At 65.5% G+C, this 230048-nt stretch carries 200 protein-coding genes, 1 tRNA gene and 3 rRNA genes (2 of these 204 only partly in view); 59 read left to right on the top strand and 145 right to left on the bottom strand.

Going from position 1 to position 230048, the window contains the following annotated elements:
- The 3 genes from acnA to ACSQ12_RS08410 all read right to left on the bottom strand — a co-directional run.
- On the bottom strand, positions 1-1078 hold the 5' end (the start) of the coding sequence (acnA, locus tag ACSQ12_RS08420; protein WP_209745876.1) for an aconitate hydratase AcnA. It extends 1733 nt beyond the left edge of the window; only the first 1078 of its 2811 coding nucleotides appear in the window; it begins with the start codon at positions 1076-1078; its stop codon lies off the left edge, out of view.
- A gap of 154 nt (positions 1079-1232) precedes the next feature.
- Positions 1233-2591: a class I SAM-dependent RNA methyltransferase gene (locus ACSQ12_RS08415; protein WP_436065020.1), complete on the bottom strand. Its 1359-nt coding sequence runs from the start codon at positions 2589-2591 to the stop codon at positions 1233-1235.
- Positions 2588-4564, bottom strand: a complete 1977-nt coding sequence (locus tag ACSQ12_RS08410; RefSeq protein WP_043429654.1) for an APC family permease — start codon at positions 4562-4564, stop codon at positions 2588-2590. The genes ACSQ12_RS08415 and ACSQ12_RS08410 overlap by 4 nt, the downstream gene beginning before the upstream one ends.
- Before the next feature lie 166 nt (positions 4565-4730).
- Here ACSQ12_RS08410 and ACSQ12_RS08405 point away from each other — a divergent pair, with 166 nt between their 5' ends.
- Together ACSQ12_RS08405 and ACSQ12_RS08400 are read left to right on the top strand one after the other, a co-directional pair.
- Positions 4731-5402, top strand: a complete 672-nt coding sequence (locus tag ACSQ12_RS08405; protein WP_011691501.1) for a potassium channel family protein — start codon at positions 4731-4733, stop codon at positions 5400-5402.
- The gene (locus ACSQ12_RS08400) at positions 5403-6164 is read left to right on the top strand and encodes a potassium channel family protein (RefSeq protein ID WP_209745880.1); all 762 of its coding nucleotides are present in this window, start codon (positions 5403-5405) and stop codon (positions 6162-6164) included.
- A gap of 9 nt (positions 6165-6173) precedes the next feature.
- Here ACSQ12_RS08400 and ACSQ12_RS08395 read toward each other — a convergent pair whose 3' ends face one another.
- The 4 genes from ACSQ12_RS08395 to dut all read right to left on the bottom strand — a co-directional run bounded on the left by ACSQ12_RS08395 (position 6174) and on the right by dut (position 8686).
- The gene (locus ACSQ12_RS08395; protein ID WP_436065019.1) at positions 6174-6956 is read right to left on the bottom strand and encodes a DUF3159 domain-containing protein; all 783 of its coding nucleotides are present in this window, start codon (positions 6954-6956) and stop codon (positions 6174-6176) included.
- Positions 6953-7345 (bottom strand): hypothetical protein, encoded by a 393-nt coding sequence (locus tag ACSQ12_RS08390; protein WP_436065018.1) that lies wholly within the window; start codon positions 7343-7345, stop codon positions 6953-6955. The genes ACSQ12_RS08395 and ACSQ12_RS08390 overlap by 4 nt, the downstream gene beginning before the upstream one ends.
- Positions 7338-8042 (bottom strand): DUF3710 domain-containing protein, encoded by a 705-nt coding sequence (locus ACSQ12_RS08385; RefSeq protein WP_436065017.1) that lies wholly within the window; start codon positions 8040-8042, stop codon positions 7338-7340. The genes ACSQ12_RS08390 and ACSQ12_RS08385 overlap by 8 nt, the downstream gene beginning before the upstream one ends.
- A 95-nt stretch (positions 8043-8137) precedes the next feature.
- Positions 8138-8686 (bottom strand): dUTP diphosphatase, encoded by a 549-nt coding sequence (gene dut, locus ACSQ12_RS08380; RefSeq protein WP_209745888.1) that lies wholly within the window; start codon positions 8684-8686, stop codon positions 8138-8140.
- A gap of 106 nt (positions 8687-8792) precedes the next feature.
- Here dut and ACSQ12_RS08375 point away from each other — a divergent pair, with 106 nt between their 5' ends.
- Entirely contained in the window at positions 8793-9281 is a 489-nt protein-coding gene (locus ACSQ12_RS08375; protein ID WP_436065016.1) for a DUF3093 domain-containing protein, read from the top strand.
- 16 nt (positions 9282-9297) lie between these two features.
- Here the strand turns inward: ACSQ12_RS08375 and ACSQ12_RS08370 are convergent, their stop codons facing one another.
- Positions 9298-9597, bottom strand: a complete 300-nt coding sequence (locus tag ACSQ12_RS08370) for a DUF4193 domain-containing protein (protein WP_011691494.1) — start codon at positions 9595-9597, stop codon at positions 9298-9300.
- Between the two features lie 291 nt (positions 9598-9888).
- On the opposite strand from ACSQ12_RS08370, the gene sepH reads away from it, so the two are divergent.
- The gene (gene sepH / locus ACSQ12_RS08365; RefSeq protein ID WP_436065015.1) at positions 9889-11370 is read left to right on the top strand and encodes a septation protein SepH; all 1482 of its coding nucleotides are present in this window, start codon (positions 9889-9891) and stop codon (positions 11368-11370) included.
- 99 nt (positions 11371-11469) lie between these two features.
- The gene (locus ACSQ12_RS08360; protein WP_209745894.1) at positions 11470-12015 is read left to right on the top strand and encodes a flavodoxin domain-containing protein; all 546 of its coding nucleotides are present in this window, start codon (positions 11470-11472) and stop codon (positions 12013-12015) included.
- 26 nt (positions 12016-12041) lie between these two features.
- Here ACSQ12_RS08360 and ACSQ12_RS08355 read toward each other — a convergent pair whose 3' ends face one another.
- The 4 genes from ACSQ12_RS08355 to ACSQ12_RS08340 are packed head-to-tail and all read right to left on the bottom strand — an operon-like array spanning position 12042 to position 17496.
- Complete coding sequence (locus ACSQ12_RS08355) at positions 12042-12761, bottom strand: thymidine kinase (RefSeq protein ID WP_011691491.1); 720 nt, start codon at positions 12759-12761, stop codon at positions 12042-12044.
- The gene (locus ACSQ12_RS08350; protein WP_436065014.1) at positions 12754-13992 is read right to left on the bottom strand and encodes an alkaline phosphatase family protein; all 1239 of its coding nucleotides are present in this window, start codon (positions 13990-13992) and stop codon (positions 12754-12756) included. Before ACSQ12_RS08350 ends, ACSQ12_RS08355 begins: the two co-directional genes overlap by 8 nt.
- Position 13993: 1 nt before the next feature.
- A complete protein-coding gene (locus ACSQ12_RS08345) occupies positions 13994-14734 on the bottom strand; it encodes a DUF5998 family protein (RefSeq protein ID WP_436065013.1) in 741 nt (246 codons plus the stop codon).
- A 41-nt stretch (positions 14735-14775) separates the two neighbouring features.
- Positions 14776-17496, bottom strand: coding sequence for a bifunctional acetate--CoA ligase family protein/GNAT family N-acetyltransferase (locus tag ACSQ12_RS08340; protein WP_436065012.1), 2721 nt, complete (start codon positions 17494-17496; stop codon positions 14776-14778).
- 53 nt (positions 17497-17549) lie between these two features.
- Between ACSQ12_RS08340 and ACSQ12_RS08335 the strand changes: the two genes are divergently transcribed.
- Positions 17550-20048 carry a DNA gyrase/topoisomerase IV subunit A gene (locus tag ACSQ12_RS08335; protein ID WP_436065011.1) on the top strand — a complete coding sequence of 833 codons (2499 nt, stop codon included), beginning with the start codon at positions 17550-17552 and terminating at the stop codon, positions 20046-20048.
- Between the two features lie 9 nt (positions 20049-20057).
- Positions 20058-20576, top strand: coding sequence for a DinB family protein (locus ACSQ12_RS08330; protein WP_209745904.1), 519 nt, complete (start codon positions 20058-20060; stop codon positions 20574-20576).
- An 18-nt stretch (positions 20577-20594) separates the two neighbouring features.
- Here ACSQ12_RS08330 and ACSQ12_RS08325 read toward each other — a convergent pair whose 3' ends face one another.
- From ACSQ12_RS08325 to ACSQ12_RS08310, 4 genes are read right to left on the bottom strand one after another with little or no spacing between them, the layout of a single operon-like run.
- Positions 20595-21629 carry a GNAT family N-acetyltransferase gene (locus ACSQ12_RS08325; RefSeq protein ID WP_436065010.1) on the bottom strand — a complete coding sequence of 345 codons (1035 nt, stop codon included), beginning with the start codon at positions 21627-21629 and terminating at the stop codon, positions 20595-20597.
- Between the two features lie 9 nt (positions 21630-21638).
- The gene (gene cydD, locus ACSQ12_RS08320; protein ID WP_436065009.1) at positions 21639-25220 is read right to left on the bottom strand and encodes a thiol reductant ABC exporter subunit CydD; all 3582 of its coding nucleotides are present in this window, start codon (positions 25218-25220) and stop codon (positions 21639-21641) included.
- Positions 25221-25226: 6 nt separating this feature from the next.
- Positions 25227-26276 (bottom strand): cytochrome d ubiquinol oxidase subunit II, encoded by a 1050-nt coding sequence (cydB, locus tag ACSQ12_RS08315; RefSeq protein WP_436065008.1) that lies wholly within the window; start codon positions 26274-26276, stop codon positions 25227-25229.
- 18 nt (positions 26277-26294) lie between these two features.
- Entirely contained in the window at positions 26295-27893 is a 1599-nt protein-coding gene (locus tag ACSQ12_RS08310) for a cytochrome ubiquinol oxidase subunit I (protein ID WP_209745911.1), read from the bottom strand.
- A 274-nt stretch (positions 27894-28167) separates the two neighbouring features.
- Here ACSQ12_RS08310 and ACSQ12_RS08305 point away from each other — a divergent pair, with 274 nt between their 5' ends.
- Together ACSQ12_RS08305 and ACSQ12_RS08300 are read left to right on the top strand one after the other, a co-directional pair.
- The gene (locus ACSQ12_RS08305) at positions 28168-28554 is read left to right on the top strand and encodes a BlaI/MecI/CopY family transcriptional regulator (protein WP_209745912.1); all 387 of its coding nucleotides are present in this window, start codon (positions 28168-28170) and stop codon (positions 28552-28554) included.
- 6 nt (positions 28555-28560) lie between these two features.
- Complete coding sequence (locus tag ACSQ12_RS08300; RefSeq protein ID WP_436065007.1) at positions 28561-29565, top strand: M56 family metallopeptidase; 1005 nt, start codon at positions 28561-28563, stop codon at positions 29563-29565.
- A 24-nt stretch (positions 29566-29589) separates the two neighbouring features.
- On the opposite strand, the gene ACSQ12_RS08295 is transcribed toward ACSQ12_RS08300, so the two are convergent.
- A complete protein-coding gene (locus ACSQ12_RS08295; protein WP_436065006.1) occupies positions 29590-31698 on the bottom strand; it encodes a DNA gyrase/topoisomerase IV subunit B in 2109 nt (702 codons plus the stop codon).
- Between the two features lie 222 nt (positions 31699-31920).
- On the opposite strand from ACSQ12_RS08295, the gene ACSQ12_RS08290 reads away from it, so the two are divergent.
- Positions 31921-32142 (top strand): DUF7455 domain-containing protein, encoded by a 222-nt coding sequence (locus ACSQ12_RS08290; protein WP_209745915.1) that lies wholly within the window; start codon positions 31921-31923, stop codon positions 32140-32142.
- Positions 32143-32320: 178 nt separating this feature from the next.
- Here the strand turns inward: ACSQ12_RS08290 and ACSQ12_RS08285 are convergent, their stop codons facing one another.
- The 4 genes from ACSQ12_RS08285 to ACSQ12_RS08270 all read right to left on the bottom strand — a co-directional run bounded on the left by ACSQ12_RS08285 (position 32321) and on the right by ACSQ12_RS08270 (position 37581).
- Positions 32321-33643 carry an RNA polymerase sigma factor gene (locus tag ACSQ12_RS08285; RefSeq protein WP_209745916.1) on the bottom strand — a complete coding sequence of 441 codons (1323 nt, stop codon included), beginning with the start codon at positions 33641-33643 and terminating at the stop codon, positions 32321-32323.
- Positions 33644-33950: 307 nt separating this feature from the next.
- Positions 33951-35210, bottom strand: a complete 1260-nt coding sequence (locus tag ACSQ12_RS08280) for a DUF4192 family protein (protein ID WP_436065005.1) — start codon at positions 35208-35210, stop codon at positions 33951-33953.
- 65 nt (positions 35211-35275) lie between these two features.
- On the bottom strand, positions 35276-36607 hold the full coding sequence (locus ACSQ12_RS08275; RefSeq protein ID WP_436065004.1) for an MFS transporter: 1332 nt from the start codon (positions 36605-36607) through the stop codon (positions 35276-35278).
- A 35-nt stretch (positions 36608-36642) separates the two neighbouring features.
- Positions 36643-37581 carry a proteasome assembly chaperone family protein gene (locus tag ACSQ12_RS08270; protein WP_436065003.1) on the bottom strand — a complete coding sequence of 313 codons (939 nt, stop codon included), beginning with the start codon at positions 37579-37581 and terminating at the stop codon, positions 36643-36645.
- Between the two features lie 317 nt (positions 37582-37898).
- Between ACSQ12_RS08270 and ACSQ12_RS08265 the strand changes: the two genes are divergently transcribed.
- The 5 genes from ACSQ12_RS08265 to ACSQ12_RS08245 all read left to right on the top strand — a co-directional run bounded on the left by ACSQ12_RS08265 (position 37899) and on the right by ACSQ12_RS08245 (position 44162).
- Complete coding sequence (locus tag ACSQ12_RS08265; protein WP_436065002.1) at positions 37899-39425, top strand: leucyl aminopeptidase; 1527 nt, start codon at positions 37899-37901, stop codon at positions 39423-39425.
- A 275-nt stretch (positions 39426-39700) separates the two neighbouring features.
- The gene (gene lpdA, locus ACSQ12_RS08260) at positions 39701-41083 is read left to right on the top strand and encodes a dihydrolipoyl dehydrogenase (protein ID WP_028270850.1); all 1383 of its coding nucleotides are present in this window, start codon (positions 39701-39703) and stop codon (positions 41081-41083) included.
- Between the two features lie 126 nt (positions 41084-41209).
- Positions 41210-42970 (top strand): 2-oxoglutarate dehydrogenase, E2 component, dihydrolipoamide succinyltransferase, encoded by a 1761-nt coding sequence (gene sucB / locus ACSQ12_RS08255; RefSeq protein WP_436065001.1) that lies wholly within the window; start codon positions 41210-41212, stop codon positions 42968-42970.
- Positions 42971-43157: 187 nt separating this feature from the next.
- The gene (locus ACSQ12_RS08250; RefSeq protein ID WP_209745925.1) at positions 43158-43508 is read left to right on the top strand and encodes a hypothetical protein; all 351 of its coding nucleotides are present in this window, start codon (positions 43158-43160) and stop codon (positions 43506-43508) included.
- 222 nt (positions 43509-43730) lie between these two features.
- Positions 43731-44162: an OsmC family protein gene (locus tag ACSQ12_RS08245; protein ID WP_011691469.1), complete on the top strand. Its 432-nt coding sequence runs from the start codon at positions 43731-43733 to the stop codon at positions 44160-44162.
- A 131-nt stretch (positions 44163-44293) separates the two neighbouring features.
- On the opposite strand, the gene ACSQ12_RS08240 is transcribed toward ACSQ12_RS08245, so the two are convergent.
- Positions 44294-47845 carry a S41 family peptidase gene (locus ACSQ12_RS08240; RefSeq protein WP_436066960.1) on the bottom strand — a complete coding sequence of 1184 codons (3552 nt, stop codon included), beginning with the start codon at positions 47843-47845 and terminating at the stop codon, positions 44294-44296.
- Between the two features lie 73 nt (positions 47846-47918).
- Between ACSQ12_RS08240 and ACSQ12_RS08235 the strand changes: the two genes are divergently transcribed.
- Positions 47919-48812, top strand: coding sequence for a TIGR01777 family oxidoreductase (locus ACSQ12_RS08235; RefSeq protein ID WP_436065000.1), 894 nt, complete (start codon positions 47919-47921; stop codon positions 48810-48812).
- A 12-nt stretch (positions 48813-48824) separates the two neighbouring features.
- On the opposite strand, the gene ACSQ12_RS08230 is transcribed toward ACSQ12_RS08235, so the two are convergent.
- A complete protein-coding gene (locus tag ACSQ12_RS08230) occupies positions 48825-50510 on the bottom strand; it encodes a serine/threonine-protein kinase (RefSeq protein ID WP_436064999.1) in 1686 nt (561 codons plus the stop codon).
- A 104-nt stretch (positions 50511-50614) separates the two neighbouring features.
- Between ACSQ12_RS08230 and lipB the strand changes: the two genes are divergently transcribed.
- The 4 genes from lipB to ACSQ12_RS08210 all read left to right on the top strand — a co-directional run bounded on the left by lipB (position 50615) and on the right by ACSQ12_RS08210 (position 53621).
- The gene (gene lipB / locus ACSQ12_RS08225) at positions 50615-51292 is read left to right on the top strand and encodes a lipoyl(octanoyl) transferase LipB (RefSeq protein WP_436066959.1); all 678 of its coding nucleotides are present in this window, start codon (positions 50615-50617) and stop codon (positions 51290-51292) included.
- Positions 51289-52296: a lipoyl synthase gene (gene lipA / locus ACSQ12_RS08220; RefSeq protein WP_436064998.1), complete on the top strand. Its 1008-nt coding sequence runs from the start codon at positions 51289-51291 to the stop codon at positions 52294-52296. The genes lipB and lipA overlap by 4 nt, the downstream gene beginning before the upstream one ends.
- A gap of 89 nt (positions 52297-52385) precedes the next feature.
- Positions 52386-53150 (top strand): DUF4191 domain-containing protein, encoded by a 765-nt coding sequence (locus ACSQ12_RS08215; RefSeq protein WP_209745935.1) that lies wholly within the window; start codon positions 52386-52388, stop codon positions 53148-53150.
- Positions 53151-53258: 108 nt separating this feature from the next.
- Complete coding sequence (locus tag ACSQ12_RS08210) at positions 53259-53621, top strand: DUF3817 domain-containing protein (RefSeq protein ID WP_436064997.1); 363 nt, start codon at positions 53259-53261, stop codon at positions 53619-53621.
- Between the two features lie 86 nt (positions 53622-53707).
- Here the strand turns inward: ACSQ12_RS08210 and ACSQ12_RS08205 are convergent, their stop codons facing one another.
- Positions 53708-54145 (bottom strand): RDD family protein, encoded by a 438-nt coding sequence (locus ACSQ12_RS08205; protein WP_436064996.1) that lies wholly within the window; start codon positions 54143-54145, stop codon positions 53708-53710.
- A gap of 313 nt (positions 54146-54458) precedes the next feature.
- On the opposite strand from ACSQ12_RS08205, the gene glnA (ACSQ12_RS08200) reads away from it, so the two are divergent.
- Positions 54459-55883 (top strand): type I glutamate--ammonia ligase, encoded by a 1425-nt coding sequence (gene glnA / locus ACSQ12_RS08200; RefSeq protein WP_209745941.1) that lies wholly within the window; start codon positions 54459-54461, stop codon positions 55881-55883.
- A 114-nt stretch (positions 55884-55997) separates the two neighbouring features.
- Here glnA (ACSQ12_RS08200) and ACSQ12_RS08195 read toward each other — a convergent pair whose 3' ends face one another.
- From ACSQ12_RS08195 to glnA (ACSQ12_RS08165), 7 genes are all read right to left on the bottom strand, one after another.
- Positions 55998-56198, bottom strand: coding sequence for an AsnC family protein (locus ACSQ12_RS08195; RefSeq protein WP_209745943.1), 201 nt, complete (start codon positions 56196-56198; stop codon positions 55998-56000).
- 81 nt (positions 56199-56279) lie between these two features.
- Entirely contained in the window at positions 56280-56795 is a 516-nt protein-coding gene (locus ACSQ12_RS08190) for a GNAT family N-acetyltransferase (RefSeq protein ID WP_436064995.1), read from the bottom strand.
- Positions 56796-56896: 101 nt separating this feature from the next.
- Entirely contained in the window at positions 56897-57313 is a 417-nt protein-coding gene (locus ACSQ12_RS08185) for a VOC family protein (RefSeq protein ID WP_436064994.1), read from the bottom strand.
- Positions 57314-57380: 67 nt separating this feature from the next.
- Complete coding sequence (locus ACSQ12_RS08180) at positions 57381-58130, bottom strand: amino acid ABC transporter ATP-binding protein (RefSeq protein WP_436064993.1); 750 nt, start codon at positions 58128-58130, stop codon at positions 57381-57383.
- Complete coding sequence (locus ACSQ12_RS08175) at positions 58127-59575, bottom strand: amino acid ABC transporter substrate-binding protein/permease (protein WP_436066958.1); 1449 nt, start codon at positions 59573-59575, stop codon at positions 58127-58129. The genes ACSQ12_RS08180 and ACSQ12_RS08175 overlap by 4 nt, the downstream gene beginning before the upstream one ends.
- Before the next feature lie 189 nt (positions 59576-59764).
- Positions 59765-62776 (bottom strand): bifunctional [glutamine synthetase] adenylyltransferase/[glutamine synthetase]-adenylyl-L-tyrosine phosphorylase, encoded by a 3012-nt coding sequence (locus ACSQ12_RS08170; protein ID WP_436064992.1) that lies wholly within the window; start codon positions 62774-62776, stop codon positions 59765-59767.
- 9 nt (positions 62777-62785) lie between these two features.
- The gene (gene glnA / locus ACSQ12_RS08165) at positions 62786-64126 is read right to left on the bottom strand and encodes a type I glutamate--ammonia ligase (RefSeq protein ID WP_011691452.1); all 1341 of its coding nucleotides are present in this window, start codon (positions 64124-64126) and stop codon (positions 62786-62788) included.
- A gap of 269 nt (positions 64127-64395) precedes the next feature.
- Between glnA (ACSQ12_RS08165) and panB the strand changes: the two genes are divergently transcribed.
- Positions 64396-65301 (top strand): 3-methyl-2-oxobutanoate hydroxymethyltransferase, encoded by a 906-nt coding sequence (gene panB / locus ACSQ12_RS08160; RefSeq protein ID WP_436064991.1) that lies wholly within the window; start codon positions 64396-64398, stop codon positions 65299-65301.
- A 33-nt stretch (positions 65302-65334) separates the two neighbouring features.
- Here panB and ACSQ12_RS08155 read toward each other — a convergent pair whose 3' ends face one another.
- On the bottom strand, positions 65335-65499 hold the full coding sequence (locus ACSQ12_RS08155) for an SPOR domain-containing protein (protein WP_144406352.1): 165 nt from the start codon (positions 65497-65499) through the stop codon (positions 65335-65337).
- Positions 65500-65624: 125 nt separating this feature from the next.
- On the opposite strand from ACSQ12_RS08155, the gene map reads away from it, so the two are divergent.
- The 3 genes from map (at position 65625) to ACSQ12_RS08140 (ending at position 68155) form a co-directional block, all read left to right on the top strand.
- Complete coding sequence (gene map, locus ACSQ12_RS08150; protein ID WP_436064990.1) at positions 65625-66503, top strand: type I methionyl aminopeptidase; 879 nt, start codon at positions 65625-65627, stop codon at positions 66501-66503.
- 73 nt (positions 66504-66576) lie between these two features.
- Positions 66577-67380, top strand: coding sequence for a polyphosphate--glucose phosphotransferase (gene ppgK / locus ACSQ12_RS08145; RefSeq protein ID WP_011691448.1), 804 nt, complete (start codon positions 66577-66579; stop codon positions 67378-67380).
- A gap of 16 nt (positions 67381-67396) precedes the next feature.
- On the top strand, positions 67397-68155 hold the full coding sequence (locus ACSQ12_RS08140) for an SDR family oxidoreductase (RefSeq protein ID WP_209745957.1): 759 nt from the start codon (positions 67397-67399) through the stop codon (positions 68153-68155).
- Between the two features lie 69 nt (positions 68156-68224).
- On the opposite strand, the gene nrdR is transcribed toward ACSQ12_RS08140, so the two are convergent.
- From nrdR to ACSQ12_RS08125, 3 genes are all read right to left on the bottom strand, one after another.
- Complete coding sequence (nrdR, locus tag ACSQ12_RS08135) at positions 68225-68722, bottom strand: transcriptional regulator NrdR (RefSeq protein ID WP_390250145.1); 498 nt, start codon at positions 68720-68722, stop codon at positions 68225-68227.
- 138 nt (positions 68723-68860) lie between these two features.
- On the bottom strand, positions 68861-70237 hold the full coding sequence (gene hisD / locus ACSQ12_RS08130) for a histidinol dehydrogenase (RefSeq protein WP_436064989.1): 1377 nt from the start codon (positions 70235-70237) through the stop codon (positions 68861-68863).
- A 97-nt stretch (positions 70238-70334) separates the two neighbouring features.
- Positions 70335-70907, bottom strand: a complete 573-nt coding sequence (locus ACSQ12_RS08125; protein ID WP_436064988.1) for a hypothetical protein — start codon at positions 70905-70907, stop codon at positions 70335-70337.
- Between the two features lie 180 nt (positions 70908-71087).
- On the opposite strand from ACSQ12_RS08125, the gene ACSQ12_RS08120 reads away from it, so the two are divergent.
- Positions 71088-71546, top strand: a complete 459-nt coding sequence (locus ACSQ12_RS08120; RefSeq protein ID WP_245199730.1) for a flavin reductase family protein — start codon at positions 71088-71090, stop codon at positions 71544-71546.
- A gap of 4 nt (positions 71547-71550) precedes the next feature.
- Here the strand turns inward: ACSQ12_RS08120 and ACSQ12_RS08115 are convergent, their stop codons facing one another.
- The 24 genes from ACSQ12_RS08115 to dinB all read right to left on the bottom strand — a co-directional run bounded on the left by ACSQ12_RS08115 (position 71551) and on the right by dinB (position 99412).
- A complete protein-coding gene (locus ACSQ12_RS08115) occupies positions 71551-72261 on the bottom strand; it encodes an SDR family NAD(P)-dependent oxidoreductase (RefSeq protein WP_436064987.1) in 711 nt (236 codons plus the stop codon).
- Positions 72262-72276: 15 nt separating this feature from the next.
- Positions 72277-75834, bottom strand: a complete 3558-nt coding sequence (gene dnaE / locus ACSQ12_RS08110) for a DNA polymerase III subunit alpha (protein ID WP_209745969.1) — start codon at positions 75832-75834, stop codon at positions 72277-72279.
- 36 nt (positions 75835-75870) lie between these two features.
- Positions 75871-76797 carry an RluA family pseudouridine synthase gene (locus tag ACSQ12_RS08105; protein ID WP_011691440.1) on the bottom strand — a complete coding sequence of 309 codons (927 nt, stop codon included), beginning with the start codon at positions 76795-76797 and terminating at the stop codon, positions 75871-75873.
- Positions 76790-77356, bottom strand: coding sequence for a signal peptidase II (gene lspA, locus ACSQ12_RS08100; RefSeq protein WP_209745972.1), 567 nt, complete (start codon positions 77354-77356; stop codon positions 76790-76792). The genes ACSQ12_RS08105 and lspA overlap by 8 nt, the downstream gene beginning before the upstream one ends.
- Positions 77357-77489: 133 nt before the next feature.
- Positions 77490-78188 carry a DivIVA domain-containing protein gene (locus ACSQ12_RS08095; protein WP_011691438.1) on the bottom strand — a complete coding sequence of 233 codons (699 nt, stop codon included), beginning with the start codon at positions 78186-78188 and terminating at the stop codon, positions 77490-77492.
- Between the two features lie 174 nt (positions 78189-78362).
- Entirely contained in the window at positions 78363-78650 is a 288-nt protein-coding gene (locus ACSQ12_RS08090) for a YggT family protein (protein ID WP_043480470.1), read from the bottom strand.
- A 118-nt stretch (positions 78651-78768) separates the two neighbouring features.
- Complete coding sequence (locus ACSQ12_RS08085; RefSeq protein ID WP_390250161.1) at positions 78769-79305, bottom strand: cell division protein SepF; 537 nt, start codon at positions 79303-79305, stop codon at positions 78769-78771.
- 88 nt (positions 79306-79393) lie between these two features.
- Entirely contained in the window at positions 79394-80140 is a 747-nt protein-coding gene (locus ACSQ12_RS08080) for a YggS family pyridoxal phosphate-dependent enzyme (RefSeq protein WP_436064986.1), read from the bottom strand.
- Positions 80133-80840: a polyphenol oxidase family protein gene (locus ACSQ12_RS08075; protein WP_436064985.1), complete on the bottom strand. Its 708-nt coding sequence runs from the start codon at positions 80838-80840 to the stop codon at positions 80133-80135. The genes ACSQ12_RS08080 and ACSQ12_RS08075 overlap by 8 nt, the downstream gene beginning before the upstream one ends.
- A gap of 45 nt (positions 80841-80885) precedes the next feature.
- Positions 80886-82109, bottom strand: a complete 1224-nt coding sequence (gene ftsZ / locus ACSQ12_RS08070; RefSeq protein WP_436064984.1) for a cell division protein FtsZ — start codon at positions 82107-82109, stop codon at positions 80886-80888.
- 273 nt (positions 82110-82382) lie between these two features.
- Positions 82383-83264, bottom strand: a complete 882-nt coding sequence (locus ACSQ12_RS08065) for an FtsQ-type POTRA domain-containing protein (RefSeq protein WP_436064983.1) — start codon at positions 83262-83264, stop codon at positions 82383-82385.
- Entirely contained in the window at positions 83257-84660 is a 1404-nt protein-coding gene (gene murC / locus ACSQ12_RS08060; RefSeq protein WP_436064982.1) for a UDP-N-acetylmuramate--L-alanine ligase, read from the bottom strand. Before murC ends, ACSQ12_RS08065 begins: the two co-directional genes overlap by 8 nt.
- A complete protein-coding gene (gene murG / locus ACSQ12_RS08055) occupies positions 84657-85757 on the bottom strand; it encodes an undecaprenyldiphospho-muramoylpentapeptide beta-N-acetylglucosaminyltransferase (RefSeq protein ID WP_436064981.1) in 1101 nt (366 codons plus the stop codon). The genes murC and murG overlap by 4 nt, the downstream gene beginning before the upstream one ends.
- Positions 85758-85763: 6 nt before the next feature.
- Entirely contained in the window at positions 85764-87146 is a 1383-nt protein-coding gene (gene ftsW, locus ACSQ12_RS08050; protein WP_209745988.1) for a putative lipid II flippase FtsW, read from the bottom strand.
- 2 nt (positions 87147-87148) lie between these two features.
- Positions 87149-88750: a UDP-N-acetylmuramoyl-L-alanine--D-glutamate ligase gene (gene murD, locus ACSQ12_RS08045; RefSeq protein WP_436064980.1), complete on the bottom strand. Its 1602-nt coding sequence runs from the start codon at positions 88748-88750 to the stop codon at positions 87149-87151.
- A complete protein-coding gene (mraY, locus tag ACSQ12_RS08040; protein WP_436064979.1) occupies positions 88732-89841 on the bottom strand; it encodes a phospho-N-acetylmuramoyl-pentapeptide-transferase in 1110 nt (369 codons plus the stop codon). The genes murD and mraY overlap by 19 nt, the downstream gene beginning before the upstream one ends.
- A complete protein-coding gene (locus ACSQ12_RS08035; protein ID WP_436064978.1) occupies positions 89838-91313 on the bottom strand; it encodes a UDP-N-acetylmuramoyl-tripeptide--D-alanyl-D-alanine ligase in 1476 nt (491 codons plus the stop codon). Before ACSQ12_RS08035 ends, mraY begins: the two co-directional genes overlap by 4 nt.
- A 6-nt stretch (positions 91314-91319) precedes the next feature.
- Entirely contained in the window at positions 91320-92972 is a 1653-nt protein-coding gene (locus ACSQ12_RS08030) for a UDP-N-acetylmuramoyl-L-alanyl-D-glutamate--2,6-diaminopimelate ligase (RefSeq protein ID WP_436064977.1), read from the bottom strand.
- Between the two features lie 77 nt (positions 92973-93049).
- The gene (locus ACSQ12_RS08025) at positions 93050-94852 is read right to left on the bottom strand and encodes a peptidoglycan D,D-transpeptidase FtsI family protein (RefSeq protein ID WP_209745999.1); all 1803 of its coding nucleotides are present in this window, start codon (positions 94850-94852) and stop codon (positions 93050-93052) included.
- Positions 94853-94895: 43 nt separating this feature from the next.
- Positions 94896-95558, bottom strand: coding sequence for a hypothetical protein (locus ACSQ12_RS08020; protein ID WP_209746001.1), 663 nt, complete (start codon positions 95556-95558; stop codon positions 94896-94898).
- Positions 95555-96553: a 16S rRNA (cytosine(1402)-N(4))-methyltransferase RsmH gene (rsmH, locus tag ACSQ12_RS08015; RefSeq protein WP_209746003.1), complete on the bottom strand. Its 999-nt coding sequence runs from the start codon at positions 96551-96553 to the stop codon at positions 95555-95557. Before rsmH ends, ACSQ12_RS08020 begins: the two co-directional genes overlap by 4 nt.
- Before the next feature lie 188 nt (positions 96554-96741).
- Positions 96742-97170 (bottom strand): division/cell wall cluster transcriptional repressor MraZ, encoded by a 429-nt coding sequence (gene mraZ, locus ACSQ12_RS08010; protein WP_011691421.1) that lies wholly within the window; start codon positions 97168-97170, stop codon positions 96742-96744.
- 389 nt (positions 97171-97559) lie between these two features.
- Positions 97560-97931: a DUF3040 domain-containing protein gene (locus ACSQ12_RS08005; RefSeq protein WP_011691420.1), complete on the bottom strand. Its 372-nt coding sequence runs from the start codon at positions 97929-97931 to the stop codon at positions 97560-97562.
- Between the two features lie 320 nt (positions 97932-98251).
- Positions 98252-99412 carry a DNA polymerase IV gene (dinB, locus tag ACSQ12_RS08000; RefSeq protein WP_436066957.1) on the bottom strand — a complete coding sequence of 387 codons (1161 nt, stop codon included), beginning with the start codon at positions 99410-99412 and terminating at the stop codon, positions 98252-98254.
- 140 nt (positions 99413-99552) lie between these two features.
- Between dinB and ACSQ12_RS07995 the strand changes: the two genes are divergently transcribed.
- Together ACSQ12_RS07995 and ACSQ12_RS07990 are read left to right on the top strand one after the other, a co-directional pair.
- Complete coding sequence (locus ACSQ12_RS07995) at positions 99553-100083, top strand: hypothetical protein (RefSeq protein WP_436064976.1); 531 nt, start codon at positions 99553-99555, stop codon at positions 100081-100083.
- A complete protein-coding gene (locus ACSQ12_RS07990; RefSeq protein ID WP_011691417.1) occupies positions 100080-101174 on the top strand; it encodes a polyprenyl synthetase family protein in 1095 nt (364 codons plus the stop codon). The genes ACSQ12_RS07995 and ACSQ12_RS07990 overlap by 4 nt, the downstream gene beginning before the upstream one ends.
- A 54-nt stretch (positions 101175-101228) precedes the next feature.
- Here the strand turns inward: ACSQ12_RS07990 and ACSQ12_RS07985 are convergent, their stop codons facing one another.
- On the bottom strand, positions 101229-101582 hold the full coding sequence (locus ACSQ12_RS07985; protein ID WP_011691416.1) for an Rv2175c family DNA-binding protein: 354 nt from the start codon (positions 101580-101582) through the stop codon (positions 101229-101231).
- A 242-nt stretch (positions 101583-101824) separates the two neighbouring features.
- On the opposite strand from ACSQ12_RS07985, the gene ACSQ12_RS07980 reads away from it, so the two are divergent.
- Complete coding sequence (locus tag ACSQ12_RS07980) at positions 101825-103168, top strand: lytic transglycosylase domain-containing protein (protein WP_209746009.1); 1344 nt, start codon at positions 101825-101827, stop codon at positions 103166-103168.
- Positions 103169-103269: 101 nt separating this feature from the next.
- Complete coding sequence (locus ACSQ12_RS07975; protein WP_436064975.1) at positions 103270-105402, top strand: protein kinase domain-containing protein; 2133 nt, start codon at positions 103270-103272, stop codon at positions 105400-105402.
- A gap of 95 nt (positions 105403-105497) precedes the next feature.
- On the opposite strand, the gene ACSQ12_RS07970 is transcribed toward ACSQ12_RS07975, so the two are convergent.
- Together ACSQ12_RS07970 and ACSQ12_RS07965 are read right to left on the bottom strand one after the other, a co-directional pair.
- A complete protein-coding gene (locus tag ACSQ12_RS07970; RefSeq protein WP_209746013.1) occupies positions 105498-106889 on the bottom strand; it encodes a class II 3-deoxy-7-phosphoheptulonate synthase in 1392 nt (463 codons plus the stop codon).
- 92 nt (positions 106890-106981) lie between these two features.
- A complete protein-coding gene (locus ACSQ12_RS07965; protein ID WP_436064974.1) occupies positions 106982-107731 on the bottom strand; it encodes a lysophospholipid acyltransferase family protein in 750 nt (249 codons plus the stop codon).
- A gap of 111 nt (positions 107732-107842) precedes the next feature.
- Here ACSQ12_RS07965 and ACSQ12_RS07960 point away from each other — a divergent pair, with 111 nt between their 5' ends.
- Genes ACSQ12_RS07960 through ACSQ12_RS07950 form a run of 3 tightly spaced genes read left to right on the top strand, consistent with a single transcriptional unit; the run spans position 107843 to position 109991 of the window.
- Positions 107843-108631, top strand: coding sequence for an alpha/beta hydrolase (locus ACSQ12_RS07960; RefSeq protein WP_436064973.1), 789 nt, complete (start codon positions 107843-107845; stop codon positions 108629-108631).
- The gene (locus tag ACSQ12_RS07955) at positions 108628-109455 is read left to right on the top strand and encodes an alpha/beta hydrolase (protein WP_436064972.1); all 828 of its coding nucleotides are present in this window, start codon (positions 108628-108630) and stop codon (positions 109453-109455) included. Before ACSQ12_RS07960 ends, ACSQ12_RS07955 begins: the two co-directional genes overlap by 4 nt.
- The gene (locus ACSQ12_RS07950) at positions 109452-109991 is read left to right on the top strand and encodes a hypothetical protein (RefSeq protein ID WP_436064971.1); all 540 of its coding nucleotides are present in this window, start codon (positions 109452-109454) and stop codon (positions 109989-109991) included. Before ACSQ12_RS07955 ends, ACSQ12_RS07950 begins: the two co-directional genes overlap by 4 nt.
- Before the next feature lie 29 nt (positions 109992-110020).
- On the opposite strand, the gene ACSQ12_RS07945 is transcribed toward ACSQ12_RS07950, so the two are convergent.
- The gene (locus ACSQ12_RS07945) at positions 110021-111112 is read right to left on the bottom strand and encodes an ROK family glucokinase (protein WP_209746022.1); all 1092 of its coding nucleotides are present in this window, start codon (positions 111110-111112) and stop codon (positions 110021-110023) included.
- Positions 111113-111335: 223 nt separating this feature from the next.
- Between ACSQ12_RS07945 and ACSQ12_RS07940 the strand changes: the two genes are divergently transcribed.
- Positions 111336-113174 carry an AMP-dependent synthetase/ligase gene (locus ACSQ12_RS07940; RefSeq protein ID WP_436064970.1) on the top strand — a complete coding sequence of 613 codons (1839 nt, stop codon included), beginning with the start codon at positions 111336-111338 and terminating at the stop codon, positions 113172-113174.
- A gap of 57 nt (positions 113175-113231) precedes the next feature.
- On the opposite strand, the gene ACSQ12_RS07935 is transcribed toward ACSQ12_RS07940, so the two are convergent.
- Complete coding sequence (locus tag ACSQ12_RS07935) at positions 113232-116627, bottom strand: pyruvate carboxylase (protein ID WP_436064969.1); 3396 nt, start codon at positions 116625-116627, stop codon at positions 113232-113234.
- A gap of 306 nt (positions 116628-116933) precedes the next feature.
- Here ACSQ12_RS07935 and ACSQ12_RS07930 point away from each other — a divergent pair, with 306 nt between their 5' ends.
- Complete coding sequence (locus ACSQ12_RS07930) at positions 116934-117770, top strand: ParA family protein (RefSeq protein WP_436064968.1); 837 nt, start codon at positions 116934-116936, stop codon at positions 117768-117770.
- Between the two features lie 129 nt (positions 117771-117899).
- Here ACSQ12_RS07930 and ACSQ12_RS07925 read toward each other — a convergent pair whose 3' ends face one another.
- The 5 genes from ACSQ12_RS07925 to gcvH form a co-directional block, all read right to left on the bottom strand.
- Positions 117900-118496: a MerR family transcriptional regulator gene (locus ACSQ12_RS07925; RefSeq protein WP_209746030.1), complete on the bottom strand. Its 597-nt coding sequence runs from the start codon at positions 118494-118496 to the stop codon at positions 117900-117902.
- A 241-nt stretch (positions 118497-118737) separates the two neighbouring features.
- Entirely contained in the window at positions 118738-119241 is a 504-nt protein-coding gene (locus ACSQ12_RS07920; protein ID WP_011691403.1) for a bifunctional nuclease family protein, read from the bottom strand.
- The gene (gene ftsR / locus ACSQ12_RS07915; RefSeq protein WP_390250301.1) at positions 119241-119957 is read right to left on the bottom strand and encodes a transcriptional regulator FtsR; all 717 of its coding nucleotides are present in this window, start codon (positions 119955-119957) and stop codon (positions 119241-119243) included. The genes ACSQ12_RS07920 and ftsR overlap by 1 nt, the downstream gene beginning before the upstream one ends.
- A 23-nt stretch (positions 119958-119980) precedes the next feature.
- Positions 119981-120457 carry an FHA domain-containing protein gene (locus tag ACSQ12_RS07910; protein ID WP_209746032.1) on the bottom strand — a complete coding sequence of 159 codons (477 nt, stop codon included), beginning with the start codon at positions 120455-120457 and terminating at the stop codon, positions 119981-119983.
- A 135-nt stretch (positions 120458-120592) separates the two neighbouring features.
- A complete protein-coding gene (gene gcvH / locus ACSQ12_RS07905; protein WP_043429635.1) occupies positions 120593-120979 on the bottom strand; it encodes a glycine cleavage system protein GcvH in 387 nt (128 codons plus the stop codon).
- Between the two features lie 148 nt (positions 120980-121127).
- Between gcvH and ACSQ12_RS07900 the strand changes: the two genes are divergently transcribed.
- Complete coding sequence (locus ACSQ12_RS07900) at positions 121128-122018, top strand: Fpg/Nei family DNA glycosylase (protein ID WP_436064967.1); 891 nt, start codon at positions 121128-121130, stop codon at positions 122016-122018.
- Between the two features lie 99 nt (positions 122019-122117).
- On the opposite strand, the gene ACSQ12_RS07895 is transcribed toward ACSQ12_RS07900, so the two are convergent.
- From ACSQ12_RS07895 to ACSQ12_RS07850, 10 genes are all read right to left on the bottom strand, one after another.
- Positions 122118-122194, bottom strand: a tRNA-Pro gene (locus ACSQ12_RS07895).
- A gap of 150 nt (positions 122195-122344) precedes the next feature.
- Positions 122345-123895: a ribosome biogenesis GTPase Der gene (gene der, locus ACSQ12_RS07890; RefSeq protein ID WP_043480377.1), complete on the bottom strand. Its 1551-nt coding sequence runs from the start codon at positions 123893-123895 to the stop codon at positions 122345-122347.
- A gap of 10 nt (positions 123896-123905) precedes the next feature.
- Positions 123906-124589, bottom strand: a complete 684-nt coding sequence (locus ACSQ12_RS07885; protein ID WP_209748479.1) for a lysophospholipid acyltransferase family protein — start codon at positions 124587-124589, stop codon at positions 123906-123908.
- Between the two features lie 61 nt (positions 124590-124650).
- Positions 124651-125364, bottom strand: coding sequence for a (d)CMP kinase (cmk, locus tag ACSQ12_RS07880; protein WP_436064966.1), 714 nt, complete (start codon positions 125362-125364; stop codon positions 124651-124653).
- A complete protein-coding gene (locus ACSQ12_RS07875; protein WP_209746038.1) occupies positions 125364-126473 on the bottom strand; it encodes a prephenate dehydrogenase in 1110 nt (369 codons plus the stop codon). Before ACSQ12_RS07875 ends, cmk begins: the two co-directional genes overlap by 1 nt.
- Before the next feature lie 3 nt (positions 126474-126476).
- Complete coding sequence (locus ACSQ12_RS07870) at positions 126477-127697, bottom strand: pseudouridine synthase (protein WP_436064965.1); 1221 nt, start codon at positions 127695-127697, stop codon at positions 126477-126479.
- A 110-nt stretch (positions 127698-127807) separates the two neighbouring features.
- Positions 127808-128422 (bottom strand): SMC-Scp complex subunit ScpB, encoded by a 615-nt coding sequence (scpB, locus tag ACSQ12_RS07865; RefSeq protein WP_436066956.1) that lies wholly within the window; start codon positions 128420-128422, stop codon positions 127808-127810.
- A gap of 101 nt (positions 128423-128523) precedes the next feature.
- Positions 128524-129417: a segregation and condensation protein A gene (locus ACSQ12_RS07860; RefSeq protein WP_436064964.1), complete on the bottom strand. Its 894-nt coding sequence runs from the start codon at positions 129415-129417 to the stop codon at positions 128524-128526.
- 8 nt (positions 129418-129425) lie between these two features.
- On the bottom strand, positions 129426-130325 hold the full coding sequence (locus ACSQ12_RS07855; protein ID WP_028271698.1) for a ParA family protein: 900 nt from the start codon (positions 130323-130325) through the stop codon (positions 129426-129428).
- 260 nt (positions 130326-130585) lie between these two features.
- On the bottom strand, positions 130586-131923 hold the full coding sequence (locus ACSQ12_RS07850; protein WP_436064963.1) for a cation:dicarboxylate symporter family transporter: 1338 nt from the start codon (positions 131921-131923) through the stop codon (positions 130586-130588).
- 140 nt (positions 131924-132063) lie between these two features.
- On the opposite strand from ACSQ12_RS07850, the gene ACSQ12_RS07845 reads away from it, so the two are divergent.
- Both ACSQ12_RS07845 and ACSQ12_RS07840 read left to right on the top strand, forming a co-directional pair.
- Complete coding sequence (locus tag ACSQ12_RS07845) at positions 132064-133695, top strand: sensor histidine kinase (protein WP_209746046.1); 1632 nt, start codon at positions 132064-132066, stop codon at positions 133693-133695.
- Positions 133692-134402 (top strand): response regulator, encoded by a 711-nt coding sequence (locus ACSQ12_RS07840; protein ID WP_209746048.1) that lies wholly within the window; start codon positions 133692-133694, stop codon positions 134400-134402. The genes ACSQ12_RS07845 and ACSQ12_RS07840 overlap by 4 nt, the downstream gene beginning before the upstream one ends.
- Before the next feature lie 43 nt (positions 134403-134445).
- Here ACSQ12_RS07840 and ACSQ12_RS07835 read toward each other — a convergent pair whose 3' ends face one another.
- A complete protein-coding gene (locus ACSQ12_RS07835) occupies positions 134446-136347 on the bottom strand; it encodes an AMP-binding protein (RefSeq protein ID WP_436064962.1) in 1902 nt (633 codons plus the stop codon).
- A 175-nt stretch (positions 136348-136522) separates the two neighbouring features.
- On the opposite strand from ACSQ12_RS07835, the gene ACSQ12_RS07830 reads away from it, so the two are divergent.
- From ACSQ12_RS07830 to ACSQ12_RS07815, 4 genes are all read left to right on the top strand, one after another.
- Positions 136523-137164, top strand: coding sequence for a GntR family transcriptional regulator (locus tag ACSQ12_RS07830; RefSeq protein WP_104175530.1), 642 nt, complete (start codon positions 136523-136525; stop codon positions 137162-137164).
- Between the two features lie 10 nt (positions 137165-137174).
- Positions 137175-138695, top strand: coding sequence for an MmgE/PrpD family protein (locus ACSQ12_RS07825; RefSeq protein ID WP_436064961.1), 1521 nt, complete (start codon positions 137175-137177; stop codon positions 138693-138695).
- A complete protein-coding gene (gene prpB / locus ACSQ12_RS07820; RefSeq protein ID WP_436064960.1) occupies positions 138695-139600 on the top strand; it encodes a methylisocitrate lyase in 906 nt (301 codons plus the stop codon). The genes ACSQ12_RS07825 and prpB overlap by 1 nt, the downstream gene beginning before the upstream one ends.
- A gap of 65 nt (positions 139601-139665) precedes the next feature.
- Positions 139666-140805, top strand: coding sequence for a bifunctional 2-methylcitrate synthase/citrate synthase (locus ACSQ12_RS07815; RefSeq protein WP_209746055.1), 1140 nt, complete (start codon positions 139666-139668; stop codon positions 140803-140805).
- A 77-nt stretch (positions 140806-140882) separates the two neighbouring features.
- Here ACSQ12_RS07815 and ACSQ12_RS07810 read toward each other — a convergent pair whose 3' ends face one another.
- The 10 genes from ACSQ12_RS07810 to ACSQ12_RS07765 all read right to left on the bottom strand — a co-directional run bounded on the left by ACSQ12_RS07810 (position 140883) and on the right by ACSQ12_RS07765 (position 151655).
- Entirely contained in the window at positions 140883-141374 is a 492-nt protein-coding gene (locus ACSQ12_RS07810; protein ID WP_436064959.1) for an 8-oxo-dGTP diphosphatase, read from the bottom strand.
- Positions 141375-141406: 32 nt separating this feature from the next.
- Positions 141407-142477: a site-specific tyrosine recombinase XerD gene (xerD, locus tag ACSQ12_RS07805; RefSeq protein WP_436064958.1), complete on the bottom strand. Its 1071-nt coding sequence runs from the start codon at positions 142475-142477 to the stop codon at positions 141407-141409.
- Positions 142477-143139 carry an NUDIX domain-containing protein gene (locus ACSQ12_RS07800; protein WP_436064957.1) on the bottom strand — a complete coding sequence of 221 codons (663 nt, stop codon included), beginning with the start codon at positions 143137-143139 and terminating at the stop codon, positions 142477-142479. The genes xerD and ACSQ12_RS07800 overlap by 1 nt, the downstream gene beginning before the upstream one ends.
- Positions 143140-143166: 27 nt before the next feature.
- Positions 143167-144960: a CTP synthase gene (locus tag ACSQ12_RS07795; RefSeq protein WP_209748483.1), complete on the bottom strand. Its 1794-nt coding sequence runs from the start codon at positions 144958-144960 to the stop codon at positions 143167-143169.
- Between the two features lie 133 nt (positions 144961-145093).
- A complete protein-coding gene (gene recN / locus ACSQ12_RS07790; RefSeq protein WP_436064956.1) occupies positions 145094-146833 on the bottom strand; it encodes a DNA repair protein RecN in 1740 nt (579 codons plus the stop codon).
- Between the two features lie 3 nt (positions 146834-146836).
- Positions 146837-147859 (bottom strand): NAD kinase, encoded by a 1023-nt coding sequence (locus ACSQ12_RS07785; RefSeq protein WP_436064955.1) that lies wholly within the window; start codon positions 147857-147859, stop codon positions 146837-146839.
- Between the two features lie 13 nt (positions 147860-147872).
- Entirely contained in the window at positions 147873-148685 is an 813-nt protein-coding gene (locus tag ACSQ12_RS07780; RefSeq protein ID WP_436064954.1) for a TlyA family RNA methyltransferase, read from the bottom strand.
- A 2-nt stretch (positions 148686-148687) separates the two neighbouring features.
- The gene (locus tag ACSQ12_RS07775; protein ID WP_209746071.1) at positions 148688-148888 is read right to left on the bottom strand and encodes a hypothetical protein; all 201 of its coding nucleotides are present in this window, start codon (positions 148886-148888) and stop codon (positions 148688-148690) included.
- 22 nt (positions 148889-148910) lie between these two features.
- Positions 148911-149903 carry an HAD-IIA family hydrolase gene (locus tag ACSQ12_RS07770; RefSeq protein ID WP_436064953.1) on the bottom strand — a complete coding sequence of 331 codons (993 nt, stop codon included), beginning with the start codon at positions 149901-149903 and terminating at the stop codon, positions 148911-148913.
- Positions 149904-149909: 6 nt separating this feature from the next.
- On the bottom strand, positions 149910-151655 hold the full coding sequence (locus ACSQ12_RS07765) for a hypothetical protein (protein WP_436064952.1): 1746 nt from the start codon (positions 151653-151655) through the stop codon (positions 149910-149912).
- A gap of 369 nt (positions 151656-152024) precedes the next feature.
- On the opposite strand from ACSQ12_RS07765, the gene ACSQ12_RS07760 reads away from it, so the two are divergent.
- Positions 152025-153314, top strand: a complete 1290-nt coding sequence (locus ACSQ12_RS07760; RefSeq protein WP_436064951.1) for an ISL3 family transposase — start codon at positions 152025-152027, stop codon at positions 153312-153314.
- A gap of 503 nt (positions 153315-153817) precedes the next feature.
- Here the strand turns inward: ACSQ12_RS07760 and rrf are convergent.
- The 7 genes from rrf to ACSQ12_RS07725 all read right to left on the bottom strand — a co-directional run bounded on the left by rrf (position 153818) and on the right by ACSQ12_RS07725 (position 164938).
- Positions 153818-153934, bottom strand: a 5S ribosomal RNA gene (gene rrf, locus ACSQ12_RS07755).
- 211 nt (positions 153935-154145) lie between these two features.
- Positions 154146-157283 (bottom strand): 23S ribosomal RNA (locus ACSQ12_RS07750).
- 480 nt (positions 157284-157763) lie between these two features.
- Positions 157764-159287: ribosomal RNA gene (locus ACSQ12_RS07745) — 16S ribosomal RNA — on the bottom strand.
- The 16S, 23S and 5S rRNA genes sit together here, the layout of an rRNA operon.
- Before the next feature lie 512 nt (positions 159288-159799).
- On the bottom strand, positions 159800-161113 hold the full coding sequence (gene tyrS / locus ACSQ12_RS07740; RefSeq protein WP_209746074.1) for a tyrosine--tRNA ligase: 1314 nt from the start codon (positions 161111-161113) through the stop codon (positions 159800-159802).
- A 100-nt stretch (positions 161114-161213) separates the two neighbouring features.
- Positions 161214-163442: a HelD family protein gene (locus tag ACSQ12_RS07735; RefSeq protein ID WP_436064950.1), complete on the bottom strand. Its 2229-nt coding sequence runs from the start codon at positions 163440-163442 to the stop codon at positions 161214-161216.
- Between the two features lie 203 nt (positions 163443-163645).
- Positions 163646-164203: an adenine phosphoribosyltransferase gene (locus ACSQ12_RS07730; RefSeq protein WP_436064949.1), complete on the bottom strand. Its 558-nt coding sequence runs from the start codon at positions 164201-164203 to the stop codon at positions 163646-163648.
- 81 nt (positions 164204-164284) lie between these two features.
- A complete protein-coding gene (locus ACSQ12_RS07725) occupies positions 164285-164938 on the bottom strand; it encodes a DNA-3-methyladenine glycosylase (RefSeq protein WP_436064948.1) in 654 nt (217 codons plus the stop codon).
- A gap of 93 nt (positions 164939-165031) precedes the next feature.
- On the opposite strand from ACSQ12_RS07725, the gene ACSQ12_RS07720 reads away from it, so the two are divergent.
- Together ACSQ12_RS07720 and ACSQ12_RS07715 are read left to right on the top strand one after the other, a co-directional pair.
- Positions 165032-166546, top strand: a complete 1515-nt coding sequence (locus ACSQ12_RS07720) for a DNA-3-methyladenine glycosylase 2 family protein (RefSeq protein WP_436064947.1) — start codon at positions 165032-165034, stop codon at positions 166544-166546.
- 45 nt (positions 166547-166591) lie between these two features.
- On the top strand, positions 166592-167086 hold the full coding sequence (locus ACSQ12_RS07715; RefSeq protein ID WP_436064946.1) for a methylated-DNA--[protein]-cysteine S-methyltransferase: 495 nt from the start codon (positions 166592-166594) through the stop codon (positions 167084-167086).
- Between the two features lie 14 nt (positions 167087-167100).
- Here ACSQ12_RS07715 and ACSQ12_RS07710 read toward each other — a convergent pair whose 3' ends face one another.
- The 10 genes from ACSQ12_RS07710 to argC form a co-directional block, all read right to left on the bottom strand.
- Positions 167101-167838, bottom strand: a complete 738-nt coding sequence (locus ACSQ12_RS07710) for a maleylpyruvate isomerase family mycothiol-dependent enzyme (RefSeq protein WP_436064945.1) — start codon at positions 167836-167838, stop codon at positions 167101-167103.
- A 21-nt stretch (positions 167839-167859) separates the two neighbouring features.
- The gene (locus ACSQ12_RS07705) at positions 167860-168261 is read right to left on the bottom strand and encodes a pyridoxamine 5'-phosphate oxidase family protein (RefSeq protein ID WP_436064944.1); all 402 of its coding nucleotides are present in this window, start codon (positions 168259-168261) and stop codon (positions 167860-167862) included.
- Between the two features lie 128 nt (positions 168262-168389).
- Positions 168390-169817, bottom strand: a complete 1428-nt coding sequence (gene argH, locus ACSQ12_RS07700) for an argininosuccinate lyase (RefSeq protein ID WP_436064943.1) — start codon at positions 169815-169817, stop codon at positions 168390-168392.
- 5 nt (positions 169818-169822) lie between these two features.
- The gene (locus ACSQ12_RS07695; protein WP_043480224.1) at positions 169823-171028 is read right to left on the bottom strand and encodes an argininosuccinate synthase; all 1206 of its coding nucleotides are present in this window, start codon (positions 171026-171028) and stop codon (positions 169823-169825) included.
- Between the two features lie 12 nt (positions 171029-171040).
- Positions 171041-171604, bottom strand: a complete 564-nt coding sequence (locus tag ACSQ12_RS07690) for an arginine repressor (protein WP_209746090.1) — start codon at positions 171602-171604, stop codon at positions 171041-171043.
- The gene (gene argF / locus ACSQ12_RS07685) at positions 171604-172611 is read right to left on the bottom strand and encodes an ornithine carbamoyltransferase (protein WP_436064942.1); all 1008 of its coding nucleotides are present in this window, start codon (positions 172609-172611) and stop codon (positions 171604-171606) included. Before argF ends, ACSQ12_RS07690 begins: the two co-directional genes overlap by 1 nt.
- Complete coding sequence (locus ACSQ12_RS07680) at positions 172608-173888, bottom strand: acetylornithine transaminase (RefSeq protein ID WP_436064941.1); 1281 nt, start codon at positions 173886-173888, stop codon at positions 172608-172610. The genes argF and ACSQ12_RS07680 overlap by 4 nt, the downstream gene beginning before the upstream one ends.
- Positions 173885-174817 (bottom strand): acetylglutamate kinase, encoded by a 933-nt coding sequence (gene argB / locus ACSQ12_RS07675; protein ID WP_436064940.1) that lies wholly within the window; start codon positions 174815-174817, stop codon positions 173885-173887. Before argB ends, ACSQ12_RS07680 begins: the two co-directional genes overlap by 4 nt.
- A 32-nt stretch (positions 174818-174849) precedes the next feature.
- The gene (gene argJ, locus ACSQ12_RS07670) at positions 174850-176016 is read right to left on the bottom strand and encodes a bifunctional glutamate N-acetyltransferase/amino-acid acetyltransferase ArgJ (RefSeq protein ID WP_436064939.1); all 1167 of its coding nucleotides are present in this window, start codon (positions 176014-176016) and stop codon (positions 174850-174852) included.
- Positions 176013-177044, bottom strand: a complete 1032-nt coding sequence (gene argC / locus ACSQ12_RS07665) for an N-acetyl-gamma-glutamyl-phosphate reductase (RefSeq protein ID WP_436064938.1) — start codon at positions 177042-177044, stop codon at positions 176013-176015. Before argC ends, argJ begins: the two co-directional genes overlap by 4 nt.
- 191 nt (positions 177045-177235) lie before the next feature.
- Here argC and ACSQ12_RS07660 point away from each other — a divergent pair, with 191 nt between their 5' ends.
- The 4 genes from ACSQ12_RS07660 to ACSQ12_RS07645 all read left to right on the top strand — a co-directional run bounded on the left by ACSQ12_RS07660 (position 177236) and on the right by ACSQ12_RS07645 (position 184971).
- Complete coding sequence (locus ACSQ12_RS07660; RefSeq protein WP_043480212.1) at positions 177236-178324, top strand: fatty acid desaturase family protein; 1089 nt, start codon at positions 177236-177238, stop codon at positions 178322-178324.
- 131 nt (positions 178325-178455) lie between these two features.
- Entirely contained in the window at positions 178456-179421 is a 966-nt protein-coding gene (locus ACSQ12_RS07655) for a quinone oxidoreductase family protein (RefSeq protein WP_436064937.1), read from the top strand.
- Positions 179422-179537: 116 nt separating this feature from the next.
- Complete coding sequence (locus tag ACSQ12_RS07650) at positions 179538-183551, top strand: Pls/PosA family non-ribosomal peptide synthetase (RefSeq protein ID WP_436064936.1); 4014 nt, start codon at positions 179538-179540, stop codon at positions 183549-183551.
- 52 nt (positions 183552-183603) lie between these two features.
- Positions 183604-184971: a M1 family metallopeptidase gene (locus ACSQ12_RS07645; protein ID WP_436064935.1), complete on the top strand. Its 1368-nt coding sequence runs from the start codon at positions 183604-183606 to the stop codon at positions 184969-184971.
- 58 nt (positions 184972-185029) lie between these two features.
- On the opposite strand, the gene ACSQ12_RS07640 is transcribed toward ACSQ12_RS07645, so the two are convergent.
- From ACSQ12_RS07640 to pheS, 3 genes are read right to left on the bottom strand one after another with little or no spacing between them, the layout of a single operon-like run.
- Positions 185030-185710, bottom strand: a complete 681-nt coding sequence (locus tag ACSQ12_RS07640) for a 4'-phosphopantetheinyl transferase family protein (protein ID WP_436064934.1) — start codon at positions 185708-185710, stop codon at positions 185030-185032.
- Positions 185711-185744: 34 nt separating this feature from the next.
- Complete coding sequence (gene pheT / locus ACSQ12_RS07635; protein ID WP_436064933.1) at positions 185745-188288, bottom strand: phenylalanine--tRNA ligase subunit beta; 2544 nt, start codon at positions 188286-188288, stop codon at positions 185745-185747.
- A 2-nt stretch (positions 188289-188290) separates the two neighbouring features.
- On the bottom strand, positions 188291-189352 hold the full coding sequence (gene pheS / locus ACSQ12_RS07630) for a phenylalanine--tRNA ligase subunit alpha (protein ID WP_436064932.1): 1062 nt from the start codon (positions 189350-189352) through the stop codon (positions 188291-188293).
- Positions 189353-189634: 282 nt separating this feature from the next.
- Here pheS and ACSQ12_RS07625 point away from each other — a divergent pair, with 282 nt between their 5' ends.
- Entirely contained in the window at positions 189635-190108 is a 474-nt protein-coding gene (locus tag ACSQ12_RS07625) for a hypothetical protein (RefSeq protein ID WP_436064931.1), read from the top strand.
- Position 190109: 1 nt separating this feature from the next.
- Positions 190110-190745 carry an SIMPL domain-containing protein gene (locus ACSQ12_RS07620; protein WP_436064930.1) on the top strand — a complete coding sequence of 212 codons (636 nt, stop codon included), beginning with the start codon at positions 190110-190112 and terminating at the stop codon, positions 190743-190745.
- A 4-nt stretch (positions 190746-190749) separates the two neighbouring features.
- Here the strand turns inward: ACSQ12_RS07620 and pcp are convergent, their stop codons facing one another.
- On the bottom strand, positions 190750-191424 hold the full coding sequence (gene pcp / locus ACSQ12_RS07615) for a pyroglutamyl-peptidase I (protein WP_436064929.1): 675 nt from the start codon (positions 191422-191424) through the stop codon (positions 190750-190752).
- An 84-nt stretch (positions 191425-191508) separates the two neighbouring features.
- Between pcp and ACSQ12_RS07610 the strand changes: the two genes are divergently transcribed.
- Entirely contained in the window at positions 191509-192630 is a 1122-nt protein-coding gene (locus ACSQ12_RS07610) for an Rv2578c family radical SAM protein (protein ID WP_209746114.1), read from the top strand.
- A gap of 7 nt (positions 192631-192637) precedes the next feature.
- Here ACSQ12_RS07610 and ACSQ12_RS07605 read toward each other — a convergent pair whose 3' ends face one another.
- Positions 192638-193090 (bottom strand): (deoxy)nucleoside triphosphate pyrophosphohydrolase, encoded by a 453-nt coding sequence (locus tag ACSQ12_RS07605; protein WP_436064928.1) that lies wholly within the window; start codon positions 193088-193090, stop codon positions 192638-192640.
- A gap of 179 nt (positions 193091-193269) precedes the next feature.
- Here ACSQ12_RS07605 and ACSQ12_RS07600 point away from each other — a divergent pair, with 179 nt between their 5' ends.
- On the top strand, positions 193270-194481 hold the full coding sequence (locus tag ACSQ12_RS07600; RefSeq protein ID WP_436064927.1) for an MFS transporter: 1212 nt from the start codon (positions 193270-193272) through the stop codon (positions 194479-194481).
- 62 nt (positions 194482-194543) lie between these two features.
- Here ACSQ12_RS07600 and ACSQ12_RS07595 read toward each other — a convergent pair whose 3' ends face one another.
- A complete protein-coding gene (locus ACSQ12_RS07595; protein WP_436064926.1) occupies positions 194544-195461 on the bottom strand; it encodes a cation diffusion facilitator family transporter in 918 nt (305 codons plus the stop codon).
- Between the two features lie 234 nt (positions 195462-195695).
- On the opposite strand from ACSQ12_RS07595, the gene ACSQ12_RS07590 reads away from it, so the two are divergent.
- Positions 195696-195962: a GlsB/YeaQ/YmgE family stress response membrane protein gene (locus tag ACSQ12_RS07590; RefSeq protein ID WP_011691341.1), complete on the top strand. Its 267-nt coding sequence runs from the start codon at positions 195696-195698 to the stop codon at positions 195960-195962.
- 92 nt (positions 195963-196054) lie between these two features.
- Here ACSQ12_RS07590 and ACSQ12_RS07585 read toward each other — a convergent pair whose 3' ends face one another.
- The 4 genes from ACSQ12_RS07585 to infC all read right to left on the bottom strand — a co-directional run bounded on the left by ACSQ12_RS07585 (position 196055) and on the right by infC (position 199069).
- A complete protein-coding gene (locus ACSQ12_RS07585) occupies positions 196055-196951 on the bottom strand; it encodes a TrmH family RNA methyltransferase (RefSeq protein ID WP_436064925.1) in 897 nt (298 codons plus the stop codon).
- A gap of 53 nt (positions 196952-197004) precedes the next feature.
- Positions 197005-197478: a 50S ribosomal protein L20 gene (gene rplT, locus ACSQ12_RS07580; protein ID WP_011691339.1), complete on the bottom strand. Its 474-nt coding sequence runs from the start codon at positions 197476-197478 to the stop codon at positions 197005-197007.
- A 119-nt stretch (positions 197479-197597) separates the two neighbouring features.
- The gene (gene rpmI, locus ACSQ12_RS07575) at positions 197598-197792 is read right to left on the bottom strand and encodes a 50S ribosomal protein L35 (protein WP_009358635.1); all 195 of its coding nucleotides are present in this window, start codon (positions 197790-197792) and stop codon (positions 197598-197600) included.
- Positions 197793-197908: 116 nt separating this feature from the next.
- Positions 197909-199069: a translation initiation factor IF-3 gene (gene infC, locus ACSQ12_RS07570; RefSeq protein WP_436064924.1), complete on the bottom strand. Its 1161-nt coding sequence runs from the start codon at positions 199067-199069 to the stop codon at positions 197909-197911.
- Between the two features lie 286 nt (positions 199070-199355).
- Here infC and ACSQ12_RS07565 point away from each other — a divergent pair, with 286 nt between their 5' ends.
- Complete coding sequence (locus ACSQ12_RS07565) at positions 199356-199754, top strand: DUF1844 domain-containing protein (protein WP_028271930.1); 399 nt, start codon at positions 199356-199358, stop codon at positions 199752-199754.
- A 149-nt stretch (positions 199755-199903) separates the two neighbouring features.
- On the opposite strand, the gene ACSQ12_RS07560 is transcribed toward ACSQ12_RS07565, so the two are convergent.
- From ACSQ12_RS07560 to ACSQ12_RS07525, 8 genes are all read right to left on the bottom strand, one after another.
- Positions 199904-201205, bottom strand: coding sequence for an MFS transporter (locus tag ACSQ12_RS07560; protein WP_436064923.1), 1302 nt, complete (start codon positions 201203-201205; stop codon positions 199904-199906).
- Between the two features lie 59 nt (positions 201206-201264).
- Positions 201265-202194 (bottom strand): SseB family protein, encoded by a 930-nt coding sequence (locus tag ACSQ12_RS07555; protein WP_436064922.1) that lies wholly within the window; start codon positions 202192-202194, stop codon positions 201265-201267.
- A gap of 13 nt (positions 202195-202207) precedes the next feature.
- Positions 202208-202954, bottom strand: coding sequence for a bifunctional 1-(5-phosphoribosyl)-5-((5-phosphoribosylamino)methylideneamino)imidazole-4-carboxamide isomerase/phosphoribosylanthranilate isomerase PriA (priA, locus tag ACSQ12_RS07550; protein WP_043480179.1), 747 nt, complete (start codon positions 202952-202954; stop codon positions 202208-202210).
- A gap of 54 nt (positions 202955-203008) precedes the next feature.
- A complete protein-coding gene (locus ACSQ12_RS07545) occupies positions 203009-203149 on the bottom strand; it encodes a hypothetical protein (RefSeq protein ID WP_436067045.1) in 141 nt (46 codons plus the stop codon).
- Positions 203150-203167: 18 nt separating this feature from the next.
- Positions 203168-203929 carry an imidazole glycerol phosphate synthase subunit HisH gene (gene hisH / locus ACSQ12_RS07540; protein WP_436064921.1) on the bottom strand — a complete coding sequence of 254 codons (762 nt, stop codon included), beginning with the start codon at positions 203927-203929 and terminating at the stop codon, positions 203168-203170.
- Positions 203926-204552, bottom strand: coding sequence for an imidazoleglycerol-phosphate dehydratase HisB (hisB, locus tag ACSQ12_RS07535; RefSeq protein WP_209746134.1), 627 nt, complete (start codon positions 204550-204552; stop codon positions 203926-203928). Before hisB ends, hisH begins: the two co-directional genes overlap by 4 nt.
- An 88-nt stretch (positions 204553-204640) precedes the next feature.
- A complete protein-coding gene (locus tag ACSQ12_RS07530; protein WP_436064920.1) occupies positions 204641-205759 on the bottom strand; it encodes a histidinol-phosphate transaminase in 1119 nt (372 codons plus the stop codon).
- Positions 205760-205859: 100 nt separating this feature from the next.
- Entirely contained in the window at positions 205860-206360 is a 501-nt protein-coding gene (locus tag ACSQ12_RS07525; protein ID WP_436064919.1) for a LysM peptidoglycan-binding domain-containing protein, read from the bottom strand.
- A 325-nt stretch (positions 206361-206685) separates the two neighbouring features.
- On the opposite strand from ACSQ12_RS07525, the gene lexA reads away from it, so the two are divergent.
- Positions 206686-207435 (top strand): transcriptional repressor LexA, encoded by a 750-nt coding sequence (gene lexA / locus ACSQ12_RS07520; RefSeq protein ID WP_436064918.1) that lies wholly within the window; start codon positions 206686-206688, stop codon positions 207433-207435.
- A gap of 78 nt (positions 207436-207513) precedes the next feature.
- On the opposite strand, the gene ACSQ12_RS07515 is transcribed toward lexA, so the two are convergent.
- Together ACSQ12_RS07515 and hflX are read right to left on the bottom strand one after the other, a co-directional pair.
- Complete coding sequence (locus ACSQ12_RS07515) at positions 207514-209586, bottom strand: ATP-dependent DNA helicase (protein WP_436064917.1); 2073 nt, start codon at positions 209584-209586, stop codon at positions 207514-207516.
- Positions 209579-211147, bottom strand: coding sequence for a GTPase HflX (gene hflX, locus ACSQ12_RS07510; protein ID WP_209746143.1), 1569 nt, complete (start codon positions 211145-211147; stop codon positions 209579-209581). The genes ACSQ12_RS07515 and hflX overlap by 8 nt, the downstream gene beginning before the upstream one ends.
- A 451-nt stretch (positions 211148-211598) precedes the next feature.
- Between hflX and ACSQ12_RS07505 the strand changes: the two genes are divergently transcribed.
- Positions 211599-212213 (top strand): class I SAM-dependent methyltransferase, encoded by a 615-nt coding sequence (locus tag ACSQ12_RS07505; RefSeq protein WP_209746144.1) that lies wholly within the window; start codon positions 211599-211601, stop codon positions 212211-212213.
- Here ACSQ12_RS07505 and dapF read toward each other — a convergent pair.
- From dapF to ACSQ12_RS07475, 6 genes are all read right to left on the bottom strand, one after another.
- Positions 212194-213138 carry a diaminopimelate epimerase gene (dapF, locus tag ACSQ12_RS07500; RefSeq protein WP_436064916.1) on the bottom strand — a complete coding sequence of 315 codons (945 nt, stop codon included), beginning with the start codon at positions 213136-213138 and terminating at the stop codon, positions 212194-212196. The two genes, ACSQ12_RS07505 and dapF, sit on opposite strands and share 20 nt — an antisense overlap.
- 86 nt (positions 213139-213224) lie before the next feature.
- Complete coding sequence (miaA, locus tag ACSQ12_RS07495; RefSeq protein ID WP_436064915.1) at positions 213225-214163, bottom strand: tRNA (adenosine(37)-N6)-dimethylallyltransferase MiaA; 939 nt, start codon at positions 214161-214163, stop codon at positions 213225-213227.
- Positions 214164-214166: 3 nt separating this feature from the next.
- Complete coding sequence (gene miaB, locus ACSQ12_RS07490; RefSeq protein ID WP_436064914.1) at positions 214167-215726, bottom strand: tRNA (N6-isopentenyl adenosine(37)-C2)-methylthiotransferase MiaB; 1560 nt, start codon at positions 215724-215726, stop codon at positions 214167-214169.
- 17 nt (positions 215727-215743) lie between these two features.
- Positions 215744-216235 carry a regulatory protein RecX gene (locus ACSQ12_RS07485; protein WP_209748493.1) on the bottom strand — a complete coding sequence of 164 codons (492 nt, stop codon included), beginning with the start codon at positions 216233-216235 and terminating at the stop codon, positions 215744-215746.
- 73 nt (positions 216236-216308) lie between these two features.
- Complete coding sequence (recA, locus tag ACSQ12_RS07480; RefSeq protein WP_028271945.1) at positions 216309-217364, bottom strand: recombinase RecA; 1056 nt, start codon at positions 217362-217364, stop codon at positions 216309-216311.
- Between the two features lie 188 nt (positions 217365-217552).
- Complete coding sequence (locus ACSQ12_RS07475; RefSeq protein ID WP_209746154.1) at positions 217553-217777, bottom strand: DUF3046 domain-containing protein; 225 nt, start codon at positions 217775-217777, stop codon at positions 217553-217555.
- Positions 217778-217818: 41 nt separating this feature from the next.
- On the opposite strand from ACSQ12_RS07475, the gene ACSQ12_RS07470 reads away from it, so the two are divergent.
- Entirely contained in the window at positions 217819-218328 is a 510-nt protein-coding gene (locus ACSQ12_RS07470) for a MarR family winged helix-turn-helix transcriptional regulator (protein WP_436064913.1), read from the top strand.
- 121 nt (positions 218329-218449) lie between these two features.
- Here the strand turns inward: ACSQ12_RS07470 and ACSQ12_RS07465 are convergent, their stop codons facing one another.
- The 7 genes from ACSQ12_RS07465 to ACSQ12_RS07435 all read right to left on the bottom strand — a co-directional run bounded on the left by ACSQ12_RS07465 (position 218450) and on the right by ACSQ12_RS07435 (position 226447).
- Positions 218450-218893, bottom strand: a complete 444-nt coding sequence (locus ACSQ12_RS07465) for a helix-turn-helix domain-containing protein (RefSeq protein WP_043429615.1) — start codon at positions 218891-218893, stop codon at positions 218450-218452.
- Between the two features lie 140 nt (positions 218894-219033).
- Positions 219034-219528: a CinA family protein gene (locus ACSQ12_RS07460; protein WP_209746157.1), complete on the bottom strand. Its 495-nt coding sequence runs from the start codon at positions 219526-219528 to the stop codon at positions 219034-219036.
- Positions 219525-220166 carry a CDP-diacylglycerol--glycerol-3-phosphate 3-phosphatidyltransferase gene (gene pgsA, locus ACSQ12_RS07455; protein ID WP_436064912.1) on the bottom strand — a complete coding sequence of 214 codons (642 nt, stop codon included), beginning with the start codon at positions 220164-220166 and terminating at the stop codon, positions 219525-219527. The genes ACSQ12_RS07460 and pgsA overlap by 4 nt, the downstream gene beginning before the upstream one ends.
- Positions 220167-220175: 9 nt before the next feature.
- Positions 220176-223115 carry a DNA translocase FtsK gene (locus ACSQ12_RS07450; protein ID WP_436064911.1) on the bottom strand — a complete coding sequence of 980 codons (2940 nt, stop codon included), beginning with the start codon at positions 223113-223115 and terminating at the stop codon, positions 220176-220178.
- Between the two features lie 197 nt (positions 223116-223312).
- Positions 223313-225004: a ribonuclease J gene (locus ACSQ12_RS07445; protein ID WP_011691314.1), complete on the bottom strand. Its 1692-nt coding sequence runs from the start codon at positions 225002-225004 to the stop codon at positions 223313-223315.
- A gap of 42 nt (positions 225005-225046) precedes the next feature.
- Positions 225047-225955, bottom strand: a complete 909-nt coding sequence (gene dapA / locus ACSQ12_RS07440) for a 4-hydroxy-tetrahydrodipicolinate synthase (RefSeq protein ID WP_436064910.1) — start codon at positions 225953-225955, stop codon at positions 225047-225049.
- Between the two features lie 78 nt (positions 225956-226033).
- The gene (locus ACSQ12_RS07435; protein ID WP_436064909.1) at positions 226034-226447 is read right to left on the bottom strand and encodes a hypothetical protein; all 414 of its coding nucleotides are present in this window, start codon (positions 226445-226447) and stop codon (positions 226034-226036) included.
- 68 nt (positions 226448-226515) lie between these two features.
- Between ACSQ12_RS07435 and ACSQ12_RS07430 the strand changes: the two genes are divergently transcribed.
- Positions 226516-227751 (top strand): heparan-alpha-glucosaminide N-acetyltransferase domain-containing protein, encoded by a 1236-nt coding sequence (locus ACSQ12_RS07430; protein ID WP_436064908.1) that lies wholly within the window; start codon positions 226516-226518, stop codon positions 227749-227751.
- Here ACSQ12_RS07430 and ACSQ12_RS07425 read toward each other — a convergent pair.
- The 5 genes from ACSQ12_RS07425 to moaC form a co-directional block, all read right to left on the bottom strand.
- Positions 227748-228221, bottom strand: coding sequence for a hypothetical protein (locus ACSQ12_RS07425; RefSeq protein WP_436064907.1), 474 nt, complete (start codon positions 228219-228221; stop codon positions 227748-227750). The genes ACSQ12_RS07430 and ACSQ12_RS07425 overlap by 4 nt on opposite strands.
- 5 nt (positions 228222-228226) lie before the next feature.
- Positions 228227-228985 (bottom strand): 4-hydroxy-tetrahydrodipicolinate reductase, encoded by a 759-nt coding sequence (dapB, locus tag ACSQ12_RS07420; RefSeq protein WP_436064906.1) that lies wholly within the window; start codon positions 228983-228985, stop codon positions 228227-228229.
- Between the two features lie 74 nt (positions 228986-229059).
- Positions 229060-229527 (bottom strand): molybdenum cofactor biosynthesis protein MoaE, encoded by a 468-nt coding sequence (locus tag ACSQ12_RS07415; protein ID WP_436064905.1) that lies wholly within the window; start codon positions 229525-229527, stop codon positions 229060-229062.
- Positions 229517-230041: a MogA/MoaB family molybdenum cofactor biosynthesis protein gene (locus ACSQ12_RS07410; RefSeq protein ID WP_011691307.1), complete on the bottom strand. Its 525-nt coding sequence runs from the start codon at positions 230039-230041 to the stop codon at positions 229517-229519. The genes ACSQ12_RS07415 and ACSQ12_RS07410 overlap by 11 nt, the downstream gene beginning before the upstream one ends.
- Positions 230038-230048, bottom strand: partial view of a cyclic pyranopterin monophosphate synthase MoaC gene (gene moaC, locus ACSQ12_RS07405; RefSeq protein ID WP_390250979.1) — the 3' end only. 484 nt of this gene lie beyond the right edge of the window; 11 of the gene's 495 nt are visible here — the last part of the coding sequence; its start codon lies beyond the right edge, outside the window; it ends in the stop codon at positions 230038-230040. Before moaC ends, ACSQ12_RS07410 begins: the two co-directional genes overlap by 4 nt.

The raw sequence follows: 230048 nt of genomic DNA, 5'->3' as shown, positions 1-230048 counted from the left end.
CAAGGTACTCGGAGAACTTGATCTCCTTGGAAGGATCGTGCCACAGGCCCTGTTCCTTCGCGTAGGACTCCACGAGGGCCACGTTCTCTTCCGAGCGGCCGGTGAGGCGCAGGTAGTCAAGGGTGACGTCGTCGATCGGGAACATGGCGGCCGTGGAGCCGAACTCCGGGCTCATGTTGCCGATGGTGGCGCGGTTGGCCAGCGGCACTGCGGCCACACCTTCGCCGTAGAATTCCACGAACTTGCCCACAACGCCGTGCTTGCGCAGCTGCTCGGTGATGGTGAGGACGACGTCGGTGGCGGTGGCGCCGGCCGGGATGGAACCGGTCAGCTTGAAGCCCACGACGCGCGGGATCAGCATGGACACGGGCTGGCCCAGCATTGCCGCCTCGGCTTCAATGCCGCCGACGCCCCAGCCCAGCACGCCCAGGCCGTTGACCATGGTGGTGTGCGAGTCGGTGCCGACGCAGGTGTCCGGGTAGGCCCGGACCACGCCGTCAACTTCGCGGGTCATCACGGTGCGGGCCAGGTACTCGATGTTGACCTGGTGCACGATGCCGGTTCCCGGCGGGACGACCTTGAAGTCGTCAAACGCGGTCTGGCCCCAGCGGAGGAACTGGTAACGCTCCCCGTTCCGCTGGTATTCGATCTCCATGTTGCGCTCCAGTGCGCCGGAGTTGCCGAATGCGTCGATCTGCACCGAGTGGTCGATCACCATCTCGGCGGGTGCCAGCGGGTTGACGCGCTTGGGGTCGCCACCAAGTTCCTTGACGGCCTCACGCATGGTGGCGAGGTCCACTACGCAGGGCACGCCAGTGAAGTCCTGCATGATCACGCGCGCCGGCGTGAACTGGATTTCAGTGTCGGGCTCGGCGTTGGGATCCCAGCCGGCCAGTGCTCGGACGTGATCGGCCGTAATGTTGGCGCCGTCCTCGGTCCTCAACAGGTTTTCAAGCAATACCTTGAGGCTGAACGGAAGGTTTTCTGCACCTTCAACGGAGTTCAACCGGAAAATTTCGTATTCGGTACCGGCTACATTAAGTTTGCCTTTTGAACCGAAGCTGTCCACAATGCTCATCGCAGGACTCCTCTCGCAACAGTTTCATCTTTGTCGCGCGGTAGACCGCTTGCTAGTTAGGTCATCCTAATTAGTACAAGGTCATACAAAAGAGCATGGGGTCAGCCGAGAATTCGGCGCGCGACGTGGGACTACTACGCCCATCCTAGTCACATCAGGCCGGGGGCGTCAGCAACGCCACTGTCTCCATGTGGTGGGTGTGCGGGTACAGGTCGAACGCCCGCAGCTCTGCGAGCTGCCAGCCTCCCTGCCGGAAGTACCCCAGGTCCCGGGCGAAAGACGCCGGGTCGCATGACACGTAGGCGATGGCCCGGGGACCTGCCGCCATCAGCTGGCTGACCACTGCCTTGCCCGCGCCGGCGCGGGGCGGGTCCAGCACCAGGGCATCGAAGTTACGTGGCGTCTGGCGCAGGACCCGTTCCACGCGTCCCTGCACAATCTCCACCTGCGGCGCTCCGTGCAGGTTCTTCCGCGCGTCCCGGCTGGTACCGGGGGCACCCTCAACGGACAGCACGGAGCCGGTCACGCCCACGGCGTCCGCCAGGGCGGCGGTAAACAGCCCTGCCCCGGCGTACAGGTCCGCAACCACGGCACCCGGCTCCAGGTATCCGCCGTCGTGCAGGAATCCCTTCACCGCGCCGACGAGTGTCTCCGGAGCATCCCGGTGGATCTGCCAGAAGCCTTCCCCCGTGACCCGGAACTCGTGCCCGGCGGCCGACTCCTGCACCCAGGTGCGGCCGCGCAGCTGCAGCGCGTCGCCCTTGGCCGGATCGAAGCTTGCCACCGAGACCTCGTCGGGAAGCTGCGCGAGGATCCCGCTGAGGCGCTTGGTGCGGGTCCCTTCGGCCGGTGCCAGCAGGACCAGCGGGCGCGAGCCGTTGGCTGGCGCGGCCACTTCAACGCGTTCAACGCCCGTGAGGTCGATGTCCCACAGCCGGAGGTCGTTGATGCCGGCCACGGCCAATGGCATCTCGCGGATGGCAATGACCTGGTCGGAACGGTGTGCGTGCATGCCCAGCTTCCCGGCGGGCGTCACGGCAAAGCTCGCCCGCGTGCGCCAGCCCAGCCCCGGCGCCCCGGGGCCGTGGTCGCCTGCGGCGGCCGCGCCGACGGCTTCCACCTCGGTGACGCGTTCGACGCCGGCGAGCCGCTTCAGCTGTTCGGCCAGAACGTCAGCCTTGAGGCTGCGCTGACGTCCAAGGGAAACGTGGCCCAGCTCGGCGCCGCCCACCGGAGGGTGTCCGTGCGACCATGCCCGAAGCGAATCCGCCACATGCCAGAAGTGGGGCACGCGGTCCGGCGATGCTTCGAGCACTTCCACAACATCGGCTCGCCAAAACTTGGATTCCTCGCCGGCATCCGTCAGGCGGATCCGGACCTTTTCGCCGGGAATGGCATGGCGCACAAACACTACGCGGCCCTCGTGGCGGGCAACGCAGTGCCCGCCGTGGGCGATGGGCCCGATATCCACCACGAGTTCGGCATGCGTGCGGGTCTGGGTCTCGGGGTTCATTGGATATCCTGCAATTTCTTGGCTTCTTCGGACGATTTCAGTTGCCACGGCACACTGGCCACCATGACTCCCGGCTCGAAATGGAGGCGGGTTTTGATACGCAAGGCGGTCTGGTTATGGACCAGCTGTTCCCACCATTTGCCCACTACGTACTCGGGGATGTAGACCACGATCAGGTCCCGGGGTGAATCCCGCCGCATGTTTTTCACGTATTCCATGATGGGGGTCACCGTTTCCCGGTACGGGCTGGCGAGCACCGTCAGCGGCACCGGAATTTCCAGTTTCTCCCAGTCGGCCAGGGTGTGCGCGGTCTCTTCGGAGTTGATGTCCACCGTGATGGCATCAAGCCGGGAGGGCCGCGACGCCCGGGCATAGGCCAGTGCCCGCAGAACCGGCTTGCGGACGTGGGAAACCAGCAGCACGGCGTGGACCCTGGACGGCAGGGCGCGGGGCGAGGAATCCTCATCCACGGCCAGTTCCTTGGCCACGTTGTCGTAGTGTGCGCGGATGCTCCACATGATCAGGAAGAGCACGAACATCGCCAGCAGGGCGATCCAGGCCCCCTGTTCGAACTTGGTGATCAGCACGATCACCAGGACCAGCGCCGTCATGCCGAAGCCGATCGTGTTGATGATGCGGGACTTGAGCATGCGCAGCTTGACGGCGGGGTCCCTGGCGAGCTTCAGCTCCCGGCCCCAGTGCCGGATCATGCCGAGCTGGCTCATCGTGAACGAGATGAAGACGCCCACAATGTACAGCTGGATGAGCTTGGTGACGTCGGCGTTGAACGACAGGATGAGCACGAGGGCGCCCGCGGCGAGGGCCAGGACGCCGTTGCTGAACGCCAGCCGGTCCCCGCGGGTGCGCAGCTGGCGCGGCAGGTAACCGTCCTGGGCCAGGATAGAGCCCAGGACCGGAAAGCCGTTGAACGCCGTGTTGGAGGCAAAGACCAGGATCACACCGGTTGCTGCAACGACGATGTAGAACAGCACCGAGCCGGGTCCGAAGATAGTCTGGGCTATCTGGCTGATCGCCGGGCTTTGGATGTAGTTTTCCGGGAGCGGCTGCCCGTTGAGCAGGAATTCCGTGGCGGGGTCCAGAACAATGTGCACCTTGGTGGCATTCGCCAGGTAGATGATGCCGGCCAGCATGGAGGCGGCGATGACGCCGAGCAGAAGCAGGGTGGTGGCAGCGTTCTTGCTCTTCGGTTTCTGGAAATTGGGGACGCCGTTGCTGATGGCTTCCACCCCGGTCAGGGCGGCTGCGCCCGAGGAGAACGCCCGCAGCAACAGGAACGCTCCGGCCAGTCCCACCAACCCTTCGTCGAATCCGGCGGCCGGAACGATCGTGAAGTCCGCCGACGGCGCCTTGCCCAACTGGCCGGTGAGGGCCTGGAAAACGCCGACTGCAGTCATCCCGAGAATGGAGGCCATGAAGATGTACGTGGGGACGGCAAAGACGCTTCCCGCTTCCTTGATGCCGCGCAGGTTCACCAACGCCAAAATGATGACGCCCACGGTGGCAATCAATGCCTGCTGGCCGTGCAGCGCAGGGACCGCGGTGGTGAGGTAGGTTGCAGCGGACGACATCGAGACGGCAACCGTGAGCACATAGTCCACCAACAATGCGGACGCGACTGTCAGTCCCGCGTACTTGCCCAGGTTTTCGTTGGCGATCTCGTAGTCGCCGCCGCCGGAGGGGTAAGCGTGGACGTTCTGCCGGTAGGACGCGACGACGGTCAACAGCACTACCATGACGGCCAGCCCCACCCAGGGCGAGAATGCCACGGCGCTCACACCCGCCAGGGCCAGGGTCAGGAGGATTTCGTCGGGCGCGTAGGCCACCGAAGACAGGGCGTCAGAGGCGAAGACCGGAAGCGCGATCCGCTTGGGCAGCAAGGTATGGGCCAGCCGGTCATTGCGGAATGGCCGCCCCACGAGAACCCGTTTCACGGCATTCAATATTGTCAGCACTCCACAAAGCTAGTCTGATTCGGACGCGATGTCATGACAGCATCCGGCTGTTGGCTCCGCGGTTGCCCGCGGGGCCGCGCACAGGATCTGCCGGACACCGGAACGGGCAGCCCGGACGGCCGGTAGAGTCTTACGCAGCAACAGGAAAAAGACTGAGGAGGCACGGGTGGCGCACTTCGTGATCATGGGTTGTGGCCGCGTGGGAGCAACGCTGGCGCACACCCTCGAGGATGCGGGCCATTCGGTGGCCATCATCGACCAGGACGACCGTGCCTTTCGCAGGCTCCGCACCGGTTTTTCCGGCCGGAAGGTCACCGGAGTCGGGTTCGACCGGGAAACCCTGAAACAGGCCGGCGTCAGCGAGGCCTATGCCTTCGCGGCAGTGTCCAGCGGAGACAACTCCAACATCCTGGCCACCCGGGTTGCCCGCGAAACGTTCCATGTCCCCCACGTCGTGGCCCGGATCTACGACCCCGGCCGTGCCGAGATCTACCAGCGTCTGGGCATACCGACGGTGGCGGCAGTGCGCTGGAGTGCCGACCAGGTGCTGCGCCGGATCCTCCCCGAACAGCACCTCGCCGGAGACTTCCGTGAGCCTTCCGGGCGACTGGTCCTCGCCGAAATCGACCTCGATCCGTCTTGGATCGGGCATTCAGTGGCCGAAATCGAGAAGGTCGCCGGCATCCGGATCGCCTACCTGACCAGGTTCGGTGAGGGGATGCTGCCCGGCCCGGGCACGTCCTACCAGGAGGGCGACACTGTCCATGCCATGCTGCGGGTGGACCGCAGTGCCGAGGTAGGCCACATTCTTGCCAAAGAACCACCCAAGGAGCAGTAAGTGAAAGTCGTCATCGTCGGGGCAGGGAGCGTCGGTTCCTCGATCGCCCGTGAGCTTCTTTCCCACAAACACGAAATCCTGCTGATCGACCTGAAGCCGGAGGTGATAGGCCGCAGCGGGCTGCGCGGCGCGCATTGGCTGGTGGGCGACGCCTGCGAACTGAGCACGCTCCAGGACGCCAAGCTCGACGACGCCGACGTCGTGGTGTCGGCCACGGGAGACGACAAGGTCAACCTGGTGGTGTCCCTGCTGGCGAAGACCGAGTTCGGCGTCGGACGCACGGTGGGACGCGTCAACAACCCCAAGAACGACTGGATGTTCAACGACTCCTGGGGCGTCGACGTCGCGGTCAACACACCGCAACTCATGACCGCCCTCGTTGAAGAAGCGGTGGAAATCGGCGACCTCGTCCGGCTGCTGACCCTGCAGACCGGTGTTTCGTCCCTCGTCGAGTTCACCGTGCCCCACGACTCCCACGTCATCGGAGTCACTGTAGGAGACATCGACTGGCCCGAGGACTCCACGCTGGTGGCGATCCTCCGCGACCAGGCCCCCATCACGCCCAGCAGGGATGATGTGCTCGACGGCGGCGACGAACTGTTCTTCGTCACCACCATCGCTGCCGAAGACGGCCTTAGGGCGCTACTGTCCCCCGAACGGCAGCTGGACCGGGAAGCGGACCTGGCGGAGGGGCAGGAGGACGGCCACCCCGCCCGCCAGCAGGAGCAGCAGGCTCCCGAGGACGACGGTTTCGACGGCTAGATCCGATGCCTAAGGCAGCGGCGGAGGACCGGGCTGCGAAGGTGCGCCCGGTTCCGCCGGGGACGGAGAGTTCACCGGAACTGGCGGCCTGGTGATGAGCCATGCCACCCAGATCCCCAGGATGTACAGCGGGGCACCCATGATGAGCCGGGTTGTGGCGAGGGCGGCCAGGCCCTGCTCGCCGAGGAGGTACAGCGGCACCTGGACCAGCAGCCGCAGGGCCAGGACGCCCACGATCACCCAGGTGCCCAGGCGGTAGGCCCTGACACGGGCCGGGTCCTTGCGCCATTCCAGGCCCTCGTTCCGGATGAAACCGAACAGCAGGCCTGCGATGGGCCACCGGAGCGCAATGGACACCACCATGCCGGCGATGTAGGCCGCATTCGTGAAGAACCCCGGCACGTAAAAGTCCTGAGCCTTACCGGTGGTGTTCGCCAGCCAGGCGCTAATTCCGACGCCGACGATCCCGGCCAGCGCCTGAGTCAGCGGCCGTCGTTGGACAAGGCGGGCAACAGTGAAGGCGGCGGCTGCAGCCAGGGCGGCTATCAGGGACAGGGTGAGCTCGCGGGTGATGGTGAACGCCACGAGGAAGACGAGTCCCGGGACGATGCTCTCCGCGATGCCCTGGACGCCGCCTGCACTCTTGACCACATCGATGCTGCCGTCCTTCGACCGGTGCAGGCCGGCCTTCACGGCGTAGCCTTCTGCGAGGTCGGCCACAGACGGCGGTTCCGGGGTGGGCCGCGGCTTGCCCGGACCCGCAGCGGGGTCCGGGTTCTCGGACGTCGTCATTCGTTCTCCTGGCGGGACAGTATTTCGTAGCGGGGATTGAACATCGTGGGAAGGCCGTCGCGCACTGTGAGCATGCCTTCGAGCCGGAGTTCGCAGCCCGGGTCGACGCCGGGTACCCGCCGCCGGCCGAGCCACACGACCCGCAGCCGGTCGCGCCGGCCCGGTCCCCCGGGCTTCCGGGCCGACGGCGGTTCCGCGGCAACCGGGGCGAGTCCGCCCTTGTTGCGCGGGAGGTCGTGGTCCGTGACGATCGCGGTGAACGTGGCAACCTGGGTGGCCGGAACGTACGTGACGGACTCTATAAAGCCGCGGCACAGCACCCGTCCACGGTCCGGCAATCCACTAATGGAAAGTTCGGGCCGTGGATACTCGCCGGCCGGATCAGCCAATCTGGGTGATCTCCGGTCCGCGCTCGGGCTGCTCGAATTCCGGTGCGCCCTGCTGCGGTGCATGAGCGGAATCCTTCGGCAGGCGAAGCTGCAGCAGGTCGCGCGGCGGCATCGGGCTCTCGCCCCGGACCACGACGATCTGCCGGAACAGGGATTCAAGGTTCGCGGCGGCATCGCGGTCCAACGCAGCCTCGCCGCCCAATACGCCACGGAGGAACCAGCGGGGACCGTCGACGCCGATGAAGCGGGCTACGCGGTAGCCGCCCGCGCCGTCGGCAGTTCCCGCCGGAAGCTTAGCCACCAGTTCTGTGCCGAAAACACCGGGGATCTCTTCGACCTGACCGCCCTGGCTTCCCACCGATTGCCCGATCTGTTCACGGATCTCGTCCCAGAGTCCCTCGGTGCGCGGGGCAGCGAAGGCCTGGAGCTGGAGGCTCGAACCGTCAAGGTCCATGGTGACGGCCACGACCCGCTGCGTGGCTTCCTCAATCTCGAGCCGCAGCTGGAGGCCTTCACGCGGTGCAATCAGCAGGGCTCCGAGGTCCACGTAGCCGTCCGTGCTGTCGATTTCCGAGACGTCAAAAGGTCCCGTGGCTTTCCGGCCGGTGCTCTCCTCAGCGGAGTCTGCAGTTTCCAGGCTTTCCCCGGGCTCTGCTGCCTGGTCCTTCTTGGCCTTCTTGCCACGCCCAAAAACCATCGGGTTGTCTCCTTAGTTGTGATCTTGTCCCGCCGTGCCACCAGGGCCGCGCGGTAAGTCATGGGGCGCCGGCACAGCCGGCCGGCCCCCGGCGGCTAGGCCTGGGGTGTCGCGACGCCGCCGGCCAAACCGAATCCGCCGGTGGATCCGAAGCCGCCGTCACCGCGGACCGAATCGCTCAATTCCGCAACGGCCACAAACTGTGCGTACTCCACGCGCTGAATGACCATCTGTGCAATTCTATCGCCGCGACGAAGCTCAATGGCCTTCTCCCGGTCCGTGTTCAGCAGGGTCACGGCGATCTCTCCGCGGTATCCGGCGTCAACCGTTCCGGGGGCGTTGACCACTGTCAGCCCGTGCTTGGTGGCGAGCCCGGAACGCGGATGGATGAGGGCAACGAAACCGTTCGGCAGGGCGATCGAGACTCCGGTGGGCACCAGCCGGCGTTCACCCGGTTCGAGGACAACATCCTCGCGGGCCCTCAGGTCAGCTCCGGCATCGCCGGGGTGGGCGTAGGACGGGGCTTCGAGGCCGTCGTCGAGCATTTTCAGCTGCACGGACAGCGTGGGCGATCCGTAGGCGGCGGCGCTGCCTTCCGGGGAGTCCGACGGCAAAGTACTCACGGCTGCAGTTTGTTCAGTCACAGTCATTCACTCTAACGCCAGCGGTGCGTCTGGACCTAGCCGCCGCCGGCACCGTCGGGCACCTGTCCAAGGTGAAATAGCCCGGGAAAAGTGGAAAGCTGGGCCTATGCCGGAATCTAGTGCAGCTGTGCCTGCCCCCAACAGCACACCCCGCGGAACAACCGTTGTATACAGCGAGAAGCTCCGCCCCAGTCCGTGGATCTGGCTGGTGGCGGCCGGGCTGTCCGGCGCCGGCATCCTTGTTTTTGCTCCGATCAGCATGGCGGCCGGCATCACGGCTGCGCTGGTGCTGTTCGCCATCATCACGGTGCTGCTGGTCCTCTCCACGCCCTCCATCACGGTGACGGCGGACACCCTGCAGGTGGGACGGGCCACCATCGAGCGCCGCTATGTAGGCAGCGTGACCCCGTTCAGCGGGAAGGAGGCGACGGCTGAACGCGGCCCGCGCCTGAACGGACTGGCCTACCTTTGCATCCGCGGCTGGGTTGACCCCGTGGTGAGGATCGAGATCACCGACCCTTCGGATCCGACTCCCTACTGGCTCACGTCCACACGGCGCCCGGCGCAACTCACGGCCGCATTAACGAAGGCCTGAGGGCAGCCCCGGGTAGTCAGCCCTCGCAATCCTTACAGAACAGCAAGCCGTCCTTTTCGCGGGCGATCTGTGAGCGGTGACGGACCAGGAAGCATGACGAGCAGGTGAATTCATCCGCCTGCGCCGGCAGGACGCGGACCAGGAGTTCCTCGCCGGACAGGTCTGCACCCGGCAGTTCATAGCCTTCGGCCAGGTCGGATTCGTCCTCATCCACTACGGCCGTCGGCTTGTCCGCGCGCCTGGTCTTCAATTCCTCGATGGAATCTTCGTTCAGTTCCTCTTCTGATTTCCGCGGCGCATCATAATCTGTCGCCATTATTTTCTGTTCACACTCCGCTTAGTTCGGTGGGTCCGCCGGCTCCGGGTCAGCGCGCTTCGGGAGCGTTGGCGCCCGCTGGCTGGTCTCCGGTCCGGTTCACCGATGTAAACGCCGGGTGGCCTGATTTTGTGCCCGGCCCAGGCGCCCATTTTTCCCCGGGCGGTCGCGAAGGCGAGGGAAACCCCGGAAAGTCGCGGAATATCGCGGCGCGCCCTCTCCCCTCCCCGGAAAAGCTCCTGCCGGGTGGCAGAGTTTCGAATGTCAGTAATGCCAGGGTGGAGGATTTGTATGCAGGATCTACGGCTTGTAGGCGTCCACGACGACGGAGAGCATCTCCTGTTGAGCGGCACCGGCGGCGAGATGTTCCAGCTGCCGATCGACGAAGCTCTCCGGCTCGCGGCCAGCCGCTCTCCGGCGAGGGTTGCCGCTGCGGCCGCGCCCGTCGCCATGTCCCCGCGGGACATCCAGGCGCGCATCAGAAGCGGCGCAACGGCCGCCGAGGTATCAGAACTCTCAGGCATTCCCCTGGCCAAGGTCCAGCGCTATGAAGGCCCCGTGTTGGCTGAACGCGACTATGTGGCACAGCAGGCCCGAAAAATCGAAGTGGCCTCTCCGGCACCGGGCCATGACGTGTACCGCTCCGCCTTTGGAGACAACCCCGCCACCCTCGGTGACATGGTGGCTCACCGGCTCAACGCCCACGGCATCGAGTCCTCAACCGTCGAATGGGACTCCTGGCGGCGCCCGGACGGTACGTGGACGGTGGTTGCCCGCTTCGAGACCAATCCCGGCCGGCACACCAGCATCGGCGAGGAACCGCCAGCCATGTGGACGTTCAGCCCTGCCCGCAAGTCGCTGCAGAACGCCAACCGCTGGGCGCAGCAGCTCAGCGAGCTGGAACCGCTCGACGGCCCGGTACCTGCCCGCCGCCTGTCAGCAGTTTCCGACCGGCCGTTCGACTTTGAGACGGACGCAGAGGCAGCCGCCGCCCGGTCGGCTTCCGGCCAGCCCGGAAAGGATTCGGACGGCCTGCTCGATATGCTGCGGTCACGCCGCGGTCAACGGCTGGGCGTAGACGAAGACGGCGACGACGCCTTGGCTATGCTGCTCACCAACGGTGTCCCGGCAGCCCATCCGCGTCCGTCCGAAGTTGTCGGTGAACCTGAGGCAGACGAGAGCACGGCCGGGGCGGACAACGGCGAAGAGGCCGCTGCCCCTGCCGCCAAGGGAGATTCTTTTACCCGCAAGCGTGAGGTCCGGGACTCCATGCTGTCCCGCCTGAGCCTGGCTCCGCGGCACACCGGGGACGACGATGAACGGCTGAAACTCCACGACGGCGTCAGCACGGAAACCCGTGAAATCACCATCGTGGCCTCGCCCCTGCGCCCGGTGACGGGTGAGGACGAACAGTCCGCCGAAGCGTCCGGCAGCACGCCGGCAGCACCTGGCGGCCGCCCGCAAGGCGATGAAGCCACCGGCGCAGAATCCGCTCCCGTGCGGGAAACGGCCCCCGCCCGCCAGTCCGGCTGGAACCGCGAATCCGCGCCGAACGTGGGCTTGGATGAACTGCTGGGAGGCGGCAGCCCCCGCCGCCCCCGGGAGGATGCTCCGGCTGCGGCCAGGAGTGACGCGGCCCGCACTGATGCTGCCAGGAACGACATGGCCCGGAACGACCGGGAAGCCGAGCAGCCGGAACGGCAGCCTTCAAAGCCCAAGCGCTCCAGCGTGCCCAGCTGGGACGAAATAGTTTTCGGCGCACGCGGCGACTAAGCCGGTCCCGCCCCGCCTGGGCCCGCATCGGGACTTATGGCACCTTCCCGCCAGCCAAGTTTCCACGAGACTGGAGAGCGGAAGGTAGGAGGCCTCATTATGACCGTTCTCGTCGCTTACGCGACCGCGATGGGTTCCACCCGGGAGATAGCCCAGCGCGTGGCGTCCCGTATGGCTGTGCGGCTGGGTGAGGTTGAGTGCCGGTCCGTGGAGGAAGTCGGGTCCGTCGCCGGCTACAAGGCTGTCGTGGTCGGAAGCGCCATTCACAACCAGGCGTGGCTCCCCCCTGCTGCATTGTTCCTTGCCCGCCATGCGCCCGAGCTGGCCAAACGACCCGTCTGGGCCTTCAGCGTGGGGATGTCGGATGCCCTGCCGAAGCCTTTCCGCAAACGGGGTGCGGCGCTACAACAGGCGCGTCTGGCCGGAGTTTTGTCACAAGACGTTCCGCTTCGGGGCCACAGACTCTTCTCCGGCGTCTACGAGGCCGCCCAGATGCCGGTACTGCTCCGGCTGGTGTTCCGGCTCACCGGCGGCCGTTTCGGGGATTTGCGGGACTGGGCGGCTGTGGACGCCTGGACCGATGAGATCACAACCCACCTCACAAAACCTGCTCCGTCCGCGTCGTCAGGGAACGTCGCGGGATAGATAAGCCGGGTTGCTGCGCACCCTGGTCAGCTGTGCCGGGTTTCCCCTGAACCGTGCCACAGGCAGGCGTCCACCTCGAACGGCAGCAGCTGGTCCTGCTGGGCCATGACATTGGCTCCGTGGGCCGTGACCCGCCGCATGAAATGCCGCCGGCACAACGTCTCATAGCCCACCACGGGGGCATGATCCGCTGAGGCGGAGGCCGGGTCTCCGGCCATGTCGACGTCGCCCACCACCACTTGCGCCCCTTCAGTCACCATCACGCCGTCAACGGTGCGCGCGTTATGGGTGGCGCGGCGTCCGCACCAGCACAGGGCTTCCACCTGCAGGACCTGGACGCGGTCCGCGAGCTCAATAAGCCTCTGCGATCCCGGGAAGAGCCGGGTGCGGAAGTCCGCGCTGATTCCGAACGCAAACACGTCGACGTCGATCTCGTCCACAATCCGGGCCAGCTGTTCCACCTGCAGCGGGGAGTAGAACTGGGCTTCGTCACAGATGAGGTAGTCCACCCGGAGGCCGCGGGTGCGGCGTTCTATGACCTCGTCCCAGAAATCCGTGGTGTCCAGGACCTCCACGCAGTCCGTCTCCAGTCCGAGCCGGCTGGAGATCCTTGCCCCGCCTGCCCGGTCGTTGCGGCTGAACCGGACACCGCCGCGCCCGCGGGCCCGGTGGTTGTGGTCCATCTGCAGGGCCAGGGTGGATTTCCCGCAGTCCATGGTGCCGGAGAAGAAGACAAGTTCAGCCACGCGCTCCCTTTCTGCCTTGAGCCTGGAAACAAAGAAGCGGAACCTCTCGCTCCGCTTTGGTCAGCGACCCGTGCTGCCCTACAACGTCCAGCGCGGCAGCACGCACGCGGCGGGTGTCGTAGAACGCCAGGGCATCCCGGGCGGCGATCATGACGTCGCCGATGCGCGCGCTGACCTCCGGCCTGACATCTCCGAACAGCCCGGCGGACACAGCCTCATCCCGGGTGAACGCCCAGATCCTGTCGCCGAACCGATCCCGCCACGATTCGATCAGCCTGGCCCGGTCCTGTTCACCGGCGTCCGGTTCAAGGTACAGGTGGACCATGCGCGGCTCCCCCGCTGTGTGCCGGACTCCGGCGATGAGGGCCGGTTCTGCCGAATAGTCGAGCCGCTGCGATTCAGGGACGTCGAGCATGCCGTGATCCGCCGTCAGCAGGACCGTGGTTCCCGGCGGAAGGGTTGCGTTCAGGCGCTTAACGGTAGCGTCGAGTTCTTCAAGCTGGTGTTCCCACTGGGCCGACTGGCAGCCGTAACGGTGTCCGGCTTTGTCCAGGTCGTTGACGTAGAAGTACATGAGTGAGCTGTCGGCGGCAAGCATGGCCTCCGCCGCCGCAGCCGTCCGTGCGTGCGGAGTACTGGCGGCGATAAACCGGCCTCCCCGCAGCGCTGCCTGCGTCATGGGCGAGGCGCCGAACTGCGGAAGGCTGATGGTGGTCACGTCGGTGTGGGCGGCCGCGCGCTCGAACACCGTGGGAAACGGCTGCCATACTCGGGGGTCCACGCCGGCATCCCAGTTGCCCAGCATGTTGACCACTTTGTCCTGCCCGGGATCGAGGACGTCGTAGCCCACCATTCCGTGCTGGCCGGCGGGGAGCCCCGTCCCGAAACTGGCGAGCGAGGACGCCGTGGTGGAGGGAAAAGCGGAGTCCAGCGCCCCCGGAACGGGGCCCTGGCCCTGCTGCATCACGGACCGGAGGAACGGGGTGTGCGCCGATTTCTGCTTGAGCAGGCTGCGGCCCAGGCCATCAGCCAGGACCACGCAGACCCGCTTGGCTGCCGGCAGCTTCAGCCGGTTCTCGAAGCCCTCGATCCCGAGGCTGGCTGCTGCGCTGCTGAGGACTTCCGCAATGGAGCGCTGGCCGAAGGCAGGCGCCGGAGGCAGGAGCGAAGGAGCGGAGGTGCCTTCAACGATGGCTACGGCTGACGGTTCGGAGTTGTTTCCGGACGTCATCTCAGCGCTGGTGCCCGCGGCTGAGGCGGTTACCGAAGACACCGGTGCGGGGGCGCGGCGCGGGAACGGGGCTGTGCGGCACGGGCGCCGGCGAACCGGTGTTGACGGCCCGCAGCGCCCGGGCGAACAGCTTGGCGTCCTGGACAGCCTGCAGGCCGTCAGCTTCGGCGCTGATGCGCAACACAATGTCTTCCTGGGCGATGGTGCCGCTGTAGCCGTGGTCCGCCTCGCACTGCGGATCACCGCAGCTGGCCGGGCCCATGTCCAGCCGCTGGCCCCCGGACCAGGCGATGGAAAGGGTGAGTTCCCGGACGGGGTCGGAAGGCTTGTAGTTCTGCGGCTGGGCGTACATGTAGCTCAGCACCACGGAGCGGATCTGCGCCACGGGCACCGACTCGGTGGAGATTTGTGCGACGATCTGTTCCCCGGCCTCGTCCAGCTGCTGGTCGTCAACGTGGGCGATGACCAGCATGTCGTCCGTCAGCACCAGCACCGTGATGTGGCGGCGTACTTCTGCCCGGTCGAAGTGGGTCTCAAGGTGCACAAGGTGCGCCATGCAATCGCGGCCGTCCAGTGCGTCGTCAACAACATCGGCCACCAGCCGGGGGTAGAAGCCTGCCTGCTGGAGGGCACCTTCAAGGCTCTGGCCCTGGGCACCGTGATCATGCGCGTTATGGCTGTGTGTGGCCGGGTGACCGGTTCGGGGTGCTTGCGGCTTCGACGTGGGAGGCTGGGGACTCATTACCCCATTTTCACAGATCGGCTGGGCACTTGCTAACTGTGCTAGCTCCGCATCGCACGCCGGGCGCTGTCGGTCCGCTGGGCTGCGTTCGCGATCCGGACGTCGGCCGCCAGGATCGATGCGCCCCGCGGGCCGGCCAGGACAGGATTGAAGTCAATCAGCGCTATTTCGGGATGGTTGTCCTTGAGCCGGGTCAACCGCGCCGCGATGTCCTCCAGTGCCGCCACATCCACGGCCGGCAGGCCCTGGTAGCCGAACAGTTTCCTGGCCGCGCGCGGCGCGCGGATGAAGTCGTGGACATCGGCGCCGGACAGCGGCGGCACCCGGTGGGCCCAGTCCTCCAGGAGGTTCACGGCATCACCGGCCAGCCCGAAGGAAACCACCGGACCCAGCAGCGGATCCTCAATCGCCCGGAACGTGCACGCCTGCCCCACCGGCGCCATCGTTTGGACCTCCATGGAGGGCGACCCGTACGGTGCCAGGGCGCGATGCATTTCAACGATGTTCCGCCGCAACGAATCGGCGTCCTGAATGTCCAGCCGCACGCCGCCCAGATCCAGCCGGTGGCGCAGTGCGGGGTCCGTGGTTTTGAGCACCACGGGCCAGCCCAGCCGCTCCGCGGCCGCTACAGCCTGGTCCGGCGTCTCAAAGCCTTCAGAGGGAACAACATGGATGCCGTAATGGGCCAGCAGCGTTGACGCCTTGGCCGGGCCAAGCTGCACCAGCTGTTCGCCGGGGACGTCATGGAGCATGTCCTCCAGCTCAGTCCTGACACTCTCCGGGTCGCAGCCCTCCGGTTCAACGAACAGGCCCTGGTCGCGGTCCACCCACTCGGCGTACTTGACCACGGCTGCGAGCGCTGCGACGGCGGCGCCGGGGTTGGAGTAGCACGGCACTGATCCGCCTGCGGATTCGGCCTGCACCCGTTCGGTCTGCACCGGTTCGGCGCCCACCATGCCCTCGACGTAAACGGACGGGTCCAGGATCCCGGTGAAGGCGGCGACCACCGGTTTCCCGGCCGCCGCCGAGCATTCCGCCAAAACTCCGGCAATCTTTTCCACGGTCAGGCCGCGTGCCGGCAGCAGCGCCACCACCACGGCGTGGATGGACTCGGAAGCAAGTGTCCCGGCCAGGCTCTCGCGGAGGGCCGGCAACGCAAGGGACATGCCGGCGTCGAGATCCACGTCGGTGACGATCCGTTCAACGCCAAGCCCGTTGGCGGCGGCACTGTCCGCCACCACTTTGCCGAGCGCCCGGGAGTTGCTGAAAACGGCGATGTCCGCTCCGGCGGGCAGCGGCTGGCCGGCGACGATCTGTGCCACGTCCATGAGCTGCTCGATTGTCTCCACCCGGATCACACCGGACTGGCGCATCATCGCGTCCAGTGCGCCTGCGGGCGCCTGCGTGGTCCGCACCGCATGCCCGGGCGGCAGCTGGAGGCCCATGGCGTCCGATTTCGCGACAATGACGGGTTTGGTGCGGGCAAGGCGCCGGGCGAGACGCGAAAACTTGCGCGGATTGCCGATGGATTCGAGGTAGAGCCCCACCGCGGCGGTGTCGGCGTCGTCCTCCCAGAACTGCATCATGTCGTTGCCGGAGACGTCCGCCCGGTTACCGGCCGAAAGGAAGGTGGAGAGGCCCAGCCGGCGCCGGCTGGAGGCCGCGTACAACGCCACTCCGATGGCGGCGGACTGGCTGAACAGGCCAAGGCCGCCCCGGCGCGGCAGGCTCGGCGCCATGGACGCGTTCAGGGACACGGCCGGGTTGGTGTTGACGATACCCAGGGACGCCGGACCGATCACCCGCATTCCGTTGGACCTGGCCTGGCGGACCAGCTCGCGTTGCCGCGCCAGCCCGCGTTCGCCGTCGTCGGCGTAACCGGCTGTCGCCACCACAACGCCCTTGACTCCGGCGGCCGCGCATTCCGCCACGACTTTGGGGACTTCCTCATACGGGACGGCGATGATGGCCAGCCCGACAGGGTCCGGCACCTCCGAGAGCCTCGCGAAGGACAGCATGCCCGCAAGTTCCAGCGCCTCGGGGTTGATGGCATACACGGGCCCGGTGAAGCCGCCTTCGATGATGTGTTCGAGCAGCTGGTAGCCGATGGTGCCCCATTTGCGGCTGGCTCCGATCACGGCGACCGACGACGGCGCCAGGAGCTCCTGGATGCTTCGTGCCTCCGCGCGGTGCTCACGTGCCTCCATCACGGCCCGGGACTTTTCGGTGGGGTCGATGTTGAACTCAAGGCTCACGACGCCGTCGTCGAAATGCCTTTTGACGTCGTAGCCGGCGTCGGAGAAGACCATCAGCATTTTGCGGTTTTCCGGCAGCACTTCGGCGCTGAATTTACGGATGCCGTTTTCGCGGGCGGCGGCGGCCAGGTGTTCCAGCAGGATAGAGCCGATGCCGCGGCCCTGGTGGGCGTCGGCTATATTGAAGGCAACCTCGGCTTCTTCGGGATCGGCCAGCCGGTCGTAGCGGCCGATGCCCAGGATTTCGCCGCCAATGGTGATCACCAGCGCCACCCGGTCCTTGTAGTCCACCTCCGTGAAGCGCTTCAGCTCCTTGCTGGAGAGCCGCGCCTTGAAGGCGAAGAACCGCATGTAGATGGACTTCTGCGACTGGCCGGTATGGAAAGCCTGCACGGCGTCGGCATCTGAGGGGTGGATCGGGCGCAGATGAGCCGTCCCGCCGTCCCGCAGAACGACATCGGCTTCCCAATATTCCGGATATACGCCGTCCCCGGGCTGATCCACCATAGGCTTAGCCTAGCTAAAATTCGCCAGTAAACCGTTAAGGATCCACCAGCCTCATGGCCCGCCGCCAAAGTTCCGCCCCGGCAGGGGACGCCGTCCAGGACTACACCGAGAACATCGTTGACATCGACGTCACGTCGGAAATGGAAGGCTCGTTCCTCGAGTACGCCTATTCGGTCATCTATTCGCGGGCCCTCCCGGACGCCCGTGACGGCCTGAAGCCGGTGCAGCGGCGCATTCTCTACATGATGAGCGAGATGGGCCTGCGTCCGGACCGGGGCCATGTGAAAAGCGCCCGCGTGGTGGGCGAAGTGATGGGCAAGCTGCACCCCCACGGTGATACGGCGATCTACGACGCCATGGTCCGCATGGCGCAGGACTTTTCACTGCGGCTGCCGTTGATCGACGGCCACGGCAACTTCGGCTCGCTCGACGACGGCCCGGCGGCCCCGCGGTATACCGAGGCCCGCCTCGCGGCGGCTGCGCTCAGCCTCACCGACCACCTCGACGAAGATGTGGTCGACTTCGTCCCCAACTACGACAACCAGCTGACCCAGCCGGATGTCCTCCCGGCGGCGTTCCCCAACCTGCTGGTCAACGGCGCCACGGGGATCGCCGTCGGCATGGCCACCAACATGGCCCCGCACAACCTCGTGGAGGTCATCTCCGCCGCCAGGCACCTGATCGCGAACCCGGAGGCCACGCTCGAGGACCTCATGCGGTTCGTCCCCGGCCCGGACCTGCCCACCGGCGGACGGATCGTGGGGCTGGACGGCATCCGCGACGCGTACGCCACGGGCCGCGGCTCGTTCAAGACCCGCGCCAAAGTGGAGGTGGAACAGCTGTCGGCCCGCCGCACCGGGCTGGTGGTCACGGAACTCCCCTACATGGTGGGTCCGGAGAAGGTGATCGAGAAGATCAAGGACGCCGTCAACGGCAAGAAGCTGACCGGTATCAGCGACATCGTGGACCTCACCGACCGCAAGCACGGCCTGCGGCTGGTGATCGAGCTGAAGAACGGCTTCAACCCGAACGCCGTGCTCCAGCAGCTCTACCGGTACTCGCCCATGGAAGATTCCTTCGGCATCAACAACGTGACGCTGGTGGACGGCCAGCCGCAGACGCTGGGTCTGGTGCAGCTCCTCTCCGTCTACGTTGACCACCGCATCAACGTTGTACGGCGCCGCACGGCCTTCCGGCTGGAGAAGAAGAAGGACCGCCTGCACCTGGTGGAGGGCCTCCTGATCGCGATTGTGGACATCGACGAGGTCATCCAGATCATCCGGTCCTCCGACGAGGTTGCAGCCGCCCGGGAACGCCTCATGTCCATCTACGATCTCACCGAAATCCAGGCCAACTACATCCTGGAACTCCGGCTCCGGCAGCTGACCAAGTACTCCCGGATCGAGCTCGAAAAAGAGCAGGACCAGCTGAAGCGTGAAATCGCGGAGCTGGAAGCCATCCTGGGTTCGGACCAGCGCCTGCGCGAACTGGTGTCCGATGAGTTGGGCGAAATCGCCGAGAAGTACGGCACGCCCCGCCGGACGGTCCTGCTCGAGTCCGAAGCGGTCTCCCCCACCGTCGCCGCGCTGGCCGCTGCACCCGGCGGCAAGGGCAAGGCGGCCCCCCTCGCACTGGAAATCGCCGATGACCCCTGCTGGGCCATCCTGACCGCCAGCGGACAGATCGCCCGGACCTCCAACCAGGAGCCGCTTACCGAGTCCGGACCGCGGTCAAAGCACGACGTCTTCCGGTCCGTGGTGAAAACCTCCGCGCGCGGCGAGATTGCCGCCGTCACCTCACTGGGACGGATGCTGCGCCTCCAGGTCATGGACATGCCCGTACTCCCGCCGATGTCGGGGCTTCCCAACCTGGCCGGCGGCGTCCCGGCCAAGGACTTCATCACACTGCTAAAGGGGGAAACGCTGGTTGCGTTCGCTCCGCTGGACACGGTGCTGGCGATCGGTACGGCGCAGGGCATCGTCAAACGCGTGCAGCCCGACTATCCCCTCAACCGCGAGGACTGGGAAGTCATTGCCCTCAAGGACAAGGACACGGTGGTGGGTGTGGAACCCGCTGGGGCGGACGACGTCGACCTCGTGTTCCTGACCAGGCAGGCCCAGCTGCTGCGCTTCAGCGCGGCAAATGTCCGGCCGCAGGGCCGCACCGCGGGCGGCATGGCGGGGATCAAGCTGGCCGCCGGGGACCAGGTGCTGTTCTTCGGCACTGTCGCCCCCGGTGACGAGGCCGCCGTCGTGGTGACGGTGTCCGGGACCGAAGGCGCCCTGCCGGGCACGGCTCCGGGCGCCGGAAAGGTGACGGCGTTCGCAGAGTACCCGGCCAAGGGCCGGGCCACTGCGGGAGTGCGGGCGCACCGGTTCCTGAAAGGCGAAGACACCCTCCTTATCGGCTGGGCAGGACACGGTCCGGCCAAGGCGTCTTCGCTGGCTGGAGTGGCGCGGTCGCTTCCGCAGGAACATGGCCGCCGGGACGGCTCCGGCATCCCGCTGTCGCAGGCAGTGGACGCCATTGGGCCCAGCATGACGTGGCCCTAGACTACTGGCATGCCTATCATCCCTGACGAAAAGGACTGGACCTGGGTGCTGACCCGGGTCTGCCCGGAATGCGGTTTCGACGCCTCAACGGTCACGCCGGCCACGGTTCCCGGGAGCGTCTCCAACATGCTTCCCCGCTGGCGGGCCGCACTGCGCCGGCCGGACGTGGCTGAACGCCCGGATGACGCTACGTGGTCGGTGCTGGAGTACGCATCGCACGTCCGGGATGTTTTCAGCCTTTTCGACCACCGGCTCAACCTGATGCTCACCGAAGAGAACGCCCGGTTCGAGAACTGGGACCAGGACAAGACTGCGGTGGAGCAGGACTACGCCAACGCGGACCCCGCCGTCGTCAGTGCCGAGCTGACCGCCGAGGGAGAACAGATCGCGGAGTCATTCGCCGGCGTGCATGAGGACGAATGGGGCCGGAAAGGCTTCCGGAGCAACGGCTCGGAGTTCACGGTGATGACCCTCGCGCAGTACTTCCTGCACGACGTCGTCCATCACCTGCACGACGTCGACGCCTGAGCTCCGCAGCCGGCCGCGTCAGCCGGGCACGCGAAATTCCTTGTCCCAGGCCAGGCTCCGGTTGACCGCGGCGTAGCCCATCTTTTCGTAGAGGGCGAGCGCGCCCGTGGGGTTCTCGGAATCGACGTCCAGGGATGCGCGGTCCATCCCGGCCGCCGCAAATCGCCGCATCGCGTCAGCGAGCAGGGCCTGGGCGATGCCCCGTCCGCGGTACTCGCGGCGGACGCCCAGCAGATCCGTGTAGCCCTCGCTGTAGCCCCGTGATGCCGCGCTGTCCGGGTCATGGCTGGCCAGCTGGTAGCCCGCGACGATCCCGGACGCGCGGTCCAGCACCACTGCGCTCAGGTCCGGCCTCGCCTGCGGATCATTCACCGTGAAACCCCAGGACTCCTCGTCCCGCGGCTCGCTGCCCCAATGGTCACGGAAGGCCGCATTGTGGGCCAGCCGGACGCCTTCGCTGAACTCCGGGCGCATGGTCACGAGGTCCAGCCTGTCATCGAGCCGCACCACGGGAAGTGGAACACCGTCCAGGTGCCGGTGCATCTCGTTGAAGTAGCGCACCACCCGGAATCCCGCTTTGCGGAACAATTGCTGCTGGTGCTCATGCTGCTGCTCCATGTGGATCCGCAGCCGCGGGACCGGGACACTGCCCCCGGCCCGGCTATCCTCCGCGAAGCGCTGGACGGTCCGTTCGCTGAGCCATCCCAGCAATGCCGTCCCGATCCCCCGGCGCTGCCAGCCGGGGTCGACGCAGCCGAAGCCGTAGGCCTTGTCGCCCTCCTTGTTCTTCGTAATCCGGGCGTAGGCGCGGGGAACTGATCCGCCCTCCAGCACCAGCAGGGTGTTGGCGGCGGGATGGTTCTTCTTCGATTGCAGGATCTGCTCGAGGTCCGCGGACCGCTCGAACCACACCGGCTTTTCCGCCTCCGCCGTCCGGGCGATCAGGGCAGCCCACGCGTCAAGGTCTTCCTCCGCCGCGGCACGCCATTCCAAACCCGCGCCGGCCAGGGTCTTCCGCCAGGATCCGGGCACCGGCGCATCCTCGTTCAGCATGGCAACAGGCTAGCTGCCGGTCCCGGCCCGCGCCAGAACAGGCCCGGCATCCGCTCCCGCGTCAAGGTCCAGCCTGCGGTCTGCCGGGTCGATGTCGTCAGGATTGTGGGTGACCAATACCACTGTCCGCCCGGTGAGCCCCTTGCGAAGGTCAGCCAGCATTTCCCTGCCCGCCTCGGCGTCGAGGTGCGCGGTGGGTTCGTCCAGCAGGATCACATCGGCCCCGGTCATGAGCGTCCTGGCAACGGCAAGCCGCTGACGCTCCCCGCCGCTCAGGAACGCGCCGCCGGGCCCGATCCGCGTGTCGGCGCCATCTTCCAGCCGGTGCAGCAGGGGCTCAAGCCCCACGGCGGCCAAGGCGGCAGCCATGTCCTGTCCGGCATCGCCGGCCGCGCCCTCCGGCCGGCCCAGCATGAGGTTGCCGCGGATGGTGGAATCGAAGAGGTGGGCTTCCTGCGGGCACCAGGCCGCGCGCCCGGTGACGGCTATCCGGCCAGAGTGCGGCGGCAGGAACCCCAGCATCACGGCGAGCAGGGTTGACTTTCCGGAGCCGGAGGCGCCTGTGACGGCCAGCCAGCGGCCGGGTTCCGCCGTTGCGGAGACGCCGGTGAAGACCTCCGGCCCGCCTGGCCACGCTGCGGACAGTTCCTGAAGCTCGACGCCGGGCAGCGCGCCGGGGCGTTGTGAGACAGGCTCCAGTCCGCCGGTCCCGGCATTCGGCCCGGATGTCTCCGTGGCCTGGGACCCAGGTGCCCCCGAGTCCGCAGCATCGCGGGTGTCCAGCACGCCCGCCTCGCTGATCCGGTCCAGGACCTGGCGGAGCGCCGGGTACTGGCGGACCGCCGTCGTGATGGCGGCGTAAGGATCCACCAGGGCCAGCTGCAGGAGGACCACGACGGCGGCGGTGGCCGGGGCCACGGACCCGTCCATCACCCCGGGGCCGGCCAGAACAGCACAGCCCAGGGCCGCGGAGCCGCAGGCCAGGACAGTGAGGGCCTGGCCCAGCCCTTCCGCCCACGCGGACCGCTGCGAGGCGGCTGTTGCCTCCTTGTCGGCGTCGCCGATGGCGGACAGCACCGGGCCGGCAACCCCGTTGGCGTGCAGTTCGGCCCGCGCATCCAGCGCTGCGGCAACGTCACGCAGAACCCCGGAACGAAGCCGCTGCTCGGCCTGCGCGGACATCCTGTCGGCCATGAGGGCCGCCGCCGGGGCGGCCGCCAGGGACACCAGGGCAGCGGCGACGGCTGCCGGCAGCGCCGCCGGCAGCAGCAGGGCGGTGGCCGCCACTGCCGAGGCGCCCACGGCCACTGCGGTCACGGGCGGCAGGACCACCCGGGGAAGCAGGTCCCGGACGGTGTCGACGTCGTCGATTACCGCGCCCAGCACGTTGCCGCCCTGCAACAGCCGGCGCAGGGACAGCGCCCGGCGGCTCAGCGAATCCCACAGCCGGCCGCGGAGCCTGGTGAGCGAGGCGAAGACAGCGTCGTGCAGGAGGAGCCGCTCGGTGTAGCGCAGGACCGCCCTGCCGATGCCGAAGAACCGCACGCCCACGATGGCGGTGAGGAGGTACAGAATGGGCGGCTGCTCGCTTGCCCGGATGATGAGCCAGCCGGACAGTCCCGCCAGGGCCACGGCAAAGAGGGCTGCCACGACTCCCAAGATGCCGGCTGAGCCGAATTTGAGGGACTCCGGCTGGAGGAGCCTGAAGATCCGGGCGGGAGTGTTGCCACCGGCCCGTGCCTGGGCAGCCTTACCGTGATCCGCGGCCGCTCCGGCGGGCGTGCCGGCGGCGGGGGTGACGATGGGGGTGCTGCGTTCGGTGGTTTGTTCCGCGGCTTCCGCCGCCCGCGCGGTCACTGCCGCCGGGGCCGTTGTCGTTGCCGCGGGGACCCTCCGGAACCCGGCGGCGGCGGCGGGGTCCATAGCCGGCCGGGCCGGGGCGGGGCCTGCGACGACGGACACTACATGGTCCGCAAGTTCCCGGGTGAGACGGTCGTGCGCCACCAGCAGGACGGTGGCCCGGCCGCGCAGTTTAAGGATGGCTTCGTTGACCACGTTGGCGGATTCACGGTCCAGGTGCGCAGTGGGTTCGTCCAGCAGCAGCAGCGTCGCGCCGGCCTCAATCCGGGCCAGGCCACGCGCCAGGGCAACCCTGCGCAGCTCCCCCGGGCTAAGCTCGGCGGGGTGCTTCCCGGCAAGATGACCGGCTCCGGCTGCCTCAAGGCAGCGCCGGGCAGCGGCGGCAGAGCCTGTGGCGGCAGGGCCTGTGGCGGCACCATCCCCCACATACAGCTGCACCTCGGCCAGCACGCTTTTCTCCACCATGACCGGATGCTGCGGCACCCAGGCTACCCTCGATGGCACAAACCCCGCGATGCGTCCGCCCACCGAGGCACCGCCGCCGGTGCCTACGGTTCCGGCAAGGACGCCCAGGATGGTGCTCTTGCCCGCTCCGCTGGCGCCGTCGAGGGCGGTGATCTGCCCTGCGGGCGCCTCAAAGCTGAGCGGTCCGACGGCGGGTTCCGACCGTCCGCCGTACGCCACCACCAGATTCCTGACGGTGACCGCCGGAAGATCCGCGCCGCCGTCGGACGCCTTTTTCACGGGGAGCAGGCCGCCTTCGGCCCCCGTGCCGTCCTGCGGCTGCAGGGGCCGGGCTTCGGGTGCGTCCATGACCGCTGTGACCTCGGCCAAGGCAACCCGGCCGTCGTCACTGGCGTGGTGGGCGGTGCCCAGTTCCCGCAGCGGCAGGTAGCAGTCCGGCGCCAGGATCAGGGCAAGCAGCCCGGCCTCAAGCGCCATGTCCCCGTGCACCAGGCGGACGCCGATGAAGACAGCCACAACGGCAACTGAGATCGTGGCGATGAGTTCCAGGGCGAGGGCGGACAGGAAGGCTGTCCGGAGGGTTTCCATGGTGCGGGACCGGTACTGCTCGGAAATGTCCTCCAGTGCCTCGCGCTGGGCGGTGGCCCGGCCCAGGCCCACGAGCACGGGCAGGCCTTTGGCCAGTTCCAGCATATGGCCGGACAACCTGGCCAGGGCCGATTGCGCGACCCGCACCCGGTCTTCGGTGTAGCGGCCGATCAGCACCATGAAAACCGGTACGAGCGGCACTGTCAGCACAACCACCACCGCACTGACCCAGTCGGCGAACAGGATCCGGGTGCCAAGCAGGAGCGGGATGGCGGCGCAGTTGACGAGGGCCGGCAGGAACTGGGTGTAGTAGCTGTCCAGCGCGTCGAGGCCCCTGGTGGCCAGGATGGCCAGGCCGCCGTCGGACGGACCTGCCGCACGCGTGCCGTTCCGCAGCGCACGTTCCAGCAAAGCGGCGCGCAGTTCTTCCTTGACCCCGAGGGCGGCACGCCGGGACGCGACGCCCTGGGCCCAAACCGCCAGGGACCGAAGGACAACTCCGGCCAATCCCCAGCCTAGCTGCTCGGCCCAGGCCGGGTTCTGCGCTACCAGACCGGCAAGGACGGATGCCACGGCCTGGGCCATGAGCACCAGCGACAATGCCTTGAGGGCCGCAAGGAGGCCCAGCCAATAGAGCGCGAGACGGTTTGCGGGGCCGGCCGGGAACTGCGGTCTCATGTGGTCCTAGTCTTTGGGGGCCAGTGCCCTGGCGGCGATGGCAGGAAGGAAGCTGTGGGCTTCCGGAATGTGGGCGGCGCTGACCCGGCGGCGGAACACCCAGTAGGTCCAGGCCTGGTAGGCCAGCACCAGCGGCAAACCCACGCAGGCAACGATGCTCATCAGGCCCAGGGTGTAGTCGGACGATGAGGCGTTGGAAATGGTCAGGTCAAAGTCCGCGCTGATGGTGGAGGGAAGCACCACCGGGAAGGCGGCACCGAAGATTGAGGCGCTGCCGAGGAGCAGGAACACCCCAAGCGACAGGAACGCCTTCCCCTCGAGCCCGTTCCGGCCGAATTGCCAGGCCAGCACGGCGGCCACAACAGCAGCGGCAACCGCCGCAATGGTCCAGGCCTCGCCACTGAGAAGCTGGACGCTGATGGCCCAGCCGGCAATCGGGAGCAGGAGGACGGGCAGGAGCCGGACAAACCAGTTGCGGGCGCGGTGCCTGACGTCGCCGTCGGTTTTCAGTGCCAGGAATGCCAGCGCGTGCAGCAGGGAGAAGCACACAACGGCAAGCCCGCCCAGGACGGCGTAACCGCTGAACCAGGCGAACGGTCCGCCCTCGCGGTCACCGTTCGCATTGATGGGAAGCCCGGTGGTGGTCAGCGCAAGCGCGGCACCGACGCCGAATGCAGCGACGAGGGAGCCGGCCGCAATGGCCCAGTCCCACACGGCGCGCCAGCGGTCAGTGTCCACCTTGCCGCGGTATTCGAAAGCTACGGCGCGGAAGATGAGGGCCACGAGGACCAGCAGCAGGGGGAGGTAGAGGGCGGAGAACAGGGAGGCATACCAGAGCGGGAAGGCGGCGAACGTGGCACCGCCGGCGGTCAGCAGCCAGACCTCGTTGCCGTCCCAGACCGGTCCGATCGTGTTGAGCAGGACACGGCGTTCGGTGTTGTTGCGGGCGAACAGCTTCATCAGCATGCCGACGCCGAGGTCGAATCCTTCGAGAAAGAGGTATCCCGTCCACAACACCGCGATGGCGATGAACCAGATGGTGGGCAGCAGTTCCATTGTCGAATTCCTCTGCGCTTAGTAGGCGAATGCCAGGACGTCGTCGGAGCCGCCGGGTTTGCCGGTACCGGGGCCCGGTGTGGCGTCCTCGTTCTCGTCGACCGGGGCGTGGGCGAGTTCGGGCATGGCGGACACGACGCCGCCGCGGATGTACTTCACGAGCAGCTTCACCTCCACCACCAGCAGCACGGCGTACACGGCCGTCAGGACCACCAGGGAAGTGAGCAGTTCCCCTGCGGAAACGCCGGGTGAAACCGCGGCCGCGGTAAACATGAACACCTGGTCGATCCCACTGGGGTCGGGGTTGGGCGCCACTACGAACGGCTGGCGGCCCATTTCGGTGAAGATCCAGCCGGCAGCGTTAGCGCCGAACGGTGCCATGATGCCGAAGACTGCGAGCCGCATCAGCCCGCGGGACGCAGGCACGGTGCCCTTGCGGGTCAGCCACAGGGCCACGAGTGCCGCCAAGGCAGCCAGGCCGCCGAAACCGATCATCATCCGGAAGCCCCAGTAGGTCACCTCCATGACCGGAACGTACTCGATCTCCTGCCCGGCCCGGTCGCCGTAGATGGGGTTGTCCGGAAGGTGGGTTCCGTAGTCGGCCTTGTACTGGTCCAGCAGGCTATTGACGCCTTTCACCTCGGTGGTGAAGTCGCCTTTGGCGAGGAAGGACAGGATCCCGGGGACCTCGATGACCGCGACGATGTCGTCACAGTTCTTCGAACCGACGTTCCCGACGCTCAGGACGGAGAAGCCGGTGCCGTCGTGGCACGCGGCCTCGGCCGCGGCCATCTTCATGGGCTGCTGTTCGAACATGAGCTTGCCCTGGAGGTCGCCGGTGAGGGCCGTGCCGGCGAAGGAAATCATGGCGACAACGGCGCCGATCCGCAGCGAGCGGATCCAGACCTTGTAGTCGGCCTTGTCCCGGCCGGGGATGTCCGCTTCGCCGGGAATGACCTTGCCGTCCGGGCCAACGGTGTCGATGCCGTCATGGCGTCGCCGCCAGAGGTGGTACCAGGCAATGCCCAGCAGGAAGCCGCCGGCTACCGCCAGGGCGCCGAAGAGGGTGTGCGGGACTGCGACGAGGGCGGTGTTGTTGGTGAAAACGGCCCAGGCGTCGGTCATGACCGGGCGGCCGTTGACCATTTCCACGCCGACGGGATGCTGCATCCAGCTGTTGGCCACGATGATGAAATACGCGGAGAACACGGATCCCACGACGGCAATCCAGAGGCAGGCCAGGTGGACTCCCCGCTTGAGCTGCTTCCAGCCGAAGATCCACAGCCCCAGGAAGGTGGATTCCACGAAGAAGGCCAGCAGTGCCTCGAGCGCCAGCGGCGCCCCGAACACGTCACCGACGAAGCGGCTGTACTCGCTCCACGCCATCCCGAACTGGAACTCCTGCACGATGCCGGTGGCGACGCCCATGATGAAGTTGATCAGGAAGAGCTTCCCCCAGAACTTGGTCATGCGCAGGTACTCCGGCTTGCCGGTGCGGTACCAGACCGTCTGGATGACTGCCACCACGAGGCCCAGCCCGATGGTCAGCGGGACCATCATGAAGTGATACACGGTGGTGATTCCGAATTGCCAGCGTGCGATTTCCAAAGCGTCCAAGGCAGTCCCTACTTTTGGCTAGGCTTTCATCAGTCCCAGTCTTCTACGCTTCGTAGAAGACTAACTTCTACAGAGTGTAGAACACTTTCGGCATGCAGTGCAAACAACAGTTCCACCGGCCGCAGCCCGTGGCAAGGGCGCGGCGCGCCGACTGTTCTACCTCATGTAGAAAGAATCTCCAAAAAGAGGTAAATTTAGAACTTAAGTATTCGAACCACGTTCCGCGAAGGCCGCTCCGGCTTCGCGGATCGAAACGTTAAGAAGGATGTACGGAATGGCAAGTCTTGGTGAACTGGAACGGGCAGTGATGGATCTGCTCTGGGCAGGCCAGGAAGCGGCCACCGCAAACACCCTGAGGGACCTGCTGGCGCAGACCACCCAGGCCCAGGGCGGCACCGCCGGCCACGAAGGCAAGGACCTCGCCGTGACCACGGTCCTGACTGTGCTGTCACGCCTGGAGAAAAAGGGGCTTGTGGAACGCGAACGCGGCACACGTCCCCACCGCTATCAGGCAGTATCCAGCCGGGCGGACCATACCGCCGAACTCATGCATGAGGTTCTGGGCTCGGCACCGGACCGCGAAGCTGTCCTCGCCCGCTTTATTGGGTCCGTCACCGAAAGTGAAGCCGAAACGCTGCGCAAACTGCTTGGCCACATCTAATAGCGCATGTTCTGGACCTCATATTTGCTGGCGGTCCTGGCGATAGTCCTGGCGTGGCCGGTGCCTATCCTTCTTTCGCGTGCGCAATGGCCGGCCCGGTCACCCTTTACCGCCATGCTGCTCTGGCAGGCGATCGGCCTCGCCGGCGGCCTGTCAATGATCGGCGCCATGCTGGTTTACGGGCTCGAGCCGATCGGTGACAATCTCCTGGCCGGACTGCGCGGACTGGCCGACATGGTCCTTTTCAATGCCCCCACGACGGCGCTGGGGTTCTGGCACCTTTTCGCGCTGTCGGCGGCGGCCCTACTCACCGCGCACCTCGTCTTTACGCTGCTGCTGACCTACTACCGGATCGAACGCCAGCGCAGGCGCCACCGCGAACTCCTGGCGCTGCTGGCGTCACCGTCCACGGACGGTCCGGGAACCGTGGTCATCAACCACGATTCTCCCGTGGCGTACTGCCTCCCCGGCGGCGCCCGCTCCGTCACGGTCCTGAGCGACGGCCTGATGGCGGCGCTGGAGCCCGCAGAGCTTCGGGCCGTACTGATCCACGAAAACGCCCACCTGAGCCAGCGCCACCACCTCCTGCTGTGGGCTTTCGCGGCGTGGCGCCAGGCCCTCCCCTGGCTTCCGACCACACGCCTTGCCCAGGAAGCAGTGAGCTCACTGATCGAAATGCTTGCTGACGACGTCGCACTGAAGACCGAAAGCAAAGCCACCCTGATCAAGGCCATTGCCATTGTTGCCAGTGGACCAAGCGGTGTTCCCGCCAGCCGGGTGGGGTTCAACGGCGCCGGACTTCCGTCGGCAGCAGACGGAATTATCGACGGCGGCATCCAGGGAGCCTCCGGCGGTGCCGGTTCTGCCGGCACCACGGCATCCAGGGTCAGCCGGTTGCTCTCCCCCAAGGACCCGCTGCCGGCGCCGCTGCGGGGCCTTGTCCTGGCAGGCTGCCTGCTATTGCTGGCGCTGCCCACAGCACTGCTGATCGTCCCGGGGCTGCTCGGCTAGCAGGCATACGGGCCGCCCCTGGCGTCAGGCGTCGATCCGCTCCCGGTCCAGGCCCGCAGCCCCGGCGATGATGAAGTCCTTGCGCGGCGCGACATCGGAGCCCATCAGCAGGTCGAAGGTTTCCTCCGCCTGTTTGGCGTTTTCGATCCCCACCTTGCGAAGTGTCCGGTGGCGCGGGTCCATGGTGGTCTCCGCCAGCTGTTCAGCATCCATTTCGCCCAGGCCCTTGTAGCGCTGGATGGGCTCCTTGTAGCGCTTCCCGTCCTTGGCCAGCTTGGCCAGCAGGACGTGGAGTTCGGCCTCGGAGTAGGTGTAGATCATCTCGTTGGCCTTCTGCCCGGCATTGATCACCTCCACCCGGTGCAGCGGCGGCACGGCGGCGAACACCCTGCCCTCATCGATCATGGGCCGCATGTAGCGGAAGAAGAGGGTGAGGAGCAGAGTGCGGATGTGGGCGCCGTCCACATCGGCGTCCGTCATGAGGATCACCTTGCCGTAGCGTGCGGCAGTGATGTCGAAGCTGCGCCCGGACCCTGCACCCACCACCTGGATCAGCGCCGCGCACTCGGCGTTGGACAGCATGTCCCCCACTGAGGCCTTCTGGACATTGAGGATCTTGCCTCGGATCGGCAGCAGTGCCTGGAAGTCCGAGGACCGCGCCAGCTTTGCGGTACCCAGGGCGGAATCGCCCTCCACAATGAACAATTCCGAGCGGGCCACGTCATCGGTGCGGCAATCGGCGAGCTTCGTGGGCATCGACGACGTCTCCAGTGCGTTTTTCCGGCGCTGCGTCTCCTTGTGGACGCGCGCCGAGATGCGGGACTTCATCTCGCTGACGATTTTCTCCAGGAGGAGCGCGGACTGCGCCTTGTCATTGCGGTTAGCCGAGTTCAGCTTCGCGTTGATCTCCTTCTCCACCACCCGGGCAACAATGGCGCGGACAGCGGACGTGCCAAGGATTTCCTTGGTCTGGCCTTCGAACTGCGGCTCAGCCAGGCGCACTGTCAGCACGGCGGTCAGACCCGCGAAAATGTCATCCTTTTCGATCTTGTCGTTGCCCGCCTTGAGCTTGCGGGCGTTCGCCTCCACGGCCTTCCGGAAGGTCTTCACCAGTGCCTGCTCAAAACCGGACTGGTGCGTCCCGCCCTTGGGCGTGGAGATGATGTTGACGAAGCTGCGGACGGTGCTGTCGTAGCCGATTCCCCAGCGGAGGGCCACGTCCACTTCACAGTCGCGCTCCACCTCGGCCAACTGGCTGTGTCCACGCTCGTCCAGGACCGGAACGGTTTCCTTGAACTTCCCCGAGCCGTGCAGCCGCCAGGTGTCCGTGAGCGCAGGATCCGCTGCGAGGTAATCCACGAACTCGGAGATGCCGCCGTCGTGGTGGAAGATTTCCTCGTGGCCGACGAGCTCGCCCGGGGTGCCCGGAATCCGCCGCTGATCGCGGACCGTAAGTTTCAGGCCCGGGATAAGGAACGACGTCTGCCGGGCCCGGGCGGCCAGCTCGTCATAGGAGAATTTGGCGTCCGGGGTGAAGATCTGGCGGTCGGCCCAGTAGCGGATCCGGGTGCCGGTAACGCCGCGCTTGGCCTTGCCCACAACGTCGAGGACAGAGTCATTGACGAACGGTTCGAATGCCGCCGCCGGATCGGGCTTCGTGCCCGGGTCCTTGAACCGCCCGGGTTCGCCGCGCCGGAAGGACATTTTGTACGTTTTCCCGCCGCGGTCCACTTCCACGTCCAGCCGGGAGGACAGCGCATTGACCACCGAAGCGCCCACGCCGTGCAGGCCGCCGGACGCCGTGTAGGAGCCGCCGCCGAACTTGCCGCCGGCGTGCAGCTTGGTGAAGACCACTTCGACGCCGGTCAGTCCGGTCTTGGGTTCAACATCAATGGGGATGCCTCGTCCGTCATCGTGGATCTCTACCGAGTTGTCGGCATGCAGGATGATCTTGATGTCGTGCCCAAACCCGGCCAGTGCCTCGTCGACGGAGTTGTCGATGATCTCCCACAGGCAGTGCATCAAGCCGCGGGAGTCGGTGGAACCGATGTACATGCCCGGGCGCTTGCGGACGGCCTCAAGGCCTTCCAGTACAGACAGGTGCCGGGCGGTGTAATCAGAACTTGGTGCCACGGGTTGTGAACTCCTTCAGTGACGGACAACTAATGCTTTTGACGCTCTTCCTAGGTTAGTCGGCCCGCGCCGGGCCGCCCGCCAGCCACTCCAGCAGCGGGCATGATCGGCAAACCCCGTTACGGAACGGTGATACGCGCACAGCGAAAGTGATCCATCCTTGTCATGGTTTTGCTACGAATGCTGGTTATATAGATATACAGATCTACTAAGGAGGCCGAAATGACAACAGCAGTTGCGGACCGCACGCTCAACGCACTGGACCGGTGCGATCGTTGCGGAGCACAGGCGTACGTCCGGGTTGTTCTCGAGTCCTCCGGCGGGGAGCTGCTCTTCTGCGGCCACCACGCTCGGGCTGTCGAAGCGACGCTCAAGCCGCTGAGTTCCGGCTGGCACGACGAGACCGGCCGGCTCCACGAGAAGCCCACGGTATCGGTGGACTAAGCAGCTCTCTGATGACAAAACAGGGCTCCTCCGCTTGGGAGGGGCCCTGTTTGCTTGCCAGCGTGTTCCACACGAAGCCATGTCATGCGAAAGGCCCCGCCATCGGCGGGGCCTTTCGCAGTGACTGACCCTGGAGCGGCCGGGCAAACGCCGGCCGCTCCAGTTGGGGCAGCGTCGCCTAGTCCAGGTAGTCTCGCAGGACCTGGGACCGGGACGGGTGCCGCAGCTTGGACATCGTCTTGGATTCGATCTGGCGGATACGCTCGCGCGTCACTCCGTAGACCTTGCCGATTTCGTCTAAAGTCTTCGGCTGTCCGTCGGTGAGGCCGAACCGCATGGCGACCACGCCGGCTTCGCGCTCGGACAAGGTGTCCAGCACCGAGTGCAGCTGCTCCTGCAGCAGGGTGAAGCTGACCGCGTCGGCAGGAACCACAGCCTCGGAGTCCTCGATAAGGTCACCGAACTCGGAGTCGCCGTCCTCGCCCAGGGGGGTGTGCAGCGAGATCGGCTCGCGGCCGTACTTCTGGACTTCCACGACCTTCTCGGGGGTCATGTCCAGTTCGAGGGCCAGCTCCTCGGGCGTAGGTTCGCGGCCGAGGTCCTGCAGCATCTGGCGCTGGACACGGGCCAGCTTGTTGATGACTTCCACCATGTGCACCGGGATACGGATGGTGCGGGCCTGGTCGGCCATGGCACGGGTAATGGCCTGGCGGATCCACCATGTGGCGTAGGTGGAGAACTTGAAGCCCTTGGTGTAGTCAAACTTCTCGACTGCACGGATGAGGCCCAAGTTGCCTTCCTGGATGAGGTCAAGGAACAGCATGCCGCGGCCGGTGTAGCGTTTGGCCAGCGAGACAACGAGACGGAGGTTTGCCTCCAGCAGGTGGTTCTTGGCGCGCTTGCCGTCGTGGATGACGAATTCCAGCTCGCGCTTGAGCTTCGGATCCATGGACCCGTCGTCCGCCGCGATCTTCTCTTCGGCGAACAAGCCCGCCTCGATGCGGAGGGCAAGGTCCACTTCCTGTTCAGCGTTCAGCAGGGCAACCTTGCCGATCTGCTTCAGGTAGTCCTTGACGGGGTCGGCGGTGGCGCCGGCCGACATGACCTGCTGGACCGGGGCGTCGTCGTCATCGGCATCGGAGTACACGAAGCCGGTGCCGGTGGCGGCGGCACCGGTCTTGCTGGCGGCTTCCTCCTCAGTTAGCTCGGACGGATCCGGAGTCACGTCGTCCAGATCTTCATCCAGCTCGACATCCTCTGTATCGTCGTCGTCCGACGTGCGCGTCTTGCCTGCCTCAGCGGCAGCCTTGGCGCCGGGCTTGGGTCCACGCTTTTTGGGCTCGGGCTTCGCCGGGGCGCCGCCCTCGGCGGAAGCAGCATCTTTGACAGCCTTATTGGCTGCACGCGTGGCGGCACGCTTGGCGCTCGTCGCCGCCTTCTTCTCCTCAGGGGACAATTCGGCCTGGTCGGCGGGTTCCTTCTTCGCGGAAGACGGGGTCACAGAAAACCTTTCTAGCGGCGGTCTGTGGAATCACCATGCGGGCAACACCACTATGACCCTGTCAAGTCCGTGATTCACATCAGGTGCGATCGCGGCCGGCAGAGTCACTAAGTAGAACTGCCGGAGCGGCCGTAATGTTCCCGTTTCCGGGCATCACTACATGCACTTGATTCACGGACCCAACCGGGTCTCGGCATCCATTGTCTCATGATTTTCCCAATCGGCGCCTCATGGCGGCGAGCACGCCCGAATGTTTCTGCCGGGCGGCCGCTTCCTGCCGGGCCTCACGCGCGCAGAACCGGAGCCACTAGGCAGCATCCGTTTCAAACTTCTGCCAGGCGGCGTCACGGCGTCCGGCCCACCCACACAGCGTGCCCCGACTGACAAGTTCGGATAGAAGTTCAGCCAGCCGGTATCCGGGGTGCGCAGCGACGGCCTGGTCCAACAGCGCGTGCGCAAACGAGCCCCTGCCGCGGCACCATTCGATCCAGCCGCGTCCTGTCAGGGTGGCCGCACCGCCTTCGCCCCCGCCGGCCGCACCGAGCTGCCGCAGGATGACCTCCAGTGTCCGCATCCGGTCCCAGCGGGGGGAAGCCGGCGCCAGCCCCAGCAGTACATCCCCGTAGCCGGGAACCGGGTATGCAGCATCCTCTGCCGGGGCCGCCGCCGGCAGTCCGCCCAGGGGCGGTGTCACCACCGGCAGGTCGCCGTGCGGCTGGAGGATCCCGAAGTCCTCGGCGCCCTGGTCCGCGGCCTGCCGGCCCGCCGCACTCATCACCAGCACAGCGTCACGCCAGTGGGGGACGCGAAGGGAAGCGCGGAGGTACCCGGCCAGCCCGGCCGGAAGCTGCCACCCTGCTTCAGCCGCCAGCACGCAATCCCAGACATCCAGAACCTTCGCGAACTGGGACCGGCTCCCCCGCAGCGCCGCAAGTTCCCTTGCCCACCGCTCTTCCGATTCCAGCACGGCCGCGTCGGCCTGCGCCGCCGTCGGCGGGGCAACTGCTGCGGCGGACGGGTCCTCTCCCACGCTGCTCCCCCGGAAGACCATCTCGGCGTTCAGCCTGCTGTCCCTGATCTCGTCCACCGGGCGCCCCGGAAACGGGCAGCAGGACGCATCAAGGCAATACGCGTTCCGCCAGAAGGCCTCCCCCACATACCAGGCGTCACGGACAGGACGCCCGGATAATTCCAGCTCGACCTCCAGCTCCACCAACAGGCACGCCAACGTGCTCTCCGCCGGCTCCCCGGAGGGGAGCGTGCCGGGAGCAGCATCCGGGCCCTCAGACCATCCCTCGTTGCTGAAAAGCACCAGCAGGGTGCCGTCGGCGTCATGGTCCGCTTCCAGGTAGTCCCTGACAGTGCGCGCAAAACGGCGCAGCCCGGCGCCGGAATCGGATCGGGGCAAGTCCACGCGGAGGGTGGCGCCCAGGCGTTTGCCCTGCATGGTCATGGCCACCAGGCTGTTGGCCGGCCAATAGCCAAGGGAGTGCGGAATGAAGCCCAGGATGTCCTCGGGGCCGGAGATGGTGAGTCGTTCTGGAGTCTGCCGTTCTGGAGGTGTCATGCATCCAGACTTGTACGGCCGGCGCCTGAGGTTAAGAGCCCGCTTTTGCTATGTGGAAACAGCGCCTAATCAGCCCGGCGTCGCTCCAGATTGCGCCGGCGCTGCTGTGCGAGCGCTTTGAGCAGCGGCGGCACAACAACGCCCTGGGCGGCCATCTGGCGCCGGACCTTCCGCCGGGTGGCGATGATGGCGGCGGCTCCGATGCCGATCAGCACGAACTGGACGCTCAACGCGATCCGGAACGGATCGAGGCCGTACAGCTCTCCCTGGGAGAAGCCGGTGGCGTGGAGGACGTCAAGCACGAGGCCGACGAGGTAGATGGCAACGAGCGCTGCAATGAATCCGCCCACGTTCACGATTCCGGTGGCTGTTCCGATTCGATGGGCCGGATTAAAGGTGCGGGCAAAGTCGAACCCGATCATGGAACCCGGACCTCCGATGGCCAGCACCACCACCAGGCCGGCGAGCATCCAGAGCGGAGACCGTCCCGGCATGAGTAGCACGGCGGCCCAGGCAGCCGCCGTCGTGGCTGCAATCAGGAGCACCATTGTGGAGCGGCGGAGGGGGTGGCGGGAAACGAACCTGCCGATCAGCGGACCGGCGGCAATGGCTGCGGCAACGTAGACGGACATCAGGCCCGCAACCGTGGCTGTATCGAGTCCCTGGGCGGAAATCAGGAACGGGTATCCCCAGGTCATGGCAAACACCGTGCCGCTGAACTGGATCGTGAAGTGGCTCCATAGGCCCAGGCGGGTGCCGGGCTGCCGCCAGGCGCTGGACAGGGAGATGCCGGTGGCCCTCAGTCCCTGGCCGGTTTCCGTGGCGGGGTGGCCCGGCGGCTGGTCCTTCAGCACGGCCAGCACCAGGACGACTGCGAGCGCGGACATCGCGGCAAGGGTCAGGAACGCAGGAGTCCAGCCGGCCGAGTGGAGGATCATGGCAAACGGCACAACGCTGAAGAGCTGCCCCAGCTGGCCCGACATTCCTGTCAGTTGCGTAATGAGCGGCACCCTCGCCGGAGCGAACCACAGCGGAATCAGCCGGATCACTGAAATAAACGTCATCGCGTCCCCTGCGCCCACCAGCACACGGCCGAGCACTCCGCCGGGAATGTTGTCCGCGAAGGCCAGCTGAAGCTGGCCAAGGCCCATCAGGACTGCTCCCCCGGCAATCATGGTCCGGGATCCCAGGCGGTCAACCAGGACCCCCACCGGGATCTGCAGCCCTGCGTAGACCAGCAGCTGAAGCACCGTAAAGAACGAGATCTCCGCTGCGGTGGCGTGGAACCGCTCTGTCGCTTCGAGTCCCACCACGCCAAAGGAGGTGCGCTGGCTGACTGCGACCAGATACGCAAAAATTCCGACGGTCCAGATGAGCCAGGCGCGCGGTGCAGTCACGTCTCCATTATGCCCGGTGCCGGCATAAGTCCTATTTATTGACGGGGCTCTTCGCGGGCGAGATAGGCCTCCACTGCGGCGCCCAGCGCATCAGCATTCGGCAGTTCATCGTTTTCATCGGCCAGCAAGGACCGCCGTACCGTGCCCTCGGCCTTCTCGTCGTAACGGGTCTCCAGGCGTGAAACCACCTGCTGGACTTCCTCGGAGGCCTCGAGCTGCTCGGCGATCTGGCGCCCCACTTCGCGGCCGGCCTCCCGCAAGCGGTCAGTCGGCAGCATCAGTGACGTCGCTGCACCGAGATACTCAAGGCCGGCCACGGCTGCGTTGGGGTATTCGGCTTCAGCGAGGTAATGCGGAACGTGGATGACATACCCGGCAATATTGCGACCGGCTTCGGTGAGGCGCAGTTCAAGGATGTGGCCCACTGCCGCGGGCACCTCCACCGTGGGTTTCCAGACCGAGATCCCTTCGATGAGCTCCGGGCGGTTGCCGTGTACGGTGACTCCCACCGGCCGGGTGTGGGGAACAGGCATCGGGATGGAGTGGATCCAGGTCACCAGGTTCACATCAAGGTGCTCGACGATCCGTACGACGGCGCGGGCGAACCGCTCCCACTGCAGGTCCGGCTCGAAACCGGCGAGGAACAGGAACGGCTTGCCCAGCCCGTCAACCAGCCGGTACAAGGCCAGGCTGGGGGCCTGGTAGTCCTGGAGGTGGTCCTCCACGAACGTGACGTGCGGCCGGCGCGAGCGGTAGTCGATCAACTGGTCGGCATCAAAGGCGGCCACGACCTCCGACTCGAGAGTGTCCAGCAGCTCGGCGGTAATCTGTTTGACCACGTGACCGGCGTCCGCGAATCCCGTGAAGCCCATCACGAGATTGAGCCCGCGGAGTTCCGGGTTGTCGAACAGCTCTGCGTTGCTCACATAGAGAGCATCGGGGTCCAGCAGGGAGCCGGAAATCCGTTCAAGCACGGCATGTTCCTTTCGCAGTGGCGGCGGAGGCGGGTTCGTCAACACTATGGGTGGGGGGATCCGCGCAGATCCGCCGGATATTTTCTACAACGCACCGGCCGGGCGAAGCATTCCGCCACGGCGGCGCGCACCGGCAATGTGCTGCAGGTCTCATCAGATTCAGTGCGGCCGGGGCGGAGAGACTACGATCGGAACTGGCCCTACGCACGCCTTGCAGACACCGGGTTGCGTCTCAAGCCGACAACGGCCTGTTCCATGGCGGGGCGCCAAACATGCGATTCCTGCCGAAAATCACAGAGAATTGAGGACTGATCCTCGTGGTCAAGAATACTGAAATCAAACTTAGCGTCATTGCGCGTGACGTTAAGAAGTCGCCCGCGGACGCCCTGGTGATTGGCGTGGCCCAGGGGCCCGACGGTCCCGTGCTGCTGGACAACCCGCTGACGGCCAAGTCCGCCGAGGCCATCGCGGAGTCCCTGAAGGTTCTTGGCCTCACCGGCGCGGCCGACCAGGTCCACAGGCTGCCCGGTCTTCCCGAAGCAGGCGCCTCCGTCCTGGTGCTCGCAGGGGTCGGCAAGCCCGGCGCCGGCGGAAAACTCACGGAAGAGGCGCTGCGCCGCGCAGCCGGTTCCGCAGTCCGCCAGCTTGCCGGTCTCACCACGGTGACGCTGGCGCTTCCGACGGCGTCCCCTGCCGACGTCGCGGCCATCGCCGAGGGCGCCGCCATGGGTTCGTACTCGTTCACCGAACACCGTTCGGAAGCCAACGGCCGCAAGGAACCAGTGAAGAACGTGGTGATCTTCACCGACTTCGCTGCCGACAAGGACCTGCAGCCCCTGCTGAACCGCTCGGCCCTGATCGGGAAGGCAGTCAACGCAACCCGTTCACTTGTGAACCAGCCGCCCAGCCACCTCTTCCCGGAGTCCTTTGCCGATGCCGCCAAGGAACTCTCCAAGGGCCTGCCGGTCAAAGTGACCGTGTGGGACGAGAAGCGCCTCGAGAAGGAGGGCTTCGGCGGGATCATGGGTGTCGGCAAGGGGTCCACCAGGCAGCCGCGGCTGGTCAAGGTGGAATACGCGCCGTCCAAGGCAGCCGCCAAGATTGCGCTCGTTGGCAAAGGCATCACTTTTGACACCGGCGGAATATCCATCAAGCCCGCCCTTGGCATGGGTGACATGAAGAGCGACATGGCGGGCGCCGCCGTCGTCCTTAATACCGTGCTGGCCATCGCCGGCCTGGGCCTTCCCGTGAAGGCGACAGCGTGGCTGTGCATTGCCGAGAACATGCCCTCCGGGGCAGCGCAGCGCCCGGCGGACGTCCTCACCATGTTCGGCGGCAAAACCGTCGAGGTCCTTAATACGGATGCCGAAGGCCGGCTGGTCATGGCCGACGGAATCGTGGCAGCCAGCCAGGAGTACCCGGACGCCATTATCGACGTCGCCACCCTCACCGGCGCCCAGCTGATCGCACTGGGCAATCGGACGGCCGGCGTCATGGGCTCGGACAGCGTCACCGGCCCGCTCAAAGCCGCGGCCGACCGCGCCGGCGAATTGGTGTGGCCGATGCCGCTGCCGGAAGAGCTCCGCGCCAGCATCGATTCCGAGGTCGCGGACCTGGCCAACATCGGAGAGCGCCACGGCGGCATGATGACCGCTGCCGTGTTCCTGCGTGAATTCGTCGGCAAGGGCAAGGACGGCGAGCAGATCCCCTGGGCCCACATCGACATCGCCGGCCCGTCCTTTAACAACGGCAGCCCCTACGGCTACACCCCGAAACAGGGCACCGGCTGCACGGTGCGCACCCTGGTGGCCTACGTGGAAGACGTACTGGCGGCATCCGCTTAACCGGCTCCGCCTCACCGGCCCTCCGCAGGGTCGGTGAGGCAGTTCGCGGCTTTGTGGCGGGTCATGATCCGTCCGCCACAAAGCCGCGTGACACTCGACACAAGCGCTCCACAAACGCCGTGACAAGGTGGAGCATGGATAAGTGGTTCGCTAAGGTGAACTGCGGTAGTCACAAATGCAAGAGAACCTGCCTGCTGGCATAATCACGGCAGAGCAAGTTCCAAGACCAGATGATGCGTACTCTCGTGTCATCGTTCACGCGAGGGAGCGTCTAAGTGGCCGATCAGGCAACTGCGCAAGAATTCGACATCCTGGTACTCGGTGGTGGCAGCGGCGGATACGCCACCGCCCTCCGCGCCGTTCAGCTTGGCCTCACCGTGGGCCTCGTGGAGAAGGGGAAACTCGGGGGCACCTGCCTGCACAACGGCTGCATCCCCACCAAGGCACTCCTGCACTCCGCCGAGCTCGCCGACCACGCCCGCGATTCCGCAAAGTACGGCGTCAACGTCACGCTGGACAGCATCGACATGAGTGCTGTCAACGCTTACAAAGACGGCATCATCGCCGGCAAGTTCAAGGGCCTGCAGGGCCTGATCAAGTCCAAGGGCATCACCGTCATCGAAGGTGAAGGCAAACTCCAGGGCACCGACACCGTCGTCGTGAACGGCACCGCCTACAAGGGCAAGAACATCGTTCTCGCCACGGGCTCCTACTCCCGCACCCTGCCGGGCCTGGAAATCGGCGGCAAGGTCATCACCTCCGACGAAGCCCTCACCATGGATTACATCCCCAAGAGCGCAATCATCCTGGGCGGCGGCGTGATCGGCGTCGAGTTCGCCTCGGTCTGGAAGTCCTTCGGCGTGGACGTCACCATCGTGGAGGGCCTGCCGTCGCTGGTCCCCAACGAGGACGCCGCAATCGTCAAGAACTTCGAGCGTGCGTTCAAGAAGCGCGGCATCAAGTTCTCCACCGGCGTCTTCTTCCAGGGCGTTGAGCAGAACAACGACGGCGTCAAGGTCACCCTCGTTGACGGCAAGACCTTCGAAGCCGACCTGCTCCTCGTGGCCGTCGGCCGCGGACCGGTCACCGCCAACCTTGGCTACGAAGAAGCCGGCATCACCATCGACCGCGGCTTCGTCATCACCAACGAACGCCTGCACACCGGCGTTGGCAACGTCTACGCCGTGGGCGACATCGTCCCGGGCGTCCAGCTGGCCCACCGCGGCTACCAGCAGGGCATCTTCGTGGCCGAAGAAATCGCCGGCCTGAAGCCGGTCATCGTTGAAGATGTCAACATCCCCAAGGTCACCTACTCCGAACCCGAAATCGCCACCGTGGGCTACACCGAAAAGGCTGCCAAGGAAAAGTTCGGCGACGACCAGGTGGAAACGCAGGAGTACAACCTCGCCGGCAACGGCAAGAGCTCCATCCTGGGCACCGGCGGCATCGTCAAGCTGGTCCGCCAGAAGGACGGCCCCGTGGTGGGCGTCCACATGATCGGTTCGCGCATGGGCGAGCAGATCGGCGAAGCCCAGCTGATCGTGAACTGGGAAGCATACCCGGAGGACGTGGCACAGCTGCTGCACGCCCACCCGACCCAGAACGAGGCCCTGGGCGAGGCCCACCTCGCCCTGGCGGGCAAAGCCCTCCACGGCTAAAACCTCCGCCAGCACCACCGCAAGAACCCTGAGCTTAGTGCACCCGGCATGATCCGCAGGGTGCACTAAGCTCGAACACGGCAGCAATCATCCGCACTAAAGATCAATAAGGAGAACGGGGACGACATGTCTGAATCCGTTAACTTGCCCGCCCTCGGTGAGAGTGTCACCGAAGGAACCGTCACCCGCTGGCTCAAGCAGGTAGGTGACCGGGTAGAGGTGGACGAGCCGCTGCTCGAGGTTTCCACCGACAAAGTAGACACCGAAATCCCCTCTCCGATTGCTGGCGTGATTGAGGAAATCCTCGTCGCCGAAGATGAGACCGCCGAAGTCGGCGCTCCGCTCGTCCGCATCGGTGACGGCTCCGGTTCCGCCGGCGCTTCCGAAGAAGCTGCCCCCGCAGAGCAGGCGCCGGCTGAAGAAGCACCTGCCGCTGAAGAGGCACCCTCCACCGAGGCACCCTCCACCGAGGCGCCCGCACCGGCTGAAGCCCCCGCCGCCGAGGCCGCCCCCGCAGCTTCCGGCGAAAGCCATGAAGTAACCCTTCCGGCCCTCGGCGAATCCGTCACCGAAGGCACCGTGACGCGCTGGCTCAAGGCCGTCGGCGACTCCGTCGAGGTTGACGAGCCGCTGCTCGAGGTATCCACCGACAAGGTGGACACCGAGATCCCGTCCCCGGTTGCCGGCACCTTGCAGGAAATCCGCGTCAACGAGGACGAGACCGCCGAGGTTGGTTCCGTTCTGGCCGTTATCGGCTCCGGCGCTGCTGCCCCGGCCGCCGCTCCGGCAGCCCCGGCCCCCCAGCAGGAAGCGCCCGCTGCCGAGGCTCCGAAGCAGGAAGCCCCCGCCGCAGCTCCCGCAGCCCCGGCTGCCGCTCCCGCCAAGGAAGAAGCTCCGGCTGCTCCCAAGCAGGAGGCCCCGGCTGCACCGGCGGCGGAATCCGCGGCCCCGGCCGAATCCGGCTACGTCACTCCCCTGGTGCGCAAGCTCGCCAACCAGCAGGGCGTGGATATCTCGTCGCTGACCGGCACCGGCGTGGGCGGACGCATCCGCAAGCAGGACGTGCTCGCTGCCGCCGAGGCCAAGGCTGCTCCCGCCGCCGCAGCGCCGGCCGCTTCCAAGCAGGCTGCCCCGGCTTCTGCTCCGACGGCAGCCGAATCGTCACTGCGCGGCACCGTGCAGAAGGCACCGCGCATCCGTCAGGTCATTGCCCGCCGCATGCGTGAGTCCCTGGACATCTCCACCCAGCTGACTCAGGTCCACGAAGTGGACATGACCAAGATTGCCAAGCTGCGCCTCAAGGCCAAGAACTCCTTCCAGGCCCAGAACGGCGTGAAGCTCACCTTCCTGCCGTTCATCGCCAAGGCAGTCGCGGAGGCCCTGAAGCAGCACCCGAAGGTGAACGCTGCCTACGACGAGGACAAGCAGGAAATCACCTACCACAACGCCGAGCACCTGGCTATCGCCGTGGACACCGACAAGGGCCTCCTTGTTCCGGTCATCTCCGACGCCGGCAGCCTGAACCTCGCCGGCCTGGCCGGGAAAATCGCCGACGTGGCAAACCGTACCCGCGACGGCAAGATCGGCCCGGACGAGCTGTCCGGCGGCACGTTCAGCATCACCAACATCGGTTCCGTTGGCGCCCTGTTCGACACCCCGATCATCAACCAGCCGCAGGTCGGCATCCTGGGCACGGGTGCGATCGTCAAGCGCCCCGTGGTGGTCACTGACGAAAACGGTGACGACTCGATCGCCATCCGCTCCATGATGTACCTCTCCCTGACGTACGACCACCGCCTGGTGGACGGCGCCGACGCAGGACGCTTCCTGCAGACCCTCAAGGCCCGCCTTGAGGCCGGCGCCTTCGAGGCGGACCTGGGACTGTAGTCCCCAGTAGTGAACAAACGGTACGTAACAAGCAGTACCGAAACAACGGCGGCGCAGGCACCGGTGGCAACACCGGAGGTCCTGCGCCGCCGTTGTCGTGGTGACCACGTTTTGGTTACCAAATCGTCGCCGTTCCGTTCCGCGGGGCTTACTACGAAGCGTAGAACCGACTGGCTAGACTGGGCCCATGAACATCGTTTACAACGTCATGGTCTTCCTCCACATCATCGGCGCTGCCATGATTGTCGGCATCTGGATCGGCAACATGAAAAAGCCCACGGTGCATCCCCGCCAGTTCGACGGCGCCGCACTGCAGCTCATCACCGGCATCGTCATGATGGGGCTCATCCCGGCCCTGGACATGGACGCAAACTACGCCAAGCTCGGCGTCAAGTTCGCCATCGCACTTGCGGTGGCCGTACTGGCCTTCATTGGCAGCCGTAAATACAAGAAGAACGAGCCGATCAGCAAGGGCCTCGCGCACAGCGTGGGCGGCCTTGCCCTGCTGAACGTGGCGATCGCCACTCTCTGGCAGTAAGACTCCACACGCCCGACGACGACGGCGGCGCTTCCCGGCGAGGGGGCGTCGCCGTCGTCGTTCCCGCCGGGATCCGACGTCGAACTCCCTGGCGCCGGCGTGAACGGTCATAATCCTCTGACAGCGGACAGCCCGTGCACCGCGGCTCCCGAATCCATAGGATTGGTGCGAAGGTTCGCGCGGAAGCCCGAACCGGATCTGAATCTAAGCTGAGGAGTGGATATGGCAGCAACACGCACCGCGCACACTGTATGGAACGGCGACCTGTTCGAGGGGTCCGGCAACACCACGCTGGACAGCTCCGGACTGGGCACCTACGCCGTCACGTGGAAGGCCCGAGCGGAACAGTCCGAAGGCAAGACCAGCCCCGAAGAGCTGATCGCCGCAGCGCACTCGGCCTGTTTCTCCATGGCGTTCAGCCTGGCGCTCAGCCAGGCCGGCTTCACCGTTGAAGAGGTCCACACCAAGGCCGATGTAACCTTCGTGCCGGGCACCGGCATCACCGGGAGCCACCTGACGGTGAACGCCACCATCCCGGGCATCTCGGAAGAGGAGTTCCAGAAGATCGCCGGGGAAGCCAAGGTCGGCTGCCCTGTCTCAGGTGCACTGGCCAGCATCGACATCACCATGGACGCCACGCTCGCAGCTTCCTAAGCGCAGCCGGAACGCGCCGCTCCCGGAACTTCCGGGCCGCCGCACCGCGAAGGCCCCGCTCCTGCCCTGGTTATCGGGGCGGGAGCGGGGCCTTCGTTTCGTCGGACCTCGGTGGATCAGGGAGGGAGGACCTAGTCCTTGCGGGTGCGGGCCGGCAGGGGCGCCGGCAGCAGCCGCCGGTAGCCTTCACGCAGCGGAGGCCGGTCCGTGGGAAGTTCCTGGATCATTTCCTTGAGCGCACCGATGCCGTACTCCAGCTGGGGGTCCCTGCCGGCTGCGTAGGCATGCGGCGGGAAGGTGACCTCAATGTCCGGCGTGACGCCGTAATTCTCGACGTTCCAGCCTACGCCGCCGCTGAACCAGGTGGCGTAGCGCGGCTGCGTCACACCGGTGCCGTCAGCGAGGGAGAAGCGGTTGTCGATGCCCACCACGCCGCCCCAGGTCCGCGTGCCGATGACCGGCCCGATGCCGCGCAGCTTGGACACCTGCGTGATGATATCCCCGTCCGAGCCGGCAAATTCGTCCGTCAGGATGACCACCGGGCCGCGCGGCGCGTGGTGTGGGTACGTCCGCGGCCTCTCACCGCGGGGCATGCTCCACCCGGTCACCTTGCGGCCAATGAGTTCGGCGACAAGCTGGGACGTGTGCCCTCCCCGGTTGCGCCTGACGTCCACGATCAGCCCGTCCAGTGCCGTCTCGGTATCAAGGTCGCGGTGGAGCTGGGCCCAGCCGTTCGCCATCATGTCCGGGATGTGCAGGTAGCCGTACGTACCTGCCGATGCTTCGCGTACAGTCCTGCGGTTGCCGGCCACCCACTCCTGATAACGCAGGCGTTCCTCGTCCTTGACCGGCACCACAGCAATGCGGCGCTGCCTGCCTGCGGCTTCGCCGTGGGCGGCTCCGTTGCGCAGGGTCAGCTCAACAGCCTTCCCTGCGGCTCCGACCAGCTGCATGGCAGGTGTCAGTCCTTCGGACAGCTCCACGCCGTCAATGGCGAGCAGGATATCCCCCGCCTTTGCGTCTGCGCCGGGCCTGGTCAGGGGTGAGGTTGCCAACGGGTCTGACGACTCCCCCGCCAGGATGCGGGTGATTTCCCAGCCTTTCCCGGTGAAGGCCAGATCAGCACCCAGCCTGCCCTGCCCGTTACTGCCGTTTTCGGTGACGGCTGCCGGACGAACGTAGGCGTGGGATGTCCCCAGTTCGCCGTGCAGCTCCCACAGCAGGTCCACGAGGTCGTCATGCGAGCCGAGCCGGTCCACGATGGGGCGGTACCGGCGGTGCACGGATTCCCAGTCCTGTCCGGCCATGTCCTCGGTCCAGAAGAAGTCACGCTGGAGCCGCCAGGCTTCGTCGAACGCCTGGCCCCACACACTCAGCGGATGCAGGAGCACACGGATGCGGCTGACGTCCACCTTCACCAGTTGGCCTGAATCTTCGTCGCCCTTGGCATCTGCGGGCGACACCCGGATCTGCTTGTCGTGCAGGAAGACAACCTTCCTTCCGTTACCGGACACCCGGTAGCTGTCCAGTGCGTCCACGATGGTGGTCGTCTTGCGCTTTGCCATGTCGAAACGCACCAGGCTGGGGGCGGCATCTTTGTCGTCGGTGCTGGCCCGGCCGTCGCCGGTCACGCCGGCCAGGGCGTTGTCCAGCCACAGCAGCGCTCCGGGCGTGGCCTCGAGCGCAGAGTAGTTGCCTTGGGGAACCGGAACTCCGATCACCCGGTGCGCCAACCCGTCAGCGTCCACCCGGACGTCGGGCACGCCTGAACCTTCGCCGTGTGCGTCGCCGTTGCCGGCGCCGGACCCGGAGGATGCACCGTCCGGTCCGTCCGCGAGGTCAACCGAGGGACCAAACGGCGACGGCGTGTCCGCAGCAAGGGCCACGAGGTAGGGCTTGATGGGGCTGGGGAAGGACAAGTCAAAGGAATGTCCGTCGTACACGGGATCGAAGCTGCGGTTGGACAGGAACGCAATGAATTTGCCATCAGGAGTGAACGACGGCGACGCATCGCGGAAGCGTCCGTCGGTGACGTCCACGATCCGGAATTCCGGATCGTCCACCCTAACGATCCGGAGACGGCTGCGTGACCCGAAGGATGTGACCGGTTCGGACCAGCCGAGCCAGGCCGAGTCCGCGGACCAGCAGAGCCCGTCGATGGTGCCCTCGCCGATGCTGGTGACAAGCTTGATGGTCCCGCTTCGGGTGTCGGCCAGGTAGACGTCGCCGAAAGCGGTCCCAATGGCAAGGGTGCGGCCGTCCGGGCTGGCCTCGATGGCACTGGCCCGGGTGGGCTTGGGGAAATCGATCTTCTGCAGGCGCGACGAACCGGCCCGGCCTGCCTCCACGGCCACGCGTTCCGGCGCACCGCCGGCGACGTCGCTTCCGCCTTCTGCGCTGTGGGGAGCGACCTGCGCAGTGCCGCTTGCATCATGCCCCGGGGCCGCCGGCTGCAGGGAATCATCGCCCGCCGGTGATGCCACGGCAGGGACGTTGGTCCCGGAAGCCGGGACGGGCCTCGGCAGGGACGTTGCGGTTTCCTGCTCCCCGGCCGGCTGGGGGCGCGGGGTCGGCGCCGGCCTGTCACCGGCCACCTGCGGCGCGATTTCGTTGATGTACAGGGCCTCCGCGCCGTCGTGGTCGGCAACGTAGGCAATTCGGCCATCGATGAGCGGCCGCGGCAGGCGGGCACGGACACCGGGAGTGGCCTCCACAACCCGCGAAGGGCCGTCCTTGTGACGGAGCCAGTGAATGGTCCCGTGCGCCTCCACCGCGCTGGAGGAGCCGCTGTGGTCCGGAATCACGCCGCCAAGGTGCCGTGTGGTCTTCAGGAGGGCCGGCCTCCGCCCCTGGGAGGCCGATCCCAGCGAAATGTCGAGCTTGACTGCCTCTGAACCCAGGTCAGGGAGCAGCCAGAGCTCTCCGGCGGATTCGAACACCACCCGCTTGCCGTCCGTGGCGGCGTGGCGTACATAGAAATCTTCGTGATCGGTGTGGCGGCGCAGTCCGGTGCCGTTCGGCAGCACCGAATACAGGTTTCCATAGCCTTCGTGGTCGGAAAGGAAGGCGATCCGCCCGTCCACCCACATGGGGTCGGCGAGGTTGCCGTCCAGTTCCGGGACGAGGCGTTCGAATTCCCCGTTGCCGTCGGCGTCGATCCAGAGCTTTCCGGCGGTTCCGCCGCGGTACCGCTTCCACCAGGCTGGCTCGCGCGAGAGCACACTGGCCACGACCACGGGGCGTTCATCGCCGATCTCCGGCCCGAATGCCACCGATTCGACGGGACCGAACGGGAGTTCCTCCGACCAGCCACCCTCCAGCGGCACACTGTACGCATGCGTATGGCGGCTTTCGGCCTGCCGGAAGGCGCTCGTGACCAGGACATCGCCGGCAGCGGTGAAGCCCTTGACCCGGGTGGAAGCATGGCCGAAGTACGTCAGCTGACGGTACCCTCCGCCGTCGACCTCAGCAGTGACAACCTCAGGCGCTGTCCCCTGCACGACCGTCCACACCAGGCGCTTGCCATCGGGCGTGAAACGCGGGTTGCGGGCCGGCAGCTGAAGGGAGGAAACGCGCCATGCGCGGCCTCCGTCCAGAGGCGCAATCCAGACGTCGTCTTCGGCCACGAAGGTGACCAGATCGCCGTGCAGATGCGGGAAACGAAAGTAGCTCGAGGAGGTCATCGTACGATCATAGTCAAAGTACGTGGGCCGGACGGGAGGTTCCGCCACCGTGCCGGGCATGGTGAGATGGATCATGCGAATCATCATGGCCGGCGCCTCAGGCCTCATCGGAAGCGACATGTCCGCCCATCTGCGTTCGGGTGGCCATGACGTCATCCGGCTGGTGCGCCGGGCACCGGCAGACGCCAACGAATTGCGCTGGGATCCGGCGGCCGGACAGCTTGATCCCGCCCACCTTGAGGGCGCCGACGCCGTAATCAACCTGGCCGGAGCCGGGATCGGAGACCGTCCCTGGACCCGCGGCCGCATTGATGAGCTGTTCCGCTCACGGCTGGACCCCACACGCACCCTCGCAGCCGCAATGGCAAGAACAGAACAGCCGCCAAGGGTCTTCATCAGCCAGTCCGGCTCCAACTATTACGGCGACCGCGGCGCTGCCGTGCTGCGGGAGAACTCTCCTGCCGGATCCGGAATCATGGCCAGGATCTGCCAGGAATGGGAAGCCGCCGCTCATGGAGCGCCCGCAGGCGTCCGTGTCGTCACCCCGCGGACAGGGGTGGTCCTCAGCAGGTCAGGCGGCGCGTTGGGACGCCTGTTGCCGTTGCTTCGGCTCGGTCTTGGCGGACCACTGGGCAACGGCAGGCAATGCTGGCCGTGGATTACGCTGCCGGACGTGTCCTCCGCCTTCAGTTTCCTGCTGACCTCCCCCTTGTCAGGTCCGGTCAACCTCTGTGCCCCCGAAACAGCGGATGTCAATGCACTGGTTGCCCGGCTGGCCGCCGCACTCCACCGGCCCGCCGTCTTCCGGGTGCCCGCGCCGGTGCTGCGGCTGGTCATGGGCAAGCTGGCCGACGAACTCCTGCTGGGGAGCCAGCGCATGGAGCCCGCTCTGTTGGCCGAGGCCGGATTCGAGTGGATGCATCCGTCACTCGCGCAGGCCGCGGCCTGGGCGACCGGCAAGGATTAGCCGCTTTGGCGCTTACGCCGCTGGCAGGATCTCCTGGATTTTCCACCGCCCGCCGGAGCTAACCAGGACCAGGCGAAGCTTCTGCTCCGGACCGGCAGGTTCCACCGCCACGACGTTACCCCCGGAGTCGGTCTCCCGGTATGCCGAGTTGGCCACGGTGATTGCCACCACCGCTCGTGCATCCGAGCCGCCGGGCTCTGCCTCGGCACGTGTCAGGGTGGTGTCGAAGCCCGTCAGGACATGACCGGCATCCCTGAGCCTCCCGCTGATTCCGGCATCGGCAGCGGCCGCCGGGGAGTTGGCCAGATTGACCTCGTCCAGCAGTTCGAATTGCCCTGAGCTCAACGCAGCCGACCGCAGCCCCGCCAGCCCCCGCGCGGCCTGTTCGGGCTGTTGCGATAGCGCCAGCTGCCGGGCATCCGCCGGAGCCGGGCCGGCGGCGGCCTCCGGCAGAACATCCGGTGCCGCTGGTGCCTGAACTGATTCGGGTGGCGCTGCCTGCTGCGGGGCCTGTGGAGGACCGGCCAGGAACCATGCCGTGGCGATTCCCGAACACGCAAGCGCTGCAACCGCGGCACCGATCCACCGCCGGCTTCGCCCTGCGTGACGGCCCGGAGCACGGCCCTTTGGCCCGGGGAGACTGCCCGAGCTGCCCAGGCGCCGGCGCCACGTGCGCAGCTTCGCCGCACGGCGGGCATTGCGTGACGGCGGAACGTTGCGGCGTGTCAGCAACCGGGGAAGCACGGTGGGGTGGACCGACCCGGAAAGGTCCACCGGGGCGGCGTCTGCGCTGCGATAGACAGAGCCGGCGAACTCCAGGGCTGTCGGCCGCTCCCGACGGTCCTCCTTCAAGCCCGCCTCCAATGCGGCGGCGAGGGCCGGCGGTACCCCCGGAACCAGCAGTGATAGCGGCGGACGGCTTTGGCCGTGTTCGGGTGCCTTGCCGGTCAGGCAGTACCAGCCGATCGCCGCCGCCGAATAGACGTCCCGCTCGGGCTGCAGCCCCGCCCGCAGCGCATCGACGGGGGCGGGGTCCACGAAGCCTTCCGTGCCGGCCGGGGCGCAATCCGCGGCGTCGCCCACCATGCGGGTAACGCCAAGGTCCGCCAGCAGGGGCTTGCCGTGGGCCGTAAACAGTATGTTGCCCGGCGCGACATCCGCGTGCATGAAACCTTTGCCGTGCAGGTACCCCAGCGCCTGCGCGAGGGGCGTCAGCACCGTGACGGTTTGGCCCACGCTCAGCGGGCCCCGGCAGCTGACCAGCCGGGCCAGGGATCCCCCGGCTGCATAGTCCATGACCAGCCCCAGGCCGCCGTCCGCTGCGCCTCGGAGCCTAACAACTTCGTGCGCCTTCACCAGATGGTCGTGATCGAGTGCGGAGAGAATCCGCAGCTCACGGCGCACGGCCTGTTCGGTGTCCGGGTCCCCCCTGCCGGGCGCCCCGATGCCGGGCGCGGACCGTGCAAGGTGTTCCGGCGGTTCGAAGCATTTCACCGCAAACTCGCGGAGAGTCAGCTGTTCCCGGACAAGCCACACGCTCGCACTTGCGCCGCGGCCAAGTTCCCGTTCAACCTCGTAGCCGGGAACCTCAGGGGCCGCGCCGGCAGGTCCCCCGCCGGCGGCGTCCGCGGATCCCAGTGCCGGAACCGGCGCCGGACCGTGCTCGCCTGAACCGCCGTCGTCGTCGAATTTCTCCATACCCAAGGAATAGCGGAATCGGCGGAATTCCGCAGAAGTTATCCACAGGCCTCGAAGTGAGAGGTTAAGCACAGAACCCGGCTCCACGGCGGACGGGGTCTAAGCTGGATACCATGACTCTTGAGTTTTCCACGCTGGGTCTTGCTCCGGATTTCGTTGATTACATGAAGGGCTGGGACATCCAGCGCGAACTCCATGACAAAGTCGTCGCAGCTGAGGCACCCAGTACAGTCCTCCTCCTCGAGCATGCCGCCGTATACACTGCCGGCAAGCTCACAGAAGACCACGAACGACCCTTCGACGGGACTCCCGTCGTAGCGGTGGACCGCGGCGGCAAGCTGACCTGGCACGGGCCCGGCCAGCTGATCGCCTATCCGATCCTCAAGCTGAAGAACCGGTCCGGCATCCGTGACTACGTTGAACGGCTTGAATCTGTCATGATCGCCGTCATGGCGGACTACGGCATCAATGCCGAGCGGATCAAGGGCCGTGCCGGCGTCTGGATCAAGGCCGACAGCAAGGGCCCGGACCGCAAGATAGCCGCGATCGGCATCCGGGTCCTGGACGGAGTCACAATGCATGGCATCGCCATCAACTGCAACAATGATCTGGCGCCCTATGCCCAGATCATTGCGTGCGGCATTACAGACGCCGGTGTCACCACAATGTCCATTGAGGCCGGCAGGACCATTACCCCGGGCGATATTGCGGAGCGGGTAGTGGAAGAATTCCGTAAGCACGAAGAAGCACTCGTCTCAAGCCCCGAAGGAGCTCTACTGTGACACTGGCACCAGAAGGCCGGAAGATGCTGCGTATTGAGCAGCGCAATGCGGCTACTCCGGTGGAGCGTAAGCCGGAGTGGATCAAAGCCAAGGTCCAGATGGGCCCGGAGTTCGTCCAGCTCAAGAACCTGGTGAAGAAGGAAGGCCTGCACACCGTCTGTGAAGAAGCAGGCTGCCCGAACATCTTCGAGTGCTGGGAAGACAAGGAAGCCACCTTCCTGATCGGCGGCTCCGAGTGCACCCGGCGCTGTGATTTCTGCCAGATCGATACCGGCAAGCCCTCCCCCGTGGACATGTTCGAACCCACCAAGGTGGCCCGCTCGGTCCAGGCCATGCAGCTGCGCTACGCCACCGTGACCGGCGTGGCCCGTGACGACCTCGCCGACGAGGGCGTCTGGCTCTACGCCGAAACAGTCCGGAAGATCCACGAACTAAACCCGGGCACCGGCGTCGAACTCCTGATCCCGGACTTCTCCGGCAAACCCGAACACATCGCAGCGATCTGCGACTCCAAGCCCGAGGTCTTCGCGCACAACGTCGAAACCGTGCCGCGGATCTTCAAGCGCATCCGCCCCGCCTTCCGGTACGAGCGGTCCCTGGACGTCATCACGCAGGGCCGGAACCTGGGCATGGTCACCAAGTCCAACCTGATCCTGGGCATGGGCGAGACCCGCGAGGAAATCTCCGAAGCCCTCCGGGACCTGCACGACGCCGGCTGCGACCTGATCACCATCACCCAGTACCTGCGCCCCTCCGAACGGCACCTGCCGGTGGACCGCTGGGTCAAGCCGCAGGAATTCGTCGACCTCGCCACCGAAGCAGAGGAAATCGGCTTCCTCGGCGTCATGTCCGGGCCCCTGGTCCGTTCCTCCTACCGTGCCGGCCGCCTGTGGGCCACCGCGATGCGCAAGAAGGGCTGGGAAATCCCGGACGAACTCGCGCACATCGAGTCCTCCGGCAGCACCCGCCAGGAAGCCAGCTCCCTCATCGCAGCACACCACTAGGAGCTTTCGTAACATTTATGCCTGAGGGCCGGCACCGGAGTACTTCGGCGTCCGGCCCTCAGGCATAAATCACGTAGAATTAAGGCACTATGGCGAATTCCCCTGATTCCAGCAAACCGACTCCGGCAGCCTCCGACGCTCCGAAGCGTGGCCTCTTCTCTCGCAAGCCGAAGGAAGCCAAGGTCAAGAAGCCCAGCAGGCTGAAGCAGATCAACGAAGTCTTCCAGATGACGCGCCGTCACGACCCCATGGTGGTCTGGATGATGCTGCTCGCCTTCCTCGGAGTCGTAGCCGTCAGCTTCCTGGTGGGCTTCCTCCTCGAAAACTGGATCACGGGCCTGATCATCGGCATCCCTCTTGGGCTGCTTGCCGCCACCCTCATCCTCTCGCGCCGCGCTGAACGGGCCGCTTTTGCCCAGATCGAAAACCAGCCGGGCGCTTCCGGCGCCGCACTGGGCACGCTGAAGCGCGGATGGATCACCGAGGACCAGCCGGTTGCGGTCAACCCTCGCACCCAGGACGCCGTCTTCCGTGCCATCGGCCGCCCCGGCGTCGTGCTGGTCAGTGAAGGGCCCACCCACCGGGTCCGCCCGCTCGTCGACGCCGAGCGCAAGCGGCTGGCACGCATCCTGCCCAACGTCACCGTCCACGTTATCGAGAGCGGCCGCGGCGAGGGCCAGGTGCCCATCAGCCAGGTCGCCAAGAAGATGAACAAGCTGGACAAGGAACTGACCAAACTCGAGGTCAACGCGGTTTCGAAGCGCATTTCCTCGCTGGGAAACCGCCTCCCCATCCCCAAGGGAATCGACCCCTACAAAGCCCGGCCGGACCGCAAAGCAGCCCGCGGCCGTTAGCAGCACAGGCAACGCCCCGGAAACCGGCCATCTGGCCGGCAACCGGGGCGTTTGCTTTGGGCCATGTGCCAGCCACGCCAAAATGTCGTCAAAAGAAACCGGAGCACCGTGAAACTCCCCTCGAAATCCACCGTCATCCGGGTCTTCCGGGCCCTCGCCGTAGCCGAAGCCTTCAGCTGGGCGGCACTCCTCACCGGAATGTACTTCAAGTGGGTGGCCCGGACCACGGAGCTTGGCGTGGAAATTGCCGGACCGATACACGGCGCCCTCTTCGTCGCCTACGGCGTAGCGGCGCTGGCCCTGTGGCGGCTGCAACGGTGGCCCTTTCCCGTTGCCTTCTTCGCCGGGGTCTCTGCGGTGTTTCCCTTTGCCACGGTCCTGTTCGAGCGCTGGGCAGGCAAGCGGGGCTACCTGACGGCACCGGGCACCGACCGGCGCGCAGCCAGGGAACACGAAACCGCCGGCGTCTGAGCCAAATCCCGGAGTCCGAGCCGAGCCCGCCGGCCTGAGCGTCCATTGCCCGGGCGGCGGGTCCGCCCGCACTGACGCCGGGCCTGCTACATGCGCACCAGGATGGTATTCATCGCTTTATCGTGCAGGCCGCGGTGATCCGGATCGAAAATGACCGCCGGGATCACCAGGCACAGCAGCAAGGTGCGGACCAGCGCGGCCAACGGCCCAGCCGGAGCACCACCCAGGCGCACCACATGAATGCCCAGTAACCGGTGGCCGATGCTGTAGCCAAGAGTGCCGATCAGTAGGATCTGTTCCGCCGCAAAAACCGCCAGCGTTGCCCATGGGTCCCCGCCGAACGCGTAATTGCTGATCACGAGCGCCAGTCCCCAGTCAATGCAGATGGCCAGTATCCTACGACCGGCACGTGCGATGGAACCCCGGCCCGCCTCGGGCAGGCCAAGGCGCTCCCCCGGATATTTCGAAATGCCGGAGGTGTCCGGCCCGCTCAACCAGGAGCCTATGTCTCTGCGATCAACCACAGATCAAGCCTATCGGGTGCACGGCTCCCGCGGTTCATCGGATCTCTCACCGGAACTCCCGTGAACTTTCGGGAGAAGTTCACTCTATGGATGCGGATGGACCACAGTGTGGACACCGTATAGCGTTTACATATCAGGCGGTTCTGTAACCTGCCGGAAACATAGCGGACATGGCCGGGAAATCCCGTGTCCCTAGGGTGGTAACAGTTGCTAGCGAGCTAGGAGCGGGGACACTTTTGTGTTTTCGCGCCGTCGGATTGCGCTGGACCACATGGCTTTCCAGCCAGTTATTACTTATGCGTAAGGAGCATAGATGTTTAAGACTGCGGACGAGGTCCTCAAGTTCATCAAGGACGAAGATATTAAGTTTGTCGATATCCGCTTCACCGACCTTCCTGGCGTGCAGCAGCACTTCAACGTGCCGGCTAAGAGCGTTGATGCAGACTTCTTCATCAATGGCCAGCTCTTCGACGGTTCGTCCATCCGCGGCTTCCAGGGCATCGCCGAGTCCGACATGCAGCTCATCCCGGACGTCACCACGGCGTTCCTGGACACGTTCCGCATGGAGAAGACGCTCGCTTTGAACTTCTCCATCGTGAACCCCCGCACCGGTGACCCTTACCACCGCGACCCCCGCGGCGTGGCAGAGAAGGCTGAGGCCTACCTCGCGTCCACCGGCATCGCCGACACCGCGTTCTTCGCGCCTGAAGCCGAGTTCTTCGTCTTCGACAACGTCCAGTACCAGTCCTCGCCGCAGGGCAGCTTCTACAAGATCGACTCCGAAGAAGCACACTGGAACACCGGCCGCGAAGAAGAAGGCGGAAACCTGGGCTACAAGACCCCCGTCAAGGGCGGTTACTTCCCGGTCTCCCCCACCGACAAGCAGGCTGACCTGCGCGACGCCATGTGTGTTGCGCTGGACGAAGCCGGCCTTGAGGTCGAGCGCAGCCACCACGAAGTCGGCTCCGCCGGCCAGGCTGAGATCAACTACAAGTTCACCACGCTGACCCACGCGGCGGATGACCTGCAGAAGTTCAAGTACGTCATCAAGAACACCGCCGACGCCTGGGGCAAGTCGGTCACCTTCATGCCGAAGCCCGTCTTCGGTGACAACGGCTCGGGCATGCACTGCCACCAGTCGCTGTGGAACGGTGGCGAGCCGCTGTTCTACGACGAAAAGGGCTATGCCGGTCTCTCCGACATGGCACGCTGGTACATCGGCGGCCTGCTGAAGCACTCCTCCGCCGTCCTCGCTTTCACCAACCCGACGGTCAACTCGTACCGCCGCCTGGTCAAGGGCTTCGAAGCTCCGGTCAACATGGTTTACTCGCAGGGCAACCGCTCCGCCGGTATCCGCATCCCGATCACGGGCTCCAACCCGAAGGCCAAGCGCATCGAGTTCCGCGCTCCGGACCCCTCCTCCAACCCGTACCTGGCGTTCGCTGCCCAGCTGATGGCCGGCATTGACGGTATCCGCAACCGCATCGAACCGCCGGCTCCCATCGACAAGGACCTCTACGAGCTCCCCGCCGAAGAAGCCAAGGACATCCCCAAGGCTCCGGGCACCCTCGAGGAAGCCCTGGAAGCCCTGGCCGAGGACAACGAGTTCCTCCAGGCCGGCGGCGTGTTCACCCAGGACCTGATCGACACCTGGATCGAGTACAAGTACGAGAACGAGATCCGTCCGCTCTCCCTGCGCCCGAACCCGTACGAGTTCGAGCTCTACTACGGCGTCTAGTCGACACCGGCTGTCCGCCAGCGGATCGCACGACGACGGCCCCCACCTTCTGGTGGGGGCCGTCTTCCTTTTAACACGCCGGCCGCTAAGGCGTTGCCGGCTTCGAATACCGGTTCAGCGCTTGCCGTACTTCTTATGGACAGCCTGCTTGGTGACGCCGAGGCACACGGCGATAGCCTCCCAGGAAAGCCCTGCCTGACGGGCGCGGAGCACAGCTTCCGTTTCGGTGCGCGCCAGCTCCTTGTGGAGCTCCGCGACGGTGTACAACGCCTCCGCCGGACCCTTGCCATCCATTGAACCGATTAGCGTCTTCATGACCCACCTCCTTCGTCAACCTTAGTTGACGAAGAGTCGGGCGTCAATCAAAGTTGACAAGAGGGGGAAGCCGGCGGCGACTCAGAAGGCCCGGTACATGGTCCGCTGCGGCCCGGCGTTGCCGCCAAAGTACTGCCCGCGGTCCTCGAAACCGGCTTTGCGGTAAGCCGCCTGGCCCGCGGGATTGCGCTCGTTCACGGAAAGGACGACGCCGGCCTCTCCCCCGCCCAGCCGGGCTGTCAGTTTAGCGGCCTCCCGGACCGCTGCAGAGGCGGCAAGGGTGCCCAGTCCCTGGCCTTGGCGGCGGCGGTCGATGAGGAATCCGCGCAGCAACCACACTGACTCGTCATCGGCCCAACCGGCGAGCGATGCCGCGCCGCGCTGCAGCGTCAGCACACCAACTGCCGTACCGCCGGAGTCCACCACATAGGGAACGCGCGAATCCTCTTCCAGTGCCACGAGCATCATGCGCAGCGGATCGCCGGCGAAGTCCTGCTGCTCGGCGGCGAGCTCCAGTTCCGCGATTTCGCCGAGCTTGACTGCCCTAGCGTCGTCGTCGAGGTTTTTCAGGGCGATGAGCCACACGTCTTCAGGCATGCAAGAAGCGTACCCAACCCGCCCGCAGTAACCGCCCCGGGCGGTCCGCCCCGGTCCCGGCCAGCCGCGCCGCCAGCCGGAACCGACGGTCGGGTCAGGGGTCAGGCCACCGGGTCCTGGGGTGCCCCGGCGGGGTCCATCCAGAAGACCTCCCACAGGTGGCCGTCCGGGTCCTGGAAGCTGTGCGTGTACATAAAGCCGTAATCCTGGGCCTCTTCGGACGGGGTGCCGCCCGCAGTGAGCGCTGACCTGACCAGCTCGTCCACGGCCTCCCGGCTGTCCACAGAGAAGGACACAATGGCCTCCGTGGCGCTACGGGCGTCGGCAACGGGCTTAGAGGTGAATGTCTTGAAGTAGCCCTCCACCAGCAGCATCACGAAGGCGTTGTCGTTGATGATCATGGACGTGGCGTTCTCGTCCGTGAAGTCAGGGTTGAAGGAAAAACCCAGCGCGGTGAAGAATTCCACGCTTTTGTCGAGGTCCTTGACGGGGAGGTTCAGGAACAATTGCTTGGCCATGGGCTCCAAAATAGCACCGTGGTCCAGGCATGTCAGCCCCGGAACGCTCCCCGCCGGGCCTCCCGAATTACAGCACCTTGGAAAGGAAATCCCGGGTGCGCTGCTGCTGGGGGTTCCCGAAGAGCTCCTCGGGGCGTCCCTGCTCGCAGATGACCCCGTCAGCCATGAACAGCACGCGGTCGGCCACTTCCCGGGCAAAGCCCATCTCGTGGGTGACCAGCACCATCGTCATGCCCTCGCGGGCGAGGTCCTTGATGACCTGCAGGACCTCGCCCACCATCTCCGGATCGAGTGCGGACGTTGCCTCGTCGAAGAGCATGATGTCAGGGTTCATGGCCAGCGCCCGGGCGATGGCGACGCGCTGCTTCTGTCCGCCGGAAAGCGACGCCGGCCGGGCCTCGGCCTTCTCGGCGAGGCCGACGCGGTCCAGGAGCTTCAGTGCGTTGGCCCTGGCCTCGTCCTTGCCCTGCTTCCTGGACTCCACCGGTGCCAGCATGATGTTCTCGATCACGGACATGTGCGGGAACAGGTTGAAGTGCTGGAAGACCATGCCGATGTGCCGGCGGACCTCGTTGATATCCACCTTGGGGTCCGTCACGTCGAAGCCGTCCACGGTGACGTGGCCGCCGGTGATGTCCTCCAGCTTGTTCAGGCAGCGCAGGAAGGTGGACTTCCCCGAGCCGGACGGTCCGATCACGCAGACCACCTCGCCTTCGGCGACCTCGGCGTTGATGCCTTTGAGCACCTGGTTGGAACCGAAGGACTTCGTCAGTTCCCTAACGGAGATCTTGCTGGGTGCAGTAAGTGCCGTGCTCATTTGTTGAACCTCTTATCCGCGACGTTGGCCAGTTTGGTCAGCAGCATGATGACCACGAAGTACAGGACCGCGACAATCAGCAGGGTTTCGGTGATCCGGAAGTTCCCTGCGTAGATCTGCTGGCCCTGGTAGAGCAGTTCGGCGAAACCGATGGCGAGCAGTAGCGAGCTGTCCTTGAGCATGATGATCAGCTGGTTGATCAGGGAGGGCGTCATGATCTTGAACGCCTGCGGGACCACTACTTTTTGCATGGACTTGGCGTATCCGAGGCCCAGGCTGCGGCTGGCTTCGAGCTGGCCCGGGTCCACCGACTGGATGGAGCCGCGGACGATTTCGGTGATGTAGGCGCCGGCGTTGAGGCTGAGCGTCAGCACGCCGGCCACCCAGATATCAATGGGCTGGCCGGTCAGCTGGGGAATGCCGAAATAGAAGAAGAAGGCCCAGACCAGCAGCGGGGTACCTCGGAAGATGCTGACGAAGGTGGTGGCGATCCCGCGCAGCACCACGCTGGTGGAGATCTTCAGGAACCCCATGAAGAGGCCGATCAGCATGGCCAGGGCGAAGGAAATCGCGGTGACCAGGACGGTGTTGCCGAGGCCCTTCATCAGTGCCGGGAAGCTGTTGACCAGCAGGTCCCAGAAGCTGGACTCGGCCGCCTGTGTGGGGTCCTTGAGGTACTTGTCCAGGATCTCCTGGTACTTCCCGCTGGACTTCAGCTCCGCCAACCCGGTGTTGAACGCTTGCAGCAGTTCGGGGTTCTGGCCCTTATTCACGGCAAAACCGTAGGAGCCGCCCTTTTCCTTCTCGGACACGGCCTTGAGGCCGTTGTTCTGGCTGATGCCGTAGGCCAGGACCGGATAGTCATCGAAAACGGCGACGGCGTTCCCTGACTTTACGAGCTCGTACATGGTGGCGGACTGGTCCAGGGCTTTGACCGTAAAGCCGTACTGGCCGGCGATCGACGTGGCGAACGTTTCGCCCTCACTGCCGGTCTTGGCGGTGACCGTCTTGCCTTTGAGGTCTTCGTATCCCTTGATGTCCGTGTTGGACTTGGCAACGGCCATCTGCACGCCCGACTCGAAGTAGGGGTCGGAGAAGTCGTAGATCTGCTTGCGGGGCTCCGTGATGGACATCCCGGCGATGACGCCGTCCACCTGGTTGGAGGACAGCGCCTGCAGGGCCGCATTGAAGCCGAGCGACTTGATCTCGACGGCGAAACCCTGGTTCTTGGCGATCTCGCGGATGATGTCCATGTCGATGCCGGTCAGTTCACCGCCGGCGTCGCGGAATTCGAACGGAGCGAACGTGGTGTCCGTACCGATGACGAAGGTCTTTCCGGAAAGGCTCGACGGCGCGGCCGCCGGGTGCGCTGAACCGGCGGCCATCGCTGTGGCTGCCGGTGCGTCCGCCGGCGCCGCGGCGGCGCCGGCGGCACCGAAGAGCATCGCGGCCAGGGCCAGCAAGGCTCCGATGACTGTGGCCGTCCGAGGCCTGGCGGCCTTGGTCTGCTGGAGTCCGGGCAAGTTGATACAACTCCTAGGTAAATGCGGCAACCGGTCCCGAAGACCGGCAAAGTACCCCTCGAGGCTACCCGCATTTCCCCATCAGACCGGAGAAGCCTGCCTCACTGACGTTTACTGGCCATAAAACACACGGTCAAAAACCGCACGGGCCTGCCTGCTGATCCGCAGGTAGTCCTCTTCGAGCGCCGCAGCGTTGCCTGGCTGGTAGCCGCACCAGCGGGCAACGGCTTCCAGGTCCCTGCGGGAGGAGGGCAGCAGGTCGGAGGCGCGCCCGGTCCAAATCACGTTGGCCGACCTGATGCGGCTGGCCAGCCGCCAGGCTTTGAGCAGCAGTTCGGCCTCGTCCGGTTCAAGGAATCCCAGGGAGGCCGCCGCTTCCAGCGCCGGCACAGTGGAGGTGGTCCGCAGTTCCGGGTGCTGGCCCGCATGTTGCAGCTGCAGCAGTTGCACGAGCCACTCGACATCGCTCAGGCCGCCGCGGCCCAGCTTGAGGTGCCGGGCGGGATCCGCGCCCCGGGGCAGCCGTTCTGCTTCGACCCTGGCTTTGACGCGGCGGATTTCCCGCACGTCCTTCTCCGAGAGTTCCGCCGGATAGCGGACGGGGTCGATCAGCTGTACGAAGTCCGCGGCAAGGTCGTCGTCACCTGCGATGGGCAGTGCACGCAGCAGTGCCTGGGCTTCCCAGACCAGCGACCACCGGCGGTAGTACTCCGCATACGAGTCCAAGGAACGGACCATGGCGCCGCTCTTGCCTTCGGGCCGCAGGTCGGCATCCACCATCAGCACCCGCTCGGCCAGGATGGCGGGCTTGAGCGGCTGGGTCAGCAGATTCGAAATATGGCCCACGATCTGGGCGGCCTGGTTCTGCGCCTCTTCCTCGGAGACCCCCGGCAGTCCGCGGTGGACGTACATGACATCCGCATCCGAGCCATACCCGATTTCACGGCCGCCCTGCCGCCCCATAGCCACCACCAGGACGCGTGTCTTGAGGGGACCCGACGCGGCCACGATTCCCTCGGCCACCCGCAGGGCTCCCAGTACCGCTGCGCGGTCCGTGTCCGCCAGGGCGGCGCCCACCTGGTCCTGGTCCAGCAGGCCGGCGCTGTCCGCAATGGCAACCCTAAGGATCTCCCTGCGCCGGATCAGCCGGATAAGCCGCATGGCGCTTTCCGGATCCTCATGCCGCGACATTTTCGACGTGATTTCCAGCCACTGGGCTTCAAATTCCAGCGGGGCAAGGTCCTTGTCGGTCCCCAGCCAGGCGACCGATTCCGGGGAGACCTCCAGGAGGTCGGCCATCAGCCTGGAGTTGGAGAGCACATGGCACAGCCGCTCGGCGGCGGCCGTCGAGTCCCGCAGCATCCCCAGATACCAGTGCGTTGTTCCCAGCGCCTCGCTGACGCGGCGGAAACCCAGCAGCCCGGCGTCGGGGTCCACACCGTCGGCGAGCCACCCGAGCAGGATGGGCAGGAGCTGGCGCTGCAGGGCCGCGCGCCGGCTGACGCCGGCGGTGAGGGCCTCAATATGCCGCATGGCGCCCCGCGGGTCCAGGTAGCCGAGGGCGGCCAGGCGGCCCTGGGCGGCCTCCGGCGTCAGCCGGGCTTCTTCACTGCTCAGCTTGGCGGCGGTGTTCAGCAGCGGGCGGTAAAAAATGCGCTCGTGCAGTTCACGGACAGAGCGTTTGGTTTTCTGCCAGGCGGCCAGCAGGGCATCGGGGTGCGGGCGTTCACGGGCGAACGGGCCGAGCACGGCCTTCGCGAGGGCGCGGAGGGCATCTTCCCGCACCGGCATCAGGTGGGTGCGGCGCAGCTGGAAGAGCTGGATCCGGTGCTCCAGGAGCCGCAGATAACGGTAGGCGTGGTCGAATTCGGCGGCGTCCGTCCGTCCGATGTAGCCGCCGGCGGAGAGGGCGGCGATGGCGGAGGTGGTATCCCGGTGACGAAGGGATTCGTCGGCCTTGCCGTGCACCAGCTGCAGCAATTGAACCGTGAATTCGACATCGCGCAGGCCGCCACGGCCCAGTTTGATCTGGCGCTGCTCCTCATCCGCCGGGATGTTGTCCGTGACCCGCCGGCGCATGGCCTGTACGGATTCCACAAAGCCTTCCCTGTTTGCCGAACCCCAGATCAGCGGGAGCACCGCAGCCTCGTACTGTGCGCCCAGTTCCGAGTCCCCGGCAATGGTCCGCGCTTTAAGGAGCGCCTGGAACTCCCAGCTCTCGGCCCACCGGGCGTAGTAGCTCTGATGGGACGCCAGGGTCCGCACCAGTGGCCCGGACTTGCCCTCGGGCCGCAGGTTGGCATCCACTTCCCAGAGGCCGGGCTCCCGGCCAATGGACATGATGGCCCTCGAGATCCCGGTGGCGAGGGCGGTGCCAATGGTGTTGGCGCGGGCGTCGTCGAGTCCGTCAGCCTCGATCACGTAGATGACGTCGACGTCGGAAATGTAGTTGAGTTCGCGGGCACCGCACTTCCCCATGCCGATGACGGCAAGCCCGACGTCGGCAACCTCCGCCGCGTCGAACTGCTCGCCTGCTTCGGCCCGGGACACTGCCAGGGCCGCTTCAATGGCCGCACCGGCGAGGTCCGCAAGCTCGGCCCCTGCGGCGGGCATAAAGTCCAGCGGATCGGCGGCACACAGATCCTTGACCGCCAGGTCCACCACGCCCCTGCGGTACGCCGTGCGCAGCGCCACATAGGCCTCGGGACCGGACAAGCCGGCCACCGGCCGGCGCGCCTTCGGGTCGGCCTGCACGGACCGCAGAAGCCGCGACCTCAACTCCCCGGCATCTGCCGCGACCGGCTCCGGGCTCGCGACCACGTCGAAGGCGTCAAGGTGCTCCGGATGGCGGATCAGAAATTCACCCAGGGCCTCGGAGGCGCCCAGGACCCGGTAGAGCGGCTCGCTCGTGTCGATGTCCGCGGCAGCGAGCTTCCGAAGGTCGGGATGCTTCTCGATCAGCCGCACCAGCGACTGCAGAGCGGTGTCGGGGTTGGCGGCCAGGTGGAAGCCCGCGAACAGTGCCTCCTGGTCGATCCCCTCCAGTTCCCGGGCAGCCAGGAACCGCTCCCCCTTTTCCAGGTCACTGAAACCGGCGGAGATCAGGCGACGGGCAAGGCTCACCGCTGCCCCCTACAGGATGCCGAGATTACGCTGCAGCTCGTAGGGCGTCACCTGGAGACGGTAGTCCTGCCATTCGGCGCGCTTGTTGCGCAGGAAGTACTCGAAGACCTGCTCGCCAAGGATCTGCGGCATGAGTTCCGAATCCTCCATGGCCCTGATCGCGTCATGCAGGCTGGCAGGCAGCGGATCGTGTCCCATGGCCCGGCGCTCGGCCGAGCTCAGCGACCAGATATCATCCTCGGCGGCTGCAGGAATCTCGTAGCCCTCTTCGATGCCCTTGAGACCAGCACCCAGCAGCACCGCGTAGGCGAGGTAGGGGTTGGCCGCAGAATCGATGCCGCGGTATTCAATGCGTGCGGACTGGCCCTTGCCCGGCTTGTACAGCGGGACGCGCACCAGCGCGGAACGGTTGTTGTGGCCCCAGCTCAGGTAACTCGGCGCTTCGCCGCCGCCCCACAGCCGCTTGTACGAGTTCACGAACTGGTTGGTCACGGCCGTGAATTCGGGGGCGTGCTTGAGGATGCCCGCGATGAACTGTTTGGCCGTCTTGGAGAGCTGGAATTCGGCACCCGCTTCGTAGAAGGCGTTGGTGTCGCCCTCGAACAGCGAGAAGTGCGTGTGCATGCCCGAACCCGGGTGGGCTGTGAACGGCTTGGGCATGAAGGTGGCGTAGGTGCCCTGCTGCAGTGCCACTTCCTTGATAACGGTGCGGAAGGTCATGATGTTGTCCGCAGTCTGCAGGGCATCCGCGTAACGCAGATCGATCTCGTTCTGGCCCGGACCGGCTTCGTGGTGGCTGAACTCGACGGAGATCCCTACGGATTCGAGCATGGTGACGGCGGTGCGGCGGAAATCCTGTGCGACGCCGCCGGGGACGTGGTCGAAGTAGCCGCCCTCGTCGACGGGGACGGGCGAACCATCCGGGCCAGGCTCCTGCGATTTCAGCAGGTAGAACTCAATCTCGGGGTGGGTGTAGCAGGTGAAGCCCATGTCGGCCGCTTTGGCGAGGGTGCGCTTCAGGACGTTACGGGGGTCCGCCGCGGAGGGTTCGCCGTCGGGGGTCAGAATGTCGCAGTACATGCGCGACGTCTGTTCGGTCTCCCCGCGCCACGGCAGGATCTGGAACGTGGAGGGGTCCGGCTGCGCCAGCATGTCCGATTCGAACACCCGGGCCAAGCCCTCGATCGCAGAACCGTCGAAGCCCAGGCCTTCTTCGAAGGCACCCTCGACTTCGGCGGGGGCAAGCGCAACAGACTTGAGTGAACCCACGACATCCGTGAACCACAGACGCACGAACCGTACATCTCGCTCTTCGATCGTCCGCAGGACAAACTCTTGCTGGCGGTCCATTATGGCCTCTTCTCCGGATCAACATTTTGATGCCCCGGGTCCGTATTCCATAGAGCCGGCGGCAGCTCACGATTCACTTTACTAAGCATTCCCGCCGAATGTTGGAGCCGGACCTCCGCGTAACACAGCGTTAACACGCACAGCGACACTCCGCACCGGGCTCAGGGGACGGGACCGGCCTTCGGGGGACGTCGCTTTGTGACGCGATTCACCGGAACGTGCGGACCGTCCGGTAGCTAGGACGCACAGTACCGCATTACGCTCTAGCCATGGCCACAAGCAACAGTTCCGATTCCAGCATGTCCACTGAAGTACCTGCTCCCTACGGCAACGGTCCCGCGAATGCGGCCGCAACGCCGTCGGACACCGCCAAAAAGACCGTGGCACGAATCCGGACCCACCACCTGCAGCAGGCCAAAGACAAAGGTGAGCACTTTGCCATGCTGACGGCATACGAACAGTACACGGCTGAGATCTTCGACGAAGCGGGCATCGAGGTGCTTCTCGTGGGCGACTCCGCGTCCAACAACGTCTTCGGTAACGAAACCAGCCTTCCGGTCACCGTGGACGAGCTCCTTCCGCTGTGCCGCGCCGTGGCCCGGTCGGCCAAACGGGCGCTTGTGGTCGCGGACCTTCCGTTCGGAAGCTACGAGGTGTCAGCCGAGCAGGCCGTGGCCACCGGAGTCCGCTTCCTGAAGGAAGGACTCGCCCATGCCGTGAAGATTGAAGGCGGCAAGTTCTACGCTGACACCGTCCGGGCCATGGTCCAGGCCGGCATTCCGGTGATGGCGCACATCGGCTTCACCCCGCAGAGCGAGCACTCCTTGGGCGGTTACCGGGTCCAGGGCCGGGGCGATGACGCGCAGCGGCTGATCGACGACGCGGTCGCACTCGCCGACGCGGGCGCCTTCAGCGTCCTGATGGAAATGGTTCCGGCCGCCACTGCTGCGGCCGTTGATGCCGCCATTGCCGTTCCCACCGTGGGCATCGGCGCAGGTAACACCACCACCGGCCAGGTTCTTGTGTGGCAGGACATGGCGGGCCTTCGCGGCGGCAAGATGGCCAAATTCGTCAAACAATACGCTGACCTGCGCACATCGCTGAGCAATGCGGCCAAGGCCTACGGTGACGACGTCCGGACGGGCCAGTTCCCCGGCCCCGAGCATTCGTTCTAGCCGCAAGCTGGCCCGGGCCACCCGGTCCGCGGCTTAGTCCTCGTCGCCCTTTTCCCATGACTCGTTGCGTGCCTTGACCTTCTCCAGCGCATGCTCGGCTTCGGCGCGCGTCTTGTAAGGTCCGATCAGCTGCGTCCAGTCGGACATGGCGTCCTCTTCCACCTCATGGGTCTTGACGTTGTACCAGTACTCGGTCATCGCTGCTCCTCGCATCGTGCAGGCTTCGCGCCCGCTGAAAGTGATCCACGTAACGTAGGGCGTCATCGGCTTCCGATCCGGCTGTCCGTTACATGGGCTTCCGTGCCTGCTTATATGATCAATCTATGCCTTCTCTTGCCTCGACTGCACCCACCGGCACCCTGGTCCCCGGAACCGTCAGCCCGCAGCTGCCTGTCCCGGCGTCAATTCCCCGCCCCGAGTATGTGGGCAAGCCTGGTCCGGAGAAGTTCACCGGTTCGGAGGTGAAATCCGCCGAGACCATCGAGAAGATCAGGATCGCCAGCAGGATCGCCGCCCAGGCAATCGTTGAGGTCGGCAAGCACATCGAACCCGGCGTAACAACGGACCAGCTGGACAGGATCGGCCACGAATTCCTGCTGGATCACAATGCGTACCCGTCGACCCTGGGTTACCGGGGCTTCCCGAAATCCCTGTGCTCGTCGCTGAACGAAGTGATCTGCCACGGCATACCGGACAGCACGGTCGTCCAGGACGGCGACATCCTGAACATCGACATCACCGCCTTCATCGGAGGTGTCCACGGCGATACAAATTTCACATTTCTGGTGGGTGACGTCGATGAAGAGTCCAGGCTCCTCGTGGAGCGCACCAAGGAATCCCTGAACCGTGCCATCAAGGCCGTGGCCCCCGGACGTGAAATCAACGTGATCGGCCGCGCCATCCAGTCCTATGCCAAGCGTTTCGGCTATGGCGTTGTCCGGGATTTCACCGGCCACGGTGTCGGCGAGGCTTTCCACACCGGCTTGATCATTCCGCATTATGATGCCGCTCCCGCCTACAACACGGTCATGGAAACGGGCATGGTGTTCACCATTGAACCGATGTTGACCCTCGGTACGGTTGAGTGGGACATGTGGGCGGATGACTGGACCGTGGTGACGCGTGACCGCAAGCGCACTGCCCAATTCGAGCACACCCTGCTCGTCACTGAGTCCGGCGCAGAAATCCTTACGCTGCCCTGACTACCCCTCCCGGCACGTGCCGGAACCTTTGCCCACAACCCTTTGCCCGCCCACAGCCACGAACGGAATCACATTGGCCAAGAAGGACGACAAGTCAACCAAGAACGCCCCGCTGATCGGAATCGACATCGGCGGAACCGGAATCAAGGGCGGCATTGTCGACCTCAAAAAGGGCAAACTCGTGGGCGACCGCTTCCGCGTTCCGACGCCGCAGCCCGCGACGCCGGAGTCGGTTGCCGAAACGGTCGCAGCAGTGGTCGCCGAGCTCGACGCGCGCCCGGACGCGCCGTCCCCCGACTCGCCGATCGGTGTGACCTTCCCCGGCATCATCCAGCACGGTGTGGTTCATTCCGCAGCCAACGTCGACAAGTCCTGGCTCAACACGGATATTGACACGCTGCTGACCAAGCGACTGGGCCGCCCCGTAGAGGTCATCAACGACGCCGACGCCGCGGGCCTCGCCGAAGCGCGCTACGGAGCCGGAGCGGGTGTCTCCGGGACAGTCCTCGTGATCACGCTCGGGACGGGCATCGGCTCAGCCTTCATCTTCAACGGCAAGCTGGTCCCGAACGCCGAACTCGGACACCTCGAGATCGACGGCTTTGACGCCGAGAGCAAGGCTTCCGCCGTTGCCCGTGAACGCGACGGCCTGAGCTGGACCGAGTACAGTGTCCTGCTCCAGCGATACTTCTCGCATGTTGAATTCCTGTTCTCCCCCGAACTGTTCATCGTCGGCGGCGGCATCTCCAAGCGGGCCGACGAGTACCTGCCGCACATGAAGCTGCGCACGAAGATCGTCCCGGCCGAGCTCAAGAACGACGCCGGCATTGTGGGCGCCGCCATCGAAGTCGCCCTCACGCACAAACTGGCCAAGTAGGCGGGCTGCCGGTTCCATGACTGCCATCGCCGGGGACGTTGCCCTGGTCACCGGCGCCAGCCGTGGAATCGGCGCCGCCATCGCCCTCCGCGCGGCACGGGCCGGTTACGCCGTTCTGGTCAACTACTCCGCAGATGCCGCCGGAGCTGCGTCCGTGGTGCAGGAAATACGGGACAACGGCGGCACAGCGATGGCGCATCAGGCAGACGTCAGCGATCCGGAAGCCGTGGGATCAATGTTCGACCAGGCGGCTGCTTTGGGCGCTGTCACGGCCGTCATCAACAATGCCGGGATTACAGGCAACCTGATCGGCAACCTCTCGGACGTTCCTCCGGCAACCGTCCGACGTGTCATGGACGTCAACGTGTCCGGGCTGATCTATGTCTGCCAGGAAGCAGTGCGGAGGCTCAGCACCGGCACGGGCGGACCCGGCGGATCCATCGTCAACATTTCTTCCACCGCGACGAAGGCCGGATCACCGGGCACCTGGGCACATTACGCAGCGTCGAAGGGAGCTGTTGATGTCCTCACTGTAGGCCTTGCCTCGGAAGTCGCTGCGCAGGGAATCCGCGTCAACTGCGTCGCCCCCGGGAGCACCAACACCGGCCTGCACGCAGCAGCGGGGATGCCGGACCGGGTGGAACGCCTGAATCCGACCATCCCCATGGGCCGGGGCGCCGAACCTGACGAGGTCGCGGCTGCGGTGGTGTGGCTGCTGTCCCGCGACGCCGGCTACATCACCGGAGCTGTACTCCCCGTGGCCGGAGGCCGCTGACCGCCGTCGGTACCGGGGGTTTGGTGCCGGTGGTGGCGTCGGCTTCCCCTCCGCTGCCACCACCGGAGTCTAGAGTGGGCTCTTCTCGGAGCTCTTGCCCTTGGCCGCCTTGGCTTCGACTTCCGCCTCATGGCGAAGGATGGAAATGGCGGTTTCAAAGTCTTCCAGGGATTCGAATGCCTGATACACGCTCGCGAACCGAAGATAAGCGACTTCGTCCAGTTTCTGGAGCGGGCTGAGGATAGCCAGGCCCACCTCGTGGGCGTCGATTTCCGCAGCGCCGGAGGCGCGGATAGTTTCCTCGACTTCCTGCGCCAGCATCGCAAGGTCGTCTTCGGTCACGGGCCGGCCCTGGCAGGCTTTCCGTACGCCGTTGATCACCTTGCTCCGGCTAAAAGGCTCGCCGACACCGGAACGCTTGATCACTGTGAGGCTGGTGGTCTCCACAGTGGTGAAGCGGCGGCCGCATTCAGGACACTGCCGGCGGCGGCGGATGGCGGAACCGTCGTCTGCCATCCGGCTGTCCACGACGCGGGAATCAGGGTTACGGCAAAACGGGCAATACACGTTGTTTCCTTCCCCTGGCCGACGCTGAACGGGCCGAACCTCAATTCACAGGACTTGGTCCCGAGAATGCATTCGCCCGATCCCAGTTTACGACTACATGTAGCTGAATAACAAGCCTGTAATTACTATATGTAGTGGTTAATCCGTTCCGGCAAACCGCGCCGTCACGGCCTCGCCGTGGGCTGGCAGGTCCTCGGCGCCGGCGAGGCTGACAATGTGCCCGCTGACCTTCTCGAGGGCCGGCTTGCTGTAGTTGACCACCTGGATGGCACGAAGGAACGTGGTGACATTAAGGCCGGACGAGAAGGCTGCCGTGCCGCTCGTCGGCAGCACGTGGTTGGATCCTGCACAATAGTCCCCCAGGCTGACGGGGCTGTAGTCCCCTACGAAGATCGCTCCAGCGTTGCGGATACGGGCAGCCACAGCCGGGGCATCCGCCGTCATGATTTCAAGGTGCTCAGCGGCGTAGGCGTCACAGGCAGCGATTCCCTGCTCGAGGTCGTCCACGAGCACCACGCCGGACTGCGGTCCGGACAAGGCTTCCCGTACCCGTTCAGAATGCTTGGTCAAGGCCGCCTGCGCGGCGAGCTCGGCGCGGACGGCCCCGGCAAGATCCTCTGAGTCGGTGATAAGGACCGAAGCCGCCTTTGGATCGTGTTCGGCCTGGCTGATGAGGTCGGCCGCCACCAGCGACGGGCGGGCGCTGCTGTCTGCAAGGATGGCGATTTCCGTGGTGCCGGCCTCGGAATCGATGCCGACAACGCCCTTGACCAGCCGTTTGGCTGTGGCGACAAAGATGTTGCCGGGCCCGGTCACCACGTCCACCGGGTCAAGGGCTGCCTCCGCGTCGTCGGCGGGAACTCCGTACGCAAAGGCCGCAATGGCCTGCGCACCCCCGATGGCGTATACCTCGTCGATGCCCAGCAGAGCCGCCGCAGCCAGGATGGTGGGGTGCGGGAGTCCCCCGAAGTCTTTCTGGGGCGGAGAAGCCAGGGCGATGGAGGCAACGCCGGCCGCCAGCGCCGGGACGACGTTCATGATGACCGACGACGGGTAGACTGCCAGTCCGCCGGGCACATACAGCCCCACGCGGCCAACCGGCACCCAGTTCTGGCTTACGACGGCGCCCTCGCCCAGCTCGACGTCGACATTTGCCGGCCGCTGGCTGTCAGCGAACTTGCGCGCGCGGCTGATCGATTCCTCCAGGGCGGCCCGCACTGCCGGGTCCAGGTCCTTCAGCGCTGCGCGCAGCGCTGCGCCCGACACCCGCGGGTGTGCCTGCTCGACGCCGTCGAACGTTTTGGCGAACTCACTCAGGGCGGCGAAGCCCCGGGAACGCACCGCGGTAATGATGTCGGTGACCTTCTGCTCGGCGTCCGCCATGGTCTGGTGCCGGGCACGTGGGACAGCCGCCCGGAGTCCGGCGAGGGAGAGCCGCCGACCGCGCAGGTCAATGGTGCGGTAGTTGATGGCCGGGGCGGTGGTCTGTACGGGGCTGTCCGGAGAAATGGTCACCCGCCCATTTTACGTGCCGTCGGAGGAGCTTCGTTTCCTGTTAAGTCGGGCCCGGTTAAGTTGGGCCCGGGAAGGACTGCTGCCCGGGACCGTGAGCCTACGTATCCTGCTCCGGCGGCTTGCCCATGAGGCTGAGCAGGTTTGCCACGAAGACCGCTACGGCCACCGCCGCGGGCCAGATGGCCAGCACGGCCACGGCACGGAGCGAGAACGCGATGCTGGCGTTCCGAGCAGTGTCTTCGGCCGGGCCCCACCATTGCCCCGCCAGCACCCCCGATTGCCAGGCGATAACTGCGCCGAGCGCCCCGCCCATGACGGCGAGGAGGACCGCCCCGGGCGCCGGGGCTCCGGTGCGTTTTCCGTTCAGAAGGAATCCAGTCACGCACCCTGCCAAGAGGAACAGGCCCGCCAGCACGAGGTCACGGGGAAGCCAGCCTTCGGCATTCGTACCGGTGGCCAGGGAAGGATCGCCGGACAAAAGGTTTAGCCCGCCGGGCGCCAGCAGCCACCACACGAGGCCGACCGGTATCCCGGCAGCGGCTATGGCGGCCGGCACACGCCACGAAGGCCGGTCACCACGGTAAAGTTCACCATAGGCGGGAAGGTTGCCGGCATCCCCGGAATGCTTCGGATTCTGCGGAACCGGGCCGATGCCTGATGGCTGTGTCATGAAACAAACATTAACAAACGTTCACCGCCGTTAAACAAATGACGCGGCAGGTAACCAACTCACCCACAGCTTCGGGCGCCCCATACGCTGGCAAGCAGGACCCAACCACGATATTTTTCAGCAGGGAGTTAGATCACAGTGACCTCAGACAACGCAGCCTTCGAAGGCACGTTCAAGGAGATGTTCCGCCGGCATGCGGCCGGCGTGGCAATTATCACGGTGAACTACAACGGCACCCCGTACGGATTCACGGCCACTTCCGTTGCGTCCTTGTCCGCCCGGCCCCCGCGCTTCACCTTCAACATGGCCCGCAGCTCCAGTTCATGGCCGGCCATCGCCAACACGACTCACATCGGTGTCCACATGCTCGGACTCGAAAACCAGGAACTGGCGGACCGGTTCGCCCGGACCAAGAACCGGTTCGAGGGCGACCACTGGGAGCTCGGACCGCACGAAGTGCCCATCCTCAAGGACGTGGCCGGTTGGCTGATCGGCAAGATCCAGATGCGCCTCTCCTTCGAGAACAATGCGGTTGTTGTGGTGGAAGTCGTGGAAGGACAGGTGGGCGAGGACGGCACGCCGCTGCTCTACCACTCGGGGGCCTACAGCCAGCCCGTGCCTCTCGACTACGAAATCTAGGGTCCTACCAGGGCAGAGGCGCGGACGATCCGAGTTCGAAGAACCGCGGACTGGCGCCGCGCCGTTCGGTGAGCTCGTGCAGGAGCTCCCTGGCCGCCGTCGCCGGCTCCTTCGAGGCGCCCGCCCGGCCCATCCCTGTTGTCAGCGCGCCGGGATGCACGGACCACACGTCCATTTCCGCGCCAAACTCCTCGTGCAGGCTCAGGGTCAGCATGTTGAGCGCAGCTTTGCTGAGGCGGTAGCCATAACTCGTCCCGAAACCGGCAAATGCGCCGTCCGCCTGCAGTGCCGCTGAACCCAGCCTGGATGACACGTTCACCACGAGTGGCCGGCGGCCGCGTGGACCGGGACGTAGCAGTCCGGCGAGGGACGCCTGGGTCACCCGAACGGCGCCCGCCACATTGTTGTCCAGGAGCTGCGCGAGGGAGCCTGAATCAACTGAGGACAGCGTCTTCTGGCTGCTGCCCACCGCCGCATTGTTGACCACGACGTCGATGCTGGCGTCCGAGAGGACCTTGGACACGGCGTCCGGGCAGGAACGTGCGATGTCCCATTCCAGGAACCGCACACTCCCGCTTTCCCTCGCTTCCGGTGCGGACCCCGGACGTACGATGCCGTAAACCGTCCATTGTTCAGCCGCCAGGACGGCCGCCAGCGCGGCGCCGAAGCCCCGACCGGCACCGGAAATCACTGCCGTGCCGGACTCCGGCGTCATCAGCGGCCCGGGCACCTAACTGTCCAGGCAGGTCGGTCCGAGGAGCACCTTCAGGTCGCCAAAGAGTGACGGGCTCGGGTTGACCCGCAGATGGACCGGAAGAGCCATCACTTCCACCCTGGTGTCCCCCTGCAGGTGCAGCCTGACTTCCGAGTTGCCCCGGTGCGTCCTCAGCACGTCTCCGAGTTCCGTCACCACGGCCTCGGTGGCCTTGTGCGTCTGCATGGTGATCACCAACGGCCCGTTCAGCCCCTCGCTGAGGTCCGGGACGGACAGCTCCATGCAGTTCAGCGCAACGGCGCCGTCGTCGCGGCGCTGCAGCCGGCCCTTGACCACGACGACAAGGTCTTCGGCCAGCACGGAGGCGATAGGACCATACACCTGGCCGAAGAACATGACCTCAATTGAGCCGCCCAGGTCTTCGATCTCCGCCCGGGCATAGGCGTTGCCGCTGGCTTTCGCGATCCGCCTGCTCAGCGAGGTGATCATGCCCGCAATAGTGATGATGGCGCCGTCGTGCGGCCCGTCCTCCGCGATGATCGAGGTGATGGACTGGTCGGCGTGCTGGCTCAGCAGTCCTTCGAGGCCCTGCAGCGGGTGGTCCGAGACGTAGAGGCCCAGCATGTCGCGTTCGAAGGAGAGCTTGTCCTTTTTCTCCCACTCGGGAAGGTCCGGAATTTCGATGCTCAGGGACGCCTCGGATTCGGCTTCGTCGAAACCGGCAAAGAGGTCGAACTGACCGATCGCCTCGTTGCGCTTAAGCGTGATCACGGAGTCGATGGCTTCTTCATGGATCATGGCCAGCGCGCGCCGGTGGTGGTTCAGGGAGTCGAACGCGCCAGCCTTGATCAGGGATTCAATGGTGCGCTTGTTGCACACCACTGCCGGGACTTTCATGAGGTAGTCCTTGAAGGACGTATAAGCGCCTTCTTTTTCGCGCGCCGCCACCATGGCTTCCACGGCGTTGACGCCAACGTTGCGGATGGCGCCCATGCCGAAGCGGATGTCGTTGCCCACAGGGGTGAAGTTGAGGGCGGACTCGTTGACGTCGGGCGGCAGCACCGTGATGCCCATCCGGCGGCATTCGTTGAGGTAGATCGCCGACTTGTCCTTGTCGTCGCCCACGGAGGTTAGCAGTGCGGCCATGTACTCCGGCGCGTAGTGCGCTTTCAGGTACGCGGTCCAGTAGGAGATCACGCCATAGGCGGCCGAGTGCGCCTTGTTGAAGGCGTAGTCGGAGAACGGAAGCAGGATGTCCCAGAGTGTTTTCACGGCTTCCATGGAGTAGCCGTTGTCCTGCATGCCCTGGGAGAAGCCGGCGAACTGCTTGTCGAGCTCTGATTTCTTCTTCTTGCCCATGGCGCGGCGGAGGATGTCTGCCTGGCCGAGGGAATAGCCGGCGAGCTTCTGCGCCACGGCCATCACCTGCTCCTGGTACACGATGAGCCCGTAGGTACCGCCCAGGATTTCCGACAGCGGCTCCTCGAGCTCCGGGTGGATCGGTATGACCTCCTGGATCTTGTTCTTGCGCAGCGCGTAGTCGGTGTGTGCGTTGGCGCCCATCGGACCCGGCCGGTACAGGGCCAGGACCGCGGAGATGTCTTCGAAGTTGTCAGGCTTCATCAGCTTGAGGAGGGACCGCATGGGGCCGCCGTCGAGCTGGAACACCCCCAGGGTGTCGCCCCGGGCCAGCAGCTCGTAGGAGGCGGTGTCGTCAAGCTCCAGGGTTTCGAGGTCGAGATCGATGCCGCGGTTCATCTTGATGTTCTCGAGGGCGTCCGAAATGATCGTCAGGTTTCGAAGGCCCAGGAAGTCCATCTTGATCAAGCCGAGTCCTTCGGACGTCGGATAGTCGAACTGGGTGATGACCTGGCCGTCCTGGAAGCGGCGCATGATCGGAATCACGTCGATGATGGGGTCCGAGGACATGATCACGCCGGCGGCGTGCACGCCCCACTGCCGTTTCAGGCCTTCGATGCCCAGTGCCGTTTCGAAGACCTTGGCGGCCTCCGGGTCGGTGCTGATCAGCTGGCGGAAGTCACCGGCTTCGCTGTAGCGCTTGGCTTCCTTGTTCTGGATGTCGGCCAGCGGAATGTCCTTGGCCATCACGGCCGGCGGCAGAGCCTTGGTCAGCGTCTCGCCCATGCTGAACGGGTAACCCAGCACGCGCGAGGAGTCCTTCAGTGCCTGCTTGGTCTTGATGGTTCCGTAGGTGACGATCATGGCGACGCGCTCGTCGCCGTATTTGCGCGTGACGTAGTCAATGACTTCTGAGCGGCGCCGGTCATCGAAGTCGACGTCGAAGTCAGGCATCGAGACGCGGTCCGGGTTGAGGAAGCGTTCGAAGATCAGGCCGTGGTGGAGCGGATCCAGGTCGGTGATGCGCATGGCGTAAGCAACCATGGAGCCTGCACCCGAGCCACGTCCGGGACCCACCCGGATGCCGTTGTTCTTGGCCCAGTTGATGAAGTCGGCCACCACGAGGAAGTAGCCCGGGAAGCCCATGGAAGTGATGACTTCCAGCTCATAGTCGGCCTGCTTGCGGACCTTGTCCGGGATTCCCTGGGGATAGCGGTAATGGAGTCCCTTGTCCACTTCCTTGACGAGCCAGGACGTCTCGTCCTCCCCCTCGGGGCACGGGAACCGCGGCATGTAGTTGGCGCCGGTGTTGAAGGAGACTTCACAGCGCTCGGCGATCAGCAGAGTGTTGTCGCAGGCCTCGGGGTGGTCGCGGAACAGTTCCCGCATTTCCTGGGGCGACTTCAGGTAGTACCCGCTGCCAGAGAACGCAAACCGGGAACCGCCGTTGTCGTAGGTGGGCTCCAGGAGGGTGGAACCGGACTGGATGGCCAACAGCGCCTCATGTGCCTTGGCGTCGTGCTCGTGCGTGTAGTGCAGGTCGTTGGTGGCCACCAGCGGAAGGTTCAGGTCCTTGGCCAGGCGCAGCAGGTCGCCGGTGACCCGCCGCTCGATGTCCAGGCCGTGGTCCATCAGCTCGCAGAAGTAGTTCTCCGCGCCGAAGATGTCGCGGAACTCCGCCGCCGCCTCGAGCGCTTCACGGTACTGTCCCAGCCGAAGCCGGGTCTGGACCTCTCCGGACGGGCAGCCGGTGGTGGCGATGAGCCCTTCCGAGTAGGTGTTCAGCAGCTCACGGTCCAGCCGCGGCCATTTGCCGAAGACCGAGTCCAGCGACGCGATCGACGAGGCCCGGAACAGGTTCCGCATACCCACGTTGTTATAGCTCAGCAGGGTCATGTGCGTGTACGAACCACCGCCGGAGACGTCGTCCTTGCGCTGGTTTTCCTCGCCCCACCGGACGCGGCTCTTGTCGCCGCGGGCGGTCCCGGGAGTCACATAGGCTTCGACGCCGATGATCGGCTTGATGCCCTTGTCAGTGGCCTTGCGCCAGAAATCGAAGGCACCGAAAAGATAGCCGTGGTCCGTTGTGGCCAGGGCCGGCATCCCCAGGCGTTCGGTTTCGTCGAACAACTCCCCCAGGCGGGCCGCCCCATCCAGCATGGAGTATTCGGTATGGGTGTGCAGGTGGACGAACGAGTCATTGCTGGAAGTCACCGGACCATTCTAGTGCCGAGCAGCGACAGTTCCGGCTCAGGCCTCCCCGGAGGCCAGAACTTCGAGTGCGTATGCAAGATCCTGCGGGTAGTCGCTGGTGACTGTCACGCGCTCCCCCGTCCTGGGACTGTCGAACCCAAGCTGGCGGGCGTGGAGCCATTGCCGGGTCAGGCCGAGCGTCGCGGCCAGCCGCGGATCTGCCCCGTACGTCAGGTCGCCCGCGCAGGGGTGGCGCAGGGCGGAGAAGTGGACACGGATCTGGTGGGTCCGGCCGGTTTCAAGGTGCACCTCAACGAGGGAAGCCTTGCCGAAGGCCTCGAGGACTTCGTAGTGGGTGACGGATTCGCGGCCGTCTTCAATGACTGCGAAGCGCCAGTCATGGCCCGGGTGGCGGCCGATCGGCGCGTCGATCGTGCCCGCGAGGGGATCAGGCAGCCCCTGGACCACTGCGTGGTACACCTTGTCCACAGTGCGCTCCTTGAAGGCACGCTTGAGCGCTGTATAGGCGCGTTCCGATTTGGCGACCACCATGGCGCCGGAGGTGCCGACGTCGAGGCGGTGCACAATGCCCGCACGTTCGGGGGCGCCCGACGTCGAGATCCGGTAGCCCAGCCCGGCGAGGCCACCCACCACAGTGGGTCCCACCCATCCGGGGGAAGGGTGCGCGGCCACACCCACTGGCTTGTCGATGACCACGAAGTCCTCGTCGTCCAGCAGTATTTTCAGGCCTTCCACAACTTCCTCCACGATTTCCAGGGGGTCCCGCCGTTCAGGGACAACGACCTCCAGCACTGTGCCGGAGGCCAGCTTCAGGGACTTGCCCACGGCCTTCCCTCCGGAGCTGACATTGCCCTCGGCGATCAGCGTTGCCGCCTGCGATCGGGATATCCCCATCAGCCTGGCAAGGCCCGCATCGACGCGCGTGCCGGCAAGTTCCTCGGGAACGGTAAGTTTCTCAGGCATCCTGGCCCTCCGCCGGTTTCTGGAGCCGTGAACCGTCAAGGGATATACCCCGCAAGGTCAGCAGGCAGATGATCACGACGGCGGAGACAACAGCGGAATCGGCGATATTAAAAATGGCGAAATTCGGCAGCTGGATAAAGTCCACCACGTGGCCCATGGCGAACGACGGTTCCCGGAACAGTCGGTCAGTGAGGTTCCCCAAGGCACCGCCAAGAAGCAGGCCCAATGCCAGTGCCCACCACGCCGAACCGAGCTTGCGCAGCTGCAGGAGAATGGCAATCGACACGGCCGCCATGATGATGGTGAACACCCACGTCACGTTCTCGCCAATGGAAAAAGCGGCTCCGGAGTTGCGGATGTAATACCAGTGCAGCAACGGGGGCAGCACGGGAATACGCTCCCCCTCCACCATGGTGCTGGTCACCCACAACTTCGTGAGCTGGTCGAAGACGTAGGCGAAAACAGCGAAGCCGGCGAAGAGCGCCAGCAGGAACGCCTTACGCGGCCGGGCATGAGTCGTTGCTGGCTGCGCTGCCGCAGGTGCTGTTTCGTCAGTCATAGAGCTTTCATTCAAGAGCCGGTCCCGGGACAGTAAGGAAGTTGTTGGTGCCCGCCATGTGTCGCACGGATGGCGGTTAATGGCAAAAGCCGGCGGCCGAGGAGTCCTCAGCCACCGGCTTTCAGAATACTTGCTAAACGGCGGGGCTGCCGTCGCTAACCTCAGGCGCAGCCACGGAACCGCGGGCGTCCAGGTCGCGGAGCTGGCCTTCGATGTAGGCCTTCAGGCGTGAACGGTAGTCGCGCTCGAAACCGCGCAGCTGCTCCACCTTGCGTTCCAGGACGGACCGCTGCTGCTCCAAGGCACCGAGGATCTTGCGGGACTTCTCCTGCGCGTCGTTGACCAGGCTGCTGGCTTCGATCTGCGCTTCGGCGATGATCTTGTCCTTCTGCTGCTGGCCGTCGGCGACGTGCTTGTCGTGCATCTGCTGCGCCATGGCCAGCAGGCCAGCTGCGGATTCCGCCGTCGGGTTGACTGCGGCGGGGGCAGCCGCGGCGGGAACCGGAGCGAGTGCCGTTGCCGGCTCGGGAGCCTTCTTCTTGGCTTCGGCGGCCTTGGCCTCGGCTTCCGCCTTGGCCCGGGACTCGTCCTTTTCAGCCTTGACCGGGGCGGGGACCTTTTCCACCACCGGCGCCGCTGCTGCGGAGCTGGCGGGCGTGCCTGAGCCGCTCTCGGCAAGCTTCTTGCGAAGCTCGTCGTTCTCTTGGTTCAGGCGGCGCAGTTCGACGACGATTTCGTCCAGGAAGTCGTCAACTTCGTCCTGGTCGTAGCCTTCGCGGAACTTGGTCGGCTGAAAGCGCTTGTTGACAACGTCTTCTGGCGTCAAAGCCATCTGGTCACCTCGTTGGTCTAGTTAGTCAGTAGGCCTTCCGGCCGTCAAAACTACGGTACCTAAATATGGTCTGGTTCCTCTAATTCAACACTGAGGTGTCAAACCGGAGATTCTACGCGATGCCGTGGATGGCGGTTTCCCGCCCTGTCAGTGCGCCGCAAGCTGTAATGAAAATTACGCGAGATTCTTCACGATTGCCATAGCCACGCTGATAGCGATGAACAACAGCAAAAAGCCAAGATCCAGCGATATCCCGCCCAATCGCAAGGGCGGAATGAGGCGCCTCAGCACCTTCAGGGGCGGATCTGTGACGGAGTAGACAGTGTGGGCCGCCACCAGTGCAGCGCCCCTTGGCCTCCACTCACGGGCAAACATCTGTACCCAGTCGTAGACCAAACGGATGATCAATGCCACAAATACGAATAATAAAGCGATATAGACAAGTCCGAAAACAATTCCCATGAGTTAACTCATATCTCCATGTTCATTCCGGATACCGCAGTGTCCTGTTGCCGTTCTTATCTATTTCAGCACAGATGCCAGACAGGTCGCCTGCCTGGCATCCATACAAGCCCCGCTGCTAACTCTGGTTGAAGAAGCTGGCCTGCGTCTCGCTGACTTTCTTGTCGTCGCCGATGACCTCCACGTACGACGGCGAGAGCAGGAACACCTTGTTGGTGACCCGCTCGATGCTGCCGCGGAGGCCAAATACCAGCCCTGCCGAGAAATCGACCAGGCGCTTGGCATCGGCTTCGCCCATGTCCGTGACGTTCATAATGACGGGGATGCCATCACGGAAGCTTTCGCCGATCAGCTTGGCGTCATTGTAGGACCGCGGGTGGATCGTGGTGATCTGGCGAAGTCCGGTGGTCTCTTCGCGGCTCGAGGCCGCGCGCTTGATAGGTGTCACAGGTGCGCGATATTCCTCTTCGGCGGCGTGTGGAGTCGGAGTTTCACGGGCGACCTCGCGGACGGGCGCCGGTGCCCGGCGTTCCTCGCGGTCATGCTCCATTGAATCGTCCTCGTCCTTGTGCGGTGTGTGGTGCTCAGACTCGTAGTGTTCATCGCCATCGGCGAGCCCAAGATAGATCATTGTCTTGCGCAGAGCGCCAGCCATGGTCGACTCCTAATCGTGTCCGTAAGCGGGCCGCTGAGTTGACTTGACAGCATTGGAATCCCCGCCATTCTCTTCCAATACTTTGACGCTACCGCAACGCAGGACGCGAACCCAATATATCCGACCCTATTCTCAGGTGTGTCGCACCCGCCCTGATGGCGGATTCGAGATCTTGGCTCATGCCGGCGGAAATCCCCGTAGCCGAAGGGTGGTCACGGAGCAGCTGCGCCGATATTTCCGCCAGTTTGCCGAAGGCCGCATCAGGATCCGCACCCAGCGGAGCCACCGCCATGACGCCGGCGAGCACAAGCCCCGGTGATCCCGCCAGCTGGTCCGCCAGCGCGGGAACCTCCAGCCGGCTTGCGCCGCCCCGGTGGCTTCCGGCGTCCTCGTCCAGGCTTACTTGGATGAAGCACTCAAGCGGCGCCCTGCCCGTCCGCTCCTGCTCCACGGCAATGGACTTGGCCAGGGCCGCTGCCAGTTGTGGCCGGTCCACGGAATGGATGGCATGGGCATACCGGACGACCGACTTCGCCTTGTTGCTCTGCAGCTGCCCCACGAAGTGCCACCGGAGTCCGAGATCACCAAGACTGGTGGCTTTCTCCGAAGCCTCCTGGTCGCGGTTCTCCCCCACATCGGTCACACCCAGCGCCGCCAGCCTGCGCACATCTGCGGCAGGGTGGAACTTGGTCACCACAATCAGCTCCGGCGGGTTGTCCGGACGGCCTGCGGCTTCCGTGGCGGCCGCGATCCTGCGCCGGACTGCTGCAAGCCTCGACTCGATGTCGATCAGGCGGGGGTCGTCCGGGGCCGTCACGTCAAGGGGCTCACTCACTGATCCACACCAGCCCGGCGAACCGGCCCGTGGCCGGGTTTCCGCGATAGGAGAACAAATCCTCGTTTTCGAGGGTACAGGGTCCGGAATACTCCACGGTGACCCCGTGGGCTGCAAGCTGGCTGCGCGCACCGGCCGGAAGGTCAAGCCCGGGGGTGCCACGGGATGTTGTTGACCAGGTCTCCGGAACGGCCGCGGCCACGTCCGCCCGCATGGCTTCCGGCACTTCGTAGCAGGATCCGCAGATGGAAGGGCCGATCCAGGCCCGGATGTCCTCCGCTCCCTCGGCGCGCATGCGCGCCACCGTTTCCGGAATGACGCCGCTGGCCACACCAGGGCGGCCTGCGTGGGCAACAGCCAGGATGGGCTTTCCGCCCGGCGCCGCCCCGGCGAGGACCACCGGGACACAGTCCGCTACCATGACGGCGAGCGGGTGCCCGGAGGACACCATCGCGTCCGCGGTGGGACCGCCGGGTGCGGGGCTGTCCGCCGAGTCACCGATATAGGCCACCGCATTGCCGTGAACCTGGTTCATGTACTGGAAGCCGCCTGCGGGCAGGCCCGCTTCGGCCTCCAGGAGTTCCCTTCGCCGGAGGACTTGGGCCGGATCGTCTCCCACGTGGAGGGCGAGGTTGCCGGCCCCGACGTCAGTGAATGCAACCCAGACGCCGGGCCGGACTTCGTTTCGCCACCAAAACAATCAAAACACCGCTAACTGACGAGCTGACAAAACGTCCTGCAAGGCCTACTTCAGGAAGTCGGGGACATCCAGGTCGTCCGAGCGGCTGCCGGAAAGGTCCGGCTCCACAACAGAAGGAAGGTCGACGTCGAATCCCGAGTCGGCGGGGATCGCCGAGGGGCGCTGCTGGCCCCAGTTACTCAGGCCCGATGCCCCGATCCCGGCATGGACCGGCTGGACGTGCTGTGCCGGCGCCTGGGCAGGCGCCGGAGCCGAGGTGGGCGCGGCCGGACGCTGGGGAGCGGCCTGCGGCTGGGACTGGTCCATCGACGGCGAGGTGGCCTTGACGTCGTCAAAGCCTGCTGCGATGACTGTCACGCGGGCCTCGTCGCCAAGGGCGTCGTCGATGACGGCACCGAAGATAATGTTGGCCTCCGGGTGGGCAACTTCCTGGACCAGGCGGGCCGCCTCGTTGATCTCGAAGAGCCCGAGGTCCGAGCCGCCCTGGATGGACAGCAGGACGCCGTGGGCGCCGTCGATCGATGCTTCCAGGAGGGGGGAGGCGATGGCGAGTTCCGCGGCCTTGACGGCGCGGTCCTCGCCACGGGCCGAACCGATGCCCATGAGGGCGGAACCGGCACCCTGCATCACGGACTTGACGTCCGCGAAGTCAAGGTTGATCAGGCCCGGGGTGGTGATGAGGTCGGTGATGCCCTGGACACCGGACAGCAGGACCTGGTCGGCGGAGCGGAAGGCGTCCAGGACGGATACATTGCGGTCGCTGATGGACAGGAGGCGGTCGTTGGGGATCACGATCAGGGTGTCGACTTCGTCGCGGAGGGCGTCGATGCCCGCCTCGGCGGAACCTGCACGACGGCGGCCCTCGAAGGTGAACGGGCGCGTGACAACACCGATGGTGAGGGCGCCGAGCGAGCGTGCAATACGGGCCACCACGGGGGCGCCGCCAGTACCGGTGCCGCCGCCCTCGCCGGCCGTCACGAAGACCATGTCTGCGCCGCGGATGACCTCTTCGATCTCGTCAGCGTGGTCCTCCGCCGCCTGCTTGCCGACCTCCGGGTTTGCACCGGCCCCGAGACCACGCGTCAGCTCGCGGCCTACGTCAAGTTTGACGTCGGCGTCGCTCATGAGCAGAGCCTGGGCATCGGTGTTAATTGCGATGAATTCGACACCGCGGAGACCGACTTCGATCATGCGGTTGACTGCGTTCACGCCACCGCCGCCGATGCCGACGACCTTGATGACGGCCAAGTAATTCTGCGGAGCTGCCACGTTACGTGTCCCTTGTTCGTGTCCTATTGCGAAAACTGATGGAGTCCTGCTTGAAGCTTTTAACCTTAACCTTCGACTTGAGGGTTATAGTTATGTCAAGTAACTCATGCTGTGACGCTATTTCCTATGCCTGAGACATTCAATGACCTGCTCCGCGTGTCGTGGGAATACCCGCGAAATAGAGCGGAAATCGCCTCGGACCACACCGCAGGTGCGCTGGTTCCCCAGCGCGGCTGAATGTTCGTCCCGGGGTTGTCCCCGGGGGCTCGCCCACTATCGTGTCACGGGATGCCGCGGCACGCTGACATCGTAGACCTGGACGGGGTTCTTGGGGTCCGCGGGCGCCTTCAGCAGGGCAGCGAGCACCTTGGCTTTGAGCTCCTTCTCCCCCGCATTGCCCCAGACAATGGTCTGGCCGTCCACTAGTTTGAGTTCGACGGCGTCAACCGACTTCGCCGAGGCATCGGACAACCTGGCGAGTACGTCTGCGGGCAACGCAGCCAGCACGCCCGTGATGGCCTTGAAAAGGTCCTTGCCGATCACTCCGGCTCCGCCGTCGATCACCGGCAGCTGGATGCTGCCCGGTTCCTGGGTCGTGCCGAGCTGCACCCCGTCGACGTCGACCAGCTGGAACATTTCTCCCTGCTTCACCAGGGCGACCGGTGTGCGCTCATGGATGTGCACCACCAGTACCGACGGCGGCCGCGCCTCCGTGGTCACGTCCTTGACCTGGACGAGGGGCTGCAGCAGCTGCTTCACCTCGTCGTCATTCACCTGCGGCAGCGGTTTGCCGTGCAACGGCTTCAGGACGTCCTGGACCTGCCCGGGAGTCAGCATTTTGGTGCCGTCCACCGAGACCGTCTGTACGGCGAACAGCGGCGAGTAGACGGCTGCCGCCAGCAGTCCGGCAACCAGCGCGGCAACAATGCACGCAGCCAGGATGATGTTGCGCCGGATCCGTCTCCCTTTGGGCTCCGGGAAGGACAGCACGTTTCCGGTGGCGGCGGGACGGGACGCCCCTTCGGCCGCGGGGGCGGCCCTGGAAGCGGATATGACGTCCGCGCGTCCGCTTGCCGGGTCGGCCTTTCCCTGGGTGGTCTTTCCCTGGGTGGCAGGCGAGCCGGTCTTGTAGGTCGGCCGGCGCGTGCTAGCCACCCGGCGCCTCCGCCAGCAGTGCCTCCACAATCAGCGGACCGTAGGCGGTGACGTCGCCCGCGCCGGCCGTGAGCACAATATCCCCGGCGGCCGCGTTGGCCACAACGGCCCGGACGGCGTCTTCGGCGGACACCAGCCGGCCGCCCCCGGAAAGCCGGTCACCGATCAGCTTGCTGCTGACCCCCGGGATCGGATCCTCCCGGGCCGGATAGATGTCCAGGACCAGGGCGGTGTCAGCGGAGTTGAGCGCCTCGGCGAAATCCGCTGCAAACTCCCTGGTGCGGGAAAACAGGTGAGGCTGGAACAGCACGTGAACCTTGTGGTCCCCCGCTACGGAACGTGCAGCGGCCAGCGCCGCCCGGACCTCGGTGGGGTGGTGGGCGTAGTCGTCGTAGACCCGCACTCCCCGGCCTTCTCCCTTGAACTCGAAGCGGCGTGATGCGCCGGAGAAATGGGCCAGGGCCCCGGAGGCCGCGTCGGGTGCGACACCGAGTTCCAAGGCCACGGCAAATGCGGCTGCAGCGTTGAGGGCGTTGTGGCGTCCGGGAACCTGGAGGGCCAGTGCAAACCTTCCCGCACCGGTGGACACCCATACGTCTCCCGGGCCGCCGTCGTGCAGCCGCAGCTGCGCATCTTCAGCAGTGCCGTACGTAACCACCCTGGTGTTGCCCCGCGCCTTGGTCCGTTCCGCCAGTGCGCGGGCACCGGGATCATCGGCGCAGGCCACCAGAACGCCGTCGGTAGGGAGCAGCTCCGTGAAACGGTCGAACGACTTGTAGACGGCTTCGGCGGTGCCGTAGTAGTCAAGGTGGTCCGGTTCCACGTTGGTGACAACCGCAATGTGGGGACGGTAATTGAGGAACGACCCGTCGGATTCGTCGGCCTCGGCAACAAAGATGCCCGAAGTGCCGCTGGCGGCGTTCACCCCCAGGGACGGAACATTGGCCCCGATCGCAAAAGTGGGGTCCAGCCCGGCACCCTGCAGCAACACCGTGACCATGGAGGTGGTGGTTGACTTCCCGTGGGTGCCGGCCACCGTAACCACCCGGTCACCCGCCATGGCCGCCGCCAGCGCCTCCGAACGGTGCAAGACGGGCAGCCCGGCGGCATGCGCGGCCTGGAGTTCCGGATTGTCCGCACGGATGGCGGAGCCGGCCACCACGGTCTCGGCCGCGCCCAGGTTGGCCGCGGAATAGCCCACGTGGATGCCCGCGCCGGCAGCAGCGAGGTCTGCCATGACCGGAAGGTCTTTGGCATCGGAGCCCGTCACCGGGACACCGCGGGCCACCATGATCCGGGCCACTGCGGACATGCCCACGCCGCCAATGCCGATGAAATGCACGCGGCCCAAAGATGCCAGGCTCCGCACGGCCGTGCCTGCTGTGGACGTGGTCATTTGCTTACCGCTTCCAGGACCAGATCGGCCATACGGCGATCTGCGTTTCGGATACCGAGGGCTTCAGAGCTGGCCGCCATTTTCGCCAGCCGGGCAGGATCTGAGAGCAGCGGGATGATTTCCCTGCTGACCCATTCGGGCGTGAACGATTCGTCGTCAACCACCAGGGCCCCTCCCGCTTGCACCGGACCGGCGGCGTTGAGGGCCTGTTCGCCGTTGCCGATCGGGAGCGGAACGAACACGGCCGGGACACCCACTGCAGCGGTTTCGCAGACCGTGGCCGCTCCTGCACGCCCCAGCAGCAGGTCGGCGGCCGCGTAGACGTTCTCCATCCCGTCGACATACTCCACCTGGCGGTAGCCGTCTGCGGCGAGAGGTTTGCCTTCGCCGTCAAGCACCGACTTGCCCTTCCCGGTGATGTGCAGGGTCTGGATTCCTGCCTTGGCCAGTGCTTCCACGGACGCCGCAATGGTCCTGTTGATGCTCTGCGCCCCGGATGAGCCGCCGGTGACAATAAGCGCCGGCATGTGCTGGTCCAGGCCCAGCAGCTCACGTGCAGCATGCCGGGAAGCGGCGCGATCCAGCCCGGAGACTTCCCTGCGCATTGGCATGCCGACGTGACGGGCACCGCGCAGCTTCGTGCCAGCAAATGCGACGCCGACGTGGGGGCTGAAGCGGGCACCTACCTTGTTGGCCAGTCCGGCCCGCGTGTTGGCTTCGTGAATGACAATGGGAATTTTTCGGCGCCGGGCGGCGAGGTACAGCGGGGTGCAGACGTAACCGCCCACGCCGACCAGGACGTCCGCGTGAGCGTCATCGAGGATCTTTCCGGCCTGCTTGACAGCGCCGGCCAGCCGTCCCGGCAGCCGCAGGAGGTCCAGCGACGGCCGGCGGGGAAAGGGCACACGGCTGATGGTGGCCAGCTCCAGGCCGGCCGCGGGGACCAGCCTGGTTTCCATTCCGCTGGGCGTTCCCACAGCCAGGAGGCGAACGTCCGGACGAACGTCCCGCAAGGCGGCCGCGATGGCCAGCAGCGGACTGATGTGCCCCGCCGTTCCGCCGCCGGCAAGGACTACTGACAAAGACTCGGCATTCATTAAGTGCTATTTACGCTTTCGTGTGGGGTGCGGGCGGCCGCCCTTGGTGCGGAACTTGAGCAGCCGCTTGGGCTGCACGCTTGGCGCCATCTGTTCCCTGGCCAACGACAACACTACGCCGACGGCACACAGCGACATCAGCAACGCTGAGCCGCCATAGGAAATGAAGGGCAGCGGCACGCCGATGACGGGAACGAGTCCGGTGACCACGGACATGTTCACGGTGGCCTGGCCGAGCAGCCACACCATGATGGTCCCTGCAAGGACGCGGTGGAAGAGGTCCTCCTGCGCCACCACCACACGGTAGATCGCGGCACCCAGGATGGCAAAGAGGATGAGCACGACGACTGTGCCCACCAGGCCGAGTTCCTCGCCGATGATCGCGAAGATGAAGTCGTTGTGGGCTTCCGGGATCCAGCTGTACTTTTGCCGGCTTTGCCCCAGCCCGACCCCCAGCCAACCGCCGGAGGCAAGCCCGTAGAGGCCGTTGGTTGACTGGTAGTTGGCGTCAATGCCTTCGCCGCAGGAGTTTCCGGTCCACCAGGACGTAATCCGGCACATCCGGTTGGAGCTTGTCACAGCCATGAACCCGGCCCCGGCCACGGCGACCAGGGCCGCGATGCCGAACATGTAGAGCGGGACGCCGGCAAAGAACAGCGCAGCGGCCATGATCATCATGATGATCATTCCAGTGCCGAGGTCATTCCCGGCCAGGACCAGCCCGATGATGCCGGCGGCAGCAGGAAGGACCGGAACCACTACGTGCTGCCAGCGGTGGAGCAGTTTTGCTTTGACCGCCAGCACGGTGGCCATCCAGAGCGCCAGGGCGAGCTTGGCCGCTTCTGACGGCTGGAAGGTGATGCCGCCGAATTCAATCCAGTTCTGGTTGCCGTTGGTACTCGTGCCGATCAGGAGCACGAGTACCAGGAGCACGTAGGCTCCGGCGATCCCCGGCCAGGCCAGGCGCTTGAGCCAGACCACGTTGACGCGCGAGAGGACGAACATCAGGAAAACACCGATGGCGGCGAACATGCCCTGCTTGAGTGCTGCCGTGTACGGCGACTCCCCCGCCGCGATCGCCTCGACGCTGGACGCGGACAGCACCATCATGATGCCGATGGCCGTCAGTGCGAGGGTGGACCCGAGGATCAGGTAGTACGTGGAACCGTTGCGTGACTTTCCGGTCCCTTCCAGCTTCGCCCAGAAACTCCGGTGCCAGCCGCGAAGCCTGGCCAGCGGCGGCACGTGGCCGGTCCCTGCGGTCCCGCGGGCCCGGTCCTTTGGCGACGGCGGTTTGGAACCTGCCGCCTTGCCTGTCCGCGAAGCCGGCGGGTGCGGGGTTGCGCCCCGCTGCCTGGCAGCCGGGGCACGGGTGGGCGTGCTGACCATTGTTACTCCTCGCCGGTCTGAGCCTGCCCTTCCACGAGCCCGCGGACAGCTTCAATGAAGGCGTCGCCACGGTGAGCGTAGGAAGAGAACTGATCCATGGAAGCAGCCGCCGGGGCCATGAGCACAGTGTCTCCCGGAGAAGCCAGCTGTGCCGCTGCGGCGACGGCCTGGGCCATCACAGTTTCCCCGTAAATCGGCGAGGGCACTGTGCCGGCATCGCCCGTCCCGGCTGACTGCACATTTTCAGTGTCGCCCTTCGTGCGCCCGATCACGGGGACATCCGGTGCGTGTCGCTTGAGGGCGTCCGAGAGCGCCGTGGTGTCCGCTCCGATCAGTACTACGGCCTTCAGCCGCGGCGCCTGTTCCTGGACAAGTTCGTCATAGCTCACGCCTTTGGAGAGACCGCCGGCGATCCAGATGACGTTGGTGAAGGCGGACAGCGACGCAGCAGCGGCGTGCGGGTTCGTGGCTTTGGAGTCGTTGATCCACAACACATCGTTGTACCGGGCTACAAGCTGGATGCGGTGTTCTCCGGGAATGTAGTCCTTCAGTCCTTGGCGTACCGCCTTCGGTTCCACACCGTAGGCCCGGACCAGGGCCGCTGCTGCCAGGGCGTTGGCCACCATATGGCGCGGGGCCACCGGGCCGAGGTCCGACATCGCGGCAAGCTCGGCAGCGCTGTCCTTGCGCTCGGGTATGAAGGCGCGGTCCACCAGGAGGCCCTCGACCACGCCGAGCATGCTGATGGCCGGCGTTAACGTTGTGAAACCGACGGCACGGCAGCCTTCCACGACGTCCGCGTTCTCCACCATGCGTTCTGTTTCGATCTGCTCGGCGTTGTAGATGCAGGCCTTTTGCGTCTGCTCATAAACCTTCGCCTTGTCGGCCAGGTACGAGGCGTAGGATCCGTGCCAGTCCACGTGGTCCTCAGCAACGTTGAGGCACACACTTGCGATCGGAGAGACGGAGTGGCTCCAGTGCAGTTGGAAGCTTGACAGCTCGACGGCAAGGACGTCGTATTCAACCGGGTCGCGCAGGGCGTCCAGGATGGGCGTTCCCACGTTTCCGACGGCGATGGCTTTGAGCCCGGCCGCCTGCAGCATGGATTCGGTGAGGCCCACCGTTGTGGTCTTCCCGTTCGTTCCGGTGATGGTCAGCCAGTCCGCGGTCTTGCGGCCCTTCCGTTCGCGCACGCGCCAGGCAAGTTCCACATCGCCCCATACCGGGATGTGGGACCGGGCAGCCGCCGCGAGAAGGGCCTGGTCCGGGCGCCATCCCGGTGACGTCACAATGAGGTCCGGTTTCAGGCCGTCAATTTTCGGCACGGAGTGCACGGCGTCCTCGCCGAGGAGGACATCCACGGCACCCACGATCTTCAGGGTGTCCGCCTGGGCCCGCGCCGTGGGACTGGTAGCGGCGTCAACCACCACAACACGGGCACCGAGTTCGATCAGGGTGTCTGCCGCGGCGAAGCCGGACACACCGATTCCGGTCACCACCACCCTGAGCCCGGCCCAGTCCGAGTCCCAGCTCACCAGGTTTTCGAGACGGGGAGACGTTGCCAGCGGCGAAGGTATAGGACTGCTCACAGCAGGACCACCCATTCTGCGTAGAAGATGCCCAGACCCGCGGCGACGAAGAGGCCGCCGAGGATCCAGAACCGGACCACCACGGTGACTTCCGCCCAGCCCTTGAGTTCAAAGTGGTGCTGGAGCGGAGCCATCTTGAAGAACCGCTTGCCCTTCGTGATCTTGAAGTAGCCCACCTGGATGATCACGGAAAGTGTGATGAGGACGAAAAGTCCGCCGATGAAGGCGAGCAGGAGTTCGGTCCGGGACAGGATGGCGAAGCCGGCGACGGCACCGCCGATGGCCAGCGAGCCGGTGTCGCCCATGAAGATTTTCGCCGGGGAGGTGTTCCACCACAGGAAGCCAACCAGGGCCGCACTCAAGATCGCGGCCAGCAGTGCCAGGTCCAGCGGATCCCGGACGGAATAGCAGCCGCCGCCGGTCTGCCGCGGCGAACCGCAGGCCTGGTTGCTCTGCCAGATGCCCATCAGTGTGTAGGCTCCGAACACCATCACCGAGGCCCCCGCCGCGAGCCCGTCCAGGCCGTCGGTGAGGTTCACGCCGTTGGTGGCAGCCGTCACGATCAGGTTGGACCACAGGACGAACAGAATGGCGCCGAGGACTGTGCCGCCGAAAGCAAGGTTCAGCCACGGGATGTCCCGCACCAGGGAGATCTGGGTGGATGCGGGGGTGACGCCGTCGGCATTGGGAAAGTTCAAGGCCAGGACAGCGAAAATGATGCCTACGGCGCCCTGCAGTACCAGCTTGGCTTTGGCGTTGAGGCCTAGGCTGCGCTGCTTGGAAATCTTGATGAAGTCGTCCAGGAATCCCACCAGCCCCATTCCCACCATGAGGAACAGGAGCAGGAGTGCGGAGGCCGACGGCCCGGGTGACCTTGGATTCATCATCCACATGATGAGGTGGGTCAGCGCGTAACTCAGCAGGACCGCTAAGACCACCACGGTGCCGCCCATGGTCGGGGTGCCGCGCTTGGTGTGGTGCGATGTGGGACCGTCGTCCCGGATGAACTGGCCGTAGCTCTTCCGCACCAGTAGACGGATGAACAGCGGGGTTCCCACCAACGCAAACAGCAGGGCCAGGCCAGCGCCGATCAGCAGTGCAATCACAGCGACTCGCTCCCTTCATTGGCGGTTGCTCGGACTTGTGGGGGTAATGCTATCCGATCACCCAGATGCCTCAGCCCCACACTGTTGGAGGACTTGAAGAGGACAAGATCGCCTGGTTCCAGCTCACGTTGGAGGAGGTCGTAGGCCTCGTCAACCGACTCGGTGAAGACGCACTCGTCGCCCCAGGAGCCTTCATTGACGGCGGAGACGTAGAGAGAACGGGCCTCGCGGCCAACCACTACCAGGCGCGAAATGTTGAGCCTCACCACCTGCGTGCCGACTGCCATGTGCTCTCGAATGGACTCATCGCCCAGTTCCAGCATGGCGCCCAGAACGGCCCAGGTCCGGCGTCCCCGGCCGAGGTCCGCCAGCGTCCGCAAGGCAGCGCGCATGGATTCGGGATTGGCGTTGTAGGCATCGTTGATGATGGTCACGCCGTCCGGCCGCTCGGTGCGTTCCATCCGCCAGCGGCTGGCCGCGGACTGTGTGCTGAGGGAGGCCGCGATCCGTTCACCCGTGACACCGGCAGCGTAGGCGGCTCCGGCCGCTGCCAGGAGGTTGGTCACGTGGTGTGCGCCAATGAGGCGGCTGCTTACCTGGTGCCCTTCGGTTTCGCCGGGGAAGAGAAGTTCGAACTCGGGATTTCCGGCCGGGTTCGTTTCGACGTGGACGGCACGCAGGTCGGCACCCGGGACGTCGTCAGCCGGCTGTGCCGAGAAGCCCAGGACGTTGGCAGTGGTCCTGCTCCTCATCGCGGCAACACGGCCGTCATCGAGGTTGACCACAGCGGTTCCGCTGTCGGGGAGGGCCTCAAGCAGCTCGCCCTTGGCAACGGCGATGTTGTCCACGCCGCCGAATTCACCGGCATGGGCGGTTCCAACGCCCAGGACCACTCCGATGGAGGGACGCACCATGTCCGCGAGATAGCGGATGTGGCCGATCCCGGTGGCGCCCATCTCGATCACCAGGTAGCGGGTGTCGAACCCGGCCCGGAAAACAGTGAGCGGAACACCCACTTCGCCGTTATAGGAGCCCTGGGGTGAAACGGTGCTGCCTTCGGCGGAAAGGATTCCGGAGAGGAGGTCCTTCGTGGTGGTTTTGCCGGCGGACCCGGTGATGCCGATGACGGTGAATTCCGTACCCTCAGCCTCACGGCGGGCACGGATGCGGCGCACTGATTCGGCGGCCAGTTCGCCCATGGCCAGGACCGCGTCCTTCACCACGATGGCGGGATACGTCGTGCCGGTGCCGTCGGTGACGTCCCGTTCCACGAGGGCCAGGGCGGCGCCGCGTTCAAAGGCTGCGCCGATGAAGTCGTGGCCGTCAGCGCTTTCGCCGGGCTTGGCCACATAGAGGGACCCCTCAGTGGCTTCCCGGGAATCGGTGACCACTGCCGAGGGCGTGATGGTCGGATCGGCGGCAAGGCGGCCGTCTGTAATTTCGGCTATTTCCGCCGCAGTAAATGCAATCATCTCGGTCTAGGACTCTATCCGCTCGTCATTCAGAACGGTGAATCCGCGTGCTGTCAAGGCCTCGCGGAGCTCCACCCTGTCGTCGAGCGCCAGGTTGACGCCGTTGACTTCCTGCCAGACTTCGTGGCCGCGCCCGGCTACCAGGATCGTGTCCTGCGGCTGCGCCATGTTGACGGCCTCCCGGATCGCCACGTCGCGCGGGTACGATTCCAGGATCGTGCAGCCAAGGCCGCCGGATTCCTTCGCCTCACGCGCGCCCGCCAGGACGTCCGCACGGATGGCGGCGGCGTCCTCGTCGTGGGGGTCGTCGTCGCTGATGATCACGACGTCCGCAAGCCGCGCCGCGATGGCCCCCATGGCCGGGCGTTTGCCCTGGTCCCGCTGTCCGGTGGCGCCGAAGACCACAATCACCCTCGAACCGGGTTCGGTTGAGCGCACAGCCTCCAGCGCACGCTGCAGGGCATCCGGGTTGTGGGCGAAGTCGACGACGGCGGCCGGCGCAGTGGAGACGAGCTGCATGCGTCCCGGAACGGCAACGGTGAACGGATCAGCCTCGTCCAGGGCAGCCTGCAGCGTGGCCGGCTCGACGCCGCTGGCCAGGACCATAACGGTCGCGAGGGCGGCGTTGGAAACATTGAAGCTTCCCGGCAGCCCCGTGTGTACACGCAGTTCGCTGCCGTCCCGGTGCCGCAGCCGGAACTGCGTGCCAAGGCCCCGGGGGGCGGCGGCCGTGACTGTCCAGTCAGCAGCCGGCGCCGCGGGATCGTTGGCCTGGGCGGTCGCCAGGGTGGTGACCGGAATTTCGGCCGCGGATGCGAGGCGGCGGCCCCACTCGTCGTCTACGGTGATCACGGCCGACTTGGCGTGCCGGGGCGTGAAGAGCCGGGCCTTGGTCTGGAAATATTCGTCCATGGTCCCGTGGAGGTCCAGGTGGTCCTGGGTGAGGTTGGTGAAGCCGGCGACGTCGAACTGCACGCCGTCGACGCGGTGGAACGATACTGCGTGCGAGGAGACCTCCATCGACGCAGCGTCCAGGCCGCGTTCACGCATCAGTGCCAGCAGCGCGTGAAGGTCGGTGGACTCAGGCGTGGTCAGCAGGCTGGGAATCGGCGCACCGCCCGCGAGGATCTCGATGGTGCCGATCAGGCCGGTCCGGCGGCCCAGCGCCTGCAGGAGCGCATTAATGAAGTACGTGGTGGTGGTTTTGCCGTTGGTGCCGGTAACACCGAACAGCGACGGCGAAGTCCCGCCTTCCGGCCGGCTCTGGTAGATCAGTGCCGCGAGCCCGCCCACGGCGCTGCGGGGCCCGTCAACCACCAGGACCGGTACGGGAGTGTCCGCTGACAACGCAAGCAGCCTGGCGCCGTCGTCGTCCGTCACTACCGCGACGGCGCCTGCCGCGACGGCCTGCGATACGAAGTCAGCTCCGTGCCTGGCGGCGCCGGGCAAGGCGACATAGAGATCGCCCGGCTGGACGGTCCTCGAGTTCAGGGAAATCCCGGTGACAGGGATGGAGCTGGATGCCCCGGGAACGACGACGCCGACAGACTCGCCGATGGTGCCAAGGGGCACCGCGGCAACGGCGGTCGGCCGGAACCCGGAACCGGGAACCGCGCCGCCCGTTGTATCGGTACTGCCTGGGGCATGGTGCTCTGACAAGTGGATCTCCGTTGGTGCTAGTGGATCACACCGGGCGTAGAGGACGTTCCCCTCGTACGTACGATGCTGTGGACGTGCTACTTGACGTATTGGGGCAGCCTGACCGGCTCGCCCGTCGATGGCGGAACGTTGTAGGTCCGCAGCGCCTGGCTCATCACGGAGCGGAATACCGGACCATTGGTGATTCCGTAGATACTGCCTTTGGGACGCTGCAGGACAACTTCAACAATAAACCGCGGATCGTCCATCGGCGCCATCCCCACCATCGAGGCCGTGTAGCCGCAGTATCCGGACTTGCCGTCGTCGCACGGAGATTCGGAGGTTCCCGTCTTGGCGCCGACGCGGTAACCATCGATGGCCGCGTCCTTGATCTGGCCCTCGGTCACTGCGCTCTCCAGGATGTCCCGCACCTGTTTCGCTGTTTCCTTTGACACGATTTGCCGGCTTTCCTTCGCCGGGACTTTCTCCTCGGTTCCGTCCGGGCTGATATAGCTGTCGATCAGGCGCGGCTGCAGCATGACTCCATCGTTGGCAATCGACTGGTAGGCACGGACGGTCTGCAGCGTGGATTGCGACACACCCTGGCCGAACAGGACGGTGTACTCCTGCCGGCCGTCCCACTGGTCGGCCGGGGTGAGGATGCCGCTCGCTTCGGCGGGAAGGCCGATGTCCGGGGCTTCGCCGATTCCGAACTTCTGCAGCCAGTCATGCCGCTGTTCCTTCGTGAGGCGCTGCCCGGCCATGACCGTTCCCGTGTTCATGGACCAGCCGAGGATGCCGGCCAGGGTCCGTTCCTCAGTCCCGTGATCGAACGAGTCAGTGAAGACCTGTCCGTCCACCACGTAGGACGGCGGGATGGTGAAATGGTCCAACGGGCTGGACTTGCCTTCTTCAATGACTGACGCGGCGGTGATCATCTTTTCCACGGAGCCCGGCTCGTAAGCGGCTGTCACCGAACGAACGCCGCGGTCCTTGGCTGCCACCTTTCCGGGGTCGTTGGGATCCGGGGCGTTGGTGTCTGCCATGGCGATGATGTTGCCGGTCTTGATGTCCTGGACAATGATGACGCCCCATTCGGCGCTCAGCTTGTCCGACTGGTTCTGGATGGCCTGCTGGGCAAAATACTGCAGGTCCGAGTTGAGGGTAAGCCGGATGTCCTTGCCGTCGACAGCGGGCGTCAGTTCGTCCACGCCAACCGGGATACGCAGGCCGTCTGCACCGATTTCGAAGAGCCGCTTGCCGGGAGTTCCCTTGAGGATCTCGTCCTGCGTCTGCTCCAGCCCCGCCTGGCCGGTTGTGCCGTCCTGCAGGAAGCCGACGATGCCGCCGGCCACGGCACCGTTGGGGTAGACGCGCTTGCTGGTTCCAACGGTGACGATTCCCGGAATCTGCAGCTTGGAAATCCGGTCCTCCATGTCGGGCTTAAGGTCCTTCGCCACGATGTAGTAGGGCTTCTCCCCCGTCAGTGCGTCCTTGACGTCTGCCGGATCCTGTCCCAGCACGGCTGCCAGCTCCTGGATGCCCTTGTCCCTGGAAACGGTAACGAGCTCTTCCTTGTCGCCGACGGTGTCCAGTCGTTTGAATGACTCCGTCTTCGTGTTGACGCGCTGATCCACCACCACGTTGTAGCGGATGACGCTGTTGGCGAGGACCGTCCCGTTCGCATCCAGGATGCTGCCGCGCTCGGCCGGGAGTTCTATCGGGGTAAGCCGGTTGTTCAGCGCCGCTTCGGCCATTCCGCCGATGTCCAGCCCCTGGACCATGAACAGTTTTCCGCCCACCACAAGCAGCAGCGCCAGCATCATGCCCAGGCCGAGGCGGAGCCTCCTGGTGGCGTTGGGCACTTTTGCGGTTGTCTTCTTGCCGGTGCTCTTCGCCACGGTGAGTCCTTGCTGGTTGCGTACTGGTGAGCAGTCCTGTCAGTTACTGTCCGGGCGTCTTTTGCTGCGGAGCCGGCACTGATCCTCCGTGGAGATTAACCGCGGGCTTAGGGGCAGCCGCCGCCGGTGCCGAAGCCGCAGGAGCCGAAGCCGCGGGAGCGGCGGCCTCAGCCGGCTTTCGGACAGCCAACGGTTCCTTGGTCGTGGCGGGCGGCACCACCGTCAGCTGACCGGCGACGGCAGGCGCTGCAATGATGGCTCCCGGCTTGTCACCCTTGACCGCGGGCTTCGGGGTACCGCTGACGGTCAGTGTGGACAGGTCGATCTGGCCCTTGCCAGTGGAAGCTACCATGCCCAGTTCCGTGGCCTTGGCGGCCAGGTTCTGGGGAGCATCGAAGTTCTGGACCTGCTGTGTCAGGTCCTGGTTTTGCTTTGTCAGGGTGGACTGCTCACTCCGGAGCTGCACCAGCTGGTACTGGGCCGTGGAGACGGAAATGTTGAGTACCAGGACCGCCATGAGCGCCACGGCGAGCAGCGCGAAGCAGAGCACGACGAAAGGGGCCCTGCGCTTGCGGGGCGTGGAGCGGACCACGGACAGCGGGGTCCGCAGTTTGCGTTCGGATCCTTCCGAGGGCTTGATCCCCGTGAGGGCACGGGCCGCCGTACCTGACACGACTGGGAAGTTCTTAGCAGCGGCGGTGCTCATGCGGCCCTCCTGGCTCTGATTCGTTCTACGGCGCGCAACCGGGCGGATGCTGCGCGTGGGTTTTCGGCGATTTCTTCTGCCGTGGGCACCTCGGTGCCTTTGGTCAGGGTCTTGAGCTCGGGCTTGTGCTCTTCCAGTTCCACCGGGAAACCCAGCGGCGCTGAGGACTTGGAACCGGCCTGGAAGACTTTCTTGACGATCTTGTCCTCCAGCGAGTGGTACGACATGACCACAACGCGGCCCCCCATGGCGAGTGCATCCACGGCAGCGGGAACCGCACGTTCCAGGACATCAAGTTCTTCGTTGACTTCGATCCGCAGGGCCTGGAAGGTCCGTTTGGCCGGGTGTCCGCCGGTCTTTGCCGCGCCGGCCGGAACGACCGCCCGGATGGTGTCTACCAGTTCACCGGTGGTGGTGAACGGCTTTGCCTCGCGAGCCGCCACGATGCGGTTGGCGATCCTGCCGGCGAACTTTTCTTCACCCCACTTGCGGATGATCCGGACCAGGTCCTCTTCGCTGTAATTGTTAACCACGTCAGCGGCCGTCTGGCCGCGGCTGGTGTCCATGCGCATGTCCAGCGGCGCATCAAAGGAGTAGGCAAAACCTCGCTCGCGCTCGTCCAGCTGCAGGGAAGAAACCCCCAGGTCCATGAGGACACCGTGGACTTCGATAACGCCAAGATCCCGGAGGACATCCGGGATCTCATCGTAAACAGCGTGGACCAGGTCGGTCCTGTCCGCGAAGCGCTTCAAACGCTCCCCGGCGAGGGCCAGCGCCTCTTCGTCGCGATCGATCCCGATCAGGTGGAGGTCCGGAAACCGTTGGAGCAGGGCTTCGGAGTGGCCGCCCATTCCCAGGGTTGCGTCGATGACCACGGGCGTCTCGCCCCGCTGGCGTGCAGCTTCAATTCCCGGGGCCAACAAATTGATGCACCGGTCCTTGAGGACCGGTACATGGCGTTCGGACGTGGGTTTTGGCTGGTTGGGATCGCTCATACCTTCGTCCTTTCGTGCCTGGTTGTGCCTCGGTAGGCAGCGTTGGTCCTCGGTGTGCTTCTTGAACCAGATCCCCATCCGCGCCTATCCGGGCGTCCGCCTGGCTCCGGGGAAGTGAGCCAGGAAAACGTTCGGATGGGCGGCTGGAGATCTCGTTCAAGAAACGTTGCTGTTGTCGCCTCCGGGCCTCAGAAGATTCCCGGGATGGCGTCATCGGTTTCAGAGAAGGAGGTTTCCTTCTCTGCCAGGTACTCGTTCCAGGCCTGGGCATCCCAGATCTCCGCGCGGGAGCCGGCGCCGATGACGGCAAGCTCCCTGCCAAGACCTGCGTATGCCCGGAGTGCGGGAGGAATAGTCACGCGCCCCTGCTTGTCAGGTACCTCGTCCGAGGCTCCAGAGAGAAAAACCCGGATGTAGTCACGAGTCTGCTTGGAGGAGATGGGCGCCTCCCGCATTTGCTCGTGAATCCGTCCGAATTCCCGCTCACTGAAGACGTAGATGCAGCGTTCCTGGCCCCTGGTGAGTACCAATCCGCTGGCAAGTTCCTCGCGGAACTTCGCTGGGAGGATGATCCGCCCCTTTTCGTCCAAACGCGGCGAATGAGTGCCAAGAAACATGGCCACCCGCCTGTCTGTCGTCAGGAGCTGCACGTCCCCTGTGCTGCCACTACCCTCTTACCTGCTCCACTTTACTCCACATCGCTCCACAGTCAACGCGACACGGAAGATTCCTCCCGGGATTGGAGGAATCCGGGCCCGGAAATCCAGGGGTTTCCGGGCGGTGGTGCAAAGTGGAGGGATTTTGGCGCCGGTGGCGCATGGGGCGCGCCAGGGAATATACGACGGCGGCCGGTGGGGATCCGCCCGGACGTCCGGGCCCGCAGTGGGGCGATTAAATGCAAAAGACCCGCCGGGGCGGGTCTTCCTGCAGGCCTGCCCGCGGGCAGGTGGTGCGAAGTGGAGACTTAGGGAATGGCAGTCACGGACCGGCTGTCAGGACGGGGTTGTCACGGTTCACCGCGGCGGCGTTCGTCCCAGCGTTCTTCCAGACCGCTCATGAACGAGCTGCGCCCCTTGCCGGCCTTCTTGCCTCCGGCCGGTTTGGCTTTGCCGGCAGCGGAACTACGCATCGTTGCGAAATAGACTCCGGCTCCCATCACGATGAACCCGAGGACACCAACAAAAATGCTCTGAAGTGATACGCCCACCAGCAGGAGGAGGACACCGGCCAGGGTGGCCAGCACGCCTATCACTATGTGGCGTGTGGACCAGTTACGGCCCGGATCCGATCCCATTGAGTTGGCAAACTTCGGATCGTCCTCGTGCAGCTGCTTCTCCAGCTGCTCGAGCAACTTCTGTTCGTGCTCCGAGAGCGGCATCACGACCTCCTTAAGTCGGCCAACGTCCGGACCTGCCGTGGCCTTTATGTTGTCAATCCGATAACGACCGGCATGCGCAGGAGGTTCCCGGCCACCGTATATCGGGCAACCGGATTCCACGCATTCGGACGGCGGGCTGATACAGACGGCTTTTGGTATGTCCAGACGTTCGAAATCTATGTATATCTAAGGATAGTTTGTTGCGCCCTGTTCTGAAAGACACTCACACGCGGCGCACCCCGCCGTCGGCGGCGCTGCATCCAAGGGCGACGGGCGCACCGGGTAAGCAGCTTTTTTGCCGGCAGTCGGCCGGGGAAAAGTCAGTCAGCGGCGGTGTTCGGGTCCAGCAGCCGTGCAGGGAGCACCGACTTGGAACCGAACTTCTCCGCCACCCTGTCCAGGGCCTGTTCCGCGGCCCGCCAGTTGTCGTCGCGGCGGTCAAAGCTCAGCTGCAGCGAGGTCTGGGCTGCATCCTCAAGCTGCTCCGCCCTTACGCCAACAAGGCGGACTGTCATGGCTCGCGGGCCGAGCGATTCCAGCAGCTGAACCGTGACGGCATAGATCAACTGGGCACTGTCCACCGGGGCATGCACCGTCCTGCTGCGCGTGATGGTGGAGAAATCGGTGTAGCGAAGCTTCAGGGAGATAGTCCTGGCGACCATCCCCGTGCTTCTGAGCCGCTCGGCGGTGCGGTGCGACAAGCGCAGCAACTCCCGGTGCAGAAGGGCGTCGTCCGCGGTGTCCACGGCAAACGTCTCCTCGGCACCGATACTCTTCTCGAGGCGGACCGGAGTCACAGGCCGCGGATCAATCCCCCAGGACAGCCGGTAGACGTGCTCGCCTGACGCCCCGAGGAGCTTCTTCAGTGCGGACGGCGGGGTTGCGGCAACATCCGCCACGCTGCGGATCCCCATTCGCGCCAGCACCTCCCCCGTCTTGGCCCCCACGCCCCACAGCGCATTGACGGGAAGGCTGTGCAGGTAGGCAACGGTCTCGTCCGGTCCGATCAGCAGGAGCCCGTCCGGTTTACAGCGGGTGGACGCTATCTTGGCCACGAACTTGCTGGCGGCGATGCCAACGGACGCGGTGATACCGAGTTCGTCCCGCACACGCCGGCGAATAATTGCGCCGATCTCACGCGGGCTCCCCAGCCGCCGGATGGCTCCGCCGACGTCGAGGAAGGCTTCGTCGACGCTCAGGGGCTCCACCAGGTCAGTGATAGAACCGAAGATGGCCATCAGCTGCGCGGACACCTCGTAGTACAGCTTGTGCCTTGGCTCGATGATGACTGCCGAGGGGCACATGCGCGCCGCCATAGCCATGGGCATTGCAGACTTGACGCCAAATTTCCGCGCCTCGTAGGAAGCGGACAGCACCACCGACCGGTCCGCCGGATAGCCCACAATGACCGGTTTTCCGACCAGTTCCGGACGGCTCCGGAGTTCCACGGAGACGAAAAATGCGTCCATGTCCACGTGCATGATGCTGCTTCGACGTAGCTCCCGGAGGGTCGCTTCGAGCTGCTGTTTATCCTGTTCCGACCCCACGTCTTCAATCCTATGCCGTGGGACTGACTAAACTGGAGGCTGCATCCGGCGTCAACACCAGGAGGACTGTCCCTGTGAAGGTAATTGGAAAGCTCAAGCCTGCGGGCTGCGCAGTGATTGTGGCCGGCGCGGTGCTTGCCCTGGCTGCGTGCACCCCGGCCGATTCCGGAGCCAAGGCAACCGGGACCGCCAGCGCTTCAGCTTCCGCCACCGAGCAGGTATCCACCACGGCACCGGCCAGCCCTTCGGCGTCGCCGGGTACCACTGCGGTCGTCGGTGCACTCGTCGACGGCTTCCCGGAGAAGCTGTTGCCCGTGATGCCGGGGGCCAGGGTGGTATCAAGCAGCTTCGACAAGACGACCGCTCCGGCCACTGCAGCGCTGGTGGGTAACATCAGTTCGCCGGCCGCCGCCGTCGTGGCTTTCTACACAAAGGAGCTGGAGGCCCAAGGCTTCAAGGCGGTGCCCGGTGAGAACGTGGGTGCAGTCGCGTCCAAGGATTTCCTCCGCGGCGACAACGAAACAGTGAACGTTGCAGTGGTGGAGACCGGCGGGGTCTCCACATTCACCATCGGTGCCAACGTCGCAGCTGAGTCCGCGAAGTGACGGTCGCGGAGCAGCTGCGCCTGGAACAGACGGCATTCGTAGCCGCCGTCGCCGGCAAGCTTAACGACTTCCTGGCCACACGCCAGTCCGTGATGTCCGCCATTTCACAGGATATTGATCCGCTGATGGGCTCCATCTCCAACCTGGTTACCGGCGGCAAGCGGCTGCGTGCACTGATGTGCTACTGGGGTTGGCGTGGCGCCGGCGGTGAGGCTGCTGCCACCGAGGTGGTCACTGCCGGATCTGCCCTGGAGCTTTTCCAGGCAGCAGCGCTGATTCATGATGACATCATCGACCGCTCGGATACCCGGCGCGGAGGTCCCAGTGTGCACCGGCGGTTCAGCCAGCTGCATGAAGACCAGGGGTGGGCCCTGGACAGCGAACGGTTCGGCCATGCCGCAGCCATCCTGACCGGCGACCTCTGCCTCTCCTTCAGCGAAGAAACGTTCACGGACATAGGCGAGGCGGCAGCGTCGGGAAGCCAGGCCAGGCTGATCTTCAACCTGATGCGCGCCGAAGTGATGGCGGGGCAGTACCTTGACATCCTGGAAGAAGTAGCCGGTCCCATGCGCGACCGGGCGGGAGCCGTCAGCAGGGCCCAGTCAATAATCCGGTTCAAGTCAGCGAAGTACTCAACGGAGCACCCGCTTGCCCTGGGAGGCGCCTTGGCAGGTGCTTCCGACGAACTGCTTCGCGGCTATTCAGCGTTCGCCCTGCCGCTTGGGGAAGCATTCCAACTACGGGACGACGTACTCGGTGTCTTCGGTGATCCGGTGACCACCGGTAAGCCCGCTGGCGATGACTTGCGGGAAGGAAAGCGTACGGTCCTGGTTGCCTTCGCCCTGGACCAGGCTTCCCCGGAGGAATCCCGTTTCCTCGATGCGAAGCTTGGAAGCCCGGACCTGTCCGATGACGACGTGGAGGAAATCCGCCGCATCATCGTGGACTGCGGCGCGCTCCAGGCTACTGAAGTCCTGATTGAGGAATTCGGCCGTGCCGCCTTCGCGGAACTGGACCTGCTGCCGCTGGACGATCTCCCCAAGACGGCCCTGCGGAAACTGGCCGAGGCAACCGTCAGCCGCGCCGCCTGATTGTGGCGGCGCGGCCACCGCGCTCAGCATGTAGTGCGGGGGGCCTGGACAGTATTACCAGGCCAGGGACTGTGCCCGTCGGCGGATCTCGGTCTTCCGGCCTTCGCGCAGCGCATCAATCGGACGGCCCCGCAGAGATTCATCCGGGGTGAAAAGCCAGGTAATGAGTTCTTCATCGGTATAGCCGGCGTCCGAGAGGACCACGACTGTCCCTTTCAGGCTCTCTACCGGATGGCCGTCCTGCATAAAGTCGGCGGGAACGGACCTGATCCGGCGTTCGCCGACCCTGAGGGCCACCAGCGCCTTTTCGTCCAGCAATCCATGGACCTTAGTGATGGATACGTTCATCATTTCTGCAACGTCGGGCAGCGGCAGCCATTCGCCTACAAGGCTTTCTACAGTACTCACGGATCAAGATTGCCACGGCGGGTGCTAATGCGCCTAGTCAGCGCAAACGGGGGCGCGAACCCTCGAATCGACACTCCGAAAAAAGGCATATATCCAATGCCACACATTTCTTGTGCTAATCGGCAATTCGTGAGAGATTCACATAGATCACATTTGCATCAACACTAACTTTAGTAACACTAGTACCATTCGTAACAACGGCCTGACCGACAGCATTTGCCGCTGAGAAGAGGATCACTCCCATGACGACGCCCCGATCGCCAAAGCAGCACACCAGGCCAAGCCTGCCCATGATTGCGGCAACCACGGCTGCCCTCCCGGCAGTCGTCCTTTCCTCGCTGGCCATTGCCCAGCCGGCGGCGGCGGAATCCCGCCCGCGGACCGTGCCTGCGACCCTCGCGGCGGCAATTCAGGCCCAGGAAGCCGCCATTAAGGCCGGCGTCATTCCCGCGGCCTCGGTTTCGACGGCCCTCCCCGCATCCCTGCGGCCCGCCCAGCCCTCCGCGCCGGCCGAGTACACCATTGCCCGCGGTGACACCATCAGCGGCATCGCCGGTCGCTACGGCCTTGACACCAACGCCATCCTGAAGCTGAACAACCTGCAGCCGAACACCATCATTTATCCGGGGCAGAAGATCAAGCTGACCGGTTCGGCACCGGCCCCCTCCGCTCCGGCGGCAAAGCCGGAGGCTCCCGCCCCTGCCACCTCAGCCGGCAATGTCTACACCGTTAAGTCCGGCGACACACTGGGCGCCATCGCGGCACGGCACGGCGTCAAGTTGTCCGAGGTGTTGAGCTGGAACGGACTGAATATGAACTCCATCATTTACCCGGGCCAGAAGATCAAGATCGGCGGCGGCCAGGCGCCGGCTCCTGCTCCGGCGGCTACTCCTGCTCCGGCACCGGCTCCGGCCACCAGTTCGGGCTCTTACACCGTGAAGTCAGGCGATACTTTGTCCGCCATCGCCGCAAAGCACGGGGTCAAGCTGTCAGACATTTTGGCCGCGAACAAGCTGACCATGACCAGCGTCATCTTCCCCGGCAACAAGCTGGCCATCCCCGGCGGGTCCTCGATCCAGCCGGCAGCCAGCGTTACTCCCCTGGTGCCGAGTTCCTTCCTCGGATTCACCTACCCGTCCGCCGTGGTCTCCTCCGCCAACCAGAACAAGGCCCTGCTCAACTCTTCTCCCGTACCCACCAGGGAGCAGATGAAGTCGATCGTTGCGGACACGGCACGTCGGATGGGCGTGGATCCCTCGCTTGCCCTTGCCTTCGCCTACCAGGAGTCCGGCTTCGACCAGCGCGCAGTCTCGCCGGCCAACGCCATCGGCACCATGCAGGTCATCCCGACGTCGGGCGAATGGGCCTCTGATCTCGTGGGCCGCAAGCTGAACCTGCTCGATCCCTACGACAACGCAACCGCAGGCGTGGCCATCATCCGCCAGCTGATCCGCACCAGCAAGGACCTGGACAACGCCATCGCCGGCTATTACCAGGGCCAGTACTCCGTCAGCAAAAACGGCATGTTCGACGACACGAAGGCATACGTGGCAGCGATCAAGGCGCACAAGAAGAACTTCAGCTAAACCGCGCCGGCGCCGGGAAGCGGGTGCCGGGAGGGTAACGATACGGGTCCGGATTGCATGTCGATTCGGGCCCGTTTCCGTGTAGCACTTAGGATCGTAGGGTGCAGGATAAAGTGTCGGACCCCCTCGTTGGAACGCTGGTGGACAACCGTTACCGGGTTCAGTCAAGGCTGGCGCGCGGCGGAATGTCCACCGTTTACCTCGCGACGGACCAACGTCTGGAGCGCGACGTCGCATTGAAGGTCCTCCACCCGCACCTGGTCAATGACGGTAACTTCCTGGACAGGCTTGGCCGTGAGGCCAAGGCCGCGGCCAAGCTGTCCCACGCCCATGTGGTGGGCGTCCTTGACCAGGGCAGCGACGGCCACACTGCCTACCTGGTGATGGAGTACATCAAGGGCCACACGCTCAGGGACGTCATCAAGGAGAAGGGGGCGCTGTCTCCCCGGCTGGCCCTGGCGCTGATCGACCCCGTGGTTGAAGGGCTGGGGGCGGCGCATGCCGCAGGGCTCATCCACCGGGACATCAAACCCGAAAACGTCCTGATCGCCGACGACGGCCGAATCAAGGTCGGTGACTTCGGGTTGGCCCGTGCGGTCACCACCTCAACGAGCACCGGGGCGCTGATCGGCACCGTGGCCTACCTGTCACCGGAGCTCGTTCTCGGCCGGCAGGCGGATGCCCGCAGCGACATTTACTCCGTGGGCATCATGTTGTACGAAATGATCACCGGCAGGCAGCCCTTCGACGGCGAAGTCCCCATCCAGGTGGCCTACCAGCACGTCAATTCCTCCGTGGAAGCCCCCTCGGCGGTCGTTCCGGGGCTGGCAGCCGAAGTCGACGAGCTGGTCCAGTGGTGCACGGCGGGCGATCCCGAACAGCGCCCGGTCGACGGCAACGCACTCTTGTCCGAACTCAGGCACATCCGGACCAACCTGACCGACGCTGAACTGGATCTCCAGCCCCCCGCAGCGATCGCCGCCGTCGCCCATTCTCCGTCGGGGCTCCGCCCGCCTGCGCACCCGCCGTCCCATCGTCCTTCAGAGGCCCCGTCCACGGAGCGCCGGGACCAGACGGAGATCCTGTCCGCCGGGCAGCATCCAACGGAAATCATCAACCGCCAAAGCAATCCCACCACGGTGCTGTCGGCTGCGCGCCGGCCGGGCCAGTTCGGTGCACTGGCCGCCCCGGCGGAGCCGGAGCCCGCCTTTGCGGATCCGGGCGACGACGGGCCGGACACCGCGGTTCCGTTGAGCAAGCGTGCCCAACGCAAGCTGGACCGCGACGCCGCCAAGGCCGAGTCCAAAGCCGCGTCCACTCCGGTGCGCTCGCTCCGCGAAGGCAACCCGCGCCGTCGCGGCCTTCTATGGATCATCATCCTGGTGATCGCGGCTTTGCTCGCCACCGGCGCCGGCTGGTTCTTTGGCATGGGACCCGGCTCCCCGGGGACCATACCCAGGGTGGCCAACAAAACCGTCGCCGAGGCCCAGCAGCTGCTTGGCACAGCGGGATTCCAGTCCACCACGAAGGATGTCTTCGACGACGACATCCGGGCCGGCCTCGTCGTGGGTACCGAACCCGAAGCAGGGCGGGAAATCCGCAAGTTCCAGATGGTGTCGCTGTTCGTTTCCAAAGGCCCGCAACTCTTTCCGCTGCCCGGAATGAGCGGCAGATCCCTGGATGAGGCGAAGAGCCAGCTCAACAGTGCCGAGATGGCCCTGGGCAGCGTCACAGAGACGTACAGCGAAACCGAGCCGGCGGGTACAGTCCTCGCCCAGGACCCCGCGGCGGGCACCCCGTCCAGGCGCGGCACGCCTGTCAGCCTCACTGTCTCCAAGGGGCCCGAACCCATTCCTGTGCCCGACGTGCGCGGCCAGGAACAGGGCGCCGCAGTCAAAGCGCTGGAGGCCGCGGGATTGAAGGCTGTGATCTCACCCGAAACGGTCAACGACAAGAAGGTCCCCAAGGGCGCCGTGGTGGCCCAGGAGCCATCCAACGGCACCCTCACCCGGGGTGCGCCTGTCACCCTTACGGTATCCAAGGGGCCCAAGCTCGTGAATGTGCCCAGCTATATCGGCAAGCAGGCCAATGATGCACGCAAGGCGCTGGAGAAGCTCGGCTTCGAGGTCCGGGTCAACAACGTCCTGGGCGGCTTCTTCGGAACCGTTCGGGACCAGGATCCGGTGGACACCCAGGTTCCCGAAGGTTCCGTCGTTACCCTCACCGTCGTCTGAGCGCAACCGGCACCGCTCGAAGCAGCCGCCACACCAAAAAGCTCCGCCCGGCTGGTCCAGCCGGGCGGAGCTTTTCGGTCAATCAGGGCAGCGGGTCAGCGCTTGGACAGGGCTCCTGCGACGAGGAACGCCATTTCCAAGGACTGCATGTGGTTCAGGCGCGGATCGCAGACTGATTCGTAGCGGTCGAGGAATGCTTCCTGGTCGATGGGGTCCGCGCCGCCGAGGCACTCTGCGACGTCGTCGCCGGTCATTTCGACGTGCAGGCCGCCCGGAATGGTGCCCAGCGAGTGGTGCACCTCGAAGAAGCCGCGCACTTCGTCGATGACGTCATCGAAGTTGCGGGTTTTGTAACCGTTGGGCGACGTGACCGTGTTCCCGTGCATGGGATCGGTGACCCAGAGGACCTGTGCGCCGGACGCCGTGACCTTTTCGACGATGGCGGGGAGCTTCTCCCGGATGTTCCCGGCGCCCATCCGGGTGATGAAGGTCAGGCGGCCCGGTTCGCGGTCCGGATCCAGCTTGTCGATGAGCCGCAGGGCATCGTCGCCCGAAGTGGAGGGCCCCAGCTTGACTCCGATCGGGTTGCGGACCCGGGACAGGAAGTCCACGTGGGCGTGGTCCAGTTCGCGGGTGCGTTCGCCGATCCAGAGGAAATGCGCCGACGTGTCGTACGGAAGCCCCGTACGTGAATCGATGCGGGTCAGTGCGCGCTCGTAGTCCAGCAGCAGCGCCTCGTGGCTCGCAAAGAACTCAACCCGCTTCAGGGCTTCGAAATCCGCCCCGCAGGAAGCCATGAACTTGATGGCCCGGTCAATGTCACGTGCCAAGGACTCGTAGCGGGCGTGTGCCGGGTTCTCGGTGAAGCCCTTGTTCCAGTGGTGGACGAGGCGCAGGTCGGCGAAACCGCCCTGCGTGAACGCCCGGATAAGGTTCAGGGTCGATGCGGAGGTGTGGTACGCCTTGAGCATCCGGCCGGCGTCGTGGGCCCGGGATTCCGGGGTGAAGTCGTAGCCGTTGACGATGTCGCCGCGGTATGCCGGGAGTGTCACGCCGTCGCGCGTTTCATCGTTGGAGGACCGCGGCTTGGCGAACTGTCCGGCCATGCGGCCCATCTTGATGACCGGCATCGCTGCGCCGTAAGTCAGGACGACCGCCATCTGCAGGATGGTCTTGACCCTGGCGCTGATCTTGTCCGCCGTCGCGGCCTCAAACGTTTCAGCGCAGTCGCCGCCCTGGAGCAGGAAGGCCTTGCCTTGTGCTGCCGCGGCGAGCCGTTCACGGAGGATGTCCACCTCGCCGGCAAATACAAGCGGCGGAAGGACGGAAAGTTCCTTTACCGACGCGTCAAAGACCTCTTTGTTTTGCCAGCTGGGCTGCTGGGAAACCGGCAGTTCCCGCCAGTGGTCCAGTCCCGGATAGTTGGCGGCACCGCTCTGGGCGGTACTGGTCAGCAGGGAGGCAGGTTTTGCAGATAGCTCAGTCACACTACAAGACTAGTTCCCGTATCCGGGTTTCCGCACCGTAACCGTCATCAGCCCCAAACCGCCGTCACAGAACCTGGACACCAAAGGCGGCGTCACGCGTTTCCGGGCTCCGCGGGACCGTTGTCCCCGGAGCCGGCGGAGCCGGTGGAGGCATCGGTGGGTTTCCCTGCCAGCCTGAGCTTAACTACCGCCGCGTATTCGTCCACGTATTCCTGCCCGGACAGCCGCATGAGCTCGTACATGATTTCGTCGGTCACGGACCGCTGGATCAGGCGGTCGTCTTCCATGCCGTAGTACCGGCTGAAGTCCAGCGGTTCACCGAAGATCATGCCGATGCGCCTGATGTTCGGCATCCGTTTGCCAATGGGCTGGACCTTGTCGGTCCCAATCATGGCTACCGGAATCACGGGAACCCTCGCCTGCAGGGCAAGCTTCGCGACACCGACTTTGCCCCGGTACAGCCGTGAATCGGGGCTGCGCGTGCCTTCGGGATAGATGCCCAGCAGCGAACCATGCGACAGGACGTCCATGCCGGCATTAAGCGACGCCGCCGAAGCCGCTCCCCCGGAACGGTCCATGGGCAGCTGGTTTGTCAGCCGGAAGAACAGTGCAGTCAGCCTGCCCTTGAGGCCGGTGCCGGTGAAGTACTCCGACTTCGCCAGGAAGATCACGGGACGCGGAACCATCAGAGGCATAAAGATGGAGTCGGAGAACGACAAATGGTTGGACGCCAGGATGGCGGCGCCTTCCGCGGGCACATTGTCGAGCCCCTTGACCCAGGGCCGGAACAGGAGCTTCAGCACCGGTCCCAGGACGAAGGTCTTCATGAACCAATAAAACACGTGGTGTACCTCTCCGGAAGGCGTCTGGCCGGCCCTCCGTCGGGTCCGGCCAGGACTTCAATGCAACCCTACTCTAGTGAGATTTGCCGCGAATGGTGACACGATGGGCACATGAGAGAAAGCAGCAAACAGACTGTGCCTGCCGCTTTCAGCTACCCCGGCCACGGAAACAACGCCCGGATCGGCGTCGCCATCTGCCACGGCTTCACCGGGAGTCCGCTCAGCGTCATGCCGTGGGCACTGCACCTGGCGGAGCAAGGGTTTGCCGTCTCCGTCCCGCTCCTGCCCGGGCACGGGACCCACTGGCGCGAGCTGGCCCGTTCGGGCTGGCGTGAATGGGCCGGCGCATTCGAAACTGCCTACCTTGAACTCGCGGCCCGGACCGACACCTGCTTCGTCGCCGGGCTCTCCATGGGCGGCGCCGTCGCGCTGCGCACGGCGTCACGCCACCGTGTTGCCGGTGTAGCCGTGGTTAATCCCGGACTCAGCTTCTACGACCGGCGGGTTCGTATTATCGGCATCCTGAAGTACTTCCAACCGACCACGCTGCCGATTGTGGAGGCCAACCCCACGGCTGCCACCACCGAGGACGGCGACTATTCGCAAACGCCGCTCGCCGCCGTCCACCAGCTGAAGAAGCTGTTTGCCGCTGCCCGCCGCGGACTGCCCCGGGTGACAGCGCCGGTCCTGGTTTTCAAGTCGGACACCGACGAGGTTGTGCCGCCGTCGTCCCTGGAGCTGATCCGGCGGCGGCTGGGGTCGGCGGAACTTCGCGTGGTGCCGCTGCCCAACAGCGGTCACGTGGCCACGCTGGACAACGATGCGCCCGCGATCTTCGGGCATTCCACCACCTTCTTCCACGAGCACGCGCCGCACCACGTATCCTCGGAGACATCATGAGTATTGCCGCCGACCACAGCCCTTTCAGCAGTCCCTTTACCGGCGACGGTCCCTCGATCGGTGTCGCCGTTTCCCATGGCTTCACCGGAAGCCCGCACGGTGTGCGGGCCTGGGCCCAATCGCTGGCCGACGCCGGATTTGCGGTGCGGATGCCGCTCCTGCCCGGACACGGCACCAGCTGGCAGGAACTGGCCAGGACGCGTTGGCAGGAGTGGTATTCCGCCTACGACAAGGCCTACCTTGAGCTCGAAGCTGAATGCGATCACGTCTTCACTGCCGGGCTGTCCATGGGAGGGGCACTGGCGTTGCGGGTGGCGGCATTGCGTCCCGTGGCGGGCACCATCGTGGTCAATCCCGGCCTGGTCATCGATGATCCCCGCGCGCCGCTGGCCGGGATCCTGAAGCTGGTCCTGAAAAGCACCCCTGCCATTGCGAACGACATCCTCAAGCCGGACACGGATGAAGGCGCATATCCGCGGACACCCGTGGCAGCGGCGCACGAGCTCAACAAGATGTTCAAGGACACCAGGCGGCTGCTGCCGCAGATCACGGCACCTGTTCGCGTGTTCCGCTCCACAGTGGATCACGTGGTGTCCGACTCGAGCATCGTGGCGCTGCGCCGGGGCCTCACCAACGCCCGGCTCCAGCTGAGCGCTTTGGAAAACAGCTACCACGTGGCCACCCTGGACAACGATGCCGCGGAGATCTTCAGCGGGACCACGGAGTTCATCCGCACCGTAGTTCCGGGAGCACAGGTTCCGGGAGCACCGGTTCCGGAAAACGCGGACGCCTCCCCCGCCAGCCCCGAAGGACACGGCCGATGACCAGATCTGACTCCAATTCCTCGGACCAGAGCGCCAACCAGGACGACGCCGTGTGGCTTGACCTGGTTTCCCGGCTCGAGGGCACCGACACGCCGGCTCCTGCCGGGGACGGCAGCGAACCGCACAAACGGCCTTTCCGCGACTTCGACCCGCTGGGCCTCGCCGGCAGCGCTCCAACGGAGCCCTCGGCGGCCGAACGCGGGGCCGCCGTCCGTGCACCCCAGCCGGGGGCGGACAACGCAGGCGCGGACCGCGCGGAACCAGCCAGCGGGCCCCGTGACTACGAGGCCGACGACGACGAGCCTTTCGTTCCGGAGGAACCCCCGAGCCTGGCCGGCAGTGACCCGCTGACCGTGCTGGCCTGGCTGGGCGCCGTGGGCGGACCCGTCGCCCTGGTGCTGTCCGCCATGTTCTGGAGATCCGCGCCACTCATGGCTATTTTGGGGATCGTCGCCGCGTTCGTCGTCTCAGTGATCTACCTGATCATGCAACTGCCGCAGGAAAAGGATGAGCACGACGACGGCGCCAGGGTTTAGCGTTTCGAGCCTTGCCCGCTGAGGCCGGATCAGCCGTGCATCCTGCTGCTGACACGCGACAGGTCCGCGGCCCCGATCAGCCCGGCGTTGGGGCCCAGGGCCGCGAGTGCGATTTCGGCAGCCGGCCGGAATCCGCGCCCGGTCAGGTTCCGGGCAAAAGCCTTACGTGCCGGCGCTACCAGCAGTTCGCCCGCATCGCATAGGCCTCCGCCGATCACGAACTTTCCGGGGTCCAGCGCGGCAGCCAGGTTGGCCAGTCCCAGGCCCAGCCACTCCCCAACGTCCTCCAGCAGTTCCCGGGAGGTGGGGTCGCCCGCCTTGGCCAGCTCCGTCACGATGGCCCCGGTGATACGGTCCACCTGACCGTCCACGGCCTTCAGGAGTTCCTGCGCCACGGGCGAATTGGCAGCAGCCAGTTCGCGGGCTTCGCGACCCAGCGCGTTTCCGGACGCGTACTGTTCCCAGCAGCCGCGGTTTCCGCATTCACAACGATGGCCGCCCGGCATGATGATCTGGTGGCCGAATTCTCCCGCAACGCCAAAACGGCCGCGCTCCAGCCGGCCGTCCATCACCATGGCACCGCCGATCCCCGTGCCCAGGGTGATGCAGACGAGCCTGCTTTGCCCCTGCCCGGCGCCAAAGCGCCATTCCGCCCACGCGGCGGCATCGGCGTCGTTGGTCAGCAGGACCGGGCGGCGCAGCAGTCGCTGGAGGTTGTCCCGCAACGGTTCATTGCGCCAGGCGAGGTGCGGGCTGAACAGCACCGTCCCGCCGTCGAGGTCCATCCACCCGGCCGCGCCGATTCCCACCGACCAGATGCGGTGGCCACGGCTCAGCTCCTCCACGAGTTCCACAATCACCTGTTCCACCGCGCGGGGGTCGTTCCCGGGCGTGGAGCGCCTGGCCTGGCTGAGGATGCGGCCGTCGGCGTCCACGACGCCGGCGGCGACCTTGGTGCCTCCGATGTCCACACCGATTGCCAACCCTTTGCGCCCGAGCCGGAGGTGCTCGCGGAAGCCCTGGCTGGCGGCCAGCGCATCCTGCCCGGAAGGCTTCCTGCGCCGCCATGCGGCCGTCCGTCGATAGGGTCTGGGCTGGTCGCCGGGCGAAGGTGTGTGCATGGTTCCCCATTCTATTGCCGCCCCTATTTCCGGTGATGACGGACATGCGGAAAACGGCTACTGCAACAGCTCAAGGTGCACCCCCCGGCGGACGGGAGTAGCGGGTTTCAGGCACTTAACCGTAAAGTTACTCGCCAGTAGGTGAATCAGGACACACCTCCGCGACGGGCGTACTAGTGTTAGCAGTACCCCCAGCGGGTCTATGGATAACAAAGGAGCTATCGTGCGCGAATTCAGTGTTCCGCCCTTGGTGAATGTACCCCCGGAAACCAACATCACCGACCTGGTGTTGCGGCAGGCCGCCAAGGCCTCGAACCCGTCCCTGTTTTCGCGGCTCGATGCCGCCGGACAGTGGCAGGATATTTCTGCCACGGATTTCCTCGCCGACGTGCGCATCCTGGCCAAGGGCCTCATGGCAAGCGGCGTGGCAGCAGGCGACCGCGTCGGCATCATGTCCCGCACCCGCTACGAGTGGGCGCTGGTGGACTTTGCGGTGTGGTTTGCGGGCGGCATCTCCGTCCCCATCTACGAAACCTCCTCCCCCAGCCAGGTTGCCTGGAACCTGGGCGACTCGGGTGCCGTCGCGGCGTTCGGCGAGTCGGCGCACCACGAGGACATCATCCGGCAGGCCGCCACATCGGAAGGGCTTTCGTCGCTGGCCCACGTCTGGCAGCTTGAGGGCGCCGGGCTGGACGAGCTCCGCGCAGCCGGGACCGCCGTCAGCGACGAGGAGCTCGAAGCCCGCCGGAGCCTTGCTTCGCTGGCCGACGTCGCGACGATCATCTACACCTCCGGCACCACCGGACGGCCCAAGGGCTGCGAGCTGACGCACGGGAACTTCGTGGAACTGTCCGAGAACGCACTCGCCACTTCGCTGTCAGGCATCGTCCACGAGCAGGCGCGGACCATCATGTTCCTGCCGCTGGCCCACGTGTTCGCCCGGTTCATCTCGGTCCTGGCCGTGGCTGCCGGCGTCACCGTGGCGCACACCCCGGACATCAAGCACCTCCTGCCGGACCTGCAGAGCTACAAGCCCACGTTCATCCTCGCGGTCCCGCGCGTATTCGAAAAGGTCTACAACTCCGCGCTGACCAAGGCCGAGGACAGCGGCAAGGGCGCCATCTTCCATAAGGCCGCCGACACCGCCATCGCCTACTCACGGGCCCGGCAGGCCGGTTCCATCGGCCTGGGCCTCAAACTCCGCCATGCGCTGTTCGACAAGCTTGTCTACAGCAAGCTCCGCGCGGCCATGGGCGGCCAGGTGGCCCACGCAGTGTCCGGCGGCGGTCCGCTCGGCGAACGCCTGGGGCACTTCTTCCAGGGCATCGGCATGCAGATCCTCGAAGGCTACGGCCTGACCGAAACCACCGCGCCGATCACCGTCAACACCCCCTCGCTCATCAGGATCGGGACGGTGGGCGCTCCCCTGCCGGGAAATGCGGTGAAGATAGCTGACGACGGCGAGATCCTCGCCAAGGGCGTCTGCGTGATGCGCGGCTATTACAAACGCGACGACCTCGCAGCAGACACATTCGTGGACGGCTGGTTCCGCACGGGCGACATCGGACAAATGGATGCCGACGGCTTCCTGACCATCACAGGCCGCAAGAAGGAAATCATCGTGACGGCCAGCGGCAAGAACGTGGTGCCGGCCCTGCTGGAAGACCAGATCCGCGCCGACGCCCTCGTCTCGCAGGTCCTGGTTGTGGGAGACAACATGCCGTTCATCGGCGCCTTGGTGACACTCGATGAGGAAGCCCTGCCGGGATGGCTGCAGCGTCACGGGCTTCCGGCCGGCACCACCGTCGCGGAGGCAGCAGACCATCCGGTGGTCAAGGCGGCCGTCCAGGACCTCATCACCCGCGCCAACCAGTCCGTTTCGCAGGCAGAAGCCATCAAATCGTTCCGGATCGTGCCGTCTGATTTCACTGAGGCATCCGGCCACCTCACCCCCTCCATGAAGGTCAAGCGGGCCCAGGTGATGAAGGACTTCGACGCCGTCATCAGCGACATGTACGCTGCACCGCGGCCGGCCCGTACGGAGCCGTCCGGCCAGCACTAGCGCCAGACCACCGAAAAGGGGCCTCCCGGCGGGAGGCCCCTTTTCGTGTGTGTGTGCTTACTCGACGACGAGCAGCAGGTCTCCGCCCTGGACCTGTTCCACGGCGCCGACTGCGAGGCGCCCAACCGTGCCGGCCACCGGCGTCGTAATTGAGGCCTCCATCTTCATGGCCTCGATGGTGGCAACGGTATCGCCGGCGTTGACGGCGTCGCCCACCTTGACCGTGAGGGTCACGGCTCCGGCGAACGGCGCGGCGACGTGGCCCGGCTGGCTGGCGTCCGCTTTTTCAGCGGCCTTGACGTTGCTGACGACGGAGCGGTCGCGGACCACTACGGGCCTGGACTGTCCGTTGAGCGTGCACATCACCGTGCGCATGCCCTTCTCGTCCGGCTCCGAGACAGCTTCGAGGGACGCGATCAGGCGCACGCCCTTCTCCAGCTCGATTTCGTGCTCGGCTCCGCGCTGGAGGCCGAAGAGGTAGTCACGGGTATCCAGGACCGAGAGGTTGCCGTAGGTTTCCACGCTCTTCTGGTAGTCCTTGGTGGGACCTTCGAAGAGCAGCCGGTTGAGCGTCTGCTGGCGGGTTTTGGAATCGCCCTTCAGCGCGGCGCTGTCCTCGGCGCTCAGCTCGGCGTCGCGCACCTTGATGCTGCGGCCCTGGAGGGCCTTGGTGCGGAACGGCTCAGGCCAGCCCCCGGGAGGATCACCAAGTTCTCCGGAGAGGAAGCCGATGACGGAATCCGGGATGTCGTAGTTCTGCGGGTTTTCGTTGAAGTCCGCAGGATCGGCATTGAGGCCAACGAGGTGCAGGGCAAGGTCGCCCACCACCTTCGAGGACGGAGTGACCTTCACGAGGCGGCCCAGGATGCGGTCGGCCGCCGTGTACATGTCCTCGATGGCTTCGAAGCGTTCGCCGAGGCCAAGGGCCATGGCCTGCTGCCGCAGGTTGGAGAGCTGGCCGCCGGGGATCTCGTGCTGGTAGACGCGGCCGGTGGGACCGGGCAGTCCCGACTCGAATGGAGCGTAGACGCGGCGCACGGCCTCCCAGTAGGGTTCCAGCGAGCTGACCTTGGCCAGGCCCAGCCCGGTGTCGCGCGGGGTGTGGGCCAGGGCGGCAACCAGGGCGGACGCCGACGGCTGGCTGGTGGTGCCGGCCAGTGAAGCCGAAGCAACGTCAACGGCGTCCACGCCTGCGTCCACTGCCGCCAGGAGCGTGGCCAGCTGGCCGCCTGCGGTGTCGTGGGTGTGCAGGTGGACCGGCAGGTCGAAACGTTCCCGCAAGGCCGCCACAAGCTTGGCGGCGGCCGCGGGACGCAACAGCCCTGCCATGTCCTTGATGGCGAGGATGTGGGCGCCGGCATCGACGATCTTCTGAGCCAGCTCCAGGTAGTAGTCGAGCGTGTAGAGCTTTTCGTCCGGATCGAGCATGTCGCCGGTGTAGCAGAGGGCGACTTCGGCGACGGCGGTGCCGGTGGCCCGCACAGCGCGGATGGCCGGAGCCATCTGGTTGACGTCGTTGAGGGCGTCGAAAATGCGGAAGATGTCGATGCCGGTTGCGGCGGCCTCGTTGACGAATGCCTCGGTGACTTCCTCGGGGTAGGGCGTGTAGCCCACGGTGTTGCGGCCCCGGAGCAGCATCTGCAGGCAGATGTTGGGCAGTGCCTTGCGCAGCGCCGCAAGCCTGTCCCAGGGATCTTCGCCGAGGAACCGCAGGGCGACGTCGTACGTGGCACCGCCCCAGGCTTCCACGGACAGCAGTTCAGGAAGCAGCGCGGACACGGCTGGGCCGGCCGCCACGAGGTCGCGGGTACGGACCCGGGTGGCCAGCAGCGACTGGTGGGCGTCACGGAAGGTGGTGTCGGTGACCGCGACGGCCTGCTGCTCGCGCAGGGCCTTGGCAAATCCCTCGGGACCCAGCTCAAGCAGCCTCTGGCGCGAACCCTTGGGGGCGGGCGTGTCCCCTACTGCGGGCAGCTTCGCCGCGGGGTCCGAGTGGACCGTGAGGTCGCCGTTGGGCTTGTTGACGGTGACCTCTGCCAGCCAGGTCAGCAGTTTGGTGCCGCGGTCCGCGGAAACGCGGGCCTTGAGCAGCTCGGGGCGCTGGTCGATGAAGTTGGTGGCCACATCGCCGGCAATGAAGTCCTTGTCGTCCAGGACGGCCTGCAGGAAGGAAATGTTGGTGGAGACGCCGCGGATGCGGAACTCCGCGAGGGCTCGGCGTGCCCTGGCCACTGCCGCGGGGTAGTCGCGGCCGCGGCAGGTCAGTTTGACCAGCATGGAGTCGAAGTGCGGGCTGATTTCGGCACCCGAGTAGACGGTGCCGCCGTCGAGCCTTACACCGGCGCCGCCGGCGGAACGGTAGCCGGTGATCTTTCCGACGTCCGGCCGGAAGCCGTTGGCCGGATCCTCGGTGGTGATGCGGCACTGCAGTGCGGCGCCCTTGAGCTGGACAGTGTCCTGCGAAAGGCCAAGGTCAGCGAGCGTTTCGCCCGACGCGATACGCAGCTGTGCCTGGACGAGGTCCACATCGGTGACTTCCTCGGTGACCGTGTGCTCCACCTGGATGCGCGGGTTCATCTCGATGAACACGTGCTGGCCGGCGCGTTCGCCGACGGTGTCCACGAGGAACTCCACGGTACCGGCGTTGACGTAGTTCAGCGCCTTGGCGAACTTCACCGCATCGCGGTAGAGCGCCTGACGGATCCCTTCATCCAGGTTGGGTGCCGGAGCGATCTCCACCACCTTCTGGTGGCGGCGCTGGATGGAGCAGTCGCGTTCGAAGAGGTGCATGATGTTGCCCTCGGCATCGGCCAGGATCTGGACCTCGATGTGGCGGGGGCGGAGAACGGCCTGTTCCAGGAACATGGTGGGGTCACCGAAAGCGGCGTCGGCCTCGCGCATGGCGGCCTGCAGAGCATCGGGGAGAGCCTCGCGGGTGTCCACGCGGCGCATGCCGCGGCCTCCGCCGCCGGCTACGGCCTTGGCGAAGATGGGGAAGCCGATTTCGTCCGCTGCGGCGATCAGTTCTTCCAGGTCCTTGGAGGGCTGGCTCGACCTGAGGACGGGTACGCCGGCGGCGCGGGCAGCTTCGAGCGCGGCGACCTTGTTTCCAGCCAGCTCAAGGACCTCGGCCGGCGGGCCAACAAAGGTGATGCCGGCCTCTTTGGCGGCCCGGGCCAGGCGGGGGTTCTCCGAGAGGAAGCCATAGCCGGGGTAGATGGCATCGGCGCCGGATTCCTTGGCCACGCGGACCACTTCGTCCACGTCAAGATACGCGCGGACGGGGTGGCCCTCTTCGCCGATCAGGTACGCTTCATCAGCCTTCTGGCGGTGGATGGAGTTTCGGTCCTCGTTGGGGAACACGGCAACAGTCTTGGCGCCCAGCTCGTAGCCGGCACGGAAGGCGCGGATCGCGATTTCGCCGCGGTTAGCCACCAGAATTTTGGAAAACATACTTCTCCTGCATCATTGCGGGTGTATCGATAAGTGGTCACAGTGTGTAAGACGGGCGCGTGGAAACACAAATCATTGTGTCGACCATCACAAGATTATCCGTCATCTCAGCGGGATTAGGCAGGGCCAACCAGTGATGCCCCCGACGGCAGCGTGGGATGCGCCGCACACACGCCCGATAAAACGGGATTCAACACCGCGGCAACATATGATGAGTCGGGGGTGCTTACGCGCGCCCTCCGCTCCGGGGAGCCGGAGCCGGCACTACCCCAACACGGCAACCGGCGTTAGGTATTGGTTTTTCAAGTGCAAGTAGTCAGCATCAGCAGCCTCAAAGGCGGGGTCGGCAAAACTTCCGTCACCACCGGATTGGCATCTGCGGCCCTGGCCGCCGGCATCCCCACCCTTGTGGTGGACCTTGATCCGCACGCGGATGCCAGTACGGCGCTGGGTGTCCAGCCGGATGAGCAGCTGGACATCGGCCGGATGCTCAAGAGCCCGCGCCGCGCCAAGCTTGCGGAGAACGTGGTCACCAGCGGTTGGGTGGCCCGGGAAAACTACAACGGAGCCCGGCCCGCCGTCCTGGACGTCGCTGTGGGCTCCGCATATACCGGCATTTACGATCGGCCGGACCTGGGCCGCAGGGACCTGCGCAGGCTCTCGGCAGTCCTGGCCGGCTCGGACAAGTACCAGCTGATCCTGGTTGACTGCCCGCCCTCGCTGAACGGACTGACCCGGATGGCATGGTCAGCCAGCGACAAGGTGGCCCTCGTTGCCGAGCCTGGGCTGTTTTCAGTGGCAGGCACAGAGCGCACCATGCGGGCCATCCAGCTGTTCCGCCAGGAGTTCGCCCCGAACCTCTCCCCCGCCGGCATTATCGCGAACCGCGTACGCTCCGGGTCTTCGGAGCACGCCTTCCGCCTCGCCGAGATGCAGTCGATGTTCGGTGAACTGTTGCTGACACCGCACATTCCGGAGCAGGCGAACTGGCAGCAGATCCAGGGTGCGGCCCATTCCGTGCACCACTGGCCGGGCGATTCCGCGAAAAATGCGGCCAGCCTGTTCAACACACTTCTCGACAACCTCATGGCCTCCAACGGCACGGGTTCCGCCGGGGCGCTCCGCGAACGCAGCCTTCGGTAGCGGATCCCCCAGGCAGACGGCCGACGCCGGCACACCAACTGCACAGAAAGGCCGCCTTCCAAATGGAAGGCGGCCTTTCTGCTGCTTGCGGGTTTCTGCTACGGCACGGCGTCAGCCGGTCCGACGGCTTCAGCCGGTCTTACGGGCGGCCCTGCGCTTGCTGAGTTCGTCGTCGGGAAAGGACTGTTCGACGGCGTGCTCGCTAGGAAGCGCTGCGAGGCTGCCTTCCACTTCGCGCCACACACGTCCGACTGCAATCCCGAAAACGCCCTGGCCGCCCTGGACAAGATCGATGACCTCATCCGCAGACGTGCACTCGTAGACGCTGGCGCCGTCGCTCATGAGGGTAATCTGCGCCAGGTCCTCAACGCCGCGTTCGCGCAAGTGCTCAACGGCGGTACGGATCTGCTGCAGTGACACTCCGGTATCCAGCAGCCGTTTGACGACTTTCAGCACCAGGATGTCGCGGAAGCCGTAGAGACGCTGCGAGCCGGAACCGGCGGCGCCGCGCACGGCGGGCTCAACCAGCCCTGTGCGTGCCCAGTAGTCCAGCTGGCGGTAAGTGATACCGGCTGCCTTGCAGGCCGTCGGTCCGCGGTAGCCCGCATCTTCGTCCAGTACCGGGAGGTCTTCCGTGAAGAGGAGTCCCTGAGCACCGCTCGCAGGCAGGGCGACGCCTGCCGTTGAAGCCTGCTTTAGCTCGCCAGCTTCGCCTTTCGGACTCACGTGGACCCTCCTCGTCTTTTGCTCCCCTAAGGAAGTCACAGCAACAGCGATCACAGATCTGAAATTCATCTGTGTAATTCAGCCGGGGCTGCACATTCCAGTGTGACTTGCGCGGCTGTTGGATGCAATGGGAACTTGATATCTTCGACGTTAGGCCTGCCGTGCCCCAAGGTCAAAGACGTTGGCCCCATTTCAGGGGCGTGTCGAAACTTTCAGCCTCAACTTTAACCTTAACGTGATCTCAGCCGTCGAAGTCTTCCGGCTCCACGTCGTCCAGGAACTCCCGGAAGCGCCGCAGCTCGCGCTCCTCGTCCACGGTGGGGCCAGGCTCGGTGTCTTCGCCTTCATCATGCTCGGTGATCCTGACGCCGGCCTCATCCATCACCGAGTCGGCGCACCAAATGCGGCATTTGGCCCGCAACGCCAGCGCAAGGGCGTCCGAGGCCCTGGAGCTAACCGTGGTGCCGTCTTCGAACTGCAGCTGTCCGTAGAAGATATTGTCTTCGACGGCGACGATGTTCACGCTGACAATGGAATGGCCCAGCGACTCGACGACATCGATGAGGAGGTCGTGCGTCATGGGACGCGGCGGCACCACACCCTGCTGCGCCAACGCAATGGCGCTGGCTTCAGGGGTGCCGATCCAGATGGGTACGTGCCGTTCTCCATGAATCTCCCGCAACAGCACCAGCGGCTGGTTCGACGGCAATTCGATCCGCACACCCACGATCTCGACTTCAATCATCAGATATCCATTCGCGATATACGGTCCTGCACCAGGGCACGGTGCAATGTCAGGCAGAGATCACTGATTTCGCGGGCAGCCTCGGCGGCCCGGGCATGCGAGGCGGCATCCTTGCGGGAAGTCAGCGGGGCTACGGCACGCTCCACCAGTCCGAACTCCCGTTCCGCGGCGGCCTGGAACGGCCGCAAGTGGCGCGGCTCAAGGCCGTGGCTTTCCAGCTGCACGCAGGCGCGGGCCACCTGCAGGGCATGTTCATCGAACTTCCCGTTGACGTGTCCGATCAGGCCGAACTCGAGGAGGGACCTCAACAGCGGCACACTCGCGCCGGATTCGGCCCGCAGCTGGTCCTCGCTGAGCCGGCGAACCTTGTTCTGCAGCTCAGTGGCGAGCTCGTCCGACACGATCCGCGGGGACACAGTGACGCCCGGCGGCAGGTTTTCCGGACGTTCGCCGCGGTCGATGGCGTCGAGGTAGTCCTTAATGACCTTCAGCGGAAGATATTGGTCCCGTTGCAGCGCCAGCACGAACCGGAGCCGCTCCACGTCCGTGTCGGAATACTGCCGGTAACCGGCCGGGGTGCGCTGCGGATTGATCAGGCCCTTTTCTTCCAGGAACCTGATCTTGGACGCAGTCATGCCAGGGAAGTCGTCGCTGAGCTGCGCGAGTACTTCCCCTATGTTCAGGACCTGGGGTCCGCGCCGTTCCGGTTGTGCCAGTGCCACAGGCAACTACCCCGGGATCAGACGTTGCCTGCTGCGCGGGCAGGGCTGAGGTAGAAAGTGAGCCGGAACTTGCCGATCTGGACTTCGTTACCGGACTTCAGTTCCACGCTGTCCACACGGTCGTGGTTGACATAGGTGCCGTTGAGGCTGCCGGTATCAACAACTTCGAAGCTGCGTGCCGTCCGGCGGAATTCGACGTGGCGGCGGGACACCGTGACGTCGTCGAGGAAGATGTCCGCGTCCGGGTGGCGTCCGGCAGTGGTGACGTCGGAGTCCAACAAGAATCGTGCACCGGTGTTGGGACCGCTGTGGGCAACCAGGAGCGCTGAGCCGTATGGAAGGGCTTCGACGGCAACCCGTTCCTCCGGAGAGAGCTTGGGCGCGATGGTCGGCTCGTCACGGATTGGCGTGAGGTGGATTGAGGTGGTCTCCGAAGCCTTCACTCCGCCCGTGCCGTAATCACCACCGCTGTGGCTATTTTCGTGACCAACCATGGATTCCTCCTCTTCCGTTGCAGATGTCCCCCTGCAAACAACGCGTGCCCTCCGGAAAAGCCTGGCAGATCCGGTCCTACGGCGTGTCGTCCGGCTGTTAATTCCTCAACAGCCGGACCTCCATGCCGGTTATCTTTAGCCTACCTGTTGTTCGTACTCCGATGCACTGAGCAGGGACTCCACTGCGTCGGCCTCAGCGAGCTTGACCTCAATCAGCCAGCCCTCGCCGTAAGGATCGCTGTTAATAAGCGCCGAGTCGGTGTCCAGGGCTTCGTTCCTGGCGACGACCTCCCCGCTCACGGGAGCGTAGATGTCGCTCACGCTCTTGGTGGACTCAACTTCGCCCACGACCTCGTTTGCCGTCACTTTGGTGCCGACTTCGGGCATCTGCGCGTACACGACGTCACCGAGGGCGTCCTGGGCGAAATCTGTGATGCCCACCCGCACCACGCCGTCAGTGTTGGGGGCGGAAACCCACTCGTGCTCGGCAGTGTAGGACAGGTCTTCGGGAATGTTGCTCATCAGGGGGCCTTTCATCGGGTCAACCAGGAATGTTGGTCAATCAGCAATGTCAACGGAGGTCTGCAGAACAAGCCGCCGCTGAAAGTATATGCACATCACTTGCCCCGGAAGGGAGCGCCCTGGCGGACCCTTATGGCACAGTAGTGGCATGCCAGAACTTCCCGAAGTGGCCGGGCTGGGCGCTTTCCTGGGCGACCGGCTTCGTGGAGCTGTGCTGACGAAAATCCAGATCGTTTCGTTCGCGGTCCTCAAAACGGCAGACCCGCCATACACGGTGCTGGAAGGCCGCACCATCTCAGGTGTCCAGCGCCGGGGCAAATTCATCATCATCGATGCCGACGGCGTCTATCTCGCGTTCCACCTCGCCAAGGCCGGCTGGCTGCGGTACACCGAATCGCCGTCGAACGCCCCGTTGCCCCGGGGCAAAGGGTATATCGCCGCGCGGTTCGAGTTCGCCCGGAGCCGCCAGGATGCCGACGGCGGCGAATCCCATCTGGGGATCGATCTCACCGAGGCGGGCACAAAGAAGAGCCTGGCCCTCTACGTAGTCCGCGACCCGGAGGAGATCCCCGGCATCGCAAGCCTGGGCCCGGATCCTTTGAGCGCATCGTTCAGCCTTGAGGATTTCGCCGGGATTCTCTCCTCAAGCAGCCAGCAGATTAAGGGACTGTTACGGAACCAGGGGGTGATCGCCGGCATCGGCAACGCCTACAGCGACGAAATCCTCCACGCTGCCCGGATCTCCCCCTTCGCCATCGCGAAGTCACTGGACCCGGAAGCAGTCCGCGTCCTTTACGACTCCGTGCACAATATTCTGGGTGCCGCCGTGGAGGAGGCTGTTGGAAAGGCTCCGAACGAACTGAAGGACGCGAAGCGGAGCACCATGCGGGTCCATGGCCGGACAGGCCAGGCGTGCCCGGTCTGCGGGGACACGGTCCGGGAAGTGTCATTTGCCGACAGGGCGCTCCAGTATTGCCCGCGCTGCCAGACAGGCGGCAAGATCCTCGCCGACCGGAGGACGTCGCGTTTCCTGAAGTAGGGCGCGCGGCAACCCGGCAGCGGGCCGCGACGCAGAGGAAAAAGCTTAAAGAAAAACCGCCCCGCTCCGGGATACTTCCCGGAAACGGAGCGGTTTCTTTGGTCGGGCTGACAGGATTTGAACCTGCGACCCCTTGACCCCCAGTCAAGTGCGCTACCAAGCTGCGCTACAGCCCGTTAGTTCCGCCGTTCTCCGCCTCGGTTGTCCTCCCGGGTTTCCCCTGGATTTTTACCTCAGCAGTCCGGCCGAACCACCTCCAAAAGCTTACACGATTCCGGAGGGTGCCAGTGACACTTTGCGTGTGACACGGGCGAGGTGTGTCGTAATTAACGCTTCTTGCCACGCTTTTCGCGGACACGCATGTTGACCTCGATCGGCGTTCCCTCGAAACCGAAGGTTTCGCGGAGGCGCCGGGTGATGAAGCGGCGGTATCCCGGATCCAGGAAACCGGTGGTGAACAGGACGAACTTCGGCGGACGGCTGGAGGCCTGGGTGCCGAAGAGGATGCGGGGCTGCTTGCCGCCGCGGACCGGGTGCGGGTGCGCGGCCACCAGTTCGCCGAGGAAAGCGTTGAGGCGTCCGGTGGGGATGCGCTTGTCCCAGCTTTCCAGTGCGGTGTCCAGGGCAGGAACGAGGCGGTCCTTGTGCCAGCCGGTCAGGGCTGAAATGTTGACCCGCGGAGCCCAGGCCACGTGGGCCAGGTCCTGCTCGATTTCACGCTCCAGGTAGGTGCGGCGTTCGTCGTCCAGCAGGTCCCACTTGTTGAACGCAAGAACCAGTGCGCGGCCGGATTCGATGGCTAGCTGCAGGATGCGGACATCCTGCTCACTAAGCACTTCGTCCACGGCGAGGAGCACGACGGCGACCTCCGCCTTTTCCAGGGCGCTCTGCGTACGCAGTGAGGCGTAGAAGTCGGCGCCCTGCGCCATGTGCTGGCGGCGGCGGATGCCGGCGGTATCGACGAAACGCCAGGTGCGGCCGCCGAGTTCGATGAATTCATCGACGGGGTCGCGTGTGGTGCCGGCGGTGTTGTCCACGACAACGCGCTCGGAACCGGCCAGTTTGTTCAGCAGCGAGGACTTGCCGACGTTCGGGCGGCCGATGAGGGCGATGCGGCGCGGGCCGCCGGAGCGCTCCAGACCTTCGATCGTGGAGTACTCGGGCAGGGTGTCCATGACGTGGTCCAGGAGGTCAGCAACACCACGGCCGTGAAGGGCCGAAACCGGGTACGGTTCGCCGAAGCCGAGGCCCCAGAGCGTTGCCGAGTCGGCTTCCTGTGCGAAGTCATCCACTTTGTTGGCCACCATGATGACCGGCTTTTTGGACTTGCGGAGCATCTTCACGACGGCTTCGTCCGTCGCGGTGGCGCCGACGGCGGAGTCGACCACGAACAGCACGGCGTCGGCGAGTTCCACGGCCATCTCGGCCTGTTCGGCCACGCGGGCATGGATGCCGCGGGCATCATGCTCCCAGCCGCCGGTGTCGACGACCGTGAAGTTCCGGCCGTTCCAGGTGGCCGAGTACATCACGCGGTCACGGGTGACGCCGGGGGTGTCTTCCACCACGGCTTCGCGGCGTCCGAGGATACGGTTTACCAGGGTGGATTTGCCCACGTTGGGCCGGCCGATGATGGCCAGGACCGGATCGAGCTTGACCGGACCGTCGAAGTCCTGGTCGTCGTAGTGGCCGCTCAGGAGGGCGGCGTCTTCTTCATCCAGTTCGTAGTCGTCCAGGCCGGCCCGGAGCGAGGCAGCGCGGAGCTCGGCCTCGTCATCGTCCAGGGCAGCAAGATGCTCTGCCACCTGGTCCGTGCCGGTGGGCGTGTATTCGTCTTCGCCGGCGCCAAATTTGCCGGAGGTTTGAGTCGTATCGCTCATTGCACTTTCCTTAGTGGTGATCTGCCGGCGTCCCGGCTACTTCTTCATGACGTTCTTGCGGTGAATCCGCGCCGGGCAAAGCCTGCCCGCTGAGTTGAATCGTTTGCTGGACATGCCGTGCCAGTGCAGCGCGGATCTCGTTTCCCGCCCTGTCCATTGAAACACGCCCTGTCTCGCCGGGCCTGCGGCCCACAGCCACGGCCTTGCCGAAGCTGACGTGCAGCCTCCGGCCCGGCCGCGGAACGGCGTCGAGGTGTTCGCCGCCGATCCTGGTGCCCAGGATGGCAACGGGAATCACGGTCGCACCGGAGTTCAGCGCGAGCCAGGCCACCCCGTTGTTAATGGCGGAGGCCTCGCCGCTCCCCCGTGTTCCTTCGGGCAGGATGCCGACGCACCGGCCGGCGTCGAGCGCGCTCTTGCTCAACTGGAGCGCGGCACGGTCCCCCGAGCGGTCCACCGGAAACTGGCCCGACGCCGTGAGGACCCGGCCAAGGATCCCCTTGAACATTTCCTGTTTGACGAGGATGTGCATGGGCCGAGGTGATGCTCCGAACATCACCGGTCCGTCCAGGAAGCTGATGTGGTTGCCGGCGAAGATCACAGGCCCTTCGGCCGGGACATTTTCCCGTCCGCTGATTGTTGTCCGGTAGACCATGTGGTCGAGCAACCAGCCGACGGGCCGGCTCCACGCCATGGTCCAGGCACCCGGCAGGGCACCGCCCGCTTGGAGCGGGCCCTGACGGCGACCGCCGGCGTCAGTCACGGTTGAGGACCTTGTTGACTATGCCCAACGCTGCGTCAACGGTGCCGTCGAAATCCAGATCCGAGGAATCCAGGGTGACCACGCCGTCCGCAGCCGTGGTGAAGTTGACCACCGTGGAGTCCTTGGCGTCGCGCTGGGTGACCTGCGCTGCCAGCTGCTCCGCGCTCTGCGTGCCCCCCAGCTGGACTCCCCGGCGGCGAAGCCGGGCCTCCTCGCTGGCGGTCAGCAGCATGCGGACTTCGGCTCCGGGCACCACAACGGTGGTGATGTCCCGGCCTTCCACCACGATGCGGCGGTGGTGGACCTCAATCAGTTCACGCTGCCGGCGGACCAGTTCCTTCCGCGCACCGAGGGTGGTGGCGATGGCGCTGACGGCCGAAGAGATGGCCGGTTCCCGGATCGCCTGGGTGACGTCCGTTCCGCCGACCTTGACGTACTCCTCGTTGGGGGTGGTGCTGACGTCCAACGGCAGGTCCTCTGAGGCCTGTTCGATGGCCGCGGCATCCCCCAGGTCGATACCCCGGTCCAGGCAGTACCAGGTGAGCGCCCGGTACATGGCACCGGTGTCCAGGTAGGCCAGGCGGAGGCGCCGCGCCACTTCCCTGCTCACACTGGACTTTCCGGATCCCGAGGGCCCGTCAATGGCAACAACCAGCGGCCTGCCCTGGCGAAGCATGGGCACGGTTTCGATGAGTTCCTGTGTCATTACTGCAGTACCCGCCATCCACGGTCGTTGAGAGCTTCAATGAGCAGATCATGTTTGTTGGGCAAAACGGACAGTTCCACCATGCCTACATTCTGCCCGGAGGAGTGATCGAGCCGCAGGTCTTCGAGGTTGACCCCGATTTCGCCGATCTCCGTCAGGAGGCGGGCAATCTGGCCCGGCCGGTCGTCCACCAGGACGGTCAACCAGGAATAGGCCTGCGGAGGTCCGCCGTGCTTTCCCGGAATACGGGACTGCCCGGCGTTACCCTCGCTGATCAGCTGCGCCAGGTCGAGGCGGGCACCGGGGGCAGCCGGATCTTCGAGGGTTCCGATCAGGCGGTTGAGGTCCTCGCGGACACCGTGCAGGATTTCCACCACAGGACCGGCATTCGCGCCGAGGATCTGCACCCAGAGTGTGGGGTCGCTGGCAGCGATGCGGGTGACGTCACGCAGGCCGTTTCCGGCCAGGGACAGGGCATGCATGGGCGTGCCCTGCAACCGGCTGGCCACGAGCGAAGACATCACCTGGGGAAGGTGCGACACGAGCGCCACGGCGTGGTCATGTTCTTCGGCGCCGAACTGTGTCACCACTGCGCCCAGGTCGGTTGCCAGGGCGCGGGCGGCCTGCAGCGCACCGGCGGATGTTTCCCCTGAGGGGCAGACCACCCACGGCATGGAGGTAAACAGCTCACCCCGCGCCGCCACCGGCCCGGACTTTTCCCGGCCGGCCATGGGATGCGTACCCACATAGCGGGCAAGGTCCACGCCACGACCGCGGAGGTCCGCCAGGATTCCTGCCTTGACGCTGGCAATGTCCACCACTGTTGCGGTCGGGTAATCAGCCAGTGAGCGTTCCACTACGTCCGCAGTCACGTCCGGCGGCGCGGCCACGACAACGAGTTCGGGCTGCTCGTCGCCAAGGCGCGACAACGGAAGGCCTGCCCCGATATCGACGGCGACCGCCTGGTTGGTGGGCGACGGGTCGGACAGGAACACGGATACTCCGCGGCCCCGAAGGCCCAGGCCGATGCTGGTTCCCAGCAGTCCCGTGCCGATAACCACCACCGGGCCGTTCAAGTGCCCGCGGCCGTGGGTGCGAAAGGCAGACATGCGCTACAGCCCTACGGATGCCAGCAGGTGGCCGACTTCCTGCTTGCCGAGGTTGCGGATGCTCCCCTGGCGCTGGTCTCCCAGGCCAATGGGTCCCACCTTGACGCGCACGAGCCGGAGTACCGGGAAACCGACGGCGTCAAAGAGCCGGCGTACGATCCGGTTTTTGCCGGAGTGCAGCACAACCTCGATCAGCACGTGGCCCGGGGTTGAGTCCACCAGCTTGAAGGAGTCAACCGAGGCCATTCCGTCCTCGAGCTCGACGCCCGCCTTCAGCTGCGCGCCGATTCCCTGCGGGAACGGACCGCGCACCTGGACCAGGTACGTCTTGGGTACCTCGTAGGACGGGTGCGTCAAACGGTTGGCCAGCTCGCCGTCGTTGGTCAACAACAGCAGCCCTTCGGTGGCGACGTCGAGACGGCCCACGTGGAAGAGGCGTTCGCCGTGGGTGTTGCGGACGAAGTCGCTGATGCACGGACGGCCGTCCGGGTCCTCCATGGTGGACACAACGCCCTTGGGCTTGTTGAACACCATGTAGACCATGTTTTCATCCAGCTGGATGCGCAGGCCGTCGACGTGGATCACTGCCGTTTTGGGGTCGACGCGGACGCCGAGCTCAGTGACCACCTTGCCGTCCACTTCGACGCGTCCCTCGGAGATCATTTCCTCGCACACGCGCCGTGAAGCGACGCCGGCCGAGGCCATGACCTTCTGCAGGCGGATGCCGTCGGCGTCGTGCATTTCGGACTGCGGCACGTCGCCGCGGGGTCCGCGCTTGCGCGAAGGCTTGCGGACGGCGCCGAGGTTCTGGCCGAACCGTTCGCCGCCGAAGGCGCGCGTACCGAACGTCTTGGCTGCGGCAGACCGCGGCTTGGGCTTCAGCGCGCCGGGAGTGCCGGGCACTTTGCCGGCGCCGGGCTTGCGCGAACCGGGCTTCCGGGCAGCAGGCTTGCCCTGCTTCCAGTCGCCGGCTGCCGGCCGGTCCGCCGGCGCGCCGCCGGGGCCCTGCAGGTCCGGATCGACGAATGCCTCTTCGCGGGGCTTGGGGTGCTTGAAGGGACGGTCGCCGCCGCCTTTGAAGCCGGCGCCGCCGGCCCCGGCGCCGCGGCTGCTGCCGCCCCGGACCGGATTGCGTCCGGCCCTGTTTTGGCCATCTTTGGCCTGTCCGGCGCTGTTGCGTCCCGAACTGTTACGTGGTGAACCCTGGCGTCCCGCCTGTGTCATGACCCGTCCTTCGTTATGTTGGCCGGCGATGGCTGTCTCCCGACAACACCAGCCAGCCGGGCGGATTGCTTCCGCCCTCGTGGATACTCGTGCGCAGGCATGGATACTGCCTACATTCTTCCGGCGTCGTAGAACTCTTCGATGCCTTCAAGCCCTGGAAGATGGGGTGAAAGCTGCGGCAACTCAGCCACCGAGCCGATTCCCATGCGTTCCAGGAAATACGACGTCGTGCGGTAAAGGATGGCTCCGGATTCGGGATCGGTCCCCGAATCTTCGATCAGTCCCCGCTGCATCAGCGTCCGCACGACAGAGTCAACATTAACTCCTCGAATTGCAGACACCCTGGCCCTTGATACGGGCTGGCGGTAAGCGATGACGGCGAGCGTTTCCAACGCCGCCTGCGTCAGCCTGGCTGTCTGTCCTTCCAGAACGAATCCGCCCACGACGTCGGCAAAATCCGTACGGGAATAGATGCGCCAGCCTCCGGCGATATTCCGCAATTCAAAACCCCGGGGTCTGGATGTGTTGCCAGCAGCGTCTATACAAGCAGAGTTTTTACAAGCCGTGTTTGTACAAGCGGTGTCGGCAACGTCCGAGTCCGGGGCATTAACAGTATAGCCGTTATACTCGCGCTGAAGTTCCGCCAGGAGCTGCTCGACCGCGTCGACCGTGAGATTGAGCCCGGCGGCCAGTTCGACGGCGGTGGCCGGTTGGTCAATCACCATCAGCACCGCCTCGAGGGCGGCATGTGCGCCGCCGGGAAGTTCGGCGACATTCAAGCCGCTGTCACCGTCCCCGCTGGTGGCGGGATCCGGGGTGTTGGCGCTCACGGCTGCTCCTCGTATTCCTCGGTGAGATGATCACTGCTCCAGTCATCGCGTCCCGCCGTCCAATGGACCGTCAAGTCGCCCAGCGGGAGGAGCTGGTCGAACGCTACCGCCTTGTCCCGGAACATTTCCAGGAGTGCCAGGAAGCGGGCCACCACAACCAGCGTCGATTCGGCGTCCGCGATCAGTGCCCGGAAGGACAACGGCCGTCCCGCCTGGAGCTTCAGGCCAAGGATTTCAGCCTGTTCCTTCACGCTGACGGTGCTGCCGTGCAGGTGCGCCAGGCCAACCTCGTTCGGGGGCGCTTCCTTGGGCTTCAGGGCGGCTTCCGCCAGGGCGGCAAACTGCCGGGGCGTGTGCCGCCACACGAGTTCCGGAAGCAGCGCCGCGAAGTGCTCTTCCAAGGCAACCTGGCGGGGGTAGCTGCGGGCTTCGAGCTCAAGGGTGGAGTTGATCAGTCCCGCCACCTGCTTGAATGCCTTGTACTGCAACAGGCGGGCGAAGAGGAGGTCCCTCGCTTCGAGCAAGGCCACGTCTTCGTCGTCCTCAACCTCCCCTGCCGGCAGGAGCCGGGCGGCCTTGAGGTCAAGGAGGGTGGCTGCGATGACCAGGAATTCGCTGGCCTCATCAAGCGCCCATTCTTCGCCCAGCTGCTGGAGGTTCCTGATGTATTTGATGAATTCATCAGTCACCGTGGCCAGTGCCACCTCGGTGATGTCCAGCTGGTGTTTGCTGATCAGGCCGAGCAGCAGGTCAAAGGGTCCGGTGAAGTTGGCGAGCCGCACTTCGAAACCGGGTTTCTTCCCCGGTGCGGTGTGCGGGTCAGTCGCCGGCGCTTCCGCCGGGCCGGCCTGCGGGCCTGCGGGAGCGAGCGGTGTGCCTGCCAGTGCCACGGCCTTGGCTAGGGCGCGCCGCCGCGCGAAATCAGCTCCTTGGCCAGGCGGCGGTAAGCGTCGGCACCGATGTGGTTGGCGGCATAGCTGGTGATGGGTTCCGCGGCCACCGTGGCGTCGGCGAACTTGATGGAGCGCTTGATGACGGTCTCGAAGACTTTGTCCCCGAATGCTTCCACCAGCCTGCTGATGACCTCGCGGCTGTGCAGCGTGCGGGCGTCGTACATGGTAGCCAGCACGCCGTCGACCTGGAGCCTGGGGTTCAGCCGGTCCTGGACCTTGTCGATGGTTTCCACCAGCAGCGCCACGGCACGCAGTGCAAAGAACTCGCAGATCAGCGGGATGATGACGCCGTGGGCGGCGGTGAGTGCGTTGACCGTCAGCAGGCCTAGCGACGGCTGGCAATCAATCAGGACGACGTCGTAGTCGTCTTCAACCTTCTTCAGCGCCCGGTCCAGCACCTGTTCGCGCGCTACTTCATTGACAAGTTGCACTTCCGCGGCGGAGAGGTCGATGTTTGCCGGCAGCAGGTCGACGTTCTCAACGCCGGTGTGCTGGATGGCGTCCCGGATGTCCACTTTGCGGTCCATCAGGACGTTGTAGACCGTCAGGTCCAGTTCGTGCGGATTGGTCCCGAGGCCTGCGGACAATGCGCCCTGGGGGTCAAAGTCGACCAGCAGGACACGGCGGCCGTATTCGGCGAGTGCGGCGGCCAAATTGATGGTGGACGTCGTTTTGCCGACGCCGCCCTTCTGGTTCACCATGGCGATCACACGGGCGGGGCCGTGGGACGACAGGGGCGCAGGCTCGGGGAATTCGCGGTAGGGGCGCCCGGTAGGACCCATGACGGCGTCTTCCAGATCGAGTTCGGTGCCTTCCAGAGTTGCTGAACCCTGTTCGCTGCTCACGTATCTATCCACACTTTCGATGACGTTGATGTCCTGCCGCTGAATGTTCAGCGCCTATGGTTCTTCCCACCAAGGTTACAGCGCCGCATCCGTGATTCAACGGAACTTGACACGCGCCCTTGCTTGAGCCTTTACCTTCTGGTAAAGGTCGAAGGTTGCCGGAGGGGACACAAAAACCGCCCGTGCAGGATGCTCCTGCGCGGGCGGTTCGAGTGTGCCTCAGGCTGGCGATTGAAGCCGGCCGTTCAGGCGAAGGCAGTTCAGGCGCGTGCCGGAGCCGGTGCCGCAACTTCCTGTTCGACGTGGTGGCCGGCGATCATGGTCTGCTCGTCGAAGGGCTCTTCACCGGACAGGACACGCTCCACCTGGCCGCCGTCGATCTCCTTGACCCAGGTGCCGATCAGGACAGTGGCCACCGCGTTCCCCGTGAAGTTGGTCAGGGCGCGGGCCTCTGACATGAAGCGGTCGATGCCGACGATCATGCCGACGCCGCCGAGCAGTTCGGGCTTGTGGGCCTGCAGGCCTGCGGCCAGGGTGGCGAGGCCGGCGCCGGTGACACCGGCAGCACCCTTGGAAGCGATGATCATGAAGACCAGCAGGGAAACCTGGGCGCCGAGGTCCAGCGGGGTGCCCATGGCGTTGGCCACGAAGAGGGACGCCATAGTCAGGTAGATGGCCGTGCCGTCAAGGTTGAAGGAGTATCCGGTGGGAACCGTGACGCCGACAACCGGCTTGGAGACACCCAGGTGCTCCATCTTGGCGATGAGGCGCGGCAGGGCGGCCTCGGACGAGGACGTGGAGAAGATCAGCAGGTATTCGCGGGCCAGGTACTTCATCAGGCGGAAGATGTTGACGCCTGCCACGACCTGCAGCAGGCCGCCAAGGATGACCACGATGAACAGTGCGCAGGTGATGTAGAAGGCGAGCATCAGGGTGAACATGCTGACGATTGCCTGGAAGCCCGTGGCGCCGACGACCGCGGCGATGGCGCCGAAGGCACCGACCGGCGCCAGCCACATGACCATGATGAGGATGCGGAACACCAGTGCCTGGCCGTGGCCGATGGCCTTGAGGATGGGGGCACCCTGGGGGCCCATCTTCTGCAGGGCGAAGCCGACGAGGATCGCGGCCAGCAGGGTGGGCAGCACCGGAATGTCGCCCGGGATGATGCCCAGCAGGAAGTCAACCGTGCTGTCTGCGGCCGCCTTCTTGTTGGGATCGTACGGCGTCAGCTTGAGGCCTTCACCGGGGTGGATGAGGTTGCCCACCACGAGGCCGATGGCCAGCGCGAAGGTGGACATTACGATGAAGTAGCCCAGCGCCAGGCCGCCCACCTTGCCTACAGTGGCGGCCTTCGCGATGGAGCCGATGCCCAGGACGATGGTGCAGAAGATCACCGGCGCAATCATCATCTTGATCAGCTTGATGAAGCCGTCGCCCAGCGGTTTGAGAGATTTGCCGACCTCCGGGAACATGAGGCCGATCACTGCGCCGAGGATCACGGCAACGATGACGGCAATGTAGAGGTAGTGCGACTTGTCGAGTCCTTTGCGCTTCGCCTTGACAGGCGCAGCTGACTCTCCTCGTTGAGAAGCCATGATGTGTCTCCTTATGGATAATCTGGAAGACGTTGCGGCACAGTCTCTGGGCTCTGCACGTCCGTCCGGTGTGATATCCATCATTGGGCATGGCGTGACCTGGCTCACCGTTGCGTTCATATTGGTCGTGGAAGGTTGGAATGAGGCACAAGTGGAGCATCGCGCGCCGGCTGTTCGTGGCGCATCTGCTGTTCATGCTCGCGCTGACCGCGACAGTCGGAACAGCCACCTTTATCGACGCCCGGGACCACGCCTACGACGAGGCCGGCCGGCGGATGTCCGGCATCGCCACGGCCATTGCGGACAACCCCCTGGTCCTGCAGGCAGCGGCGTCGGCCAACCCGTCCGCAGTGCTGCAGCCCTACGCCCTGGATGTGATGAGCGACGCCGACGCGGATTTCATCACCATCATGGCTCCGGACCGGACCAGGTGGACGCACCCGCGCGACGAGGAACTCGGCAAGCCGTACATCGGGTCCATTGATGCCGCCCTGAACGGGCAGGTGTTCACGGAAATCACGGCCGGCACGCTCGGCCCGTCGGTCCGCACGATAGCGCCCGTCAAGGACAAGTCCGGAAACGTCAAGGCCCTGGTGGCAGCCGGGGTGACGGTCCGGACGGTGGACGTTGCCGTCTCAGGCCGCCTGCCTGCCTTGCTGGCCATTGCCTTTGCCCTCCTGGTGGGGGGCTCGGTGGCGTCCTGGCTGCTGGGCCGGTACCTGCGCAATGTCACGCGGGGCTGGGGTCCCGAGCAGCTCGCCCAGCTGTTCGCGTACTACGAGTCCGTCCTGCACTCCGTCCGAGAGGGGGTGATCCTCATCGATCCCAAGGGCCGGGTGGTGATGTACAACGACCAGGCGGCCGAGCTCCTGGGGCTCACGCCACGGCCGTCGGGGGCCGATCCCGCCTCAGCCTTCCTGCTCGGCGACCTCCCCCTGGCACCCAGCTTGAAGGACCTGTTCGAGTCCGGCCGGGCGGCCCAGGATGAAATCCACCTGGCCGGCCCGCGTGTGCTGGTGATCAACCAGGGACCTGCGGTGGGCCCGGCTTCATCGGCCGGCCGGCAGCGCCCGGCAGTGTTCGGGACCGTGGCCACCATCCGAGACCGCACGGAGATCGAGTCCCTGGGCAACGAACTGGAAACCATGCGTACACTTTCGGACGCACTGCGCGCCCAAACCCACGAGCACGCCAACCGCCTCCACACGATCGTTTCCCTGATGGAACTTGGGCGGGCGGACGAGGCCCTGGATTTCGCCACCAAGGACCTGGAGCTCAGCCAGCAGCTCACCGATGAGATGGTGGGCGCCATGGAAGAGCCGGTGCTGAGCGCCCTCCTCATGGGCAAGGCGGCCGAGGCGCACGAACGCGGCGTCGAACTGGGCCTGCAGGCGAACAGCACTGCCGGGACGGCCGGTGTGGCCGTCCAGGACCTGGTGACCATACTTGGCAACCTGCTGGACAACGCCATCGACGCTGCGGCCGACGCTCCGGCGCCCAAATGGGTCGAGTTGTCGGTGGAGTCGGGCGTCAGGGGTGTGGATATCACCGTGGAGGACTCCGGACGCGGAATCGACCCCGGCGCCGTGGACGACGTGTTCCGCCACGGGTTCAGCACCAAGGCGTCCGGCACGTACGGCCGGGGGCTGGGCCTGGCGCTGGTCCGGCAGGCCGTGCACCGGCTGGGTGGCACCGTGGCGATAACCAATCCCCGCGGGGCGCATTTCCATGTTTTCCTACCCGCAGCAGGCACCACCAAGGAGACTTCATGAGCGATATCCGAGTCCTCGTCGTCGAGGACGAACCGGTGGCCGCGGCCGCGCACGGCGCCTACGTGGGGAGGCTCCAAGGCTTTTCCCTGGCCGGCACGGCCCCTGACGGCCAATCGGCGCTGCGGCTCCTGGCGGAATTCGCTGCCGCCGGCAACCCCGTGGAACTCGTCCTGCTGGACATGAACCTTCCCGATCTCCATGGCCTGGACATCGCCCGGCGGATGCGGTCATCAGGCCTGTTGCCGGACATCATTGCGATCACCGCCGTGCGTGAACTCAATATCGTGCGCAGCGCAGTGTCCATCGGCGTGGTCCAGTACCTCATCAAGCCCTTCACCTACGCCACATTCGCGGACAAGCTGGCCAGCTACCGGCAGTTCCGTGAGCAGCTCGCCGCAGGGGTGGGCGGGAGCAGGTCCGGCGCGTCACAGAGCGACGTCGACCAGGCATTCGCGAGCCTGCGGGCGCCGAGTGAGCTGCCGCTTCCCAAGGGCCTGTCGACGTCGACCCTGGACGCCGTGCAGGAGTTCATGAAGCAGCAGGCTGATGCCGTCTCCGCCACGGAAGTCATGGACGCCCTCGGGATGTCCCGCGTGACGGCCCGGCGGTACCTCGAGTACCTCGCGGATGCCGGAACCGTCTCCCGGACTGCCCGGTACGGTGCGCCGGGCAGGCCTGAGAACGAGTACCGCTGGATCAGGAGCTGACGGTGGCCGGCTCCGGCGAGCGCCCGGCTGATAGCTCCCCGGACTAGTTCCGGGGCGCGGCCGGACGCAGTGTTTCGATTAGCTGGTCGATCACCCCGGCGTCCTCAATCGTGGAGGGCACGACGTACTCCTCGCCGTCCGCAATCTGCCTCATGGTCTTGCGGAGGATCTTGCCCGAACGGGTCTTGGGCAGGGCATCGACCACTGCCACGTGCTTGAAGTCCGCGACGGCTCCGATGTCCCGGCGGACCAGCGCGATCAGGTCCTTGACCAGAATGTCCTCCGGCACATCCACCCCCGATTTCAGCACCACGTAACCGCTGGGCCGCTGGCCCTTCAGCGGATCCGCCAGGCCGATCACCGCGCACTCGGCCACCGCCGGGTGCTGTCCAATGACCTGTTCCATGGCGCCGGTGGACAGCCGGTGCCCTGCCACGTTAATGATGTCGTCAGTGCGGCCCATCACGAACACGTAGCCGTCCTCGTCCCGGTAGCCGGAGTCGCCGGTGGCGTAGGAGCCCTCAAATGCCTGGAGGTAGGAGGAGACGTAGCGTTCGTCGTCGCCCCAGAGAGTGGTCAGCGTTCCGGGCGGCAGCGGCAGCCCCAGCACAATGTTTCCTTCCGTCCCGGTTTCGACGTCCTCCCCCAGACCGTCCACGATGTTGAGCCTGAAGCCCGGCATCGGAACGCTGGGCGAGCCCGCCTTGATGGGGAGCTCCTCCAGCGCGCGCGGGTTGGCGCAGATGGCCCAGCCGGTCTCGGTCTGCCACCAGTGATCCACCACGGGGACACCCAGGGTCTGCGCGGCCCAATGGAAAGTATCGGTGTCCAGCCGCTCCCCCGCTGCGAAAAGCGTTCGCAGGCTGGAGATGTCATAGTCCCGCAGCAGTTTCGCTTCGGGGTCGGCCTTGCGGATGGCGCGCAGCGCTGTGGGGGCCGTAAAGAGGACATTGACCTTGTGGTCCCGGATCACCCGCCAGAAAGCGCCCGCATCAGGTGTTCCTACCGGTTTTCCCTCATAGAGGACAGTGGTGGCTCCAGCCAGCAGCGGCCCGTAGACAATGTAGGAGTGCCCCACCACCCAGCCGACGTCGGAAGCGGTCCACATGACGTTTCCCGGGCCGATGCCGTAGACGTTTTCCATGGTCCAGCTAAGCGCCACGGCATGGCCGCCGTTGTCCCGCACCACCCCCTTGGGTGCACCCGTGGTTCCCGAGGTGTAGAGGATGTAGAGCGGGTCCGTGGCCTTGACGTCCACCGGCGCCGCCGGTTCTGCGGCCGCCATCTCGTTGTCCCAGTCCAGCCAGCCCGGGTGGTCAGACACTGAGGACGCAAACCCCTCCCGTGCCGCGACGATCACGGGAAGCCCCGGAGCGCCGGCGAGGCCAAGGGCTTCCTCAACCGCGGGAAGGTATTCGATCCGGCGCGATGGCTCGATTCCGCCGGATGCCGTGACCACCACGGCGGGGGCGGCGTCTTGGATACGCGCCGCCAGCTCCTTGGGCGCAAACCCTCCAAAGACCACCGAATGGACCGCTCCGAGCCGCGCAGTAGCCAGCATGGCGATGACGGCTTCCGGGATCATCGGCATGTAAATAACAACCCTGTCCCCCTTGCCCACGCCGCGCCGCCGCAGAACCCCGGCAAAGCGGGCCACGAGCTCCGTGAGTTCGGCGTAGCTGAAGCGCCGCTGGATACCGAGCATGGCGGAATCGTAGATCAGCGCATCCTGCCCGCCACGCCCGGCCGCCACATGACGGTCCAAGGCATTGTAGGACGTGTTGAGGACGCCGTCCGGAAACCAGCTGTAAAGCGGCGCCCGGCCGGAATCAAGGGCCTGCGTCGGGGGCGCCGACCAGGAGATCTTTCCGGCAGCATCCAGCCAGAACTCATCGGGCCTGTCCAGGCTCTGTGCGTAGCTGTCCTGATAGCTCTTGGTACCCATGAAATGCATCCCGTCCACGACATTGTGATGAGGGCCATGCTAGTCCCGGCCGGGAAGCCAGCACAAGGCCTCATGTATACAAATCCGAGGCGAAATCAAGATTCTAGGGCAATTGCTGGGCAATCCAGCCCTCTGTGTATACACTGGGGAGCGTCAACCACTGAAGGAGGCAGGGATGCGCGCCAGCGACAGGGCCTATGCGGCATTGCGCGATGACATCATCGAATGGCGCCTCCTGCCCGGGACTGTACTCGCGGAAGTGGAGCAGTCCGAGCGGCTGGGGATCTCCCGCACACCTCTCCGGGAGGCCCTGAGCCGGCTCACCGCGGAGGGCCTGACGACGACGGCGGGGGGCCGCGGCGTCGTCGTCACCGATATTTCGCTTGACGACATCGACGAGCTGTTCGAACTGCGCGAAACCCTTGAAGGCAAGGCGGCCGCCCTGGCCGCCGAGCGCGGCGACTCCGCAACCTTCGAACAGCTCCGCCTTGAGCTCCTCCAGGCTCCGGAGCTGATCAACGGCAGCGATCCCGGCCGCCATGCCTACTACGAGCTCGCGGGCCGTCTCGACGCCGCCATCGACGCGGCTATTTCCAACTCCTATCTGGCCCAGGCCATGCGCAGCCTGCGCGTGCACCTGGTCCGGGTCCGCCGCTTGGCCGCCGACGACACACAGCGGCTTACCGCGGCCGCCGCCGAGCACGCAGCCATTGCGGAAGCGATTGCCGCGGGTAATCCCCGGCTGGCCGAAGCGGCCACCACCCTTCACCTGCACCGAAGTCTTTCCCACGTCAAAGTCACGCATACACCTCACTAAAAGGAGCACCATGGTCAAGGAACACCACGTCCGCGTTTACAAGAGCGAGGAAAACCTGCCCCGCGAGGACCAGCTCGCCTACAAGATCGCCAAGGTTGCCACCGATCCCGTCTCCGTCACGGACGAGGTCACCGACATGGTGATCAACCGGGTGATCGACAACGCCTCCGTAGCCATCGCCTCCCTGAACCGGGCCCCCATCGTAGCGGCCCGCGCGCAGGCACTGACCCACGGACCCACCACCGGCGGCAAGGGATCCAAGGTCTTCGGCATCGACGAACGCGTGGCACCGGAATGGGCCGCCTGGGCCAACGGCGTCGCTGTCCGTGAACTCGACTACCACGACACCTTCCTGGCCGCGGACTACTCCCACCCCGGCGACAACATCCCGCCGATCCTCGCCGTCGCCCAGCACGTCGGTTCCAGCGGACACGACCTCATCCGCGGCATCGCCACCGGCTACGAAATCCAGGTGAACCTGGTCAAGGCCATCTGCCTGCACAAGCACAAGATCGACCACGTGGCCCATCTCGGCCCCTCCGCCGCCGCCGGCATCGGCACCCTCCTCGGGCTCGACGTCGAGACCATCTTCCAGTCCGTGGGCCAGGCACTGCACACCACCACCGCTACGCGCCAGTCGCGCAAGGGTGAGATTTCCACTTGGAAGGCGCACGCACCGGCCTTCGCCGGCAAGATGGCCGTCGAAGCCGCGGACCGTTCCATGCGCGGCCAGACGTCGCCGGTCCCGATCTACGAAGGGGAAGACGGCGTCATCGCCTGGATGCTGGACGGCCCCGAGGCTTCCTACATGGTGCCGCTGCCGACTCCCGGCGAAGCCAAGCGCGCCATCCTGGACACGTACACCAAGGAACACTCCGCCGAGTACCAGGCCCAGGCCTGGATCGACCTCGCCCGGAAGCTGCACGGCGAGCGCCCCGAGGTCACCGACCCGGCCAACGTGAAGTCGGTGCTGATCAAGACCAGCCACCACACCCATTACGTGATCGGCTCCGGCGCCAACGACCCGCAGAAGTACAGCCCCACCGCGTCCCGCGAAACCCTGGACCACTCGATCCCGTACATCTTCACGGTCGCGTTGCAGGACGGCGCCTGGCACCATGTGGACTCCTACGCCCCGGAGCGGGCCGCGCGCCCCGACACCGTGGAGCTGTGGCACAAGGTCACTACAGTGGAGGACCCGGAATGGACCCGCCGCTACCACTCCCTCGACATCGCGGAGAAGGCTTTCGGCGGATCCGTTGAAATCACGCTCAACGACGGCACTGTCATTACCGACGAGATCGCCGTCGCCGACGCCCACCCGCTGGGTGCCCGGCCGTTCGCCAGGGAACAGTACGTCAACAAGTTCCGCACCCTCGCGGCCGGACTCGTCGCCGAAGAGGAGATCGAACGGTTCCTTGCCGCAGCAGCCCGGCTCCCGGAACTGGCCGCCGGCGAACTGGACCAGCTCAACATCAAGGCAGCCGACGGCGTGATCGACCTCGCTGCCGCACCGAAGGGACTTTTCTAATGCTGTATTCGAAGGTCACCCCGGAGCAGAAGCGGATCCGGTTCCGCGAGCTCCTGGCGTCCGGCTCGGTCCAGCAGTTCCCGGGGGCCTTCAACCCGCTCTCGGCACGGCTCATCGAGGAGAAGGGCTTCGCCGGGGTTTACATCTCCGGCGCCGTCCTGGCCAATGACCTGGGCCTGCCGGACATCGGGCTGACCACGCTCACCGAGGTGGCAACGCGTGCCGGGCAAATTGCCCGGATGACGGACCTGCCCAGCATTGTGGACGCCGACACGGGCTTCGGCGAGCCCATGAACGTGGCCCGCTCGGTGCAGGAAATCGAGAACGCCGGCCTCGCCGGACTGCACATCGAAGACCAGTTCAACCCCAAGAGGTGCGGCCACCTGGACGGCAAGAACGTGGTGGACCTGGACACCGCCACCAAGCGCATCCGCGCCGCAGCCGACGCCCGCCGGGACCCCAACTTCCTCATCATGGCCAGGACCGACATCCGCGCCACGGACGGGCTGGAAGCGGCGCGGGACCGGGCCAAGGCCCTCGTCGAGGCAGGGGCGGACGCCATCTTCCCGGAGGCCATGAAGGACCTCAGCGAGTTCCAGGCCATCCGCGACGCAGTGGACGTGCCCATCCTCGCCAACATGACCGAGTTTGGCCAGAGCGAGCTTTTCACCGTGGAGCAACTCCAGGGCGTGGGCGTCAACATGGTCATCTACCCGGTCACGCTGCTCCGTAGTGCCATGGGGGCAGCTGAGCGTACTCTGGAATCGATCAAGTCCGACGGCACCCAGGAGGCACAGGTAGAGAGCATGCTGACCCGTGCGCGGCTGTACGACCTGGTGGACTACGAGGCCTACAACCGCTTTGACACCGGGGTCTTCAATTTCAGGATTCCCGGCACCAACTGACCCCCTATTCATCCGGACTTCCGGCTCCGGCCGGCACACAGCATAAGGAACGAAGGAGTTTCAGCATGGCTGAAAATGAGATCAAAAAGGGCCTCGCCGGCGTCGTGGTGGACTACACCGCGGTGTCCAAGGTCAACCCCGACACCAATTCGCTGCTCTACCGCGGCTACCCGGTCCAGGAACTCGCAGCCAAGTGCAGCTTCGAGGAAGTGGCCTACCTGCTCTGGAACGGTGAACTGCCCACGCCGGAGCAGCTGGCCGGGTTCACGGCCAAGGAAAAGGCGGGGCGCCGGCTGGATCCGGTGGTCAAGCAGGTGATCGACGCGCTGCCCATCACCTCCCACCCGATGGACGTCTGCCGGACAGCGGCGTCCGTGATGGGAGCGCGGCATGAACTCGCCGAGGACTCCTCGCGCGAAGCAAATATGCAGAAGGCCATCGACCTGTTCGCCGCCATGCCGGCCGTGGTGGCTTACGACCAGCGCCGCCGCCATGGCCTGGAACTGGTGGAGCCCCGTGACGATCTGGGATACGACGCCAACTTCCTCTGGATGACCTTTGGTGAAGAGCAGGTGCCCGAGGTCGTGGACGCGTTCAACGTGTCCATGATTCTGTACGCGGAGCACTCCTTCAACGCCTCCACGTTCACTGCCCGGGTGATCACATCCACGCTGTCAGACCTACATTCGGCCGTGACCGGAGCCATCGGTGCCCTCAAGGGTGCGCTCCATGGCGGCGCCAATGAAGCCGTCATGCACACTTTCGATGAGATCGGCATACGCTCCGAGGAATCCCTGGAGGACGCCGCCGCCAGGGCCAAGGCCTGGATGGAGGATGCCCTGGCAAAGAAGAAGAAGGTCATGGGCTTCGGCCACCGCGTCTACAAGCACGGCGACTCCCGCGTCCCCACCATGAAGGCCGCACTGGACAAGATGATTGCCCACTACGGCCGGCCGGAGCTCCTGGGGCTCTACAACGGCCTGGAAAGCGCCATGGACGAGGCCAAGGGAATCAAGCCCAACCTTGACTACCCCACCGGCCCCACCTACCACCTCATGGGTTTCGACACCGCCACCTTCACTCCGCTGTTCGTCGCCAGCCGCATCACCGGCTGGACCGCGCACATCATGGAGCAGCTGGAATCCAACTCCCTGATCCGTCCGTTGAGCGAGTACAACGGCGTGGAAGAACGGCACCTGCCGTAATTCCGCAACCCCGGGAGTTTACGACGGCGGGCTGGTCACCTTTTCACAGGTGGCCAGCCCGCCGTCGTTCTTGGTGGTTACAGGGTCCGCAAGACGCTCACTGAGGAGGCCACCGTTTCGTTGTCGGCGTTGAGGGTGACCACGATGTCCACCGTCCCGCCTTCCAGTACCGGCGGCAGCCAGTGGTCCGCGTCCTGCCACATGCGGTCCACCGGCAGCGACAGTACATCAAACCATTCGGGGTCGATCTCCGGACTTTCCGCCGGCTCGCCCTGCCACCGGCGGGTGGTGAACAGGGTGGTGTGCATGTTCCATTCCGGGCGGTGGGGAAAGACGAACTCCACCACGCCGGCAGGGCGCAGGTCACGCTCGAGCACTATTACGCCGGACTCTTCCTGGACCTCCCGGCAGGCGGCTTCGGCGTGGCTCTCCCCCGGCTCCACATGACCGCCCAGCCCCACGATCTTGCCCCTGCCGAAACCGGTCTTCTTGAGGCCGAGGAGGACTTCCGTTCGGCCGCCGGGCCGGTCCCGGAGCAGGAAGCAGAGGGTTACGGGCGTCGAGGTCATGGACACCAGACTAGCTGCGTTGACTTGAGAGGTCAGCCCAGCGCCCTCGGGTGGGCGGCAGCGTAAATCTCCCGCAGGGTATCTGCCGTCACCAGCGTGTAGACCTGGGTAGTGGTGACAGAGGCGTGGCCGAGAAGTTCCTGGACCACCCGCACGTCCGCACCACCTTCCAGGAGATGGGTGGCGAACGAGTGGCGGAGAGTGTGGGGCGAAACGTCCTTGGTGATGTTGGCCTTGTCCGCCGCAGCCTTGAGGATCGTCCACGCGCTCTGCCGGCTGATCCGCCCGCCACGGGCGTTCAGGAACAGCGCCGGTGTGCCCTTGCCTTTGGCCGCCAGCAGCGGCCTGCCGCGCACCAGGTACGCGTCAAGGGCACGCGCTCCGTAGGACCCAACCGGCACCAGGCGTTCCTTGGACCCCTTGCCGAAGAGCCGCACGATGGCCGGGCCGGCCTGCTCTGTCTGGAGCGATATGTCGTCGACGTCCAGGCCCACCGCCTCGCTGATGCGGGCACCGGTGGAATAGAGGAACTCCAGCAGGGCCCGGTCCCTCAAGCCTGTAGCCGTGTCGGTACCGGCCGCTTCCAGGATCCGGGTGACCTCGTCCACACTGATGGCCTTGGGCAGCCGCTTGCCGGGCATGGGCGGGTGGACATCGCTGGCGGGATCCGCCGTCGTAATTCCTTCCAGCGCCCAGAACTTATGGAGGCCGCGGACCGCCACGACGGTCCGGGCGGCGGACCTGACACCGAGTGCTGTCCCGCCGTCGGAACCGTCGGACAATGCCTGCACAAACCCGGTGACGTGCCGCCGGGTGACATCGCCCGGGCGTTCCGGGCCGCATACGGCGAGGTAGTTCGCGTACCGGGCAAGGTCACGGCGGTAGGCGGACAACGTGTTCGCCGCCAGACCCCGCTCCACGCCCATGTGCTGGAGGTAGTCGTTCACGGCGCGGTCTATGGCGTTGCGTGGCCGGCCCGAACCTTCGCTTTGTGTTTGTCCGGCACGCGTTGGTTCAGCACGCGTTGGTTCAGCACCGGTTGGTTCTGCACGCGTTGGTTCAGCACCGGCACGTTCCGGCGCGGGAGTGACGGTGCTGCCCATTAACGCTGGCTGGGATGGGCGGGCCAGGGGGCGTTTGCCGGACGCAGATGCTCGAAGCCGTCCGCGCGTGCCGCCGCGGCGGCAAGAATTCCGACGACGGCGGACGGGTTGTGCAGCCGGCCCTCCAGAACGGCCGCCACCGCTTCCTCCAACGGTGTCCAGTGCAGTTCTATCTCGGCTTCCTCATCCGTTCGGACGTGGAGTTCATGATCCGGCACGTCGCTCAAATCCCGGGCGAGGTAAATGCGGATCGCCTCGCTCGAGGATCCCGGGGAGTTGAAGAAGTCGGCCAGCACATTCCAGCTGCCGGCCACCAGGTCTGCCTCCTCGGCGAGCTCACGCGCGGCGCCCACCACGAAGTCCTCGCCCTCAATGTCCAGCAGGCCGGCCGGGATTTCCCACAGGTCCATGCCGACGGGATGCCGGTACTGCTTCATCAGCAGAACTTCGCCGGCATCATTCATCGGCAGGACTGCTACCGCACCCGGGTGGTCGATGTAGTCGCGCACCAGTTCGTCGCCGTGTTCGCTGAGCTGGAAACTGTCGCTGACGACGTCCCAGATGCGGCCTTCGTACACCTTCCGGGACGACAAAAGACGGCGCGGGCTCGGCGCATCCGAAACCTGCCGTGCAGCATTGGGGGTTTCAGGCATACCGGGCATCGCGCCGTCCTTTGATTTAGTTGGTGACTACTTGGCGGAGACCTTGCGGGCGGAGCCGCTGGCCTCAGCCGGTGCTTCCGCACTGGTTGCTTCCGCACTGTTGGCGCCGGGAAGCAGGTCCCCGCCCTTCTGGTGATCCAGCGCGGCCTTGACCAGGCCCGCGAACAAAGGATGCGGCCGGGTGGGGCGGGAGCTCAGCTCCGGGTGGGCCTGGGTAGCGACGTAATACGGGTGGACTTCGCGGGGAAGCTCCACATACTCCACCAGCTTGCCGTCCGGGGACGTTCCGGAGAACACGAGCCCCTTCGCTGCAATCTGGTCGCGGTACTTGTTGTTGACTTCGTAGCGGTGGCGGTGCCGCTCGCTGACCTTGGTGGTGCCGTAGGTCTCGGCGATGACGGAGCCTTCGTCCAGCTTGGCTTCGTAGAGGCCCAGACGCATGGTGCCGCCGAGGTCGCCCTTGCCGTCAACGATGTCCAGCTGCTCTTCCATGGTGGCGATGACCGGGTACTTGGAGTCCGGTTCGAATTCGCTGGACGATGCGCCCTCAAGGCCCACCACGTTCCGGGCGTATTCGATGACCATGCACTGGAGGCCCAGGCACAGGCCCAGGACCGGCAGCTTGGTTTCGCGGGCAAACTTGAGCGCGCCCAGCTTGCCTTCGAGGCCGCGGATGCCGAACCCGCCGGGCACGCAGATCGCGTCCACGCCAGAGAGCGAGTTCACGGCGCCTTCGTGGGTTTCGCATTCGTCCGAGGGGACCCAGCGGATCTTGACCTTGGTGTCGTTGGCGAAGCCGCCGGCGCGCAGGGCCTCGGTGACGGAGAGGTAGGCGTCCGGCAGGTCGATGTACTTGCCGACCAGGGCGATTTCCACTTCGTGCTTCGGGTTGTGGACTGCTTCGAGCAGCTTGTCCCAGCTGGTCCAGTCAACATCCTTAAACGGCAGGTCCAGTGCACGGACGATGTAGGAGTCCAGGCCCTGGGAGTGGAGGGTCTTGGGGATGTCGTAGATGCTCGGCGCATCCGGGCAGCCGATGACGGCGTCGATGTCGACGTCGCACATGCGGCCGATCTTGTCACGCATGGCCTGCGGGACTTCGCGGTCCGAACGGATCACGATCGCCTCGGGCTGAATGCCGATGGAGCGCAGCGCGGCAACGGAGTGCTGCGTCGGCTTGGTCTTCAGCTCCTGGGACGGCCCGATGTACGGGACCAGGGACACGTGCAGGAAGAAGACGTTCCCGCGGCCGATGTCCTGCCGCACCTGGCGGGCTGACTCGAGGAAGGGCTGCGACTCGATGTCGCCAACCGTGCCGCCGATCTCGGTGATGATGACGTCCGGAGCGTTCTTGCCCTCAGCAGGAAGCCGCATCCGGCGCTTGATCTCATCCGTGATGTGCGGGATGACCTGGACGGTGTCGCCGAGGTACTCGCCGCGGCGCTCCTTGGCGATGACCGTGGAGTAGACCTGGCCCGTTGTGACGTTGGCCGAGCCTTCAAGGTTTTCATCGAGGAAGCGCTCGTAGTGGCCGACATCCAAGTCAGTCTCGGCACCGTCGTCAGTCACGAAGACTTCGCCGTGCTGGAAGGGGTTCATCGTGCCCGGATCCACGTTCAGGTAGGGATCGAGCTTCTGCATTGTTACAGACAAACCGCGTGCCCGCAGCAGGTGGCCGAGGCTCGAAGCCGTCAGTCCCTTGCCTAGCGAGGACGCCACACCGCCGGTGACGAAGATGTGTTTGGTCGTCTTGGACGAGCCCGGGAACCGGGAATTTACACGGGAATTTGATCGCTGCACCACGGAATTCGAGCCTATCATCATTTGAGCCTTCCACGGGTCGAAAATCGGATTCCCCAAATGACTCAGTCTCCCCCGCCGCTGGAACCTGATCAAGTTTTAGCTGCAAACCAGGGGCGGCGGGCAGCCGATGTGACGGTTCTCGCAGTGCGGTTCAGGCCCTCTGCGGCAGCAGCTTGGCGTCGTCCAGCAGCTCTTGGGCGTGGGCCTGGGCTGTTTCGGAATCTTCCTGGCCGGCAAGCATACGGGCCAGCTCCTTGACCCTTTCCGGGCCATCGAGGAGCCGCACATCGCTGGAGGTGAACCCGGTGGCGGTGCCGCCGTCGGCCCCTCTGACCGATGTCTTAGTGACGGTGATGTGCTGGTCAGCGAACGCGGCAACCTGAGGAAGGTGCGTGACCACCAGGACCTGCACATGCTGCGCCAGCATGGCCAGCCGGCGGCCGATCTCGACGGCGGCCCGACCGCCCACGCCGGCGTCCACTTCGTCGAACACAAAGGTGGGCACCGGATCCACTGCGGCGAGCACCACCTCGATGGCCAGCATCACGCGGGAAAGCTCGCCCCCGGAGGCACCTTTGCCCAGCGGGCGGGCCGGCGCACCGGAGTGGGGCTGAAGGAGGAACGAGATCTCGTCCGCCCCGTACGGCATCAGCTGGGCGGCAGGCTCGATGGTGATCACCAGGGTCGCGTCGGCCATGGCCAGCGCCTTTAGTTCGGCGCTGACCCGTGCAGAGAGATCTTTGGCGGCCTTGCCCCGGACCTTGCTGATGGCGGCGGCCTGCTTCTTCAGCTCCGCCTCGGTCCGGGCGACTTCCGCGTCCAGCGCCTCGATCCGGGTGGAGTCATCCTGCAGTTCGTCGAACCGGACGCGGGCGTTCTCCGCCCACACCAGGACCTCGTCGATGCTGGGGGCATACTTGCGGACCAGTTTGGCCAGCGCGGCCCGTCGGTCCTCGATCTCCGCGAGCCGCTCCGGCCCCTCTGAATCCAGCCCGGCCTGGTAGCTCGCCAGTTCCGTGGCGATGTCGTTCAGCAGGAAGCCGACCTCGGCCAGGCGGGCGGCGGCCGCGCCGAGTTCGGCATCGTGCTCGGCCACATGTTCCAAGGTCCGTTTCGCCGCATCCACCAACGTGGTGGCGTCGCCCTCGTCACCGTAGTCCTCCGCGATGAGCGCCTGGTGGGCGGTGTTTGCCGCAATCCTGAGTTCTTCGACGTTGGCCAGTTTCACGGCCTCCGCCTTGAGGGACTCGTCCTCACCCGGCTGCGGGTCCACGTCATCGATTTCAGCCAGCGCGATCTCCAGCGACTCTGCTTCCCGCAGCCTGTCACGAGCCGCGCCCCGCAGCGCGTCCAGCTCCGCCTGGCTGGCTTTCCAGTGGCTGTACAGGGCCTGGTAGGTAGCCAGCGGGCCGGCCAGGGTATCGCCGGCAAACTTGTCCAGGGCACCGCGCTGGGCAAGCGCCCCCTTCAGCCTGATCTGGTCCGACTGGCCGTGGACCACCACCAGGCTTTCGCCGATCTCCGCCAGGACCCCCACGGGGGCGGCGCGGCCGCCAAGGTAGGCACGGCTGCGTCCATCCGCACCCAGCCGGCGGGCAAGGATCAGTTCAGCGCCGCCGTCGAACTCCTCCACCTCAGCACCCGCCTCCAACGCGCGGACGACCGCTGCGTGCCCGGCATCCAGCTTGAGGACGGCTTCCGCCGAGGCGCTCTTCGCACCGCTGCGCACGGCACCCGCATCCGAGCGGGCACCCAGGAGGAGGCCGACGGCGGTGACCACCATGGTCTTGCCGGCGCCGGTTTCACCGGTCACCACGCTAAGGCCCGGGCCGAGCGGGAGGGTTGCGTCGGTGATGACGCCGAGGTCGCGGATTCTCAGTTCTTCAAGCATGATTCACTTCGCAGTCGTCGGATCAGTCTCGGACGTCCCGGCGGGCCGGGGACCCGCAGGCGGCACCATGGGCCTGGGGGTACGGATGGTGGGTACAGGCCCGGTATGGACGGACTCTGCCTGGGGCATGGGGCCGCGCCAGCCGTGAATGGGGAGCTGGAATTTACGGACCAGCCTCGCCGAAAACGGTGTCTGGTGCGTCCGTGCCAGCCTGACCGGCGTGGCCGAGCGGGTCACTTCGACACGGGCGCCCGGCGGGAGGTCCACCGAACGGCGTCCGTCACACCACAGCACACCCTGGGCGTCGGTCCGGTTCAGTACCTCCACGGCCAGCCTGGAACGGGGCGAGACCACCAGCGGCTTGGCGAACAGCGCGTGGGCGCTGATGGGAACAATCACCAGGGCTTCCACTTCCGGCCACACCACCGGGCCGCCGGCGGAGAAGGCGTAGGCAGTTGAACCGGTGGGCGTAGCCATCACCACGCCGTCGCAGCCGAACGATGTCAGCGGACGCTCGTCCACTTCCGTGACCACCTCGAGCATCCGTTCCCGGTTGCCTTTCTCGATGGCCGCCTCGTTCAGTGCCCACGTATGCCAGATCTTTTGTCCGCGGACCCAGACCTGGACATCGATGGTCATCCGTTCCTCCACCGTATAGTCGCGGCTGGCGATCCATTCGACGGTCTGCGCAAGGTCTGCCCGCTCGCTCTCGGCGAGGAAGCCCACATGGCCCAGGTTAACGCCCAGCAGCGGGACGTCCACCTCCCGGACCAGTTCGGCGGCACGGAGGATGGTGCCGTCCCCGCCGAGGACCATCACAAGCTCGACGTCGGGGAGCTGGATGTGGTCATGGAGGATCTCCACGGGGTCTTCGAGCCGCCCGAAAAACCCCTCCATGTCTTTGAGTTCGGATTTTTGCATCACCGGAACAATGCCTGAGGCGTGCAGCTGGATGCACGCCTCCCAGGCAGCCTTCAGTGATTCCTCGCGGCCGGTGTGGGCAAGGACCAGTACACGCCTGCTCATCGGGTTCCGCTTTCTAGTGGTTCGGCCAGATTGTTCCGAGCAACGCAGCAACGGCTGCGTCCCGCTCTTCGATCTTAGGCAAGTCTGTGGTGATCCTGCGCTTTATCCACAGGAAGTATTCGACGTTTCCGTCCTGGCCGGGCAAGGGGCTTGCCGCGAGGCCGTGAAGTTCGAGCCCGGCGTCGAGCGCCGCATGGGCGACTTTTTCTACCGCCATCCGGCGTTCACGCACGGAATTCACCACGCCGGTGCGGCCCAGCCGGTCCTTGCCGATCTCGAACTGCGGCTTGACCATCAGGACCAGGTCGCCACCGGGATGCGTGCACGCCGCCAGCGGCTCCAACACCAGGGTCAGCGAAATGAACGACAGGTCAGCGACCGTCAGCGCGGCCGGGCCGCCAACCTCTTCCGGCGTCATGTAACGAACATTGAGGCCCTCGTGCACTGACACGCGGGGGTCGTCCCGGAGCTGGGGCACCAGCTGGCCGTGTCCGACGTCGACAGCCACCACATGATCTGCCCCGCGCCTGAGCAGGACCTCGGTAAAGCCGCCGGTGGACGCACCGGCGTCCAGGCAGCGCTTGCCTTGAGCCGTGACTTCCGGAAAGGCCTCCAGTGCCCCGGCCAGTTTGTGGCCGGCCCGGCTCACATAGCTGTCCTGCCCGTCATCGGCTACGTCCAGGGGCGTGAGGTCATCCACCTGGGCGGAGGCTTTCGCGAGAACGGTGCCGTCGGAGCTGACTTTGCCTTCGGCGATCAGACGCGCGGCGTGGGTGCGGGATCTCGCCAGCCCACGGGTGACGAGCATTTGGTCAAGCCTGGCCATCCTCAGTTGTCACCCGCAGCGGACGGATCGTCGTCGTTGAGCGCATCCAGCAGGGCATCGTGAAGTGCCGCGTAGGCATCGGCGTGCCCGGCAACCGGGAGCCCTTCAATGGCAGCCAGCCGGTCCAGCGCAGCGTCGACTGACGCGTCGCCGACCGGTCTCATGCTGCGGCCGGCTTCCGGAAAGTTGTTCAGCTCGGTCATCTGTCCAGTCTAGTGATCCGGATTAGCGCGTCAGCCACTCGATGGCCGGCGTCAGGGCAGTTTCCGCCTGCGGATTGGCCGTCCACCACGCCGAGCAGGCTGCCCGCCACGAGTCGAGATCTCCCGGAACTCCGCTGATGTGGACGGTCTCTCCGCGCACAACGGCGGAGGCCGAACCGCAACGGAACGTGCCGCCGTCGTGCTCTTCCACAGCGGGGTACGGGCGGTACAGATCGCTGAGGTCGTTGATGAGGAAGTCCGGCCGCTCAGCCGTGCGGGCGGCGAGGATGGATTCCCGGGTGTCTACGCCGGTGAGCACTGCCACCGTGGCAAATCCGGCGTTGTTCCCGCCGAGGATGTCGGTGTCCAGCCGGTCGCCCACGACGAGCGGCCGGTCGGAGGTGAGCCGTTTGGCGGCGGTGCGGAACAGCGGAGCCTCGGGCTTTCCGGCCACCAGGGGCCGCTGTCCGGTGGCCGCAGCAACGGCAGCCACCAGGGTTCCGTTCCCCGGAGCGATGCCGCGGGCCTGCGGAATGGACATGTCCGTGTTGGTGGCAACCCACAGGGCGCCGGCGGCGATGACGTACGAAGCCTCAGCGAGGTCCTTCCAGCCGATCTCGGGATTGAATCCCTGGACCACCGCCACCGGGTTGTCCTTGGCACTGTGGACGGGTGTCAGCCCAACCAGTTCCACCTCATGCGCCAGCGCCGGGCTCCCGGTCACCAGGACCCGCGCCCCCGCCGGAAGAAGTCCCGCCAGCAGCTCGCCGGCAGCCTGCGAGGAACTGACCACCTGCTCGTCTTCGGCAGGCGCGCCAAGCTCACGCAGGTGCGCCGCCACCTGGGCGGGAGTCCGGGACGCGTTGTTGGTCACGTAGCCAAGTCCGACGTCGACACCCGCCAGTTGGCGGAGCGCCTCGACGGCGCCCGGGATGGCGTGGGGACCGGCGTAGACAACACCGTCAAGGTCGGACAGGAGGGCGTCGAACCGGGAAATCAATGAAGCACCGCTCATGCGCAGTTATTCCCTTTCGCGGTCCGACTGTGCGGTGTCCGCATCGCCGGCGTCCTGTACGGCGTCCTCGGTGGTGCCGTATCCGCTGGTGCCCTCTTCGAGTTCGTCCTCCTCAACGGAATCCTCGTCGGATTCAGCGTCGTCGGATTCAAAGTAATCCGCTTCGGCGTCGTCGGAGCCCTCATCCAGGACAGCAGCATCTGATACGGCGGCGTCCGATGCGGCAGCTTCGACCACGGCCGACTGGCTGTCGTCACGGACACCCGGCGACGGGGCGGGCGCACTGGCAGCCTGCTGCTGGGCGAGCAGGCGGCGCCTTGCTTCCTCTTCGCGGGCTTCTTCTTCCTCGTCCCAGCCGAGGTCGATGATGTCAGGTTCCTCGTCCTCTCCGAGGCCCAGGGCGTTTTCCGCAACAACGGCCTGGCGCTGCCACTTCGCCGCTTCCTCGGTCCGACCTACTGCCGCGAGGGCGTCACCGTAGGCGCGGAAGAGGCGGGGGCTGTAGGAGAAGGCGCGGTTGATGTCCAACTGGGCAATTTCCAGTTCGGCCACGGCCGCGTCCAGCTGGCCCAGGTCGGTGCGGGCGCCGGCGGCCACGATGGCCAGTTCAACCTTGCCGGGTGCGTCAAGGTCATTGGCTTCCTCGGAGCGGGCCACGTCAAGGGCACGGTCCGGCCGTCCCAGGCCGCGTTCGCAGTCGGCCATGACGGGCAGGTGCACGTTGGAGCCACTAATACGGCGGTAGGTGCGGAACTCGCGCAGGGCTTCACCGTAGTGGCCTGCGGCGTAAGCGGTCAGGCCCACCGCCTCGCGCACTGCCGAGAGACGTCCGCCGCGGCGGCTGGCAGCCAGGGCATGCTGGAAGGCAAGCTCCGGCTCTTCGTCGATGAGGCGGCCTGCCATTACCAGGTGGCGTGCGACCCACTCTGCGCTCTTGGGCTCGAGGGTCTTGATCTCATGCTTGGTTGCGCGGTCCAGCTCCTGGCCGGTGACATCTTCGTCGATCTGGGGAGAGCGCTCACGATCCGGGCGGTTGGCGCTGCGCAGGTCACGGGCGTTCGGTACGCGTGCGGGGCGGTCCTCGGGACGGTCGCGTCCGAAGTCGCGGGGGCCTGAATCGCCACGGTCGAAGCTGCGGGGCGCCCGTTCCTGGCGGTCACCAAACGGTTTACGGTTGTCCCCGCCACCGTAGCTGCGACGTTCGCCGTCGCCTTCCCGGCGCGGGCGATCACCAAACGGCTTCCGGTCACGGTCACCGGCGCCGGCGCCGAAGCTGCGGCGTTCGCCCCCTTCACGGGACGGACGATCACCGAACGGCTTCCGGTCGCGGTCACCTGCGCCAAAGCTGCGGCGTTCGCCCCCTTCACGGGACGGACGATCACCGAACGGCTTCCGGTCGCGGTCACCTGCACCGGCGCCGAAGCTACGGCGGTCCCCACCCTCACGGGACGGACGATCACCAAACGGCTTACGGTCACGGTCACCTGCACCAAATGGTTTACGGTCACGGTCACCTGCACCGGCGCCGAAGCTACGGCGGTCCCCACCCTCACGGGACGGACGATCACCAAATGGCTTCCGGTCAGCGCCTTCACGCGACGGACGGTCACTGCGATCATCCTTTGCGCGGAATCCGCGGGGATCCCCGCCGGAATTATTCGAGGCGCGGTACGGTCCCCCGCCCGAAGGTCGGCCGCCTCCGTAGCTGCCGCGGTCTTTACCGTTTCGATTTCCGCCGTTGTGCTCAGCCATGTTGGATTCCTCCTGTTGTGAGCCGACCACTGGCGCAATCGCAGCCGCTCTTATCCGTGTTTCGTTATCCTACGCAACCCGAAATCAAGCGCTTCGAAGTCCGTACATCTCATGCAATTCTAGGCGAGTCACCGCTCACCAACTAACTGCCACAGCCACGGAAGCTGCTCTCGTGGCAAGCCTCACAGGGACGCGGATCCGTGTCAGCGTCTGACCCAGTAAGGGCACCGGTCCAAGTAGCGGCTCAGGCGTAATCCGGCTCTCCGTGGTTGATGGTGAAACAGGTTCCGTGTCTTGAAAGCTGAAGGGCTCGTAGCCCTGCTGTGATGGATGTTCTCTACGCATTCATCAAGTCAGGAGCTACGAGCCTTGATCGAGCCTACTTCCCCGCGCCCCGATGCTGCCACCGCCATTTTCAACCTGCCCGACTACCGAGTCACCGATACTGAGGTCCTTGCCTTCGGGCAGCGGCGGATCCGCGTCGTGGCCACCGCCGAGGCCGGCTGCCCGTCGTGCGGGGTGATCAGCACCCGCGTGCATTCCCGCCGGCCGCAACGGCTGCGTGACATCCCTGTCGCCGGGCCGGTCGAAGTAGTCTGGGCCAAGCGGAGATTCTTCTGCGATGAGCACCTGTGCCCGCGCCAGACATTCACCGAGGAAACATCCCAGGTCCCGCGCCGGGCACGCTCCACCCGCCGGCTCCGTGAGGCCCTGGTGGCCGCTGTCATCGGATCCGGCAGGGCAGCCGCCGAGGCCGCCGCTTCGTTCGGTGTCTCATGGTGGCTGGTGCAGCGGGCTCTGGATTCCGCGGCGCTGACGCTGCCCGATGTCGACGCCCTGGCACCGCGAATGCTCGGCATCGATGAACACCGCTACCGGTCCGTGCGGTTCTTTCGCGACCCTGCCACCAAGGCCTGGAAACGCTACGAACCCTGGATGACCACCATCGTGGATCTCGACACCGGACAGGTCCTGGGGATCGTGGACGGCCGCGACAGTGAGGGGGTCGGGGACTGGCTGTTCGCCCGTCCGCTTCAGTGGCGCCTGGGCGTGCAGGTCGTTGCCATCGACCCGTCCGCGGCGTTCCGCAAAGCACTGCGGATGTGGTTGCCGCGCACCGCTGTCTCAGTCGACGCGTTCCACCTGGTCAAGCTCGGCAACGACATGCTCACCGAAGTCCGCCAGCGGCTCACACAGCAGGTGCATGGCCGGCGGGGGCGTTCCATCGACCCGGTGTGGGCCAACCGGAGGCTGCTCCTGCGCGCCGGGGACACGCTCTCGGACCGGGCACGGGACAGGCTCAGCACCGTCTTCGCGACCGACGATGCCACCGGAAAACTGCAAGCGGCCTGGCTTGTCAAAGAACAGCTCCGGACCCTGCTGACCACAGGCTCTCTTGCGGACGCTGCCGCCGCGAAAGCCCGGCTGCAGATCCTGGTCGAGCGGGCCGCGCAGCCCGAGACGAACCGGCTCTGGCGCACGGTCTGTCGGTGGTGGAAAGAGATCGAAGTCCTCATTGTCACCGGAGCGACAACCGCGAAAGTGGAAGCCAACAACACCGCAATAAAGCACATCAAAAGGACTGGCCGGGGATTCACCAACGCACGCAACTACAAAACGCGTATCCTGTTGCGCAGTGCAGCCAGAACAGCCGCATGAACATCCCTCACGGCAGAACGTTCACCACGAACCGTGAAGAGCCCGTAATCCAGGAGCAGCCGCCGGCCCTCCCCCGGTGACGCTCTCTCACCTTTCGCACTCCCCCGGGCGACGCTCTCTCAGTTGTGGCGGGTTGTTTCCGGGATGCTCTACCGGTGGTGGTGGGGGTTCGACGGGGGTGCCTGGTCCGGCGGCCGTCGGATGTGAGAGAGCGTGGGCCAAACCAGGTGCCGGATCTGAGAGAGCGTGTGTCGGGAGGGGTGCCGGATCTGAGAGAGCGTGTGTCGAAAGGGGTGCCGGATCTGAGAGAGCGTGTGTCGAAAGGGGTGCCGGATGTGCGGGAGGGTCCGGAAAAAGGGGTGCCGGATCTGAGAGAGGGTGTGTCGGGAGGGGTGCCGGGCCTGGGTGTGGGTGTGGGGTGCCGGGTGTGGGTGGGGGTTTTGGTGGTTAACGTGGGAGAGCCCCGACCAGTTGCCTGGTTGGGGCTCTCGACCTGAATGATGTTCCGGCGGTGACCTACTCTCCCACACCCTCCCGGGTGCAGTACCATCGGCGCTGTGGGTCTTAGCTTCCGGGTTCGGAATGGGACCGGGCGTTTCCCCCACGCTATGACCGCCGTAACCCTTCTACCCGGACCCCCGGCAGGTGCGCTGGGGGTTGGGAAATCTTGTGGTTACAACATTAGTGGTGTTGTTATTTTGTTGTGTTTTGTTCCTGCAACGCAACGGGTTTGTTGGTTGGGAACCACATAGTGGACGCAAGCAGTCTTGTTTTCTTTTTACCCCTTTTCATGGTGTGAACGTCTTTTGAATCCGTTCACGAAAGGGGTGTGTGGTGTAAGTTATCGGCCTATTAGTACCGGTCAGCTTCACGAGTCGTTAGTCCTCGCTTCCACATCCGGCCTATCAACCCAGTGGTCTGGCTGGGGGCCTCTCACACACAAGGTGTATGGAAATCTCATCTCGAAGCGAGCTTCCCGCTTAGATGCTTTCAGCGGTTATCCCATCCGAACGTAGCTAATCAGCGGTGCACTTGGCAGTACAACTGACACACCAGAGGTTCGTCCGTCCCGGTCCTCTCGTACTAAGGACAGCCCTTCTCAAATTTCCTGCGCGCGCAGCGGATAGGGACCGAACTGTCTCACGACGTTCTAAACCCAGCTCGCGTACCGCTTTAATGGGCGAACAGCCCAACCCTTGGGACCTACTCCAGCCCCAGGATGCGACGAGCCGACATCGAGGTGCCAAACCATGCCGTCGATATGGACTCTTGGGCAAGATCAGCCTGTTATCCCCGAGGTACCTTTTATCCGTTGAGCGACGGCCATTCCACAATGTACCGCCGGATCACTAGTCCCGACTTTCGTCCCTGCTCGAGATGTCTCTCTCACAGTCAAGCTCCCTTGTGCACTTACACTCGACACCTGATTGCCAACCAGGCTGAGGGAACCTTTGGGCGCCTCCGTTACTTTTTAGGAGGCAACCGCCCCAGTTAAACTACCCATCAGGCACTGTCCCTGACCCGGATTACGGGCCGAAGTTAGATGTCCAAAGTGACCAGAGTGGTATTTCAACGATGACTCCACCCGAACTGGCGTCCGGGCTTCAACGTCTCCCACCTATCCTACACAAGCCACTCCGAACACCAATACCAAACTATAGTAAAGGTCTCGGGGTCTTTCCGTCCTGCTGCGCGTAACGAGCATCTTTACTCGTACTGCAATTTCGCCGAGTTTATGGTTGAGACAGCGGGGAAGTCGTTACTCCATTCGTGCAGGTCGGAACTTACCCGACAAGGAATTTCGCTACCTTAGGATGGTTATAGTTACCACCGCCGTTTACTGGGGCTTAAATTCTCAGCTTCGCCTTGCGGCTAACCGGTCCTCTTAACCTTCCAGCACCGGGCAGGAGTCAGTCCGTATACATCGTCTTGCGACTTCGCACGGACCTGTGTTTTTAGTAAACAGTCGCTTCCCCCTGGTCTCTGCGGCCCCGATCCCCTCCGGACAGCACGTGTCCATCAAGGTTGGGGCCCCCCTTCTCCCGAAGTTACGGGGGCATTTTGCCGAGTTCCTTAACCATAATTCTCTCGATCGCCTTAGTATTCTCTACCTGATCACCTGTGTCGGTTTGGGGTACGGGCGGCTAAAACCTCGCGTCGATGCTTTTCTAGGCAGCATAGGATCACCGAATCCCCCCCTAAAGGGGTCCCGTCAGGTCTCAGGCATCATGAACGGCGGATTTGCCTACCGTTCGCCCTACATCCTTGGACCGGGACAACCATCGCCCGGCTCGGCTACCTTCCTGCGTCACACCTGTTAATACGCTTACCTCCCAGGATCAGGTCCCGCGCTCCACCAAAACCCTCACACCACAAGGGTGATCGGGCAGGTCTCGGGCGGTTAGTATCCCCTGTTCAGCATGGGCGGTTTTTCGCCGGTACGGGAATATCAACCCGTTGTCCATCGACTACGCCTGTCGGCCTCGCCTTAGGTCCCGACTTACCCAGGGCAGATTAGCTTGACCCTGGAACCCTTGATCATTCGGCGGACGGGTTTCTCACCCGTCTTTCGCTACTCATGCCTGCATTCTCACTCGTGTAGGCTCCACCGCTGGTTTACACCGCGACTTCACTGCCCACACGACGCTCCCCTACCCATCCACACTCCTGAACCAACCCCACAAAGGAGGCGGCTTGGATAAAATGTGAATGCCACAACTTCGGCGGTGTACTTGAGCCCCGCTACATTGTCGGCGCGGAATCACTTGACCAGTGAGCTATTACGCACTCTTTTAAGGATGGCTGCTTCTAAGCCAACCTCCTGGTTGTCTTCGCAACTCCACATCCTTTCCCACTTAGCACACGCTTAGGGGCCTTAGTTGGTGGTCTGGGCTGTTTCCCTCTCGACTATGAAGCTTATCCCCCACAGTCTCACTGCTGCGCTCTCACTTACCGGCATTCGGAGTTTGGCTGACGTCAGTAACCTTGTAGGGCCCATTAGCCATCCAGTAGCTCTACCTCCGGTAAGAAACACGCAACGCTGCACCTAAATGCATTTCGGGGAGAACCAGCTATCACGAAGTTTGATTGGCCTTTCACCCCTACCCACAGCTCATCCCCTCCATTTTCAACTGAAGTGGGTTCGGTCCTCCACGACGTCTTACCGTCGCTTCAACCTGGCCATGGGTAGATCACTTCGCTTCGGGTCTAGATCACGCCACTGCAACGCCCTATTCAGACTCGCTTTCGCTACGGCTGCCCCACACGGGTTAACCTCGCGACGTAACACTAACTCGCAGGCTCATTCTTCAAAAGGCACGCCGTCACCAGAATCAGACTGGCTCCGACGGATTGTAAGCACACGGTTTCAGGTACTGTTTCACTCCCCTCCCGGGGTACTTTTCACCTTTCCCTCACGGTACTGGTCCGCTATCGGTCATTAGGGAGTATTTAGGCTTATCAGGTGGTCCTGACAGATTCGCACGGGATTTCTCGGGCCCCGTGCTACTTGGGATACTTCCCAGGCGGTACACAACATTACGGTTACGGGGCTCACACCCTCTCTGGCCGGCCTTTCAAGACCGTTCACCTATGCCTGCACATCACACCTCGCTGTCCCGGCAGAGACAGCACGGAAAGTCCCGCAACCCCGACCATGCAACGCCCGCCGGCTATCACACATGGAACGGTTTAGCCTGATCCGCGTTCGCTCGCCACTACTAACGGAATCACTATTGTTTTCTCTTCCTGCGGGTACTGAGATGTTTCACTTCCCCGCGTTCCCTCCACGCACCCTATGTGTTCAGATGCGGGTCACCAGGCAACTCGCGTCCCTGGCGGGGTTTCCCCATTCGGACACCCTGGGATCACAGTCCGGTTATCGACTCCCCCAGGCTTATCGCAGATTCCTACGTCCTTCTTCGGCTCCTAATGCCAAGGCATCCACCGTGTGCTCTTAAAAACTTGACCACAAAAGATCAAAAACGCTAATTTTCGAGAGAACCATGAAAACCACCACCACCGCCCCGAAGGACAACAGCGACAGATCCAGGTTCATATTCTTGGAAATTGCTTCTTATAAAAGATGCTCGCGTCCACTATGTAGTTCTCAAACAACAACCCCGTACCACACACCCCACACACACAAACATGCATGATCGATGCAGCCAGGAAACCAGAAACAAACAAACCCGGGAAGAAACCCTCCCGGTCCTGTTGCCTCAGGACCCAACAGTGTGCCAAACACTAAACCGCCTGCGCCCCGCCCCCGCCGTTCCAGGACACTCAAGAGCATCCGTACTGGGCAAGGACAAAACCATGCGGCCGCTATTTGCTGATATTCCACCCGTGAGCACCCGCCGCAGAACTATCGTCTGCGCAACGGGCGTACTCCTGACAACACCACCACACCCGCATACACGGGGTGAGGTTGCTGTAGGTGCTCCTTAGAAAGGAGGTGATCCAGCCGCACCTTCCGGTACGGCTACCTTGTTACGACTTAGTCCCAATCGCCAGTCCCACCTTCGACAGCTCCCTCCCACAAGGGGTTAGGCCACCGGCTTCGGGTGTTACCAACTTTCGTGACTTGACGGGCGGTGTGTACAAGGCCCGGGAACGTATTCACCGCAGCGTTGCTGATCTGCGATTACTAGCGACTCCGACTTCATGGGGTCGAGTTGCAGACCCCAATCCGAACTGAGACCGGCTTTTTGGGATTAGCTCCACCTCACAGTATCGCAACCCTTTGTACCGGCCATTGTAGCATGCGTGAAGCCCAAGACATAAGGGGCATGATGATTTGACGTCGTCCCCACCTTCCTCCGAGTTGACCCCGGCAGTCTCCCATGAGTCCCCGCCATTACGCGCTGGCAACATGGAACGAGGGTTGCGCTCGTTGCGGGACTTAACCCAACATCTCACGACACGAGCTGACGACAACCATGCACCACCTGTGAACCGGCCCCAAAGGGGAAGGACTGTTTCCAGCCCGGTCCGGCCCATGTCAAGCCTTGGTAAGGTTCTTCGCGTTGCATCGAATTAATCCGCATGCTCCGCCGCTTGTGCGGGCCCCCGTCAATTCCTTTGAGTTTTAGCCTTGCGGCCGTACTCCCCAGGCGGGGCACTTAATGCGTTAGCTACGGCGCGGAAAACGTGGAATGTCCCCCACACCTAGTGCCCAACGTTTACGGCATGGACTACCAGGGTATCTAATCCTGTTCGCTCCCCATGCTTTCGCTCCTCAGCGTCAGTTAATGCCCAGAGACCTGCCTTCGCCATCGGTGTTCCTCCTGATATCTGCGCATTTCACCGCTACACCAGGAATTCCAGTCTCCCCTACATCACTCTAGTCTGCCCGTACCCACCGCAGATCCGGAGTTGAGCCCCGGACTTTCACGGCAGACGCGACAAACCGCCTACGAGCTCTTTACGCCCAATAATTCCGGATAACGCTTGCGCCCTACGTATTACCGCGGCTGCTGGCACGTAGTTAGCCGGCGCTTCTTCTGCAGGTACCGTCACTTTCGCTTCTTCCCTACTGAAAGAGGTTTACAACCCGAAGGCCGTCATCCCTCACGCGGCGTCGCTGCATCAGGCTTTCGCCCATTGTGCAATATTCCCCACTGCTGCCTCCCGTAGGAGTCTGGGCCGTGTCTCAGTCCCAGTGTGGCCGGTCACCCTCTCAGGCCGGCTACCCGTCGTCGCCTTGGTGAGCCATTACCTCACCAACAAGCTGATAGGCCGCGAGTCCATCCAAAACCACAAAAAGCTTTCCACCCCCCACCATGCGATGAGGAGTCATATCCGGTATTAGACCCAGTTTCCCAGGCTTATCCCAGAGTTAAGGGCAGGTTACTCACGTGTTACTCACCCGTTCGCCACTAATCCCCCCACAAGTGAGGTTCATCGTTCGACTTGCATGTGTTAAGCACGCCGCCAGCGTTCATCCTGAGCCAGGATCAAACTCTCCGTTGAAGTAAAACAAAAACAGACACAACCAGGAACCACGGGAAAACGCGGAACCAGACTGCACAAAATTTGAAACCAGCTGTAAAAACCAGACCACACCACGGGGTGGCGGATCCAGTCAATTCAACCAATCCATAAAATAAATTGGTATCAACAAACTTGGCACACTATTGAGTTCTCAAACAACAGACACATTCGAATACTTTTCAAACAAATATTTGAATTCCAGTGAATTCTTTGTTATCATTTCTTCGCTGCGATGTTTCTAGCTTATTTCATTCAATTCCACTTTGCAAATCCGGTTATTCTCCCGAAATTCACTTGGTGGAGTGAATCCGCCCAGCAAAATGCGAAGCAACTTTTCATCTTTGCGCCTTGCGCATGAAGAATTGCTTCTCATTTGTAGGGGGTTTGTCACCACTCAGCGGCGGCGACTCAGAAAACATTACACGCTCCTCCCCGGCCGCGCAAATCGGCCGGAAAGGAGCGTGCATATGACTTCTTGGGTGCGCCTGATCCTAGGAAGCTGCCACTTCCACGGTTGCCAGGTTTTTCTTCCCGCGGCGTAAGAGCAGGTAGCGCCCGTGCAGGAGTTCGCTGCCCGGAATAACTGCATCCGGATCGGTGACCTTGGTGTTGTTGACGTAAGCGCCGCCTTCGCCCACCGTCCGGCGGGCGGCCGACTTGCTGTCCGAGAGTCCCGAGGCCACGAGCAGATCCACAATGCCCATCCCCTCCGAGTCAACACGCGCCGACGGCAGTTCGGCTGTGGCGGCCGAAAGGGTCTGCTCGTCCAGCGCAGCGAGATCGCCGCCGCCGAAGAGTGCCGCCGAGGCAGCGATGACCTTCTCCGTTGCCTCCACGCCGTGGACCAGCGAGGTCACTTCGAACGCAAGCCGGCGCTGCCCTTCGCGGGCGAAGGGACGCTCGGCAATGGAAACCTCCAGGGCTTCTATCTCTGCGCGGGTCAGGAACGTGAACACCTTCAGCCTCGCGGCAACGTCGGCATCAGCAGTGTTGAGCCAGAACTGGTAGAAGGCGTAGGGGCTGCACATCTCCGGATCAAGCCAGATGGCGTTGCCTTCGCTCTTTCCGAACTTGGTGCCGTCCGAATTGGTGATGAGCGGCGTGCCAAGGGCATGCACGTGCTTGCCCTCCACCTTGCGGATAAGTTCGGTACCGCTGGTGAGGTTGCCCCACTGGTCCGAGCCGCCGGTCTCCAGGACACAGCCGTAGTCACGGAAGAGCTGGAGGTAGTCCATGCCCTGCAGGATCTGGTAGCTGAACTCGGTGTAGCTGATGCCCTCATCCGAACTGAGGCGGGAGGCAACGGCGTCCTTGCGGAGCATGGTGCCGACCCGGAAGTGCTTGCCGATTTCGCGAAGGAAGTCGATGGCGCTGAGCGGGGCCGTCCAGTCGAGGTTGTTGACCATCCTGGCGGCGTTGTCGCCGTCAAAGCTCAGGAAGCGACGCACTTGGGCCTGAAGGTACCCGACCCATTCGGAAACGGTGTCCTTGGTGTTCAAGGTGCGTTCCGCCGTCGGCCTCGGATCACCGATCAGGCCGGTGGATCCGCCTACCAGGCCCAACGGCTTGTGGCCGGCGAGCTGAAGGCGGCGCATCAGGAGCAACTGCACGAGGTTGCCCAGGTGCAGGCTGGGAGCGGTTGGATCGAACCCGCAGTAATAGGTGATCGGGTCCCCGGCGAGCAGCTTTTCAAGTTCCACTTCGTCAGTGGACACGTGGACCAGGCCGCGCCAGTTGAGCTCTTGCCAGATATTGGCAAAAGTCGGATCGTTCTGCTGGGACTCGAGATCATTTAGTTGGGACACGTGATCTAAGTTAGCAGGATTGCCCGGCCCCCAGCGCTGCGTGACAGCGCCGCCGGGGTGGCGGGAGCCCGGGACAAACCGGTCCTCCCGCCACCGGGGATCAGCGTTCGATGCCTGCCGGCACCGGGGCGGCTGCGATCAGCCGCAGCCGCTGTGTGGGCCGGGTCATGGCCACGTAGAGGTCGCCGACGCGTCCGTGTTCATGGTTGAGCATCATGGACGGCTCCAGCACCACAACGCCGTCGAATTCCAGGCCCTTTGCTTCCCGCGGGCTGATGACCACAATGTCCTGCTCGTAGCTGCCGGCCCCGGTACCGACTCGGCGGCCGTAGGCAGCGCGCAAGGCAGAAGTGGCCTGCGGCAGCAGTTCGCCGTCGGCAATCACTGCCAGCAGGCCGCCGTCGAGCGCGTCGAGCTCATCCGGAAGGACCTCAACGAGCCTGCTGACGATTGCCCCGTCATCCACGCGGTCAATGATCGGCGACCAGCGGCCTTCGCGGACGGCCTTGGGAGCAGAGATCACCAGACCGGCGGCGGTGGCCATCCGTGCCGCCGCCTCCGCGATCTGGGAGGGCGTGCGGTAGTTGACGGTGAGTTCCTCGAGCTGCCAGCGGTCGCCGAACATCGGCTCCAGCGCGCTCTGCCAGGACTTGGCGCCAGCCACGGAGCTCGTCTGGGCGATGTCGCCCACGATCGTGAACGATTTCAGTGGGCAACGCCGCACCAACAGCCGCCACTGCATCGGCGACAGCTCCTGCGCCTCATCGACAACGATGTGCCCGAAGGCCCACGTGCGGTCGCTGGTGGCGCGTTCCGCCGCGGTGAGCCGCGCTTCGCGCTCCTGGTTCTGGTCGACGAGTTCCTCGGCCGTCATCAGCACGTCCACCCCGGCGGTTTCCATGTTCACCAGGGTCTGCTTGGCGTTGGCGATGTCCCGGGCACGGTCGTGCTCCTGCTGGGCCAGCCCGCGACCGGCGGCGGGATCAAGTTCGCCCAGCAGTTCGGCCGCTTCATCCAGCAACGGCACGTCGGCTTCGGTCCAGGGGCTGTCCACCGGGCGGCTGAGGAGGGCGCGTTCAGCGTCGGTCAGGTGGGGCGTGCACGCCTCCAGGATTGCCGGCTTGCTGAACAGCTCTGAGATGAGCTTTTCCGGGGTCATCGGCATCCAGCACAGATTCAGTGCGATCCGGACATCGCGAGCAGTGCGGACGTCCTCGGCGAGATACGAACGGTCGGCGTTGTTGCCGATGCTGCCGGCCTCGACGAGCTCGGTCATCTGCTCGGTGAGCTCACGAAGCAGGATCTTCACGAACGTCAGGCGCGCCTCGTTGTGCGGCTTGTGGGTGGCGCGGGCTTTTTCCCGGGCCCGCCGCACCTGGCGGGGTGTCAGGACCAGCTTGCGGCCGTCGACTTCAAGGATCCGGTTCTCAGCCGGAATGCGCTGCCGGTTGGAGACGGCGTTGGCAACCACCTCGGCCATGTCCAGCCTGCCCTTGAGGGCAGCGACGTCCGCTTCCTGTTCGGGCACGGCGTTGATGCCGGGCATGAGCCGGCCGACGCTCGCCATGACCACGCCCGTCTCGCCGAGTGACGGCAGGACGCGCTCAATGTACTTCATGAACGACGACGACGGACCCACCAGGAGAACACCGGCGGTCTTGAGCCGGTCACGGTGGGTGTAGAGGAGGTATGCGGCGCGGTGCAGCGCAACCGCCGTCTTGCCCGTTCCGGGCCCGCCCTGGACGACGACGGCGCCGGAGATCGACGAGCGGATGATCCGGTCCTGTTCCGACTGGATGGTGCCCACGATGTCGGACATGCGTCCGGTGCGCTTGGAGTTAAGGGCGGCCAGCAGCGCGCCCTCGCCCTGCAGCGATTCATTGTCGGCCAGCATGCCGGCGTCGAGGACGTCGTCTTCGATGGCCTTGACGTCGCGGCCCTGCAGAATCAGGTGGCGCCGGCGGCGCACGCCCTGGCGGTCGAAAGCAGTGGCCTGGTAGAAGTGCCCGGCCTCGGGCGCACGCCAGTCAACCATGAGCCGCTGGAGGTCGTCAGTCGTCAGGCCGATACGGCCGATGTACTGGGCCTCCCCCGAGTCCAAATCGAGGCGGCCAAAAACCAGCCGGTCGTCCACAGCATCCAGCTGTGCCAGGCGGTCCTCATAGAGCGCCGCGAAGGCGTCCCGTTCGGAAACATTTTGCATGGTTCCCACGGCACCGGCACGGCGGACCTGGGCAAGTTGAGTGCGCTTTTCCTCGCGCAACTCATCAAGGCGGGCATACAGTCCGGCAACATAGTCCCGTTCATGGGCCAAATCAGCGTCGAGCATCGAGACTTTCCCCTATCGCAAAAGACAGACCGTCCATTCTACAACCATTTTGATGAACGCGTCTGAAACATTTCAGTGACCCCGGTTTTCCGCACCCGGCGCCCCCGCGGCTCCGGCCGCGGCTCCGGGACGGCGTGCGCCCGACGTCGGGCGGCAGGCCCGGCGCGACTCCGGCCCGGCGCGGCTCCGGGACGGCGCGCGCCCTAGAGCCGGATGAGCGAGCGGACCCGGTGGCCCGTGAGAGCCGAGCGTCCACGCAGTTCACCAAGTTCCATGACCACGCCCACGCCGGCAACGTGGACGCCGCAGCGTTCAAACAGGCGGGTGGCGGCGCCGAGCGTACCGCCGGTGGCAAGGACGTCGTCGAGAATCAGCACACGGCTCCCGGCCGGCAGGTCAGTGGTGTGCAGCTCGAGCGTTGCCGTCCCGTATTCCAGCGCATAGTCCTCCGCGACCACCTTGCGGGGGAGCTTTCCGGCTTTTCGCACCGTGATAACGCCAGTATCGGTGGCATAGGCAGCAGCGGCCGCCAGCAGGAAGCCGCGGGCTTCCACCCCCGCCACGGCGTCGAATTGTCCTTTGAACGGCTCAACCAGTGCGTCCACCACGGCACGGAGTGCGGCACCGTTGGCGAAGACCGGCGTCAGGTCCTTGAAGATGATTCCGGGCTTGGGATAGTCCGGCACCGTGGCGCAGAGGCTGCTGATCAGCTGGTCCACAGGAACGCTTCGTCTGGTTTGGCCCGGCTCGCTTTGATTCACGCATCCACCCTATGCCGGTGGAGGCCATTCTTCACGATCCGGACGTCCGCGGCGCTGAAGCCTGGGCCGAAGCGGCGGCGCCTAAACCGGACGGGCCTTCGCGGCCTTGTAGCGGGAGACCGTGGGATCGCCGGTCAGCCAGTACCGCCACGGATAGGCGTGGCTGCCGCCGGCCCCCGAAACCCCCACCCGCGGCCCGGTGGTGATGTCGCGTGCCCGCGCCACCGGCAGCTCCAGCCTGAACGGTTCACCGAGCGCGTCCCGCCCGCTGTCCGCCGTCGTCAGTCCCAGTGCGGTGGCCAGCCTGGCGGGCCCGCTGGCCAGGTCTTTGGAGGATTTCGACGTCGGGCGCCTGGTACGTGCCAGGTCTTCGCCAGCCACGATTTCCCCGCCCCGCAGGAGCAGGGCCGACGCTGTACCGGGCGGTCCGCAGACGATGTTGGCGCAATAATGCATGCCATAGGTGAAGTAGACATACAAGTGCCCGGCGGGTCCGAACATGGGCTTGTTTCGCCCGGTCTGTCCGCGGAAGGTGTGGGAACCGGGGTCCGGGTGCGGGGAGTCGTGCTGGCCAAGATAGGCCTCAACCTCGGTGATCCGCACGGAGACCGCACCCTCTGGACTGTCATGGGTGAGTATGGCCCCAAGCACCAGGGGCGCCACGTGCCGGGCGTCCCCGGAAAGTAACTCCCGTACGGCGTGTTCGTGTCCGGGTCGCGGCGGGCTGCTGCTCATGCATCGACTTTAACAAAGGCCGACCTCAGCATGGCCCACGGCCGTGTCCGATTTCCGCTAGCACCCGGGTTCCCGAGCTGACAGGATGGAGCCATGGACTTCTGGCAGCGGTACCGGGCAATCGATGCCCGCGACCCCCGTTTCGACGGGCAGTTCTACACAGCCGTCCGGACCACAGGCATCTACTGCCGACCCTCGTGCCCGGCCCGGACGCCGAAAGCGGAGAACGTCACGTTCTACGAAACCTCCGCTGCGGCCCACGACGCGGGATACCGGGCCTGCAAGCGTTGCCTTCCGGAAGCCGTTCCGGGAACGCCGGCGTGGAACATCCGCTCGGACATCGCGGGGCGGGCCATGCGGCTCATCAACGACGGCGTCATCAACCGCGACGGCGTGGAAGGGCTCGCGTCGCGGCTCGGCTACTCCTCGCGGCAGCTCAACCGGATCCTCAGCCACGAGCTCGGCGCCGGCCCGCTGTCGCTGGCCCGGGCCGGCCGGGCACAGACGGCCCGGACGCTGCTGGTTTCCACGCAGATGAAGCTCGCCGACGTGGCGTTCGCGGCCGGGTTCAGCAGCGTCCGCCAGTTCAACGAAACAATAGGCGAGGTCTTCGACATGACGCCGACGGCTCTCCGGGGCACCGCGCGCCACCACCGGACGCCTACTGCGACGACGGCCCTGACGCTGAACCTGCCCTACCGTGAACCGTTCGACCCGGGCATCTTCGAGTTCCTCGCCGTGCGCTCCATTCCCGGGATCGAGGCCGGCACCGGAACCTCCTATGCGAGGACCTTGCGGCTGCCGCACGCTGACGCCCGCTTTAGCGTTGAGTACGACGCCGGCGCCCCGGGGCGGCCCCTGGTCCTCACCATCGGGGCCGTGGACCTCCGGGACCTGCCGTCGCTGCTCAGCCGGGTCCGGCGACTCCTGGACCTCGATGCAGACCCCGTTGCCATCGACAGCGCACTGGAAGACGATCCGCGGCTGGCACCCGCGGTCAAAGCCTTTCCGGGAATGCGGATGCCCGGGGCCGTGGATCCGCAGGAGTTGCTGATCAGGGCGATGATCGGCCAGCAAATCACCGTCGCGGCCGCCCGGACCGCCCTCACCCAGCTGTCCGCCTGCGGAAGCGAGAGCCTGGTGCCAGCTGATGGCCTGCACCGCCTCTTCCCCACTGCGGCCCAGATCGCCGACCCGGGATTCGCCCTGCTGCGTGGTCCGCAGCGGCGGATTGACTCGGTCCGCGCCGCAGCCGGCGCCATGGCCGCAGGGGACCTCGACTTCGGCTACGGCGACGATCTCGCCGGCCTGGAGTCCAAGCTCCTGCCGCTGCCCGGGGTGGGGCCCTGGACGGTGGGGTACGTTGCCATGCGAGTGATCGGCGCACCGGACGTGTTCCTGGCCAATGATGCCGCCGTGCGCAACGGCATCCTCGCGCTCGAGGCCGGGACACCGGCGGGTGACCGGCCGCCCGGCGTTCAGCCGACCGACTTCACGGACGTGAGCCCCTGGCGTTCCTACGCCACCATGCACCTCTGGCGTGCTGCCGCCACGCGCCCTCAAGTCAGGCCGGGGCGGCAGGCAGAGTCCATCGTTTCGATGAGTTAACCCTGAAGGGTTAATCCCGGAGATTTAACCCAAGAAAGCGAAGAAATGAAAGCCCAATTGTTGACCATGTCCACTCCGGACGGTCCGTTCACCATCATTGCCCGCAACGGCGCCGTCCTGGCGTCCGGCTGGACCGCAGACGCTGCGGAGCTGACCGGGCAGATCCATCCCGAGCTGCTGCCGGATGATTTGGTCCCGGTCCCGGAACTGGGCGATATCTCGGACGCCGTGATTGCCTTCTACGCAGGCGATCCGGAGCCTGCGATGCGTGTGCCGGTCCTGCAGAAATCGGGGCCGTTCCGCAGCCACGCATGGGATGTCCTCCGGACGGTGAGCCCCGGCCGCCCGGTGACCTACACGGAATACGCGGAGCTCTCCGGAAACCCGAGGGCCGTCCGGGCCGCGGCGAGTGCCTGCGCCTTCAACGCGGCAGCCCTGTTCGTACCGTGCCACCGCGTGGTGCGGACAGACGGCACGCTGGGCGGATTCCGGTGGGGGCTCGCCGTCAAGGAAAGCCTGCTAGGACGCGAGAAACGCTGACGGAGCCGGCAACCCTACTTGCCGGCCGGAACGCCCGCGGGCCACGGCAGGAGTTCCGGAAGATCCACCCCGTCGGCAGCAGCAGACGCACGCAGGCTGCCCAGCGAGGGCTCACGCCCCGCGAGCCAGGCCGCAATGTCCGTCAGCATTCCGTTAATGACGATGGACCGGTTGCCGGTACCAATGGTCACCGGCGGAAGGCCAAGTGGCTGCAGCACGAACCGCTGGCCCTCCGGCACGCGGGCGGCCAGGAAATCGAACAAGTGCTCGCAGAAGGGCCGGCTCCAGGATTCCGGGCCACGTCCGGTGTTCAGGTCCGAGGCATGGATCACGAGTTCGCGCCAGAGGGCCAGGCCGCCGTCCAGAACCACTCCCCCGCGGTAGGAAATCGGCACCTGCCAGGCGCCGGCATCCAAAGCATCGAAGGCCCGCAGTGCACGCTCCAGCGCAGAATCCACATCCGCATGGTGCTGCTCCAGGGTGTGCCCGGCGGCCATCTCGATGGCTTTGGTACGGCCCTCAAAGCCGCCGTCATAAAGTTCAACAGTTTCGCCGCGGCCGGCGAATTCAAGTTGCCGGGCCATGGCATTCGAAATGCCGGCCAGGTGCGCGAGGACATGGCCCCGTGTCCAGCCCGGCAGCAATGACGGTGCCGCCACGTCTTCTTCGGCGAGTTTGCCGGCCTGGGAGGCAACGACGTCGGCGGCTTTGTGGAGTTCGGCGAGCAGCGCGTCCGGTGTGATTGCGGTCATACCCGCCATCGTAGCGGACAGTTAATCACCCTTAACGCAGGCCGCGCCCCGCACCGCCACGTGCGCCACAACGCCGCCTGCCACGCGGACCTGCCGGCCCTGCAGCGGCCAGTAGAAATTCAGGGCCGCCTTCGGGGTCGCCGCGAGTTCCTTACCCTTGCGTGAGGTGCGGGACGACGCGATGTGCCAGCCGTCGTCGTCAATGTCCTTAAGGATCACCATCCGTGACGAGGGCCGGGCGCCGGCGCCGACCGTAGCCAGGCTGCACGCATGCGGCTGGGGTTCTCCGGCGGCCAGGGCCTCTGCCAGCCATTGCCGGAACAGCCGGGCCGGGTCAGCCGGCGCATCCGCCGGATCAAAATCCGGAAGGTCCTCGGGGAAGTCCGGCAGGGCACGAAGGTACTGGCGGAAGGATTCGCTCATCCACCCACCATAAACGCACAACGCTCTCTCACTTATTGCATGACCACCGGCAACGCTCTCTCACTTTCCCGGGGAAAGTGAGAGAGCGTCGGCCAGATAACTGCAACAAGTGAGAGAGCGTGTGGGTGTTAGCCGGCGTACTCCCGCACGCCGGTCAGCTCGGCTTCCAGCGCGATGAGCTGGCGCTCGACGGCGGCAGGTGCCGTCCCGCCCTGGGAGTTGCGGCTGTTGAGCGAGCCCTCGGTGGAAAGGACCGTGCGGACCTCCGGCGTCAGGTGCTCCGAGATGGCGGCATATTCCTCGTCCGTCAGGTCCCAGAGTTCAACCCCGCGGCTTTCGGCCTGCTTCACGGCCGCGCCGGAGAGCTCATGCGCCTCGCGGAACGGAACCCCTTGGCGGACCAGCCATTCGGCGATGTCCGTGGCCAGGGCGAAGCCCTGCGGTGCCAGGGATTCCATCCGCTCCGTGTTGAATTTCAGCGTCGCAATCATGCCCGAGACGGCCGGAAGCAGGACCTCCAGCGTGTCGGCGGCGTCGAAGACCGGCTCCTTGTCCTCCTGCAGGTCGCGGTTGTACGCAAGGGGCAGGCCCTTGAGCGTGGCCAGCAGCCCCGTCAGGTTGCCGATCAGGCGTCCCGCCTTGCCGCGGGCCAGTTCTGCAACGTCCGGGTTCTTCTTCTGCGGCATGATCGAGGAACCGGTGGAGTACGAATCGTGCAGGGTGACAAAGGAGAATTCCTTGGTGGCCCACAGGATGACCTCCTCCGACACGCGCGAGAGGTCCACACCGATCATGGCCGTGACCCAGGCGAACTCGGCGAAGACGTCGCGCGAGGCGGTGCCGTCGATCGAGTTATGCGTCGCGGAGAAGAAGCCGAGTTCCGCCGCCACTGCCTCCGGGTCCAGGCCCAGCGAGGAGCCCGCAAGGGCGCCGGAACCGTAGGGCGAAACGCCTGCGCGCTTGTCCCAGTCCTGCAGCCGCTGCACATCGCGCAGCAGCGCCCAGGCGTGGGCGAGCAGGTGGTGGCTGAGCAGGACCGGCTGTGCGTGCTGAAGGTGCGTGCGTCCGGGCATGGCCACGCCCTGGTGCGCCCTGGCCTGTTCCACGAGGGCATCGATCGTGGCGAGCACGCCGCGGGCGATGATCCGGGCATGGTCGCGCAGGAACATCCGTCCCAGCGTGGCCACCTGGTCGTTGCGGGAGCGCCCGGCGCGGAGCTTGCCGCCGAGCTGCGTACCGGCACGCTCGATGAGGCCGCGTTCCAGCGAACCGTGGACGTCCTCATCGGACTCCGCCGGCAGATAGGCGCCGGAGGCAACGTCTGCATCAAGCCTGTTCAGGGCATCCAGCATGCCCTCGAGCTCGGCGTCGTCCAGCAGGCCGGCTTTGTGCAGCACGCGGGCGTGAGCCTTGGACCCGGCAATGTCATAACGGGCCAGACGCCAGTCAAAGTGCGTGGACTTGCTCAGCGCCGCAAGGGCGTCGGCGGGGCCGCCGGCGAACCGGCCGCCCCACAGTGCGCCCGTATTGGTGGCTTCGGACTTTTGCTCAGCCACAGGGGCTACTTTCCGGCGACGCGGATGTCGCGGCCGGAGGCAACCTTGGCGGACATGCCCCACAGCTCGATGAAGCCGCGCGCCATCGACTGGTCGAAGGTGTCGCCGGTGTCGTAGGTGGCGAGGTCGAAGTCGTAGAGGGAGGTCTCGGAGCGGCGCCCGTTGACCACTGCCTGGCCGCCGTGCAGCGTCATGCGGATGTCACCGGAGACGTACTTCTGGGTGTCCTCGATGAAGGCGTCCAGGGAGCGTTTGAGCGGGGAGAACCACTGGCCGTCGTAAACCAGCTCGGACCAGCGCTGGCCGACAGTGGCCTTGAAGCGTGCCTGTTCGCGCTCAACGGTGATGTCCTCGAGGTGCTTGTGCGCGGTGATCAGCGCCATGGCGCCGGGGGCCTCGTAGATTTCGCGGGACTTGATGCCCACAAGGCGGTCCTCGACGACGTCGATCCGGCCCACACCCTGGGCGCCGGCGCGGCGGTTGAGCTCCTTGATGGCCTGCAGCGGGGTGACCTTGACGCCGTCGATCGCGACCGGCACGCCGGCTTCGAAAGTGATGGTAACTTCATCCGGGGCCGGCGGGAATTCCGGGGTGGCGGTGTAGTCGTAGATGTCCTTGGTGGGGGCGTTCCAGATGTCCTCGAGGTAGCCGGTTTCGACGGCGCGGCCCCAGACGTTCTGGTCAATCGAGTACGGGTTCTTCTTGGTGGTCTCGATCGGCAGTCCCTTTTCCTCGGCGAAGGCGATGGCCTTGTCGCGGGTCAGGGCGAGGTCACGGACCGGGGCGATGCACTTCAGGTCCGGTCCGAGGGTCTGGATGCCCACTTCGAAGCGGACCTGGTCGTTGCCCTTGCCGGTGCAGCCGTGCGCCACGGTGGTGGCGCCGAATTCGCGGGCGGCCTTGACCAGGTGCTTGACGATCACCGGGCGGGAGATCGCGGAGACCAGCGGGTAGTGGCCCTGGTAGAGGGCGTTGGCCTTCAGCGTGGGCATGCAGTACTCGTTGGCGAACTCGTCGCTGGCGTCGGCCACGTAGGCTTCGACGGCGCCGCAGCCCAGGGCACGCTGGCGGATGGTCTCCAGCGACTCGCCGCCCTGCCCGACGTCGACGGCCACGGCGATGACCTCGGCACCGGTTGCTTCACCGATCCAGCCGATCGCTACGGAAGTATCCAGGCCACCGGAGTAGGCCAGCACAATACGCTCAGTCACTTCAAATGCTCCTTAGTTGTTTGGTTCTTGGTTGTCTTCAAGCTTATGGCCGGCTTCTTCGGCAAACTGCAGGAAGCGGGCGGCCACTTTCCCGCCGCCCTGCGGATCCCGCGTGACCAGCAGCACGGTGTCGTCCCCGGCGATGGTCCCCAGGATGGACGGCATGACCGAGTGGTCGATTGCCAGTGCCAGGAAGTTCGCCGCACCCGGCGGGGTCCGGAGCACCACGATGTTAGCCGAGGCTTCAGCGGTCACGAGCAGTTCGCCGCACAGCCGGGCAAGCCGGGCGTCCAGGATCTCCTGGGTAACGCCCGCCTTGGCCGCACGTTCACCGCCCTCTCCCGGAACGGCGTACACGAGCACGCCGTCCTTGCCCCGGACCCGGACCGCGCCGAGTTCCACGAGGTCGCGGGACAGCGTTGCCTGGGTGACCTGGACGCCGTCGTCCGCCAGCAGGGCGGCAAGCTCGGCCTGCGAACGCACTGATTCACCGGTCAGGATCGCGGTGATCCGCGCCAGCCTGGCCGTTTTGGTGGCCGGGCTGGCGCCCTGTGCCGCCGGAGGGTTGGTGGACACTAGAACGTGCTCTCCCCGGTGCCTTCAACGGGAGAAAGACCGTCGACGAATGCTAGACCGGACCGGTGCATAAGCCACGCCATCAGCGCCTTCTGGGCGTGGAGGCGGTTTTCCGCCTCGTCCCAGACGATCGACTGCGGACCGTCAATGACTCCTGCGGAGATCTCATAGCCCCGGTATGCCGGCAGGCAATGAAGCACGACGGCGTCCGGCGCCGCGAGCTGCATCGCCGCTTCGTCGACGGAATAGTCACGGAACAGCTTGAGCCGGGCTTCCTTTTCGGCCTCCTGGCCCATCGACACCCAGGTGTCCGTAGCGACGACGTCGGCCCCCTTGAGAGCTTCCGCGGCATCCGTGGTGATCAGCACCGAGCCGCCCGTTTCCGCGGCCCGCTCCTCTGCGGCGGCGACGATTTCCGCGGCCGGCAGGTAACCGTCCGGACCTGCAATGCGCACGTGCATCCCGGCGGTCACCCCGGCCAGCAGGTAAGAGTTCGCCATGTTGTTGGCGGAGTCACCGACGTAGCTCATGGTGAGGCCCTTGAGCTCGCCCTTGTGTTCCTTGACGGCCAGCAGGTCGGCCAGCAGCTGGCAGGGGTGGTAGTCATCGCACAGGGCGTTGATGACGGGGACTTTGGAGTTTTCCGCCATGGCCACCAGGCCCGAATGGGCGCCGGTGCGCCAGACGATGGTGGACACCATTCGTTCCAGGACCTTGGCAGTGTCCTCCACGGATTCCTTGTGGCCGATCTGCGCCTCGCCCGGGTTGATGATAAGGGCGTTTCCGCCCATGTCAGCCACGCCGGTGGCGAAGGAAACGCGGGTTCGGGTGGACGTCTTGTCGAAGATGACCGCGACAGTTTTGCGTCCGCTGCCTTCGGCCGCGAACGGCTGGACGCTGTAGGGCGCGGCTTTCATGCGGACGGCGAGGTCCAGGACCTCGGCCTGTTCTGCCGGGGTGAGGTCGGTGTCCTTGAGGAAGTGACGGGTGGTTGCGGAGCTGGTCACTGGGCATCCTTTGCGGTCTGGAGGAGCGTGGGCAGTGCCTCGATGAAGCTGTCGGCCTGTGCAGCCGTCAGGATCAGCGGCGGGGCGAGGCGGATAGTGCGCGGACCCGGGCTGTTGACGATGAACCCGGCATCCAGTCCTGCGGTCACGACGGCGGGCGCGATGTCAGCGTCCAGGTCAAAGCCGATCAAGAGGCCTTCGCCCCTGACTTCCGTCACGCCGTCGACTGCCGCGAGCTTCGAGCGGAGATGCTCCCCCACTGTACGGACGTTGTCCAGGACGCGCTGGCTCTCGATCGCGTGCAGTGTGGCCAGCGCGGCGGCCGTGGCCACCGGGTTTCCGCCGAAGGTGGTGCCGTGCTGGCCTGCGGTGAGGAGCGAGGAGGTTTCAGCGCCGAAGGTGATCAACGCCCCGATCGGGAAACCTCCGCCCAGGCCCTTGGCGAGCGTCACTGCGTCCGGGACGATGCCGGCGTCTTCGCTGGCCAGCCACTTGCCGGTGCGGCCGATGCCGGTCTGGACCTCATCGAGGATCAGCAGCGCTCCTGCCTTCGTGGTCGCTTCGCGGGCGGCCTTCAGGTAGCCGGGGGGAAGCGGCCGGACGCCGGCTTCACCTTGGATCGGCTCCAGGAAGACAGCCGCAGTCGTTTCATCGATTTCCCCGATCAGTGCGTCGATATCCCCGAACGGGATGTGGACGACACCGCCGGGCAGCGGTTCGAACGGCGCCCGGTAGGCGGCCTTGGCAGTCAACGCCAGGGCGCCCATGGTGCGGCCGTGGAAGGCACCCTCGAGCGCGATGATCTTGGTCCGCCGTTTGATGATTCCACCTTCGCCGGCCGACGCCTCGGCCCCGGAGTTGCGGCGCGCCAACTTGAAAGCAGCCTCCACGGCCTCGGTGCCGGAGTTCGCGAAGAACACTTTGGAGCCCGCCGGCGCCTTGGCCAGTTCGAGCAGCTTTTCGGCCAGCGCGATCTGCGTGGGGCTGGTGAAGAAGTTGGACACGTGGCCCAGGGTGGCGAGCTGGCTGGAGATCACCGACGTCACGAACGGGTGGGCGTGGCCCATGGCGTTCACGGCAATGCCGCCGAGCAGGTCGAGGTACTCCTTGCCGTCGGCGTCCCAGACCAGGCACCCCGCGCCGCGGACCAGGACCCGCTGCGGCGTGCCGAACACGCCCATGAGGGACGAGGAATAGCGCGCCAGCCACTCGGCTCCGGTTGTGTGGCCTGTGGTTTCGACCAGCTCAACCACCGGGGATTTTTCTATCTGGCTCATGCGTTCGTTTCCTCGTCCGGGACCACCTGCGTGCCGATTCCGGCGGTGGTGAATGTTTCCAGCAGCATGGAGTGCGGCAGGCGCCCGTCCACAATGTGTGCGCGCTCCACGCCGTCGTCAACGGCCTTCAGGCATGCGGCCATTTTGGGGATCATGCCCGATTCAAGCCTCGGCAGCATCTCCCGCAGTTCGGAGGCCGTGAGGGATGAAATCAGCGACGACTTGTCCGGCCAGTTCGCGTAGAGGCCCTCGACGTCGGTCAGGATGACCAGCTTGGAGGCCCCCAGCGCCGAAGCGACGGCGGCCGCCGCGGTGTCCGCGTTGACGTTGAGCACCTGCCCGGTGGTGGATCCGTCGTCGGCTATTTCCGGGGCAACAGTTGAGATTACCGGGATCCTGCCGGCCGCGAGGATGTCTACGATGCCCTCGGGGTTGACGCCCACGACTTCGCCCACGAGGCCCAGGTCCACGTCCTCGCCGTCCACGACGGTTCCGGTGCGGACAGCACGCAGCAGTCCGCCGTCTTCACCGGACATGCCGACGGCGTACGGGCCGTGGGAATTGATCAGGCCCACGAGTTCACGCCCCACCTGGCCGGTCAGCACCATGCGGACCACGTCCATGGCCTCGGGGGTGGTGACGCGCAGCCCGCCCTTGAATTCGGACTCGATGCCGAGGCGGCTGAGCATGGCGTTGATCTGCGGTCCTCCGCCGTGCACCACCACAGGGTGGATGCCTACGTGGTGCAGGAAGACGACATCCTCGGCAAACGCCCGGCGGAGGTCATCGTTGACCATGGCGTTGCCGCCGTATTTGATCACCATGGTGGTACCCGCGAAGCGCTGGATCCACGGCAGGGCTTCAATCAGGGTGCCTGCCTTGTCCTGGGCATCACTCATGGAGGTGGTCTCGCGTGTCTGGGTGTTCATGCTGCTGTCTCCCCGGAAGGTGGGTGCGCCACCTAGCTTGAGTAGGCGCTGTTTTCGTGGACGTAGTCGTGCGTGAGGTCGTTGGTCCAGATCGTGGCTTCGGCTTCTCCGGCCTGCAGGTCGATCCCGACGTGGACCTCCCGGGGCTCCAGATCCACCAGGCTGCGGTCTTCGCCGATACTTCCGTTGCGGCAGATCTGCACGCCGTTCATGGAAACGTTCAGCTGGTCCGGCTCGAAGACGGCGTCGGTGGTACCTACGGCGGACAGCACCCGGCCCCAGTTCGGGTCCTTGCCGAAAATTGCAGCCTTGAAGAGGTTGGAGCGGGCCACGGCCCTGCTGACGATCTCGGCGTCCTTTTCGCTGGCGGCGTTGAATGTACGGATGGCGATGTCATGGCTGGCGCCCTCGGCGTCGCCGATCAGCTTGCGGGCCAGTTCGGCGCAGACCTGCGTCAGCCCGGCACCGAAGTCCTTGGCCGAGGGGACGGCACCCGAGGCGCCCGAGGCAAGCAGCACCACGGTGTCGTTGGTGGACATGCAACCGTCCGAGTCCGCCCGGTCAAAGGTGACCCTGGTGGCGTCGCGGAGCACGACGTCGAGCATTTCCGGCTGGACGTCCGCGTCGGTGGTGATGACCACCAGCATGGTAGCCAGCCCGGGAGCAAGCATGCCGGCGCCCTTGGCCATGCCGCCGATGGTGTATTCGTTGCCTTCGGCGTCCTTACCCGTGAATACGGCTTCCTTGGACACGGAATCCGTGGTCATGATCGCCGTGGCCGCAGCCGGGCCGCCGTCGGTGCCGAGGGCCGCCGTGGCCGCGCTGATGCCCGGGACGATCTTGTCCATGGGCAGCTGTTCGCCGATCAGCCCGGTGGAGCAGACAAAGATGTCGGTGGCCGAGACGCCCAGGGCTTCCGCCGTCTTTTCTGCGGTGGTGTGGGTGTTCTGGAAACCCTGCGGGCCGGTGCAGGCGTTGGCGCCGCCGGAGTTGAGGATCACGGCGTCGACGCGGCCGTCCTTCACCACTTCGCGCGACCAGTGGACGGGCGCCGCGGCAACACGGTTCGAGGTGAACACCGCGGCCGCGGCCTTCGAGGGGCCGTCGTTGACTACCAGGGCAAGATCAGGATTCCCGGACGCCTTCAGGCCGGCTTTGACGCCGGCGGCGCGGAATCCTTTGGGGGCGGTGACGCTCACGGGGCAACTCCCTGCAGGTTGAGGCCGGCGGTTTCCGCCAGGCCAAGGGCGATATTCATGGACTGCACGGCGCCGCCGGCCGTCCCCTTGGTCAGGTTGTCGATGGCGCAGGTAACAATGACTCGGCCGGTGTGAGCGTCGAACGCCAACTGCATCACGGCGTGGTTGGAACCCTGCACGGACTTGGTGGCGGGCCACTGGCCCTCGGGAAGCAGGTGCACAAACGGCTCGTCGTCGTACGCGTCCTCCCAGGCGCTGCGCAGCTCCGCTGCCGTGACGCCCGGCTTGACCCGGGCGGTTGCCGTGGTGAGGATGCCCCGGCTCATCGGGGCGAGGGTGGGTGTGAAGGACACTGTCACGGGCTCACCTGCGGCGTTGCCCAGGCCCTGCTCGATCTCGGGGGTATGCCGGTGGCCGCCGCCCACACCGTAGGGGCTCATCGAGCCCATGACCTCGGAGCCGATGAGGTTCACCTTCGCGGCTTTCCCGGCACCGGAGGTGCCGGAGGCGGAAACAATCACGACGTCGTCGGGCTGGAGCAGGCTGCCGGCGAACCCGGGCGTCAAGGCCAGCAGGGCCGACGTCGGGTAGCAACCCGGAACGGCGATCCGCTTGGCTCCCTTCAGCTTTTCCCGCTGTCCCGGCAGTTCGGGGAGCCCGTACGGCCACGTTCCGGCATGCGCGGAACCGTAAAACTTTTCCCAGGCGGCGGCATCTTCCAGGCGGTGGTCCGCGCCGGCGTCGATCACTACCGTTCCTTCGGGCAGCTGGGCGGCGATTTCCGCGGAGGCTCCGTGCGGAAGCGCCAGGAACACAACGTCGTGGCCCGAAAGGTTCTCCACGGTGGTGTCCTCCAGGATGCGGCTCGCCAGACCGTGGAGATGCGGCTGCAATTCGCCTAGTCTGGAACCGGCGTTGCTGTGTGCTGTGATGGCGCCGATAGTGACGTCGGGGTGTCCGGCCAGAAGGCGAAGCACCTCACCGCCGGCGTACCCGCTGGCACCGGAAACGGCAACAGAAATAGTCATGGAAATGACTATACAGCAAGACTATGCATAGAACCCGATATTTATGCATGCGCTGCCACCTGCGCTCATTTATGCGCATGCCCGCCTTCGCGTTTTGAGCGTCAGCGTATGCTAGGAGAAGGGTGAACCTGACCGCGCGGTCCGAATGTCGGCTGCAGCGTTGCCCGTAACAGTTACGAGGCCCCGAGTCCATGACCCCCACCACTACTTCGGAGCGCCCGCAGTCGCGTGTCCGGCAACCCAACCAGGTTGTCCTGAGCTATTCCGAGCTCCTCAAAACCGTCAAGGCTGCAGGCCTGCTCGAACGGCGCGTCGGCTTCTACATCACGGTCTTCTCCGTCCTGGTGCTCCTGATGACAGCCGCCTGGTTCGGTTTCGCGCTCATCGGTGACAGCTGGTTCCAGCTCCTCATCGCCGCCGCCATCGGCATCCTTTGCACCCAGCTGAGCTTCCTGGCCCACGAGGCCGGCCACCGCCAGATCTTCGCCTCCCGCCGTGCCAACGACTGGGCCGCCAGGCTGCTGGCCACGTCCGTCGCCGGCATGAGCTACTCCTGGTGGGAGCAGAAGCACGGCGCCCACCACAACCACCCGAACGTCATTACCAAGGACCCCGACATCGCGCCCGGGCCCATCGCTTTCCACACCGAAGCGGTTGCCGACCGGCAGGGACGGTTCGCCTTCCTTACCCGGAAGCAGGGCTGGTTCTTTTTCCCGCTGCTGTTCCTGGTGGGCCTCGGCCTGCAGATCGATTCGGTCAAGTTCGTCTTCCGCCGCGCGAAAGTCACGCACCGCTGGGTTGAACTCCCGATCCTCCTGGCCCGCCTGAGCCTGCTGCCGGTCCTCACGTTCACGTTCCTGCCGTGGGGCATGGCGCTGGCGTTCATCGGCGTCCAGCTCGCTGTCTTCGGTTTCTACATGGGCGCTTCCTTCGCCCCGAACCACAAGGGCATGCCGGTCCTGCCGGCCGACAGCCGCGTGGACTTCTTCAGCCGCCAGGTCCTGACCTCCCGGAACATCTCCGGCGGCCGCTTCATGGACATCCTGATGGGCGGGCTCAACCGCCAGGCCGAACACCACCTCTTCCCGGACATGGCCCGCCCGCAGCTGGACAAGGCCGCGGTGATCGTCCGGGAGTTCTGCGCCAAGCACCAGGTTCCCTACACGGAGACCACGCTGCTGCAGTCCTACGGCATCATCGTCCGCTACCTCAACGAGGTGGGCCTCTCCGCCGGGCGCCACTTCGAATGCCCCATGGCCACTGTTACCCGCCGCTACTAGGCACACTCCCCCGATTAACCCTTGAGACGAAGTGACGGCCGTTACCGGCCGTCACTTCGTCGTTGGCGGCGGTGTCCCTAGGATGGTTCCTGTATCCGGGCCTGGAAATCCCAGCCCAGGGAAGGAGACACATGATGCACGCAATTGTTGCCCGCCAGGCAGGCGGCCCTGAGGTGCTACAGCTAGGCGAAGTGGAGCGTCCGGTACCTGGTCCGCGGCAACTGCTGGTGAAGGTTTCCGCCACCGGGGTGAACTTCATCGACACCTACAAGCGCAGCGGGGCCTACAAAGTGGCGTATCCCTTTACCCCGGGTTCCGAGGCTGCCGGCACCGTCGAGGAAATCGGCGACAACGTCACGGCGTTCTCCCCGGGCGACCGCGTAGCCACAGCAGAAGGCACCAACTGCTACGCAGGCTACATCCTGGTGGACGAGGATAAGGCGCTCCCGGTCCCCCGCGGCGTGGACGATTTCACGGCAGCGGCCCTTCCCCTGCAGGGGATCACCGCGCACTACCTGATCAATTCCTCTTTCCGGGTTGAGCCCGGCCACACCATCCTGCTTCACGCCGGTGCCGGCGGGGTGGGCCTGCTGGCGATCCAGCTGCTCAAGGCCAAGGGCGCCCGCGTCATCACCACCGTCTCCACCGACGACAAAGCGAAGCTGGCCCGCGAGGCCGGCGCCGACCATGTCATTCCCTATGACGGCTTCTCTGCCAAAGTCCGGGAGCTGACCGACGGAACCGGCGCGGATGCGGTCTACGACGGCGTCGGCAAGGACACCTTCGACGGTTCCCTGGCCGCCCTTCGGGTCCGCGGCACGCTGGTTCTCTTCGGCGCCGCATCCGGACCGGTTCCGCCCTTCGATCCGCAGCGCCTCAATGCCGGCGGCTCCCTGTACCTGACCAGGCCGACCATAAACCACTTCCTCCGCAACGCCCAGGAACGCCGCTGGCGCTCCGATGAAATTTTCGCAGCGGCCGCAGAAGGGAACCTCAAGGTCCGGATCGGCGGCCGCTACGACCTGGCCCATGCAGCACAGGCGCACGACGACCTTGAACAGCGCCGCACCACCGGCAAAATCATTCTGGTCCCCTGAACCAGCGATTATGACCCCGCTGCAGGGTCCGGTAGCAGGGCCCCGCAAACGGGACGCAAACGCCAGGCGAACGCCGGGAGAACTGCGACATCTTCTGTTCATCTTGTGCGGAAAGAATGACCCCCGTGACTGAACAACCGCAAGCCTCCGGATCCGTGCCCGCGCCGGAGTCCGCGTCCGGCCTCCGGGAAGGACGCACTGCACTTCCCGCCGTCCGGAACGTGCATCCGCCGCAGCTGCCGGGCGCCGCCGCGGCACCCCCGGAGCGGACGCTGATCGACATCCTCGAGGACACGGCCCGGAAGTATCCCGAAGCCTCGGCCCTGGACGACGGCCACCGGCGCCTGAGCTATGCGCAGCTCATGGCGGACGTCCGCGCCACGGCAAGGGAGCTGCATCTGGCTGGCCTTGGCGCCGGGGACAAGATCGGCGTACGCATACCCTCCGGCACCAACCGGCTCTATGTCTCGATCCTGGCCATCCTGCTGATCGGGGCAGCGTACGTTCCGGTCGATGCTGATGACCCCGACGAACGCGCCAAGCTGGTGTTCAGTGAAGCCCGCGTCAGGGCAATCCTCAGAGGTAACGGCGAGATCGTCACGGACAGCAAGCGTCCCCGGCCATTCCCTGACCCGCGGAAGCCGCAGCCCGACGACGACTCCTGGGTCATCTTCACCTCCGGCTCCACGGGCACGCCCAAGGGTGTCGCCGTCCAGCACCGCTCCTCGGCAGCATTCGTTGATGCCGAAGCCCGGCTCTTCCTCCAGGACGAACCCATCGGTCCCCAGGACCGGGTGCTCGCCGGACTCTCGGTGGCCTTCGACGCTTCCTGCGAGGAGATGTGGCTGGCCTGGCGCTACGGGGCCTGCCTCGTTCCGGCCCCGCGGTCGCTGGTCAGGACCGGCATGGACCTGGGCCCGTGGCTAATCAGCCACGGGATAACAGTGGTGTCCACGGTGCCCACCCTCGCGGCACTGTGGCCTGCCGAATCGCTGGAAAATGTCAGGCTGCTGATATTCGGCGGCGAGGCCTGCCCCCCTGAACTCGCGGAGCGCCTCGCCGTCGACGGCCGGGAAGTGTGGAACACCTACGGCCCCACGGAAGCCACCGTGGTGGCCTGCGCGGCGCAGCTCGGCGTGCCCGGGCCCCTTCGGATCGGCCTGCCGCTGGACGGCTGGGACCTCGCCGTGGTCGACGCCAACGGCGTTCCGGTGGAAGAAGGGCAGGTGGGCGAGCTGATCATTGGCGGCGTCGGGCTGGCCCGGTACCTCGACCCCGCCAAGGACGCCGAAAAGTATGCACCCATGCCGTCACTCGGCTGGCCCCGGGCCTACCGTTCCGGAGACCTGGTCCGCTACGAGGCGGCCGGCCTCATCTTCATGGGCCGCGCCGACGAACAGGTGAAGCTCGGTGGCCGGCGGATCGAACTCGGGGAGATCGACGCCGCGCTCCAGGCACTGCCGCATGTCGCCGGAGCGGCGGCCGCGGTCCGCACGACGGCGGCGGGGAACCAGATCCTCGTCGGTTACCTTGCCGCTGCGGGCACCGCGGAACTCGATCTCGTCGCGGCCCGGGAACTCCTGGGAGCCAGCCTCCCTGCGCCGCTCATCCCCCTCCTGACCGTGGTGGAATCATTGCCCACCAAAACCAGCGGAAAAGTGGACCGCCATTCCCTGCCCTGGCCGCTCGCCGGCGCGGGGGCGGAAGATGCGGACAATGCCCCGCTGAACCTGCCGGACGATGCACGCTGGATCGTGGAGCAGTGGGGCAGCGTGCTGGGGACACCGGCATCGAGCCTTGATGCCGACTTCTTTGCCCATGGCGGCGGATCACTGGCAGCCGCGCAGCTCGTGTCCGCGCTGCGTGTCCGCTATCCCACCATCACGGTGGCCGACATCTACGCCACCCCGCGGGTGGGCGCGCTCATCGACGCTGCCCGGCAATCCCTGCCCGAGGGGGAGGCCGGACCGGCGCCGGAGCGTGAAGTCCGTCCCACAGCCCTGAAATCGCAGGTCTTCCAGACGCTGATGGGGGTCCCCCTGCACATCCTGGTGGGGATGCGCTGGCTGACCTATGTGATGGCAGCCAACAACCTGTTGGCCGCCCTTGCCGGCTTCACGGCTGCTCCCGTTGTTTCCTGGTGGTGGGTGGCTGCTTCATGGCTGGTGTTCGTGAGCCCGGCCGGCCGGATGGCCCTCTCTGTCCTGGCCGCCAGGACCCTGCTCCGGCGGGTTGTCCCCGGGACCTACCCGAGGTCCGGAAAGGTGCACCTGCGGCTGTGGCTGGCGGAACAGATCCAGGACTTGTCGGGCGCCATCAGCCTGGCAAGTGCCCCCTGGGTTCCGTACTATGCGAAAGCGCTCGGCGCGAAGATCGGCAACGACGTCCAGCTGCATTCGCTGCCGCCTGTCACCGGAATGCTGTCGCTGGGGCGCGGCTGCAACATCGAACCGGAAGTGGATCTCTCGGGCTGGTGGATCGACGGCGACACCGTCCACATCGGCCGGGTGCACGTTGGTGCCGGCGCCACAGTGGGGGCACGCAGCACGCTCATGCCCGGGACAAGTATCGGAGCCGGCGCCCAGGTGGAACCGGGATCGGCGGTCCTGGGAAAGGTCAAGGCCGGGCAGCTGGTAGCGGGCTCGCCCGCCGAGCGGATCGGCAAGGCCAAACAGGCGTGGCCGGACATGCCGCCGCCGGCGCACCCGCTGATCGGACGGCTCTGGTTCGCGGCATTTGCCGCAGCCTCCGCGGTGCTGGCCACCATCCCCTATCTGTCCGCTGCCGCCGGGGCGCTGGTGGTCTTCCTGTTCATCAGCGGCAGCGAATCACTTTCGGCAGCCCTCCCCCAGGTACTGGCCTCACTGCCCCTCGCGGCGCTGACGTGGTTCATCACCAACCTCCTGCTGATCCTTGCGACCACCCGGCTGCTGGGCGTCGGACTCAAGGAAGGCTACTTCAGGGTGCGGAGCCGGATCGGCTGGCAGGTCTGGGCGACAGAACGGGTGCTGGACCTGGCCCGGGACGTCCTGTTTCCGATCTACGCCAGCCTGTTCACCCCTGTCTGGCTGCGCCTCCTGGGGGCCAAGGTGGGCAAAAACGTGGAGGCCTCCACCGTCCTCCTTCTCCCCAAGATGACAACCGTCGGCGAAGGCGCGTTCCTCGCGGACGACACCATGGTGGCCTCCTATGAACTCGGTGGCGGGTGGATGCGGATTGCCCCCGCAAAAATCGGCAAACGCTCATTCCTGGGCAACTCCGGAATGACGGGGGCCGGGCGGAGCGTGCCCAAGAACTCCCTGGTGGCCGTCCTCTCCGCCACCCCGGCCAAGGCGAAAGCCGGCACGTCCTGGCTAGGCAGCCCGCCGGTCCGGCTGCGGCGTACAGCAATTGCCACGGACAACACCCTGACCTTCCAGCCGCCCCGGCGGCTGAAACTGGCCCGCGCCCTCTGGGAACTCTGCCGGTTCATTCCGGTGGTTCTCACGGTGGGGCTGGCAGCCGGTGTCATGCTAGCTTTCGACCGGCTCGCCTCGCTATGGGGCTACGGTTTCGCGGCCCTCCTCGGAGGCATCGTGGTTTTGGTGGCAGGAGCCGTGGCCGCGGCCAGCGCCGTTGCTGCCAAATGGCTGCTGGTGGGCAAAATCAGGCCGGGCGAACATGCGTTGTGGAGCTCCTTCATCTGGCGGAACGAGGTAGTGGATACCTTCATCGAAATGGTGAGTGCGCCCTGGTTCGCCCGTTCGGCTTCGGGCACTCCGGCGCTTGTGTGGTGGCTGCGCGGGCTGGGTGCGAAAATCGGCCGCGGCACATGGTGCGAAAGCTATTGGCTGCCCGAAGCGGACCTTGTCACGCTGGGCGAGAGCTCAACGGTCAACCGGGGCTGCGTGGTCCAGACCCACCTGTTCCACGACCGGATCATGAGCATCGACACTGTTACCCTCGAAGACGGAGCCACGATGGGACCACACGGTGTCATCCTTCCGCGGGCACGCATCGCGAGGGGCGGTACCGTTGGGCCGGCATCCTTGGTCATGCGCGGGGAGACTGTTCCCGCCGCAACCTACTGGATGGGCAACCCGGTCAGCCCCTGGGCAGGTCCGGCCGTACCGGCTCCGCGGCTTAAGTAGGTACCACACGGTCGGCTCCGACTCCCGCCATCCGCAATTCGAAGGCCAGTTTATGAGTTTTGCAGCACCAGCCAGCCCCGGCGATACGCGCCGGCCGGGCGAACCGTCGGGCTCTCCGGATCCCTACGTCCCCGGGCACGGCACGAACGCCTACCGGGTCACGCGATACGAACTGGACCTGGACTACAAACTGGCCAGCAACAGGCTGAACGGCAGGGCCGTCCTGCACGCCGAGGCGGACCGGCCGGCGTCGGCCGTAGTCCTGGACCTCGCGGGACTGCGCGCGGTCAAAGTTTCCCTGAACGGCCGAAGGCTGCGGAGATTCAGCCAGCGGGCCGAACAGCTGGTGATCGTTCCTGACGCGGCACTGCTGCCGGGAGACCGGTTCACGCTGGACATCAGGTATGAGGGGAATCCTTCCCCCCGCCGGGGCCTCTGGGGCGAGGTGGGCTGGGAGGAACTTACCGACGGCGTTCTGGTGGCGGGCCAGCCCAACGGTGCCGCCTCCTGGTTTCCCTGCAACGACCATCCGCAGCACAAGGCAAGCTACCGTATCGCCGTCACCACCGATGCCAACTACCGGGCGGTCTGCAACGGCCTGCTGATCTCCCGCAAGACCGGCTCCAGCCGTGAAACCTGGACATATGAGCAGGCCGAGCCGATGGCGACGTATCTCGCCACCGTCCAGATCGGCCGGTACGACGTTCTGACCCTTGATACCGCGTCGGTGCCCGGCAGCGTCCCGCAGCACGTCGCAGTGCCTGCCTCCCTGGCCGACGCAGCACGCCGGGGCCTGGCCCGCCAGCCGGAAATGATGCGGACCTTCGTCAACAGCTTCGGCCCCTATCCGTTCCAGGAGTACACCGTGGTGGTGGCAGAGGACGAACTCGAAATTCCGCTCGAGGCCCAGACGCTGTCCATCCTGGGCCCCAACTACCTGGATACGGGATGGGAGTCGCAGCGGCTGATTGCCCACGAACTGTCCCACCAGTGGTTCGGCAATTCCCTGACGGTTGCGGCCTGGAGCGACATCTGGCTCCACGAGGGATTCGCGTGCTACGCGGAGTGGATCTGGTCCGAGGCGGCCGGGGTCATGAGCGTTGCGGACCGCGCTGCGGCCGCCTGGCGGAAGCTCGACGGTGGCCGCCAGGATCTCATGGTCGGTGACCCCGGGCCGGAGCTGATGTTCGACGACCGGGTGTACAAGCGCGGCGCCCTGGCGCTGCACGCGCTCCGGATCCGGTGCGGCGACCTCGCCTTTTTTGCGCTGCTGCACGAGTGGGCGGCCAGCAACCGCCACGGATCAGTGTCCACTGCCGGGTTCATCCAGACAGCGGACCGCGTGGCCGGAATCGATTCCGAAGCTTTGCTCCATCCCTGGCTGTTCGAAGAGGCACTGCCGGCCCTGCCCGTGCGGTAGCGGCCGGGCGTGCGGTAGCGGCTTCCGGTAGCGGCCCGGCACCGGTAGCGGCCGGGCTTCACCCGAGGGCCACGGCGGCCACCAGGTAGTCCGGCAGCCCCGACTCGGCTGACGCCAGGTCACGGATGCCGGCCAGATCAAGCACGTCGAGAGTCTCAGGCGGCCGCCTCAGGCCCTCCCCGGTCATCTTCAGGAAGGCCTCCTTCCGAGCCCACAGCCGGGCACGCTCACGCAGCAGGGCGGTCCCGCGCAACAGGGCCACGGCCTGGCGCTCCGCGGGGGTCAGCGCCACCGCGTCGAAGCCCCCGAACTCTATCCGCTGCGGATCCTCGACGTCGACGCCCAGCCGCTGACCCGGCGCCGGCGACGTCAGGGCGGCCAGCAGGGTCCAGCCGGCAGCCCGGGACAGGCTCAGCAGCAGGGGCACCGGCACTCCGTCCAGGGTGTAGCCGGGCCTTCCGTGGGAAACGTCCGGTCCGGTGCCGCATTGCGGACAGCTGTACCTGGCGGCAAGATCCCGGGCGCGCACGCCGAGCAGCTCCGCGGCCAACATCCGCTGGGCCAGGCGGCCGGCCAGGAAGTCATCGCGAGCCCGGGGGACCATGGCGCGGGCCCGGTCCAGTTCAGTCCGTTCCAGGAGTTCTCCGGCCCTGCGTTCCAGTCCGGCAACCGTCTCGGCGGGCTCCTGCCCGGGTACGCGGAAGGGCGGGCAGGCTCGCACAACAAGTTGTGATGCCATGGCCCGCCCTTCCGCGTGCTTAGCGCCGTTGGAACTAGCGCTGAACGGCTCCGAACCGTTCGGCAGCCACCGCCACGGCGCTTTCGCGGGCAGCAGAGGCCTCATCGGCCGTGAGCGTCCGGTCAGCAGCACGGAAGCGCAGGCCGAAGGCCAGCGACTTCTTGCCGTCCTCAATGCCCTTTCCTGCGTACACGTCGAACAGCGCCACGTCTTCCAGCAGCTCGCCGGCTCCTTCGCGGAGGGCGGCCAGGACGTCGTCGGCAGGAATATCCCGGGGAACTACCAGCGCCACATCCTGGGTGGCCACGGGGAAGCCGGAAATGTGCTTGGCCACGATGACATCCGCGGCGGCTTCGAAGAGGGCATCGGCGTTGAGCTCAAGCGCCACCGAGCGTGCCGGCATGTCGTGCGCGGCCAGCAGTTTGGGGTGCAGTTCACCGGCATAGCCGATGACTTCGCCCGAGCGCAGCGACAGTTGGGCGGTCCGTCCCGGGTGGTAGGCCTGGTGGTGGCCCTGGCTGACGACAATTTCGACACCCAGGACGTCGCCGGCGAGGCGGGCGATGTCCAAAGCGTCGGCCCAGTCCCAGGCACGCGGTGTGTGCGACGCCGCGGCGGGCGAGTCGTGGCCCGTCAGGACCGCCGCGATGTGCAGCGGCTGGTCGGGAACGCCGTCGTACAGGGCATCCAGTACCTCATCGGAGGGCTTGACGCCAAGCGGCGGGATCGAAGGAGTACCCACGGTGTCCCCCGGCAGGAAGACAAGTCCTGCTTCGAAGACCGCCAGGTCGCGGAAGCCGCGCGAGTGGTTGCGCTTGGCCACCTCGATCAGTCCGGGCAGGATGGACGTCCGCAGGTAGCCCTGTTCTTCGCTGATCGGGTTGGCCAGTTTGACGGCCTTGCGGCCGGCGCCCTGCTCAGCCACTCCGAAGGTGTCATTGGCGGCTTTGGACACGAATGGGTAGGCCAGGACCTCGGTGAGCCCGGCATCGGCGAGTGCCTGGACCAGGCGGCGGCGCTGCTGCTGGACGCGGGTCAGGCCGCGTCCCGGTGGCGCCACGGGAAGCGTCGCGGGAATCTGGTCGTAACCGACCAGCCGCGCGATTTCCTCGGAGAGGTCTTCCTTGGTTTCGAGGTCGTTGCGCCAGCTCGGGGCAGTGACCGTCCAGCCGGCGTCGTTCCTGACCACGGCAGCGCCGAGGTCCTCAAGGGAGGTGACGATCTGTTCGTCGGTGAAGTCGATGCCGATGCGGGCCGCGGCGAATGCCGCCGGCAACTCGATGGTCACGGCGTCAGGGGCCGTGCCGACGTCGGTGCCCGTTTCGTCTGCGGTGCCGCCGGCCAGCTCCACCAGAAGGTCAACCACCCGCTGCGCGGCGATGCCGGCAACCTGCCAGTCCACGCCGCGTTCGAAACGCTTGGACGCTTCGGAGGGCAGCTTGTGCCGGCGGCGTGACCGTGCGATCGATACTTCGTCGAAGTGCGCCGCTTCCACCAGGACGTTCGACGTCGAATCGCTCACCTCGGTGGCTGCGCCGCCCATGACCCCGGCGATGCCGATCGCGCCGGAGCCGTCGGTGATCAGGAGGTCCTCGACGTCGAGCTTCCGCTCCTTGTCGTCGAGGGTGGTGATCTTCTCCCCCGCCACGGCGCGCCGCACCACAATGTCGCCGGACAGCTTGTCCAGGTCGTAGCAGTGCGTGGGCTGGCCGAGTTCCAGCATGACGTAGTTCGAGATGTCCACCGGGAGGGAGATGGAGCGGATCCCCGCAAGACGCAGGCGCGAGACCATCCACGGCGGCGTCGGCCTGGTGGCGTCGACGCCGCGGACGGTGCGGGCCACGAAACGGTCGCAGCCAGGCTTGCCGTAGATGGGAGCGTCGTCGTTGAGCTTGACTCCGTAGCCGCCGGCCAGTTCAGCCGGTACCTGCACCTGTGAAGCGGGGTCCGTGAAGGTGGTCCCGGTGGCGTGGGCATATTCGCGGGCGACGCCACGGATGGAGAACGCGTAGCCGCGGTCAGGCGTGACGTTGATTTCGGCGGCCTGGTCGTAGAGGCCGAGCAGTTCCATGGCGTCGGTTCCGATTTCGGGGTCCAGCCCGATCCGGGAGAGCACCAGGATGCCGTCGTGGTCCTCGCCGATGCCCAGTTCACGGACGGAGGCGATCATGCCGGCGGACAGGTGGCCGTACGTCTTGCGGGCGGAAATGTGGAAGTCTCCGGGCAGTACGGCACCGGGAAGGGTGACCACTACCTTGTCACCTTCCACGAAGTTGTGGGCTCCGCAGATGATGCCCTGGACACCCGACGGGTCAATACCGTCGCCGGTGAGGGTCTGCTCCCGGCCCTCGGGGACCACGCGGACCTGGCACCAGTTGATGGTCTTGCCGTTTGTCTGCGGCTCCTTGACCAGGCTCAGTACCTGGCCCACCACCACGGGGCCGCGGAGCGTGTCCGTGGGACGGTGGACTGCTTCTTCTTCAAAACCGACCTTGACCAGTTCTGCCATGACGTCTTCGGCCGTTGCTTCGGCCGGTACCTGCGCGAACTCACGCAGCCAGGAAAGTGGGATACGCACTGTTAGATCTCCATCCCGAAGTGCTCGCTGAAACGTACGTCGCCTTCGATCATGTCGCGCATGTCGCCCACCTCGTTGCGGAACATAAGGGTGCGCTCGATGCCCATGCCGAAGGCAAAGCCTGAATAGATGTCCGGATCGATGCCGGCGGCGCGGAGGACGTTGGGGTTGACCATGCCGCAGCCGCCCCACTCGATCCAGCGCGGACCGCCCTTGGCGCCCGGGTGCCAGATGTCCAGCTCCGCGGACGGCTCGGTGAACGGGAAGTAGTTGGGGCGAAGGCGGATCTGGGCTTCGTCGCCGAACATTTGCCGGGCGAAGTGCTCCAGCGTGCCGCGGAGGTCCGCCATGCTGAGCTTCTTGTCGATGGCCAGGCCTTCGAACTGGTGGAACACCGGGGTGTGCGTGGCGTCGAGTTCGTCGGTACGGAACACCTTGCCCGGGCAGAGCACGTAGATGGGCACTTCGCGTTCGAGCATGGAGCGGACCTGTACCGGCGAGGTGTGGGTGCGCATCAGCAGGTGGGCTTCCGGGGGCTCCACGAAGAAGGTGTCCTGCATTTCGCGGGCCGGGTGGTCCGGTTTGAAGTTCAGTGCGTCGAAGTTGAACCACTCGGATTCCACCTCGGGGCCTTCGGCAATTTCCCAGCCCATTCCGACGAAGATGTCCGCCACCCGGTCCTGCAGGGTGGATAGCGGGTGGCGCGCACCGGCACGACGGCGGCGCGGAGCTGCCGTGACATCGACGGTCTCCTCAACGAGGATGCGTGCGTCGTTCTCAGCTTCGAGCTCGGCGGCACGGTCCGCGAGCGCCTTGTTGACGCGTCCGCGGGAAGCACCCATGAGCTTTCCGGCGGCGGCCTTCTGATCCTTCGCCAGGCCGCCGATTTCGCGGTTGGCAAGGCTCAGCGGCGACTTCTCACCCGTATGTGCCAACCTCACGGCCTTGAGTTCGTCAAGGGTGGCGGCAGCGGCAATGGCGGCAACGGCGTGGTCTACAGCGGCAGTAATGGCGGCTTCATCCAGAGGATTCGGGATGGCAGCGCCCGGCAAAGTTTCAGTCATCTACTGTTCTTAGCTACGAGTCGGGTATCGCCAGCGAGCTGTCCGGCTGCATTCGGGTCCACCGGCAGCGTGTCCGTCACTGGCTTGTCTTTCCGCGCGGCCGGGTTCAGGGACCGCGTGAAGCGACAAAGGGCAGGGCTCGCCGGAATTCGTCCGGCGGGCACTCTCCCCCAGTCTAGTTGAACGCGCCCGGCGGAACGCGCCACAGTCCCCAACGTGACAGCCCGCGGGCCGGAATGGCGGGGAGGAGCGGTAAGTACCGGCCCCCGCTACCATGGCCTCATGACCGGCCCCATAACCCCCGGACAGCGGCTGCGGCAGATCGCCAATGCGCTGAACGCAACGACGCTCCTGGGCCTGGTGCTGGCAAGGTGCGCAGGCGCGGCCGTCCATGCCGGACCGCGCGGCCTGCTGGTCGCCACGGGCTACCGGTGGCGGCTCCCCTTCGCCCGGGCGTTCACGGTGGGGAACGTGGTGCTGTTCCGGGACCACGCGCCGGAGGCTCTGTCCAACCCGGTGCTGCTGGGGCACGAGGAACGGCACAGCAGCCAGTATGCGTGGTGCTTGGGCTTGCCCTTCCTGCCGCTGTACTTCATCGCAGCCGGCTGGTCTCTGCTGCGGACGGGAAACCCGGGTTCCGCGAACGTCTTTGAACGTCTTGCCGGGTTGGAGGCCGGTGGCTACGTGGAGGGGCACCGCCGTGGAACGAATAAACCCCGTAAGGGCAACGCTGCCCGCAATGGAATTGAGGGATGACATGACCGAGAATGCCAGGACTGTCGCAGTGACCGGCTCGGGCACCGCCGAAGCAGTGCCCGACCTGCTGACTGTTTCCATCGGAGTGGAGTGCCGCCGGGAGGACGTTGGTGGCGCGTACGCGGCTGCCGGGAGGGCCGCGGCCGGGATATCGGCGGTACTCCGCGAGCACGGTGTACCCGATCCGGACATCAGCACCTCCGGCTTGAACGTCCGTGCGGACGTGGTGTGGAAAGAGGGCCAGGGCCAGACCGTTGCTGGCTACATTGCCTCAAGCATCCTGGGCGTCCGGCTGCGGGACGTTGCCGGCTCCTCGGAAGTCATCGCGGGTGCGGTGGCCGCCGGCGGCAACGACGTCAGGCTGAACGGGCTGGAGCTCGGCTTCGCGGATCCTGCCGCCGTGACGGCGCAGGCACGGGAGGCCGCCTGGCAGGATGCCCTGGCCACTGCCGGGCAGTTCGCCTCGCTGGCGGGCACCGAACTCGGCCCGGTAGTGTCCGTCACTCAGCGGCCCGGACCGTCAGGACCGATCCCGGTGGCCAAAATGCAGCGGGCCATGGCCACGGACTCCGTAGGGATCGAAGCGGGGCAGTCCAGCGTCTCCGCCACGGTGGACGTCGTCTGGGAGCTCCGCTGACAGGCTAGTGAACGCTTCCGGCCGGCAGCTTGATGTCCGCGGTGGTCGCCAGTGTGGTCCGGACGACGACGGCGAGCGCCTCCGCCATCACGGCGGCGGGCAGCGACGGCGTACCGCTGCCGCGGGGCACCTGCTGCGTCTCGTACGGGACATGGATGAAGCCCCCGCGGGTTGGAGGAGAACCGTTGCCGGGGGACCTGCCCCCTGCCGGGCTGCTATTAAGCGCGTGCATGAGTGCGTAGAAAACATGGTTGCAGACGTAGGTGCCGGCGCTTTGCGAGACTTCGGCCGGTATCCCCGCAGCACGCAGGGCCTCAAGCCCAGCTTTCACCGGCAGTGAGCTGAAGTAGGCTGCCGGGCCGCCGCGGACCACTTCCTCGTCCACGGGACGGTTTCCCGCGTTGTCCGGGATGCGGGCGTCGTCGCAGTTGATGGCGACCCGTTCCAGCGAAATCCGCGGCCGGCCGCCGGCCTGGCCGACGCACACCACCAGCTCCGGGCGGTAACGCTGCAGTGCATCCTCCAGAACAGCAATGGAGTGCCCGAACACGCACGGCAGTTCCACAGCAGCGACGGCGTGGCCCTCCGCCTGCAGGATTTTGGAGGCTGCTTCCGCCGCGCTCCAGGACGGGTTGACGGCTTCGCCGCCAAAGGGTTCGAACCCGGTGAGGAGGATCATTGGCCCAGCGTAGCAATCAGCCCTATCGCGTCGTCTCTTTCGAGGATCTTGACTTTGATTCGAACATACCTTCGAATAGTAACCATGAGATGGGACGCACAAGCACTCCGCCCGGCGTTGGCGGACACCACCGCCGGCAACGTACCAGCATCCGGCCCGGCCGCTGAACCATTGCTGCCGCTGGCAGGGCTCGTGCGTTCCGTTTCCACCCCCGAATTTGCCGGGGTCACTTTCCATGAGGTCACGGCCAAATCAGTGCTCAACAAAGTGGCGGCCGGTTCGCGCATGCCGTTCGAATGGACCGTCAATCCCTACCGTGGCTGCAGCCACGCCTGCGTTTACTGTTTCGCCCGTAAAAGCCATACGTACCTGGATTTTGATGCCGGCCTGGACTTTGACAGCCAGGTGGTGGTGAAGATCAACGCCGCCGAGGTCCTTCGGAAGGAACTGGCCAAACCTTCGTGGGGCCACCATCATGTGGCCCTGGGGACCAACACGGATCCGTACCAGCGGGCCGAGGGCCGGTATCAGCTGATGCCCGGGATCATCCGCGCGCTTGCCGATTCAGGGACTCCCCTGTCCATCCTCACCAAGGGGACACTGCTGGCCCGGGATATCCCGCTGCTCAAGCACGCCGCCGCCCAGGTGCCCGTGGGGATCGGAATTTCCCTGGCCATGACCGACGAACAGTTGTCGGAGGCGGTCGAGCCCGGCACTCCGGGACCCAGGGCACGGCTCAAACTCGTCTCAAGGCTTCGCGATGCCGGACTTCCGTGCGGCGTGATGGCCATGCCCATCCTGCCGTGGCTTTCCGACAGCGATGAAGCCTTGGACTCGCTGTTTGGTGCGCTGGCTGCGGCGGGCGCCACCGGCGTCACCGCCGGGGCCCTGTACCTCAAACCGGGTACGCGAGAGTGGTTTATGCAATGGATCGCTGCCAGGCACCCCGAACTGGCGGGCCGCTACCGCCGGCTGTACGGAACCGGCTCCTACGCGTCCAAGGAGTATCGCGAGTGGCTCGCGGGACGGATCCGTTTCTTCAAGTCCCGTCACGGCTTTTACGGCTCACACGGGTTCAGCCACCGCGACCTCGCCGGGGACCCGAGGGAAGAGGAAGCGCAGTACCCCGCTGGCAGTATCCCCGCAGCAAGAACAGGCGCGGGAACCGGCCAGAGCGCGGAGTCCGCTCAGCCCACGCTCTTCTGACTGTCCGTTAAAATTCCGGCGAAAGCCGTTCCGAACCGGCAACCGCCGCCAGCAGGGCCCGGACAATCGGGACATCTGCCGGTATCCACGGCAGGGTGAGAGCTTCGTCGTTTCCTGCCAAGGCAATCCAGCGCAGCTCGTCGTGGTCTTCCAGGGGGCGGGGTTCCCCGTCGGCGATCTCGGCAAACCACACGCGCATCGAGGCCCTGGCATTGAGTGGCCAGCCGGCGGCGGTTTCCGCCGGCAGTTCAGCGCCGAGCCTGACCCCGATTCCCAATTCCTCGCGGAGTTCCCGGTGCAGGGCGTCTTCCGCCGACTCACGGGGCTCCACCTTCCCGCCCGGGAATTCCCACATGCCGGCAAACTGCGGTGGAGCTGTCCTCCGGGCGACAAGAAGCCGGGCAGGGGAACTCAAGGAATCCACAACGGCTCCGCCAACAACATTGATCATTCCAGTCACCGCACCAGTCTATGGGGGACAATAGTGGTTGGCTGGTTCCGCCGGCGCGCCGGAACAGCACTCACCGGCAAAGCGTTCACTCCGGAATACGGCCCCCTCCCCCTACGTTGAAGTAATCAGATTTTTTGCTGCGTACTGACTGAACCTTTGATGAACCAGAACTTTCGAGAAGCAGGCCAATGACCTCCACGCCCACCCTCAGCCCTGCCAAGCCCAGGGGCGGAACCAACCACCTCGCCTTAGCCATCGTGTCGCTCGCGATGGGCGGGTTCGGTATCGGCGTCACAGAATTCACCATGATGGGACTGCTCAAGGAGGTGGAACAAGGCCTGAACATCGGCACTCCGGAAGCCGGCCACCTCATCTCTGCCTACGCGCTCGGCGTCGTGATCGGCGCACCGCTCCTGGCGGCGGTCGGCGCCAAACTCCCCCGCAAGCACCTTGCCCTGGGCCTCATGCTGTTTTTCAGCCTGGCCAACCTCACGTCGTTCATCGCTCCGGATTACGGCACCATGCTGGTGTCCCGGTTCGCGGCCGGCCTGCCTCACGGAGCTTTCTTCGGCGTTGCCGCGGTGATTGCAGCTTCGCTGGTCGCTCCGACCAAGCGGGGCTGGGCGATTTCCATGGTGATGGCCGGGCTGACCGTCTCGAACGTCATCGGGGTCCCCTTCGCCACCTGGCTGGGCCAGGCATTCGGCTGGCGCCTGCTCTTCGTGCTCGTCGGCGTGATCGGGCTGGCGACGCTCGCAATGCTCTGGAAGTTCGTCCCGTTCCAGGAGGCGCACCCGGACGCGAGCATCCGCCGCGAACTTGGCGCCTTGAAACGGCTGCAGGTGTGGCTCGCCATCCTGATTGGCATCGTTGGCTTCGGAGGGTTCTTTGCCACCTACACGTACATTGCACACACCATGACCTCGGTGGCGGGAATCCCGCCCGCGTTTCTACCCCTGGTGGTGGCTCTCTACGGCCTCGGCATGGTGGCGGGAAACATCGTGGGCGGGCGCATTGCCGACAAATCCGTCATGGGCACCATCTACTGGGTCCTGCCCGGTATCGCCATCGCCCTGGTTGTGTACGCGGTGGCCGTCCACTGGCCGTGGTCCGCCTTCGTCATGGTGTTCGTGGTGGGCGGTGCCGGCTCGTTGCTGGTGCCCGCACTGCAGACGCGGCTGCTGGATGCCTCACCCGATGCCCCGTCCCTGGCGTCCTCGCTCAACCATGCGGCCCTGAACGTAGCGAACGCGCTCGGCGCCTTCCTCGGCGGCCTGGTGATCGCATGGGGCTGGGGTTATGTTGCGCCCGCACTTGTGGGCGCGGTCCTGGCAATCCTGGGCCTCGGTGTCGCGGTAGTCAGCGGCCTGCTGGAACGTAAAAGGCCGCTGGTTTCCTAGCCTGCACCGGCACGCAAAGGAACCCAGCGGCCTTCCGGGGAACACCCAGCCCCGCGCCCGGGTCAGACGTGTGCGCGCTCCAGGTCCGGTTCAAGGTAGATGACCCGCGCAATGGGCACTGCGTCACGGATGCGGCTTTCGGCGTCGTCGATTGCCTCGGCGATCTCCGCCCCGGAGGCGGCTGCGCCGACGCTGATCTTGGCAGCCACCAGCAGTTCCTCCGGGCCGAGGTGCAGGGTCTTCAGGTGGATGATTCTGGTGCCGTTGGCCTCGAGCGCACTGCTGATCCTCAGGACATCCGCCTTGGTGGCGGATTCACCGAGCAGCAGTGATTTGGTCTCCATGGCAAGGACGATGGCAATAGCCACCAGCAGGATGCCGATCATCGCCGTTCCGAGGGCGTCCCAGATGCCGTTGCCGGTGACCAGCGTCAGGCCCACGCCGAACAGCGCGAACACCAGGCCCAGCAGGGCGCCCAGGTCCTCCAGCAGGATGACGGGGAGCTCGGGCTGCTTGGCATTGCGGACGAAGTGCACCCAGCCCTGCTTGCCCCTGATGTGGTTTGACTCGATGATGGCCGTCCGAAACGAGAAGGATTCCGCGATGATTGCACCGATCAGCACTGCCAGCGGAACCCACCAGAAGTCGCCTTCGATGGCATGGGGATGTTGAATTTTCCCCCACGCCTCATACAGTGCAAACAGGCCGCCCACGCTGAACAGCACAATCGAGACAATGAACGCGTAGATGTAGCGCTCACGTCCGTAGCCAAAGGGGTGTTCGGGGCTCGCGGCACGCTTGGCACGCTTACCGCCGATCAGCAGGAGGAGCTGGTTGCCGGAGTCGGCAACGGAGTGGATGGCCTCGGCCAGCATGGATGACGACAGCGTCAGGATGAAAGCGACGAACTTCAGTGCAGCGATGGTCAGGTTTGCAGCCAGAGCCGCGACGATCGCCTTGGTGCCGCCATTTGCAGCCAAGTGAGCTTCACCTCTTCAGGGATTGCCGGAAAATTTGCAGGTACGATCACCGCGCAATGCTGATGCCCGCAAGGAATACCGTACCCGCCTGCCGCTGCAGGCCGCACCACAGGCCACTGCGGATGACACCAAAAACATTGAAACTAAGCCTGCTGACAAGCAAACACACCCTGTGTTAGCTTGAATCCATAATCGGGACCCGTAGAGAGTTCCGACGAATATGTAGGAGGAGAAATGGGCTTTATTGGCTGGATCATTCTCGGACTCATTGTAGGAGCTATCGTCAAGGCGATCATGCCTGGCAAGGTCGGCGGCGGCTGGGTCACCAGCCTCGTTCTTGGTGTTGTCGGCGCCATCGTCGGCGGCTGGATCGGCGACCTGTTGTTTGGCGGCGGCAAAATGGAATTCTGGAACCTCGGTTCCTGGCTTCTTGCCATCGTCGGCGGCCTGGTTGTCGCCGGAATCTACGGCTTCATCACCGGCAGGAGCAAGACCACATAACGACACTCACCACCGCATAAGGCACCAAGGTGCCGAATGGTGCAATTTACGACGGCGGGGGCCCACCGGAAGGTGGGCCCCCGCCTTTGCGTTCAGGCCCGCTTCTGGGAACGCGCACTTGCGTAGAGGCACACTGTTGCGGCAGTGCCCACGTTCAGGCTTTCCGCGGCGCCGTAGACAGGAACGGCCACACGGTGGTCGGCCAGTGCGAGTTCGGCGTCGGACAAACCTTGGGCTTCATTGCCGAACAACCACGCCGTGGGCCGGCCAAGGTCGTATGCGGACTCGGTCCCCGGGTTGCCCAGCCTCCGGGCGGCATTTTCGTCCTGGAGCTGGTCCAGGTCCAGCTGGCCGTATCCGTCCGCGGCCAGGACGCCGATTCCGCGTTCGCGGCAGGCAGTGGCGAACCCGGCCAGGTCCGCGCCGAGGACTACGGGGAGGTGAAACAGAGAACCTGCGGTGGAACGGACAGCCTTGGGATTGTAGATATCCACGCTCGAGGCCGTCAGGACGACCGCGTCGGCCCCGGCAGCGTCGGCTGCCCGCAGGACGGTTCCCGCGTTGCCGGGGTCCCGTACCTGGCACAGCACAGCAATCAGGCGGGGCCCCGCGTCGAGCACGGCGTCAAGGGCCACATCCACAAACGCGCAGACGGCGATGATGCCCTGGGGATTGACAGTGTCCGCCATGGCGGCGAGCACCTCGTCCGTGGCGAGCCTGGCGTCAACGCCGTCAGCCAGCTCTTCAAACTCGGGGTAGCGGTCCAGGCAGGCCTCGCTCGCGAATACCTCGTGGACCACGCCGGGCTCCCCCGCCGCCATCCTTTTCTGGTGGAGCACCAAGGCTTCGCGGACGGCCTGCGGCCCCTCAGCCAGGAACTGCCCGCGCTTTAAACGGGCCGGGCGCCCGGCAAGCTTTGCCACATCCCTCACCCGATCAGCTCGGGGGTTGGAGAGTGGAAAATCTTGCGGGCGCCCGGTTTCGTTCATATAAGAACTTTAGTGGCTGTTGCCACCGGTTCTTGAACTACCCAGAACAGGTACTACTTGGCAGCCTCTTCAGCAACAGGCTTCTTCGCTGCGGCCTTCTTGGCGGCGGGCTTCTTGGCAGCCTTTGCCTTCGGGGCGGCTTCGGCCGAGACGGCCGGCGCGGAGGTGTCGGCAGGCAGCGAGTCCTTGGCAACCTGCACCAGGGCAGCAAAAGCGTTGGCGTCAGAAACAGCCAGCTCGGCCAGCATACGGCGGTCAACCTCGACCTCAGCGGCCTTCAGGCCCTGGATCAGACGGTTGTAGGTCAGGCCGTTGGCGCGGGATGCAGCGTTGATGCGCTGGATCCACAGGCGGCGGAAGTCGCCCTTCTTCTTCTTGCGGTCACCGTAGCTGTACACAAACGAGTGCAGCAGCTGCTCTTTGGCCTTGCGGTACAGGCGTGAACGCTGTCCACGGTAGCCCTTAGCGCGTTCAAGGATAACCCGGCGCTTCTTGTGGGCGTTGACCGCCCTCTTCACACGTGCCACGTGCGTACTCCTTCAGAATTCTGATCCCAAGCGACTACTGCCGGAACAACCGGCTGGCCTGAGAAGCCTTTTTGGTAGTTGACCGCTGCCAGGTGGCGAGCAGTCAGAGAACTTGGAACTTAGATGCCGAGCATCTTCCGGATGACCTTGGCATCGCCCTTGAAGACGATCTTGTCGCCGGCAAGGCGACGGGTCAGCCTGGATGACTTGTGCTCGAGGTAGTGGCGGCGGTTGGCCTGCTGGCGGCGCAGCTTGCCGCTGCCGGTCAGCTTGAAGCGCTTCTTAGCACCACTGTGGGTCTTCATCTTCGGCATGGGGACCGATCTCCTTACGTATCCGCAGACAAGTCTGCAGTCTTTCGTGCAGCCACCCCTGCGGGCGGCGTGCTGGTTGCTTGCTGCGCTCAGGCGATGCTTCGCGCAGCTTTGAACTAGTTGGTCTTCTTGGTGCCCGGCTTGGGAGCAGCCGGCCGTGCAGCTGGCTTGGGCGCCGCGGGCCGTGCTACCGGTTTGGGCGGCGACGGCACTCCTGCCGGCTTCGGCGCTGCGGGGGCTGCCGCTGCAGGCCTGGGCGATTCAGGCGCCTTGGCCGCTGCGGGCTTGCTTACCGCAGGACGCGGAGCTGCCGCTGCCTTGGGGGCTTCGCGTTTCGGCGCTGCCTGCTTCGGCGCTTCCTTGACCGGTGCCGCCTTGGGAGCTTCCTCTACAGGTGCTTCCTGCTTCGGGGCTTCCTGCTTGGGAGCTGCCTGCTTCGGCGCTTCCGTGGCCGGAGCCTCGGCTTCCGGTGCCGCGACCGCTTCGGCAGGTGCCTCGGCGCTGGTTGAAGCCGTAGCGGCCTCGGCGCTAGCCTCCGGCGCTGCCTCTTCAGTGTTTACAGCGAAACCCTCAGGAAGCAGGTCCGCCAGGGACTGCGTCATGGCGGGCTGGTCACGGCTGACATCAACGCGGCCGCCGGCCTTGGCTTCGTTCTGCGCCTTTGCTTCAGCGCGCTGCGTTGCACGGCGCGCTTCTGCCTTGGCCTCCGCCTTGTTCTTCAGCGGACCGACGACCATAACCATGTTGCGGCCGTCGATGCGGGGGCTGGACTCGACAACGCCCACTTCGGCGACGTCGTCGGCGAAGCGCTGGAGCAGGCGGATGCCCATTTCCGGACGCTGCTGTTCGCGGCCGCGGAACTGGATCATAGCCTTGACCTTGTCCCCGGCGCCGAGGAAGCGGAGGGCGTGGCCGCGCTTGGTCTCGTAGTCGTGGGTGTCGATCTTCAGCCGGAAACGGATTTCCTTCAGAACCGTGTTGGTCTGGTTCTTCCGGGCCTCGCGTGCCTTGACGGCGGCTTCGTACTTGTACTTGCCGAAGTCCATCAGCTTGCACACCGGAGGCTTGGCCTGCGGTGCAACTTCAACGAGATCAAGGTCGGACTCGGCAGCCAAACGCAGGGCATCCTCAATACGGACGATTCCTACCTGTTCACCTGCAGGGCCGACCAGCCGCACCTCGGGGACGCGGATACGCTCATTGATTCTTGGCTCGCTAATGTTAGAACTCCTGTTGTTGAGATGAGTATTCCACCGGCAAATAGAGAAGGCCCCCAATTGCCGGAGCAATCGAAGGCCTCGAAGATCGGATGTGCACTGCCTCCGGAGAGGCTGTACGCGTTCCAGGCAGCTATCGCTGCCGTGGTTCGCCCGACCAGGTACCCGGCAACCTTGCTTCCATGGGAATCACTTCCGGGAAAACGGCTGACGCGGGTGGGAGAGAACTCCGCTTGCAAACTGAAGTCGATTCTACAGACAGAACCCCGAATACTGCACATTGGCAGCCGCGGGTTCCACATAGCAAAATAACGACATTCAGTCGGTCTGTGACAAGCTTACCAGTATGAGCACTTCAGACAGTAATTCACACGTTTTCGAGCCCGCCGCCGGTCAGCGTGACGGCCAGGAGCAGGTGTCGCAACAGATCCGCGATATCTCAGAGGTCCCCGCCATCGAGGTCATCACCACCGCCGCTGTGCACCTCATGAGCGCGTCGGCCGTTAAGCTCGGCCTTGCCGCTGAGGACAACGCCGAGGAGCTCAAGGACCTGGACGAGGCCCGCAAGCTGATCACGGCGCTGGCCGGACTCGTGACCGCCGCCGCCCCGGAGATCGGTTCCCAGCACGCCGGTCCGTTGCGCGACGGACTGCGCTCCCTGCAGTTGGCGTTCCGCGAAGAGTCGATCATTCCGGACGCTCCGGGCAAGGGTCCGGGGGAAAAGTACACCGGGCCGGTCAACTAGGCATTTCACCGGCAATTGTCGACGACGGCGGCGGGCGGACCAAGCGGGTCCACCCGCCGCCGTCGTCATTCCATGAGTTTTTGTCCAGATACGGGGACTTACGCACCCCGGAGGCCCCGGTATCTGGACAAAAACTCTGGGCGGCCGGCCTAGGCGATCGCGCCGCGCCGGCGCCGCCGCTGCTGCAGCCCCAGTCCGAACAGGCAGAGGACAACACCGGCTGCTCCCACCGAGACAAACCCGGCGGACGGCCCGACTCCGTCGATGAACAGGCCGGCCAAGGGGGCGCCAAGGGCGACTCCGGCCGTGAGCGCGGACCCGTACCAGCCCATGGCCTCACCGCGGCGGGCCTCCTCCACGAGGTCGGCCACCTTTTCGGATGCAGCGGACAGGACCGGCGCACACAGCAAGCCGGGCAGCAACGAGAGCAGGCACAGCGTCAGCGTGTCCCGGGCAAAGCCCATGGGGATGGTGAGGGCGGCCATGCCCAGCAAGAGGAGAATCGGTGAAACCGGCCTGTGCATGGCGCCGTAGAGAAGGCCGCCGACCACGGAAGCCGCACACCAGAAGACGAAGACCAGACCGATCTCCGCCTGATGCCCGCCGGTCTCCAAAGCGGCCACGATCCCCACATCCGTGCCGCTGAGCACCATGCCCGCCCCTGCGGCCACGGCGAAGACCGCTGCTACGGCCGCGGTAAACCAGGCGAAGTTGTGTGCCACTTTGTGCCGCAGCCCTGAACGACGGAGCTCACCGGCCGCCACGGGAGCGAGTTCCGCCGCGGCTTCCTGCAGATGTGCCGGAGCGGCCGCGACGACCGCCACTTCCGCGCCCTCCTGCTGGTCCGTTTCGTATTCTTCATCCGGCACCGCACTGCGGGTGGGAGGGTTGAACCACATCAGGAAGAGTCCGGCCACGGAGGTGCATACGCCCACCACCGTCAACCCGACAACCGAGTAGCCGGCAGTGGCCACAATGGCCCCGGCTGCGGGGCCGAGCATAAAGACCAACTCCGTGGCGATCGCGTCCAGTGCGAATGCCGTCCGACGCTGCTCACCGCTCGCCAGCACCCCCAGGGACTGGCGCACCACGCTGAAGATGGGCAGTGTGAGCAGACCGCCCACGAAGACCAGCGCCAGCAGCCACTGGTACGAAACATGCGGCACCACAGACCAGATGACGGTCTCGGAAACGACAGAGGGAACCAGTGCCTTGCGTAGGCCTACGGTGTCCACCCGGCGTCCGCGCCACGGGGCGCCGAGGGCGATCCCGATGGTCATCACTGCCGCCGCAGCACCGGCGGCGGCATACCCCTCGCCCAGTGTCAGGACGATGTGCAGCGTTAGGAGTACGCCGGCCGCTGAGTGCGGTATGCGGGCTATCATTCCGACGGTCAGCAGGCGCCTGATGGGCCTGACTGCCAAGAGCTCCTTGTAAAGAGCGAAATTCACGGGGTACGTCCTTTGTCCTGCCGAAGGCAGGACCGGGGTTGTGCCCCGCCTACCGCCGGCTACTCTGCTGCGCGCTGCAACTTTACCTCGATCGAGTCAACCCGCTCGGCGAAGACTGCATTCCGGGACCACTCGGCGTTAAGCCCCGCCACGATTGCCTGGACACCGGCCGCATCCAGTCCGTCTGCCAGGTACAGCACCACCCGGAGCTCCGGGCCCGGGCCGCCGCCGGGGACGACTGCGCCGCCTGCCGTTGCCGAGGCGACTCCGCCTCCCGCTTCGAGTTCGACACGCCTTACGGGCGGGTAGCCGGCCGTTGCCTCGGCCATGGCACAGGCAAGCTCGGGATCCGCGTACGACGGCAGCCACTCCTGCTGCCGGGCAAGGGCCCAGACTGCCGGGCGGCGGACAACAAAGGTGTACTCGGAACCGGGGTCCAGAACCAGGAGTTCAGCGCCTTCGGCCACCGCGGACAGCGCCGCCCGCGCGGCATATACCGCCACCGGCCGGGCTTGCGGATGCCACGCGGACAGGGCTGCTGCCGATGTGAAGACCGGCATCGCCGTCCGTCCGCCCGGCGCTTTCAGCGTTACCAGCGCCATATCCGCCTGCTTGTCCCCGTGCAGCTGGTCACCATGAACCTCGTCGCCATGCGCCTCGCCACCGTGCGGGCTGATACCTTGCGGAGCCGCCGCATGAACGCTTTCCTCGGCCAGCTGGGCAACGATCGGAACGAACACCCGGGCAGTGGCCAGCGACGCCACCACGGCAGCTTCGTCGCCTGCGGCCGAGCGCAGGGCCGCAACAGAGGCGAGGTAACCGGCGTCGGCCCTGCCGTCGTCGTCCTCGAAGTTGTGGATCTTCGCAGCCTCGCCGGCGAGGCTGCGGCCCGCCCAGGGCTGCCCGGCCGAATCCGTGGCTCCCCCGGAGCCGGCGAGTGCGGCTGCGATGTGGCCGGGCAGTTCGCGTGCTGGAGGTCGCTGTTCCATGACGGTTGCCTGCCTAGCGGCGGCCTGCTACATCCAGCGCTTCCGGCAGCGTGAATGCACCGGCGTAGAGAGCCTTGCCAACGATGGCGCCTTCGACGCCCAGGGGAACGAGCGAGCGCAGGACCTTGAGGTCTTCCAGGCTGGAGATGCCGCCGGAGGCCACCACCGGTTTGCCGGTCTTCTCCACCATCTGGCGCAGCAGCTCCACATTGGGACCCTGCAGGGTGCCGTCCTTGGTGACGTCGGTGACCACGTACCGGGCGCAGCCGGCTTCCTCAAGGCGTGCCAGCACGTCCCAGAGGTCGCCGCCTTCCTTGGTCCAGCCGCGGCCTGCCAGGGTGGTTCCGCGCACGTCGAGGCCGACGGCGATCTTGTCGCCGAAGCGGTCGATGGCGCGGGCCGTCCATTCCGGGTTTTCAAGCGCAGCAGTGCCCAGGTTAACGCGGGCAACGCCCAGGTCCAGGGCCTTTTCGAGGGACTCGTCGTCGCGCAGGCCGCCGGAAAGTTCAACCTTGATGTCCAGCCTGCCCACTACTTCGCGGAGCAGTTCCGCGTTCGAGCCGCGGCCGAAGGCGGCGTCCAGGTCCACCAGGTGTACCCACTCGGCGCCCTGTTCCTGCCAGTTGAGCGCAGCTTCCAGCGGAGTGCCGTAGCTCGTCTCGCTGCCGGCTTCGCCCTGGACCAGGCGGACCGCCTGGCCGTTCACGACGTCGACGGCGGGCAGCAGTTCCAGTACGGGCAGCGGCGTTTCGGTGGTCATCTTCAGGTCCTCAGGTTGTAGTGAAGCTGCGTTGATCGGGAAGTGCGGGCCCGGCTAGCTGGCCGGCAAGGTAAGAAGGTAGGCGGCCAGGAGCGCCATTCCGGCCAGAACGTAAAAAACGATCTGGGTCCAGAGGGGCTTGTGCTGCTGCCTGAAGGACAGTGCCCCGCCGACCAGCAGACCGGCGAGGCCCATTAGGACAATCGACCACATCTAGGCGGCCGGCCCGGCACTGGCGGGGGCGGCTGCGGTGGCGGCGCCCTGGCCGCGGCGCAGGCTGTTCACCCAGTTGCGAAGCAGCCGGGCGCCGGCGTCGCCGGACTTTTCCGGGTGGAACTGTGTGGCGCACAGCGGCCCGTTCTCCACGGCGGCGATAAATGGTGCGCCGTGCTCGGACCAGGTGACCAGCGGTGCCGCCATGCGCGGCTGGATGACATCGAAGTCCCAGTGCTGCACACCGTAGGAGTGGACGAAGTAGAACCGCTCGTTTTCGACGCCTTCGAAGAGCCTGGATCCTTCCGGAACCGTCACGGTGTTCCAGCCCATGTGCGGCACTACCTCGGCAGGCAGCAGCTCGACTTTGCCGGGCCACTCCCCCATACCCTCCGCTTCGGTACCGTGCTCGACTCCGGCCTCGAAAAGCACCTGAAGGCCTACGCAGATGCCCAGGACTGGACGGCCGCCGGCGACGCGCCGGCCGATCATCCGGATGGCGTCCACTGCCTTGAGTTCGCGCATCACGGTTTCGAAGGCCCCGACCCCCGGCACGAGCAGTCCGTCAGCATTCAGGACGTCCTCCGGTTTGGCGCTGAGGATGACCTCGGCGCCCGCACGCTCCAGGGCGCGCACGGCTGAGCGGACGTTCCCGGAACCGTAGTCAAGGACGGTGACAGTGGGCTTGCCCTCGGGAGAAGCAGGCTTCGCGTTCGCGGCAGGATCAAAAATGGCTCCGTCGCGAAGGACCGGCCCGGTCACAGTGCGCCCTTGGTGGAGGGGATGCCCTCCACGCGGGGGTCCGGTTCCACGGCCGCGCGCAGTGCCCGCGCAAACGCCTTGAACTGGGCCTCCACAATGTGGTGCGGGTCCCGTCCGGCAATGACATTCATGTGCAGGCAGATGCCGGCATGCAGGGTGATGGCTTCGAAGACGTGGCGGGTCAGCGAACCCGTGAAGTGTCCGCCGATCAGGTGGTATTCCTGGCCCGCAGGCTCTCCGCCGTGCACCAGGTAGGGACGCCCGGAGACGTCTACCACGGCGTGGGCCAGGGCTTCGTCAAGGGGCACGGTGGCTTCGCCGAAGCGTCGGATGCCGGCCTTGTTGCCCAAAGCAGTGCGAAGTACCTCGCCAAAGGTGATGGCGACGTCCTCCACCGTGTGGTGGACGTCAATGTGAATGTCTCCGGTGGCCTTGACCGTCATGTCGATGAGCGAGTGCTTGCACAATGCGGTCAGCATGTGGTCGTAGAACGGAACCGAAGTGCTGATGTCCGAGACGCCCGTGCCGTCGAGGTTGATTTCTACGAGCACGGACGATTCGCTCGTGGAACGCTCCATGCGTGCGGTCCGGGCCTCGGCAGCAATGGATCCGGTGGTGCTCATGTGTTGTGTCCTTTGGATGTAAGGAGAAATAACGTCGGGGTACCGGGTCGCGGGACTGATTCCCTCGGACCGGGGGTCTGACTCCAGTTTAGGCCGGGACGCTGGGCTGCCCGGTCAGGATCAGTTCCAGGGCTTCCAGGAAGGCTGTGGTTTCCGTCTCAGTGCCCGCCGTGACGCGCAAGTGCCCGGGGATCCCCACGTCCCGGATCAGAACCCCGCGGTCGAGCAGCCCCTGCCAGACCTCGTGCGGGTTCTCCAGGCCGCCAAAGAAGACGTAGTTGGAGTCGGACGCGGCAGGCTTGAGGCCCATCCGGGTCAACTCCGTAACAATCCGGTCGCGCTGCCGCTTGATGTCTTCGACGTCGGCCATCAGGGCCTCACGGTGGGTCAGGGCAGCCAGGGCGGTGGCCTGGGTGATGGCGGACAGGTGGTACGGCAGCCGCACCAGACGCAGCGCATCCGCAACCTCGGGCGCAGCGGCCATGTAGCCCAGGCGCGCCCCGGCCAGGGCAAAGGCCTTGCTCATGGTACGGGACACGATCAGCCGTTCACGGCCCGGCAGCAGAGTCAGGGCGCTGGGCGTACCGTCGTGGGCAAATTCGTGGTACGCCTCATCGACGATGACGACAGTCTGGCTGGCTTCGCCTGCGGCATACACGGCCTCCACCACATCCAGTCCCAGCCCGGTGCCGGTGGGGTTGTTGGGTGAACACAGGAAGACGATGTTCGGCTGCAGTTCCCGGACCTGCCGGGCAGCCGATTCGGCACTGAGCCCATAGTCGTCCGCACGCTGGCCGACGATGTATTCGGTGTCGGTACCGCTGGCCAGGAGGGGATACATGGAATACGTGGGCGGGAAACCAAGTGCGGTACGTCCCGGCCCGCCGAATGCCTGCAGAATCTGCTGCAGCACTTCGTTGGATCCGTTGGCGGCCCAGATGTTCTCTGCCCGCAGACCGTGGCCGAGGTACTCGGCCAGGCGCTCCCGGAGCTCGGTGAACTCACGGTCCGGATAGCGGTTCAATCCCGCGGCAGCTGCCGTCACGGCCTCGGAAATGGCCACAAGGACATCGGCCGGAACGCCATGGGTGTTTTCGTTGACGTTCAGCAGAATGGGAACGTCCAACTGCGGCGCACCATACGGGGTAAGGCCACGCAGGTTGGTCCGGAGGGGAAGTCGGTTCAGGCGCTCTAGCTGGTCAGTCACTTCAATAGTTTAAGTGAGCGTGGCCGGGGCGCCGAAACTGTGACGCTTCCGGCCCTGCCGGGGCTTGCTTCCGCCCGCTGCCCGCGCAGGGTGTCGGGCCTTAGTTTGAGGGGACAAAGATCTGCTGGCCCGGCATGACCCTGCCGCCGTCGAGGTTGTTGAGCTGAACGATATCGGCAACAACGTCCCGGGTATCGCGTTCCGGCGCGACAGATCCGGCGATCTCCCACAAGGACTGCCCCGGCTGCACCGTCACCGACACGGTGGGGGTCACAGACAGCTCGGACGCGGAATCCGCCGCCTTCGCCGGAGAGTTCAGGAAACCGGCCAGCGAGATCACCAGCACCGCCAACAGAATCAGCGGCACGCCCACCAGGACGATGCGCCCCCTGCGCGTCAGGCGGAGCGGCGGCTGCGTGGACCTTGCCTTGGCCGCCTTCACGGCCTTCTCCGCGGGACGCTCCTCCCAGTTGAAGCCCCGAATTCCCGAAGCCCCGGCTTCCTGCCCGGCGGAACCCGGAAACTCCGATGCGTGAGGGCCGCGGCCCTGGCCGGCCGAACCCTTGAAACGCGAACCATGAATAGCGCTTGTTGCTGACATGAACTGAGCCCTCCTGGACCTGACTGTGCTGCCCGGCATGTTCCTGAAGCTGCCATCCGCCCGCCCGGTCTTCGAACATAGGACCGAACGGGGTTTTGGACTAGAACACATATTCGAACTTTGCTTGTTCTGTTCTAGCACTTATTAACGAACATTGTCGAGACTCACTAGAACAAATGTTTGAAAAAGCTGTGGGGCTGGCCTACGTTTGAGCTACAGATCAACCACTTCTGCAGTTGATCAGCAGGGTCTGACATTTTCAGGCCGGAAGTTCCCGGCAGCTGCAGCCACGGAGGCCGGGTGGAACGGAAAGGCGTTGGCGAACATGGCAGCACAAGCCACCGGCGGCAGGGCTACGCAGCGGAGCCAGCAGTCACCAGCGAAGCCGAAGGGCCTCACGGTACGGCAGAAGAAGATTCTGGAAACCATCCAGCGGTCCGTCAATGACAACGGCTACCCGCCGTCAATGCGTGAAATCGGCGACACCGTGGGCCTGGCCAGCCTTTCCAGCGTCACCCACCAGCTCTCGCAGCTCGAAAAGCTGGGCTATCTCCGCCGCGATCCGAAGCGTCCGCGGGCCATGGAAGTACTCATGCCGCTGACCCTGGATGAAGGTGCTGCCAAAATCTCAGGCGTGGAGAAGCCCGCGCGGCTGCGCACCATCGGCGGATTGGCCGTCTCCGAACTGGCCACCGCAACGGATACGGCCATGGTCCCCCTGGTCGGCCGGATCGCAGCAGGCGGCCCTATCCTGGCTGACCAGGTGGTCGAGGACGTGATGCCGCTGCCGAGGCAGCTGGTCGGCCACGGCGAGCTCTTTATGTTGAAGGTGACCGGCGACTCCATGATCGACGCCGCCATCTGCGACGGCGACTGGGTTGTGGTCCGCCGGCAGAGTGACGCGGTCAACGGTGACATCGTGGCAGCCCTGCTGGATGACGAGGCGACGGTCAAAACCTTCCGCCAACGGGACGGCCATACCTGGCTCCTGCCGCAGAACACGCAGTACGAGCCCATCCTCGGCGACCACGCCAACATCATGGGCAAGGTCGTGTCCGTTCTTCGTTCGCTGTAGCCGCTGCGCAGCCCGCTTCCGGGGACCCGACTTCGGGCCCCCGAAACGGTCAGGTGGCGCCGGCAACGGCACGCGTTGTCAGCCTGCGGCCGCCGCCGACGGAGCCTTCGCCAGCCTCGACAGGGCGGCAACCGCGACCGCAGGATCGGTGGTGGGCCAGAACGGCGGCAGGGCCGCCCGCAGGAAGCCCCCGTAGCGCTCCGTGGACAACCGGGAATCAAGGACCGCAACAACACCCTTGTCGCCGGTGGAACGGATCAGCCGGCCGGCCCCCTGGGCGAGCCGGATTGCCGCGTGGGTGGCCGAAACCGACATAAAGCCGTTGCCGCCCGCCTGTGCCACCGCCCGGGAACGCGCCGTCATCAGCGGATCATCGGGACGCGGGAACGGAATCCGGTCGATCACAACCAGCCGGCACGAACCGCCGGGAACGTCGACGCCCTGCCAGAGAGACATTGTGCCGAAGAGGCAGGTGTCCGGCTCGTCCGCAAACTGCCGCACCAGGGCGGTCATGGTTGATTCGCCTTGGCACAGGATGCTGACATCCAGGCGCGGGCGCATCGCCTCAGCCGCTTCCTCCGCCGCCCGCCGCGACGAAAAGAGGCACAGTGCCCCGCCGCCGGACGCCCGGATCAGCTTCTCCAGCTCATCCAGCGCTTCGGGGGATGTTCCACGGCCGGGCTTCGGCAGATGGCTGGCGACGTAGAGAATCCCCTGCTTGGGGTAGTCGAACGGGGACCCGACGTCCACGCCGGTCCAGCTGGGTGCACCCGGGCCCACCAGCCCAAGCCCTCCCGCCGCCGGCTCGAAGGCCGATCCGATCGCGAGGGTGGCTGAGGTGAGGACCACTGTGTGGCCGGCAAAGAGCCCGTCACGCAGCTTCCCGGCCACGCTCAACGGGGCTATGTTGATCAAGGCCGGCGCTGCGTCGTCCGGCTGCGAATAGCCTTGCTGCGGGTCAAAGGTGCTGTTCCGCGAGAACCAGACCACTTCGCGGTTTTCCCGGGCGGCGATCAGTCGTTCACAGAGCTCGAGGATGACCATCAGGCGTGAGCGCGCAAGCTGGCGACCGCCGTCGGCCGTATTCGCGCTGTCCCCTTTCGAATCCGAAAGGGCCGCGCGGCAGGCTTCCCGCAGCTGGTCCACGCAGTCGAGCTGTTCGTCGTTGAGGCCGTTGGGCAGGAGGCCGCTGGGGACTCCGGCGATGGCCAGTTCCAGGTTCGCGGCAGCGTTATTGAGCGCATCCACCGTGATTCCGGTATTCTTCCGGGCGCCGGAAGCGGCGGCGTGGACCATGGCCACGGACAGCTGGCCGGAGACCGCTCCCGTTACCCGGTCCTGCAGCTCGTGCGCCTCGTCGACCACCACGACGTCGTACTCCGGCAGCACCGCCAGGCCTTCGAAGGCGCTGACGGCCAGCATGGCATGGTTGGTGACCACGACGTCGGCCTCGGCGGCGTCCTGGCGGGCCAGTTCGCTGAAGCACTCGGCAGCCATGGGACATTTCTGCGCGCCCAGGCATTCCATTGACGTGACGGACACCTGCCGCCAGGCACGGTCCGTCACGCCCGGCATCAGTTCATCCCGGTCCCCCGTGGCCGTCTTCTCCGCCCACTCGCGGAGCCTGACCACTTCTTTGCCCAGCTGCGACGCCGGACCGCCCAGGGAGGCGGCGAAGTGCGGGACGCTGGTGTCCTCGCCCAGGGAGAAGAGCTGCCCCTCGGAAGGCTCTTCCGAGGGGAATCCGCCGTCGAGCTTGTGCCGGCAGACGTAGTTTGCCCGGCCCTTGACGAGCGCGACCTTGACGGGGCGCTCCAGCGCGGGAGTAATGGTTTCCAGCAGCCGGGGAAGGTCCCTGCCCACGATTTGGGTCTGCAGGGCCAGGGTGGCGGTGGACACCAACGTGGGCTTCTCGCTGACCTGTGAATGGGCAATCAGCGGAATCAGGTACGCCAAGGACTTGCCCGTGCCGGTTCCGGCCTGGACCAGCAGGTGGTCGCCGCTGTCGATAGCGCGCGCCACCTGCCGGGCCATCTCGTGCTGGCCGCTGCGGCTCTGTCCGCCCATGCCGGACACTGCCCGGTCAAGCAGTTCGATGACGAACTCCTCGCCGGCGGAGCCGCTGGTTTCTCCGGCCCCGGGATCAGACATTGCTGATGAAGGATTCCAGTTCAGCGGCGAGCCCTTCGCGCACCATGACGAGGGCGCGGGTGCCCTCCTCCTCATGATCCAGGCGAAGGATTTCGGCGTCCGTTTCGTGGAGTTTGCTGATCAGGTCCCCGCGGTTGTAGGGAATCAGCAGCTCCATCTTGACGCTTGGCCGCGGAATCGATTCGCTGATCGCCTTCAGGAGCTCCGCGATGCCCTGCCCGGTGCGTGCGGATACCACCACGTGGCGGGGTTCGCGCTGCTTCAGGCGTTCCACGACGAAGGGGTCCGCGGCGTCGGCCTTGTTCAGCACGATGATCTCCGGGACCTTGCGTGCGTCCACTTCGCTGAACACTGCCCGGACCGCGGCGATCTGGCCCTCCGGGTCGGGGTGCGAGACGTCCACCACGTGCAGGATGAGGTCCGAATCGGCCACTTCCTCCAGGGTGGAGCGGAACGCTTCCACCAGCTGCGTGGGCAGGGAACGGACGAAGCCCACGGTGTCCGCCAGGGTGTAACCCAGGCCGTCGGCTGTTTCCGCCTTGCGGACGGTCGGATCCAGCGTCGCGAACAGTGCATTCTCGACCAGGACCCCGGCGTCAGTCAGCCGGTTAAGGAGCGAGGACTTCCCGGCGTTCGTGTAGCCTGCGATCGCTACGGACGGGACGGAATTACGACGGCGGTTGGCCCGCTTGGTTTCCCGCGCCGGCTTCATCGCGGCGATTTCGCGCCGCAGCTTGGCCATCCTGGTACGGATCCGGCGCCGGTCCAGTTCGATCTTGGTTTCACCGGGACCGCGGGAACCCATGCCGGCTCCAGCGCCGCCCACCTGGCCACCGGCCTGGCGGGACATGGATTCGCCCCAGCCGCGCAGGCGCGGGAGGAGGTACTCGAGTTGCGCCAGCTCCACCTGTGCCTTGCCTTCGCGGCTCTTGGCATGCTGGGCAAAGATATCCAGGATCAGGGCCGTGCGGTCGATCACCTTGACCTTCACGATGTCCTCGAGTCCGCGCCGCTGTGAGGGCGCCAGCTCGGCATCCACCACTACGGTGTCGGCACCGGTGGACATCACGATGTCCTTGAGCTCCTGGGCCTTGCCGGAGCCGAGGAAGGTACCGGGGTCAGGCTTGGCACGGCGCTGGACGATGCCGTCGAGGACTTCCGAGCCCGCGGTTTCGGCGAGGGCAGCGAGTTCGCGGAGTGAATTTTCCGCGTCGGCGAGGGTGCCTTCGGTCCAGAGGCCGGCCAGCACCACCCGTTCGAGGCGCAGCTGCCGGTACTCAACTTCGGTGACGTCTTCGAGTTCGGTGGAAAGGCCGGCCGTACGGCGCAGGGCCCGGCGTTCCTCGAGGTCCTGCTGGTCCCCGTCGAAGATGCTGTGTTCGCTGTCCTGGCGGGAAATCGCCTGGGCTGAACCCAGAACTCCGCGCGGATTTTCCGGGGCGGAGCCAGCGGCACGGGCCGGGACGTCCTTGGACAGAATCCGGTCGATGACGGCCTGGATTTCCTCAGGACTCATGTCCTGGGAGGCTGCATCTGATCCGGTGTTGGGCTGGTTGGTCATGTTCTCCTTTGAAGATTCGACACTTTCAGAATAATGCTGATTGTTTGTCTGCGGGGCGGTATTCGCGCTGGGCTGACGACTATGGGTCATTCGGGCTCCTGGAGTGCCGGCGGCTGCGGGGCAGCGGGCGGCGGTACGGGCGGTAACGGAGGCGGACGCCTGGAAGGCAGTCGGGGTTGCGGAGGATGCGCCTGTCCTGACGGGATGCGCGTGGTCAGATGATCAGCATTGCTGGACTCCAAGTAGTACGGGCGGGACGTCGGGCCGGAAAATCACGGCAGGACGGCGCACTGAGCGGAAGGTGAATACCTGCGTCGCTGCGGGACGGGCTTAGGCCCGTGCCGGCTACTCGAAGATCAAGAACATGGATTAAACATTAGCAGACCGGTGTCAGTGCTTCGTTCCTGTCCCCGTTTCCCATCGGCGCGCGCGGCAACTAATCTGGCGAGTTATGGAGTCTGCACATTATTTCAGCGCCCAACCTGCCGGGCCGTTCACCCGCAAGCCGCTAACCGTGGAACTTGCCGGTGAAACCCGCAGGCTGCAGACGTCCGGCGGCATCTTCAGCCCCGACGGTATCGACAAGGGAACTGCCGTGCTGCTGGCCGACGTGCCGGCCCCTTCACCCCAGGGCAACCTGCTGGACATCGGTTGCGGCTGGGGTCCGATCGCGCTGACCATGGCCCTCCGGGCACCCCATTCGCATGTCTACGCCGTGGACGTGAACGAACGCTGCGTTGCACTGACAAATGAAAATGCCGGCCTGCTGGGTCTGAACAACGTGACCGCGAGCCTGCCTGACGACGTCGATCCCGGCCTCCGCTTCGACACGATCTGGTCCAATCCCCCCATCCGGATCGGCAAGGACGAGCTGCACTCCCTGCTGCTGCTGTGGCTTCCCCGGCTGGCGCCGGGCGGATCCGCCTGGCTGGTGGTCCAGAAGAACCTTGGTTCCGACTCGCTTCAGCGCTGGCTGGGCGCCGAACTGGACAGCAGCTTTACCGTCACCCGGGAAAGCACTTCGAAGTCCTTCAGGATCCTTCGGGTCAGGAAAGCGTCCCGCTAGCGACGATCACTGCCGGACCGCTGAGTTCCACATGTTCGTGGCCTTCCGGCCCCGCAAAGAACTTAACGCCGACGACGCCGCCGGGAACCTTGACGTTCCAGGCGTCCGGAGCGTCCTGACCGGCCCAGTGGCGGATGGCCACGGCCGCCGCGCAGGCGCCGGTGCCGCAGGACTGCGTCTCCCCCACGCCGCGCTCATGGACCCGCATGGTGATTGTCCCGACGCCGTCGTGGACCAGGGGCTCGGACGGGACGACAAACTCGACGTTGGTGCCGTTGGCCGGCTTCGGATCCACATGCGGTGCTTTGAAGAGCTGCGTTGCCTCGAGCTCGCTGAGTTCTGCAAGGGCCACGACGGTATGCGGGTTGCCCATGCTGACGGACAGGGCCGGGCGCGGTACTTCCAGGCCGTCGGCTGTCACGAGCGAGTCCATGGCCCGCGCCGTCGCCTCACCCGGGAAAATAAACTCCCACGGGCCCATGTCCACTGCGTAGCCGTCGTCGGTCCGCACCACAGTCTTCGCGCCCGCGCGTGTTCCGATGGTCAGGGCATCGCCGACGTCCAGGCGGACGAGGCCCTGGGCGACCAGGAAGTGCACGAACACCCGGACGCCGTTGCCGCACATTTCCGACAGGGATCCATCGCCGTTGCGGTAGTCCATGAACCATTCGGCATCCGGGTGGACCGCCTGCAGCTCACGCCCTTCGGGTAGGAAACGCGACGGCACGGCACGGATCAGCCCGTCGCCGCCGATGCCGCGGTGGCGGTCGCACAGCTCCGCGACCTGCTCCGGAGCAATAGGCCAGGTAGCCTCGGGGTCCGCGACGAGCACGAAATCGTTGCCGGTGCCGTGGCCCTTGGAGAAGGCCAGGCCGCTCAGCCCCTGGAGTGTGCGGTCAGGGGCGGGTGCAAGGGTTTCGTCCATAGTCCAAGGTTACCGTCACGGCGGGACGGGCCGGAAAACCGTGTGGCCCGAACCTCAGCGGACACGTGCCACAGCGCACGGCATCGTCAGCGGCAGACAGCCAGTGCTTTCGCCACCAGGTCCGGGTCCTGCCAATCGAACCAGTGGATGCGCGGGTCCGCCCTGAACCAGGTCAGTTGCCTGCGGGCGAATTTCCGCGTGGCCACGATGGTGTCCTCCGTGGCCTGCCCGGCATCCCATTCGCCGTCGAGCACTTTCAGGAACTGCGAGTAGCCCAGCGCGCGGGGTGCGGTTTTGCCCTGCCTCAGTCCGGCGGCGTCCAGCCGCTGCACCTCGGCCTGGAGTCCGTTGGCGACCATGCCGTGAACGCGTTGCGCCAGCCTGTCCTTCAGCAGCTCCCGGTCCACCTCGAGCCCGATCTGGACCGCCGGCTGGTAGTACTCCCGGACGGGCATGAAGGAACTGAAAGGGCGCCCTGTCAGTTCGAAGACCTCGAGGGCACGGACAACCCTGCGGGCATCGCCCAGGCGGGCGGCGGAGGCGGGATCCACCGCTTCCAGCCTGGTGCGCAGCGGGGCCAGGCCGGCGTCGCCGAGCTCCGCTTCCAGCCGGCGCCGGATGTCCGGATCCGTGCCGGGAAACTCGAGGACGTCCAGGGCGGCCCGGACGTACAGGCCGGACCCGCCTGCCAGGATTGCCCGCTTCCCGCGCCCGTGGATCTCCGCGATAGCTGCCCGCGCTTCCTGCTGGAAGTCGGACACACTGGCTTCTTCGGTGACGTCCAGGGTGTCGAGCAGGTGGTGCGGGACTCCCCTGCGTTCCTCCGCAGTGATTTTGGCGGTGCCGATGTCCATTCCGCGGTAGAACTGCATGGCGTCGGCGTTAATGACTTCGCCGTCGAGTTCCAGCGCCAGCGCCACGGCGAGATCCGACTTGCCGGATCCGGTGGGGCCGACCACCGCGATAACTGGAGGGGCGCCCTGAGGCTGCGTCGTGGGGTTGGTGTGCTCTTGCGGGCTGGCCATGGCCTAGCTGCGGCGGACGGGGAGCGCCGGCATGCCGAGGGACACTCCGCCCTTGCCGCCGGCACCGCCACCGGCCACGGGCGCTCCGCAGGAGTCCGCCTGGGACCTGTCCCAGGCGTCGCCGGCACGCGAGCGGCGCAGGGAGTAGTCTGCCGCCGATGCCGGATCGGCCACCAGGTGGAAAGCCGCGGCTTCGGTGATGGTAACCGTGACCAAGTCACCGGGGCGCGGCTTCTCCGCACCCTCCGGCACCGAGAAATGCACCAGGCGCTGGTCCTGCGACCGGCCCGACAGCCGGTGTGTTTCCTCCGACTTGCGGCCCGCCTGTGCTGTGACCATGACTTCCACCTGGCGGCCCAGCTGGCGGGCGTTCTCCTCGGCGGCGATCCTGTCCTGCAAGGCGGTCAGGCGCTCGAAGCGTTCCTGGACCACGGCTTTGGGAAGCTGGTCCGGCAGATCGGCGGCGGGGGTGCCGGGGCGCTTGGAGTACTGGAACGTGAATGCCGTGGCAAAACGGGATTTCTCGACGACGTCGAGGGTGGCCTGGAAGTCCTCTTCAGTTTCTCCCGGGAAGCCCACGATGATGTCCGTGGAAATGGCCGCATGCGGGATGCGCTCCCGGACCTTGTCCAGGATGCCGAGGAACTTGGTGGAGCGGTAGGAACGCTTCATGTCCTTGAGCACCTTGTCCGAGCCCGATTGCAGCGGCATGTGCAGCTGCGGCATGACATTGGGGGTCTCGGCCATGGCATCGATGACGTCGTCAGTGAACGCGGCAGGGTGCGGACTGGTGAAACGGACCCGCTCCAGTCCTTCGATTTCGCCGCACGCCCGGAGCAGTTTGGAGAAGGCCTGCCGGTCGCCGAATTCCACGCCGTAGGAATTCACGTTCTGGCCCAGCAGTGTGACTTCGATGGCGCCGTCGTCCACCAGCGCCTGGATCTCGGCGAGGATGTCGCCAGGGCGGCGGTCCTTTTCCTTGCCGCGCAGGGCCGGAACGATGCAGAACGTGCAGGTGTTGTTACAGCCCACCGAGATCGAGACCCAGCCCGAGTACACCGAGTCCCGCTTGGTGGGAAGGGTGGATGGGAAAACGTCCAGCGACTCCAGGATCTCCAGCTGGGCTTCGTTGTTGTGCCGGGCGCGCTCCAGGAGCGCGGGCAGGGCCCCGACGTTGTGGGTGCCGAACACGGCGTCCACCCACGGAGCCTTCTTCAGGATTGTTTCGCGGTCCTTCTGGGCCAGGCAGCCGCCCACAGCGATTTGCATGCCGGGGTTGGCCGCCTTGACCGGCGCGAGCATCCCCAGATTGCCGTACAGCTTGTTGTCGGCGTTCTCCCGGACGGCGCAGGTGTTGAAGACCACCACATCGGCGTGCTCCCCGGATGCCGGGACATAGCCCGCATCTTCCAGCATGCCTGCCATCCGCTCGGAGTCGTGCACGTTCATCTGGCAGCCGAAGGTACGCACCTGGTAGGTACGTTGCCGGGCAGCCGGGGATGCTGTGTCGGTGGTGGCGGAAGTGCTGGTGCCGGACGCTGGGGAGGGAATGGTCAAACTCACCTGTTAAGGGTACCGGTTCACAGGAATTCCGTTGCCGCCCGTTCCCCGGCGGCGGTGTCCAGAACCTCCCCCACAATCCGGAAGGCCTGCGAGGGCTGGTATCCCTTGCGGGCAAGCATGGAGGCCAGCCGACGGGTGACTTTGTCCCGCTCGGCCCGGTCCGTGAGGTCCGCTGAGGCCTTCAGCTTGCGTTCGACGAGTTGGCGCGCAGCCGATTCCTCAGCTTCGTCGCTGAGCTGTTCCAGGGCCCGGGCAGCAATGTCCGGCTCGATGCCCTTGTCCGCGAGCTCACGCCGCAACGCTCCCTTGGCAAGCTTCCGGGTCTGGGACCTGCTCCGGACCCACATGTCGGCAAACTCCGCGTCATCGACGAGCCGGACTTCTTCGAACCGGTCCAGCACGGACTCCGCCACATCGTCCGGAACGTTGCGTTCGGCGAGCTTGCGGGCCAGCTGCAGCCTGCTCTTGGGCGAGTTGGTGAGCTGCCGCAGCACGATGGCCCGCGCCACCGACGCCGGATCCGGTTCCGGATCCTGTTCAGCCAGCGGCGCCGGGGAGAACCCGTCCCCGGCGCGGTTTCCCCTAGAAACCGTCAACGGCCTTGAGCTTCGGCGACGCTTCTGCTTCGGCCGCCGCAGGCTTCACGCCGACGCCAAGCTTCTCCTTGATGAGGCGCTCCAGTTCCGCGGCAAGCTCGGGGTTGTCCCGGAGGAAGCGCCTGGAGTTCTCCATGCCCTGGCCCAGCTGGTCGCCGTCGTACGTGAACCATGAACCCGATTTCTTGATCAGGCCGTGCTCCACACCCATGTCGATGATGCCGCCCTCGCGGGAAATGCCCTGGCCATAAATGATGTCGAATTCGGCAATCTTGAAGGGCGGGGCCATCTTGTTCTTGACGATCTTCGCCTTGGTGCGGTTGCCCACCGAGTCTGCGCCTTCCTTCAGCGTCTGGATGCGGCGGACATCGATGCGGATGGACGCGTAGAACTTCAGTGCCTTACCGCCGGTGGTGGTCTCGGGTGATCCGAAGAAAACGCCGATCTTCTCGCGCAGCTGGTTGATGAAGATGGCGGTGGTCTTGGTCTGGCTCAACCGGCCGGTGATCTTACGGAGCGCCTGGCTCATCAAACGGGCCTGGAGGCCGACGTGGCTGTCACCCATGTCGCCTTCGATTTCCGCGCGGGGCACGAGGGCTGCCACGGAGTCGATGACGATGACATCGAGGGAGCCCGAGCCGATCAGCATGTCCATGATTTCCAGAGCCTGCTCACCGGTGTCCGGCTGCGAGACCAGCAGGGCGTCGGTATCGACACCCAGCTTGGCGGCGTATTCGGGATCCAGGGCGTGCTCGGCGTCGATAAAGGCGGCGATGCCTCCCTGCCGCTGGGCATTCGCGACGGCATGCAGGGCAACGGTGGTCTTACCCGACGATTCCGGGCCGTAGATTTCGACCACGCGTCCGCGCGGCAGGCCGCCAATTCCGAGAGCAACGTCCAAGGCAATGGAGCCGGTGGGAATTACTTCAATGGGAGCACGTACTTCGTCGCCCAGCCGCATGACGGAGCCTTTGCCGAACTGCTTGTCGATCTGGGCCAGCGCTGCGTCGAGCGCCTTCTGACGATCCGGGGCTGCCGCCATGGTTCACACCTCTAGTTTTCTCGCTGTGGAGTGGCCTGAGCGGCCTTTATCTGTCATCACTGACGCTAACGGCACCCACCGACATTGTTGCCGGATGACATTGCGTATGTGGAAAACGGTCTGGAAAAAGCATAGCCCGACCCGAACAGATATTCGAACAATCCTTCGGCGTGTCAGGCTGCGGACAATCAGTTCCGGGAGGGCTTGACGTCCCTCCCGAGACGGCGCTCAGCCGGGACATCCTGCACATCGCACATCGCGAGCCAGACCTGCCGCGGGGGAACACCCGCCGCCAGCGCCTGGTCCGCGGTCCGCCCGCCAACACCTGCGAGCACCAGGGAGCTACTGAGGACGCGGGAGTATCCCGCACCGAACTCGTCGTCCATGAGCCGCCAAAAGTCGCTGATTCGCACGGATAAAGTCTCTCACGCCTGCGGCCAATAGAATGGTTGCCATGAGCAACCCAGCCGTGGAACCCGATGCTTCCGGGGCCACCGAAAACAGCGTCGACGCGGCCCTGCGATCCGTGGAGAACCAGATCAGCCTCTTCTGGCGCCGTGGACGCTCCCTCTCCCAGCAGCTGTCCCGGCAGGTCCACCCGGACATGGAGCCGGCGGCCTATGGCCTTCTCACCGTCATCCGCCGCGAAGGTCCCATCCGGCTCACCGAACTGGCAACGTGCATCGGAGTCGGCAAGCCGTCCGTCAGCCGGCAGATCGCGTTCCTTGAGAGCATCGGCCTTGTGTCGAAGGAAGCGGACCCACTCGACGGCCGGGCCCAGACGATCCGGCTGACGCCCAAGGGCGAGGAGAAGATGCACCAGGTGCAGGATGCCCGGCGTGAGGTGTTCCGTGAGCGGCTCGGGGAATGGCCGGTGGAGGACCTGCAGGCTCTCGCCGCTTACATGGCCAAGCTCAACGCGACCTATGAGCGCGACGGCTTCCCCAAGGACGAGGCGAAGTAGCGGCTTGACGGCCGGCCCTCCGGAGGGCACGCGCGGGCTCCGACAGCACGCATCACGACGAGGGGCCGCCGGCATCGCCGGCGGCCCCTCGTGTCAACTACGAAGATCTAATATGTGCGGGTCAGCGGGCGCCCGAGAGCAGTCCCTTGGCCAGTTCGTCAGACAGTTCAGTATTAAGTTCGCGGTCAAGGTAACGCTGCGAGAATTCCTGCGGGACGGTGTCCGGAACAGCAACGCCCTCAGCGACGGCAACGCGGTCGCTGACTTCGCGGAGCATGCTGGACAACGGGACGTCCAGGGCCGAGCAGATCGAAGACAGCAGCTCCGAAGAGGCTTCCTTCTGGCCGCGCTCCACTTCACTGAGGTAACCCAGGGAAACCCGGGCACTGTGTGACACTTCGCGGAGGGTACGGCCCTGACGCTGGCGAACGTCGCGCAGCACATCACCGATTTCGTGACGAAGTACTACCATCTTGCGCTCCTTCTGTTCGCTCTTTGCCTGATCGGCGAGGCCCACATCCTTCCAGCGGACAACGCCGTTCACGGATACGGGCTGCTTTACCATCTGTATCGCCTTGCTCCCTCGTACGTCAGGTCCGCCCTCATCAGGCGAACCATAATTATTTATTCATCCTAGGCGCCTCACTGATTCCGAAGCGACACAATGTAACAACTATTAGGAATCAAATTTTGTTCCCGGCAACTTTACGCCGGGTAAGCCTCGGAAGATAGGGCCTCCAGCAGCCGCTCCAAAGCAGCCGCACATGCCTGGCCCCGGATGTCCGCGCGGTTTCCCTCGAAAACGTAACCGAACGACGTCGTACCGTCCGCGGTGGCGATGCCGACGAAAACCGTTCCCACGTCCTTCCCGCCGTGTGGTTCCGGTCCTGCGACTCCTGTGGTGGACACTCCAATGTCTGCCCCGCAGACCCGCCGCGCCCCCTCGGCCATCGCTTTCGCCACGTCACCATCGACGGATCCGACGGCGTCCAGCAGTTCGCCGGGGACGCCCAGGACGTCCGCCTTGACGGAATTCTGATACGACACCACGCCGCCCTGCAGCATCCCCGAGGCGCCGGGGGTATCGGCGAGGACCGCCGCCACCATGCCCGCAGTCAGGGATTCGGCGGTCGCCACGGTCAGTCCGCGCCCGATGGCTCCGGTGACTGCTTGTTCGGCGATGCGGTGCAGATTGCTCATGGCAGCTCTCCTTGTACGCGCTGGCTGGCTGCGCGGCGGCCGTTTGCCCGCAGCTTCAGCGCTTCTACGACATATTGTCCGCCGGTCCAGACAGTGATCGCCACAGCGGCCAGCATCACCACGAAGGCCACCACACCAAGCCACGGAGCCAGTGAAGCGAGCGGGACCACATACAGCAGGATCGCGACGGTCTGCACCACGGTCTTAAGCTTGCCGCCGCGGGACGCCGGGATGACGCCGTACCTGATCACAAAGAACCGCAGTGCCGTGATCCCCCATTCGCGGGCCAGGATCGGGATGGTGATCCACCACGGCAGTTCGCCGAGCAGGGAGAGCATCACGAGGGCGGAGCCGGTGAGCAGCTTGTCCGCGATCGGATCGGCGATCTTTCCGAAGTCAGTGATCAGTCCCCGGCTGCGGGCGATGTCGCCGTCGAGCTTGTCCGTGTAAATGGCAACCGCAAACGTCAAGGCCGCGGCCCAGCGCCAGAGGCCGTTCTGGCTGTCGAATCCCGGTGCGTCCGCGACGAGGAACCAGACGAAGAACGGCACCAGGACGATCCGCAGCATCGTCAGGATGTTCGGAAGGTTCCAGATCCCGGAGGCGGAGCCTGAGCTGTTGGCTTCAGTGCTAGTCACCCTCCTAGGCTACCGTCCGGTGAGCGACCAGGCGTCTTCGGAGCCGTCTTCGTCGTCACCATAGCCTCCCGCACTGCCGTCGGCGCCGTCGTAGTACTCCACTTTCTGGGTGCGGTTGTCCAGGTCAGCCGCCACGAGGTCCTCGGCGTAGCCGCCCTGGGCGATGTTCGCGTTGGCGTTGTCGCTGAGTGCCGCGGTCTGCGAATCCGGCGCAGCAGGGGCATCCTGGCCCTTCATGGCAGCGAGGACGGCGGCTAGGTCGTCGGGCTTCACCAGGACGTCGCGGGCCTTGGAACCCTCCGACGGGCCCACCACTCCCCTGGATTCGAGCAGGTCCATGAGCCGGCCTGCCTTCGCGAACCCCACGCGCAGCTTGCGTTGCAGCATTGAGGTGGAGCCGAACTGGGTGGTGACCACCAGTTCGGTGGCCTGCAGCAGCACTTCGAGGTCGTCCCCGATGTCGTCGTCGATCTGCTTCTTCTGCGCCTCGGGCGCGACGTCGTCGCGGTACACAGCCTTCAGCTGGCCCTTGACGTGCTCAACGACCTTGTGGATTTCCGATTCCGTAACCCAGGCGCCCTGGACGCGCATGGCCTTGGACGCGCCCATCGGCAGGAAGAGCGCGTCACCCTGTCCGATGAGCTTTTCCGCGCCGGGCTGGTCCAGCACCACGCGGGAGTCGGTGACCGAGGAGGTGGCGAACGCCATGCGGGACGGGACGTTGGCCTTGATCAGGCCGGTGACGACGTCGACGGAAGGCCGCTGGGTTGCCAGGACCAGGTGGATGCCGGCGGCACGGGCCAGCTGGGTGATGCGGACAATGGAATCTTCGACGTCGCGCGGTGCCACCATCATGAGGTCGGCGAGTTCGTCCACGATCACCAGCAGGTACGGGTAGGGACGGATGACGCGTTTGGAATCGACCGGCGGGTGGACCTTGCCGGCCCGGACCGCCTTGTTGAAGTCGTCGATGTGCTTGAAGCCGTAGTTGGCAAGGTCGTCGTAACGGGCGTCCATTTCGCGGACCACCCACTGCAGGGCCTCGGCGGCCTTCTTGGGGTTGGTGATGATGGGCGTGATGAGGTGCGGTACGCCCTCGTACGCCGTGAGTTCCACGCGTTTCGGGTCCACCATCACCATACGGACCTCGTCCGGCGTGGCGCGCATCAGGATGGAGGTGATCATGGAGTTCACGAAGGACGACTTACCGGCACCGGTGGCACCCGCTACGAGCAGGTGGGGCATCTTGGCGAGGTTCGCCACCACGTAGCCGCCCTCGACGTCCTTGCCGACGCCCATGACCATCGGGTGGTCGGTGCGGCGGGCGTTCTGGCTGCGGAGCACATCGCCGAGGGACACGGTTTCGCGGTCCGTATTGGGGATCTCGATGCCGATGGCGGACTTGCCGGGGATCGGGCTGAGGATACGGACGTCACTGGACGCGACGGCGTAGGAGATGTTCTTGGACAGCGCCGTGACGCGTTCCACCTTCGTGCCCGGGGAGAGTTCGATTTCGTACCGGGTGACCGTGGGGCCGCGGCTGAAGCCGGTGACCTGGGCATCCACGTTGAACTGGTTGAGCGTTTCGGTCAGTGACGCCACGATCGCATCGTTGGCCTCCGTGCGTTCCTTCGGGATGGAGCCCGGGGTCAGCACGTCCGACGACGGCAGGGTGTACGTGACGTCCCCTGCGAGCGAGAGCTGCTCCGTGCGCTGCGGGATCGGCGTGGGCGGCGGCGCCGGGGCGACGGGTCGCGACGGCACTTGCGCGGCTGAGGCAACGGCGGCAGCACCGGCTGCGGGATTGAGTGATCCGGCAGCCACCATCCCCGGAGTCACCAGCGGGATGGCCTCGGTGGCGTTCTCGCCGCCTGCATCCTGTCCCTTGGTGCCCAACCCCTGGGCTGCCTTGATCTTCTCGACGGCGATTTCGGCCTGGGTGGGCCGGCGCACACCGGGCGCCGGACGCGGACCCTTGCCGCCTGCCTTGGTGCCGCTGGGGCTGCCGGCCGTTTCGTCGTCGTCGATGACGGCATGTTCGAAAGCCTCGTCGCCCACATATCCTTCGAGGCGGGGATCAGTCTCCTGGTCCTTGCCGAACAGCCTGCTGCGCCGCTTCTTCTTGGGCTCGTCCTTGCCGGCGTTCTCGTAGAGGTAGCTGCGGTCGTGAACGTCGCCGGGTTCCTGCAGGTCAATGCCCATGAGGTGCTCGTAGGCATCCCTGATCCGGCGGGGAATCGCGCCGAAGGGCGTAGCGGTCACAATCAGGAGGGACGTGAAGGCCAGCAGGCCGTACACGGCCACAGGCACCGCGACATGCAGGGCAGCCAGCGGCGAGGCGGCCAGGAAGCCGAGCATTCCGCCGGCCTGCCTCAGTCCGTCGAAGCCGTCCGTTACGGTGGGCTGGCCGCCGATGACGTGTGCCAGGCCGCAGCCGGCAAACGTCATGATGAGGAAGCCAATGCCGATCCTGTTGTTGCCCCGCCCGTCCGACGGCTGGCGGAACAGCCGGAAGGCACAAACGAAAAGCATGAGCGGCAGCAACAGCGACATCCAGCCGAACGTGCCGTTGACGATCGCGAACACAGTGTCGGGGAACCATCCCTTGAAACCCCACCACGCGAAGGTTGCAACAAACACGCCCAAGGCGAGGTTAAAGAGGGCTGCACCGTCGCGGCGGTCCTCGGGGGCAAGGTCGCTGACGTCGTGGCCGATCCGACGGACGCCGCCGCCGACTACGTGCCCTATTCCCAGCCACGCGCCCGCGGCCACCCGCACGAGCCACGGCTGCCGGGGTTCGACGGCAGCGATCTGGCGGGTGCGTGCGGTGCCCGATGATCCTCCGGTCCGGCTGGATTTGGACGCAGCGGAGCCGGAGCCCCTGCCCGCTGAGCTGCCTGATTTGCCGCTTGAGTTGCCTCTAGGCGCGGAGGAGGTACGTGTCGCCATACCCGCCACGGTACCCGAAGCCCGGCCAAAAACCCCGGATTTCCGGGGCGTTCCGGGATGCATGTTGCGGACGGGACGGCTGGGGCAAAGCGTCTCCGGGGGGCTCGCCCGGGTTAAACGACGGGACCCGTCCCGCAGGCAGCGGCCCGGGGGCCTGCTTTCCTGCGGGACGGGTCCCGTCAAACAATCCCGGGCGCTTACGCCTCAAGCACCACCGGAATGATCATGGGCTTGCGGCGAAGCTTGCGGTTGACCCACGTGCCGACAACACGGCGGACAACCTGCTGGAGCTGGTGCGTTGTGTGGTCCGTGTGGTTAAGCACGGCCTCTTCCAGCGCAGCATTGATCTTGGGAATGATCTCGTCGAAAACGGAATCATCCTCAGCCACACCGCGGGCGTGGATTTCCGGTCCTGAAACCACCTTGCCGGTGGCGCGGTGGATCACGGTGATGATGGAGATGAAGCCTTCGTCGCCAAGGGTCTGGCGGTCCTTCAGGTCAGCTTCCGTGACTTCGCCGACGCTGGAGCCGTCAACGTAGACGTAGCCCACCTCGACCTGGCCCACGACGTCGGCCTGGTGGTCCCGGAGGTCGATCACAGTGCCGTTGTCCGCCAGCAGGATGCTCTCGTCCGGCACGCCGGACTCGAGGGCGATCTTGCCGTTGGCAATCAGGTGCCGCGTCTCGCCGTGCACCGGCATCGCGTTCAGCGGTTCCAGGATGTTGTAGCAATACAGCAGTTCCCCGGCCGCGGCGTGGCCGGACACGTGGACCTTGGCGTTGCCCTTGTGGATGACATCGGCGCCGAGCTTGAGCAGGCCGTTGATGATGCGGAAGACCGCGTTCTCGTTGCCCGGGATCAGGCTGGACGCCAGGATCACGGTGTCGCCCTGTCCGACGACGACACGGTGGTCACCGTTGGCCATGCGGGACAGGGCAGCCATCGGCTCGCCCTGGGAGCCGGTGGACATCAGCACCACACGGTTGTCCGGCAGGTTGTCGATGTTCTTGATGTCAACCAGGATGCCCGGGGGCACGTCGAGGTAGCCGAGCTTCTCGGCAATAGCCATGTTGCGGACCATCGAGCGGCCCACGAAGGCAACCTTGCGGTTGTGGTTGGCCGCCGCGTCGAGGACCTGCTGGACCCGGTGCACGTGCGAGGAGAAGGACGCGACGATCAGGCGCTTGGACGCCTGGCCGAAGAGACGGTCAAGGGTGGGGCCGATTTCCTTCTCGGCGGTGGTGAAGCCCGGCACGTCGGCGTTTGTGGAGTCCGACATGAACAGGTCCACGCCCTCTTCGCCCAGCTTGGCGAAATGGCGGAGGTCGGTGATGCGGCCGTCCAGCGGCAGCTGGTCCATCTTGAAGTCACCGGTGTGCAGCACGGTGCCGCCGGAGGTACGGAGGAACACGGCAAGGGCGTCAGGGATGGAGTGGTTGACGGCCACGAATTCGCATTCAAACGGGCCGAACTTCTGCACCTGTCCCTCGGTGACGGTCTGGGTGATCGGCTTGATCCGGTGTTCCTGCAGCTTCGCTTCGATAAGGGCGAGCGTCAGCTGGGAACCGACCAGGGGAATGTCGGCGCGCAGGCGCAGCAGGTACGGAACGGCACCGATGTGGTCCTCGTGGCCGTGCGTCAGGACGACGGCCACGATGTCATCGAGGCGTTTCTCGATGTAGGAGAAATCGGGCAGGATCAGGTCGACGCCTGGCTGGGTCTCCTCCGGGAAGAGGACACCGCAGTCGACGATCAGCAGCTTGCCGTCGATTTCGAAAACGGTCATGTTGCGGCCGATCTCCCCCAGGCCGCCGAGCGGAACGATCCGCAGGGTGTCCTTGAGAAGTTTCGGTGGCGTGACAAGGCCGGGAAGGGCGGTTTGGGTCATAGTGCACTACTTTCCGGGCGGAACAGGAATGGTATTTGCCGATCAGGAAAAGACCATGCCTGCTTCCGCCAAATCCTCGCGGATGGTTGCGATCTCAGCTTCGTCCGGCTCCACGAGGGGCAAACGGACAACCGAGTTGGGCAGGACTCCCTGCCATTTAAGAATCTGCTTGGCCGCAACGGCCCCCTGCACACGGGTCATCGTGGCCCGGATGACAGGTTCGAGTTCAAAATTGATCTTCCGGGCGGTGCCCAGATCGTTGGCGTTCACGGCGTCGATCAATTCACGGAACCGGCGGGTAGCGACGTGGGTGGTGACGCCCACGAGCCCTACGGCACCCATCGCCATCCACTGCAGGGTCAGTCCGTCGTCTCCGGAGTAGAACAGGAGGTCGGTCTGGGACATGACGCGCGTGGCGGCGGCGAAATCGGCCTTGGCGTCTTTGACCGCAACGATGTTCGGGTGCTCGGCGAGACGGATCAGGGTCTCCGGAGCAATCTGAATTGAGGAACGGCCGGGGATGTCGTAAAGCATCACGGGAACGTCGGTGGAGGAGGCAATGGTCTCGAAGTGGGCGCGTACGCCGGCCTGGCTGGGCTTGTTGTAGTACGGCGTGACGATCAACAGACCGTCAACGCCAACCTCGGCTGCCTGCTTGGAAAGGTGCACGGAGTGCGCGGTGTCGTTCGTTCCCGTGCCGGCGATGATGGCTGCGCGGCCGCCGACAGCTTCCTTGACCGCACGGAACATGCCCACGTTCTCCTCGTCGGTGAGGGTGGAGGTTTCGCCCGTGGTGCCGGTGACGACCAGGCCGTCGCAGCCGTCGTCGACAAGCTTTTCGGCCAGTTCCGCTGCCTGCTGGTAGTCCACTTTGCCGTCCTCAGTGAACGGCGTGACCATAGCGGTCAGGAGGGTGCCAAAAGCAGGGTTATTCGCGGAAGTGTCAGCCATAGGAAAAACGTTACCCTGTCCCCGCCTTGTTAGGACAATGGCGGCCGCGTGATCGTCGTCAAATTCACACCACGAACGTCACTTGTCAATGCCGCGGGCCGGTCCCGGCTCCGCCGGTTCGCGGCCTGCCGATTCCGGGGCGGGTGCACCGCAGTAGCGGGCTACAGCATCTTCCCGCAACGACTCCGCCCACGAGGCCAGCCGCTGGGCGGCGCGGACGTAGTGGAACAGCTCTGTAGGCGTGAGGGCCTCAAGGTCGCATTCAGAGAGCCGCCGCGCCAACTCGGCGCCGGGCGGCTGGGCGGACAGGGCCACACCCTCCCTCCCCCACTGGATATCCTCGGCCGGGTTTCCGGCCACCAGCTGCCGAAAGAGATAGTCCACCACACCGGGGCTCATCGCCTTGAGCGGACCAGGTGAGGTCTCGCGTTCCGGGAGCTGGCGTTCTTGAAGTCGGCGTTCTTGAAGTCGGCGTTCCGGTGCATCATTCATACCCCGATGCTATTCGAACATATATTCGAATACAAGAGCCTGTGAGCGGGATATGAGACGATCGGCTCATGACCTCCCGTGGCACTGCTTCCCCCTCGCGGACTGCCAAAGGCACCGGCACCACAACGAGGCTCACCGGAGTCGACGCGGCCCGGGGGCTGGCGCTTCTTGGCATGATGGCCACCCACCTGCTTCCCACGTTCGAAGCAGACGCGCAGCTGACGCCCACGTGGGTCGGCCTGACTTTCTCGGGGCGTGCGGCCGCGCTGTTTGCCGTGCTGGCCGGGATCGGGCTCGCCCTGTCCACTGGAAAACAGCGTCCGCCAGAGGGCCGGGAGCTGAGCGGCGCACGCCGCGGCATAGCGTTGCGCGCCCTGGTGATCGCCGTCGTCGGGCTCTTCCTGGGCGGGCTGGAAGTGAACGTCGCGGTGATCCTGGTCCATTACGCCGTATTGTTCCTTTGCGTCCTCCCGTTCATCGGTCTTAGCATCAAGCCGCTCTGTGCGCTGGCTGCCGGCTGGGTACTGGGTTCGCCGGTGCTGGCCTACCTGCTGCGGCCGTGGCTCCTGGCGCCTTCGCCGCCGCTGCAACTGGGCCACAACCCCAACTGGGACGACCTCACCACGCCGGGCCGCCTGCTGGGCGACATTTTCCTAACCGGGTACTACCCCGTCCTGCAGTGGCTGAGCTACCTGCTGATCGGGCTGGTCATCGGCCGGCTCGCCCTGACGAAGGCGACCGTCCAGGTGCTGCTGCTGGCCGGCGGGACCGTGGTGGCAGTTCTGGCCAAATGGCTGGGGGTGCTGATGATGGATGAGTGGGGCGGCAAAGAAGCGCTGCGGGCCCACCTGGCGGACCCCCGTTACCCGCTGGACAGCCTCCTGCAGGTGAACCTCGCCGGTGTGGAGCAATCGGGCTCCTGGTGGTGGCTGGCAAGCAGCGCCCCGCATTCGGGCACAACACTGGACCTGCTCCACACTTCGGCCGTAGCGGCCGCGGTGGTAGGCGCCTGCCTGCTGCTCGGGAGGCTGGGCGAATGGCTCAGCCTGGACCTGCTGCTGCCGCTGCGGGGTGCCGGCGCCATGACCCTCACCCTGTACACGGCGCATGTGTGCCTGGTGGCCGCCATGTACCTGCAGCCGTTGCCCGCCGGATGGACCCGCGAAGGCGTGTATGCGGCGCAGGCGCTGACGGCCATCCTCATCGGAGGGTCCTTCGCGGCACTCAACTGGCGGGGGCCGCTGGAGTGGGTGGCCCACGCCGCCAGCGAGGTGGGCCGGTACCGTCGGGCGGGAATCCGCTAGGCGCCCTGGCGGAACAGCTTCAGGGCATCACGCATCGATGCGCGGGCGCGCTTGCGGTCGCCCGCGGCGTCATAGGCACAGCTCAGCCGGAACCAGGAACGCCAGTCTTCCGGCGCTTCCTCGGCTTCGGTCCGGTACTTCTCAAACTCGGCGTCTGCCGATTCCCGCACAATCCGCCCGGCGGGTGTGCGCTGCAGGTTGTCAACCGGCAGCCCGCCCTCGGCTTCGAGGACCTTGGCCATCTGTTCGGTCCGGGCACCGAACAGCAGTTCACGGACCAGGGCCCAGGCTCCGATGACCGGCAGGACCAGGTAGGCGGCACCAATGGCCTTGGCCACGGCGTTGGGATCGGCGAGGAGCAGGACGGAGCGCTGGAAGGACACCACCAGGTAGAAGACCAGCAGCAGCGTCACCGCGCCGACCCAGATTTTGGTGCGGTTCTTCTTAAAGCCGGCGAGGACGTTGCCCATTGCCGTCAGACTCCGAGGTCAAGGTAGCCGTCCAGGCCCACGGTCAGCCCGGGGTGGCCTGCTACGTTCCGCACTCCCAGCAGCACGCCCGGCATGAAGGAAGCCCGGTCGAAGGAGTCGTGGCGCAGGGTCAGCTGCTCCCCCGGTCCGCCGAGCAGGACTTCCTGGTGGGCCACAAGGCCGCGGAGCCGCACACTGTGGACGCGGATACCGTCCACATCGCAGCCGCGGGCGCCGGCGAGCTCGGTGGTGGTGGCGTCCGGACTGGCGCCAATGCCGGCGGCGGCGCGTTCGGCCGCGATCAGCTGCGCGGTGCGGACGGCGGTGCCGGAGGGTGCGTCAACTTTGTCCGGGTGGTGCAGTTCGATGACCTCAACGGACTCGAAGTACTTGGCGGCCTTGGCGGCAAAAGCGGACGCCAGGACGGAGCCGAGCGCGAAGTTCGGGGCAATGAGGACGCCCACCCCGGCATTCCGGCCCAGCAGGTCCTCAAGCGCGCCGAGCCTGGAGGCGTCCCAGCCGGTAGTGCCGACGACGGCGTGCATGCCGTGTTCGACGGCGAAGCGGACGTTCGCTTCGGTGCTTTCGGGGACGGTCAGGTCCACCACGAACCGGGCGCCGGCGCTGACCAGCTCGTCGAGGGAGTCACCGCGTCCGAGGGCCGCTACAAGCTTCATGTCGGGGGCCGCTTCAACGGCTTTCACGGCCTCGGCGCCCATGCGCCCGTTCGCGCCCAGGACGGCGACGGCAAGTTGTTCGGTCATGGACTTAACCCTACCGTCGGGCCGGCTGCGCGGATGAACCGGGACGGGAGGTTACCAGGCTCCGGCCCCTTTCTTCAGGCTCCGGCCCCGACCCATTCGACGGTCCCGTCGCTGAAGAACTGTTCCTTCCAGATGGGCACCTGGGCCTTGATCCGGTCAACGAGCTCCGAGCACACCTCGAAGGCCTGGCCGCGGTGCGAGGCGGACACGGCGCAGACCAGGGCAGGGTCGCCGATTTCCAGCATTCCCACCCGGTGCGCGGCCCAGATCCGCACTGTTTCGCCGCCGTCGCCCGCATGTTCGGCGACGAGCCGGGCGACGACGTCGGCCATCACCTGGTGGGCGGTGGGATGTGCACTGTAGCTGAGCCGCTCAACAAGCTTGCCGCCGTCGTGGTTTCTGACCACGCCGCTGAAGCTGACGACGGCGCCGGCCGTGTCGGATTCCACAGCGGCGATAGCCTGCGCCACGGAAATAGGCTCCGCGCTCAGCACGGCATTCACGATCTCGAATCCGGATTCAGTGGCCTTGTCAGTGCTCATGGCTGCCTTCCAACTGGTCGCAAAGGTGGCTGATGACCGGATCCAGCACGCTCAGGCCGTCCATGACGCCCTTGGGTGATCCGGGAAGATTGACAATGAAAGTGCGTCCGGCCGCGCCCGCGTGTCCACGGCTCAGCATGGCCATGGGAGTCTTGGCCAGTCCGGCCTGCCTGATTCCTTCCATGATCCCCGGTATTTCGCGGTCCAGCAGCGGAACCGTCATCTCCGGGGTCAGGTCATCCGGGCTCAGGCCGGTGCCGCCGCTGGTGATGATCACGGCGGGCTGCTGTGTCAGCAGGGCGCGAAGCGCGGCGCCCACGGGTTCGCCGTCGGGCACCACCATCGCAGGGAATGTCTCGAAGCCGTGCTCGGTCAGCCAATCGGTGATCACCGGTCCGGTTTCGTCGCGGTAGATGCCCGCCGCCGCCCGGTTGGAGGCAATCACGACGCCGGCCTTCCGGCCGGTGGCCTCCCCGTGGCGGTGCGGTTCGGGCTGCTGTCCGAAGGTGCTCATGCTGTCC

The organism is Arthrobacter sp. LjRoot14 (genome assembly GCF_964253905.1).
In the GTDB taxonomy this organism is placed as follows: domain Bacteria; phylum Actinomycetota; class Actinomycetes; order Actinomycetales; family Micrococcaceae; genus Arthrobacter.
The sequence above is the reverse complement of the archived record's forward strand: the minus strand, read 5'-3'. Positions and strand labels throughout refer to the sequence as shown.

What these genes read in the sequence shown, in the direction of transcription:
- ACSQ12_RS08415 (WP_436065020.1), bottom strand. Translation starts at nt 2,591, where the DNA reads ATGAACCCCGAGACCCAGACCCGCACGCATGCCGAACTCGTGGTGGAT.
- ACSQ12_RS08395 (WP_436065019.1), bottom strand. Translation starts at nt 6,956, where the DNA reads ATGACGACGTCCGAGAACCCGGACCCCGCTGCGGGTCCGGGCAAGCCG.
- ACSQ12_RS08385 (WP_436065017.1), bottom strand. Translation starts at nt 8,042, where the DNA reads ATGGTTTTTGGGCGTGGCAAGAAGGCCAAGAAGGACCAGGCAGCAGAG.
- ACSQ12_RS08375 (WP_436065016.1), top strand. Translation starts at nt 8,793, where the DNA reads ATGCCGGAATCTAGTGCAGCTGTGCCTGCCCCCAACAGCACACCCCGC.
- ACSQ12_RS08370 (WP_011691494.1), bottom strand. Translation starts at nt 9,597, where the DNA reads ATGGCGACAGATTATGATGCGCCGCGGAAATCAGAAGAGGAACTGAAC.
- sepH (WP_436065015.1), top strand. Translation starts at nt 9,889, where the DNA reads ATGCAGGATCTACGGCTTGTAGGCGTCCACGACGACGGAGAGCATCTC.
- ACSQ12_RS08360 (WP_209745894.1), top strand. Translation starts at nt 11,470, where the DNA reads ATGACCGTTCTCGTCGCTTACGCGACCGCGATGGGTTCCACCCGGGAG.
- ACSQ12_RS08350 (WP_436065014.1), bottom strand. Translation starts at nt 13,992, where the DNA reads ATGACGTCCGGAAACAACTCCGAACCGTCAGCCGTAGCCATCGTTGAA.
- ACSQ12_RS08345 (WP_436065013.1), bottom strand. Translation starts at nt 14,734, where the DNA reads ATGAGTCCCCAGCCTCCCACGTCGAAGCCGCAAGCACCCCGAACCGGT.
- ACSQ12_RS08340 (WP_436065012.1), bottom strand. Translation starts at nt 17,496, where the DNA reads ATGGTGGATCAGCCCGGGGACGGCGTATATCCGGAATATTGGGAAGCC.
- ACSQ12_RS08335 (WP_436065011.1), top strand. Translation starts at nt 17,550, where the DNA reads ATGGCCCGCCGCCAAAGTTCCGCCCCGGCAGGGGACGCCGTCCAGGAC.
- ACSQ12_RS08330 (WP_209745904.1), top strand. Translation starts at nt 20,058, where the DNA reads ATGCCTATCATCCCTGACGAAAAGGACTGGACCTGGGTGCTGACCCGG.
- ACSQ12_RS08325 (WP_436065010.1), bottom strand. Translation starts at nt 21,629, where the DNA reads ATGCTGAACGAGGATGCGCCGGTGCCCGGATCCTGGCGGAAGACCCTG.
- cydD (WP_436065009.1), bottom strand. Translation starts at nt 25,220, where the DNA reads ATGAGACCGCAGTTCCCGGCCGGCCCCGCAAACCGTCTCGCGCTCTAT.
- cydB (WP_436065008.1), bottom strand. Translation starts at nt 26,276, where the DNA reads ATGGAACTGCTGCCCACCATCTGGTTCATCGCCATCGCGGTGTTGTGG.
- ACSQ12_RS08305 (WP_209745912.1), top strand. Translation starts at nt 28,168, where the DNA reads ATGGCAAGTCTTGGTGAACTGGAACGGGCAGTGATGGATCTGCTCTGG.
- ACSQ12_RS08300 (WP_436065007.1), top strand. Translation starts at nt 28,561, where the DNA reads ATGTTCTGGACCTCATATTTGCTGGCGGTCCTGGCGATAGTCCTGGCG.
- ACSQ12_RS08290 (WP_209745915.1), top strand. Translation starts at nt 31,921, where the DNA reads ATGACAACAGCAGTTGCGGACCGCACGCTCAACGCACTGGACCGGTGC.
- ACSQ12_RS08280 (WP_436065005.1), bottom strand. Translation starts at nt 35,210, where the DNA reads ATGACACCTCCAGAACGGCAGACTCCAGAACGACTCACCATCTCCGGC.
- sucB (WP_436065001.1), top strand. Translation starts at nt 41,210, where the DNA reads ATGTCTGAATCCGTTAACTTGCCCGCCCTCGGTGAGAGTGTCACCGAA.
- ACSQ12_RS08250 (WP_209745925.1), top strand. Translation starts at nt 43,158, where the DNA reads ATGAACATCGTTTACAACGTCATGGTCTTCCTCCACATCATCGGCGCT.
- ACSQ12_RS08245 (WP_011691469.1), top strand. Translation starts at nt 43,731, where the DNA reads ATGGCAGCAACACGCACCGCGCACACTGTATGGAACGGCGACCTGTTC.
- ACSQ12_RS08240 (WP_436066960.1), bottom strand. Translation starts at nt 47,845, where the DNA reads ATGACCTCCTCGAGCTACTTTCGTTTCCCGCATCTGCACGGCGATCTG.
- ACSQ12_RS08235 (WP_436065000.1), top strand. Translation starts at nt 47,919, where the DNA reads ATGCGAATCATCATGGCCGGCGCCTCAGGCCTCATCGGAAGCGACATG.
- ACSQ12_RS08230 (WP_436064999.1), bottom strand. Translation starts at nt 50,510, where the DNA reads ATGGAGAAATTCGACGACGACGGCGGTTCAGGCGAGCACGGTCCGGCG.
- ACSQ12_RS08215 (WP_209745935.1), top strand. Translation starts at nt 52,386, where the DNA reads ATGGCGAATTCCCCTGATTCCAGCAAACCGACTCCGGCAGCCTCCGAC.
- glnA (WP_209745941.1), top strand. Translation starts at nt 54,459, where the DNA reads ATGTTTAAGACTGCGGACGAGGTCCTCAAGTTCATCAAGGACGAAGAT.
- ACSQ12_RS08195 (WP_209745943.1), bottom strand. Translation starts at nt 56,198, where the DNA reads ATGAAGACGCTAATCGGTTCAATGGATGGCAAGGGTCCGGCGGAGGCG.
- ACSQ12_RS08190 (WP_436064995.1), bottom strand. Translation starts at nt 56,795, where the DNA reads ATGCCTGAAGACGTGTGGCTCATCGCCCTGAAAAACCTCGACGACGAC.
- ACSQ12_RS08185 (WP_436064994.1), bottom strand. Translation starts at nt 57,313, where the DNA reads ATGGCCAAGCAATTGTTCCTGAACCTCCCCGTCAAGGACCTCGACAAA.
- ACSQ12_RS08180 (WP_436064993.1), bottom strand. Translation starts at nt 58,130, where the DNA reads ATGAGCACGGCACTTACTGCACCCAGCAAGATCTCCGTTAGGGAACTG.
- ACSQ12_RS08175 (WP_436066958.1), bottom strand. Translation starts at nt 59,575, where the DNA reads ATGCTCTTCGGTGCCGCCGGCGCCGCCGCGGCGCCGGCGGACGCACCG.
- glnA (WP_011691452.1), bottom strand. Translation starts at nt 64,126, where the DNA reads ATGGACCGCCAGCAAGAGTTTGTCCTGCGGACGATCGAAGAGCGAGAT.
- panB (WP_436064991.1), top strand. Translation starts at nt 64,396, where the DNA reads ATGGCCACAAGCAACAGTTCCGATTCCAGCATGTCCACTGAAGTACCT.
- ACSQ12_RS08155 (WP_144406352.1), bottom strand. Translation starts at nt 65,499, where the DNA reads ATGACCGAGTACTGGTACAACGTCAAGACCCATGAGGTGGAAGAGGAC.
- map (WP_436064990.1), top strand. Translation starts at nt 65,625, where the DNA reads ATGCCTTCTCTTGCCTCGACTGCACCCACCGGCACCCTGGTCCCCGGA.
- ACSQ12_RS08140 (WP_209745957.1), top strand. Translation starts at nt 67,397, where the DNA reads ATGACTGCCATCGCCGGGGACGTTGCCCTGGTCACCGGCGCCAGCCGT.
- ACSQ12_RS08125 (WP_436064988.1), bottom strand. Translation starts at nt 70,907, where the DNA reads ATGACACAGCCATCAGGCATCGGCCCGGTTCCGCAGAATCCGAAGCAT.
- ACSQ12_RS08120 (WP_245199730.1), top strand. Translation starts at nt 71,088, where the DNA reads ATGTTCCGCCGGCATGCGGCCGGCGTGGCAATTATCACGGTGAACTAC.
- ACSQ12_RS08115 (WP_436064987.1), bottom strand. Translation starts at nt 72,261, where the DNA reads ATGACGCCGGAGTCCGGCACGGCAGTGATTTCCGGTGCCGGTCGGGGC.
- ACSQ12_RS08105 (WP_011691440.1), bottom strand. Translation starts at nt 76,797, where the DNA reads ATGCCTGAGAAACTTACCGTTCCCGAGGAACTTGCCGGCACGCGCGTC.
- lspA (WP_209745972.1), bottom strand. Translation starts at nt 77,356, where the DNA reads ATGACTGACGAAACAGCACCTGCGGCAGCGCAGCCAGCAACGACTCAT.
- ACSQ12_RS08095 (WP_011691438.1), bottom strand. Translation starts at nt 78,188, where the DNA reads ATGGCTTTGACGCCAGAAGACGTTGTCAACAAGCGCTTTCAGCCGACC.
- ACSQ12_RS08090 (WP_043480470.1), bottom strand. Translation starts at nt 78,650, where the DNA reads ATGGGAATTGTTTTCGGACTTGTCTATATCGCTTTATTATTCGTATTT.
- ACSQ12_RS08085 (WP_390250161.1), bottom strand. Translation starts at nt 79,305, where the DNA reads ATGGCTGGCGCTCTGCGCAAGACAATGATCTATCTTGGGCTCGCCGAT.
- murC (WP_436064982.1), bottom strand. Translation starts at nt 84,660, where the DNA reads ATGACCACGTCCACAGCAGGCACGGCCGTGCGGAGCCTGGCATCTTTG.
- murG (WP_436064981.1), bottom strand. Translation starts at nt 85,757, where the DNA reads ATGAATGCCGAGTCTTTGTCAGTAGTCCTTGCCGGCGGCGGAACGGCG.
- ftsW (WP_209745988.1), bottom strand. Translation starts at nt 87,146, where the DNA reads ATGGTCAGCACGCCCACCCGTGCCCCGGCTGCCAGGCAGCGGGGCGCA.
- murD (WP_436064980.1), bottom strand. Translation starts at nt 88,750, where the DNA reads ATGGGTGGTCCTGCTGTGAGCAGTCCTATACCTTCGCCGCTGGCAACG.
- ACSQ12_RS08035 (WP_436064978.1), bottom strand. Translation starts at nt 91,313, where the DNA reads ATGATTGCATTTACTGCGGCGGAAATAGCCGAAATTACAGACGGCCGC.
- ACSQ12_RS08020 (WP_209746001.1), bottom strand. Translation starts at nt 95,558, where the DNA reads ATGAGCACCGCCGCTGCTAAGAACTTCCCAGTCGTGTCAGGTACGGCG.
- rsmH (WP_209746003.1), bottom strand. Translation starts at nt 96,553, where the DNA reads ATGAGCGATCCCAACCAGCCAAAACCCACGTCCGAACGCCATGTACCG.
- mraZ (WP_011691421.1), bottom strand. Translation starts at nt 97,170, where the DNA reads ATGTTTCTTGGCACTCATTCGCCGCGTTTGGACGAAAAGGGGCGGATC.
- ACSQ12_RS08005 (WP_011691420.1), bottom strand. Translation starts at nt 97,931, where the DNA reads ATGCCGCTCTCGGAGCACGAACAGAAGTTGCTCGAGCAGCTGGAGAAG.
- dinB (WP_436066957.1), bottom strand. Translation starts at nt 99,412, where the DNA reads ATGCACGTGGACATGGACGCATTTTTCGTCTCCGTGGAACTCCGGAGC.
- ACSQ12_RS07980 (WP_209746009.1), top strand. Translation starts at nt 101,825, where the DNA reads ATGACGACGCCCCGATCGCCAAAGCAGCACACCAGGCCAAGCCTGCCC.
- ACSQ12_RS07960 (WP_436064973.1), top strand. Translation starts at nt 107,843, where the DNA reads ATGAGAGAAAGCAGCAAACAGACTGTGCCTGCCGCTTTCAGCTACCCC.
- ACSQ12_RS07955 (WP_436064972.1), top strand. Translation starts at nt 108,628, where the DNA reads ATGAGTATTGCCGCCGACCACAGCCCTTTCAGCAGTCCCTTTACCGGC.
- ACSQ12_RS07950 (WP_436064971.1), top strand. Translation starts at nt 109,452, where the DNA reads ATGACCAGATCTGACTCCAATTCCTCGGACCAGAGCGCCAACCAGGAC.
- ACSQ12_RS07945 (WP_209746022.1), bottom strand. Translation starts at nt 111,112, where the DNA reads ATGCACACACCTTCGCCCGGCGACCAGCCCAGACCCTATCGACGGACG.
- ACSQ12_RS07935 (WP_436064969.1), bottom strand. Translation starts at nt 116,627, where the DNA reads ATGTTTTCCAAAATTCTGGTGGCTAACCGCGGCGAAATCGCGATCCGC.
- ACSQ12_RS07920 (WP_011691403.1), bottom strand. Translation starts at nt 119,241, where the DNA reads ATGATTGAAGTCGAGATCGTGGGTGTGCGGATCGAATTGCCGTCGAAC.
- ACSQ12_RS07910 (WP_209746032.1), bottom strand. Translation starts at nt 120,457, where the DNA reads ATGGTTGGTCACGAAAATAGCCACAGCGGTGGTGATTACGGCACGGGC.
- gcvH (WP_043429635.1), bottom strand. Translation starts at nt 120,979, where the DNA reads ATGAGCAACATTCCCGAAGACCTGTCCTACACTGCCGAGCACGAGTGG.
- ACSQ12_RS07900 (WP_436064967.1), top strand. Translation starts at nt 121,128, where the DNA reads ATGCCAGAACTTCCCGAAGTGGCCGGGCTGGGCGCTTTCCTGGGCGAC.
- der (WP_043480377.1), bottom strand. Translation starts at nt 123,895, where the DNA reads ATGAGCGATACGACTCAAACCTCCGGCAAATTTGGCGCCGGCGAAGAC.
- ACSQ12_RS07885 (WP_209748479.1), bottom strand. Translation starts at nt 124,589, where the DNA reads ATGGCGTGGAGCCGGCCCGTCGGCTGGTTGCTCGACCACATGGTCTAC.
- cmk (WP_436064966.1), bottom strand. Translation starts at nt 125,364, where the DNA reads ATGACACAGGAACTCATCGAAACCGTGCCCATGCTTCGCCAGGGCAGG.
- ACSQ12_RS07875 (WP_209746038.1), bottom strand. Translation starts at nt 126,473, where the DNA reads ATGTCTGCCTTTCGCACCCACGGCCGCGGGCACTTGAACGGCCCGGTG.
- ACSQ12_RS07870 (WP_436064965.1), bottom strand. Translation starts at nt 127,697, where the DNA reads ATGACACAGGCGGGACGCCAGGGTTCACCACGTAACAGTTCGGGACGC.
- scpB (WP_436066956.1), bottom strand. Translation starts at nt 128,422, where the DNA reads ATGGTGATTGACCAACCGGCCACCGCCGTCGAACTGGCCGCCGGGCTC.
- ACSQ12_RS07850 (WP_436064963.1), bottom strand. Translation starts at nt 131,923, where the DNA reads ATGGCTTCTCAACGAGGAGAGTCAGCTGCGCCTGTCAAGGCGAAGCGC.
- ACSQ12_RS07845 (WP_209746046.1), top strand. Translation starts at nt 132,064, where the DNA reads ATGAGGCACAAGTGGAGCATCGCGCGCCGGCTGTTCGTGGCGCATCTG.
- ACSQ12_RS07840 (WP_209746048.1), top strand. Translation starts at nt 133,692, where the DNA reads ATGAGCGATATCCGAGTCCTCGTCGTCGAGGACGAACCGGTGGCCGCG.
- ACSQ12_RS07835 (WP_436064962.1), bottom strand. Translation starts at nt 136,347, where the DNA reads ATGGGTACCAAGAGCTATCAGGACAGCTACGCACAGAGCCTGGACAGG.
- ACSQ12_RS07830 (WP_104175530.1), top strand. Translation starts at nt 136,523, where the DNA reads ATGCGCGCCAGCGACAGGGCCTATGCGGCATTGCGCGATGACATCATC.
- ACSQ12_RS07825 (WP_436064961.1), top strand. Translation starts at nt 137,175, where the DNA reads ATGGTCAAGGAACACCACGTCCGCGTTTACAAGAGCGAGGAAAACCTG.
- prpB (WP_436064960.1), top strand. Translation starts at nt 138,695, where the DNA reads ATGCTGTATTCGAAGGTCACCCCGGAGCAGAAGCGGATCCGGTTCCGC.
- ACSQ12_RS07815 (WP_209746055.1), top strand. Translation starts at nt 139,666, where the DNA reads ATGGCTGAAAATGAGATCAAAAAGGGCCTCGCCGGCGTCGTGGTGGAC.
- ACSQ12_RS07810 (WP_436064959.1), bottom strand. Translation starts at nt 141,374, where the DNA reads ATGACCTCGACGCCCGTAACCCTCTGCTTCCTGCTCCGGGACCGGCCC.
- xerD (WP_436064958.1), bottom strand. Translation starts at nt 142,477, where the DNA reads ATGGGCAGCACCGTCACTCCCGCGCCGGAACGTGCCGGTGCTGAACCA.
- ACSQ12_RS07800 (WP_436064957.1), bottom strand. Translation starts at nt 143,139, where the DNA reads ATGCCCGGTATGCCTGAAACCCCCAATGCTGCACGGCAGGTTTCGGAT.
- ACSQ12_RS07795 (WP_209748483.1), bottom strand. Translation starts at nt 144,960, where the DNA reads ATGATAGGCTCGAATTCCGTGGTGCAGCGATCAAATTCCCGTGTAAAT.
- recN (WP_436064956.1), bottom strand. Translation starts at nt 146,833, where the DNA reads ATGCTTGAAGAACTGAGAATCCGCGACCTCGGCGTCATCACCGACGCA.
- ACSQ12_RS07785 (WP_436064955.1), bottom strand. Translation starts at nt 147,859, where the DNA reads ATGAGCAGGCGTGTACTGGTCCTTGCCCACACCGGCCGCGAGGAATCA.
- ACSQ12_RS07780 (WP_436064954.1), bottom strand. Translation starts at nt 148,685, where the DNA reads ATGGCCAGGCTTGACCAAATGCTCGTCACCCGTGGGCTGGCGAGATCC.
- ACSQ12_RS07775 (WP_209746071.1), bottom strand. Translation starts at nt 148,888, where the DNA reads ATGACCGAGCTGAACAACTTTCCGGAAGCCGGCCGCAGCATGAGACCG.
- ACSQ12_RS07770 (WP_436064953.1), bottom strand. Translation starts at nt 149,903, where the DNA reads ATGAGCGGTGCTTCATTGATTTCCCGGTTCGACGCCCTCCTGTCCGAC.
- ACSQ12_RS07765 (WP_436064952.1), bottom strand. Translation starts at nt 151,655, where the DNA reads ATGGCTGAGCACAACGGCGGAAATCGAAACGGTAAAGACCGCGGCAGC.
- ACSQ12_RS07735 (WP_436064950.1), bottom strand. Translation starts at nt 163,442, where the DNA reads ATGCTCGACGCTGATTTGGCCCATGAACGGGACTATGTTGCCGGACTG.
- ACSQ12_RS07725 (WP_436064948.1), bottom strand. Translation starts at nt 164,938, where the DNA reads ATGAGCAGCAGCCCGCCGCGACCCGGACACGAACACGCCGTACGGGAG.
- ACSQ12_RS07720 (WP_436064947.1), top strand. Translation starts at nt 165,032, where the DNA reads ATGGACTTCTGGCAGCGGTACCGGGCAATCGATGCCCGCGACCCCCGT.
- ACSQ12_RS07715 (WP_436064946.1), top strand. Translation starts at nt 166,592, where the DNA reads ATGAAAGCCCAATTGTTGACCATGTCCACTCCGGACGGTCCGTTCACC.
- ACSQ12_RS07710 (WP_436064945.1), bottom strand. Translation starts at nt 167,838, where the DNA reads ATGACCGCAATCACACCGGACGCGCTGCTCGCCGAACTCCACAAAGCC.
- ACSQ12_RS07705 (WP_436064944.1), bottom strand. Translation starts at nt 168,261, where the DNA reads ATGAGCGAATCCTTCCGCCAGTACCTTCGTGCCCTGCCGGACTTCCCC.
- ACSQ12_RS07680 (WP_436064941.1), bottom strand. Translation starts at nt 173,888, where the DNA reads ATGAGCCAGATAGAAAAATCCCCGGTGGTTGAGCTGGTCGAAACCACA.
- argB (WP_436064940.1), bottom strand. Translation starts at nt 174,817, where the DNA reads ATGAACACCCAGACACGCGAGACCACCTCCATGAGTGATGCCCAGGAC.
- argC (WP_436064938.1), bottom strand. Translation starts at nt 177,044, where the DNA reads ATGACTATTTCTGTTGCCGTTTCCGGTGCCAGCGGGTACGCCGGCGGT.
- ACSQ12_RS07660 (WP_043480212.1), top strand. Translation starts at nt 177,236, where the DNA reads ATGACCCCCACCACTACTTCGGAGCGCCCGCAGTCGCGTGTCCGGCAA.
- ACSQ12_RS07655 (WP_436064937.1), top strand. Translation starts at nt 178,456, where the DNA reads ATGATGCACGCAATTGTTGCCCGCCAGGCAGGCGGCCCTGAGGTGCTA.
- ACSQ12_RS07650 (WP_436064936.1), top strand. Translation starts at nt 179,538, where the DNA reads ATGACCCCCGTGACTGAACAACCGCAAGCCTCCGGATCCGTGCCCGCG.
- ACSQ12_RS07645 (WP_436064935.1), top strand. Translation starts at nt 183,604, where the DNA reads ATGAGTTTTGCAGCACCAGCCAGCCCCGGCGATACGCGCCGGCCGGGC.
- ACSQ12_RS07640 (WP_436064934.1), bottom strand. Translation starts at nt 185,710, where the DNA reads ATGGCATCACAACTTGTTGTGCGAGCCTGCCCGCCCTTCCGCGTACCC.
- pheS (WP_436064932.1), bottom strand. Translation starts at nt 189,352, where the DNA reads ATGACTGAAACTTTGCCGGGCGCTGCCATCCCGAATCCTCTGGATGAA.
- ACSQ12_RS07625 (WP_436064931.1), top strand. Translation starts at nt 189,635, where the DNA reads ATGACCGGCCCCATAACCCCCGGACAGCGGCTGCGGCAGATCGCCAAT.
- ACSQ12_RS07620 (WP_436064930.1), top strand. Translation starts at nt 190,110, where the DNA reads ATGACCGAGAATGCCAGGACTGTCGCAGTGACCGGCTCGGGCACCGCC.
- pcp (WP_436064929.1), bottom strand. Translation starts at nt 191,424, where the DNA reads ATGATCCTCCTCACCGGGTTCGAACCCTTTGGCGGCGAAGCCGTCAAC.
- ACSQ12_RS07610 (WP_209746114.1), top strand. Translation starts at nt 191,509, where the DNA reads ATGAGATGGGACGCACAAGCACTCCGCCCGGCGTTGGCGGACACCACC.
- ACSQ12_RS07600 (WP_436064927.1), top strand. Translation starts at nt 193,270, where the DNA reads ATGACCTCCACGCCCACCCTCAGCCCTGCCAAGCCCAGGGGCGGAACC.
- ACSQ12_RS07590 (WP_011691341.1), top strand. Translation starts at nt 195,696, where the DNA reads ATGGGCTTTATTGGCTGGATCATTCTCGGACTCATTGTAGGAGCTATC.
- ACSQ12_RS07585 (WP_436064925.1), bottom strand. Translation starts at nt 196,951, where the DNA reads ATGAACGAAACCGGGCGCCCGCAAGATTTTCCACTCTCCAACCCCCGA.
- rpmI (WP_009358635.1), bottom strand. Translation starts at nt 197,792, where the DNA reads ATGCCGAAGATGAAGACCCACAGTGGTGCTAAGAAGCGCTTCAAGCTG.
- ACSQ12_RS07565 (WP_028271930.1), top strand. Translation starts at nt 199,356, where the DNA reads ATGAGCACTTCAGACAGTAATTCACACGTTTTCGAGCCCGCCGCCGGT.
- ACSQ12_RS07555 (WP_436064922.1), bottom strand. Translation starts at nt 202,194, where the DNA reads ATGGAACAGCGACCTCCAGCACGCGAACTGCCCGGCCACATCGCAGCC.
- priA (WP_043480179.1), bottom strand. Translation starts at nt 202,954, where the DNA reads ATGACCACCGAAACGCCGCTGCCCGTACTGGAACTGCTGCCCGCCGTC.
- ACSQ12_RS07545 (WP_436067045.1), bottom strand. Translation starts at nt 203,149, where the DNA reads ATGGGCCTCGCCGGTCTGCTGGTCGGCGGGGCACTGTCCTTCAGGCAG.
- hisB (WP_209746134.1), bottom strand. Translation starts at nt 204,552, where the DNA reads ATGAGCACCACCGGATCCATTGCTGCCGAGGCCCGGACCGCACGCATG.
- ACSQ12_RS07525 (WP_436064919.1), bottom strand. Translation starts at nt 206,360, where the DNA reads ATGTCAGCAACAAGCGCTATTCATGGTTCGCGTTTCAAGGGTTCGGCC.
- lexA (WP_436064918.1), top strand. Translation starts at nt 206,686, where the DNA reads ATGGCAGCACAAGCCACCGGCGGCAGGGCTACGCAGCGGAGCCAGCAG.
- ACSQ12_RS07515 (WP_436064917.1), bottom strand. Translation starts at nt 209,586, where the DNA reads ATGTCTGATCCCGGGGCCGGAGAAACCAGCGGCTCCGCCGGCGAGGAG.
- hflX (WP_209746143.1), bottom strand. Translation starts at nt 211,147, where the DNA reads ATGACCAACCAGCCCAACACCGGATCAGATGCAGCCTCCCAGGACATG.
- ACSQ12_RS07505 (WP_209746144.1), top strand. Translation starts at nt 211,599, where the DNA reads ATGGAGTCTGCACATTATTTCAGCGCCCAACCTGCCGGGCCGTTCACC.
- dapF (WP_436064916.1), bottom strand. Translation starts at nt 213,138, where the DNA reads ATGGACGAAACCCTTGCACCCGCCCCTGACCGCACACTCCAGGGGCTG.
- miaA (WP_436064915.1), bottom strand. Translation starts at nt 214,163, where the DNA reads ATGGCCAGCCCGCAAGAGCACACCAACCCCACGACGCAGCCTCAGGGC.
- recA (WP_028271945.1), bottom strand. Translation starts at nt 217,364, where the DNA reads ATGGCGGCAGCCCCGGATCGTCAGAAGGCGCTCGACGCAGCGCTGGCC.
- ACSQ12_RS07470 (WP_436064913.1), top strand. Translation starts at nt 217,819, where the DNA reads ATGAGCAACCCAGCCGTGGAACCCGATGCTTCCGGGGCCACCGAAAAC.
- ACSQ12_RS07465 (WP_043429615.1), bottom strand. Translation starts at nt 218,893, where the DNA reads ATGGTAAAGCAGCCCGTATCCGTGAACGGCGTTGTCCGCTGGAAGGAT.
- ACSQ12_RS07460 (WP_209746157.1), bottom strand. Translation starts at nt 219,528, where the DNA reads ATGAGCAATCTGCACCGCATCGCCGAACAAGCAGTCACCGGAGCCATC.
- ACSQ12_RS07450 (WP_436064911.1), bottom strand. Translation starts at nt 223,115, where the DNA reads ATGGCGACACGTACCTCCTCCGCGCCTAGAGGCAACTCAAGCGGCAAA.
- ACSQ12_RS07445 (WP_011691314.1), bottom strand. Translation starts at nt 225,004, where the DNA reads ATGACCCAAACCGCCCTTCCCGGCCTTGTCACGCCACCGAAACTTCTC.
- dapA (WP_436064910.1), bottom strand. Translation starts at nt 225,955, where the DNA reads ATGGCTGACACTTCCGCGAATAACCCTGCTTTTGGCACCCTCCTGACC.
- ACSQ12_RS07435 (WP_436064909.1), bottom strand. Translation starts at nt 226,447, where the DNA reads ATGAATGATGCACCGGAACGCCGACTTCAAGAACGCCGACTTCAAGAA.
- ACSQ12_RS07430 (WP_436064908.1), top strand. Translation starts at nt 226,516, where the DNA reads ATGACCTCCCGTGGCACTGCTTCCCCCTCGCGGACTGCCAAAGGCACC.
- ACSQ12_RS07425 (WP_436064907.1), bottom strand. Translation starts at nt 228,221, where the DNA reads ATGGGCAACGTCCTCGCCGGCTTTAAGAAGAACCGCACCAAAATCTGG.
- dapB (WP_436064906.1), bottom strand. Translation starts at nt 228,985, where the DNA reads ATGACCGAACAACTTGCCGTCGCCGTCCTGGGCGCGAACGGGCGCATG.
- ACSQ12_RS07415 (WP_436064905.1), bottom strand. Translation starts at nt 229,527, where the DNA reads ATGAGCACTGACAAGGCCACTGAATCCGGATTCGAGATCGTGAATGCC.
- ACSQ12_RS07410 (WP_011691307.1), bottom strand. Translation starts at nt 230,041, where the DNA reads ATGAGCACCTTCGGACAGCAGCCCGAACCGCACCGCCACGGGGAGGCC.